The sequence below is a fragment of the Curtobacterium sp. PhB128 genome, assembly GCF_004340725.1.
In the GTDB taxonomy this organism is placed as follows: domain Bacteria; phylum Actinomycetota; class Actinomycetes; order Actinomycetales; family Microbacteriaceae; genus Curtobacterium.
In genome coordinates, this window is record NZ_SLUR01000004.1 from 1 (window position 1) to 225,191 (window position 225,191).

Annotated in this window: 228 protein-coding genes, 1 tRNA gene and 2 pseudogenes (1 of these 231 running past the window's edge); 109 read left to right on the top strand and 122 right to left on the bottom strand. The window is 70.8% G+C overall.

Annotation, left to right across the window (positions count from 1 at the left end; all coding sequences use genetic code 11):
• The first annotated feature begins 223 nt into the window (after positions 1-223).
• From EDF23_RS08115 to EDF23_RS08125, 3 genes are all read left to right on the top strand, one after another.
• Positions 224-799, top strand: coding sequence for an NUDIX hydrolase (locus tag EDF23_RS08115; protein ID WP_194673126.1), 576 nt, complete (start codon positions 224-226; stop codon positions 797-799).
• Positions 796-1,377 (top strand): DUF1349 domain-containing protein, encoded by a 582-nt coding sequence (locus EDF23_RS08120; RefSeq protein ID WP_131921371.1) that lies wholly within the window; start codon positions 796-798, stop codon positions 1,375-1,377. The genes EDF23_RS08115 and EDF23_RS08120 overlap by 4 nt, the downstream gene beginning before the upstream one ends.
• 64 nt (positions 1,378-1,441) lie before the next feature.
• Positions 1,442-2,470, top strand: a complete 1,029-nt coding sequence (locus EDF23_RS08125; protein ID WP_131921372.1) for a site-specific tyrosine recombinase XerD — start codon at positions 1,442-1,444, stop codon at positions 2,468-2,470.
• Positions 2,471-2,525: 55 nt separating this feature from the next.
• On the opposite strand, the gene EDF23_RS08130 is transcribed toward EDF23_RS08125, so the two are convergent.
• The 3 genes from EDF23_RS08130 to EDF23_RS08140 form a co-directional block, all read right to left on the bottom strand.
• On the bottom strand, positions 2,526-2,780 hold the full coding sequence (locus tag EDF23_RS08130; protein WP_131921373.1) for a hypothetical protein: 255 nt from the start codon (positions 2,778-2,780) through the stop codon (positions 2,526-2,528).
• Positions 2,781-2,796: 16 nt separating this feature from the next.
• Complete coding sequence (locus EDF23_RS08135; RefSeq protein ID WP_131881731.1) at positions 2,797-3,633, bottom strand: hypothetical protein; 837 nt, start codon at positions 3,631-3,633, stop codon at positions 2,797-2,799.
• Positions 3,634-3,745: 112 nt separating this feature from the next.
• A complete protein-coding gene (locus EDF23_RS08140; RefSeq protein ID WP_207895463.1) occupies positions 3,746-4,192 on the bottom strand; it encodes a DUF2510 domain-containing protein in 447 nt (148 codons plus the stop codon).
• Between the two features lie 123 nt (positions 4,193-4,315).
• On the opposite strand from EDF23_RS08140, the gene EDF23_RS08145 reads away from it, so the two are divergent.
• The gene (locus EDF23_RS08145) at positions 4,316-4,816 is read left to right on the top strand and encodes an ASCH domain-containing protein (RefSeq protein ID WP_243648857.1); all 501 of its coding nucleotides are present in this window, start codon (positions 4,316-4,318) and stop codon (positions 4,814-4,816) included.
• Between the two features lie 36 nt (positions 4,817-4,852).
• Here the strand turns inward: EDF23_RS08145 and EDF23_RS08150 are convergent, their stop codons facing one another.
• Entirely contained in the window at positions 4,853-5,890 is a 1,038-nt protein-coding gene (locus tag EDF23_RS08150; RefSeq protein ID WP_131847179.1) for an LLM class flavin-dependent oxidoreductase, read from the bottom strand.
• Positions 5,891-5,940: 50 nt separating this feature from the next.
• On the opposite strand from EDF23_RS08150, the gene EDF23_RS08155 reads away from it, so the two are divergent.
• The gene (locus EDF23_RS08155) at positions 5,941-6,273 is read left to right on the top strand and encodes a TraR/DksA C4-type zinc finger protein (protein ID WP_111086578.1); all 333 of its coding nucleotides are present in this window, start codon (positions 5,941-5,943) and stop codon (positions 6,271-6,273) included.
• A gap of 131 nt (positions 6,274-6,404) precedes the next feature.
• Positions 6,405-6,860, top strand: a complete 456-nt coding sequence (locus tag EDF23_RS08160; protein WP_243648858.1) for a TIGR02611 family protein — start codon at positions 6,405-6,407, stop codon at positions 6,858-6,860.
• 97 nt (positions 6,861-6,957) lie between these two features.
• Here the strand turns inward: EDF23_RS08160 and EDF23_RS08165 are convergent, their stop codons facing one another.
• Complete coding sequence (locus EDF23_RS08165; protein WP_123673782.1) at positions 6,958-8,211, bottom strand: MFS transporter; 1,254 nt, start codon at positions 8,209-8,211, stop codon at positions 6,958-6,960.
• 100 nt (positions 8,212-8,311) lie between these two features.
• On the opposite strand from EDF23_RS08165, the gene EDF23_RS08170 reads away from it, so the two are divergent.
• Both EDF23_RS08170 and EDF23_RS08175 read left to right on the top strand, forming a co-directional pair.
• Positions 8,312-8,677 (top strand): helix-turn-helix domain-containing protein, encoded by a 366-nt coding sequence (locus tag EDF23_RS08170; protein ID WP_123294965.1) that lies wholly within the window; start codon positions 8,312-8,314, stop codon positions 8,675-8,677.
• Between the two features lie 38 nt (positions 8,678-8,715).
• Positions 8,716-10,254: a methyltransferase gene (locus EDF23_RS08175; protein ID WP_243648878.1), complete on the top strand. Its 1,539-nt coding sequence runs from the start codon at positions 8,716-8,718 to the stop codon at positions 10,252-10,254.
• Between the two features lie 34 nt (positions 10,255-10,288).
• On the opposite strand, the gene EDF23_RS08180 is transcribed toward EDF23_RS08175, so the two are convergent.
• Positions 10,289-11,149, bottom strand: a complete 861-nt coding sequence (locus EDF23_RS08180) for an NAD(P)-dependent oxidoreductase (RefSeq protein ID WP_131921376.1) — start codon at positions 11,147-11,149, stop codon at positions 10,289-10,291.
• Between the two features lie 140 nt (positions 11,150-11,289).
• Between EDF23_RS08180 and EDF23_RS08185 the strand changes: the two genes are divergently transcribed.
• Positions 11,290-11,721, top strand: a complete 432-nt coding sequence (locus tag EDF23_RS08185; protein ID WP_131921377.1) for a hypothetical protein — start codon at positions 11,290-11,292, stop codon at positions 11,719-11,721.
• Positions 11,722-11,890: 169 nt separating this feature from the next.
• Here EDF23_RS08185 and EDF23_RS08190 read toward each other — a convergent pair whose 3' ends face one another.
• Positions 11,891-12,481, bottom strand: coding sequence for a TetR/AcrR family transcriptional regulator (locus EDF23_RS08190; protein WP_123294964.1), 591 nt, complete (start codon positions 12,479-12,481; stop codon positions 11,891-11,893).
• Positions 12,482-12,612: 131 nt separating this feature from the next.
• Here EDF23_RS08190 and EDF23_RS08195 point away from each other — a divergent pair, with 131 nt between their 5' ends.
• On the top strand, positions 12,613-13,881 hold the full coding sequence (locus EDF23_RS08195; RefSeq protein WP_243648859.1) for an MFS transporter: 1,269 nt from the start codon (positions 12,613-12,615) through the stop codon (positions 13,879-13,881).
• A gap of 48 nt (positions 13,882-13,929) precedes the next feature.
• Complete coding sequence (locus EDF23_RS08200) at positions 13,930-16,389, top strand: glycoside hydrolase family 3 C-terminal domain-containing protein (RefSeq protein WP_243648860.1); 2,460 nt, start codon at positions 13,930-13,932, stop codon at positions 16,387-16,389.
• Between the two features lie 448 nt (positions 16,390-16,837).
• On the opposite strand, the gene EDF23_RS08205 is transcribed toward EDF23_RS08200, so the two are convergent.
• Positions 16,838-17,854, bottom strand: coding sequence for an LLM class flavin-dependent oxidoreductase (locus EDF23_RS08205; protein ID WP_123294963.1), 1,017 nt, complete (start codon positions 17,852-17,854; stop codon positions 16,838-16,840).
• A gap of 87 nt (positions 17,855-17,941) precedes the next feature.
• Between EDF23_RS08205 and EDF23_RS08210 the strand changes: the two genes are divergently transcribed.
• Entirely contained in the window at positions 17,942-20,551 is a 2,610-nt protein-coding gene (locus tag EDF23_RS08210; protein ID WP_131921379.1) for a DEAD/DEAH box helicase, read from the top strand.
• Positions 20,551-21,063 (top strand): GNAT family N-acetyltransferase, encoded by a 513-nt coding sequence (locus tag EDF23_RS08215; RefSeq protein WP_131921380.1) that lies wholly within the window; start codon positions 20,551-20,553, stop codon positions 21,061-21,063. Before EDF23_RS08210 ends, EDF23_RS08215 begins: the two co-directional genes overlap by 1 nt.
• A gap of 31 nt (positions 21,064-21,094) precedes the next feature.
• On the opposite strand, the gene EDF23_RS08220 is transcribed toward EDF23_RS08215, so the two are convergent.
• The 3 genes from EDF23_RS08220 to EDF23_RS08230 form a co-directional block, all read right to left on the bottom strand.
• Positions 21,095-22,132, bottom strand: a complete 1,038-nt coding sequence (locus tag EDF23_RS08220) for an NAD-dependent epimerase/dehydratase family protein (RefSeq protein WP_131921381.1) — start codon at positions 22,130-22,132, stop codon at positions 21,095-21,097.
• A gap of 86 nt (positions 22,133-22,218) precedes the next feature.
• Positions 22,219-22,740, bottom strand: coding sequence for a ribonuclease H (locus EDF23_RS08225; RefSeq protein WP_111086567.1), 522 nt, complete (start codon positions 22,738-22,740; stop codon positions 22,219-22,221).
• Between the two features lie 70 nt (positions 22,741-22,810).
• A complete protein-coding gene (locus tag EDF23_RS08230) occupies positions 22,811-23,641 on the bottom strand; it encodes a LysM peptidoglycan-binding domain-containing protein (RefSeq protein WP_131921382.1) in 831 nt (276 codons plus the stop codon).
• Positions 23,642-23,746: 105 nt separating this feature from the next.
• Between EDF23_RS08230 and EDF23_RS08235 the strand changes: the two genes are divergently transcribed.
• The gene (locus EDF23_RS08235; protein ID WP_131921383.1) at positions 23,747-23,998 is read left to right on the top strand and encodes a hypothetical protein; all 252 of its coding nucleotides are present in this window, start codon (positions 23,747-23,749) and stop codon (positions 23,996-23,998) included.
• On the opposite strand, the gene EDF23_RS08240 is transcribed toward EDF23_RS08235, so the two are convergent.
• From EDF23_RS08240 to EDF23_RS08250, 3 genes are all read right to left on the bottom strand, one after another.
• Positions 23,995-24,567 carry a hypothetical protein gene (locus EDF23_RS08240; RefSeq protein WP_123341236.1) on the bottom strand — a complete coding sequence of 191 codons (573 nt, stop codon included), beginning with the start codon at positions 24,565-24,567 and terminating at the stop codon, positions 23,995-23,997. The two genes, EDF23_RS08235 and EDF23_RS08240, sit on opposite strands and share 4 nt — an antisense overlap.
• A 68-nt stretch (positions 24,568-24,635) precedes the next feature.
• Positions 24,636-25,454: an aldo/keto reductase gene (locus EDF23_RS08245; protein ID WP_131921384.1), complete on the bottom strand. Its 819-nt coding sequence runs from the start codon at positions 25,452-25,454 to the stop codon at positions 24,636-24,638.
• A 210-nt stretch (positions 25,455-25,664) separates the two neighbouring features.
• Positions 25,665-26,870 carry an MFS transporter gene (locus tag EDF23_RS08250; protein WP_123294955.1) on the bottom strand — a complete coding sequence of 402 codons (1,206 nt, stop codon included), beginning with the start codon at positions 26,868-26,870 and terminating at the stop codon, positions 25,665-25,667.
• 334 nt (positions 26,871-27,204) lie between these two features.
• Here EDF23_RS08250 and nrdH point away from each other — a divergent pair, with 334 nt between their 5' ends.
• From nrdH to EDF23_RS08280, 6 genes are all read left to right on the top strand, one after another.
• Positions 27,205-27,438: a glutaredoxin-like protein NrdH gene (gene nrdH, locus EDF23_RS08255; protein WP_017886897.1), complete on the top strand. Its 234-nt coding sequence runs from the start codon at positions 27,205-27,207 to the stop codon at positions 27,436-27,438.
• Between the two features lie 109 nt (positions 27,439-27,547).
• Positions 27,548-27,964: a class Ib ribonucleoside-diphosphate reductase assembly flavoprotein NrdI gene (gene nrdI / locus EDF23_RS08260; protein WP_131921385.1), complete on the top strand. Its 417-nt coding sequence runs from the start codon at positions 27,548-27,550 to the stop codon at positions 27,962-27,964.
• Between the two features lie 17 nt (positions 27,965-27,981).
• Positions 27,982-30,087 (top strand): class 1b ribonucleoside-diphosphate reductase subunit alpha, encoded by a 2,106-nt coding sequence (gene nrdE, locus EDF23_RS08265; RefSeq protein WP_123294953.1) that lies wholly within the window; start codon positions 27,982-27,984, stop codon positions 30,085-30,087.
• 94 nt (positions 30,088-30,181) lie between these two features.
• Positions 30,182-31,183: a class 1b ribonucleoside-diphosphate reductase subunit beta gene (gene nrdF / locus EDF23_RS08270; RefSeq protein WP_110892181.1), complete on the top strand. Its 1,002-nt coding sequence runs from the start codon at positions 30,182-30,184 to the stop codon at positions 31,181-31,183.
• 445 nt (positions 31,184-31,628) lie between these two features.
• Positions 31,629-32,030: a helix-turn-helix transcriptional regulator gene (locus EDF23_RS08275; RefSeq protein ID WP_131921386.1), complete on the top strand. Its 402-nt coding sequence runs from the start codon at positions 31,629-31,631 to the stop codon at positions 32,028-32,030.
• Between the two features lie 44 nt (positions 32,031-32,074).
• The gene (locus EDF23_RS08280; protein WP_131921387.1) at positions 32,075-32,464 is read left to right on the top strand and encodes a hypothetical protein; all 390 of its coding nucleotides are present in this window, start codon (positions 32,075-32,077) and stop codon (positions 32,462-32,464) included.
• Positions 32,465-33,011: 547 nt separating this feature from the next.
• Here the strand turns inward: EDF23_RS08280 and EDF23_RS08285 are convergent.
• Both EDF23_RS08285 and EDF23_RS08290 read right to left on the bottom strand, forming a co-directional pair.
• Positions 33,012-34,061 carry a methionine synthase gene (locus tag EDF23_RS08285; RefSeq protein ID WP_131921388.1) on the bottom strand — a complete coding sequence of 350 codons (1,050 nt, stop codon included), beginning with the start codon at positions 34,059-34,061 and terminating at the stop codon, positions 33,012-33,014.
• A 20-nt stretch (positions 34,062-34,081) separates the two neighbouring features.
• Entirely contained in the window at positions 34,082-35,056 is a 975-nt protein-coding gene (locus tag EDF23_RS08290; protein ID WP_131921389.1) for a putative oxygenase MesX, read from the bottom strand.
• 119 nt (positions 35,057-35,175) lie between these two features.
• On the opposite strand from EDF23_RS08290, the gene EDF23_RS08295 reads away from it, so the two are divergent.
• Positions 35,176-36,117: a LysR family transcriptional regulator gene (locus EDF23_RS08295; RefSeq protein ID WP_123291714.1), complete on the top strand. Its 942-nt coding sequence runs from the start codon at positions 35,176-35,178 to the stop codon at positions 36,115-36,117.
• Between the two features lie 93 nt (positions 36,118-36,210).
• On the opposite strand, the gene EDF23_RS08305 is transcribed toward EDF23_RS08295, so the two are convergent.
• Positions 36,211-37,704, bottom strand: coding sequence for a family 20 glycosylhydrolase (locus EDF23_RS08305; RefSeq protein WP_131921390.1), 1,494 nt, complete (start codon positions 37,702-37,704; stop codon positions 36,211-36,213).
• A 90-nt stretch (positions 37,705-37,794) separates the two neighbouring features.
• Between EDF23_RS08305 and EDF23_RS08310 the strand changes: the two genes are divergently transcribed.
• On the top strand, positions 37,795-38,973 hold the full coding sequence (locus EDF23_RS08310; protein WP_131921391.1) for a GDSL-type esterase/lipase family protein: 1,179 nt from the start codon (positions 37,795-37,797) through the stop codon (positions 38,971-38,973).
• Positions 38,974-38,994: 21 nt separating this feature from the next.
• On the opposite strand, the gene EDF23_RS08315 is transcribed toward EDF23_RS08310, so the two are convergent.
• From EDF23_RS08315 to EDF23_RS08330, 4 genes are read right to left on the bottom strand one after another with little or no spacing between them, the layout of a single operon-like run.
• Positions 38,995-40,461, bottom strand: coding sequence for an SDR family NAD(P)-dependent oxidoreductase (locus EDF23_RS08315; RefSeq protein WP_123939357.1), 1,467 nt, complete (start codon positions 40,459-40,461; stop codon positions 38,995-38,997).
• Positions 40,462-40,479: 18 nt separating this feature from the next.
• On the bottom strand, positions 40,480-41,553 hold the full coding sequence (locus EDF23_RS08320) for a low specificity L-threonine aldolase (RefSeq protein WP_123291722.1): 1,074 nt from the start codon (positions 41,551-41,553) through the stop codon (positions 40,480-40,482).
• Positions 41,554-41,557: 4 nt separating this feature from the next.
• A complete protein-coding gene (locus EDF23_RS08325; RefSeq protein ID WP_243648861.1) occupies positions 41,558-42,247 on the bottom strand; it encodes an SDR family NAD(P)-dependent oxidoreductase in 690 nt (229 codons plus the stop codon).
• A complete protein-coding gene (locus EDF23_RS08330; RefSeq protein ID WP_131921392.1) occupies positions 42,244-43,725 on the bottom strand; it encodes a DUF6421 family protein in 1,482 nt (493 codons plus the stop codon). Before EDF23_RS08330 ends, EDF23_RS08325 begins: the two co-directional genes overlap by 4 nt.
• 137 nt (positions 43,726-43,862) lie before the next feature.
• Between EDF23_RS08330 and EDF23_RS08335 the strand changes: the two genes are divergently transcribed.
• A complete protein-coding gene (locus tag EDF23_RS08335; protein ID WP_131921393.1) occupies positions 43,863-44,093 on the top strand; it encodes a hypothetical protein in 231 nt (76 codons plus the stop codon).
• A 118-nt stretch (positions 44,094-44,211) separates the two neighbouring features.
• Here the strand turns inward: EDF23_RS08335 and EDF23_RS08340 are convergent, their stop codons facing one another.
• From EDF23_RS08340 to EDF23_RS08355, 4 genes are all read right to left on the bottom strand, one after another.
• Entirely contained in the window at positions 44,212-44,937 is a 726-nt protein-coding gene (locus EDF23_RS08340) for a hypothetical protein (protein WP_131921394.1), read from the bottom strand.
• On the bottom strand, positions 44,934-45,833 hold the full coding sequence (locus EDF23_RS08345) for an ATP-binding cassette domain-containing protein (protein WP_131921395.1): 900 nt from the start codon (positions 45,831-45,833) through the stop codon (positions 44,934-44,936). Before EDF23_RS08345 ends, EDF23_RS08340 begins: the two co-directional genes overlap by 4 nt.
• Positions 45,830-46,084 carry a hypothetical protein gene (locus tag EDF23_RS08350; RefSeq protein ID WP_131921396.1) on the bottom strand — a complete coding sequence of 85 codons (255 nt, stop codon included), beginning with the start codon at positions 46,082-46,084 and terminating at the stop codon, positions 45,830-45,832. The genes EDF23_RS08345 and EDF23_RS08350 overlap by 4 nt, the downstream gene beginning before the upstream one ends.
• Positions 46,085-46,186: 102 nt before the next feature.
• Complete coding sequence (locus tag EDF23_RS08355) at positions 46,187-46,744, bottom strand: hypothetical protein (protein WP_131921397.1); 558 nt, start codon at positions 46,742-46,744, stop codon at positions 46,187-46,189.
• Between the two features lie 186 nt (positions 46,745-46,930).
• Here EDF23_RS08355 and EDF23_RS08360 point away from each other — a divergent pair, with 186 nt between their 5' ends.
• From EDF23_RS08360 to EDF23_RS08370, 3 genes are all read left to right on the top strand, one after another.
• Positions 46,931-47,470, top strand: a complete 540-nt coding sequence (locus EDF23_RS08360; RefSeq protein WP_131921398.1) for a hypothetical protein — start codon at positions 46,931-46,933, stop codon at positions 47,468-47,470.
• Positions 47,471-47,531: 61 nt separating this feature from the next.
• Positions 47,532-48,107: a TetR family transcriptional regulator gene (locus tag EDF23_RS08365; protein ID WP_131921399.1), complete on the top strand. Its 576-nt coding sequence runs from the start codon at positions 47,532-47,534 to the stop codon at positions 48,105-48,107.
• Positions 48,108-48,139: 32 nt separating this feature from the next.
• Entirely contained in the window at positions 48,140-48,361 is a 222-nt protein-coding gene (locus EDF23_RS08370) for a hypothetical protein (protein ID WP_131921400.1), read from the top strand.
• Positions 48,362-48,407: 46 nt separating this feature from the next.
• Here the strand turns inward: EDF23_RS08370 and EDF23_RS08375 are convergent, their stop codons facing one another.
• Positions 48,408-49,052, bottom strand: a complete 645-nt coding sequence (locus tag EDF23_RS08375; protein WP_131921401.1) for a GntR family transcriptional regulator — start codon at positions 49,050-49,052, stop codon at positions 48,408-48,410.
• Positions 49,053-49,172: 120 nt separating this feature from the next.
• Here EDF23_RS08375 and EDF23_RS08380 point away from each other — a divergent pair, with 120 nt between their 5' ends.
• From EDF23_RS08380 to EDF23_RS08395, 4 genes are all read left to right on the top strand, one after another.
• Positions 49,173-49,880, top strand: coding sequence for a DUF969 domain-containing protein (locus tag EDF23_RS08380; RefSeq protein ID WP_131921402.1), 708 nt, complete (start codon positions 49,173-49,175; stop codon positions 49,878-49,880).
• The gene (locus EDF23_RS08385) at positions 49,877-50,947 is read left to right on the top strand and encodes a DUF979 domain-containing protein (protein WP_123291729.1); all 1,071 of its coding nucleotides are present in this window, start codon (positions 49,877-49,879) and stop codon (positions 50,945-50,947) included. Before EDF23_RS08380 ends, EDF23_RS08385 begins: the two co-directional genes overlap by 4 nt.
• Entirely contained in the window at positions 50,934-51,989 is a 1,056-nt protein-coding gene (locus tag EDF23_RS08390) for a DUF2891 family protein (RefSeq protein ID WP_243648862.1), read from the top strand. Before EDF23_RS08385 ends, EDF23_RS08390 begins: the two co-directional genes overlap by 14 nt.
• A 150-nt stretch (positions 51,990-52,139) precedes the next feature.
• Positions 52,140-52,898: a glycoside hydrolase family 16 protein gene (locus tag EDF23_RS08395; RefSeq protein ID WP_131921403.1), complete on the top strand. Its 759-nt coding sequence runs from the start codon at positions 52,140-52,142 to the stop codon at positions 52,896-52,898.
• An 11-nt stretch (positions 52,899-52,909) separates the two neighbouring features.
• On the opposite strand, the gene EDF23_RS08400 is transcribed toward EDF23_RS08395, so the two are convergent.
• The 4 genes from EDF23_RS08400 to EDF23_RS08415 form a co-directional block, all read right to left on the bottom strand.
• Complete coding sequence (locus tag EDF23_RS08400) at positions 52,910-53,212, bottom strand: antibiotic biosynthesis monooxygenase (protein ID WP_131921404.1); 303 nt, start codon at positions 53,210-53,212, stop codon at positions 52,910-52,912.
• Positions 53,213-53,292: 80 nt separating this feature from the next.
• Positions 53,293-54,177, bottom strand: a complete 885-nt coding sequence (locus tag EDF23_RS08405; RefSeq protein WP_131921405.1) for a biotin-dependent carboxyltransferase family protein — start codon at positions 54,175-54,177, stop codon at positions 53,293-53,295.
• Positions 54,174-54,806 (bottom strand): allophanate hydrolase subunit 1, encoded by a 633-nt coding sequence (locus tag EDF23_RS08410; RefSeq protein ID WP_131921406.1) that lies wholly within the window; start codon positions 54,804-54,806, stop codon positions 54,174-54,176. The genes EDF23_RS08405 and EDF23_RS08410 overlap by 4 nt, the downstream gene beginning before the upstream one ends.
• Entirely contained in the window at positions 54,803-55,564 is a 762-nt protein-coding gene (locus EDF23_RS08415) for a 5-oxoprolinase subunit PxpA (protein WP_131921407.1), read from the bottom strand. Before EDF23_RS08415 ends, EDF23_RS08410 begins: the two co-directional genes overlap by 4 nt.
• Before the next feature lie 172 nt (positions 55,565-55,736).
• Between EDF23_RS08415 and EDF23_RS08420 the strand changes: the two genes are divergently transcribed.
• Positions 55,737-55,919, top strand: a complete 183-nt coding sequence (locus EDF23_RS08420; protein WP_123673659.1) for a hypothetical protein — start codon at positions 55,737-55,739, stop codon at positions 55,917-55,919.
• A 132-nt stretch (positions 55,920-56,051) separates the two neighbouring features.
• On the opposite strand, the gene EDF23_RS08425 is transcribed toward EDF23_RS08420, so the two are convergent.
• Positions 56,052-56,636 carry a TetR/AcrR family transcriptional regulator gene (locus tag EDF23_RS08425; RefSeq protein ID WP_123291735.1) on the bottom strand — a complete coding sequence of 195 codons (585 nt, stop codon included), beginning with the start codon at positions 56,634-56,636 and terminating at the stop codon, positions 56,052-56,054.
• 132 nt (positions 56,637-56,768) lie between these two features.
• Between EDF23_RS08425 and EDF23_RS08430 the strand changes: the two genes are divergently transcribed.
• From EDF23_RS08430 to EDF23_RS08440, 3 genes are all read left to right on the top strand, one after another.
• Positions 56,769-58,133, top strand: a complete 1,365-nt coding sequence (locus EDF23_RS08430) for an MFS transporter (protein ID WP_123939344.1) — start codon at positions 56,769-56,771, stop codon at positions 58,131-58,133.
• Between the two features lie 92 nt (positions 58,134-58,225).
• Positions 58,226-59,059 carry a sugar phosphate isomerase/epimerase gene (locus EDF23_RS08435; protein WP_131921408.1) on the top strand — a complete coding sequence of 278 codons (834 nt, stop codon included), beginning with the start codon at positions 58,226-58,228 and terminating at the stop codon, positions 59,057-59,059.
• Entirely contained in the window at positions 59,056-60,207 is a 1,152-nt protein-coding gene (locus EDF23_RS08440) for a Gfo/Idh/MocA family oxidoreductase (RefSeq protein WP_123939342.1), read from the top strand. The genes EDF23_RS08435 and EDF23_RS08440 overlap by 4 nt, the downstream gene beginning before the upstream one ends.
• 102 nt (positions 60,208-60,309) lie before the next feature.
• On the opposite strand, the pseudogene EDF23_RS19600 reads toward EDF23_RS08440, so the two are convergent.
• The 4 genes and pseudogenes from EDF23_RS19600 to EDF23_RS08455 all read right to left on the bottom strand — a co-directional run.
• Positions 60,310-60,432: pseudogene (locus EDF23_RS19600) on the bottom strand (DivIVA domain-containing protein); the annotation flags it as partial.
• Positions 60,433-60,468: 36 nt separating this feature from the next.
• Positions 60,469-60,564, bottom strand: a pseudogene (locus tag EDF23_RS19605) (DivIVA domain-containing protein); the annotation flags it as partial.
• A gap of 75 nt (positions 60,565-60,639) precedes the next feature.
• Complete coding sequence (locus EDF23_RS08450) at positions 60,640-60,984, bottom strand: hypothetical protein (protein WP_123939340.1); 345 nt, start codon at positions 60,982-60,984, stop codon at positions 60,640-60,642.
• 146 nt (positions 60,985-61,130) lie between these two features.
• Positions 61,131-61,961 (bottom strand): alpha/beta hydrolase fold domain-containing protein, encoded by an 831-nt coding sequence (locus EDF23_RS08455; RefSeq protein WP_131921409.1) that lies wholly within the window; start codon positions 61,959-61,961, stop codon positions 61,131-61,133.
• Positions 61,962-62,025: 64 nt separating this feature from the next.
• On the opposite strand from EDF23_RS08455, the gene EDF23_RS08460 reads away from it, so the two are divergent.
• Positions 62,026-62,634, top strand: a complete 609-nt coding sequence (locus EDF23_RS08460) for an LppP/LprE family lipoprotein (RefSeq protein WP_165901064.1) — start codon at positions 62,026-62,028, stop codon at positions 62,632-62,634.
• Here the strand turns inward: EDF23_RS08460 and EDF23_RS08465 are convergent.
• Both EDF23_RS08465 and EDF23_RS08470 read right to left on the bottom strand, forming a co-directional pair.
• A complete protein-coding gene (locus tag EDF23_RS08465; RefSeq protein ID WP_123291741.1) occupies positions 62,625-63,290 on the bottom strand; it encodes a hypothetical protein in 666 nt (221 codons plus the stop codon). The two genes, EDF23_RS08460 and EDF23_RS08465, sit on opposite strands and share 10 nt — an antisense overlap.
• Positions 63,287-63,970, bottom strand: coding sequence for a hypothetical protein (locus tag EDF23_RS08470; RefSeq protein WP_131921411.1), 684 nt, complete (start codon positions 63,968-63,970; stop codon positions 63,287-63,289). Before EDF23_RS08470 ends, EDF23_RS08465 begins: the two co-directional genes overlap by 4 nt.
• 57 nt (positions 63,971-64,027) lie before the next feature.
• Here EDF23_RS08470 and EDF23_RS08475 point away from each other — a divergent pair, with 57 nt between their 5' ends.
• Positions 64,028-65,059, top strand: a complete 1,032-nt coding sequence (locus EDF23_RS08475; RefSeq protein WP_131921412.1) for a putative sulfate exporter family transporter — start codon at positions 64,028-64,030, stop codon at positions 65,057-65,059.
• Between the two features lie 20 nt (positions 65,060-65,079).
• Here the strand turns inward: EDF23_RS08475 and EDF23_RS08480 are convergent, their stop codons facing one another.
• From EDF23_RS08480 to EDF23_RS08525, 10 genes are read right to left on the bottom strand one after another with little or no spacing between them, the layout of a single operon-like run.
• A complete protein-coding gene (locus tag EDF23_RS08480; protein WP_131921413.1) occupies positions 65,080-65,898 on the bottom strand; it encodes a GntR family transcriptional regulator in 819 nt (272 codons plus the stop codon).
• Positions 65,895-66,539 carry a TetR-like C-terminal domain-containing protein gene (locus EDF23_RS08485; RefSeq protein WP_131921414.1) on the bottom strand — a complete coding sequence of 215 codons (645 nt, stop codon included), beginning with the start codon at positions 66,537-66,539 and terminating at the stop codon, positions 65,895-65,897. The genes EDF23_RS08480 and EDF23_RS08485 overlap by 4 nt, the downstream gene beginning before the upstream one ends.
• Complete coding sequence (locus EDF23_RS08490) at positions 66,536-67,159, bottom strand: isochorismatase family protein (protein ID WP_131846591.1); 624 nt, start codon at positions 67,157-67,159, stop codon at positions 66,536-66,538. Before EDF23_RS08490 ends, EDF23_RS08485 begins: the two co-directional genes overlap by 4 nt.
• A gap of 46 nt (positions 67,160-67,205) precedes the next feature.
• Positions 67,206-68,663 carry an MFS transporter gene (locus tag EDF23_RS08495; protein ID WP_165901065.1) on the bottom strand — a complete coding sequence of 486 codons (1,458 nt, stop codon included), beginning with the start codon at positions 68,661-68,663 and terminating at the stop codon, positions 67,206-67,208.
• Between the two features lie 43 nt (positions 68,664-68,706).
• Positions 68,707-70,407 (bottom strand): amidase, encoded by a 1,701-nt coding sequence (locus tag EDF23_RS08500; RefSeq protein ID WP_131921416.1) that lies wholly within the window; start codon positions 70,405-70,407, stop codon positions 68,707-68,709.
• Complete coding sequence (locus EDF23_RS08505; protein WP_131921417.1) at positions 70,404-71,315, bottom strand: carbon-nitrogen hydrolase family protein; 912 nt, start codon at positions 71,313-71,315, stop codon at positions 70,404-70,406. Before EDF23_RS08505 ends, EDF23_RS08500 begins: the two co-directional genes overlap by 4 nt.
• The gene (gene rutA / locus EDF23_RS08510) at positions 71,312-72,412 is read right to left on the bottom strand and encodes a pyrimidine utilization protein A (RefSeq protein WP_131921418.1); all 1,101 of its coding nucleotides are present in this window, start codon (positions 72,410-72,412) and stop codon (positions 71,312-71,314) included. Before rutA ends, EDF23_RS08505 begins: the two co-directional genes overlap by 4 nt.
• A 55-nt stretch (positions 72,413-72,467) precedes the next feature.
• Entirely contained in the window at positions 72,468-73,505 is a 1,038-nt protein-coding gene (locus EDF23_RS08515) for an ABC transporter permease (protein WP_123341179.1), read from the bottom strand.
• Positions 73,505-75,118, bottom strand: a complete 1,614-nt coding sequence (locus EDF23_RS08520) for a sugar ABC transporter ATP-binding protein (protein WP_243648863.1) — start codon at positions 75,116-75,118, stop codon at positions 73,505-73,507. Before EDF23_RS08520 ends, EDF23_RS08515 begins: the two co-directional genes overlap by 1 nt.
• Positions 75,115-76,296, bottom strand: a complete 1,182-nt coding sequence (locus EDF23_RS08525; RefSeq protein WP_131921419.1) for a sugar ABC transporter substrate-binding protein — start codon at positions 76,294-76,296, stop codon at positions 75,115-75,117. The genes EDF23_RS08520 and EDF23_RS08525 overlap by 4 nt, the downstream gene beginning before the upstream one ends.
• A 631-nt stretch (positions 76,297-76,927) precedes the next feature.
• On the opposite strand from EDF23_RS08525, the gene EDF23_RS08530 reads away from it, so the two are divergent.
• Both EDF23_RS08530 and EDF23_RS08535 read left to right on the top strand, forming a co-directional pair.
• On the top strand, positions 76,928-77,443 hold the full coding sequence (locus tag EDF23_RS08530) for an NAD(P)H-dependent oxidoreductase (protein ID WP_131921420.1): 516 nt from the start codon (positions 76,928-76,930) through the stop codon (positions 77,441-77,443).
• Positions 77,440-77,943, top strand: coding sequence for a flavin reductase family protein (locus EDF23_RS08535; protein WP_123673676.1), 504 nt, complete (start codon positions 77,440-77,442; stop codon positions 77,941-77,943). Before EDF23_RS08530 ends, EDF23_RS08535 begins: the two co-directional genes overlap by 4 nt.
• Before the next feature lie 122 nt (positions 77,944-78,065).
• On the opposite strand, the gene EDF23_RS08540 is transcribed toward EDF23_RS08535, so the two are convergent.
• From EDF23_RS08540 to EDF23_RS08560, 5 genes are all read right to left on the bottom strand, one after another.
• Positions 78,066-79,142: an ABC transporter permease gene (locus EDF23_RS08540; protein WP_131921421.1), complete on the bottom strand. Its 1,077-nt coding sequence runs from the start codon at positions 79,140-79,142 to the stop codon at positions 78,066-78,068.
• Positions 79,139-80,020 carry an ATP-binding cassette domain-containing protein gene (locus tag EDF23_RS08545; RefSeq protein WP_123939333.1) on the bottom strand — a complete coding sequence of 294 codons (882 nt, stop codon included), beginning with the start codon at positions 80,018-80,020 and terminating at the stop codon, positions 79,139-79,141. Before EDF23_RS08545 ends, EDF23_RS08540 begins: the two co-directional genes overlap by 4 nt.
• Positions 80,021-80,330: 310 nt before the next feature.
• Positions 80,331-81,035, bottom strand: coding sequence for a response regulator transcription factor (locus tag EDF23_RS08550; protein WP_131921422.1), 705 nt, complete (start codon positions 81,033-81,035; stop codon positions 80,331-80,333).
• Positions 81,017-82,291: a sensor histidine kinase gene (locus tag EDF23_RS08555; protein ID WP_228505808.1), complete on the bottom strand. Its 1,275-nt coding sequence runs from the start codon at positions 82,289-82,291 to the stop codon at positions 81,017-81,019. Before EDF23_RS08555 ends, EDF23_RS08550 begins: the two co-directional genes overlap by 19 nt.
• A gap of 10 nt (positions 82,292-82,301) precedes the next feature.
• Positions 82,302-82,976 carry a peroxiredoxin-like family protein gene (locus EDF23_RS08560; RefSeq protein WP_123939331.1) on the bottom strand — a complete coding sequence of 225 codons (675 nt, stop codon included), beginning with the start codon at positions 82,974-82,976 and terminating at the stop codon, positions 82,302-82,304.
• A gap of 147 nt (positions 82,977-83,123) precedes the next feature.
• Here EDF23_RS08560 and EDF23_RS08565 point away from each other — a divergent pair, with 147 nt between their 5' ends.
• Positions 83,124-83,462, top strand: coding sequence for a YciI family protein (locus EDF23_RS08565; protein ID WP_123939330.1), 339 nt, complete (start codon positions 83,124-83,126; stop codon positions 83,460-83,462).
• Between the two features lie 342 nt (positions 83,463-83,804).
• On the opposite strand, the gene EDF23_RS08570 is transcribed toward EDF23_RS08565, so the two are convergent.
• Positions 83,805-84,620, bottom strand: a complete 816-nt coding sequence (locus EDF23_RS08570; protein ID WP_165901066.1) for an MFS transporter — start codon at positions 84,618-84,620, stop codon at positions 83,805-83,807.
• 23 nt (positions 84,621-84,643) lie between these two features.
• On the opposite strand from EDF23_RS08570, the gene EDF23_RS08575 reads away from it, so the two are divergent.
• Both EDF23_RS08575 and EDF23_RS08580 read left to right on the top strand, forming a co-directional pair.
• The gene (locus tag EDF23_RS08575; RefSeq protein WP_131921424.1) at positions 84,644-85,204 is read left to right on the top strand and encodes a TetR/AcrR family transcriptional regulator; all 561 of its coding nucleotides are present in this window, start codon (positions 84,644-84,646) and stop codon (positions 85,202-85,204) included.
• Between the two features lie 119 nt (positions 85,205-85,323).
• Positions 85,324-86,217 carry a hypothetical protein gene (locus EDF23_RS08580; RefSeq protein WP_207895464.1) on the top strand — a complete coding sequence of 298 codons (894 nt, stop codon included), beginning with the start codon at positions 85,324-85,326 and terminating at the stop codon, positions 86,215-86,217.
• A 118-nt stretch (positions 86,218-86,335) separates the two neighbouring features.
• Here EDF23_RS08580 and EDF23_RS08585 read toward each other — a convergent pair whose 3' ends face one another.
• Genes EDF23_RS08585 through EDF23_RS08595 form a run of 3 tightly spaced genes read right to left on the bottom strand, consistent with a single transcriptional unit; the run spans position 86,336 to position 87,957 of the window.
• Positions 86,336-86,818: a RimK/LysX family protein gene (locus tag EDF23_RS08585; RefSeq protein ID WP_131921425.1), complete on the bottom strand. Its 483-nt coding sequence runs from the start codon at positions 86,816-86,818 to the stop codon at positions 86,336-86,338.
• Positions 86,819-86,851: 33 nt separating this feature from the next.
• Positions 86,852-87,484 carry an RES family NAD+ phosphorylase gene (locus tag EDF23_RS08590; protein WP_131921426.1) on the bottom strand — a complete coding sequence of 211 codons (633 nt, stop codon included), beginning with the start codon at positions 87,482-87,484 and terminating at the stop codon, positions 86,852-86,854.
• Entirely contained in the window at positions 87,481-87,957 is a 477-nt protein-coding gene (locus EDF23_RS08595) for a hypothetical protein (RefSeq protein ID WP_131921427.1), read from the bottom strand. Before EDF23_RS08595 ends, EDF23_RS08590 begins: the two co-directional genes overlap by 4 nt.
• A 347-nt stretch (positions 87,958-88,304) precedes the next feature.
• Between EDF23_RS08595 and rimK the strand changes: the two genes are divergently transcribed.
• From rimK to EDF23_RS08615, 4 genes are read left to right on the top strand one after another with little or no spacing between them, the layout of a single operon-like run.
• On the top strand, positions 88,305-89,483 hold the full coding sequence (gene rimK / locus EDF23_RS08600) for a 30S ribosomal protein S6--L-glutamate ligase (protein WP_123291758.1): 1,179 nt from the start codon (positions 88,305-88,307) through the stop codon (positions 89,481-89,483).
• A gap of 53 nt (positions 89,484-89,536) precedes the next feature.
• The gene (locus EDF23_RS08605) at positions 89,537-90,643 is read left to right on the top strand and encodes a 3-oxoacyl-ACP synthase III (RefSeq protein WP_123939401.1); all 1,107 of its coding nucleotides are present in this window, start codon (positions 89,537-89,539) and stop codon (positions 90,641-90,643) included.
• On the top strand, positions 90,640-93,354 hold the full coding sequence (locus EDF23_RS08610; RefSeq protein ID WP_243648864.1) for an alpha/beta fold hydrolase: 2,715 nt from the start codon (positions 90,640-90,642) through the stop codon (positions 93,352-93,354). The genes EDF23_RS08605 and EDF23_RS08610 overlap by 4 nt, the downstream gene beginning before the upstream one ends.
• Positions 93,351-94,337: an NAD-dependent epimerase/dehydratase family protein gene (locus EDF23_RS08615; RefSeq protein WP_131921428.1), complete on the top strand. Its 987-nt coding sequence runs from the start codon at positions 93,351-93,353 to the stop codon at positions 94,335-94,337. The genes EDF23_RS08610 and EDF23_RS08615 overlap by 4 nt, the downstream gene beginning before the upstream one ends.
• Here the strand turns inward: EDF23_RS08615 and EDF23_RS19610 are convergent.
• The 11 genes from EDF23_RS19610 to EDF23_RS08670 all read right to left on the bottom strand — a co-directional run bounded on the left by EDF23_RS19610 (position 94,313) and on the right by EDF23_RS08670 (position 100,596).
• A complete protein-coding gene (locus tag EDF23_RS19610) occupies positions 94,313-94,963 on the bottom strand; it encodes a gamma-glutamylcyclotransferase family protein (RefSeq protein WP_243648865.1) in 651 nt (216 codons plus the stop codon). The genes EDF23_RS08615 and EDF23_RS19610 overlap by 25 nt on opposite strands.
• A gap of 73 nt (positions 94,964-95,036) precedes the next feature.
• Complete coding sequence (locus tag EDF23_RS08625; RefSeq protein ID WP_123939323.1) at positions 95,037-95,228, bottom strand: hypothetical protein; 192 nt, start codon at positions 95,226-95,228, stop codon at positions 95,037-95,039.
• A gap of 38 nt (positions 95,229-95,266) precedes the next feature.
• Entirely contained in the window at positions 95,267-95,683 is a 417-nt protein-coding gene (locus tag EDF23_RS08630) for an MFS transporter permease (RefSeq protein WP_131921429.1), read from the bottom strand.
• Entirely contained in the window at positions 95,680-96,762 is a 1,083-nt protein-coding gene (locus tag EDF23_RS19725; protein ID WP_131921430.1) for an Asp23/Gls24 family envelope stress response protein, read from the bottom strand. The genes EDF23_RS08630 and EDF23_RS19725 overlap by 4 nt, the downstream gene beginning before the upstream one ends.
• Before the next feature lie 76 nt (positions 96,763-96,838).
• Positions 96,839-97,012: a CsbD family protein gene (locus tag EDF23_RS08640; RefSeq protein WP_131880377.1), complete on the bottom strand. Its 174-nt coding sequence runs from the start codon at positions 97,010-97,012 to the stop codon at positions 96,839-96,841.
• A gap of 98 nt (positions 97,013-97,110) precedes the next feature.
• The gene (locus tag EDF23_RS08645; RefSeq protein WP_111084758.1) at positions 97,111-97,674 is read right to left on the bottom strand and encodes a hypothetical protein; all 564 of its coding nucleotides are present in this window, start codon (positions 97,672-97,674) and stop codon (positions 97,111-97,113) included.
• The gene (locus EDF23_RS08650; protein ID WP_111084757.1) at positions 97,671-98,246 is read right to left on the bottom strand and encodes a DUF6286 domain-containing protein; all 576 of its coding nucleotides are present in this window, start codon (positions 98,244-98,246) and stop codon (positions 97,671-97,673) included. Before EDF23_RS08650 ends, EDF23_RS08645 begins: the two co-directional genes overlap by 4 nt.
• A gap of 9 nt (positions 98,247-98,255) precedes the next feature.
• Positions 98,256-98,573 carry a hypothetical protein gene (locus EDF23_RS08655; protein WP_123291765.1) on the bottom strand — a complete coding sequence of 106 codons (318 nt, stop codon included), beginning with the start codon at positions 98,571-98,573 and terminating at the stop codon, positions 98,256-98,258.
• A complete protein-coding gene (locus EDF23_RS08660) occupies positions 98,570-98,761 on the bottom strand; it encodes a DUF2273 domain-containing protein (protein ID WP_123291766.1) in 192 nt (63 codons plus the stop codon). The genes EDF23_RS08655 and EDF23_RS08660 overlap by 4 nt, the downstream gene beginning before the upstream one ends.
• Positions 98,758-99,225 carry an Asp23/Gls24 family envelope stress response protein gene (locus EDF23_RS08665; RefSeq protein ID WP_131880379.1) on the bottom strand — a complete coding sequence of 156 codons (468 nt, stop codon included), beginning with the start codon at positions 99,223-99,225 and terminating at the stop codon, positions 98,758-98,760. Before EDF23_RS08665 ends, EDF23_RS08660 begins: the two co-directional genes overlap by 4 nt.
• 162 nt (positions 99,226-99,387) lie before the next feature.
• Positions 99,388-100,596, bottom strand: a complete 1,209-nt coding sequence (locus EDF23_RS08670; RefSeq protein WP_131880381.1) for a helix-turn-helix domain-containing protein — start codon at positions 100,594-100,596, stop codon at positions 99,388-99,390.
• A gap of 114 nt (positions 100,597-100,710) precedes the next feature.
• On the opposite strand from EDF23_RS08670, the gene EDF23_RS08675 reads away from it, so the two are divergent.
• The 4 genes from EDF23_RS08675 (at position 100,711) to pgi (ending at position 105,378) form a co-directional block, all read left to right on the top strand.
• Positions 100,711-101,001: a metal-sensitive transcriptional regulator gene (locus EDF23_RS08675; protein ID WP_111084793.1), complete on the top strand. Its 291-nt coding sequence runs from the start codon at positions 100,711-100,713 to the stop codon at positions 100,999-101,001.
• A 65-nt stretch (positions 101,002-101,066) separates the two neighbouring features.
• Positions 101,067-101,255, top strand: coding sequence for a heavy metal-associated domain-containing protein (locus EDF23_RS08680; protein ID WP_123292282.1), 189 nt, complete (start codon positions 101,067-101,069; stop codon positions 101,253-101,255).
• On the top strand, positions 101,252-103,489 hold the full coding sequence (locus EDF23_RS08685; protein WP_131921431.1) for a heavy metal translocating P-type ATPase: 2,238 nt from the start codon (positions 101,252-101,254) through the stop codon (positions 103,487-103,489). Before EDF23_RS08680 ends, EDF23_RS08685 begins: the two co-directional genes overlap by 4 nt.
• A 167-nt stretch (positions 103,490-103,656) precedes the next feature.
• On the top strand, positions 103,657-105,378 hold the full coding sequence (gene pgi / locus EDF23_RS08690) for a glucose-6-phosphate isomerase (protein WP_123291770.1): 1,722 nt from the start codon (positions 103,657-103,659) through the stop codon (positions 105,376-105,378).
• Positions 105,379-105,564: 186 nt separating this feature from the next.
• Here pgi and EDF23_RS08695 read toward each other — a convergent pair whose 3' ends face one another.
• Positions 105,565-106,467, bottom strand: a complete 903-nt coding sequence (locus EDF23_RS08695; RefSeq protein WP_123291771.1) for a LysM domain-containing protein — start codon at positions 106,465-106,467, stop codon at positions 105,565-105,567.
• A gap of 140 nt (positions 106,468-106,607) precedes the next feature.
• Here EDF23_RS08695 and EDF23_RS08700 point away from each other — a divergent pair, with 140 nt between their 5' ends.
• The 4 genes from EDF23_RS08700 (at position 106,608) to EDF23_RS08720 (ending at position 110,152) form a co-directional block, all read left to right on the top strand.
• The gene (locus EDF23_RS08700) at positions 106,608-107,162 is read left to right on the top strand and encodes a hypothetical protein (protein WP_123291772.1); all 555 of its coding nucleotides are present in this window, start codon (positions 106,608-106,610) and stop codon (positions 107,160-107,162) included.
• Positions 107,159-107,962, top strand: coding sequence for a zeta toxin family protein (locus tag EDF23_RS08705; protein ID WP_123291773.1), 804 nt, complete (start codon positions 107,159-107,161; stop codon positions 107,960-107,962). Before EDF23_RS08700 ends, EDF23_RS08705 begins: the two co-directional genes overlap by 4 nt.
• A gap of 40 nt (positions 107,963-108,002) precedes the next feature.
• A complete protein-coding gene (locus EDF23_RS19185) occupies positions 108,003-108,536 on the top strand; it encodes a hypothetical protein (RefSeq protein ID WP_165901067.1) in 534 nt (177 codons plus the stop codon).
• Positions 108,537-108,694: 158 nt separating this feature from the next.
• The gene (locus EDF23_RS08720; RefSeq protein WP_131921434.1) at positions 108,695-110,152 is read left to right on the top strand and encodes a sugar porter family MFS transporter; all 1,458 of its coding nucleotides are present in this window, start codon (positions 108,695-108,697) and stop codon (positions 110,150-110,152) included.
• A 152-nt stretch (positions 110,153-110,304) separates the two neighbouring features.
• Here EDF23_RS08720 and EDF23_RS08725 read toward each other — a convergent pair whose 3' ends face one another.
• Genes EDF23_RS08725 through EDF23_RS08735 form a run of 3 tightly spaced genes read right to left on the bottom strand, consistent with a single transcriptional unit; the run spans position 110,305 to position 112,224 of the window.
• Complete coding sequence (locus tag EDF23_RS08725; RefSeq protein WP_131921553.1) at positions 110,305-111,279, bottom strand: zinc-binding dehydrogenase; 975 nt, start codon at positions 111,277-111,279, stop codon at positions 110,305-110,307.
• Positions 111,280-111,306: 27 nt separating this feature from the next.
• Entirely contained in the window at positions 111,307-111,729 is a 423-nt protein-coding gene (locus tag EDF23_RS08730) for an organic hydroperoxide resistance protein (protein WP_123291776.1), read from the bottom strand.
• Positions 111,730-111,750: 21 nt separating this feature from the next.
• Positions 111,751-112,224 (bottom strand): MarR family transcriptional regulator, encoded by a 474-nt coding sequence (locus tag EDF23_RS08735; RefSeq protein ID WP_185020884.1) that lies wholly within the window; start codon positions 112,222-112,224, stop codon positions 111,751-111,753.
• Positions 112,225-112,305: 81 nt separating this feature from the next.
• On the opposite strand from EDF23_RS08735, the gene mvk reads away from it, so the two are divergent.
• From mvk to EDF23_RS08760, 5 genes are read left to right on the top strand one after another with little or no spacing between them, the layout of a single operon-like run.
• Positions 112,306-113,301, top strand: coding sequence for a mevalonate kinase (gene mvk, locus EDF23_RS08740; RefSeq protein ID WP_131846619.1), 996 nt, complete (start codon positions 112,306-112,308; stop codon positions 113,299-113,301).
• The gene (mvaD, locus tag EDF23_RS08745) at positions 113,301-114,326 is read left to right on the top strand and encodes a diphosphomevalonate decarboxylase (RefSeq protein ID WP_243648866.1); all 1,026 of its coding nucleotides are present in this window, start codon (positions 113,301-113,303) and stop codon (positions 114,324-114,326) included. The genes mvk and mvaD overlap by 1 nt, the downstream gene beginning before the upstream one ends.
• Entirely contained in the window at positions 114,323-115,405 is a 1,083-nt protein-coding gene (locus EDF23_RS08750) for a phosphomevalonate kinase (RefSeq protein WP_123291779.1), read from the top strand. The genes mvaD and EDF23_RS08750 overlap by 4 nt, the downstream gene beginning before the upstream one ends.
• Positions 115,398-116,462, top strand: a complete 1,065-nt coding sequence (locus EDF23_RS08755) for a hydroxymethylglutaryl-CoA reductase (protein WP_123938430.1) — start codon at positions 115,398-115,400, stop codon at positions 116,460-116,462. Before EDF23_RS08750 ends, EDF23_RS08755 begins: the two co-directional genes overlap by 8 nt.
• A complete protein-coding gene (locus tag EDF23_RS08760; protein ID WP_131921435.1) occupies positions 116,459-117,610 on the top strand; it encodes a hydroxymethylglutaryl-CoA synthase in 1,152 nt (383 codons plus the stop codon). The genes EDF23_RS08755 and EDF23_RS08760 overlap by 4 nt, the downstream gene beginning before the upstream one ends.
• 66 nt (positions 117,611-117,676) lie before the next feature.
• Here the strand turns inward: EDF23_RS08760 and EDF23_RS08765 are convergent, their stop codons facing one another.
• Positions 117,677-118,660: an SRPBCC family protein gene (locus tag EDF23_RS08765; RefSeq protein ID WP_131921436.1), complete on the bottom strand. Its 984-nt coding sequence runs from the start codon at positions 118,658-118,660 to the stop codon at positions 117,677-117,679.
• Positions 118,660-119,004 carry a metalloregulator ArsR/SmtB family transcription factor gene (locus EDF23_RS08770; protein WP_123291783.1) on the bottom strand — a complete coding sequence of 115 codons (345 nt, stop codon included), beginning with the start codon at positions 119,002-119,004 and terminating at the stop codon, positions 118,660-118,662. The genes EDF23_RS08765 and EDF23_RS08770 overlap by 1 nt, the downstream gene beginning before the upstream one ends.
• A gap of 158 nt (positions 119,005-119,162) precedes the next feature.
• Between EDF23_RS08770 and EDF23_RS08775 the strand changes: the two genes are divergently transcribed.
• The 4 genes from EDF23_RS08775 to EDF23_RS08790 are packed head-to-tail and all read left to right on the top strand — an operon-like array spanning position 119,163 to position 122,008.
• Entirely contained in the window at positions 119,163-119,552 is a 390-nt protein-coding gene (locus tag EDF23_RS08775) for a hypothetical protein (protein ID WP_123938427.1), read from the top strand.
• Complete coding sequence (locus EDF23_RS08780; RefSeq protein WP_123938426.1) at positions 119,552-120,457, top strand: hypothetical protein; 906 nt, start codon at positions 119,552-119,554, stop codon at positions 120,455-120,457. The genes EDF23_RS08775 and EDF23_RS08780 overlap by 1 nt, the downstream gene beginning before the upstream one ends.
• Before the next feature lie 4 nt (positions 120,458-120,461).
• Positions 120,462-121,604, top strand: coding sequence for an alpha/beta fold hydrolase (locus EDF23_RS08785; RefSeq protein WP_131921437.1), 1,143 nt, complete (start codon positions 120,462-120,464; stop codon positions 121,602-121,604).
• Between the two features lie 8 nt (positions 121,605-121,612).
• Positions 121,613-122,008, top strand: coding sequence for an ATP-dependent DNA ligase (locus EDF23_RS08790; protein ID WP_123291787.1), 396 nt, complete (start codon positions 121,613-121,615; stop codon positions 122,006-122,008).
• Positions 122,009-122,406: 398 nt separating this feature from the next.
• On the opposite strand, the gene EDF23_RS08795 is transcribed toward EDF23_RS08790, so the two are convergent.
• The 3 genes from EDF23_RS08795 to EDF23_RS08805 all read right to left on the bottom strand — a co-directional run bounded on the left by EDF23_RS08795 (position 122,407) and on the right by EDF23_RS08805 (position 131,389).
• Entirely contained in the window at positions 122,407-124,197 is a 1,791-nt protein-coding gene (locus EDF23_RS08795) for a flavodoxin domain-containing protein (protein WP_131921438.1), read from the bottom strand.
• Entirely contained in the window at positions 124,194-129,761 is a 5,568-nt protein-coding gene (locus EDF23_RS08800; RefSeq protein WP_131921439.1) for a glutamate synthase-related protein, read from the bottom strand. Before EDF23_RS08800 ends, EDF23_RS08795 begins: the two co-directional genes overlap by 4 nt.
• A 341-nt stretch (positions 129,762-130,102) precedes the next feature.
• Positions 130,103-131,389, bottom strand: a complete 1,287-nt coding sequence (locus EDF23_RS08805) for a bifunctional glycosyltransferase family 2/GtrA family protein (RefSeq protein ID WP_243648867.1) — start codon at positions 131,387-131,389, stop codon at positions 130,103-130,105.
• A gap of 131 nt (positions 131,390-131,520) precedes the next feature.
• Here EDF23_RS08805 and EDF23_RS19485 point away from each other — a divergent pair, with 131 nt between their 5' ends.
• The gene (locus EDF23_RS19485) at positions 131,521-132,351 is read left to right on the top strand and encodes a helix-turn-helix transcriptional regulator (RefSeq protein ID WP_131921441.1); all 831 of its coding nucleotides are present in this window, start codon (positions 131,521-131,523) and stop codon (positions 132,349-132,351) included.
• A 57-nt stretch (positions 132,352-132,408) separates the two neighbouring features.
• On the opposite strand, the gene EDF23_RS08815 is transcribed toward EDF23_RS19485, so the two are convergent.
• The 9 genes from EDF23_RS08815 to EDF23_RS08855 all read right to left on the bottom strand — a co-directional run bounded on the left by EDF23_RS08815 (position 132,409) and on the right by EDF23_RS08855 (position 140,993).
• Positions 132,409-132,897: a hypothetical protein gene (locus tag EDF23_RS08815; RefSeq protein WP_111084734.1), complete on the bottom strand. Its 489-nt coding sequence runs from the start codon at positions 132,895-132,897 to the stop codon at positions 132,409-132,411.
• A 308-nt stretch (positions 132,898-133,205) separates the two neighbouring features.
• A complete protein-coding gene (locus EDF23_RS08820; RefSeq protein ID WP_131921442.1) occupies positions 133,206-133,475 on the bottom strand; it encodes a hypothetical protein in 270 nt (89 codons plus the stop codon).
• Between the two features lie 108 nt (positions 133,476-133,583).
• A complete protein-coding gene (locus tag EDF23_RS08825) occupies positions 133,584-135,158 on the bottom strand; it encodes a HAMP domain-containing sensor histidine kinase (protein WP_131921443.1) in 1,575 nt (524 codons plus the stop codon).
• Positions 135,155-135,877 (bottom strand): response regulator transcription factor, encoded by a 723-nt coding sequence (locus tag EDF23_RS08830; RefSeq protein WP_123339010.1) that lies wholly within the window; start codon positions 135,875-135,877, stop codon positions 135,155-135,157. Before EDF23_RS08830 ends, EDF23_RS08825 begins: the two co-directional genes overlap by 4 nt.
• A 35-nt stretch (positions 135,878-135,912) precedes the next feature.
• Positions 135,913-138,069, bottom strand: coding sequence for a glycosyltransferase family 39 protein (locus EDF23_RS19730; protein ID WP_279388196.1), 2,157 nt, complete (start codon positions 138,067-138,069; stop codon positions 135,913-135,915).
• 113 nt (positions 138,070-138,182) lie between these two features.
• A complete protein-coding gene (locus EDF23_RS08840) occupies positions 138,183-138,995 on the bottom strand; it encodes a fructosamine kinase family protein (RefSeq protein ID WP_131880415.1) in 813 nt (270 codons plus the stop codon).
• Positions 138,996-139,040: 45 nt separating this feature from the next.
• The gene (locus tag EDF23_RS08845; RefSeq protein WP_132099842.1) at positions 139,041-139,607 is read right to left on the bottom strand and encodes a PIN domain-containing protein; all 567 of its coding nucleotides are present in this window, start codon (positions 139,605-139,607) and stop codon (positions 139,041-139,043) included.
• Positions 139,608-139,635: 28 nt separating this feature from the next.
• Positions 139,636-140,070, bottom strand: coding sequence for an excisionase family DNA-binding protein (locus EDF23_RS08850; protein WP_131921444.1), 435 nt, complete (start codon positions 140,068-140,070; stop codon positions 139,636-139,638).
• Positions 140,071-140,144: 74 nt separating this feature from the next.
• A complete protein-coding gene (locus EDF23_RS08855) occupies positions 140,145-140,993 on the bottom strand; it encodes a LysR family transcriptional regulator (RefSeq protein ID WP_131880419.1) in 849 nt (282 codons plus the stop codon).
• A gap of 71 nt (positions 140,994-141,064) precedes the next feature.
• Here EDF23_RS08855 and EDF23_RS08860 point away from each other — a divergent pair, with 71 nt between their 5' ends.
• Both EDF23_RS08860 and EDF23_RS08865 read left to right on the top strand, forming a co-directional pair.
• Complete coding sequence (locus EDF23_RS08860; RefSeq protein ID WP_111084731.1) at positions 141,065-141,988, top strand: DMT family transporter; 924 nt, start codon at positions 141,065-141,067, stop codon at positions 141,986-141,988.
• Positions 141,985-142,854 (top strand): UbiA family prenyltransferase, encoded by an 870-nt coding sequence (locus EDF23_RS08865; protein WP_243648868.1) that lies wholly within the window; start codon positions 141,985-141,987, stop codon positions 142,852-142,854. The genes EDF23_RS08860 and EDF23_RS08865 overlap by 4 nt, the downstream gene beginning before the upstream one ends.
• A 30-nt stretch (positions 142,855-142,884) precedes the next feature.
• Here the strand turns inward: EDF23_RS08865 and EDF23_RS08870 are convergent, their stop codons facing one another.
• The 3 genes from EDF23_RS08870 to EDF23_RS08880 form a co-directional block, all read right to left on the bottom strand.
• The gene (locus EDF23_RS08870; protein WP_131921445.1) at positions 142,885-144,066 is read right to left on the bottom strand and encodes an NAD(P)/FAD-dependent oxidoreductase; all 1,182 of its coding nucleotides are present in this window, start codon (positions 144,064-144,066) and stop codon (positions 142,885-142,887) included.
• A 9-nt stretch (positions 144,067-144,075) separates the two neighbouring features.
• On the bottom strand, positions 144,076-145,308 hold the full coding sequence (locus EDF23_RS08875) for an acyltransferase (RefSeq protein ID WP_165901069.1): 1,233 nt from the start codon (positions 145,306-145,308) through the stop codon (positions 144,076-144,078).
• 89 nt (positions 145,309-145,397) lie between these two features.
• The gene (locus EDF23_RS08880) at positions 145,398-145,970 is read right to left on the bottom strand and encodes a TetR/AcrR family transcriptional regulator (protein WP_131921447.1); all 573 of its coding nucleotides are present in this window, start codon (positions 145,968-145,970) and stop codon (positions 145,398-145,400) included.
• 109 nt (positions 145,971-146,079) lie between these two features.
• Here EDF23_RS08880 and EDF23_RS08885 point away from each other — a divergent pair, with 109 nt between their 5' ends.
• Positions 146,080-146,985, top strand: a complete 906-nt coding sequence (locus tag EDF23_RS08885) for an SDR family oxidoreductase (RefSeq protein WP_131921448.1) — start codon at positions 146,080-146,082, stop codon at positions 146,983-146,985.
• A gap of 272 nt (positions 146,986-147,257) precedes the next feature.
• Here the strand turns inward: EDF23_RS08885 and EDF23_RS08890 are convergent, their stop codons facing one another.
• The 3 genes from EDF23_RS08890 to EDF23_RS08900 form a co-directional block, all read right to left on the bottom strand.
• Positions 147,258-148,556: an NAD(P)/FAD-dependent oxidoreductase gene (locus EDF23_RS08890; RefSeq protein WP_131921449.1), complete on the bottom strand. Its 1,299-nt coding sequence runs from the start codon at positions 148,554-148,556 to the stop codon at positions 147,258-147,260.
• A 103-nt stretch (positions 148,557-148,659) separates the two neighbouring features.
• A complete protein-coding gene (locus EDF23_RS08895) occupies positions 148,660-149,208 on the bottom strand; it encodes a dihydrofolate reductase family protein (RefSeq protein ID WP_131921450.1) in 549 nt (182 codons plus the stop codon).
• Between the two features lie 19 nt (positions 149,209-149,227).
• On the bottom strand, positions 149,228-149,722 hold the full coding sequence (locus tag EDF23_RS08900) for a hypothetical protein (protein ID WP_131921451.1): 495 nt from the start codon (positions 149,720-149,722) through the stop codon (positions 149,228-149,230).
• Positions 149,723-149,805: 83 nt separating this feature from the next.
• Between EDF23_RS08900 and EDF23_RS08905 the strand changes: the two genes are divergently transcribed.
• The gene (locus tag EDF23_RS08905) at positions 149,806-150,552 is read left to right on the top strand and encodes an alpha/beta hydrolase (RefSeq protein WP_347812707.1); all 747 of its coding nucleotides are present in this window, start codon (positions 149,806-149,808) and stop codon (positions 150,550-150,552) included.
• 189 nt (positions 150,553-150,741) lie between these two features.
• Here EDF23_RS08905 and EDF23_RS08910 read toward each other — a convergent pair whose 3' ends face one another.
• A complete protein-coding gene (locus EDF23_RS08910; protein ID WP_243648869.1) occupies positions 150,742-151,128 on the bottom strand; it encodes a VOC family protein in 387 nt (128 codons plus the stop codon).
• Between the two features lie 68 nt (positions 151,129-151,196).
• A complete protein-coding gene (locus EDF23_RS08915; RefSeq protein ID WP_123938407.1) occupies positions 151,197-152,204 on the bottom strand; it encodes a LacI family DNA-binding transcriptional regulator in 1,008 nt (335 codons plus the stop codon).
• Between the two features lie 164 nt (positions 152,205-152,368).
• Here EDF23_RS08915 and EDF23_RS08920 point away from each other — a divergent pair, with 164 nt between their 5' ends.
• The 3 genes from EDF23_RS08920 to EDF23_RS08930 are packed head-to-tail and all read left to right on the top strand — an operon-like array spanning position 152,369 to position 155,909.
• Positions 152,369-153,358 (top strand): ABC transporter permease subunit, encoded by a 990-nt coding sequence (locus EDF23_RS08920; protein WP_235036018.1) that lies wholly within the window; start codon positions 152,369-152,371, stop codon positions 153,356-153,358.
• Positions 153,355-154,281: a carbohydrate ABC transporter permease gene (locus EDF23_RS08925; protein WP_123291805.1), complete on the top strand. Its 927-nt coding sequence runs from the start codon at positions 153,355-153,357 to the stop codon at positions 154,279-154,281. Before EDF23_RS08920 ends, EDF23_RS08925 begins: the two co-directional genes overlap by 4 nt.
• A 5-nt stretch (positions 154,282-154,286) precedes the next feature.
• Positions 154,287-155,909 (top strand): extracellular solute-binding protein, encoded by a 1,623-nt coding sequence (locus EDF23_RS08930; RefSeq protein ID WP_131921452.1) that lies wholly within the window; start codon positions 154,287-154,289, stop codon positions 155,907-155,909.
• A gap of 112 nt (positions 155,910-156,021) precedes the next feature.
• Here EDF23_RS08930 and EDF23_RS08935 read toward each other — a convergent pair whose 3' ends face one another.
• From EDF23_RS08935 to EDF23_RS08985, 11 genes are all read right to left on the bottom strand, one after another.
• Entirely contained in the window at positions 156,022-156,402 is a 381-nt protein-coding gene (locus EDF23_RS08935) for a VOC family protein (RefSeq protein ID WP_131921453.1), read from the bottom strand.
• Complete coding sequence (locus tag EDF23_RS08940; protein WP_243648870.1) at positions 156,399-156,899, bottom strand: GNAT family N-acetyltransferase; 501 nt, start codon at positions 156,897-156,899, stop codon at positions 156,399-156,401. Before EDF23_RS08940 ends, EDF23_RS08935 begins: the two co-directional genes overlap by 4 nt.
• Positions 156,896-157,549 (bottom strand): CatA-like O-acetyltransferase, encoded by a 654-nt coding sequence (locus EDF23_RS08945; RefSeq protein ID WP_131921454.1) that lies wholly within the window; start codon positions 157,547-157,549, stop codon positions 156,896-156,898. Before EDF23_RS08945 ends, EDF23_RS08940 begins: the two co-directional genes overlap by 4 nt.
• 61 nt (positions 157,550-157,610) lie before the next feature.
• Positions 157,611-157,988: a VOC family protein gene (locus EDF23_RS08950; RefSeq protein ID WP_207895466.1), complete on the bottom strand. Its 378-nt coding sequence runs from the start codon at positions 157,986-157,988 to the stop codon at positions 157,611-157,613.
• Between the two features lie 63 nt (positions 157,989-158,051).
• Positions 158,052-159,752: an AAA family ATPase gene (locus tag EDF23_RS08955; RefSeq protein WP_165901070.1), complete on the bottom strand. Its 1,701-nt coding sequence runs from the start codon at positions 159,750-159,752 to the stop codon at positions 158,052-158,054.
• 61 nt (positions 159,753-159,813) lie between these two features.
• The gene (gene hrpA / locus EDF23_RS08960; RefSeq protein WP_131921457.1) at positions 159,814-163,671 is read right to left on the bottom strand and encodes an ATP-dependent RNA helicase HrpA; all 3,858 of its coding nucleotides are present in this window, start codon (positions 163,669-163,671) and stop codon (positions 159,814-159,816) included.
• An 18-nt stretch (positions 163,672-163,689) separates the two neighbouring features.
• Positions 163,690-165,540: a DUF255 domain-containing protein gene (locus EDF23_RS08965; protein WP_131921458.1), complete on the bottom strand. Its 1,851-nt coding sequence runs from the start codon at positions 165,538-165,540 to the stop codon at positions 163,690-163,692.
• Between the two features lie 90 nt (positions 165,541-165,630).
• Complete coding sequence (locus EDF23_RS08970) at positions 165,631-166,170, bottom strand: ATPase (RefSeq protein ID WP_123938400.1); 540 nt, start codon at positions 166,168-166,170, stop codon at positions 165,631-165,633.
• A 2-nt stretch (positions 166,171-166,172) separates the two neighbouring features.
• Positions 166,173-167,240, bottom strand: coding sequence for an NAD-dependent epimerase/dehydratase family protein (locus tag EDF23_RS08975; RefSeq protein ID WP_123938399.1), 1,068 nt, complete (start codon positions 167,238-167,240; stop codon positions 166,173-166,175).
• A 31-nt stretch (positions 167,241-167,271) separates the two neighbouring features.
• Positions 167,272-168,144, bottom strand: coding sequence for a rhodanese-like domain-containing protein (locus tag EDF23_RS08980; RefSeq protein ID WP_165901071.1), 873 nt, complete (start codon positions 168,142-168,144; stop codon positions 167,272-167,274).
• Between the two features lie 336 nt (positions 168,145-168,480).
• Positions 168,481-170,022: an MFS transporter gene (locus EDF23_RS08985; protein WP_123291813.1), complete on the bottom strand. Its 1,542-nt coding sequence runs from the start codon at positions 170,020-170,022 to the stop codon at positions 168,481-168,483.
• Positions 170,023-170,191: 169 nt separating this feature from the next.
• Between EDF23_RS08985 and EDF23_RS08990 the strand changes: the two genes are divergently transcribed.
• Positions 170,192-170,854 (top strand): TetR/AcrR family transcriptional regulator, encoded by a 663-nt coding sequence (locus tag EDF23_RS08990; protein WP_165901439.1) that lies wholly within the window; start codon positions 170,192-170,194, stop codon positions 170,852-170,854.
• 178 nt (positions 170,855-171,032) lie between these two features.
• On the opposite strand, the gene EDF23_RS08995 is transcribed toward EDF23_RS08990, so the two are convergent.
• Positions 171,033-172,664, bottom strand: coding sequence for a phospholipid carrier-dependent glycosyltransferase (locus EDF23_RS08995; RefSeq protein ID WP_123938396.1), 1,632 nt, complete (start codon positions 172,662-172,664; stop codon positions 171,033-171,035).
• Positions 172,665-172,730: 66 nt separating this feature from the next.
• Between EDF23_RS08995 and rsmI the strand changes: the two genes are divergently transcribed.
• The 7 genes from rsmI (at position 172,731) to EDF23_RS09030 (ending at position 178,976) form a co-directional block, all read left to right on the top strand.
• A complete protein-coding gene (gene rsmI / locus EDF23_RS09000; RefSeq protein WP_123292295.1) occupies positions 172,731-173,552 on the top strand; it encodes a 16S rRNA (cytidine(1402)-2'-O)-methyltransferase in 822 nt (273 codons plus the stop codon).
• Between the two features lie 134 nt (positions 173,553-173,686).
• A complete protein-coding gene (gene metG / locus EDF23_RS09005) occupies positions 173,687-175,264 on the top strand; it encodes a methionine--tRNA ligase (RefSeq protein WP_123291816.1) in 1,578 nt (525 codons plus the stop codon).
• Entirely contained in the window at positions 175,261-176,169 is a 909-nt protein-coding gene (locus tag EDF23_RS09010; RefSeq protein ID WP_123338561.1) for a TatD family hydrolase, read from the top strand. The genes metG and EDF23_RS09010 overlap by 4 nt, the downstream gene beginning before the upstream one ends.
• Positions 176,169-177,020, top strand: coding sequence for a 16S rRNA (adenine(1518)-N(6)/adenine(1519)-N(6))-dimethyltransferase RsmA (gene rsmA, locus EDF23_RS09015; protein WP_131921460.1), 852 nt, complete (start codon positions 176,169-176,171; stop codon positions 177,018-177,020). Before EDF23_RS09010 ends, rsmA begins: the two co-directional genes overlap by 1 nt.
• A 367-nt stretch (positions 177,021-177,387) precedes the next feature.
• Positions 177,388-177,921 carry a PIN domain-containing protein gene (locus EDF23_RS09020; RefSeq protein WP_165901072.1) on the top strand — a complete coding sequence of 178 codons (534 nt, stop codon included), beginning with the start codon at positions 177,388-177,390 and terminating at the stop codon, positions 177,919-177,921.
• Positions 177,922-177,958: 37 nt separating this feature from the next.
• Positions 177,959-178,498: a hypothetical protein gene (locus tag EDF23_RS19200; RefSeq protein WP_165901073.1), complete on the top strand. Its 540-nt coding sequence runs from the start codon at positions 177,959-177,961 to the stop codon at positions 178,496-178,498.
• 52 nt (positions 178,499-178,550) lie between these two features.
• Entirely contained in the window at positions 178,551-178,976 is a 426-nt protein-coding gene (locus tag EDF23_RS09030; protein WP_131921463.1) for a hypothetical protein, read from the top strand.
• Between the two features lie 118 nt (positions 178,977-179,094).
• Here the strand turns inward: EDF23_RS09030 and EDF23_RS09035 are convergent, their stop codons facing one another.
• Complete coding sequence (locus EDF23_RS09035; protein WP_131921464.1) at positions 179,095-179,835, bottom strand: SDR family NAD(P)-dependent oxidoreductase; 741 nt, start codon at positions 179,833-179,835, stop codon at positions 179,095-179,097.
• 102 nt (positions 179,836-179,937) lie between these two features.
• Here EDF23_RS09035 and EDF23_RS09040 point away from each other — a divergent pair, with 102 nt between their 5' ends.
• The 5 genes from EDF23_RS09040 (at position 179,938) to EDF23_RS09060 (ending at position 185,359) form a co-directional block, all read left to right on the top strand.
• Positions 179,938-180,780, top strand: coding sequence for a helix-turn-helix transcriptional regulator (locus EDF23_RS09040; protein WP_111084701.1), 843 nt, complete (start codon positions 179,938-179,940; stop codon positions 180,778-180,780).
• 170 nt (positions 180,781-180,950) lie between these two features.
• On the top strand, positions 180,951-181,949 hold the full coding sequence (locus tag EDF23_RS09045) for an alpha-L-glutamate ligase (RefSeq protein ID WP_123291824.1): 999 nt from the start codon (positions 180,951-180,953) through the stop codon (positions 181,947-181,949).
• 108 nt (positions 181,950-182,057) lie between these two features.
• Positions 182,058-183,110 carry an LLM class flavin-dependent oxidoreductase gene (locus tag EDF23_RS09050; RefSeq protein WP_111084699.1) on the top strand — a complete coding sequence of 351 codons (1,053 nt, stop codon included), beginning with the start codon at positions 182,058-182,060 and terminating at the stop codon, positions 183,108-183,110.
• A complete protein-coding gene (locus EDF23_RS09055) occupies positions 183,110-184,417 on the top strand; it encodes a PLP-dependent transferase (RefSeq protein WP_131921465.1) in 1,308 nt (435 codons plus the stop codon). The genes EDF23_RS09050 and EDF23_RS09055 overlap by 1 nt, the downstream gene beginning before the upstream one ends.
• A 9-nt stretch (positions 184,418-184,426) precedes the next feature.
• Complete coding sequence (locus tag EDF23_RS09060) at positions 184,427-185,359, top strand: 4-(cytidine 5'-diphospho)-2-C-methyl-D-erythritol kinase (protein ID WP_131921466.1); 933 nt, start codon at positions 184,427-184,429, stop codon at positions 185,357-185,359.
• A 66-nt stretch (positions 185,360-185,425) separates the two neighbouring features.
• Here EDF23_RS09060 and EDF23_RS09065 read toward each other — a convergent pair whose 3' ends face one another.
• Positions 185,426-187,078 (bottom strand): glycosyltransferase family 39 protein, encoded by a 1,653-nt coding sequence (locus EDF23_RS09065; protein ID WP_131921467.1) that lies wholly within the window; start codon positions 187,076-187,078, stop codon positions 185,426-185,428.
• 95 nt (positions 187,079-187,173) lie between these two features.
• Between EDF23_RS09065 and EDF23_RS09070 the strand changes: the two genes are divergently transcribed.
• The 6 genes from EDF23_RS09070 to EDF23_RS09095 are packed head-to-tail and all read left to right on the top strand — an operon-like array spanning position 187,174 to position 192,449.
• Positions 187,174-188,229 carry a HesA/MoeB/ThiF family protein gene (locus tag EDF23_RS09070; RefSeq protein WP_165901074.1) on the top strand — a complete coding sequence of 352 codons (1,056 nt, stop codon included), beginning with the start codon at positions 187,174-187,176 and terminating at the stop codon, positions 188,227-188,229.
• A 52-nt stretch (positions 188,230-188,281) separates the two neighbouring features.
• Positions 188,282-188,698 (top strand): TOBE domain-containing protein, encoded by a 417-nt coding sequence (locus EDF23_RS09075; protein ID WP_123291829.1) that lies wholly within the window; start codon positions 188,282-188,284, stop codon positions 188,696-188,698.
• Positions 188,695-189,510 (top strand): molybdate ABC transporter substrate-binding protein, encoded by an 816-nt coding sequence (modA, locus tag EDF23_RS09080; protein WP_131921468.1) that lies wholly within the window; start codon positions 188,695-188,697, stop codon positions 189,508-189,510. The genes EDF23_RS09075 and modA overlap by 4 nt, the downstream gene beginning before the upstream one ends.
• 3 nt (positions 189,511-189,513) lie before the next feature.
• The gene (locus EDF23_RS09085) at positions 189,514-190,314 is read left to right on the top strand and encodes an ABC transporter permease (RefSeq protein WP_123291831.1); all 801 of its coding nucleotides are present in this window, start codon (positions 189,514-189,516) and stop codon (positions 190,312-190,314) included.
• Positions 190,311-191,336: an ABC transporter ATP-binding protein gene (locus EDF23_RS09090; protein ID WP_131921469.1), complete on the top strand. Its 1,026-nt coding sequence runs from the start codon at positions 190,311-190,313 to the stop codon at positions 191,334-191,336. Before EDF23_RS09085 ends, EDF23_RS09090 begins: the two co-directional genes overlap by 4 nt.
• A gap of 12 nt (positions 191,337-191,348) precedes the next feature.
• Complete coding sequence (locus EDF23_RS09095) at positions 191,349-192,449, top strand: ionic transporter y4hA (RefSeq protein ID WP_131880481.1); 1,101 nt, start codon at positions 191,349-191,351, stop codon at positions 192,447-192,449.
• A 128-nt stretch (positions 192,450-192,577) separates the two neighbouring features.
• On the opposite strand, the gene EDF23_RS09100 is transcribed toward EDF23_RS09095, so the two are convergent.
• The 3 genes from EDF23_RS09100 to EDF23_RS09110 are packed head-to-tail and all read right to left on the bottom strand — an operon-like array spanning position 192,578 to position 195,312.
• A complete protein-coding gene (locus EDF23_RS09100; protein WP_123291834.1) occupies positions 192,578-192,817 on the bottom strand; it encodes a MoaD/ThiS family protein in 240 nt (79 codons plus the stop codon).
• Positions 192,818-192,820: 3 nt separating this feature from the next.
• Positions 192,821-193,867 carry a GTP 3',8-cyclase MoaA gene (gene moaA / locus EDF23_RS09105; protein WP_131921470.1) on the bottom strand — a complete coding sequence of 349 codons (1,047 nt, stop codon included), beginning with the start codon at positions 193,865-193,867 and terminating at the stop codon, positions 192,821-192,823.
• 5 nt (positions 193,868-193,872) lie between these two features.
• Positions 193,873-195,312: a glycosyltransferase family 87 protein gene (locus EDF23_RS09110; protein WP_123938377.1), complete on the bottom strand. Its 1,440-nt coding sequence runs from the start codon at positions 195,310-195,312 to the stop codon at positions 193,873-193,875.
• A 21-nt stretch (positions 195,313-195,333) separates the two neighbouring features.
• Here EDF23_RS09110 and EDF23_RS09115 point away from each other — a divergent pair, with 21 nt between their 5' ends.
• The 4 genes from EDF23_RS09115 to pheA all read left to right on the top strand — a co-directional run bounded on the left by EDF23_RS09115 (position 195,334) and on the right by pheA (position 198,757).
• Positions 195,334-196,734 (top strand): molybdopterin-dependent oxidoreductase, encoded by a 1,401-nt coding sequence (locus tag EDF23_RS09115; RefSeq protein WP_207895467.1) that lies wholly within the window; start codon positions 195,334-195,336, stop codon positions 196,732-196,734.
• Positions 196,731-197,180: a hypothetical protein gene (locus EDF23_RS09120; protein WP_123291837.1), complete on the top strand. Its 450-nt coding sequence runs from the start codon at positions 196,731-196,733 to the stop codon at positions 197,178-197,180. The genes EDF23_RS09115 and EDF23_RS09120 overlap by 4 nt, the downstream gene beginning before the upstream one ends.
• A gap of 9 nt (positions 197,181-197,189) precedes the next feature.
• A complete protein-coding gene (locus EDF23_RS09125) occupies positions 197,190-197,735 on the top strand; it encodes a MarR family transcriptional regulator (protein WP_131921471.1) in 546 nt (181 codons plus the stop codon).
• Between the two features lie 65 nt (positions 197,736-197,800).
• Complete coding sequence (gene pheA, locus EDF23_RS09130; protein WP_123338582.1) at positions 197,801-198,757, top strand: prephenate dehydratase; 957 nt, start codon at positions 197,801-197,803, stop codon at positions 198,755-198,757.
• 121 nt (positions 198,758-198,878) lie between these two features.
• Here the strand turns inward: pheA and EDF23_RS09135 are convergent, their stop codons facing one another.
• Positions 198,879-199,955, bottom strand: coding sequence for a diacylglycerol kinase family protein (locus EDF23_RS09135; protein WP_131921472.1), 1,077 nt, complete (start codon positions 199,953-199,955; stop codon positions 198,879-198,881).
• Between the two features lie 72 nt (positions 199,956-200,027).
• Between EDF23_RS09135 and serS the strand changes: the two genes are divergently transcribed.
• The 5 genes from serS to EDF23_RS09160 all read left to right on the top strand — a co-directional run bounded on the left by serS (position 200,028) and on the right by EDF23_RS09160 (position 203,428).
• Entirely contained in the window at positions 200,028-201,290 is a 1,263-nt protein-coding gene (gene serS, locus EDF23_RS09140; RefSeq protein ID WP_123938376.1) for a serine--tRNA ligase, read from the top strand.
• A complete protein-coding gene (locus EDF23_RS09145) occupies positions 201,287-202,150 on the top strand; it encodes an HAD-IIB family hydrolase (RefSeq protein WP_131921473.1) in 864 nt (287 codons plus the stop codon). Before serS ends, EDF23_RS09145 begins: the two co-directional genes overlap by 4 nt.
• Before the next feature lie 88 nt (positions 202,151-202,238).
• Positions 202,239-202,326, top strand: a tRNA-Ser gene (locus tag EDF23_RS09150).
• Positions 202,326-202,868: a GNAT family protein gene (locus EDF23_RS09155; RefSeq protein ID WP_131921474.1), complete on the top strand. Its 543-nt coding sequence runs from the start codon at positions 202,326-202,328 to the stop codon at positions 202,866-202,868. Before EDF23_RS09150 ends, EDF23_RS09155 begins: the two co-directional genes overlap by 1 nt.
• Positions 202,865-203,428 carry a GrpB family protein gene (locus tag EDF23_RS09160; protein ID WP_131921475.1) on the top strand — a complete coding sequence of 188 codons (564 nt, stop codon included), beginning with the start codon at positions 202,865-202,867 and terminating at the stop codon, positions 203,426-203,428. The genes EDF23_RS09155 and EDF23_RS09160 overlap by 4 nt, the downstream gene beginning before the upstream one ends.
• 42 nt (positions 203,429-203,470) lie before the next feature.
• On the opposite strand, the gene EDF23_RS09165 is transcribed toward EDF23_RS09160, so the two are convergent.
• Both EDF23_RS09165 and EDF23_RS09170 read right to left on the bottom strand, forming a co-directional pair.
• Positions 203,471-203,725, bottom strand: a complete 255-nt coding sequence (locus EDF23_RS09165) for a hypothetical protein (protein ID WP_123938372.1) — start codon at positions 203,723-203,725, stop codon at positions 203,471-203,473.
• A 41-nt stretch (positions 203,726-203,766) separates the two neighbouring features.
• Positions 203,767-204,462 carry an SDR family oxidoreductase gene (locus EDF23_RS09170; protein WP_123291847.1) on the bottom strand — a complete coding sequence of 232 codons (696 nt, stop codon included), beginning with the start codon at positions 204,460-204,462 and terminating at the stop codon, positions 203,767-203,769.
• A gap of 85 nt (positions 204,463-204,547) precedes the next feature.
• Between EDF23_RS09170 and EDF23_RS09175 the strand changes: the two genes are divergently transcribed.
• On the top strand, positions 204,548-205,003 hold the full coding sequence (locus EDF23_RS09175; protein WP_131921476.1) for a helix-turn-helix domain-containing protein: 456 nt from the start codon (positions 204,548-204,550) through the stop codon (positions 205,001-205,003).
• A 57-nt stretch (positions 205,004-205,060) separates the two neighbouring features.
• On the opposite strand, the gene EDF23_RS09180 is transcribed toward EDF23_RS09175, so the two are convergent.
• Together EDF23_RS09180 and EDF23_RS09185 are read right to left on the bottom strand one after the other, a co-directional pair.
• Entirely contained in the window at positions 205,061-206,074 is a 1,014-nt protein-coding gene (locus EDF23_RS09180) for a LacI family DNA-binding transcriptional regulator (protein WP_243648871.1), read from the bottom strand.
• 74 nt (positions 206,075-206,148) lie between these two features.
• On the bottom strand, positions 206,149-207,384 hold the full coding sequence (locus EDF23_RS09185; RefSeq protein WP_131921478.1) for a Gfo/Idh/MocA family oxidoreductase: 1,236 nt from the start codon (positions 207,382-207,384) through the stop codon (positions 206,149-206,151).
• 197 nt (positions 207,385-207,581) lie between these two features.
• On the opposite strand from EDF23_RS09185, the gene EDF23_RS09190 reads away from it, so the two are divergent.
• The 4 genes from EDF23_RS09190 to EDF23_RS09205 all read left to right on the top strand — a co-directional run bounded on the left by EDF23_RS09190 (position 207,582) and on the right by EDF23_RS09205 (position 211,647).
• Entirely contained in the window at positions 207,582-208,559 is a 978-nt protein-coding gene (locus tag EDF23_RS09190; protein WP_228506149.1) for a sugar ABC transporter permease, read from the top strand.
• A 15-nt stretch (positions 208,560-208,574) separates the two neighbouring features.
• A complete protein-coding gene (locus tag EDF23_RS09195) occupies positions 208,575-209,516 on the top strand; it encodes a carbohydrate ABC transporter permease (protein ID WP_123291849.1) in 942 nt (313 codons plus the stop codon).
• A gap of 27 nt (positions 209,517-209,543) precedes the next feature.
• Positions 209,544-210,917, top strand: coding sequence for a sugar ABC transporter substrate-binding protein (locus EDF23_RS09200; RefSeq protein ID WP_131921479.1), 1,374 nt, complete (start codon positions 209,544-209,546; stop codon positions 210,915-210,917).
• Positions 210,918-211,014: 97 nt separating this feature from the next.
• The gene (locus tag EDF23_RS09205) at positions 211,015-211,647 is read left to right on the top strand and encodes a ScbR family autoregulator-binding transcription factor (protein ID WP_165901075.1); all 633 of its coding nucleotides are present in this window, start codon (positions 211,015-211,017) and stop codon (positions 211,645-211,647) included.
• Here the strand turns inward: EDF23_RS09205 and EDF23_RS09210 are convergent.
• The 5 genes from EDF23_RS09210 to EDF23_RS09230 are packed head-to-tail and all read right to left on the bottom strand — an operon-like array spanning position 211,610 to position 216,303.
• Complete coding sequence (locus EDF23_RS09210) at positions 211,610-212,038, bottom strand: BLUF domain-containing protein (RefSeq protein WP_111084665.1); 429 nt, start codon at positions 212,036-212,038, stop codon at positions 211,610-211,612. The genes EDF23_RS09205 and EDF23_RS09210 overlap by 38 nt on opposite strands.
• Positions 212,039-212,050: 12 nt before the next feature.
• Complete coding sequence (locus EDF23_RS09215) at positions 212,051-213,196, bottom strand: AI-2E family transporter (RefSeq protein WP_123291852.1); 1,146 nt, start codon at positions 213,194-213,196, stop codon at positions 212,051-212,053.
• 59 nt (positions 213,197-213,255) lie between these two features.
• Positions 213,256-214,470: an MFS transporter gene (locus EDF23_RS09220; protein WP_131921481.1), complete on the bottom strand. Its 1,215-nt coding sequence runs from the start codon at positions 214,468-214,470 to the stop codon at positions 213,256-213,258.
• A 46-nt stretch (positions 214,471-214,516) separates the two neighbouring features.
• Positions 214,517-215,137: a response regulator transcription factor gene (locus EDF23_RS09225; protein WP_123291854.1), complete on the bottom strand. Its 621-nt coding sequence runs from the start codon at positions 215,135-215,137 to the stop codon at positions 214,517-214,519.
• Positions 215,134-216,303 (bottom strand): sensor histidine kinase, encoded by a 1,170-nt coding sequence (locus EDF23_RS09230; RefSeq protein ID WP_123938365.1) that lies wholly within the window; start codon positions 216,301-216,303, stop codon positions 215,134-215,136. The genes EDF23_RS09225 and EDF23_RS09230 overlap by 4 nt, the downstream gene beginning before the upstream one ends.
• A 150-nt stretch (positions 216,304-216,453) precedes the next feature.
• Between EDF23_RS09230 and EDF23_RS09235 the strand changes: the two genes are divergently transcribed.
• The 5 genes from EDF23_RS09235 to EDF23_RS09255 are packed head-to-tail and all read left to right on the top strand — an operon-like array spanning position 216,454 to position 220,334.
• Entirely contained in the window at positions 216,454-217,587 is a 1,134-nt protein-coding gene (locus EDF23_RS09235) for an ABC transporter permease (RefSeq protein ID WP_131921482.1), read from the top strand.
• Positions 217,584-218,285, top strand: a complete 702-nt coding sequence (locus EDF23_RS09240; protein WP_131921483.1) for an ABC transporter ATP-binding protein — start codon at positions 217,584-217,586, stop codon at positions 218,283-218,285. The genes EDF23_RS09235 and EDF23_RS09240 overlap by 4 nt, the downstream gene beginning before the upstream one ends.
• Positions 218,286-218,295: 10 nt before the next feature.
• Positions 218,296-219,018, top strand: coding sequence for an MSMEG_4193 family putative phosphomutase (locus tag EDF23_RS09245; RefSeq protein WP_123291858.1), 723 nt, complete (start codon positions 218,296-218,298; stop codon positions 219,016-219,018).
• A gap of 33 nt (positions 219,019-219,051) precedes the next feature.
• Positions 219,052-219,579, top strand: a complete 528-nt coding sequence (locus EDF23_RS09250) for a DUF3090 domain-containing protein (RefSeq protein ID WP_123291859.1) — start codon at positions 219,052-219,054, stop codon at positions 219,577-219,579.
• A complete protein-coding gene (locus tag EDF23_RS09255; RefSeq protein ID WP_123291860.1) occupies positions 219,576-220,334 on the top strand; it encodes an SCO1664 family protein in 759 nt (252 codons plus the stop codon). The genes EDF23_RS09250 and EDF23_RS09255 overlap by 4 nt, the downstream gene beginning before the upstream one ends.
• A 363-nt stretch (positions 220,335-220,697) precedes the next feature.
• Here the strand turns inward: EDF23_RS09255 and EDF23_RS09260 are convergent, their stop codons facing one another.
• Both EDF23_RS09260 and EDF23_RS09265 read right to left on the bottom strand, forming a co-directional pair.
• Positions 220,698-222,698 carry a VWA domain-containing protein gene (locus EDF23_RS09260; RefSeq protein WP_131921484.1) on the bottom strand — a complete coding sequence of 667 codons (2,001 nt, stop codon included), beginning with the start codon at positions 222,696-222,698 and terminating at the stop codon, positions 220,698-220,700.
• On the bottom strand, positions 222,691-224,076 hold the full coding sequence (locus tag EDF23_RS09265) for an AAA family ATPase (RefSeq protein ID WP_131921485.1): 1,386 nt from the start codon (positions 224,074-224,076) through the stop codon (positions 222,691-222,693). Before EDF23_RS09265 ends, EDF23_RS09260 begins: the two co-directional genes overlap by 8 nt.
• Positions 224,077-224,296: 220 nt before the next feature.
• On the opposite strand from EDF23_RS09265, the gene EDF23_RS09270 reads away from it, so the two are divergent.
• Positions 224,297-225,191, top strand: the 5' portion of a protein-coding gene (locus tag EDF23_RS09270; RefSeq protein WP_311316827.1) for an MFS transporter. The gene runs 560 nt beyond the window's last position; the window shows 895 of its 1,455 coding nt (coding positions 1-895); the start codon lies at positions 224,297-224,299; the stop codon falls past the right edge of the window.

The window sequence follows — 225,191 nt, forward strand, 5'->3', positions numbered from 1 at the left end:
CACGACTCGAGGGCATGAGCCCGGTTCAATACCGAGCTCACGCCCTCGCGGCCTAATCTGACTTCACGGTCCAACAAACCGGGACCAGTTCACAGCTGGCACCGCGCCTCCCGTCTATCTGTGGTCGTGCCCACGGCACCTGGTTCCGGACACGGAACCAGGGAACGACGCGGTGCTGTGTCCGGAACCTGGTTCCGCGAGGGGCGCGTGCTTGGATGGTTGCGTGACTGACGCACCCATCGCTGACGAAGCCGCCTCGTTCGAGGTCACCGAGTCCACCGTCGTGTACGAGGGCGCCGTCTGGGACGTGCGTCGCGACGCGATCGCGTACCACGACGAGACGATGGTGCGGGAGTACATCGACCACACCGGTGCCGTCGCGGTCTACGCCGAGGACGACGAGGGCCGTGTCCTCGTGATCCAGCAGTACCGGCACCCGGTTCGGGTGCGCGACTGGGAGCTGCCGGCTGGGCTGTTGGACGTCGAGGGCGAGGACCTCCAGGTCGCTGCCGCCCGCGAACTCGCTGAAGAGGCCGACCTCGAAGCGGACACCTGGGAGCCGCTGGTCCGGTACAACACGTCGTCCGGCGGGAGCAACGAATTCCTGCAGGTCTACCGCGCCCGGGGCGTGCGGCCCACGACGACGGCGTTCGAGCGCGAGGCTGAGGAAGCCGACATCGTGAAGCGGTGGGTGCCGCGGGCCGAGCTGGTGGAGGCGATCCTCGATGGTCGGCTGCACAACTCCGGGCTGGTCGTGGCCGTGCTCGCGGTGGATGCGCTCGAGCGAGGCCGCGCATGAGCCTGCGAGAACTGGTCGACGCGGCGACGTGGACGCACGAGCCCGAGGCCGTGGAACTCGACGGCGACGTGCTGCGGGTCACGGCGGCCCGGGGCAGTGACGCCTGGCGGACCACGTCGTACGGGTTCGTCCACGACTCCGAGCACGCGCTGGTGCAGCCCCTCGACGGGTCGTTCTCGGTCGAGGCATCGTTCGTCCTCGACTACACGGAGCAGTTCGACCAGGCCGGTCTCTTCCTGCGCGTCGACGAGCGGAACTGGATCAAGGCCGGTGTCGAGTTCTCCGATGGGACGCCGCAGCTCGGCGCCGTGGTGACCCGTGACTTCTCGGACTGGTCGGTGGCGCCCGTGCCGGAGTGGGTGGGACGCGTCGTGACCGTCCGGGCCAGCCGCGACGGTGATGCCGTGACCGTCCGGGCGTGGGCCGACGACGAGCAACCCCGGCTGGTGCGGGTTGCGTACCTCGATCCCGATGCTGCCGTGTCGGCCGGACTGTTGTGTGCAGCTCCGACGCGAGCCGGCCTGACCGTGACGTTCACCGGGTACCGGGTCGGGGCCCCCGACGAGGCACTGCACTGACGGGCTGTCGTCGCGCGGTCCGTCGTCCGGCGTTCGGTGTGCTGCCCGCTAGCCTGCTCAGGTGATGCCCCTCGACCGTGCCACGGAGACGTACCTGCGGCACGTCGCGATCGAGCGGGGACTGTCACAGCACACGCTGTCGGCGTACCGGCGTGACCTGGCGGTGTTCACCTCGTGGTTGGCGACGGCTCCGGTCGTCGAGTCCGACGGTGCCGACCGCGCCGGCGGGGCGTCTGCGATCGACGACGTCGGGCGGCTCGCTCGGGCAGACGTGTCGGAGTTCGTGACCTACCTGGCGACGAAGCCGGACGGTCCGCTGGCGCCGAGGTCGATCGCCCGGATGCTCAGCTCGGTGCGCTCGTTCACGGCCTTCGCGGCGGGGGAGGGCTGGCTGCCGCTCGACCCCGGCACCGCCGTCCGGCCGCCGAAGGCCCCGATGCGGCTGCCGAAGGCGATCTCGGTGGAGGACATGGAGCGGCTGCTCGGAGCGGTGTCGACGGACGGCTCTGCGGATGGTTCCGCAGACGGCGCTTCCGGTGTGGACGACCCCGTGCGGCTGCGGGACAAGGCGTTGCTCGAACTGCTCTACGCCACCGGCGCGCGGATCTCCGAGGCGGTGGGGTTGTCGGTGGACGACGTGACCACGCTGTCCGACGACTCGGCTCCGGACGCCGACGGTCTCGCCGTCGTGAAGGTCACCGGCAAGGGGAACAAGCAGCGGGTCGTGCCGCTCGGCAGCTTCGCCCGGGCGGCGATCGACGCCTACCTGGTGCGGGCCCGGCCGGTGTTCGCGGCACGAGGGGCCTCGACGCCGGCGCTGTTCCTCGGCGCGCGGGGTGCCCGGCTGTCGCGGCAGAGCGCGTGGCTCGTGATCCAGTCGGCGGCCGAGGCGGCGGGACTCGAGGCGCATGTGTCGCCGCACACGTTCCGGCACTCGTTCGCGACGCACCTGCTCGAGGGCGGTGCCGATGTGCGCGTGGTGCAGGAGTTGCTCGGGCACGCGAGCGTCGCGACGACCCAGATCTACACGATGGTCACGGCGGACATGCTGCGGGACGTGTACCAGACGGCGCATCCGCGGGCGCGGCGGTAGGTCTCGTCGCGGCGGAAGGGTCTCGCCCACGAAGGCGAGACCCTTCCGCCACGCATCAGTTCGAGTGCCCCCGGCGGCGACGCGTCCGATGGTCGAACGAGGCCCAGGCGAGGAACATCCCGGTCAGGAGACCGAACATCCCGACACCGAGGAGGCGCAGCTCGACGTCGGAGATCCCGTCCGGCATCACGCTGACCAGCCATCCGAACCAGAGGACGATCGGCAGGACACGCAGGAGCCTCGAGGTCCAGCGATCGGTGAATTCCCCGGCCGTGGACAAGGCGAACCCGACGAAGAGTCCGACCAACATGGGCGCGATCATCGGCTCAGCACTTCGGGAACGTCGGCCACCACTGGGCGATGACGCCGGGGAGCCCCGCCAGGTGGAGTTTCACGCACTTGCCCCCTGCGAGCTGTGCCGTGCTGAACGCGGCGAGCACACCGCAGGTGACCGTTAGTGCCCGCAGTATCGGTACGGGTGACTTGGAGAAGAGCGCGGCGCAGCTCGCGACCGTCCCGACGACCGTGGCGCTCTCTGCTCGGTTGAAGGTGACGGTCCAGTAACCGGGGAACGTGCTGTAGCGCGGATCGGCGACGACCGGATAGGCCGTCCGCGAATCGACTTGGATGTCCTGGACCAACGTTGCCCCGTCGACCCGGTAGCTCGTCGGCAGAGCTCGTCCGCTCGCATCGACCGCCCACGGTGCGTCGATTCCGGCGATCAGACCACCGTTGCCGTCGCTCACACTCACCCGCCCGTCCTCGAGGAGCACCAGTTCGACATCGTCGTTGAACGCCCAGCTCGCACTGGACGATGCCGGAGCGCTCATCACCGCTGCGTACCGTGTCGAGTTCTCATCGAGCCGGTCCGCTGTGTACTGGACGCCGGCCTCGTGGTCCGAGTTCGGGCCGGGGGTGATGGTGGTACCCGATGATGTGCCCGGGGCCGCTGAGGGGGCACCCGATGCGAGCACCGCAGGGCTGTCCGGAAGGAAATCGTCGGCGAGGCCAAGCGCGCGCTCCGCAGCCTCGACGGCCCGGATCGTTTGATCCTCTCCGAGGGGAGCCGCTGCGGCTGGTGTTGCGGACAGGAGCGCACACCCCAGCACGACCGACGACATGGCCGCGAGAGCAGATGCCCCGCGCGTCCCGAGCTTGTTCATGGTTCTCCCTCCAGTACGGCGTCAGTGCCGTACTGGAATACTGCATGATGGATCTAAGAGTCCTCAACCCCTGGCAATCCTTTGCCATCGGTGAGACTGATCGACGCCCCGGTCAGAAGAGGTGGAACTGCGCCGACGCCGCCACCGCGCCCGTCGCGACCGCGACCACCACCGCGCTCGAGGACGCACTCCTCGCCGCGACCGCCCACCCGCCGGTCGCACCGGGGCGAACGACACCGACGAGCCCGCACACGAGGGCGAACGCGCTGCAGACACCCAGCGGGTTGATGAGGATCGACGTCAGGGCCAGCAGCACCGCGAGCACCGTGAACACGCACAACCGTCGATCGCGACCGCCGCCGGATGCCCACGCGTGGGTCCGGATCGATGCCGTGTGCACGGAGAACGAGGGGCCGACAGGTGCGACGACGATCGGCAGGACCGGTTCCGGAGCACTCGGCAGGACACGGGTCGCGGCGCCCCAGGCGTGACCGTCCCACCAGCGGAGACGACTGGCGTCCTGCGGGTCCGGGAACCAGCCTGCGGCCGGCAGTGTCACGGGGACTCCTCGAGGTGCGGGGGATGGTGCTCCTCGACGGTAGGGGACGCCGCCCCGCCGCCACAGTCCCAAGGCGGGTGTCGGCACAAGTGCGGACACCCGGCGGTGCGCTACGGTCGGCTGGTGACCGCGAGCCTGGACGACTTCTGGAACGAACGGCGCGACGAGGCTCCGGAACTGCCTGCCGAGGTGCCGGAGGCGTGGTCGTTCGGTGCCACTCCGGAGCAGGCAGACGAGCTGCTCGGCCTGGTGCTCCGCGGCGTCAAGGACGGCACGGCGTCATCGCTCTGGGACTACGAGGCGACGGGTGACCCGCTCCCCGCGACCGGTGAGTGCAGCATCGTGACCGACGGCGCCGGTGTTCCCCGGGCCGTCATCGAGACGACGGACGTCCGGATCGTCCCGTTCGACGCCGTCGGGGCCGAGCACGCGCGCGCCGAAGGCGAAGGAGACCGGACTCTCGAGCACTGGCGCACGGTGCACGAGGCGTACTGGCGCGCGCACTCCGAGAACCCGCGCGGCTTCGAACCGGACATGCCGGTGGTCTGCGAGCGCTTCCGGCTGATCTGGCCGACGCCGACGCCGACGCCTGCGCCGACCCAGACGACGACGACGCCGGAGTAGACGCAGCCGCCGACCGTCAGCGCCTGACCGAGCAGATCAGGCCGGGACGGGTGCCGCGTCGACCTCGGTGAACACGTCCTTGACGGCGGCGAGCAGTCTCGCGTTGAAGTCGACGCCGAGCTGGTTCGGCACCGTGACGAGCACGGTGTCGGCAGCGCGGACGGCCTGGTCGGCCGCCAGCTCCGCGACGAGGTCCTCGGGCGAGCCGATGTACGAGCGGCCGAAGCGTGCGAGCCCGCCGTCGAGGTGCCCGACCTGGTCCTGCCCCTCGACCTGTGCGCGGACGCCGAAGTAGTGCCGCGACTCGTCGTCGATGATCGGGATGATGCTGCGGGAGACGGAGACGCGCGGGGTCCGCTCCCAGCCCGACTCCGCCCACACTCGACGGAAGCGCTCGATCTGTTCGGCCTGCAGTTCGTCGAACGGCACGCCGGTGTCCTCGGTGAGCAGGGTCGACGACATCAGGTTCATGCCCTGCTCGGCGGTCCACTCGGCGGTGGCTCGTGTGCCGGCGCCCCACCAGATGCGGTCGCCGAGCGAGTCGGAGAGCGGGGAGATCGGCAACGATCCGACCGAGCCGGTCATCTGCGGGTTGGCGTTCGCCATCGGTTCGCCGGCGATGGCGCGACGGAACACGCTGGTGTGCGCGCGGGCCATGTCGCCGCCGTTCTCGTCGGACGCGTCCGGCACGTAGCCGAACTGCTGGTAACCGGCGAGGGCGGTCTCGGGTGAGCCACGGGAGACGCCGAGCTGCAGTCGTCCGCCGGAGATCAGGTCGGTCGCCGCGGCCTCCTCGGCCATGTAGAGCGGGTTCTCGTAGCGCATGTCGATCACGCCGGTCCCGATCTCGATGCGGCTGGTCTTCGCGGCGATCGCGGACAGCAGGGGGAACGGTGCCGCCTGCTGCGGTGCGAAGTGGTGCACGCGGAAGTAGGCGCCGTCGACGCCGGCCTCTTCAGCAGCGACCGCGAGGTCGATCGCCTGCACCAGGGACTCACGCCCGCTGCGCACCTTCGACCCCGGCACGTCGCGCCAGTGTCCGAACGACAGGAACCCGATCTTCGTCATGTCGATGCAAACGCATCCGGAGAGTCGGGCATTCCGTCACGACTACGGTGTCCGCCATGGACGACCCCCGCACCGCGCTCGACACGGAACGCGCTCGCAACGAACGGCTGCTCGCCGACGTCGAGCGGAGCATGCGCGACGTCAGTGACGCCCGCCAGGACGCCAACTCCGACGACGAGCACGACCCCGAGGGCGCGACCCTCGCGTGGGAGCGCGGCTCGCTCGGCGCCGTCCGCGACGCGGCCCGGCAGCGGATCGAGCAGGTGGACGCCGCGCTCGCGCGGCTCGACGCCGGCACCTACGGAACCTGCGCGGTCGGCGGCGAACCGATCCCAGCGGCCCGATTGGCCGCCGTCCCGTGGGCCGCGACGTGCGTCGCCCACGCGTGACGGGCCTCCCGGCGGACACCCGCTGACGGACGGGAGGCACGGCGCATCCCCGCCACGCGACTTCCGTCACGCGCACCGCGCGTCCACCGCGTGCGCCGCGGATTCCCAGCCGCACGCCCTACGTTTTCGGCATGGACGGCGACGCGAACGACGGACCCGGCGAGAGCCGGACCGACGGTGCGCCGCGTCAGCGCTTCCAGTGGTTCCACGACATGCGGACCTGGATCCACGCCAGGCCGCACCTGCACCTGTTCTACAAGGTCCTCGTCGGCATCGTCGGCGGGCTGGTCGTCATCATCGGACTCATCCTGGTGCCGCTGCCCGGGCCGGGGTGGCTCGTGGTGTTCATCGGGCTCACGGTGCTGGCGAGCGAGTTCCACTTCTTCCACAAGATCATCGTGTGGCTCAAGGCGCAGCTGCACCGCTTCTGGGACTGGGCCAAGCGGCACGGACCGAAGCGCCTGCGCGATGCTGCCGACCGGGGCAAGGCCGACGTCGACGCCGCCCACACGGGTGCTGCTCGGACGGTCGGGGTGCGTGCTCGTGGACGGGCGCGCGGCGCGAACTCGGCGCACCCGGGCCACTAGCCGTCAGCTGGTGCGAGGTTGATCACTCCGTGCGGTGCTGTGGCCTCGCACCGTGTGGTCAACCTCGCACCAAGCGGGTGCCGGGCGGACGGCCCGCCTACTCCGCCGCGACGCGGATCGAGCCGGTGGCGGTGCGCTCGATGACCTCGGCGGCCTGCTCCTCGACGGCGGCCGCGTCCTTCGACGTCAGCTGCAGCACGAGCGCGACGACGGCAGCGAGGACGATGAACCCGCCGTACCCGGCGATGACGGGGACGAGTCCGATCGACGGTTCGAGCAGCCCACCGATCACGGCGGGGACCCCGAACGCCAGGTAGCTGACGACGTAGATCGTCGAGAGCAGTCCGGCGCGGTGGGTCGGTGCCGCGGTCGCGAGCAGCATCCGCAGCGGCGCCTGGAACCCGGCACCGAAGCCGACGCCGGCGATCGCACTGCCGACGACGAGGCCGGGCAGGGAGTGGGCCATCACGAACGCCACGGTCACGATCGGGCCGAGCACCAGGGCGACGAGCCCGACGAGCACGGCGCGACGAGCGTCCATCCGCTGCGTCGCGAGCCCGGTCAGTGCACCGACGCCCGTGACGACGGCGATGAGTGCGCCGGCCGCGAAGTGGTTCGTGATGCCGAACACCGCACCGAGGGCCGAGGGGACGAGCGAGAGGAACATGCCGCCGAGGGCCCAGCTGGCGACGAGGGAACCGACGACCCCGCGGAACAGTCGACGCGAGCTCCGCGGCACGCTGATCGTCGGGCGCAGCGAACGGAGCGCTCCGGGGCGCCGCTGGACCTGCTCGGGGACCACGAACAGTGCCAGCACGAGGAGCACGAGCAGTGCGCCGAAGACCAGGTAGACGAGCTGCTCCGGCGCCGGACCCCACTGCACGAGTGCACCGCTCGACATCGCACCGGTGGCGAGTGCGATCGGCGGGATGACACCGTTCAGCACGCCGGCCAGGGTCGGGTGCCGCTCGAGTGAGTTGTCGATGAGGGCCGCTCCGAGCGCACCGATCAGGAGCCCGACGGAGACGCCCTGCACGATGCGGTCGACGATGAGCGCGCCGACGCCGTCCGCGATCGCGAACAGTCCGAGCGACAGGGCGACGCCCAGGCCTCCGGCGACGAGCACGGGTTTGCGGCCGACGTGGTCGGACAGTCGGCCGGCGATCAGCAGACTCGCGAGCAGCCCGGCGACGTAGATGGCGAAGACGCCGGTCAGCATCAGTGGCGTGAGGTGCCACTCAGCGGCGTAGACCGGGTAGATCGGCGAGGGGACCGCGGACGACGCGACCGACACCAGGAGCATCGCCGCGAGGATCCAGAACCCGGCGACCGAGCGAGCTGACTGCTGCATGAGCATCCTTCCGATGGTCCGTTGTACGACTGCATTCGTACCGCAGTCCGCAGTACGACGCAAGTCGTACAGCAAGCCGAACGGTGGTAGCGTCCCGTCCATGCCCGCGCACGTCGATGCCCCCGAGCGGCTGCCCCAGCCGTCCGTGGCCGAGATGGACCTCCCCGTCGTCCTCGATGCACTGAGCGACCCGATCCGGTTGGCGATCCTGCACCGCTACCTCGTCGATGCCGCCGGTGGTGAACGGAGCTGCGGCTGGGTCGGCATCGACCGACCGAAGTCCACGCTCACCCACCACTTCCGGGTCCTGCGCGAGGCCGGACTGCTCGAACAGCACCTCGAGGGCCTGACCCGCATCAGCCGGGTCCGGGTCGAGGACGTGCAGCAGCGGTTCCCGGGGCTGCTCGACCTGGTGCTCGACTGGCAGGTGCCCGCGGCGCTGCTCCGCGACGGGATCGAGTCGTGAGCTCGGTACCCGGCGCGGGTTCTGGCGCCGGGGACTCCGTGCACACGCTCCCCGACATCGGTGCTGACCCGGCCGTGACGACGGCGCTCGCCGCGGACCTCGACGCCGCCGGCTTCACCGTCGACCGGGTCGACGCACTCTGGGGGACCGAAGCGGCCGCATCGCTGCACCGGGGGTCGCGAGTGGCGGCCCGCCGTGCCCTGGCTGCTCGTGAGACATCCCCGCTCGGCACCCTCGCCACCCTGTTCGTGCTCGGGCTGCCGACGTCCCGCGCGGACGCAGCTGCCGCGTTCCCGACCGCCGGGCTCGACGCCGTGGTCGCGGCCGGGCTGCTGACGGGCGTCGGAGACGACGTCCGCCCGACGGTCGACCTGCGCCCCTACGCCTTCGTCGACGACCTCGGCGCCGGCAGCTGGTGGATCGCCTCGGACCTCGGCGAACTCGCCCTCGGCCACGCGATCAGCGAGGAGCACGTCCTCGGCATCGGCGGCGCCACCACCACGCTGAGCGGTCTGCAGCTGCCCGTCCCCGTCCGCACGGTCCTCGACCTCGGCACCGGCTGCGGGATCCAGGCCATGCACGCCCGGCGCTTCGCCGAGCACGTCGTGGCCACCGACATCTCGCGCCGCGCCCTCGACATCGCCCGCTTCAACGCGCAGCTCAACGGCATCGACGGGATCGACTTCCGGTACGGCTCGCTCTTCGAGCCCGTCGCGGGGGAGCGGTTCGACCGCATCGTGTCGAACCCGCCGTTCGTCATCACACCCCGTCGGCCGGGCGTCCCCTCGTACGAGTACCGCGACGGCGGCATGGTCGGCGACGCGCTCGTCGAGACCGTGCTCCGCGGCCTGTCCGAGCACCTCGAGCCCGGTGGGACCGCGCAGCTGCTCGGCAACTGGGAGTACCACTGGGGCGTCGACGGCCTCGACCGTGTGCGCAGCTGGTTCGCGGACACCGACCTCGACGCGTGGGTCATCGAGCGCGAGCGCCAGGACCCCACGTCGTACGCCGAGACCTGGATCCGCGACGGCGGCACGAAGCCCGGGACGCCCGAGTTCGACACGCTGATGGGCGCCTGGCTCGACGACTTCGCGGACCGCCGCGTCACCGGCGTCGGTTTCGGCTACGTCGTGGTGCGTCGAGCCCTGCCAGGAGGAACGGCGAGCCTCCGCCGGTTCGAGCGCGTCCCCGAGACGCTCGGCTCCAACCCCGCCGGGCTCGGCGCCACGGTCGCTCGCGTCCTCGACGCGGCCGCGTGGCTCGCCGCGCACGACGACGCCGCGCTCGCCACGGCACACCTGACGGTGGCGGGCGACGTCACCGAGGAGCGCTACTACTGGCCGGGCAACGACGACCCCACGGTGATGACGCTCGTGCAGGGCGGCGGACTCGGACGGCGGGTGGACGCGGACACGGCGCTCGCTGCGTTCGTCGGAGCCTGCGACGGGGACTTGTCCGTCGCAGCGATCGTCGGCGCACTGGCTCAGATCACGGGTGTCGACGAGCAGGTGCTCGCCGCCGACCTGTTGCCGGCGGCGCGCGACCTGGTGCTCGACGGACTGCTGCTGCCGGCCTAGCGAAGGGGCGGCTCAGCGGCGGACGCGGGCGCTGCTAGCGGCCGTCGCGCCAGCTGTGCTCGGGGGCGTAGCCGAGCAGCTCGCGGGCCTTCTCGGACGACAGCAGCGAGCTGACGCCGTCGATGTCCGCGCGACGCTCGATGTCGGGCACGTAGCGCTCGACGAGCTCGATCGTCGGGGTGTCCATCACGGTGTCGGGGCTCGCGATGACGAACGCCTCGAACCCGGTGAGCTCGGCCTCGACGGCCTTGCGGACCGCCTGGGCGCCGTCACGCGAGTCGATGTAGGACCACAGGTTGAAGGTCTTCGCCTCGGGGGTGGCGTCCCACGGGAACGCCGGGTAGTCGGTCTCGTCCATCACGTTCGAGAACCGCAGGCCGATCATCTTCAGCTCCGGGTCCCAGCGGGTGAAGTGGCGGGCCATCTCCTCTTCGACCGCCTTGCCGAGCGAGTACGACGACTGCGGGCGGACCGCGAACTCCTCGTCGACGGGCAGGTAGGGCGGGTGGTGCTCGCCCATCGGGATGCCGAGCAGGGTCTCGCTCGACGCCCACACCAGGTTCTTGATCTTCGCGGCGCGTGCGGCGTGGAAGACGTTGATCGACGCCGTCACGTTGTTCGTGATGAGCGCTACGTCGGGGACCTGGCCCGGCGCGGGCACGGCCGCGAGGTGCACGACGGCGTCCACGTGGTCGTACCGGTCGTCGATGCCGAGCAGGGCGTTCAGGACCTGGCCGTAGTCGGTCAGGTCGATCCGGACGAACTGCACGCCCTCGGGCTGGTCGGCCGAGGGCACGCGGTCGAGCAGCACCACGTCGTACCCGTGCGCATCGAGGTCGCGCACCACCGCTCGTCCGAGCTTGCCGCTGCCGCCGGTCACCACTACACGCGTCATCGCGTCACTCCACATCCTCGTCGGGTCGCCCTCCGGGCACGCCCCATCCTGCCCGGCGCCGCCTGACCCGACCAGGCCCTGTCCGTACCCCGCTGTCCGGCGGGGAACGCCGAATGTGATGTTCCGGCTACGCTGCAAGTGTGAGCACTCTCGCTGACCTGGTCGACGCGGGCAAGATCGGTGATGCCGTGCAGCAAGCACGCGGGCTCACCCCGGAGCGGGTTCGCGAACTCCTGTTCGCGTCCGGCGGCTTCATGCGAGACTCTGGGCCGTACGACGAGTTCTTCCGGCGTTGGTACGCCACGCTCGACAGTCCGTACCTGCGCGCAGAAGCGGTTGACCGGTTCTGCCAGGCCTACCTGACCGAGCTGGCCGACGTCCCCGGCGCGGAGCAGTTCGGCGCGGCATTGGCGACAGAGTCGAAGCGAGACGTGCTCGGGCACCTCGCGAAGGAGATGCGCGGGCGCAACATCTCGGATTGGTCGACCTCGCCGGAGGAGCCCCTGTCGAAGGCGCAGGTCCGTGCGTGGGCCGACGCGTCGTACGCGCTGGCCTCGGTGCGGTTGCCCTGACCGTCGCGTGACCCCGCTCCGCCGCGCGAACCAGGTTCCGGACACGACACCACGGAATCGCGCGGTGCTGTGTCCGGAACCTGGTTCCGGCGGGGCGCGCGCGGGAGCGTCGGCGGGGCGCGCGCGGGAGCGTCGGCGGGGCGCGTGCGGGAGCGTCGGCGGGGGAACGTCAGGCGGTGGGGGCGACCTGGGCGATCGCGAGTCGGGCCACGAGCTCGACGTGCTGCGCCATGTCCCGCGACGGGTCGAACAGCCACTGGATCTGCATGCCGTCGGACACCGCGAGCAGCACGCTCGTCAGTTCCTCGGCATCGACGTCGGCGCGGAGCCGTCCGTCCTGCTGCATGGTGCGGAAGTCGGCGGACAGGTCGCGACGGCTGCGCTCGTAGCGCTCCTGGAAGTACGCGTGCGCGGGGTGCTCGGGGTCGGTCGCAGCGGCGGCGGAGAGGTTGACGAACATCTGCACCAGGCCGGGGACCTCGGCGTTGTGCCGGACGATCGCGGCGAGCAGGGCGGCCGGGTCCGGCGCCTGCCAGTCGTGCTGCAGGTCCATCTCGTCGCGTCGGCGCAGGATCTCGACCCAGAGCTCGTCCTTGGAGTCGAAGTAGTGCAGCAGGCCGGCCTGGGTCAGCCCGACGGCGTCGGCGATGTCCTTGATGCTGGTGCGGCGGAACCCCTGCGAGGCGACGAGGTCGAGCGCGACCGTGAGGATCTCCTCGCGCTTCGCGATGCCCTTCGCGTACGAACCCCGTCGTGCCATGGCAGGACTGTACCGCTCGGAGTGCACACAGAAAACCTAGCCGCACTTGGTTTTGGTGTTACCGTGGGCGGAGCCGCCGACGAAGGCGTGCGAGTCACCGGTGCAGGTGGCGTACCCGAGAAGAGGTTGCAGTGGCCAACGACGCCCTGACCGTCAACGACACCCCGACCGCAGTCGCACCCACGCGCGGCCGAGGTGCCCCGCTCATGTACACGCTCGGCATGCCGATCGCGATGCTCGGCCTGTACATCGCGCTGCTGCCGCCGGTGCTGGTCGCCATGGCGCTCAAGGTCGCCGAGATCGCACCGGACAACCAAGCAGGTGTGCTCGGCCTGGCACTCGGTGTCGGCGCGTTCGCCGCGATGGTCGCCAACCCCCTGGCCGGTCGCTTCAGCGATCGGACTGCCGGGAGGCTCGGCATGCGTCGTCCGTGGATCATCGGTGGCACCGTGGTCGGCTTCGCGGGCCTCGTGGTCGTCGCGACGACCACCTCGACCGTCGTGCTCGTCCTCGCGTGGGGCGTCACGCAGATCGCCTACAACGCCACGATCGCCGCCATGACCGCGGTCCTGCCGGACCACGTCACGCGGTCCCAGCGCGGCCGGGTCGCGGCGCTGCTCGGGCTCTCCCAGAACCTCGCGCTCGTCGGCGGCACGTTCCTCGTGCAGCTCTTCTCGACCTCGGCGACGCAGATGATCATCCCCGGTGCGATCGGGTCGATCGTCGTCGTGCTCTACGCGCTCGTGTTCCGCGACCGCGTGCTGACCCACCGGCCGACGTCGAAGCTCGGCATCGGGCAGGTCTTCGGCTCGTTCGTCTTCAACCCCGTCAAGCACCCGGACCTCGGCTGGGCCTGGCTCACCCGGTTCCTGATGGTCGCCGCGCAGTACACCGCGGTGAGCTACCTGACGTACTTCCTGCGGGACGACATCGGCGTGGACCCGGACCACGTCGCGAACGCGGTGTTCCAGGGAACGCTGTGGAACGTCGTCGGCATCGTGCTCACCTCGCTCATCGCCGGCTGGCTGTCGGACAAGCTCGGCCGCCGCAAGCTGTTCGTCGCGATCGCGGGCATCGTCGGCGTGGTCGGGCTCGTGATCATCGCGCTCGCGCCGTCGCTCGGCATGGTCCTGGTCGGCGAGTTCGTGATGGGTGCCGGCATGGGCGTCTTCTACGCCGTCGACCTGGCGCTCATCACCGACGTGCTGCCGTCCGACGAGGACAACGCGAAGGACCTCGGCGTCGTCAACATCGCGCAGGCCCTGCCCCAGTCGATCGTGCCCGCGGCGGCCCCGGGCGTCATCGCCCTGACCGGCGGGTACAGCGGCTTCTTCATCACCGGCGCCGTCGTCGGACTGCTCGGCATCGTCTCGGTGTCCCGCATCCGCGGCGTGCGCTGACCACGCTTCCCCAGGCTCTGAACGAAAGGACCGACCACCGTGACTACCGTGAACGACGTGACAACTGCCTCCAGTACGGCCGAGCGCATCGACGCGCTCGTCGACCAGCTGACCACCGACGAGAAGGTGCAGCTCCTGACCGGGCGCGACTTCTGGACCACCTGGCCCATCGAGAAGATCGGGCTGCGCCGGATCCTGATGTCGGACGGCCCCTCGGGCGTGCGTGGTGAGGTCTGGGACGAACGCGACCCGTCGCTGAACCTGCCCTCGGCGACCGCGCTGTCGGCGTCCTGGGACCGCGCGATCGCGAAGCGCTACGGCGCCGCAGCAGCCGTCGAGGCACGCCGCAAGGGCGTCGACGTCGTCCTCGGCCCGACCATCAACCTGCACCGCTCGCCGCTCGGCGGCCGGCACTTCGAGGCGTTCAGCGAGGACCCGGTCCTGACCGGTGACCTGGCTGCGTCGTACGTCGACGGTGTGCAGGAGAACGGCGTGGCCGCGACCCCGAAGCACTACATCGCGAACGACTACGAGACCGACCGCTTCACCGCGTCGACCGAGGTCTCCGACCGGGCCCTGCGCGAGCTGTACCTGCTCGCGTTCGAGAAGGCCGTGACCGAGGCGCACGCTTGGGCGATCATGTCGTCGTACAACTCGGTCAACGGCGTCACCGCGTCGGAGCACGACCTGCTCGAGACGCCGTTGAACTCCGAGTGGGGCTTCGACGGCATCGTCGTGTCCGACTGGACCGGCGTGCGCTCGGTCGACTCGGCGAAGGCGTCGCAGGACGTCGCGATGCCCGGGCCGAACCAGTGGTGGAGCGAGGGCCCGCTGCTCGCCGCCGTGCAGTCCGGTGCCGTGCCGATCGAGGCGATCGACCGCAAGGTCCGCCGCATCCTGACCCTGGCCGCCCGCGTCGGCGCACTCGAGGGCTTCGACCCCGTGGCCGCGCAGCCGGTGCACGTCGAGGACGGCGTCGCCTTCGTCCGCGAAGCCGAGGCCGAGGGCACCGTCCTCGTTCGCAACACCGGCGTGCTGCCGCTCGACGCGCCCGCCGTCTCCCGCATCGCCGTCATCGGCCACAACGCCGACCAGGCCCGCACGCAGGGTGGTGGCTCGGCCACGGTCGTGCCGTCGCAGGTGGTCTCGCCGCTCGACGGGATCCGCTCGGCGTTCCCGGGCGCCACGGTCGACTACGCGATCGGTGCCGTCGTGCAGGAGGGCATCGCGGAGTTCCCGCTGTCCACCATCACGAACCCCGGCACCGGCGAGCCCGGCGCCCGCGTCGCCTTCGTCAAGGACGACCAGGAACTGTACGTCGAGGACCGCCGCGCCACGGCACTGTTCTGGTTCGGCGGCGACGCTCCAACGCGTGAGGCCGATCGGCTCGACATCACCACGACCTACACCGCGCCGTCCACCGGCACCGTGCGGATCGGCATCGGGGCGGCCGGCCGGTCGCGGATGTGGATCGACGGGGAGCTCGTGCTCGACGAGGACGTGCCCTTCGAAGGCGACCAGCTCGGCGCGGCGTTCCTCAACCCGCCGGCCCGCTCGGTGCCCGTGTCGGTGACCTCGGGGCAGCAGGTCGCGATCCGCATCGAGTACGACGTCATCCAGGACGAGACCCTCGGCGGCGTGCTCGCGTACCAGTTCGGCACCGAGCCGTCCGACGAGGACCCGTCGGTGCTCATCGATGCCGCAGTCGAGGCTGCCCGCACGGCTGACGTCGCCGTGGTGGTCGTCGGCACGAACTCGAAGGTCGAGTCCGAGGGCTACGACCGCTCATCGCTCGCGCTGCCCGGCCACCAGGACGACCTGGTGCGTGCGGTCGTGGCGGCCAACCCGAACACGGTCGTCGTCGTGAACGCCGGCTCGCCCGTGGAGATGCCGTGGCGGAACGACGTCGCCGCGGTCCTGCTCACCTGGTTCGGTGGGCAGGAGTACGGCAACGCGCTCGCCGATGTCCTGACCGGCGCGCAGGAGCCCGGCGGCCGTCTGCCCACCACCTGGCCGGTCGCGATGGCCGACGTGCCCGTGCTGGACGTCACCCCCGTCGACGGCAAGGTGTCGTACGACGAGGGCGTCCACATCGGGTACCGTGCCTGGCTCCGTGCCGGTACCACGCCGGCGTACCCGTTCGGGCACGGCCTCGGCTACACCTCGTGGACCATCGGCGGCGTCGTCGCGACGCCGACCGTGTCCGAGGGGGACGCGGTCATCGTCACGGCGACGGTCGCCAACACCGGACCGCGCGCCGGCAAGCACGTCGTGCAGGTCTACGCGTCGCGCGAGTCCTCGGCGGTGGACCGTCCGGCGCGCTGGCTCGTCGGGTTCGCCCCGGTCCGCCTCGGCGCGGGGGAGTCGACCGAGGTCTCGATCGAGGTGCCGGCCCGGGCGTTCGCGCACTGGGACGGAGCCTGGCAGTACGAGCCCGGCACCTTCACGCTGCACGTCGGAGCCTCGGTCACCGACGAGTCCGGGAGCGCGGCCCTCGAACTGGTCTGACCAGTTCGTCCGGTTTCCGCGCACCGACGACGCCTGTTGAGTAACATCGATGTGCGCCAGTCGGCTGGTTACCGTCGGCGCACGCACCGACTACGGGGTCGCTGGTTGTGCGACTCAGCCTCCTGATCCGGCTGACGATGCCCCAGCTTCCCCGGTGCGTCCAGAATGCGTCCCCGCGTCCGCGCGGGGGCGCATTCGTTCGTCCCGACTGTTTCCGTCCTGGAAGGGGTTCGGCGAACCGGTTGACGGACTTCGTGCGATCCGGGCAAAACGGGTGACGGATGATCAACTTTCTCGTCCTGAGGGCGCAACCGAGTGTGACAAACCGCTCGGTAGGTGGAACGATGGTCCCACCATCCCGTGCGGATCAGGGACGAGATGGTCATCCGGCAGGGCTCTCGAGCATCACCGACTCGATCTGAGCCCCGCCGGGTGTCCTGATCCGTTCTCAGGCCCGCAGTGCCGGCGCGATCTCCTCGGCGACGATGCGCAGGATCCGCTCGTGGGCGGCCACGTCGCCGTTCGCGGGCAGGGTGATCACGAGCTCGTCCGTGGCGGTGACGGCGGGGTCGGCGAGCAGGGCGTCGACGATGGCGGCCGGCTCGCCGGACAGGACCTTGCTGAACCGGAACGGCGGACCGGAGAGCGGTCGGCCCTCGTCGTCCATTCCCGAGGCGTACCCGGTCAGGAACTCGTCGTGGACCGCGCGGTCGTGGTCGTCGAGCAACGGCACGACGATGCGGCCCACCGCGACCTTCGACGTGCGGCCGGTCCCGCCGTGCAGCTCGGTGAACCGCTCGCGGTAGGCGGCGATCTGGTCGGCCTGCGCCTGGGCGAAGGGTGCACCGGTGTCCTCGGTGTTGAGGGTCGAGCAGTGCAGGAGCAGCCCCTTCTCGGCCGTGCGCACCGCGGTGCCCATGCTGCCGCCGCCCCACCACACGCGGTCGCGCAGGCCGGGGCTGAGCGGCTGCAGGGTCAGGTCCGCACCGGCCGGGATGCTCTCGTAGCCAGAGCCGGCGCTGCCGAGTGCGTCGCCGTCGAGCACCTCGAGCAGTCGGGCGGCCCGGGCCTCGGCCTCGTCGCGGAACGAGCGGTCCACGGAGCCGAACACCGGGTCGAGGATCGGCCCGTACCCGGCGATGCCCGTGCTGATGCCGAGCTGCACGCGCCCACCGCTCAGCAGGTCGACCGTGCTGGCGTCCTCGGCGAGGCGCACCGGGTCCTCGTAGCGCATGCCGAGCACCGCGGTGCCGAAGGCGATGGTGCTGGTCCGTTGGGCCGCGGCGGCGAAGAACGTCATCGGGCTCGTCAGGAAGGGCTCGAAGTGCCGACCGCGGACCCAGCCCGTGCCGTAGCCGAGGGTCTCGGCCGTCTCGAACAGCCGCAGACCATCCTGCAGGGCGCTCGCCGCACCCGCAGTGCCGCCGTGGTTCGGGACGAAGGTGAGGAAGCCGAGTTCGCGCATGACGCGAGTCTATGCGCGCGTATGGAGCCGGGCCTCCCGGTCGTCCGTACCGACCACCTAGTCACCGCAGCCTGGGAGGATGGGGCCATGACCGACGTCACCACCGTGCCCCCGCTCGTCGCCGCGATCCCGGCGGCGGTGGACGGCGTCGTCGACGCCGACGAGGTCTACGAGGCATTCGCGGCCTGGGCCGAGGAAGGCGGCCGGCCGCTGTACCCGGCACAGGACGAAGCGGTCATCGAGCTCGTCTCCGGCGCGAACGTCGTGCTGAGCACCCCGACCGGCACCGGCAAGTCGCTCGTCGCGGCCGGCGCGCACTTCGCCGCGCTCGCCGAGGGCAAGCGGAGCTACTACACGGCACCGATCAAGGCGCTCGTCTCCGAGAAGTTCTTCCAGCTCGTCGAGCTGTTCGGCGCGCAGAACGTCGGCATGGTCACCGGCGACTCCAGCGTGAACGGCGACGCCCCCATCGTCTGCTGCACCGCCGAGATCCTGGCGAACCTCGCCCTGCGCGAAGGACCCGACGCCGACGTCGACGTCGTGGTGATGGACGAGTTCCACTTCTACGGCGACCCCGACCGCGGCTGGGCCTGGCAGGTGCCGCTCCTCGTGCTCGAACGCGCGCAGTTCCTGCTGATGTCGGCCACCCTCGGGGACGTCACCACCATCGCCGACGACCTGTCCCGACGCACCGGCCGACCCACCGCGCGCGTGACCGGGGTCAGCCGACCGGTGCCGCTCGAGTACGAGTACGTGATGACGCCCGTGCAGGAGACCGTCGAACGGCTGCTGGAGGAGGGCAAGGCGCCGATCTACATCGTGCACTTCGCGCAGGCCGCGGCGCTCGAGCGGGCGCAGTCGCTCATGTCGGCGAAGGTCGCTGATCGGGCGCGTCGAGACCAGATCGCGGAGGCGATCGCGGGCTTCCGCTTCAGCGCCGGCTTCGGACAGACCCTCTCGCGCCTAATCCGCGCTGGCATCGGCGTGCACCACGCCGGCATGCTGCCCAAGTACCGACGGCTCGTCGAGCAGCTCGCACAGCGCGGACTGCTGCCCGTCATCTGCGGCACCGACACCCTGGGCGTCGGCATCAACGTGCCGATCCGCTCCGTGCTGTTCACCGGGCTGACGAAGTTCGACGGCACCAAGATGCGGCAGCTGTCCGCGCGCGAGTTCCACCAGATCGCCGGCCGTGCCGGACGTGCCGGGTACGACACCGAGGGTGACGTCGTCGCCGAGGCCCCCGAGCACGACATCGAGAACGCCCGCGCCGTCGCCAAGGCTGGCGACGACCAGAAGAAGAAGAGCAAGATCAAGCGGAAGAAGGCACCGGAGGGGTTCGTGTCCTGGGGGCAGGCCTCGTTCGACCGGCTCATCGGTGCCGAACCGGAACCCATGGTGTCGCGCATGCGCATCACGCACGCGATGGTGCTGTCCGTGGTGGCCCGCGGCGGTTCGGCGTTCGACGAGGTGCGCTCGCTGGTGTTCGACAACCACGAACCGCGCGCCCGCCAGCTCGCGATGGCCCGGCGTGCGCTCGTCATCGCCCGGACGCTCATCAACGCGCAGGTCATCGAGCGGGTGCCGGGGCCTCCGGTCTCCTACCGGCTCACCGTCGACCTGCAATCGAACTTCGCCCTCAACCAGCCCCTGTCGCCGTTCGCGCTCGCCGCGTTCGAGCTGCTCGATCCTGCTTCGCCGACGTACGCCCTGGACATGGTCTCGATCGTCGAGGCGACACTGGACGACCCGCGAGCGATCCTGTCGCAGCAGCAGTTCAAGGAGCGCGGCGAAGAGGTCGCCCGCATGAAGCGCGAGGGTATCGAGTACGAGGAGCGGATGGAGCTGCTCGAGGAGGTCACCTGGCCTCGCCCGCTGTCCGAGCTGTTGGAGGCGGCGTACGAGACGTACGCGGCGGAACAGCCCTGGGTCCTCGACTTCCAGCTCTCGCCCAAGGCCGTCGTCCGTGACATGTACGAGCGCGCGATGACCTTCGGCGACTTCGTGCGGTTCTACCAGCTCACCCGGTCCGAGGGCCTCGTGCTCCGGTACCTGTCCGACGCCTACCGGACCATGCGGCAGACCATCACCGAGGAACAGCGGAACCAGGAGCTCGACGACCTGATCGAGTGGCTCGGCGAGGTCGTCCGGCAGACCGACTCCTCGCTCGTCGACGAGTGGGAAGCGCTGCTCAACGGCGACGTGCTGCTCGCCCTCGCCGAAGAGCAGGAGATCGCGCCGCCGCAGCCGGCACGGCTCACCGGCAACGTGCGGGCCTTCACCGTGCTCGTGCGGAACGCACTGTTCCAGCGGGTGCTGCTCGCCGCGCGCGACGACGTCGACGGACTCGGGGCGCTCGACGCAGCAGCCGGGTTCGACGGCGACGCGTGGGACGCGGTGCTCGAGGAGTACTACGAGGAGCACGACACCATCGGCACCGATGCCGAGGCGCGGTCCATGTCGTACCTGGTCCTCGACCAGGCCGGGGCGACGGGTGTGGGGGCGTCCGGCTCTGGGGCCGCAGGCTCGGCGCGTGTGTGGCGTGCCCGGCAGATCTTCGCGGACCCGTCAGGCGACAAGGACTTCGGGTTCTCGGCGACGATCGACCTCGACGCCTCGGACGAAGCCGGTGAGGCCGTGGTCCGGGTCACCGAGATCGGTCGGTTCGACGGGTGGGCCGACGTGGACGTGGACTGATGCCGGCCGGTGCTGGTTCGTCCGTCGTGCGAGCGCTCGGTGCGGACGACGTCGACGCGCTGCAGGGGCTGCTCGAGACCGTGCCGGAGTACGCCGAGCGGATCACCGGGTACCCGCCGGGACCGTCCGACGGGCTGAGCGCACTCGTGTCGGTGCCGGACGGCTTCGACCCGGCGAGCAAGCACGGGATCGGGCTGTGGGACGTCGACTCGCTCGTGGCGTTCGCGGACGTGCTGCTCGGGTACCCGGCACCGACCACGGCCTACATCGGACTGCTCGTCGTCCGTGGCGATCGGCAGGGTTCCGGCCTCGGACGAGTCCTGCACGAGGCCGTCGTGTCCCTGGCAGCTGACGCCCGCGCCGACCGACTACGACTGGGGATCGTGGCGACGAACGCGGCCGGTGCCGAGCCGTTCTGGCGGGCGCTCGGGTACGCACCGACGGGGGAGCAGAAGCCGTACCGGTACGACGGGCTCGAGAGCACGGTGGCGCTGTGGGATCGGGCGGTCTGATCCTCGTGGGTCAGGGGTGGACCAGGGCTGGTCAGGGGTGGACCAGGCCCTTCGCCACCAGGCTCCGGGCCGCCGCCACGATCGCCTCGTGCGGATCACGAGGGCTCCAGCCGAGCACGGTGCGGGCTCGCTCGTTCGAGGTGCGCTTGGCGTAGCCGAGGTCGGGCACCATCGCACGGAACTGCGGCTGGGTCTCGGCCGCGGTCCGTACGACGTCGTCGGGCAGCGTCTGCGTCGGGACCGCCTGGGCGTCGTCACCGAGGTGCTCGCGCAGGGTGGCGGCGATCTCGGCCATCTCGAGCGCCGGGCCGTTCGACAAGAGGAACCGCTTGCCCGCTGCATCCGGGGCGGTCGTCGCGGTGACGTGCGCCGCGGCGACGTCACGCACGTCGACGACGGGGATGAACAGTCGCGGTGTCGCGGGCATCGCGCCGGAGAGCATGGCCTGCAGGATGTGGTTCGCACCGGACACCGCGTGCCCCATCGCCGCACCCATCGCCGCGACCGGCATCGTCGTGACGAGCTCCGGCGCACCGGGCTCGGACGCGACGAAGTCCCAGGCGGCGCGTTCGGCAAGGGTCTTGCTCGTGCCGTAGGCATCGACCCCGGGCCCGTCGAGCACCGTCCAGTCGGCCTCGGTGAACACGTGGTCGGAGTGCGGGTGGCCCCAGCTGACCGCGTGGAAGGCCGAGGTCAGCACGACGCGATCGACTCCGGCCGCGTGTGCGGCGCGCAGCACCCGCAGCGTCCCCTCCACCGCCGGACGGATCACGGAGTCCTCGTCCTCGACGTGGCCGGGCATCACCGGCGAGGCGACGTGGTGCACGACGTCGATGTCCGCGACCGCCTGAGCCCATCCGTCATCGGACGTCAGGTCGGCGGCGACGAACTCCAGCCGGTCGTCGGCGGTCAGGCCGGCCTCGGCGAGGACCGCACGGACCGCGGGTTCACGGTCGAGGGACCGGATCGTGGTGCGGACGCGGTGCCCGGCGTCGAGCAACTGCAGGATCAGGTGGCCAGCGATGAAGCCGGAGCCGCCGGTGACCAGGACGTGTTCGGTGTTCTCCATGCGCCCAGCATCGTCTCGAGGTCGGATGCGGACCAGTGCCTCGGTGTTCCTGGGTCTCCGAGACCCAGGCTGACCGAGCTCGTCGGTCAGAAGAGCGTGGCCGGCGGGGTCGCCTCGGGCAGTGCGGACGGCTCGGTGACCTCGACGCCGGGCCAGCCCGGACCGTGCGGCACGTCGGTGTGGTTCTGGTAGGCGGTGGCCGCACCACGGGCGCGGACGTCGGCGGCCTCGTTCATCTCGTGGCCGACGTGCCCGCGGACCCACTCGAACGTGACCTTGCGGCCCTGCAGCTCGGCGTCGAGCTCCTTGATGATCTCGACGTTCATGACCGGCTTGCCGTCAGCCTTGCGCCAGTTCTTCCGCTTCCACCCAGCGAGCCACTCGGTGCAGGCCTTGATGGCGTACTGGCTGTCGCACAGGATGTGCAGCGGCTCGCCGGTGTCCTTCGTCGCGCGGAGCAACTGCAGGACGGCCGTGAGCTCGCCGATGTTGTTCGTTGCCCGGGGCCAGCCACCGGCCGCCCAGCGGTCGTCGTCGACGTACCAGGCCCAGCCAGCGGGGCCGGGGTTGCCGAGGGCTGAGCCGTCTGCTGCGGCGACGATCGTCACGAGGGGACCTCCTGGTCGGGGCTGGTGCCCGTCGAGCGTAACGGACGGTCGAGTGCCGTCCGCGCCGAGGTCAGCGGCGCGCAGGGTCGAGGTTCAGCGTGCTGCCCTCGAGCAACCAGTCGTCGGCGCGGGTCTCCATGTACGGGTTGAGCCACTGCACCTCGGCCGGCGTGATGCCGAACCGCTGCGCGACCGTGGTCAGCTCGTCGCCGTGCGCCACCAGGTAGTCGGCCGGTCGTCCGTCGGCGTCCGTGACGATGCCGTACGCCCCTGGTCGGTCCTTGCCCACGGTGATGCGCAGGTCCGGGTACGGGTTCGGGATCTTCCACTCCAGGGCGCCGGCGGCGAGCACCGATCCGACCCACGGACGCTTCGCGGGATCTTCGTCCGGCACCGAGGCAGGGACGAGGACGACGCTGCGCAAGTAGTCCGGTCGTGCACCGGCGTCGTTCATGACCACGGTCTTCGGCGGCCCGGAGGCGGCGGTCCACTCGGTCGTGTCCCGCGCCGAGGCGTCACCGCCATCGAGCGGGCTGGCGGTCCGGTGCCGGAACTGCAGGCTCATCTGCTGCGGGTTGGTCGTGCGGTAGCCGGACAGCTGCGCGGTGAACGTACCCTCGTCGTTCGCCACGATGCGCACGTGGATGCTCGTGTCACCGCTCGGGGACGTGACGTCGGTCTCCGCCGCGATCGTGCCCGTGGGCAGGACCTGCTCGACCTCGTCAGGTTCCCCGTCGACTTGCTCGGTCGTGAGCGTCGGATCGGGGATCGGCTCCGCCGTCCGCTCGGTGGCCTGTCGGATCGGCTTCGGCAGGGTGTCGTCCCCGCCGAACGCCGTGCAGCCCGTCAGCAGCAGCCCCACCACCGCCGTACCGATGACCGCGCTCGCCGCGGTCCGCATCCGTGTCATCGTTCCCCCACGGCAGGGAGCGTACCGCCGGGGTCCGGCCCGATCGACCGCCGTGACCGAACTGGTACTCGGGGCACACGGACTACCGTCCGGGTCATGAGCGACAGCATCCCGGAGACGCCGGACCCCGACTCGACCGACACCGCGTACAGCCCGTCGAGCGAGCGGGAGACCGAGGCGTCGCAGACGAACCAGCGCAGCGACGCCGAACTCGAGGCGGACGGCATCGACACGTCCAAGGTCACCGCCGCACCGGGCACGGGAGGCGCGGACGACGCTGGCGACGTGGAACCCGCACCGGACGATCTGCACCTGCCGTGGCAGTCGGAGGAGGACCGCCGGGGCTAGCGGGACACCCGGTCCAGTTCGCGGACGAGTTCCTCGCCGTCGCGGACGTCCCAGAACGCGAACACCTGCGGTCCGAACAGCCCGTCGAGTCCGGTGTTCGCGTAGATCTTGGCGGTCGCTCCGCCGGCGAAGAACGCCGCCACTCCGCTCGGATCGCCGGTGTTCCACTCCACCGAACAGTGCCGTCGGCCCCCGGTCCAGGTGATGGTGCGATCGGTGCGCCCCACCGGGACCTCGCGGGTGGTGTTCGGCCTGATGATCAGCGCGCGGCGGTCGGTGACGGCGTAGACGGTCGTGCGTTTGCGGTGGGCCTTCACGATGAAGCGCCCGAACACGAGGTGCAGGCCGACCAGCGACAAGACGATCGGGATGATCGCGCCCACGCCGAGGTACCCGTTCCGCACGACGTCGAGGACTGCGAACAGGATGAAGCCGGTCCAGAACAGCGAGAACGGGATGAGGAAGCCGTCCCGCCCCGTGAAGAGCTTCGCCGGGTCGCTCGAGCCGGCCCAGTAGAGGTGCTCATCGGGTCCGAGGTGCTCACGGGCGGTCTGCTGAGGATCGTTCACCCCGAAGAACCTACGCCGTCACACACGCTCCGCGTCACGACGGCGCTACCGTCACGACGGCGCTCCCGTCACGACACCGAGTCGGGGTGCGAGCCCGTCCGCTGCCCGGACTCGAGCGTGGCGATCGCCGCGAGCTCGTCGTCGCTGAGCACGAAGCCGTCGACGTCGAGGTTCGACCGGATCCGCGACGGCGTCACCGACTTCGGCAGCACCACGACCCCCTGCTGCACGTTCCACCGGACGAGGACCTGCGCGACGCTCACCCCGTGTGCGTCAGCGATGCCGGTGAGGATCGGTTCGTCGATCAGCCGACCGCGACCGAGTGGTGACCACGCTCCGGTGACGATGTCGTGCTGCTGGTGGAACTCCATGAGCTCGCGCTGCGGGAGCCACGGGTGCCGCTCGACCTGGTTGAGCACCGGGACCTCGCCCGTCTCGTCGATGAGTCGCTGCAGGTGCGCTACCTGGAAGTTCGAGACCCCGATGCTCCGTGCCCGGCCGGAGTCGCGCAGTTCGACGAGCGCGCGCCAGGTGTCGACGTAGCGGTCGTTCGCCGCGGCCGGCCAGTGGATCAGGTAGAGGTCGACCGCGTCGAGCCCCAGCCGCTCGAGGCTGCCGTCGAAGGCACGCAGGGTCGCGTCGCGCCCCTGGTGGTCGTTCCACACCTTGGTCGTCACGAAGACGTCGTCACGGTCGAGCCCGGAGGCCCGGATCGCCTTGCCGACGCCGGTCTCGTTGCCGTACATCTCGGCCGTGTCGACGTGCCGGTAGCCGGCGTCGAACGCGAGACCGACCGCCGTCTCGGCCTCGGTGTCGTCGACCTTGTAGACGCCGAACCCGATCGCGGGGATCGCGGCGCCGTCACGCAGGGGAAGTGAACTGACCATGCATCCATCCTGCCGGTGCGTGGCGGGCGCGCGCCGGGCCTCCCGGCCATCTGTGGAGAACGCGAGCCGTCTGCCGGACGCTCGTTCCTTCCCACATCGGCCGCGATGGCAAATGCAATCGGGCATACCTGGTCAGAACTTTCGACCAGGTACGCCCGTTTCGGCCAGGTACGCCGCCGAAAGCCCGCGCCGCGCCCGCCCGCCCCCCGCTCAGGTCGGCAGGACCACCGGCTCGGTGTCGGGGATGGGGCTGGCGTCACGGCCGCGCAGGTCGGGCAGCCAGCGCTTGGCCCCGAGCGCGACGACGACGCCCACCCCGGCCATGACCGCACCGACCGTGAAGCCGCCCACCGGGCCACTGCTGTCGATCAGGAAGCCGGCGACCGCGGACCCGCCGGCGGCGCCGATGAGCTGACCGGTGCCCATCCAGCCGTAGGCCTCGGCGGTGTCGGAGAACTTGACGGTGGCGGAGACCGAGCCGAACATCACCGCGAGTGCCGGCGCGATGCCGATGCCCGCGATCACGAGGGCGAGGCAGAGCCACCAGAAGTTCGTGCCGCCCAGGGCGAGCGCGAGACCGACGAAGACGATCGCCATGCGCGTCCACAGGGTGTTGGGGGAGATCGGACGGTGGCCGAAGGCCAGGCCGCCGAACAGGGACCCGACCGCGAAGACGGCCAGGACGATGCCGGCGTTCGGGCTGCCCTCGCCGAAGACGCTCGTGACGCTGGCCTCGACCGCGGCGCACGCCCCGATGAGCAGCAGACCGGTCAGGGTGGCGACGACGACCGACGGGCGCTTCAGCACCACGCCGAACGCGCGCTTCGAGCGGGGGATGCGGACGCGGCCGAGCTCGGGGGAGGCGATGAACCAGATGCCGCCGACCACCAGGAAGACCATGGCGACGACGATCGCCTCGACCGTGCCGACCTGGGTCGCGACGAACGTGGTGATGACCGGGCCGGCGACCCAGATCAGTTCCTGGGCGCTGGCGTCGAGCGAGAACAAGGGGGTGAGCTGCGACGAGGTCACCATCTTGGGGTAGATGGTGCGGACCGCCGGCTGCACGGGCGGGACCGCGAGGCCGCCGAGGAACCCGACCACCACGTAGCCCCAGAGCGGCATGAGGACGAACCCGATGACGCCCATGCTCACGAGCGCGACGATGCTCGTCAGGATGAGGACGGGGCGCATGCCCCAGCTGCCCATCCAACGGCTGGTGAGCGGGCCGGCCAGCGCCTGCCCGACACTCGTCGTCGCGAGCACCAGTCCGGCGGCGCCGTAGGAGTGGAAGACGTGCTCGACGTGCAGCAGGTAGGCCAGCGAGAGCATCCCGAACGGGAAGCGCGCGGTGAGCTGTGCAGCGATGACACGACCCACGCCGGGGGTCTTCAGGAGGGGGCCGTACGTGCTCACGAGACGAGTGTACGGACCGGACGGATCGGGGTGTCACCCGTCCGGGGGAGGTGTGGAGGAGGTCCTCGTCGACACCGTTCTCAGACACGCCGACGAGAGGTGTCGAGAACTTCCGTCCACAGCTTGTGGAGGACTGTCGGTGGTCGGTGCGAGAGTGGCGGAAAACCGGGCCTCCGGGAATCCACAGTCTGTGGATCGGGTTGTGGAAACTACAGGCGTGTAACACTTTCTCTTGTGGTCGACGGGTCCGCCGGGCACAACATGTAGTAGCGTCGTCCTCAGCACCGCACACGAACTTCGGACCTGGAATCAGGCCCAGAAACCAGGGGAGAACATGGCCGTCACCGTCTACACCAAGCCGTCCTGCGTCCAGTGCACAGCGACGTACCGGGCCCTCGACAACAAGGGCATCGAGTACGAAGTGCACGACGTCTCCACCGACGAGGCAGCCCTCGAGCACGTCAAGAGCCTGGGCTACATGCAGGCCCCCGTCGTCGTCACGGACGACGACCACTGGTCGGGCTTCCGCCCCGACAAGATCGCGACGCTCAGCGCCGAACTGGCGTAGTCGCCTCCCGTCCTGTGGACGGTCACCCGGTTCCGTTCAGGAGGCCCGGATCACCGCCCACAGGACACCCCCGGTCCGTCTGTCCGCACCTTCCACCGAGGAGCGCGCCATGAGCCGATTGGTCTACTTCTCGAGCGTGTCCGGGTACACCGCGCGCTTCGTCGAGAAGCTCGGCCGCGACGCGGACCGGATCCCGCTCTACCCGAGCGAACCCTTCCTCCACGTGGACGAGCCCTACGTCCTGTTCCTGCCCACCTACGGTGGCGGCAACGGCGATGGTGCGGTCCCCAAGCAGGTCATCAAGTTCCTCAACGACGCGCACAACCGCTCGCTCATCCGCGGTGTGGTCGTCGGCGGCAACACGAACTTCGGCGAGGCCTACGGCCTGGCAGGGGACGTCATCGCGCGGAAGTGCAACGTCCCCCTTCTCTACCGGTTTGAACTCTTCGGGACCCCTGACGACGTGTCGGCGGTCAACACAGGATTGGATGCATTTTGGACGCAGCAGTTGCAGACGTCGATCTGACGTCGCCGCAGACGGGGATGGACTACCACTCCCTCAACGCGATGCTCAACCTCTACGACGCGGACGGGAACATCCAGTTCGACAAGGATCGTGAGGCCGCCAAGCAGTTCTTCCTGCAGCACGTCAACCAGAACACCGTCTTCTTCCACAACCTGAAGGAGCGGCTCGACTACCTGGTCGAGAACGAGTACTACGAAAAAGCGACGATCGACATGTACTCGCTGGACTTCATCCAGCGACTCAACGATCTGGCGTACTCGAAGAAGTTCCGGTTCCAGACGTTCCTCGGCGCGTTCAAGTACTACACGAGCTACACGCTCAAGACCTTCGACGGCAAGCGCTACCTCGAGCGCTTCGAGGACCGCGTCGTCATGACCGCCCTCGGCCTGGCGCAGGGCAACGAGCAGCTCGCGATCGACCTCGTCGAGGAGATCGTCGCCGGCCGCTTCCAGCCCGCGACCCCCACGTTCCTCAACACGGCGAAGGCCCAGCGCGGCGAACTCGTCTCCTGCTTCCTGCTGCGCATCGAAGACAACATGGAGTCGATCTCGCGCGGGATCAACTCGTCGCTGCAGCTCTCGAAGCGCGGCGGCGGCGTGGCCCTGCTGCTCTCCAACATCCGTGAGGCCGGCGCCCCGATCAAGCAGATCGAGAACCAGTCCTCGGGCATCATCCCCGTGATGAAGCTGCTGGAAGACTCCTTCTCCTACGCGAACCAGCTCGGTGCGCGTCAGGGTGCCGGCGCGGTCTACCTCAGCGCCCACCACCCGGACATCATGAAGTTCCTCGACACCAAGCGCGAGAACGCCGACGAGAAGATCCGCATCAAGACGCTGTCCCTCGGCGTCGTCGTGCCGGACATCACGTTCGAGCTCGCGAAGAACAACGAGGACATGTACCTGTTCTCGCCGTACGACGTCGAGAAGGTCTACGGCGTCCCCTTCGGCGACGTCCCGATCTCCGAGAACTACCGTGCGATGGTCGACGACTCGCGCATCAAGAAGACGAAGATCAAGGCGCGTGACTTCTTCACGACCATCGCCGAGATCCAGTTCGAGTCTGGTTACCCGTACATCGTGTTCGAGGACACGGTGAACAAGGCCAACCCGATCAAGGGTCGGATCAACATGTCCAACCTGTGCTCGGAGATCCTGCAGGTCAACACCCCGACGACCTTCAACGAGGACCTGTCCTACAAGGAGATCGGCAAGGACATCTCCTGCAACCTCGGGTCGCTGAACATCGCGCTGACGATGGACTCGCCGGACTTCGGCAAGACCATCGAGACGGCCATCCGCGGCCTGACCTCGGTCTCGCAGATGTCGCACATCGCCTCGGTGCGTTCCGTCGAGGACGGCAACGACAAGTCGCACGCCATCGGCCTCGGCCAGATGAACCTGCACGGCTACCTGGCTCGTGAGCGCGTCTACTACGGCTCCGAAGAGGGCATCGACTTCACGAACATCTACTTCTACACGGTGCTGTTCCACGCCCTGCGCGCCTCGAACAACATCGCCATCGAGACCGGCGAGACCTTCGACGGGTTCCGCGACTCGAAGTACGCGTCGGGTGAGTTCTTCGACAAGTACACCGACCAGGCGTGGACCCCCGCGACCGCTCGTGTCGCCTCGCTGTTCGACAACGCGAACATCACGATCCCGACGCAGGACGACTGGAAGGCGCTGAAGGCGTCCGTCCAGGAGCACGGCATCTACAACCAGAACCTGCAGGCCGTCCCGCCGACCGGTTCGATCTCGTACATCAACCACTCGACGTCGTCGATCCACCCGATCGCGTCGAAGATCGAGATCCGCAAGGAAGGCAAGCTCGGCCGCGTCTACTACCCGGCGCCGTTCATGACGAACGACAACCTGGACTACTACCAGGACGCGTACGAGATCGGTGCCGAGAAGATCATCGACACGTACGCCGCGGCGACGCAGCACGTGGACCAGGGCCTGTCCCTGACGCTGTTCTTCAAGGACACCGCCACCACGCGTGACATCAACAAGGCCCAGATCTACGCATGGCGCAAGGGCATCAAGACGATCTACTACATCCGTCTGCGCCAGCTCGCCCTCGAGGGCACCGAGGTCGAGGGCTGCGTCAGCTGCATGCTGTAGAGCTGCCGCTCTCTTCCTGGAGGCGCGGGGCGGGCCCCGCCCCGCGCCTCCAGTCCGTCATCAGATCACCATCTCGAATCCGGAAGACAATCCCATGACCCTCACCGACCCGGTCCACGCCACGGGCAAGTCCATCCCGCTGATCAGTGCGGTCAGTGCCATCAACTGGAACCGCATCCAGGACGACAAGGACGTCGAGGTCTGGAACCGGCTGGTCAACAACTTCTGGCTCCCCGAGAAGGTGCCGCTGTCGAACGACGTGCAGTCGTGGAACACGCTGACGCCGGCGGAGCAGCAGCTCACCATGCGCGTCTTCACCGGCCTGACGCTGCTCGACACCATCCAGGGCACCGTCGGCGCGATCAGCCTGATCCCCGACGCGATCACCCCGCACGAAGAAGCCGTCTACACGAACATCGCGTTCATGGAGTCGGTCCACGCGAAGAGCTACTCGTCGATCTTCTCGACGCTGGCCTCGACGCCCGAGATCGACGACGCCTTCCGCTGGTCCACCGAGAACGTGAACCTGCAGAAGAAGGCTCAGATCGTCCTCGACTACTACACCGGTGACGACCCCCTGAAGCGCAAGGTCGCCTCGACGCTGCTCGAGTCGTTCCTGTTCTACTCCGGCTTCTACCTGCCGATGTACTGGTCGTCCCGCGCCAAGCTCACCAACACCGCTGACCTGATCCGCCTGATCATCCGCGACGAAGCCGTCCACGGGTACTACATCGGGTACAAGTTCCAGAAGGGCCTCGAGGGCGCTTCCGAAGAGCGCAAGCAGGAGATCAAGGACTACACGTTCAACCTGCTGTTCGAGCTCTACGAGAACGAGGTGCAGTACACGCAGGACCTCTACGACCAGGTCGGGCTGACCGAGGACGTCAAGAAGTTCCTGCACTACAACGCCAACAAGGCGCTGATGAACCTGGGCTACGAGCCGATGTTCCCCAAGGAGACGACGGACGTGAACCCGGCGATCCTGTCGGCGCTGTCGCCCAACGCCGACGAGAACCACGACTTCTTCTCGGGGTCGGGGTCGTCGTACGTCATCGGCAAGGCGGAGAAGACTGAGGACGAGGACTGGGACTTCTAGGTCGGGTTGCTCGAGACCGGAGGGAGTGTTAGGTTGTGACTGAACAGTCCGGTGTTCAGCTCCTTGACGGATCTAACGCAACTCTCGGCATCGTGTTCGACGGAGGTGAGTGCCGGTCGGAGACGTTCGTCGATAGCCTCCCTATGGCAGTTCGGGCACGCTTCAAGCGGTACTTCGAACTTCTCCGAGATGGCTTGCATGTAAAAAGTCCTGAGCATATGAGGCACCTTGATTCAGACTCGCTCGGAAATGAGATTCACGAACTAAAGAACCACAAGCCTGCCGTGCGACTTTACATGGTGAAGCTCGCTAACAGCGTGGGGGAGACTCGCTGGTTGGCTACTCACGGCACAAAGAAGGTCAAAGACAATCGGGTCCAGGCGGAAGTAGATCGGGCGTGGGGGATCTTCTACAACTGGCTCGATGAGAGTTGAAAGGGTGGGTCATGGCCTTTCCGACTGATGACGCAAACTTTGAAGCAACTTATGCCGAAGAGGCAGCAATGGTCGATTCTAGTGAGTTGTTAGCTGAATTGCTCGACCATAGTCAGATGAGTAGAGCCGATTTAGCCCGTGCTCTCCAGGTCAGTAGGAGTGAAATAACTGAGCGCCTTCGGGGCGAGCGAAATATTACGGTTCGTAAACTTGCCGCCACCGTGCATGCTCTTGGCGGACGCCTGACCGTAGGTGCCGAACTTCTCAATAAAGAGCCCCGAGTCGATCCCTACGCGGAGTGGGCGCGACGGCTAAGCCGTCGCAAAGCACTTAAGCACGCTTCGCATGAAACTGTGGGCGTAGTAATGAAATCAAACCTCATCCGGCTCCAGCACCGAAATCGGGCATCTTGACCGGCTCTGGCGGGTTCGCGCTCCGAGGTCCGCGAATCTTGAATGTGCAAGCCGAAAGCGGTCCGATTGAGCTTGAAGAGCATTTGACGTGGGTTGCGACTCTGTCTCATGAAGACGAAGCTGAGCAATATCGAGTTATCATTGCAACCTTGCATGGCGCGTGGGAGGCGGCGAGAGCCGAGGTGACGATCGGTGTTCAGATTGGCTGGTTAGGGGAATCGGTTGATCGAGAAGATGGCGAATATCTCTCGGCTCTTGCGAAGTCTGATGCCCTTGAGTCGACCTACGATATCGCACGTGCTGCTTTAGTTTCTCTCCTCGCAACGGTTGCGCAAACGGTTATTGAGGTGCCGACGAAGAGCCCTGATGCGGAGGTCTTCTTTTACGAAGACCAAGTGACTGACGGTTCGGAAGCAGATTCAGTTTCTGCCTAGTCAGCGTCATTTGACGTGCTGCCCGGGGCGGAAATAATCACGGCGCTGTTTTAGTCAGCTGATGAGTGGGGCTGCAAATGTGGCCATGGCGCGTTCGGTTTACCGTCGACAGCTCAAGGCGCCGAGTATTTCGTTGTGTCGTAGGCGCTGCGAGCTTTGCGCGGATAGCCTGGCGATGGTGAGGTGGATGAACGGCAAGATCGGGGTGGTGAAAGCCATCTTCGTCCGGTTCGAAGAGTTGCCATCTCACTAAGGCGCAGGCCGCGGACATGAGCGCCGTAGGTTCGGGCGAGCACAGGCTCCGTAGTGCAGAGGCTTGTCGGGGAGCTGGTCACTTCAGAACCGAAGTGTTCGACGTGGACCTTCAAATAGGCGGCGTGCGACACAAGAAGAGAAGTCGTTGAGGTAGCCAAGTCACCAACGCGACCTGCCTGCCGGACCGCAGCCGCGCCTCCAGACCGGATCGAGAGCCGCGCACGCGGCGGACGCAACACGAACGGCGGCCCTCCTCCTTCCGGAAGAAAGCCGCCGCGGTGTCTCGCAGTGGTCAGCGCGCCGACGGGACCGCCGCGCCGACGAGCTCAGCCCGCACGATGTCCGCCCCAGCGGACAGCGCCCCGAGCTTGTCCAGCGCGGCCCCACGCGCAAGCGGAGCCATTCCGCAGTTGGAGCTCGGGATGAGCTTGTCGGCATCGACGAACTCGAGGGCCCGCCGCAGCACCTCCGCGACCTCTTCCGGGGTCTCCACGGTCTCGGTCGCGACGTCGATCGCCCCGAGCATGACCTTCTTCCCGCGGATGAGTTCGACGAGCTCGAGCGGCACGTGCGAGTGGATGCACTCCAGCGACACGATGTCGATCGACGACTGCTGCAGCAGCGGGAACGACTGCTCGTACTGCCGCCACTCCGCTCCGAGCGTCTCCTTCCACTTGTTGTTCGCCTCGATGCCGTAGCCGTAACAGATGTGCACGGCGGTCTCGGCGCGCAGGCCTTCGGTCGCGCGTTCGAGTGCGGCGACGCCCCAGTCCTGCACCTCGTCGTGGAAGACGGTGAAGGCGGGTTCGTCGAACTGGATGATGTCGACGCCGGCGTCCTGGAGCTCGCGCGCTTCCTGGTTGAGGATCGTGGCGAACTCCCACGCCAGTTTCTCGCGGCTCTTGTAGTGCTGGTCGGAGAGCGTGTCGATCATGGTCATCGGGCCGGGGAGCGCCCACTTGATCGGCCGGTCGGTCTGGGCGCGCAGGAACTTCGCGTCCTCGACGAACACCGGCTTCCGGCGACTCACGGCACCGACCACGGTCGGGACGGCCGCGTCGTACCGGTCACGGATCCGGACGGTCTCCTTGCGCTCGAGGTCGACACCGTCCAGGTGCTCGATGAACGTCGTGACGAAGTGCTGGCGGGTCTGCTCGCCGTCGCTGACGATGTCGATGCCGCGGCGCTCCTGCTCGTGCACGGCGGAGCGGAGTGCGTCCTGCTTGCCCTCGGTGAGTGCTGCGCCCTGCAGGTTCCAGGGGGACCAGAGCTTTTCGGGCTCGGCGAGCCAGGACGGCTTCGGCAGGCTGCCGACGATCGAGGTGGTGAGGAGAGAACTCATGGAGGTGAAGATCCAGACGGTCAGCGGGCGGGGACGGAGTCGGCAGCGAAACGCGTGAGAAGCGCGTGGTGCGGCGTCACGAGGTGCTCCTCGGTCCACCGGCCTTGGGTGATCCCGAGGCGGCTGCGCTCCGCACGGTCGTAGGTGACCGGGGTGGGCGTGAAGTCGGTGTGGTCGAGGGTGGGGCGGTAGGTGCTCCCGGCCGGGGTGTTCGCGGCGTAGATCTCCGGGCGGTAGATCTTCTGGAACGTCTCCATGGTGGCGATCGTGCCGATGAGCTGGAGGTCCGTGTAGTCCCCGGTCAGGTCGCCGCGCGTGTAGAACGCGAGCGGGGCCGACGCTCCGGCGGGCTGGAAGTACCGGACCCGCATGCCCATCCGACCGAAGTAGTCGTCGGTGAGCGAGGAGTGCTCGTGCTCGTACTCGGCGCCGAGGACTGGGTGGACGTACCCGGTCCGGCGGTAGGTCTGGCTCGTCGAGACGCTGATGCAGACGACGGGCTCGGCACTGAAGTCCGAGCGGAACGCGGAGGACTCCAGGAAACGCTGGAAGAGCGCCCCGTGCAGCGCCCCGAAGTCAGACGGCAAGCCCGGCGATGACGGCAGCAGCACGGAGAAGTCGTAGTCGCGCAGGTACGACGAGAAGTTGTTGCCGAGGATGCCGTGGTGGTGCTCGCCGGTGTGCTGGTCGACGATCGTGACGTCGAGCATCTCGAGCAGCGGGAACTCGGCGTCCGCTCCTCCGTCGGAGAACTGCAGCGAGGCCGAAACGATGTCGAGGTCCAGGCGGTAGCGATCACCGGCACCGCCAGCAGAAGCCCCCGCGAGGTCGTTCGCGCGCCCGTCGATCATCGCCAGCGCAGCACGGAGGTTCTCCTGCCGGCGCTCGCCGCGCGCCAGGTTGGCGAAGTTCGTGGTCAGCCGGGAGCTGTCGGCGGGGGAGTAGTCCTCGTCGAACCGGGTCCGGGTGATGCTGAAGGTGAGGTCGTTCGCCATGGTCGGCAATCTGTTCGTCGAGCGCCCGAGGGCACTGGGGAAGGGGTACGTCGATCATGACGGGAACCGCGGGCCATCAGGTAATATCGAGACGCTATGCACCGGTATAGCCTCGGCCTATGGCCCGTGTCTCGAACGACATCACCCTGCAGCAGCTCCGGTACTTCATCGAGGTCGCGACGGAGGGCTCGATCAGCGCCGCGGCCGACCTGCTCTACGTGTCGCAGCCGACGATGTCCGCGGCGATGAAGGACCTGGAGACGCGGATCGGGCGCCCGCTCTTCACCCGATCGGCTCGGGGCGTCGTCCTCACCGTCGACGGCGTCGAGTTCCTCGGGTACGCCCGGCAGGTCATCGAGCAGGTCTCCCTGCTCGAGCAGCGGTACGTCGGCCGGCAGCGGTCGCGTCGGCTCCTCGGGGTGTCCTCCCAGCACTACTCGTTCGCCGTGGAGGCCTTCGTCCGCATGGTCGAGGGCGCGGCCGCGGACGAGTACGAGTTCTCGCTGCGCGAGACACGCACCTGGGACATCATCGAGGACGTCCGCACCCTGCGGAGCGAGGTGGGCATCCTCTACCGCAACGACTTCAACAAGCAGGTGCTCGGCAAGCTGCTACGGGACGCAGGGGTCGTGTTCACACCGCTGTTCGTCGCCGAGCCGCACATCTTCGTGGCCCGTCGGAACCCCATCGCGTCACGGGAGCGTGCGACCCTCGAAGACCTCGCCGACCTGCCGCGGCTGACGTTCGACCAGGGCGCGAACAACTCCTTCTACCTGGCGGAGGAGATCCTGTCGACGATGTCGAGCAAGCGGGAGATCCGCGTCTCGGACCGGGCGACGATCTTCAACCTCATGATCGGCCTCGGCGGGTACACGATCTCCACCGGGCTCATCAGCGACGACCTCGACCCCGAGATCGTCGCCATCCCCCTCGACGTCGACGAACGCATCGAGATCGGCTGGATCGCGCACGCTTCGGTTCCCCTCACCGTGCAGGCGCAGACCTACCTGGACGAGTTGCGCGCGGTGGTCACCAGTTACGGCGTGGAGCCGCTGGGGTAGGTCCGGCGGTGGATCCGGTGGATCCGGTGGATCCGGCGGGTCCGGTTGGTCCGGCTGTTCCGGCGGTCGGCCTGGAGGCCCGTCACGCGTCCGTCAGGAGGCTGCGGTCTCGATCATCGCCTTCACGTGCGGCGCGCTCCACCGCAGGAGCGCGTCAGCAGGTGGACGCTCGAGGTCCTCGCCCCAGATCGCGACGGCCGCGCCCGACATCGGAGCAGCGAGACGTGCTCCGGAATCGCCGTCCCACGTCCGGAGCGACCAGTGCTCGCGGAGATCGGCGACGGTGTACTCGCTGTCGGCCGGGTCGAGGTCGGTCGGCACCTCGTACAGGTAGTACGAGTTGTAGTTGAGCAGGTCGATCCCGGCCTGCTGCAGGTCGACCGCACTGGCCCGGCGTGCTCGGCGTTCGCGGCGCTCGGCTGCGTCCTCGGTGTCACCGTCGAAGCTCCAGTACGTGACGTGGATGCGCGGGTCCAGTCGCCCGACCGCAGCGCGATCGATCCCGTCGTTCCAGGCCCACACCTCGCGGTTGCCGAGCGCGGCCGCCATCGCGTTCATCCACGCGACGCGTTGGGCGGCGGTGACGTCGCCGCCCCATTCGTCCCCACCGATGTGCACGGTGCGGCTGGACGGGAACGTCCGCTGCACCTCGGCGTACAGCTTGGTCGCCAGCGCGAGACTGCCCGGCGCCGACGGGTCGAGCTCGCTCTCGCCCGAACGGATGCGGTCGACCCACTTCGTGCCGTGCTCCGCCTCGAGCAGGGCGAAGGCGGCAGCCATGTGGCCGGGAGTGTCGACCTCGGGCACGATCGCCACGCCCCGCTTCGCCGCGTACTCGGCGATCGTGCGTGCCTGTGCGGCGCTGAGGAACGGACGACCGGTCACGCGGCTCGTGTAGACGCCGTGGTCGAGATCGGCGTTCGCGAGGGTCTGACCGAGGACCTTGCTCTCGATCCCGACGTTCTGGTCATCGGTGAGGTGCAGGTGCAGGAAGCGGCCGCCGTCGTCGGCGAGCAGGTCGATGTACCGCTTGATCAGTGCCACGGGGTAGTAGGCGCGAGCGACGTCGAGCATCACGCCGGTCTGGGGACGTGGTCGGGGCGTCGGCTTGGTGGTGACGGTCGAAGCGGACGTACGGCAGTGCTGCCCGGAGTACGCACCCACGCAGGCGAGGACCGAGTACTTCCCGGCCGCGGCACGGGAAGGCGTCGTGCGGACCGCGCTGACCGTCGTGCTCGAGCCCGGGGCGAGTGGTTTCACCGCGACCCGGCCGAGCGAGTACTTCTTCGTGCTGGTCGACAGGGAGAGCCAGGCCGACGAAGCTGGCTTCCGCACCGAGGTGGTGTTCGTGACCTTCAGGGTGGCCCGCACGGCGCTGCCGGTCGAGGTGACGGTGGACGCCGCGGTGACCTTGGTCACCGTCACCGGCGACGCCGCGGTGTCAGCGGACCCGGCGACCGCATCGATGCCGACCAGCGCTGCTGCCGACACGGCGATCGCCAGACCGACCGCGATGGTCCGTCTGACGGAGTGCGGCGCGGTCGCTGGACCGGCAGTCGGGTCCGGAGTCCCGGTGGAGGAGGGCACGGAGACGACGGTAGTTCACCAGGGTTGCGCGGTTAGCATTGCCCGACCCGGCGCCCGGTCGCGGACTCCGTCCCACCCAAGGGAGACAACGTGAACGGCCACGAGCGCACCACCGATCGCGGTCAGCGTCGAGGGGCTCCCCGGCTCGTCGCCGGCCTGGTCGTCGCACTCGTGTCGATCGTCGCGACGGGGTGCTCCGCGGCGAAGACCCCGGAGGTCGCCGAGCCGCTCGCGACCTGGAACGCCGCCGTGGCCGACCGGACCGAGGCGCCCGCGAACTGGGTCGCCCTGGGGGACTCGATCACCGAGGGGCAGGGCGCCTCGTCACGCTCCACCCGGTGGATGGACCTCACGCTCGACCAGCTGCGCACGGAGCACCCGACGGACGGGGTCGCCGGAGGGGCCGGGTACCTGCCGGCACAGTTCGCCGTGTACGCACCGGACTCGACCTGGGGTGACTGGGCGGCCGCGCGCACGGGGGAGAGCCAGTTCGACATCACTACCCCCGACCTCGGCTACCGATCGGTCGCGATGCAGGCGGGCGCCTCGCGGAGCTACGGCTTCACGGGCACCGGGATCGACATCTGGTGGGCGCGCTACCCCGGGTCCGGTGACTTCACCTACAGCGTCGACGGAGCCGCACCGACGACCGTCGCCACGACCGGGACTGCCAGTACCGGGACGATCACGAAGGTGGACGGACTGTCGAGCGGGGAGCACACGGTGACCGTCACCGCCGTCGCGCCGTTCTCCTTGCTGGGGTTCACGATCTACGACGGCGACCGGGACGCGGGCATCCACCGCTACGGCTCCGCGCACTCGGGCTCGACGATCGCGACGTTCACGAAGAACCAAGAGGGCTTCCTGACGGCGATGCGTCGTGCTGCGCCGGACCTCATCACCATCACGCTGGGTGGCAACGACGCGGCGAATCTCACACCCGACGAGCTCGGCGCCCAGTACGTGGCGTTCCTCGAGACGCTCGCAGCGCTCCCCTCGAAGCCCTCGCTGCTCGTGATCGGCGAGTTCACCCCGGCCTCGAGCATGACGGACGGCATGTCGAGCGAGTGGTCGAGCTACCTCGCCGAGATCAAGCGTGCCGCAGCGAAGAGCGGAGCCGCGTACGTCAGCATGGCTGACACCTTCCCCGAGGCCGACACTTCCGGGACGGGGATCTACTCGACGGACGGCATCCACCCCAACGACGAAGGGCAGCGTCGGATCACGAAGCTCGTACTCGCCACCCTGGCTGCGCACGAGGGCGACTGACCGGCGGAAGGGCCGTGGACCTCACCAGGAACTGGGCTTGTAGTCCTTCAGGAACACGCCGAACACGTCCTCGCCCGCCTCGCCCCGCACGATCGGGTCGTACACGCGTGCAGCCCCGTCGACGAGGTCGAGCGGCGCGTGGAAGCCCTCCTCCGCCAGCCGGACCTTCGTCGGGTGCGGTCGCTCGTCGGTGATCCACCCGGTGTCGACGCTCGTCATCAGGATGCGATCGGTCTCGAACATCTCCTGCGCACTCGTGCGGGTGAGCATGTTCACGGCGGCCTTCGCCATGTTCGTGTGCGGGTGCCCCGGTCCCTTGTAGGCGCGGCCGAACACACCCTCCATCGCGCTGACGTTCACCACGTAGGTACGGTGCGCTTCGCTCGCCGCCATCGCGGGGCGGAGCTTCGAGATCAGGATGAAGGGGGCCGTGGTGTTCGCGAGCTGGACCTCGAGCATCTCGAGCGGGTCGACCTCGTCGACGGCCTGCGTCCACGAGTTCACGTCGTGCAGGTCGGGCACGAGGCCACCAGCATCGATCGCGGTGCCCATGGCCAGACGCTCGAGCGAGCTCGACCCCGGAGCCATGGCCCGCTCGGTCAGCTCGTCGGCGCGGGCTGCGGCGGCCGCGAGGATCGGGTGCGCCGTCACCGAGCGGGCGAGCGCCTGCGGGTGCTGGTCGTTCGTGTGCCCGAAGGTCACGAGCTCGGGCAGCGGGCCGTCCGGCAGCGGCGCGAGTTCGGCGTCGACGAGGGGTTGGTACGCGCCGGGCGACCGGCGGACGGTCTGCGTGGCGTTGTTGATCAGGATGTCGAGCGGGCCGGCAGCGGCGACGTCCTCGGCGAGACCGATGACCTGGGCCGGGTCGCGCAGGTCGATGCCGACGACCTTGAGGCGCGAGATCCAGTCGGCCGAGTCCGGCAGGCTCGTGAACCGGCGCACGGCGTCGCGGGGGAACCGCGTCGTGATGGTCGTGTGGGCGCCGTCGCGCAGCAGGCGGAGCGCGATGTACATGCCGATCTTCGCGCGGCCACCGGTCAGCAGCGCCCGCTTGCCGGTCAGGTCCGTCCGGGCATCACGCTTCGCGTGGCTCATCGCCGCGCACGAGGGGCACAGCTGGTGGTAGAACGCGTCGACGACCGTGTACTGCTGCTTGCACATGTAGCAGGGGCGTGACTTCAGCAGGGTGCCGGCGGTGGACGCCGTGGTCGAGGTGCTGATCGGGACGCCGCGGGTCTCGTCGTCGATCCGGTCGGCGGCTCCGGTCGCGGTGGCGGCGATGACGAGGCGGTCGGCCTCGGCGATGACCGCGCGCTTCTCGAGCCGGTGCGCACGCTTCACGGCCTTGAACATCTTCGCCGTGGCCTGACGCACCCGCACGAAGTCGGGGTGCGTCTCGTCGATGTCGCTCATCTGCTCGAGCACCCGGAGCGTGGCGTCGAGGTCCTCGGGGAGGATGCCGCTGGGTTCGGGGTGCTCGGAGATCACACGGGATTCTACGTTGGATCAGGCCGCGTCGAGCTCCCGCGTCAACGCCGCCACGAAGTCGTCGATGTCCTGCTCCGACGTGTCGTACGCGCACATCCACCGCACCTCGTTGCGGCTGGCGTCCCAGTCGTAGAACCGGAAGTGCTTGCGCAGCCGCTCGGCCACCCCCGCGGGCAGGGTCGCGAACACCCCGTTGGCCTGGGTCTCCTGGCTGAACCCGACGCCCTGGATGCTGCCGTCGGCGATCCGGGCCTCGAGCGCGCCGCGGAGTCGGGCGGCCATGGCGTTGGCGTGCCCGGCGGAGCGCAGGTACAGGTCGTCGGACAGCAGCGCGATGAGCTGCGCAGAGACGAACCGCATCTTCGACGACAGCTGCATGTTCATCTTGCGCAGGTAGTGCAGCCCCTCTGACGCGTCGGGGTTGAGCACGACGATCGCCTCGCCGTAGAGCATGCCGTTCTTCGTGCCGCCGAAGCTCAACACGTCCACGCCGGCGTCGGTGGTGAAGTCGCGCAGGGGCAGGCCGAGGGTCGCAGCGGCGTTGGAGATGCGTGCGCCGTCCATGTGCAGCGTCATGCCGAGCGGGTGGACGTGGTCCGCGATCGCCCGGATCTCGTCGACCGTGTAGGCGGTGCCGAGCTCGGTGGTCTGCGTGATCGACACCACGAGCGGCTGGGCGCGGTGTTCGTCACCCCAGCCCCAGGCCTCCTTGTCGATGAGCTCGGGGGTGAGCTTGCCGTCCGGGGTCTCGACCGGCAGCAGCTTGATCCCGCCGATGCGCTCGGGAGCACCCGCTTCGTCGGTGTGGATGTGCGCGGTCGTGGTGCACACGACGGCGCCCCACCGCGGCAGCATCGACTGCAGCCCGACGACGTTCGCGCCGGTCCCGTTGAACACCGGGAACGCCTGCGCCTGCGAGCCGAAGTGGTCGCCGATCACCTCGTTGAGACGGGCCGTGTAGACGTCCTCGCCGTACGCGATCTGGTGGCCGTCGTTGGCCGCGGCGATCGCGTCGAGGATCTCGGGGTGGACACCGGCGTAGTTGTCCGAGGCGAAGCCCCGCAGGTCCAGGTCGTGGAGTCGAAGGGTCACTGGTTCATCCTAGGTTCGAGGCCGCAGCTGGAGCGGCCGAGAGCGGGAGACGCGCGCCGTTCACGTCGGCCGGCGGTGCCGTCCAGAGCCGCACGGCCTCGTCGCCGAGCCGCTCTTCGAGACCGGCGAGGGCGCCGACGACGAACACGGTGGCTGCCGCCGAGTCCGGTGCGTCCTTCCGGAAGCCCTGGGCCACGGCACGGACCCACGCGTCCGAGGCAGCCTTGGCGGCTGCGTAGTTCGCGGCACCCGCGGTGGGGGAGTCGACGGCGGTGGACGAGACGAACGCGAGCCGTCCGGCCGGCGACGCCACCAGGTCGTCGTAGAACACGCGTGTGGTGTTCCGCAGGGTGCGGAACGCCCGGTCGAAGAAGTCCCAGTCGTCGTCCGACTGGCCGGCGATGCCGCCGCCCCCGCGCCACCCACCGACCAGGTGGACCAGCCCGTCGACCGATCCCGCCGTCTCGTGGACCGCAGCCGCGAGCGCGGTGACCGCGCCGAGGTCTGCGAGGTCGCACGTGTGGGTCGTGACGCCCGGGACGGAGGCGTGCAGGGCCTCCAGTGCGTCTGGTCTGGTGCCGACCGCGACGACGGCCGCCCCGGCGGAGGTGAGTGCGCGCGCGACTGCCGCGCCGCTGGTGCTGGTCGCGCCCGCGACCAGCACCGTGCGACCGGACAGGGAGCCAGCGCTCACGCGGCGACGTCCGGAACGGACGGAACAGCGGACGGAGCAACCGACGACGAGCCGGTGATGCCGGCCGTCGAAGAGATGACCGCAGCCATCTTCTTGTTCAGCGCCTCGTAGAACATCGACAGCGGGAATTCGTCGTCGAGTACGGCGTCGGTGTAGCCCTTGGGCATTCCGGCGAGCGTTTCCTCCGGCAGTCCCCGCGCCCATCTCGACGCCGGGTGCGGCGTGAGCGTCCGGGTCAGCATCTCGTACGCGGCGAGCCAGTGCGCCGATTTCGGCCGGTCGATCGACCGCCGGTACAACTCGTTGATCTGATCACTGAGCGCGATGATCACATCGGGAACGGCATCCCAGTCGATGGTGAGCTGCGTGTCCGTCCAGTGCAGGACATCGTGCTGGTGCATCCACGCGAACAACAACTGCCCGCCGAGTCCGTCGTAGTTCCGGACGCGGCTGCCGGTGATCGCGAACCGGAAGATGCGGTCGAAGACGACGGCGTACTGCACCAGGTGGGCGTGGTCGCGGATTGCGCGTTGCGCCTCGTCGAGATCTGCATCCGGCACCGCGGAGAGCGCGCGTTCGAGCCGTACGGATTCCCGGAACGCCGTCAGGTCGCAGCGGAGTTCTTCCAGCGAGTAGAGGAAGAACGGCATCCGCTGCTTGATCATGAACGGGTCGAACGGCAGGTCCCCGCGCATGTGCGATCGGTCGTGGATGATGTCCCACATCACGAAGACCCGTTCCGTCAGCTCCTGGTCGTAGAGCATTGCTGCAGCGTCGTCCGGCAACTCCAGTTTGGTGATCTCCGCAGCGGCACGGACGACTCGGCGGTATCGAGCGGCTTCGCGGTCCTGGAAGATCGCGCCCCACGTGAACGTCGGGATCTCGCGCATCGCGACCGTCTCGGGGAACAGCACCGCAGAATTCGTGTCGTACCCGGGCGTGAAGTCGACGAATCGCAACGCGACGAAGAGCTTGTTGCTGTAGTCGCCCGCTTCGAGTTCCGCGATGAACTCCGGCCAGATGACCTCGACCAGGACGGCTTCAACGAACCGCGAGGAACTGCCGTTCTGCGTCACCATCGGGAAGACGACCAGGTGGCCGATTCCGTCGATGCGGTGCTGTTGCGGCTGGAACTCGTTCAGGGCGTCGAGGAAGTCGGGAACGCCGAAACCGTCGCGTTCCCAGCGTGCGAAATCGCGCTGCAGTGCAGCGAGGTACGCCGCATCGTGCGGAAAGAACGGGGCCAGTTCGGCAATGGCCGGGAGGATCGTGGCCAGGTGCTCGGAAGCGGTCGCGTGGTCCGCGTGGTCGGGTATCGAGCCGTCGGCCGTCTGCAGCGCACGGAACGACACGACAGCGGCTTTCAGCCGCGTCCACGCGGGATGCTCGGCGACCTCGCGCACCGACGGGCGGTCCTCGACGACCTCGGGTTCTCCGACGATGGCGCCCTGCGTGAACTCCTGGACGAACTGTGACATGTCGAACCTCCCGTCATTGGGCCGGCCGCGGATCTGCGGCGTGGTGGTGCGCTTGTCATGAGCCTAGGGAGGATCGGGGGACGCATTCTTGCCCATTTCCGGGGGATTCGTGCGCCGGGGCATTCTCCGCGCACGCGATGCCGTTCGGCGCGCAACGTTTCGCCGACGAGGGCTCGGGGAGCGTCAGCAGCTACGACTTCGTGACGGCGGCGATCGCCTCGCTCACGGTCGAGCTCGGGTGCTCTGCGCGCCATCGCCGCACCGCCGCACGGTCCGGCGATGCTCCCTGGGGGATCGGCGCGGTCCCGATGACGCTCGGCGAAGACGCCGCCCAGGTGAGCGTGGCCAGCGCAGCAACGCAGGCGTAGAGCAGGTCGAGAACCAGCCAGGCGCCGCAGGTCACGACCACCCCGCCGACGAGGCCGAGCGTCGGTACGCGATGTCTCGTAGGGCACCCGCTTGCCTTGCCCGCGGTCGGACCAAGCATCAGCGAGGCTCCGCGCGGAGTTGTCGGACCCACCCGAGCGCGAGCGGGAGTGCAGTCCAGACCGCGAATGACGTCACCGCGGGCCCGAGTCCGACAGTGGTCTCCGACGTGATGGTCCAGGACAGTTGCGGCTCCGCGAGCCAAGACGCGAAGCCGTACGGGTTCAGCCAGTCGACCAGGCCGGGTGTGAACGCGAGCCCGATGGTCAGGAGAAAAGGTCCGAACACGGCGATAAGCAGGGCGAGCGCCGTTCGCAGCACGAGGCTCGCAACGGCGATTGCCGTGAGGGTTGCCGCGACCGTTGTCGCAAGCATCTGCCAGAACTGCGCCAGAACGGCGACGTCGAAAACGGAACCGACAGAACCGGGCCTGCTGACAACGAAGCCGATGGCTGCGAGGAGATGGATGGCAACGAGAGTCGAGGCAGCGAGGAGCAGGATTGCGGCGTAACGGGCACCGAGTATTCGTTGTCGGCGTGGCGTGACAGCGAATGTCGTCAACGCAGCGCGCGTGCTCCATTCCGCCGTGAACGCCATGACAGCCAGAAGACCCATGAGCAGCGGAAGCGCAAGGCTGAGTCCGGCGACGAACGCCGCGAACGTCGTCGCATCTCGCGCAACGACAAAGGACAGCAGGACACCGCTGACGGCCGCCGCCGCGAAGGCCCAGCGCGGCCCGCGCGTATCGACCGCGCGTCGCAGTTCGACGAGAACCAATCGGATCACGTCGTCTTCCCCTCGTATTCGGTCTCAGTGATGGAGGACAAGTAGGAATCGAGCCGGACGTCCTCTGCGCGGAGTGCGGAGAGCGCGATGCCCGAATCTCTGGCAAGCCGCCCGACTTCCACGGGCCCGAGGTCCACGAGCAAGCCTTCTGCCATCGGAGATGGGTGCGCCCCGACGAGCCGCAGAGCATGCGCGAAGCGCGGTTGATCCTCGGCCACGAGGAAACTCCGCCCGGTTCGTGCGCGCAGCTCCTCAAGCCGAACCTGGTCGACGACCCGTCCGCGCGAGATCGCAACGATGCGATCAGCAGTCCGCTCCACCGCCGCGAGCTGATGTGTGGAGACCAACACCGTCCCGCCCTGATCAGCGAATTGGCGAAGCATCGTGTCGAGCCACTGCATTCCTTCGGGATCCAGACCGTTGGAGGGCTCATCCAGGACGAGCACCCGAGGGCGTCCGAGTAGTGCATGCGCAAGCCCGAGTCGTTGCCGCATGCCGAGGGAGAGCTTGCCGACTCGCCTCGCGGCCACCGACTGCAACCCGACGGTCTCGAGGCACTCGTCGACTCGTTGCCTGGGCTCACCGATGGTGAAGGCGGTGAGTCGGAGCGTCTCGCGAACCGACCGACCTGGGTGGAACGCTGACGCGTCGAGAAGGGAACCGAGGAACCTGGCCGGAGCGGGCAGCTCCTGGAGTTCCTGACCGTTCACCATCGCAGTGCCGACGTCCGCTCGGATGATCCCGGTCAGGATCCGAAGCGCGGTGGACTTGCCGGCGCCGTTCGGTCCGCAGAACGCTGTGATCGTCCCCTGCGGGCAGGTGAAGGACACATCGGTGAGGGCGATGTGCTTTCCGTAGGCCTTGCGGACCCCGCGCAGTTCGATCGGGTCGCTCATGAGACCACCTGATGGACAACCAACGCCGTGCCGATTGCTGCAACGCAGATCAGGAAGGCGGCCGGGGCGGCCTTGCTCTTCGGATCGACCGTGCCTGCAAAGCCCGAGGCGGTCAGCCCAGCTGCTCCGGCTGCGACCGACAGCGGCCAGCCGCTGGCGACGAGCACGACACAGGTTGTTCCGAGCAGGACTGCACTCACTGCGAGCCCGGTGCTGACCATGTGGCGCAGACGAGAGTGTTTGACGGGCACGGACCCTCCTTCTTCCTGCGCCGGAAGGGGCTGCGCAGGCCACCCCATCCGGAGGCCATTCGAATCGTCACCCAGGTGCTTGATGCCATGGGTTCTCGATGCTCAGCGGTAGATCGCCATGCAAGTTCGGCCGCGGACGTCGCCGTTGTTCCGGAAGTCAACGCACATGCTTCCCGGGCGCAACGTGTGCTTCTTGACGCTGGGAATCTTGAACACCGCCTGGCCGCAGCCAGACCGCACGGAGGTCGTTTCCTGGGCGTATTGCCGACCGTTGACGTCTTTGAACCGGTAGACACCGCTCCAGTTGCAGAACATGCCGGGGATGATCGCGGCGGGCCCGTAACACTCGACGGCAGTTGTTGAGCCTGTGACGCTGAGCCCCGAGCCTCGTACAGCCATGTTGAGGAAGCATCCTGCTGGTACGACGATCGTGACGCCTCGGTAACTCCACCGAAAGGAAGCCACCGGCGAGGTCGCGAACCCGCCATTGATCGAGTTTCCCCCCTCATCCTTGGCGGTGCCGTAGGCGTGCTGGAGGGCTGCGAATTCCTGACCCTGCTCTTCAACGTCGACGTGGGCCGCGGGGGCGTCTGCGAGTGGCGCAGCAGTCGCCGGCGCGACCAGCGAGCCCAAAAGGAGCAAGCAGGTTCCGAACCCCATCGATCGAGCAATGTACTTACGAGACAACTTCATCTCCCCGAGTCGTTGCCAGCTTGTGCTGACAACCGAACTGTACTGATGTTGCAGGTTTATGTACACCAACACAAAATATCGTGAATATTGCTCGATATGGCTCGTCAGCTACTGGTTGCTCCCGCTGTACCGCGCCCGTACTATCCTCAGAATGTGAAACATGACGAACGGATGGATCTGGTGTGGTGGAGGCAGGGATCATTCGCGATCGCCTCTTCAAGCGTTGCTCTCGGTGCCTCGATGACCACTGCGCCGGCTTCGACTTGGTGGGGAGCAGCGTCGCTCCTCGTCGTCGGTGGCGCCCTCGTCTGCTTCGTCTTCTTGTGGGGACTACGTCGGTGCAGGGATGGCTCGCCAGTCACGCTCCGCGTGGCGGACTGGGTGAGCTTTGCGATCGGCCTCGGAGGCGGACTGCTCGGAGGGGTTCTCTTCTTCGAAGGCTCGGCTGCCTTCGCTGCGCTCTTTCCCGTCCCGCTCGTGGCGATCGACGTCGTTCTCAGTCGTTCCGGCGGGGGACTGCGCGCCCGGTCGATCGTGCTCGGCCTGACCGCAGCTCTCATCGTCGTGGTCCTCTTCTGGAACTCCGACGTGCGCCAGGGCTTCTCCGACCTGGTCCAGGGATCGGTGGTCGCCAGCGTCCTGCTGGCGGTGGGGCTGGTCCTGAGGGGTGTCGTTCGGCGGCAGCGCGCCTGATCGGCACAGCATCGCGGCCGTCCGGCTCCGCGGTGCCGACTCGGTCGATACGGTTGTCTGCATGGCACGCTTCACGCCCCCAGCCGCCGACGCGATGCGCGCACGACTCCTGCTCGCGGCACGCGACGAGTTCGCCGCGGCTGGGCTCGTCGGCGCCAAGATCGAGCGGATCGCCGCGGCGTCATCGAGCAACAAGGCGCAGATCTTCCACTACTTCGGCAGCAAGGAGGGGCTGTTCGACGCGCTCCTCGCCCAGACCGTCGCTGAGACGTTCGACGAGGTCCCCGTCGACACCGACGACCTCGCCGAGTGGGCTGCCCGCCTGCACGACTCGTACGTCCGGCGTCCGTGGGCTGAGCGGCTCGCGACGTGGCGCCGCCTCGAGCGGGGGAGTGACGGTGCGCTCGAAGCCGTCATCGCCAGCGATGCCGAGGCCGTCGCCGCCGTCGAGCACGCCCAGCGCGCCGGGGTCCTGCCGCGCAGCTACCGGCCGGCAGTGTTGCTGGGCCTGGTGATGCACCTCGCCGCGTTCTGGAGCTCGACCTCCCCCGAGTACGGCTCGTTGGTCGCGGCGGTCGCACCTGCGCGGCGTCGGCAGATCGTGATCGACGCGGTGAAGGCACTCGTCGGGGGCTGACGTGGCGCACGCTCGGGCGTAGGGTTCGGCTCATGAGCGGCGACAACCGGTTCCTTCGTGCGACGTTCGGGCGGCCGCTCGTCTGGGTCGGCGTGGTGTGGATCGCGGTCGGGGTGCTCTGGGGTGTCATGGCCATGATCGGACCGGACGTCTTCCGCACGATCATGGCCGTCGTGTGGCTCGTGCTCGGCGGCAGCATGCTCACCGTCGCACTCCGCGACAGGAAGCGCGGCCTCGGCCGGTACCAGCGCTAGTCGAGGCGGGCCGAGCGCGCAGGCAGGACCCGCACCGGGCCTCCCGTCAGCCTGCCGCGTCCGCGGCCACCCGCAGCGTCTGTTCCGCATCGTCGAGGTAGTCCCCCAACAGCGCCGACGCTCCCGCCTGGTCGCCGGCGCGCAACGCCGCGACGATCGCGTCGTTCCGGTCCACGAACTCGGCGTGGAACGACCCCGGGTCGTCGGTCGTCAGGAAGGCCAGCCGCATCTCGGCGAGCAGTCCGTCCATCAGGCCGTGGATGCGCTCGCTCGGGACCGCGCGCACGAGCTCGGAGTGGAACCGGATGTCCGCGGTGCCCACGGCGCCCCAGTCGCCCGCGGCGGCAGCGTCCCGTGCAGCCGTGACGGCCGCCGCCGCTGCGTCGAGCGCGGGTGACGTCGGCGAGCACGCGCGGACCGCGGCTTCCTCGAGCACCCGACGGGCGGAGTACAGGTCCGTGACGTCCTCGGCGGAGAGGCGTCGCACGAAGACCCCGCGGTTGAACACGTGCTCGACCAGCCGGTCCCGCGCGAGCAGCCGGAAGGCCTCGCGCAGGGTGTTCCGTGACACCCCGAGCTGGTCGCTCAACCGTTCCTCCGACAGCTGTGCCCCGGGGGAGAACTCGCCCGCCGCGATCATGGTGCGCAGCCGGTCGGCCGTCGAGTCGGCGCCGCTGACGGTTCGGGTCATGTCCCGATCCTGACACGGCCTCGGGCATCGCAGGTGCGAACCCCGCACCGTGTGACCGTCGTGTTACAGAGCAGAACACCCCCTTGCGATTGTTGAACAATGCGGTCCAGACTGTCCCGCATGTTCGTCCTCATCGGCGTCGCCGTCGTCATCATCGGGTTCGCGTTGCGCATCAACGCGCTGCTCGTCGTGACCGTCGCGGGCATCGTCACCGCGGCCATCGGCGGGATCGGTCCCGTCGGCATCCTCACCGCGTTCGGCGACGGCTTCGCGTCGAGCCGGTCCGTCACGACCTTCGCGCTCGTCCTGCCCGTCATCGGCCTGATCGAGCGCTACGGGCTGCAGGACCAGGCCAAGCACCTGATCGCGAAGCTCGACAAGCTCACGACGGGTCGTCTGCTGGCCGGGTACCTGGCCATCCGGCAGGTCACGGCCGCGGTCGGCCTCACCAGCATCGGCGGGCCGGCGCAGACCGTTCGGCCCCTCGTGCACCCGATGGCCGAAGGGGCGGCGATCAAGAAGTACGGCCGGATCGACGAGCGGATGCGCGAGAAGATCAAGGGCTACTCGGCGTCGTCGGACACCGTCGGGGTCTTCTTCGGCGAGGACGTCTTCGTCGCCGTCGGCTCGATCCTGCTCATCACGACCTTCGTCGACGCCACCTACGGTCTGTCGCTCGAACCCATCGACCTGGCGCTGTGGGCGATCCCGACCGGCATCGCCGCGCTCCTGGTCCACGGCACGCGACTGCTGCTGTTCGACCGCACGCTCGACAAGATGGCCGCCGACGCACGCGTCGACGCCCCGACGCAGGGAGCCGCAGCGTGATCACCAGCGAATGGCTCTACTGGCTCATCGGCGCGTTCTTCATCGCGGTGGCCGTCCTCATCGTCACGGACACCTCGCACGCGAAGCGACTCGGCAACGCGGCGTTCTGGGGGATCCTCGGGGTCTCGTTCTTCTACGGCACCTTCGTCGCCGCGAAGACCGCGCCGTCGTGGGTGCTCGGCATCGCCGTCCTCGTGATGGTCGCCCTCGCCGGACTCGGGTTCACCGGGACCACCAGTCGCACGCGCGTCGCCAGCATCCCGGGTGCCGGAACGGGGGCGGAGACCGGCCCGGCCGAGCCCACCGCTGCCGCGACGAAGCCGTCCGCCAGCACGAGCGTCCTCGCGACGACCAGCCCGGACGAGCGCGCGGCCTTCGCCACCCGGTTCGGCAACAAGCTCTTCATCCCGGCGCTGGTCGTGCCCGTGGTCGCCGTCCTCGTGGCGACGCTCGGTCCGCTCGTCTCGATCGGCGGTGCACCCCTGCTCGCCGAGGGCAGCGCGACCCTGACCGGCCTGGGCATCGGCTCGGTGCTGGCCGTGGTCGTCGCGGTGTTCGTCCTGCGCCCGCCGAGGATCGCCACGCCCATCCGTGAGGGCGGCCGTCTGCTGCAGGCCATCGGGTGGGCGGCGCTGCTGCCGCAGATGCTCTCCACCCTCGGCATCGTGTTCACCCAGGCCGGGGTCGGCGACGCCGTCGGCACCATCATCAAGTCGATCCTGCCCGGCGGTTCCCTGATCGCCGCGGTGGTCGTCTACTGCCTCGGCATGGCGCTCTTCACGATCATCATGGGCAACGCGTTCGCCGCCTTCCCGATCATGACGGCCGCGATCGGCTGGCCCGTCCTGGTGCAGGGCTTCGACGGCAACCCAGCCGCGATCTTCGCCATCGGTATGCTCGCCGGCTTCTGCGGCACGCTCGTCACGCCGATGGCCGCGAACTTCAACCTGGTGCCGGCTGCCCTGCTCGAGATGCGGGACAAGTACGGTCCGATCAAGGCGCAGATCCCGACCGCCGCCATCCTGCTCGTCGTCAACATGGGAGTCATGTACCTTGTCGCTTTCTGATGCTGCCCCGCTCGACCTGACCCGGGCCGCGTGGGCCGACCGCTTCGCGGCCGTCGCCGCCGAGAACACCACCCGCGAGTACCCGTACGCGGCGCACCACACGACGTCCGGCCCGGACGACCGGGCGCTGCCGGTCGAGCTGCACCCCGCCTTCGCCACGTCGTACGACTGGCACTCGTCCGTGCACATGCACTGGCTCGCAGCGCGTCTGGTCGCGCACGGCCTGCCGGCCGACCTGGAGGCCCGGCTCACCGCGATCCTGCAGGCGCACCTGAGCGCGGATCACCTGGCGACGGAAGCCGCCTACTTCCGCACGACGCCGCACTACGAGCGCCCCTACGGGTGGGCCTGGCTCGCGAAGCTCGCCGCCGAGGTCTCCGCGTCCGAGGTGCCGGCCATCCGGCAGCTCGCCTCCGGGTTCGCGCCCGTCGTCGACGTGCTCGAGGACCTCGTCACCCGCTGGGTCGACGGTGCCGCCCACCCGGTGCGGCACGGGGTGCACTCGAACTCGGCGTTCGGGCTGCTGCTCGTGCTCGAGGCCGCACGGTCGCTCGGCCGCGACGAGCTCGCCGCGACGGTGGAGCGAGCGGCGCGCGAGTGGTTCGGCGAGGATGCCGGGTGGCCGTTCGCCTGGGAGCGCAGCGGGCACGACTTCCTGTCCGCCGGTCTGGCCGAAGCCGACCTGATGCGGGCCGTGCTGACCCCGGCCGAGTTCGCGACGTGGTCGGACGGCTTCTTCGCCCAGGTGCGGTCGGGCGACGCGATCCTGCAGTCGACCGTGGTCCGCGACGAGAACGACCCGCAGCAGGTGCACCTGTTCGGGCTCGACCTGTCGCGAGCGGGATCGGCCCGGCGCATCGCGGACGCCCTGCGCGCCGGTGAGCTCGACGACGACGGGCTCGCGAGCCTGCTCGACGAGGCGGCCGACCGGCTGTTGGCCTCGGGTCTGGCCGCCAGCGTCGGCGAGGAGTACTACTCCACGCACTGGCTCGCGAGCTTCGCCTGGGACGCCATGGAAGCACGCGAGCACGCCGCACGCTGACCCTCGAACGAGGGGCATGGTCGCCGGTCCGGCGTACTGCTGTCAACCCCCTGCATCGGTTGCAGAATGCACCTACCCTCGGTGCGCAGCCGAGATCCGGCTGGGCGCCCGAGGGGAACGGGTGCCACCAGTCACACCAGGGAGTGACACATGCAGCACCGCAGGATCAGGCGGACAGCACTCATCGCCGCACTCATCGGAGCCGTCGTCGTGGCGGCACCGCTCGGAGCGGGAACCGTTGCCTACGCGGGGGTCACCGCCCCGGTCGGCAACGTCGGCAAGTTCAAGCAGACCTTCGTCGAGAACTTCAGCACGACGGCCTCGGCGAACGGCCAGTTCGCGAAGACCTACGCGAACTCGTGGCAGCCCTACCCGGACGGGACGGGCGGCACGTACTACTCGGGCTCGCAGGTCAGCGCCCGCAACGGCTACATGGACGTCACGCTCGACGGCAAGCACGGAGCCGCGGGGACCTTCGGGACCCCGAACGGCGCGTGGTCGCACGTGGGCGGCAAGTTCAGCGTCCGCGCGAAGGCCACCGGCGCCGACGGGAACGGTGCAGCGTTCATGCTGTGGCCGTCGTCCAACGTCTGGTCGGACGGCGAGATCGACTACCCCGAGGCGAACTTCGAGGGGTCGCCGATGCTCCACCACCACTCGATGGTCGCCGGGCAGGAAGCGAACTCGACGAGCATGAGCACCGGGGTGACCTGGCGCAGCTGGCACGTCTACTCGGTCGAGTGGATCCCCGGCAAGTCGGTGCAGTACCTGCTCGACGGCAAGGTCATCAAGACCGTCACGTCGAACGTGCCGAAGACCGCGCACCGGTACATGTTCCAGGTCGGCAACTGGGGTGCCGCCGGGCACCTCGACATCGACTGGGTCAGCACCTACGAGTACACGGGCTGACCCACAGCAGGTCAGCTGGTCGCGATCGTCCGGGCGAACGTCCGCGCGACGGGCGGAGCGGCGACGATCGGTCCGATCGCTGCGGCACCGTCCAGGGTCGCCCGCCATGCCTCGTAGGCGTCGTGGGCGGCCCCGCTCGTCCAGGACTCGACGACGACCATGCGCGTCGGGTCGGCGTCGTCGACCAGCACCTCGAGGGACTCGCAGCCGTCGAAGGCCCGGGTCTGCGCGAGCGTCTCGCGGATCGCCGCCTCGACGGTGTCGGCGGGGACGTCGCTCCGGAACTGGACCTCGAGCAGGACGGTGATCGACATGTGGTGCACCTTTCGTCGGCAGTGTCCGACTCAACCCGCAGTGGCGCCGACCTGTTCCGGATCGGTCAGCGAGCCGGTCGTCAGTGGACGAACCGGAAGCGGATGGCGTCGCCCGGGCGGAGCTGCGCGGCACGGTCGACCGACTCCGGCGTGAGGACCGCAACGACGGGGTAGCCGCCGGTGACCGGGTGGTCGGCGAGGAAGAGCACCGGGAAGCCCTCCGGCGGGACCTGCAGCGAACCGGTCTCCACCCCTTCGCTCGGCAGCTCGACCGTCACGGCGCGGACGAGCGGCTGCGGAGCCGTGGTGCGGACCCCCACGCGGTCACTGTCCGACCCGACGGTGAAGTCCTGACGGGTCAGGGTGTCGCGCCAGTCCGGCGTGAACCAGTCGTCGCGGGGGCCGGCGGTGACGTCGAGGACGACCGGGTCGTCCGGCCAGTGCTCGTCGGGTTGCGGCACGGCGTCGACGATCGGCCACGAAGCGCGCGCGTCGCCGATCGGCAGGACGTCACCCGGCGACGACGGAGGAGGCCCGAGGCGTGCGAGCGAGTCCCACGAGCGACTGCCCAGTACGGGCTCGACCGCGAATCCGCCGAGGACCGCGATGTAGGAGCGCAGCCCGGCGGTGGCCGTACCGATCCGGAGCGTGTCACCCGGTGCGAGCATCAGGACCTCGTGCGAGGCCGCACCGCGGACTCGGCCGTCCGCCCGCTCGATCTCGACCGGGCAGGCGGCCCCGGCGGTGGCGACGACCACGTACGCGTCGGTCCGCAGCGTGACGGAGCCGAGCAGGGCCTCCAGGACGGCCGCATCGGGACGGTTGCCGACCAGCCGGTTGGCCAGTGCTGCGGACCCGCGGTCGGCGGCGCCCGCCGCGCCGAGGCCCATGTCACTGAAGCCCGGCCGCCCCAGGTCCTGCGTTGCCGCGCCGTAGCCGACCTGCAGGACGGTCAGCGCGCTCAAGCCGCACCCGCGTCGACGAACCGGACCCGTGTGCCTGCCGGTGCCAGCGCCGGCGGTTCCCGGTCGAGCGACCACATCGGCACGTCGGCGCGGCCGATGAGCTGCCAGCCGCCGGGGGAGACGCGCGGGTAGACGGCGCTGAACTCGCCCGCCAATGCGACGGCACCGCTCGGCACGGCGGTGCGCGACGTGCTCCGGCGAGGCACGTCGAGTGACGGCTCGGTGCCGGTGAGGTAACTGAAGCCCGGGGCGAAGCCGCAGAACGCGCTCGTCCAGAGCTGGCCGGTGTGCCACGCGATCACGCGGTCGCGGCGCATGCCTGTCAGGGCGACGACCTGGTCGAGGTCCTCGCCGTCGTAGACCACCGGGATGACGAGCGGGTCCGTGGCGCTCGCCGCATCGGCGTCGGCGGACGCGACGACGTGTTCGAGTGCACTGCGGAGTCTCGCGGCGTCGGTCGTCGCCGGATCGTAGCGGAGCAGCAGGGTCCGCGCGCCGGACACGACCTCGGTGAGGCCGGGCAGCCGAGCCGCGGTCAGCCCGGCGCGGAACGCGACGACCTGCGGCAGGGAGTCGAAGGTGGCGAGCAAGGCGGTGCGCCCAGCGGGCCGGAGGTCGAGGATGGTCACGGTGCGAACGGCGCGACCGCGACGCCGTGCTCGGTCAGCAGTGATCGGATCGCGCGGGCCATCGCGACGGCACCGGGGGAGTCGCCGTGGACGCAGACCGAGTCGGCACTGACCCGCAGCTCGGAGCCGTCGACGGCGGTCGCGACCCCGTCGGTGACCATGCGGAGGACGCGAGCCGCGACCTCGTCCGGATCGTGCAGCACCGAACCCGGCGTGCTGCGGGACACCAGGGAGCCGTCGGGTTCGTAGGCGCGGTCGGCGAAGGACTCCGCGACCGCGCGCAGCCCGTGGCGTTCGGCAGCGAGCAGGAGTTCGGAACCCGGCAGCGCGAGCACCGCGAGCGAGCTGTCGACGTCGGCGATAGCCCGGACCACGGCCTCGGCCTGGACCGGGTCGGCGCACGCCGTGTTGTACAGGGCGCCGTGGGGCTTGACGTAGGTGACGGCGGTGCCGGCGACCCGGGCGGTGGCGGTCATCGCACCGAGCTGGTGCACGACGTCGGCGTGGAGTTCGTCCGGCGTGACGTGCACCGGACGGCGGCCGAAGCCGGCGAGGTCGCGGTAGGCGACGTGCGCACCGACGGCGACCCCGCGCTCGGCCGCAGCGCGGGCGGTGGCGAGCATGATCGTCGGGTCGCCGGCGTGGAATCCGCAGGCGATGTTGGCGCTCGACACGACGTCGAGCATCGCGGCGTCGTCGCCCATCGTCCAGGCGCCGAACCCCTCGCCGAGGTCGCTGTTCAGGTCGATCGTCGTCACGGGGACTCCCTGTCGTCGCGGGTTGTTGAACAATCTACCGAGCGGCGACTCCGCTGTCGACCGATCGGGGCACGCGGCTGGTGGGTGGATTCCGAGCAGCGGCACGTAGCGTCCGAGGTCAGCACCTGCCGGGGGCGTCGCCCTCGGTTCGACCACTGCACTGGAGCAGACCATGACCGACAGCAGCAACACGCACGACGACGACGCCAAGGCCCCCGTGAACGACTCCGAGGGCATCGAGAAGCCGGGCGGGCTCGGCGACGACAACACCATCCCCAACGACCCGGACGGCCTCGCCGCTGGGCACGTCGGGGACGACTCGCACTTCAACCCGGAAGAGGACGGCGAGAAGTAGGGGTCGTTCGTCGACTCGGAACGACGTCCTCGTTGTCGCACGACGACGAGGACGTCGTTCTGAGTCGACCCGGTGTCGTTCCGAGTCGACCCGGTGTCGTTCCACGTCGACCCGCGACCGCCCGAAAGCCCCCTACAACACCCGCTCCAGCAACCGCAGCGTCCCCGCGATGTCCACGTTCCGGTCCAGCAGCCACTGCACCTGCAGCCCGTCGAACGCCGCGATGATGAGCGACGCCACCTGCTCGAGGTCGGCGTCCGAGTGCCGCCCCGACGCCGCGAGCTCGTCGTGCAGCTGGGCGACCAGGTTCCCCCGTGCCTCGTCGAACCGTGCGGCGAAGAACTCCCGCGCCGTCTCGTTGCCGGACTCCACCGACGCCCCGAGCAGGGTCGTGTAGAGCGTCACGAGTGCCGGCTCGCTGACGTTCCGGTCGGCGACGAAGGCCAGTCGGGTGAAGACCCCGGCCGTGTCGCCGAGTGCCCGGTCCGAGGCGGCATCGCGTTCCCGCAGGACCTCGACCAGCAGCGCTTCGCGTGACGAGAAGTAGTGCTTCAGTGCCGCGTGCGAGACCCCGATCGCATCGCCGATGGCGCGCAGTGAGGTGCCGTCGATCCCGCGCGAGGCGACGACGTCGAGCGTCTGGTCGAGGATCTCCCGCCGACGCTGCACGCCCTTGGCGTAGGGGCCCCTGGTGCCGATTCCATCGTTGGAGGTCACGCGTGCCAATGTACCGGCGCAACAATCGGGACAAAAACTTCCGGTCGGAGGTTTCCGGTGCTACAGTCCCGATCACCTAGCAGCACTAGGTATTCGAGGGCCCCGAAGCCCCCTATGACTCGAGGAGGAGTCATGTCGACACCGACGTCGAAGGAAGAACCCACCCGCGGCATCGCCGGGACCGCATCGCCAGCGGTCACCGCAGCCGCCGGTGCCACCGCCTCGGACGCCGCGGCGCCCCGAGCGTTCTCGGTCGAGGGGATCACGCAGTCCGTCAGCACGATGCGTGTGGGCCGCGGCTACCTCTGGGGCCTCAGCTTCGCCCAGTTCGGCCTGTTCGTCGCCCTGCTCACGCCGGTCTTCGTGAGCATGTCGATCAAGGCGACCGAGCTCAACCCCACGAGCCCCGAGACCGTGGTCGGCTCCGTCCTGCCGTTCGGTGCCCTCGGTGCACTGTTCGCAAACCCGCTGTTCGGCGCGATCTCCGACCGCACCCGCAGCCGGTGGGGACGTCGACGCCCGTGGATGCTCGGCGGCGTCATCGTCTTCGTCGGTTCGCTCGCCTGGCTCGCGTTCTCGCCGAACGTCCTGCAGCTCACGCTGGCCTGGGTCCTCGCGCAGGTCACGGCGAACGCCGTCCTCGCCACGCTGACCGCGAGCTTCGCCGACAACGTGCCGGAGTTCCAGCGCGGCAAGGCCTCGAGCGTCATCGCCCTCGCGCAGAACATCGCGATCCTCGCCGGCCTGTACCTGGCCGTGTACCTGGTCGGCAACCTCCCGGTGCTCTTCATCGCCCCCGGTGTCCTGGCGATCATCGCGATCCTCGTCTACTGCTTCGTGGCACGCGACGACCTGCCGACGACGCCGGTCAAGCCGTTCAGCTGGATCAACCTGATCAGCTCGTTCTGGACGAACCCGTTCAAGCACCGCGACTTCGGACTCGCCTGGTGGGGTCGCTTCCTCATCACCTTCGGCACGTTCATGTTCACGACGTACCGCCTGCTCTACATGCAGGACCGCATCGGTCTGCCGCAGGCCGAGGCCGTCGGGGTCGTCGCGTTCGGTGTCCTGCTCTACACGGTCGCCCTGCTCGTCAGCGCCGCCGTCTCCGGCTGGGTGTCGGACCGCGTCCAGCGCCGCAAGGTCTTCGTCTGGGGCTCCACCGCACTGACCGCGGTCGGCCTCGTGATCCTGGCCCACGTCGACACCGTCGGCGGCTTCTACTTCGCCGAGATCGTCCTCGGCTTCGCCTTCGGCATCTACGCCGCCATCGACACCGCCCTGATCGTCGACGTGCTGCCCGACCCGGAACGCCCCGGCAAGGACCTCGGCGTCATCAACATCGCGAACGCGCTGCCGCAGTCGCTCGCACCGGCCGTCGGCCTGTTCCTGCTCGGCATCGGCGGTGGTCAGAACTACACGCTCATGCTCTGGGGTGCCGGCGTCGCCGTCATCCTCGGCGCCCTCGTCATCCTGCCGATCAAGTCGGTCCGCTGACCAACGCAACCAGCCTGGAGGCGCAACTTGCGTCCGCAACGCGAGTCGCGCCTCCAGGCAGTCACCTGTACCACCCCCGGAAAGGACCCGACATGGCTCCCGCCATCTCCCTGCAGCTCTACACGGTGAACGCCGCGCTGGAGCCCGACCTCGACGGCGGCGTCCGCCGCCTGGCCGAGATCGGCTTCGACACCGTCGAAGCGTTCGCGTTCGTGGACCGAGCAGCGCAGCTCAAGTCCGCGTTCGACGCCCACGGCATCACCGCGAAGACCGGCCACGCGTTCCTGGTCGAGGAGGCCATCCCGCTGCCCGACGGCACCGTGATGACCGCTCCGTCGCATGCCGACACCTTCGCCGCGGCGAAGGAACTCGGCCTCGAGATCGTCATCGACCCGTTCGTCGGGCCAGACGCGTGGACGACCCGCGAGGGCGTCGAGCGTGTCGCCGCACGACTGAACGCCGCCGCCGTCGAGGCCGCCGAGCACGGTCTGCGCGTCGGATACCACAACCACGACCACGAGCTCCGGCCGCAGATCGACGGGCAGCCCGCGCTGCAGGTGCTCGCGTCGCTGCTCGACCCGGCCGTGGTGCTCGAGCTCGACCTGTACTGGGCATCGGCTGCGGGCATCGACGTCGTCGCGTTCATCGAGGAGCTCGGCGACCGCATCGTCGCCGTGCACGTCAAGGACGGTCCGATCCGCGACGACATCTCCACCGCGACGATCCCCACCGACCAGACCCCGGCCGGCCAGGGCGACGTCCGGCTCGCCGAGGCCCTCCGTGCGGCGACGGCGCTCGAGTACGCCGTGATCGAGTTCGACGGGTTCGACGGGGACGTCTTCGACGGTGTGCAGCAGTCGTACGAGTGGCTCGCGGCGCAGCTCGCGCCGGCCGGTTCGTCGTCCGCATCGGAGGTGTCCGCATGACCCGCACCGGACGCGTCGGCATCGGCTTCATCGGCGCCGGCATGATCAGCGAGCAGTACCTGGCGAACCTCACGACGTTCCCCGACGTCGAGGTCGTCCGGATCGGCGACATCGACACGGAACGCGCCGCGGCGTCGGCTTCGAAGTGGGGTGTCGCGGCCTCGGGCGACGGCGCATCCGTGCTCGCCGATCCCGACGTCGAGATCGTCATCAACCTGACGCTCCCCGCCACACACGTCGCCGTCTCGATGGACGCACTGCGTGCCGGCAAGCACGTGTGGAGCGAGAAGCCGATCGGCGTGGACCGTGCCTCGGCCGCGTCGCTCGTCGAACTCGCCGACTCCCTCGGGCTGAAGCTCGGCATCGCGCCCGACACCGTGCTCGGTCCGGGCTGGCAGACCGCCAAGCGTGCGATCGAGGCCGGTGCGATCGGCACCCCGCTCACCGCGGTCACGAGCATGCAGTGGCAGGGGCCGGACGTGTTCCACCCGAACGCGTCGTTCCTCTACGCCAAGGGCGCGGGCCCGCTGTTCGACATCGGCCCGTACTACTTCACGGCGCTCGTGCACCTGCTCGGACCGATCGACTCGGTCGTCGCGACTGGGTCTCAGTCGCGGTCCACGCGGCAGTTGGTCGTCGGGCCGAACGCGGGCGACTCGTTCCCCGTCGAGGTGCCGACCCACGTCTCCGTCCTGACCTCGTTCGAGCAGGGTGGCAACGCACAGTCGCTGCTGTCGTTCGACACCCCGCTGTTCCGGCACGGCGTGTTCGAGGTCAACGGGACCGAGGGCACGATCGTCCTGCCCGACCCGAACACGTTCGGTGGCGGGCACCCGATCCGGATCGCGCGACCGCTGACCGCGGACGCGACGTTCCCCTTCTCGCAGGAGTGGGACGTGCTGCTCGACGAGGAGCCCACCGTCGGCCGTGGGCTCGGCGTGCTCGACATGGCGCGGGCCATCCGTGGCGGAGGCTCGCACATCGCGACCGGTGAAGTCGGGTACCACGTGCTCGACACCATGGTCGCGGTCGAGGAGTCCATCGCCGCCCGCTCGTTCATCGAGGTCGAGTCGACCGTCGCACCGATCGCGTCGCTGCCCGAGGACTTCGACCCGCTCGCGGCGACGCTGGAGGGCGCGCAGGTCTGAGGGCTGGATCGACTGCCGGGATCGACCCGGAACGACATCCCCGTTGTCGCACGACGACGGGGATGTCGTTCTGCGTCGGTGTCGGTCTCAGCGCACCGCGTGTTGGCGGAGGGCGACGACGACCTCGTCGAGGAAGTCGTCGACCTGGTCCTGGTCGTAGCCCTCGCGGAACTTCGTGGGCTGGAACCGGGCGGCGGACACCTGCTCCGGTGTGAGCGGATCCACCGGCCGCCCCTGCTCGTACCCGGCGAGGGTGGTCTGGATCCGGTCGAGGAACGCATCGACCTCGCCCTGGTCGTAGCCCTCCCGCCACTTCGTCGGTCGGAACCGCTTGTCGGACACGTCCTTCGCGAGCATCTGCTCCCCCTTCTGCATGCCCGTCATGCTCTCACGGGCCTGCGAACGGGCAGGGGCAGCGGCGGTACTGGCAGCTCAGCGCTGTGGGAGCCGGCGGCCGAACACGGCGTCGAGGAACCGCGCGAAGCGGGACTCGGACGGCGGCGCGGTCGGGACCGCGCGCGTCGGCGACCGGAACGCCAGGTCGTGCAGCATGTTCCGCTTCGAGCCGTCCCAGTTCGCGAACAGGTAGGTGCCGCCGATGAACGACATGCTCCGGACCGGTGTGCGCTTCCAGGAGTCGGCAGCCACGTAGTAGCCGGTGTGGCCGGAGCGGATGTGCTGGATCACGGTGTCGACGTCGATGACGCTGGTGGTCGTCACGACGGCGGTGATGCCCGTGCGGTCACGGGCGACGTACTCGATGAGGTGTTCGGTCACAGTAGGACTCTTCGTCACAGAGGCGGGACGCCACGACGGTGAACGTGGCGAAGGGTGTTCGGAACCGCCGTTGCTTCCGACAGCAGAATACGTCCGGTTCGTCGTGGCGTCACCGGAATGTCCGACGGTCGCACACGCTCGAACGTTCAGACGGGCCGACGGACCATCCACGAAGCGATCAGGTCGACGGCAGCCGCGAAGTCGATGCTGTCCGGTCGGTTGAGGAAGGCGTGCCGGCTGTCGGGCAGGACGTGACGTTCGAGATCGACCCCCGCGGCACCGAGTTGCCGTGCGAACCGGTCGCCGGATGCGCGCATCGTGTCCCGCTCGGCGTCGAGCATCAGGGCGCGCGGGAACGTGCTGAGGTCCTCCGGTGCCGGGAACGCTCCGGCGCCGAGCGGCCCGGCGTAGGTGCGGTTCGCGGCGTCGAGCAACAGCGGAGCGTGCGTGATCCGCCGGTGCCCGCGCACGAGACGCTGCACCGCTGGGTCGCGGGGGATCCGCGCGTGGAAGAACCCGTACACGAGCACGGTGCCGGCCAGCGCGGGTCCGTGAGGGATCGCGGTGGCGGCGAGGCACGCTCCAGCGCTCGCGCCACCGAGCACCAGCCCGGCCGGACCCTCCTCTGCGAGGGAGCGGAGCACCGCCACGACCTCGTCGCGCGCATGCGGTGCACGTCGGCGTGCTCGTGGACCCGTCCGCCCGATCCAGGGCATGCCGGGCAGCGGGCCGAGGCGGTAGTCAACGGTGACCACCGGGATGCCGCGGGCGCTGAGTGCCCGGGCCACGGCGTCCGACTCGGGCAGGTCCAGGTCGCCCCGGAAGAACCCGCCCCCGTGCAGCCAGACCAGGGTCGGAGCGGCTGCCGGGTCCTGCGGTCGGTAGCGCCGGATCGGGACCGGTCCGTGCGGGCCGGGGAGCACGTCGCCCATGACGTCGACCGTCCCCACCGACGCCCCGATGCCCTCTCCCCGCATGCCAGCAGACTACGGGCCGGTAACGATGCGAGCGCCGACACCTCGGTCGGTGCACCGTGGAGTGGTGCGCACCTCGAAGACTGCTCTGTTCATGACCGGCGCGGCCGTGGTCGCCCTGCTGACCGGCTGCTCCGGTGGCGGGGACGGTGGCGACGCGACCCCGACCGTCACCGAGACCGTGACCGCGGCGCCGACGGACACGGCAGCCACCCCGACGTCGACGAGCACGCCGAGCCAGACACCGACGCCCACCCCGACCTGTGGTCCCGCGACCGGCTCCGAGGCAGCAGCAGCGGGGATCGCTGCGCTGCCGTCACCCGCCGGCCTCGAGGACACCAAGTGGGACGCCGCGAACGCCGACTACACCGGCTACGACGCCTGCGCCTCCCTGTCCTGGTCCGTCGTCGCGCCCGAGTTCGGCACCGCCGGGTCGCCGTACGCGATCCTGCTCTTCCACCAGGGCCGGTACCTCGGCACCGCGACCTCCGAGCAGTACGCGTTCGAGCCGGTCGTCGAACGATTGGCCGACGCCTCGATCAAGGTCACCTACACGTACGCGAAGGAGAACGAGGCGAACGCTGACGCCTCCGGTCGCACCACCGCGACGTACATCTGGAACGACGGCACCGAGCGCGTCGACATGACCGGCGAGGTCCCGCCCGCTCAGGGCTGATCGGCGGCAGCACCCCGACCGCCGAGCTCGCGCTGCAGTGCGCGGAGGACCCGAACGATCGTCGCGAGTTTGTCCGGGCCGCCCTCGAACCCGCGTCCGAGCGCTGGTCGTGGCTCCACCACGACGTCCTCGCCGACCGTCGTGCTGATCCAGACGCCGAAGTCGACCCGTTGTCCGCGTGCGTCCTTCGTGGCCACGGAGAACTTCCGGATGTGGGTCCAGGGCAGGTCGAACACCGGCTCCGCCCGCGACGGCGCCCACGCGTGCAGACCGGACGCGTCGACGGTCCAGATCTCGGGTCGGGGGCCCGGCAGGTCGTCGGTTGCCCGAAACCCCGACGCGGAGACCGGCAGGTGGAACCGGGGCGTGTGGCGTTCCCGGATCCGTGCCAGGGTGCGGCGATCGGTCCGACCGGCGCTCCAGGTCACCACCGCCAGCAGCAGGCCGAACCCGGCGACGAACAGCGGCCACAGGACGAAGTTGGCCTGTGTGCGGGCGCTGTCGAGACCGCGCAGGAAATCCGGCGACGCGAACTCGGCGACGAGCACGCCGAGCCCCGCGGCCGTCGTCACCGCGGCCACGAGCAGGACCGGCCCCCGCTTCGGCATCTCGCCGTCACGCAGCCGCTGCACCCACTGCTCGTCGGGTGTCGTCATCGATCGGCCGGGGCTCGACCGGAGCGCCCGGTGTCGTGGCGCGGATCGAACTCGCGCCGCAGCGACCGGAGCACCTGCATCAGGATGTGGATCTTCGTCACGCTCGCGCCGAACGGCCGCCCGATGACTGCGCGCGGCAGCAGCACGAACCGACCCACCGCCTCGGTGACGATCCAGATCCCGGTGTCGGTGCGTTGTCCGCGGACGTCCGTCGAGGCCAGCTCGATCGTCCTGACGTCGTCCCACACCAGGTCGAACACGGGATCGTCGCGCTCGGGTGACCACGCGTGGAGACCCGCCGCGTCGACCGTCCACAGCTCCGGCCTCGGGTCCGGGAAGTCGTCGGCGGCGTACGGGCCCGAGCGGAGGACGGGCAGGTGGAAGCGCGTTGTGGTCCCGTTCCGGCGGATCCGGTCCAGCACCACGCGGTCGCGCCGCCCGCGCAGCCAGGACAGCACCGCGGCCACGGGCCCGAACCCGAGCAGCAGCACCGAGAACAACGGCACGGCGAAGGGGCGTCGGGCGTCCGAGTGCAGGATGCCGTCGAGGTGGGTCGCCGAGAAGTACACCCCGATCCCGCCGGCCACCGTGACGATCGTGAGGCCGACCAGGAACGGCCACCGCTTCGGCATCTCGCCGTCGCGCAGCCGCTGCACCCACCGCTCGCCCGAGTACTCCACCGCACCATCCTGCCCGGCTGGACCGCACGACGGCCGCGAGCACGAGATGCTGTTCCCATGCAGTTCGCCCGCACCACCGCACCCGGTGTCGCCGTCGCCGTCGCGATCGGCCTCGTCGCGACCCTGATCGGATCGGTCGTCCCGGTCGTGGGCGGACCCGTCCCCGCCGTCCTGATCGGCGCGGTGCTCGGTTGGCTCGTCCGTCGGCGCACCGGCGGCACCCTCGCCGTGCTCGCTCCCGGCGTGAAGTTCTCGTCGAGTCGTGTGCTGCAGTTCGCGGTGGTCCTGCTCGGCGCGCAGCTGTCGATCGGCGAGGTCCTGCGCATCGGCGGCGAGACCCTGCCGGTCATGCTGACGACCCTCGTGGTGTGCCTCGGTGCCGCCTGGGGGATCGGCCGTCTGCTGCGGGTGTCGAGCGCCCTCCGCACCCTGATCGGCGTGGGGACCGGGATCTGCGGTGCGTCCGCGATCGCGGCCGTCACGCCCGTCATCGGTGCGGTCAGCGCGGACGTCGCCTACGCGATGTCGACGATCTTCCTCTGCAACATCGCCGCGGTGTTCGCCTTCCCCCTGCTCGGCCACGCCCTCGGCCTCAGCCAGCACGCCTTCGGCGTGTTCGCGGGCACTGCGGTGAACGACACGTCGTCCGTCGTCGCCACCGCGACGGTCTACGGTCGCCAGGCGACCGACACGGCGGTCGTCGTGAAGCTGGTGCGGACCCTGATGATCATCCCGATCGTCATCGGGCTGGCCGGACTGGAGGCCCGACGCGCCTCCCGCGAGCAGCTCGCGCCCGACACAGGGTCGCGCAGCGGGTTCCGTGTGTTCCGGTTGGTCCCGTGGTTCCTGATCGGGTTCCTGGTGGTGGTGCTGCTCCGGACTGTCGGGGTGCTGCCGGCTGACGCTGCTCCGGGATTCTCGACCGCGGCGTCGTTCCTCATCACGGTGGCGCTCGCGGCGATCGGCTGCTCGACGGACTTCGCAGCGCTGCGACGTGCCGGGTTCCGTCCGATGCTGCTCGGCATCGCGCTCTGGGTGCTCGTGGCGGGCACGAGCCTCGGCGCGCAGGCGGTCTTTGGCCTGCTGTAGGACGCGGAGCCGCGCCGGCGTCAGAGGATCCGCGAGTCGATCACCGCCCGGTCGCCGCGGTACCGCGAGAACCCGTACTCGACGGGCGTCCCGTCCGCCAGGCACATCAGCCGTTCGATGTGGAAGATCGCCTGCCCGGGGTCGATGTCCAGCAGGTCGGCCGTCCACTGGTCGGCGTTCACGGTGCTCAGCAGCAGCCGCCGAGCCTCCGGACGCGCACCGGCCTTCCGGACCAGCACGTCCGGCACGTACTCGGTGAGCGGTTCGGCGACCAGATCGGGGAAGCGCTCGTGCGGCACCCAGCTCGTCCGGACCCGGCTCGGTTCGCCGTCGAACGAGATGAGGCTCTCGACGAAGAAGGCGCTGCTGCCGGTCATCTGCAGGTTGCGCCGGACGGTCTCCGGCGCGGTCACCTGCTGCACGCACAGGTGCACGATGCTGAGCCGTGGCGACTCGAACACGCTGCCCCCGGCTGTCTCGCCGTAGATCGTGACCTCGTCGGACGTGCGGGCCAGGCTCACCGAGGCGACGGGCCGGACACCGAACGTGCCGGATCGTGGTGCACGGGTGAGCAGCCGCTGTTCCTTGAGCAACGTCAGCGCAGCCCGCAGGACGTTCCTGGTCGTGCCGTACAGGTCGAGCAGCTCCCACTCGTAGGGCAGCGGGCCGGTGAACCGGCCGGCGACGATGTCGGCCCGGATCAGGTCGGACACCTGGCGCGCCGCGTCGGAGCGTCGGTTGAACCCGATCCAGTGCCCCGGCGCCGACGGGGTCGTCCCGACGCCCATGTCGGTCCAGGCCGCGGTCGGGGCGAACTCCTCCGGCACGATCCCGGTCACGAGGCCACCCCCACCGTCGAGACGTCGCCGGTCCAGCCGGCCCACCGCAGGAACTCCCGGGCCAGGCGCACCGGGTAGTCGGGCGCCTGGATGTCGAGCGAGACGAACACGCGTCGGTAGAACGTCGGTCCGCCGAGCAGGTCGACGGCGATGCCGAGGTCGACGTCCGGGCGCAGGTCGCCGGCGTCCATCGCGCGCTGCAGCATCGCGTTCACCCGCAGCCGCCGGTCCAGGTGCCACTCGGTGACGGCCTCGGCGACGCGCGGCTCGTGCGACGCGGTCTCCACGATGAGCGGGAGTGCGCGGCCGACCGGCGTCGCGACCAGGGCGTGCACCCACCCCCGGGTGAGCCCGAGGACCCCCTCGGCGATCGGGGCGTCCTGGATCGTGGGGATGTGCTCCTCCATCAACCGGATGACGGTCTCGGTGAGCAGCACCTCCTTGCTCGACCACCGCCGGTAGATCGTCGCCGCCCCGACCCCGGCCGCGTCGGCGACGGCCCGGATCGTGAACGCGCGCGGGTCGCCCTCGGCCAGGATCTCGACGCACGCCGTGTAGACGGCCTCGCCGACGGCGGCACTCCGAGGCCGACCCCGGGCCGGCGCCGCGGTGCTCGTCACCGTGCTCGTCGCGGGGCTCATGCCGCGTCCCAGTGCTCGAGGACCCGGTCCATGCTCCAGACCTCGCCGATCTTGGCGGCGATGTCGAACAGGTTCGCCTCGTGCACGCTCGGCAACCGGTCGCCCACCGCCTCGCGCACGACGATCGGGACGAACCCGTGCTGCATGGCGTCCGTGGCGGTCGCGCGGATGCACCCGCTCGTCGACAGCCCCGCGATGAACAGGGTGTCCACACCGCGGGCGACGAGGTCGGCGGCCAGCGAGGTGCCGAAGAACGCACTCGGGTACTGCTTGGGCACCAGGGTGTCCCCGTCCTGGGGCTCGAGCCCGTCGACGAACGCCCCCGTGGACGCTCCCGGCAGGTACGCGGCGAGTGCCGGCACCTTGCGGAAGAACACCCCGGCGTTCGACCCGTCGGCGGACAGCGCCATGGTGGTGATCGCCACGTGCACCCCGGCGGCGCGGGCAGCGGTCGTGAGCTCCCGCATCCGCTCGACGGGTTCCTCGACCCCGGCGTAGAGCCCGCAGTCGGGGTCGACGTAGGCGCGGACCGGGTCGACGACGACGAGCGCAGCGCGTCGTCCGGGCTGCAGCGCGCCGGTGAACCCGGCCGCCGCGTAGTCCTGGTGGTCGTCGGTCATGGCGTCCTGCTTCCGTCGTGGGTGGTCGTTGCCAGGGTGGGGACGGTCACGTGGACGCCCCCGGCTCGGGGACCGGACCCGACCTGTCGGGCCGGAGTGGTGCCTCCCGGTCGGGTGGTCCGAACGGACCGAACGCGACGATGAGTGCACCGAGAGCCGCGCAGCCGGCGAAGGTGAGCGCTGCGGCGCGGACGCCGTCGACGAACGCCTGGACGTCGCCGGCCGGCAGGCCGAGGAGGCTGCCGTCGTAGGCGGCTGCCGCCTGGGAGGCGGACAGGCCGCCCGTCGCGATCGCGAGTCCGAGGGCCGTCGAGAACAGGAAGCCGGCGTTCTGCAGGGCGGAGCGGATGGCGTTGGCGATGCCGCGTCGGTGTTCCGGGACCCGGGTCATCAGTGCGGACGTGCTCGGCGTCATGAACACGCCCGACCCGACCCCGACCGCGCCGAGACCGGTGGCGGTGACGACGTAGGCGCTGCCGTCGGCGAGGGAGACCGCGAGCACCGCGGCGCCGAGGGCGATGAGGAGCATGCCGATGGTCGACAGGGTCCTGGCGGCCACGCGACGGGCGAGGAACCCCGCGGTCACGGCGGCGACGGTCGTGCCGATCGGGGTCGGGAGCACCCAGAGGGCGGCCTCGACGGCGTCCTTGCCGTCGACGGCCTGGAACGACAGGGACGCCAGCAGCACCAGTGCGTAGCTGGACAGGGCGCAGAGCCCGGCTGCGGAGAACAGGGTGATGGTGGCGCGGTCGCGGAAGATCGCCGGGTCGACCAGGGGATGCGCGACCCGGCGCTGGGTCCACACGAACACGCCGCCGAGCACGACCGCGCCCGAGGCCATCGCCACGACGGGCACGGCCGACCAGCCGATCGAGCCGCCCATCGAGACGGCACCGACGAGCAGACCGACGGCCGCGACCGACAGGATCGCTCCCGGTACGTCGAGGCGCTCGCCGGAACGGGGGCGGGTGCTGTGCGGGATCAACCGGAGCGACCAGACGAGTCCGGCGAGCGAGATCGGCACGCCGGCGAGGAAGATCCAGCGCCACCCGAAGGACTCGGCGACCAGCCCGCCCACGACCGGGCCGATGACCTGCCCCACCGCGGCGACGGTGGCGTTCAGGCCGAGGCCGAGCGACAGGATCGACTCCGGGAAGACGTCGGTGAGCAGTGCGGTCGTGTTCGTGACGATGGCCGCCGCACCCACGCCCTGCACGAGCCGGGCGCCGAGAAGGACCGCGGCGTCCGGGGCGAACCCGCATGCGAGCGAGGCGAGCAGGAAGACGAGGATGCCGGCGATGTACAGGCGGCGCCGACCGACGAGGTCGGCGATCCGTCCGAAGACCAGGATCAGGGTGGTCGTGGTGAGCATGTAGCTGAGGAGCACCCAGCTGGACTGCACCGCGCTGGCGTCGAGGTCGCGGCTGACGTCGGGGAGTGCGACGAGCAGGGCGCTCGAGGAGATGAAGACGAGGACGACGCTCAGGCTCGAGGCGCAGAGCACCTGCCAAGCGCGTCGTCGGGCGGCGCCCTCGTCGATGGTGCGGCTACTGATCGGTCAGCCCTCGCACGGCGGACGACGGCGGCACCAGGCGGTGGTGCGTCGTGACCCGCTGGAAGGCGGCGGCCGCGGACAGCACCAGGCGGTCGTCCCACGGCCGCGCGACGAGCTGCACGCCGACGGGCAGACCGTCGGGCGCGGTACCCGCCGGCATCATCAGTGCCGGGAACCCCACGTAGTCGAACAGGCGGGTGTTCCGGGGGATGACGTCGTGCAGGTTGAACTGCTCGCCGTCGACGGACATGGTCAGGTCGTCGAGTCGCGGGGCGGTGGCCCCGATGCCGGGGGTGAGCACCACGTCCACGCCGGCCTCGTCCATCCGGGCGACCATCGCGGCCTGCACGAGCGGGCGGCGGCGGAGCGCCCGGAGGTAGTCCGCGGCGGTCGGCAGGAACGACACGTCGAAGCGCGCTCGGGTCCCGGCGTCGAACAGGTCGGCCGTGGCGGCGTTGGCCTCCTGGTTCGCGGCGAGTTCGCCGTAGAAGACCGTCCAGCACTCCGCGTCGATCGACTCGAGGTCGTCGAACTCGATCGGCACGAGGGTCGCCCCGAGGTCGCGGAACTGCTCGGTCGCGGCGGCGTGGGCGTCGAGCACCGCGGTGTCGACGCGTTCGGTGAACCAGCCGCGCGGCACCCCGATGCGGAGCCCCTCGACCCGTTCCGGTGCCGCCTCGATGAGCGGGACGGCGGTGAACGTCGTCGGGTCCTCGCCGTCGGACCCGGCGATGACCGCCAGGGCGAGCGCGAGGTCCTCGGCGGAGCGGGCCATCGGCCCGACGTGGTCGAGGGTCCACGACAGGCTCGCGACCCCGGTGCGCGGCACGAGGCCGTAGGTCGGCTTGATCCCGGTGGTGCCGCAGAGTGCGGACGGCACGCGGATCGACCCGCCGGTGTCCGATCCGAGCGCCAACGGGACGATCCGGGCGGCGAGCGCCGAACCCGACCCGGTCGACGAGCCACCGGTCCAGCGCTCGGGGTCCCAGGGGTTCCGCACGGCACCGTAGCGGGCGTTGTGCGGCCCCCCGCAGGCGAACTCCGTCGTGGCCGCCGTGAACACGGGGATCGCGCCGGCTGCACGGAGTCGGGCCACGACGGTCGCATCGGCCGGGGCCACACGGTCGCCGGTCTGGAGCGAGCCGCTCGTGACGATCGTCCCCGCGACGTCGATGATGTCCTTCACGGCGAACGGGATGCCCTCGAGCGGCCGGGCCTCGTCGTCCGCCCAGCGGCGGGTGGAATCGGCGGCGGCTGCCTCGGCTCCGTCCACCAGGCGCAGGACCGCGTCCGACCAGACGTCGTCGCTCGTCCAGTGCGGGGCGAGTGCGGCCAGGACGGCGGACGGGGTGGTGGTGCCGGACCGGTAGGCGTCGAGGAGCTCGACGAGCGAGGCGGCGGCGGGGTCGGCGGCGGGGCGGGACGCCGAGGGTGCGTCTGCGGGCCGGGACGCCGACGGCGCGTCTGCGGGCCGGGCCGGGGTCGTGTCGGCGCCCGTGCCCGGTGTCGCCGCCACGGCCGGGGCCGCCTCGATCGCTGCGCCCAGGAGCCGACCGAACAGCTGCGCACTGTGTGCCGGTTCCGCGCGCAGCGCCGACGGGGCGGCCGGCAACGGGTTCGCGCGGCTGGCGGCCAGCGCCCGGCCGAGCTGCGGGGCGATGGTGCCGCGGACCACGGCGGCGACGTCCGTCACGCGGGGACCGCCGCCGGTGCGTGGGCGTCGGCGAGGTACCGGAACACCCCGGGCTGGCGGTCGCGCCCGAGCGGGAAGTCGTGGCGTGCCGCGGCGACCTCGCCGACGTCGACGGTGGCCCGGATGATCGGCCCCGTCTGGTGGGCCGGTGCCGAGACGACCAGGTCGCCCCGCGGTGAGACGACCGACGACCGACCGAAGTAGCTCACGGTCTTGCCGTCGACGGTCTCCTCGCCACCGCGGTTCGGGGCGACGATCCACGTCTGCGTCTCGAGCGCGCGGACCTGGAGTTCCTGGGTGAACAGGGTCTCGCGGAAGCCCATCGACGACACGAGCACGAGCATCACCTCGGCACCGGCGGCCCGCGATGCGAGCCAGTACTCCGGGAAGCTCCGGTCGTAGCAGATGAGCATCCCGAAGCGGGTGCCGAGCGCGTCGAACACGACCGGTCCGGAGCCGGCGGCGAAGTAGTGCTTCTCGTCGACGTCGGAGATCGCGTTGGTCGGGATCGAGGTCTTGCGGTACGACGCCACCTGCTCGCCGTGCACGTCGGTGCCGTGCACGAGCGTGCCGTCGGCGTCGATGAGCACGGCGCTGTTGTACTGCGCGTCGCCCGCGTCCTCGTACAGGCCGAAGGCGACGGCGGTGCCCAGACGCTTCGCCGCCGCTGCGAACCGTGCGGTTGCGGGGCCGGGGACGGGCTGCGCCCAGGCCTTGCGGCTGTCGTTGACCACGCCGCAGAAGTAGGGCGTGGTGCAGAGCTCGGGGAACACGACGAGGTCGGCGCCCTCGGCCGCCTGTTCGAACAGGGCGATGAGCTCGTCGAGCGCGACGTCGCCGTCGGCCGGGGTCTGTCCGGCCTGCACGACCGCGACCTCGATGACCGGTCGGCTCCCTGCGGCGCTCATGCGGTGACCGCGCTCGGAGCAACGGACTCCACGCCCTCGCGGGTGCGCATCAGCGGCTGGATGCGGGTGCCGAAGTCGTCCATGCCCTGCAGGAAGTCGTCGAACACGACCATGATGCCCTTCGTGCCCTCGACGACGGCGGCCTGGTCGAGCATCGCAGCGACCTGCTCGTACGAGCCGACCAGCGTGCCCATGTTCATGTTCACGGCGCCCTCGGGCAGGGAGATCCGCTTGGCGGTGTTGCCCTCCTCACCCTCGGTGTCGGTGAGCGCCTGGCCCGTCATCCACGAGATCGCCTCGACGTCGACGCCGTCGTTGTAGAGCGCCCACTTGGCCTGGGCGGCCTCCTCGGTCTCGTCGGCGATGATCATGAACAGCACGTACGAGCCGACGTCGCGACCGGTCTTCGCCCGCGCCTCGATGAGGGCCTTGTTCTGGTCGGCGTAGGCGGTCGGGGTGTTCACGCCGACGCCCATCGAGAAGTTGTAGTCGGAGTACTGGGCGGCGAACGCCATGCCCTGCGACGACTGCCCGGCCGAGACGATCGGGATGTGTCCGGTCGGCTTCGGCAGCATCTTGCAGTCGTTCATCGTGAAGTAGTCGCCCTTGAAGTCGGACTCGCCGTGCTCCCACAGCTCCTTCATGACCTGCATGTACTCGGTCTGGTAGGCGTAGCGGCGCTTGAAGTGCACGTCGTCGCCGGGCCACAGACCCATCTGGTCGTACTCGGCCTTCTGCCACCCCGCGACGAGGTTCAGACCGAAGCGACCGTGCGAGATCGAGTCGACCGTCGCCGCCATGCGCGCTGCGATCGCCGGGGGGATCGTCAGGACCGCGGTGGTGGCGAACAGGCGGATCCGCTCGGTGCGGGCGGCGAGACCGGCCATCAGCGTGAACGACTCGAGGTTCTCGTCCCAGAACCCGCTCGGGCCGCCGTACCCGTGCAGCTTGATCATCGACAGCGCGAAGTCGAAGCCGTACGCCTCGGCCTTCTGCACGATCTCGAGGTTCAGGTCGAAGGACGGCTTGTACTGGGGCGACGTGGTGGAGATGAGCCAGCCGTTGCTGCCGATCGGGATGAAGACTCCGATGTCCATGGGGGACTCGCTTTCTGTGGTGGGTGTCGAGCAGGGAGGGGGAGGACGAGGTGGGTCAGGAACGCTTCGCGGCGGCCTTGGCGGCGGTCGCGACGGAGTGGCGCCGGATGGTCTGCGACACGGCGACGGCGACGATCAGGGCGCCGCCGTAGAACAGCTGCTGCACGAAGTTGTCGGCGCCGAGCATCTGCAGGCCGACGACCCCGGAGAACAGGAAGTACACGGCGATGAAGGTGCCGATCGCGTTGAACCGGCCCGGGATGATGGCGGTCGCGCCGAGGTAGCAGGCGGCGAACGCGGGGAGCAGGAACGACTGTCCGCTCGACGGGTCCGCGCCGCCGAGCGTGCCGGCGTAGACGACCCCGGCGACCGCGGCGGTGAGGCCGGCGCCGACGAACGCACCGACCCGGAGGCGTCGCACGTTCAGACCGGACAGTTCGGCGACGGTGCGACCGGTGCCGACGAACAGCAGCCGTCGGCCGACCGGGGTGGCGCTCAGCACGACCAGGACGACGACGGTGGCGATCAGGCCGTACACGAACGCCAGCGGCAGCCCGGCGAGTCCGCGCCACCCGACCGTGGCCTGCACGAGCGCGGGGTCGATGCCGGTCACCGACGACGAGGCGCTCATCCACTGGATGATCCCGATCATGAACGTCGAGGTGCCCAGCGTGACGATGAACGAGTCGATGCGGAACCCGACGGTGAGCAGGCCGTTGACGAGCCCCACCACGACGCCGATGACGAGACCGGCGGCGATCGCGGGCACGAGCGGGACGTCCATCTTCGCGTTGAGCACGGCGATGGTCATGGCGGAGAGCGACATCGTGGAGGCGCCGGACAGGTCGAACTCGCCCGCGGTCAGCGGGAAGAGGAACCCGAGCGCCAGGATGAGCAGCACCGACTGGGACCCGAGGATGTTCTGCAGGTTGCCGAGGGTCGGGTAGGTGTCGGGCAGCGCGATGCTGAACGCGATGACGATGACGAGCCAGGCACCGAGCAGGGCGTACCGCTCGGTGTGCCCCCACGAGAAGCGCGGGCGGGTCGGACGGACGATCGAGGTCTCGAGGACGGGGTCGGCGGTGGTGGACATCAGGCGTTCTCCTTGACGAGGGAGGGAACAGCAGCAGGGGACGGAGCAGCGGCGGACGGAGCATCGGGTTGGGCCGCGTCGACGAGGCTCGCCACGACGGCGGCCGCGATGACGTCGCGGTCGACGCGCTCGTCGGTCAGCACGTCGTGCACGCGGCCGTGGGCGAGGACGACGACGCGGTCGCACAGTTGCGCGAGCTGGTCGTAGTCGGTGGACGCGCAGACGATGGCGACGCCCTGCTCCGCAGTCCGGCGGAGCATCGAGAAGATCGCCGCGCGGGCGCCGACGTCGATGCCCTGGGTCGGTTCCTGCAGGAGCACGAGCCGGGGGTCGTCCTGCATCCACTTCGCCAGGACGGCCTTCTGCTGGTTGCCGCCGGACAGCGTGCCGAACAGGGCGGACGGGTCGGCGGGTCGGACGTCGTAGTCGCGGACGAGTCCCGCGACGTGCGACCGTTCCCGTGCGGGGGAGAGGCCGAGCAGTCCTCGGAGCTTCCCGAGGACGGGGAGCGTGACGTTCTGCTCGACGGACAGGGTGAGCGCCCCGCCCTCGCGCTTGCGGTCGGCGGGGACGTACACGACACGGCGGGCGATGGAGGAACCGGGCGACACCCGGGTCAGGTCGATCGGGGCGGCCTGCACCCCGTCGTCCCGCACGGTGAGCGATCCGGTCGCGGGTCGTGCGCCGTACAGGCCGGGCAGCACGTCCTCGACTCCAGAGCCGGCGAGGCCCGTGATGCCGACGACCTCGCCGTCGGCGACGTCGAACGACAGGCCGTCGACGACACCGACCCGGAGGTCGCGGACCGCCACGACGGCGTCACCGGTGGTCGCCGGCCGAGGGGTCCTGGCGGCGGCGCCGTCGAGCCCGCGTCCGACGATGAGCGCGACGAGTTCGTCGGCCGTCGTCGTGGCGGTGTCACGGTGCGCCTGGACCCGGCCGGCCCGCAGGACGGTGACCCGGTCGGCGTGCTCGAGGACCTCCGACATGTCGTGCGACACCAGCAGTGCCGACGTGCGGCCGTCCGCCACCAGGTCCTTGACGACCCGGAACAGCAGGTCGGCGTCCTCCTTGGGCAGGAACACCGTCGGTTCGTCGAGCACGATGAGCGCGCGGTCGTCACCGAGTTCGGCGACGGCCCGCAGGATCGCGACGAGCGCCTTCTGGGTGTCGGAGAGCTCGTCGATCCGTGCGCGGGGGTCGATGTCGACCCCGTACCGCGCGAACAGCTCGGCGGCGGCGCGGTGCTCGGCGCCCCAGCGGACGAAGGGGCCCCGGCCGGCCACGACGGTCGCGAGCCGCAGGTTCTCGGTCACGCCCAGGGACGGGACGAGCGCGAGGTCCTGGTGGACGAAGCTGATCCCGACGCGGCGGAAGTACCCGGGCGGCACCGGCAGTGGCAGTCGGGCGCCACGGACCTCGATCGTCGCTCCCGGCTCCGGCGCGTAGGTGCCGGACAGGATCTTGATGAGGGTCGACTTGCCGGAGCCGTTCTCGCCGAGGAGCGCGTGGACCTGGCCCGGCAGGACCTCGAGGTCGACGTCGTCGAGTGCGGTCAGTCCGCCGAAGCGCTTCGTGAGTCCGCTGATCCGCAGCACCGGCACGGCGGTCACTCGGCCGCGCCCCAGATGGCCTCGTACCCGGTCTTGTACGCGTCGCCGTAGCCCTTGCTCGGCGCCGGCGGGGTGCCGGTCTCGTCGACGTTGTCCTTCGTGAAGACCTTGAGCGGGGTCTTCTCGTCACCGTCCTCGATGATCGGGGTGTCGGTCAGGACGCGGCCGGCCTGGTCGAGCGTGGCGTACGCGAGCCACTCCATGTTCTCGCCGATGTCCATCGTGAGGACGCTGCCGTCCTGCAGGATCTTCAGCACGGCGGGGGTGCCGTTGTACGACGAGGTGAACACCTGGCCGGTCTTGCCCGCCGCGGTCACGCCGGCCTCGACGTAGAGGGTCATCGAGTCGTAGACCGGCAGCACGTAGTCGAGGTTCGGGTTGGACTGCACGGCGGACTGCACGGTCGACGAGATCTTCGTCGCCCAGTCGGCGACCGGCACGTTCGTCACCTTGACGCTGCAGCCGTCGCACTGCGCCTCGAACTCGTCCTGCATCGCCTTGACGATGCCGTCGGACGGGGGGACCTCGGAGGACGTGATGATCAGGACGTCGCCCTGGCCCTTCGTCTCCTTGATGGCCCAGTCGGCGTTGAGCTTCGCGGCCTCGTGGAACGGGGCGGTCACCTGCGCGGCGACGAGGTCCTGCAGCTGGTCCGGCAGCGCCTCGCCGGTCTGGTAGGTGTGGCTGATCAGCACGGGGATCCCCGCGGCCTTCGCACGCTTCAGTGCCGGGACGATGAGCTCACCGTTGACGCCCTGCGCCAGCACGATGATGTCGGCGCCGCGGCTGATCGCCTGGTCGATGCCGGCGGAGTGCTCGGTGGGCGTGCCCTGGTTCGTGTACTCGATCCACTTCGCGCCGTACTGCTCGGCGACCTTCTCGCCGGCCTCGTCGACCGCGGTGATGAAGGGGACGGCGGACGAGTTCGGGATGTTGAAGATCGTCTTGCCGGCGATCCCCGACATGTCGAAGGGCTCGCCCTCGAAGGTGAACTCGGGGTCGACGCTGGCCGCCTTGATCTGGCTCGTGGCGTGCTCGACCCCGGCGGTGTCGTCGCCGGAGGTCGTCGACGCGGTCGAGGTGGCCGAGCAGGCGGACAGGAACAGCACGCCGGAGAGTGCGGCGGCGAGGAGCGCGGGGCGGGAGAGACGCGTTCGGGACGGTGCGGGGGACGACATCGGTCGGGGACCTCCTGGACGGGTGGAGCAGGGAAGGTGCGGGGAAGCTGCAGCGGGTACGACGAACACCCCGCGGCGCGGGGTGGCGTGTGCAGGGAGCCGGGAGACGTTCACCGGCGGCGGGGCGTCGGGGTGACGCCGGCCGCTGCAGTGGGGCTGATGCGAATGTAACGGCAGCGGGGAGCCAGCAGGCGGTCGCCCGGTAACGGTCCTGTTAGGCGTTTGTTTCGCTGGTGTTAGGCCACCCGCCGCGATGGTGCGCGCGGGGCGTCCGCCGCGTGGTTCCGCGGGGGACGACTGCGCCACCGAGGCCCGTGCACGCGCGGATCCGGGCGGTGACGGGGCGGCGACGGCGGGGCGAAACACGCCGGACGCATCCGAGGCGACTTCCGGCAACGGCGCTCTCACAATTCGGTGCGACGGCCGCGCACGGCGGCTGGCGGAATGCCCGGGGCCCCCGGACGCACAGCCCGGCTGACCGGGACATTCCGGCGTTGCCGGTCCGGGGGTCGCTGGCGTAACCCAGCCGATACGGATCCGGCACGGCGGCGAAACGAACGAGCGGTGGACTGCACCAACGACCCGCAGCACCAACGACCGCAGCACCAACCACCACGACAGGAGCACCCCGATGATCACCACCGTCGTCGCCGGCAACCCCAAGCCGGCCTCACGGACGCTCGACGCCGCGACGGTCGTGCTCGAACGCCTCACCGGTCGCGCCCCCGACCACGTCGTCGACGTCATCGACCTCGGCGCCGGCCTGCTCGGCTGGGGTGACACGGCGGTGTCCGACGCCGTCCGGACCGTCGCCGGCTCCGACCTCGTGGTCGTCGCGTCGCCGACGTTCAAGGCGACCTACACCGGCGTGCTCAAGCTGTTCCTCGACCAGTTCGGCACCGGAGACGGGCTCGCCGGCGTCGTCGCGGTACCGCTCATGCTCGGTGCCGGTCCGGCCCACGCGCTCGCCCCGGAGGTCTTCCTCAAACCGGTGCTGGTCGAACTCGGCGCGACCGTCCCCGCCCCCGCCCTGTACCTGAACGACAAGCAGTACTCGGACCCCGCATCGACCGACGTCTGGCTCGCCCGCTGGCGGGACGTCGTCCTCGGTGCGACCGCCAGCCACCAGGAAGGAACCACGTCATGATCAGCCCCTACTCCACCGAGGCCCCGGACCTCTCCGCACTCAAGCAGGCGTTCTCGGGCTTCCCCTGCGGTGTCGCCGCACTGTCCGCCGTCGTGGACGGCGAACCGACCGTGCTCGTCGCGTCGTCCTTCACCGTCGGGGTCTCGCAGGACCCGCCGCTGGTGATGTTCGCCGTGCAGCACACCTCGACCACGTGGCCGGTGCTCCGCGACGCCGGCACGATCGGCGTCTCGATCCTCGGCGAGGGGCACGCGCAGGTCACGCGGCAGCTCGCCTCACGCGACAAGTCGGTCCGGTTCGTCGGGGTCGACACGACGGTCGCCGACACGGGAGCGGTCTTCCTGCAGGGGGCCCCGATCTGGCTGGAGTGCTCGGTCGAGCACACCTACCCGGCCGGCGACCACGACATCGTCGTGCTCCGCGTGCTCGGACTCATGTCCGACTTCGCGCACAGCCCGCTGGTCTGGCACCGGTCCGCCTTCGCGACGCTGAGCGCCTGATCGGCGCGCTGCGTGCCGGACCGACGCTGCCTGCCGGGCTGGCACCGGGCAACGGACAGGAGGCCCGGATCACGTGAGCCGACCTGCTCACGTGATCCGGGCCTCCCGTCCACACCGCGGCGTCAGCCGCGCAGCGCCTCCGTCAGCTTCACGCGACTGCCCGTCCGCAGCAGCGCGTTCTCGTAGACGCGGGCGCCCACCAGCACGACCACGACCACCGCGGCGACCACGATCAGGAGCGACAGGATCGGCTCCCACCACTCGGCCGTGCCGAGGAAGATCCGCATCGGCATGCCGATCGGTGCACTGAACGGCACGTACGACATGATGCCGAGCACCGTCGGGTTGTTGTACGCGACGATGATCAGGATGTACGGGATCATCACGAGCATCATCACCGGCGTGGTGACGCTGCCGACGTCCTCCTGACGCGACACGAGCACGGCCGCCGCGGCGAACAGCGACGCGATGAGCACGAAGCCGACGGCGAAGAACCCGACGAACCACAGGATGCTCGGGCCGAGCATCGAGAACATGTTGTCCTGCCCGGTCACCGCCAGGGTGACGACCGCGGCGATCGCCACGGCGACGATCTGCGCGAACGCCATCACGCTGTTGCCGAGGACCTTGCCGGCGAGCAGCGCCCTGGCCGAGATCGCGGACATCAGGATCTCGACGACCCTGGTCGACTTCTCCTCGACCACGCTCTGCGCGATGGACTGGCCGAAGGTCACGGCCGAGGCGAAGTACACGACGCCGAACGCGATGGCGATGAGGTAGACGAGTCCGCCGGGCAGCGCGTCCGGGTCGAGCAGTTCGATCCGCGGTGTGACGCTCAGCGCGGAGACGACGTCGGTCGGGGCTTCGTCGAGGCCGACGACCTTGTAGCCGAGCGGGTCGTCGGACGGCACGATCGCCGCGTCGACGTCGCCGTTCTGCACGAGTCGTTCGGCGTCCGCCACCGAGGTGGAGTCCGTGACGCCGAGGCCCGCGGTGGTGGGCAGCGAGACGCCGTCGACCACGGCGACCGGCGTGGTGTCGTCGGCGGTGGCCTTGCCGACGATGCCGCCGACCACGATGGACGCGACGACCATGCCGATCAGGATGAGGGCGGAGACCACGAAGGCCTTGCTGCGGATGCGTGCCTGGATCTCGCGTGCGGAGACGAGCCGCACGGCCTGCACGAAGGAGTCGTTCATCGGATGACCTCCCGGAAGACCTCGCTGAGCCGCGGGACCCGCGGGGCGAACGAGCCGACGGTGCCCTGCTGGACGGCCCGCTGCAGGACGTGTTGGGCGGTGGACGGGTCGGCCTCGAAGACGGCGTAGCCGCCGTCGAACTCGCGGACCGTCACACCGGGCTCGTCGCGGAGCCAGGCGACGTCGCCGTCGACCAGCAGCTCCCAGGCGGCGGGCCCGGCCTGCTTGCGGAGTTCGTCCTGCGGGCCGGCGGCACGGATCGTGCCGCCCGCGATCACGACGACGTCGTCGCAGAGCCGTTCGACGACGTCGAGCTGGTGGCTCGAGAACAGCACCGGGACCCCACGCGCCGCGGTCTCGCGCAGGACGCCCAGCACCGTGTCGACGGCCATCGGGTCGAGGCCCGAGAACGGCTCGTCGAGCACCAGCACCTCGGGGTCGTGGGCCAGGGCCGCGGCGATCTGCACCCGCTGCTGGTTGCCGAGCGACAGCTTCTCGACGGGGTCGTCGGCGTGGCCGGTCAGCTCGAGCCGTTCGAGCAGCTCGGTGGTCCGCGTGGTCGCCGCGCGCTTGTCGACGCCGTGCAACCGGGCCATGTAGGTGATCTGCTCGGCCACCGGCATCTTCGGGTACAGCCCGCGTTCCTCGGGCATGTAGCCGAAGCGGCGGCGGTCGGCGGGCCGGACCGCGGTGCCGTCGATCGAGACGGATCCCGCGTCGGCCTGCAGCACGCCGAGCATGATGCGCATGGTGGTCGTCTTGCCGGCGCCGTTGCCGCCGACGAACCCGGTGAGGCGGCCGTTGCCGACCGTGAACCCCACGTCGTCGAGCACCCGGCGGTCGCCGAAGTGCTTGGTCACCCCTTCGATGGTGAGCATGTCGTACCCCTCTCGCGACGGCCTGCGCCGCCTGCGTCGACGCTATTGGCCGGGAGGCACGGGGCGCCTCCGCCATCCGGCGGGACTTGGGTGGGTGGTCGGCTCCACCGCGCGGGGGAGGGGGCGGGTGGGCGGCGGGCACGGTGCTGGGTTGTTCGGCCGGTGGGGCTCTGGTTGCTCGGTGCGTCGTCGTGGCGGGGCACGGTGCGGTCAACGCCGCACGGGGTGAGCGAGGGCGCACGGTGCGGGCGTAGTGCGAGCGCGGCACCGTGCGGACTTGTCCTGCCGGTGCCGGATCTGTCGGCCTCGGTCAGCCGGCGACGCCGTGCTCGAACGCCCAGACGACCGCCTGGATGCGGTCGCGCAGCGCGAGCTTCTGCAGCACGTTCGACACGTGGGTCTTCACGGTGGCGTCACCGACGTACAGCTCGGCGGCGATCTCGGCGTTGCTGAGGCCCCGGGCGAGCAGCCGGAGCACTTCGGTCTCGCGCTCGGTGAGTCCGGCGGCTGCCAGCGCGCCGTCCGCGGTCCGCGCGCTCGCCACCGGTGCGGCGGTCGCACGGCTGATCACCCGGCGCGTGACGTCGGGCGCGAGCAGGGCGTCCCCGGCGGCGACGGTCCGGACGGCGTCGATCAGCCGTTCGGGGGAGGCGTTCTTCAGCAGGAAGCCGCTGGCACCCGCCTCGAGTGCGTGGAACAGTGCGTCGTCGCTGTCGAACGTCGTCAGGATGAGCACCGCCGGCGGGTCCGGCAACGCTGCGATCCGCCGAGCGGCCTCGAGTCCGTCGACGCCGGGCATCTGCACGTCGAGGCAGACCACGTCGGGGCGCAGGGCCCGGACGGCCTCGACCGCACGGGCGCCGTCGGGGGCCTCGCCGATCACCCGGAACCCCGGCTCGGACTCCAGGATCACGCGGAACCCGGCCCGCACCAGCTCCTGATCGTCTGCGAGCACGATCGTCAGGTCGGTCGCGCCGTTCGGGTCGTTCGTCTCGTTCACGTCGTCGGCAGCCATGCCCGCACCAGGTAGCCTCCCCGGGCGCGTGGCCCGATCTCGATCCGTCCGTCCACGGCTGCGACCCGCTCCCGCATGCCGATGTGCCCGAGGCCGCTGCCCGACGGGTTCCGCGCAGCACGGTCACCGTGCCCGTCGTCGGTGACCTCGACCTCGAGCCCGTCGTCGAGGTACCTGAGCCGGACGTCGGCGCGGGCGGTGGGCCCAGCGTGCTTCAGGACGTTCGTCACGGCCTCCTGCACGATCCGGTACGCGACGGCGGCGACCGTCGGCGGCACGGGACGCTCGTTGCCCACGACCACGTACTCGGTCGGGTGACCGGCGACCCGAGCGGACTCGGCGAGCTCGACGATGCGTGCGATGCCCTCGGTGCTCGGAGCGTCCCCGACACCGCGGTCACCGGTGCCCGGTTCGTCCGCCGACCGCAGGGTGCCGAGCATCCGCCGGAGTTCCTCGACAGCCGTGCGCGCGCTCTCCTCCACCACGCCGAGCGATGCCGTCGCCTGCGCGGGATCACGGTCGATGACCCGTCGGGCAGCGCCGGCCTGCACGCCCATCAGGGACACGTGGTGCGCGACGACGTCGTGCAGTTCGCGGGCGATCCGGACCCGCTCGATCGTCACGGCCTGGGCAGCACTGCGCTCCCGTTCGGCTGCCAGCTCCGCGGTGCGCTCGTCGAGCTGGTGTCGGGCGACGGCCGAGGCCCAGGCCCGGTTGCCCGCGTACCAGGCGGCGCCGAAGTAGATGACGTTGATCACGATGTTCAGCAGCGAGTACGCGATGTACGGCGGGATGAGGGCGCCGTCGTCGTTGGGCAGTGCGTTCGGTACCGCCCAGCCGAACGAGATCGCGAGGAACAGCCACGCGAACATCCCGCCGATGACGACCCACCGGACCACCTCGGCCCGCACCCGGTCGGCGCACCATGCACCGACGGAGTACAGCGAGATGAACAGGGTGAAGTTGACCAGGAACACCTCGGGCACGTGCAGGAGCTGCGTGGCCGCGAACGCCAGCGCGGACAACACTGCAGCGGACATCGGGAACCGGCGACGGAACGCGATCGGGACCGCGTTCGCGACGATCATCAGGGCCGAGACCCACCAGGCCGCCTGGTCGTCGCCGTAGATGCCGGACGCCCCGTACAGGACGGTGGTGATCGTCAGGCCGGCGGCGAGCACCAGGGCGAGCACGGCGTCCTGGCGGTGCTCGCGGCGCCCCACGGGCAGCCGTGACCACTCCGCTGTCGTCCCCATGCAGCAAACGCTAGCGGGTGCCGCCCCCGTCCAGGCCGTCGAGGGCCGCGAGGACCGTCGTGACCTCGGTGCGCGTCGTGTAGTCGACGTGCACGTCCACGAACCGGACGACACCGTGCTCGTCGATGACGAAGACCGACGGGAACGGGATCGCGGCGGTTCCGTCGGCGTTGCTGTCGGCGACGTCGAACCCGAGCTCCGTGTGGGCTGCTCGTGCCTCAGTGCTCGGCGCCGTGACGACGCCGAACCGACCGGCGAGCACGTTCTCCGGGTCGGACAGGACCGGGAATGCCAGCTCGCCGTTCGCGATCGACTGCTCGGTGCCCTCGGGGGTCTGCGGCGAGACGGCGACGAGTCGTGCCCCGCGTCCCTGCAGCGCGGGGAGCAACTCCTGCTGGTAGGTGCGGAGCGTGAGGTTGCAGTACGGGCACCAGGCGCCGCGGTAGAACACGATCACGGTCGGCGTGTCACCACGCGCGGCGCCCAGTGACGTGGCGGCGCCCGTCGCGTCCAGCAGTGGAGCGTCCGGGGCGTCGTCCCCGACGGCGAGGACACCGTCGGGGACGCCGTCGGCACGCAGGTCGGCCTGTTCCCGATCGAACACGGCGCTGAGCTCGGGGCCGATCTGCGCGGTGAAGCCGTCGTTGAACTCGTCGACTCGACGAGCGATGGTGTCGTGGGGCATCGGGTACTCCGTGGTCGTGGGCGGCCGGGTCGCCGTCGGAGGGAGCGTAGGCACGTCCCGGGGCTCGCGGTCCCGTCGCTCGTCACGGAGCGTCACGGAACCGGGTGGTCGGGGAGTATCCTCCCGCCAACGAGCAGGGGAGTCACCATGCAGTTCCTCGTCAACGTCATCGACGACGGGCAGGCCGACGCCGCCGGTCGCACGGAGTCCGCCACCCAGGCCGAGGCCACTGCGGTCGATGCCCTGAACGAACGCCTGGGCACCGCCGTCGTGTTCGCCGCCGGGGTGTCCGCCCCCGGCGACGGCACCGTCGTCGACGCCCGTGGCGGCGGTTCGGACACCACGCCCGGACAGGTGGCCGACAGCGCCGAGTTCGTCGCGGGCTTCTGGGTCATGGAGCTGCCGGACGCCGAGACGGCGCTCCGTGTGGCGCACGAGGCGTCGCAGGCGTGCAACCGGAAGATCGAGCTGCGTCCGCTGCTGTGACGCGGGCACCGCTCCCCGGCCCGCTCCGCTTCCCGACCACGGCGAGCACGGCGCTCGCCGCCGTGACGAGCGCCCCGACCACGAACGTCGCCGCGTAGCCCGCCGTGCCGACGAGTGCGCCCGACGCCGCCGCTCCCACGGCCTGACCGAGCACGAGCGCGACGAAGAGCGCCGACGTCCCGGCCGACGACCGCGCAGCGTCGAGTTCGGTCGTCCAGGCGATCAACGCGCCGGTCGCCGCCGTGTAGCCCCAGCCGAACACCGCACACGCCAGCATCGCCACCGCCGTGGACTGCGGCGCGAGCCCGAGTGCGACGACGGCCACCGCCACGGCGCCCGCGGTCACCGCCCAGAGCGTCCGCGCGCGGAGTCCGCTCGTCCACCAGCCGTCACGGCGACCGCAGCACCGCCGACCCCGAGCGCGATCCACGCCGACACCGACACCACGACGGGCGCGCCCGCGTCGACCAGCGCGGAGCGGCCGTAGGTCCACACGACCGCCGATCCGGCACCGAAGAGCAGCGCGAGCGCAATGACCCGTCGGTGCGCCGCGAACCACGCCGTCCCGGGTGCGGCTGGCCGGTCACCGCCGGACCCGCTCCCACGGGACACCACCAGCAGCACGACGCCGACGACGAGTGCGAAGACCCCGGACCACGCCCAGGCCGTCCGCCAGTCGGGCAGGAGCACGAGTGCGAGCGCCCCCGCGGCGACCAGCCCCGGACCGGTCCCCGAGTTGACGACCGCCTGCGCCGTCCCCTGCACGGACCCCGGCACCGTGCGCGACACGAGCTGCACGAGGGCCGGCGACGCCAGCCCCGCCCCGGTCGACGCGACCACGGCGGCGATCCCGAAGGACCACGGCCCCGGCGCCGCCGCCATCGCGAGCGCACCGACCCCGGCGACTCCGGCGGCTGCGGCGACGAGCACCCGGGGGACGCGTGCGGCGACCAGGAACCCGACCACCGCGCCGACGCAGTACATCGCCGAGGCCCCCGAGGAGACCCACCCGGCGGCGTCCGGGCGCAGGCCGAGGTCGCGTTGGACGTCGGGCAGGAAGAGCCCGAACGCCAGGCGGACCAGCCCGTACGTCGCGGCGATCAGGGCCAGCCCGCTGCCGAGGAACACCCACTGTCGTAACGAAAACGATCGTTTCACTTTTGAGAGCCTAGGGTGCTTGCATGGCGATGCGTCCAGGAACCGAGCAGCGGCTGCTCGACGCGGCCGAGGAGCTCTTCTTCACGCGGGGCATCGCCGCCACCCCGATCGACGCCGTGCTCGACCGTGCCGGGATCTCGAGCGCCACGCTCTACCGCGGGTACGCGAGCAAGGAAGCCCTGGTCGCCGCGGCCCTCGATCGGCGGCACGATGACTGGCTCGCCACGTGGGACCGCGCTGTCGACGCGGCTCCGGACGACCGTGGTCGTCTGCTCGCGGTGTTCGACGCGCTGGACGACTACCGGTCGACCACCGCCGGCTCGCGCTGGTGCGCGTTCCTCGGGACCGCTGCTGAGTACGCGGACGCCCCAGCCGAGGTGCACGACGTGCTCGACCGCGAGACCGGTGCGCTCCGGAGCCGGCTGACCGAACGTGCCGCGCCCGTCGTCGGCGAGCGCGCCGGGGCCCTGGCTGACCAGCTGCTGCTCGTCGTCTCCGGGTACCTCGCGATGCGCCTGCGCGATCCGTCGGTCGGCACGGCGACGGCGCGTGCGGTCGCTGCGGCGCTCGTCGCAGCAGCCTGACCGCTCGTCAGCGCCCCGGGGTTCTCCGACGCTGCGCTGGGTACCTTGCCCGGTGTGCAGCGACTCTCCCCGATCCTCGTGATGCAGCGCGTGACCTCTGACGGAACGGTGCCCCTCGGATGACCCGTCCGCGTGCGTCGACGATCACCCGTCGGTCGCTGCTGATCGGGGGAGTCGGCATCGTCGCCGCGGGTGCAGCCGCCGAGGCGGTGAACCTCGACCTGCTGCCGGGTCGGTCGACGATGTACCGCGTGCTCGGGCTCAACGGTGCCGACGGCACGATCCCCGACGTCGACCCGGTCCCCTCGGTCTCCGGCACCTTCGTGTCGACCGCGCGGAAGGGACGGACCGTCGGGTGGACCATCGCCGCTCCGGAGTCGGACACCCCGCTGCCGGTGGCCGTCGCGTTGCACGGCTACGGCGACGACCACTCGGCGTTCTTCGGGCGGGCGCTCGGCTGGGACCGGTTCCTCGCGGCGCACATCACGGGTGGCGGCGCTCCGTTCGCGATCGCCTCGATCGACGGCGGCAACCGCTACTGGCACCACCGTTCCGACGGGGATGACCCCGCGGCGATGGTCGTCGACGAGTTCCTGCCCCGGATCGCGCGGCGCGGATTCGACACCGACCGGCTCGCGCTGACCGGGTACTCGATGGGCGGGTTCGGCGCCCTCCGGCTCGGCGGGGTGCTCGGTGCGTCCCGCGTCCGCGCCGTGTCGGCGATCAGTCCGGCGCTCTGGACGTCAGCAGCGGACACCGCCCGCGGAGCCTTCGACGACGCGGCCGACTTCCGTGCGAACACGGTCCTCGGTCGGCAGCGCGCGCTCGACGGGGTCGCCGTCCGTGTCGACTGCGGCAACGGTGACGGGTTCGCTCCGGCGGCGCACGCCTACGTCGACGGTTTCGCGACGCCGCCCGCCGGGGGCTTCGAGCCCGGCGCCCACACGCACGGCTACTGGCGCCGCCTGGCACCGCAGCAACTCGCCTTCCTCGGCCGTCACCTCGGTCGCTGACCCAGCCCGCGCCCTGGGCGGTCGCCGAGGCGGACGGGAGGCCCGTGGCGGCCCCGCACCGCGCCTCCAGGCCGCCGACCGGTCGCGCCCACGGCCCGTGCCGCCTGGCGAGCAGCGCTCAGGCTCGCCCGCGGTTGCGGCGCCGGATCTCCCTCGGCGCCCGACCGGCCATGAAGGACCTCGCAGGATCGACGAGGAAGCCCTGCCGCAGGGCCTCGCGCCCGACGAGCATCCGGAACCCCATCTGGTCGCGGTTGCTCAGGGTGACCTCGGACACGACGGCGCGCCCGGCCAGGGTGATCGTGGTGAGCACGACGATGCGCTCCTGGGTGTGCCCGGTCGAGCTGCGGATGATGCGCCGGTCGTGCACGTCGCACTCGATCGTGACGGCGTCGGCATCGGTGTCCTGCCACGGGTGCACCGAGAACCGGACCCGGTCGCCCGGGAGTTCTTCGAGGTCGAACGCGTGCAGTGCCGAGCTGCGTGCACCGGTGTCGAGCTTGACCTTGATCCACGGCAGCCCGAGGTCCGGCAGGCCGGCCCACTCGCGCCAGCCGGCGACGACGAGCCCGCCGTCGGGGGACTTCGGAGCACGGGCCATGTGCCCATCCTGTCCCATGCGCGACTGTGCCGGTCAGGCGGGCGGGTTCGGCACCATCCGGACGGCGCTCTTCCGCGGCGGCCCGGGCAGCACCGAGACGCCGGCTGCCTCGGCCCCACGTGCTCCGTCGATGACCGCGGTCGCGCCGCCGAGCGACGGTGCCGGCCCCGCGGTTCCGAACAGTGCCCACGCCTCGCCCCCCGGGTCGAACCGCGAGTCGTAGCGGAGCGCATCGACCCGGTCCTTGAACAGCTCGGCCCATGCCTGCGTCACGGCGTAGTCGCCCATGGTCGTGAGTTCGCTCGTGACCCCGAAGCGTGCAGCGCCCGCGCCGCTGACGTGGGCGGAGCTCGCATCGGACGGCGGGGTGATCGTCGAGACGCGGAGGGCGGCAGCGTCGGCAGCGCTCACTTCGTTGCGGCGGACCTTCGGGCCGAAGAACTCTCGGACAGCGGTCGAGGCCGCGGCTGCGAAGCAGCACGTGCCGTTCGGTTCCCGGAGGTTGAAGCGGCCGTGGGGGTGGCTGGCGAAGTACCAGGGCGCGAACTCGGCGAGGTGCGCGCGGAACACCTCGGCGGGGAGTCTGCCCCCGTCGGGGAAGCCGGTCAGGTCGAGACCGGCTTGTGGTGCGGTCTGGACGACGTCGGTGCGTGCGACCGTGGTCATCCGAGTCGGAACGATCCGGCGAGTGCGGCGAGACGGACCGCTTCGTCCGCACGGTCCGTCCGGAGCGCCTGGGCCGGCGTGAGTCCGTCGAGTTCGTCCGCCGGCGCGTTCAGCCACACGGCATCGCCCCAGGGGTCGACCCGGTCGGGGTCCAGGCCGGCCAGGACGTCGCGCAACCGTGGCAGCAGGATGCCCCGTGCATCGAACTGGAACGACGGGTAGAGCCGGAAGCCGTCGGCCGACAGCACGCAGAGCACGTCGCCGACCTTGGCCTGCGCATCGAGGGTCTGCCGGCTCATCTGGAACCACTTCCGCAGGCCGGCAGTGTCGTAGAACGGTCCGACGCGGTCGTCGAGCACATCGGCGCCGGGGATGCTGGCGAGCATCCGCTCCGCGACGGCGTCCATCGATCCGTTCACCCGCTCGACCTCGGCGAGGTCGATCAGGTCGACGTGCCGCAGGAGTGCGGCCACGAGGCGATCCCTGAGGTCGTCGGCCGGACCGGTGGAGGTCGTGGTCGGTGGCGCGACCGCCTCGGTCGAGGACGGTCTGCGCGATCGGACACGCCACTCGGACGACGCGGGTCGCCGCGACGTCGACCGTCCGGACCCTGCGAGTCGAGGGGTCCGGTTGCTCCGGGTCGCCCGGAGACCGTGCTGGTTCTTCGTCATTGCGCACCGTCCGATCAGTCAATCCAGCGTACCGCACACGCGTCAAAAGAGTACAACGCGCTCGCTCTGCAAGGCGGTCGGCGGCATCACGGCGCGGGCGTGCTTGGATGGACCGTCGCCGTCGATCCCACCCCGCGGAGAACCCCTCGATGAAACTCGCCATCCTGTCCCGCGCCCCGCAGGCGTACTCGACCCAGCGCCTCCGTGCTGCGGCGCTCGACCGCGGCCACGACGTCAAGGTGCTGAACACGCTGCGCTTCGCGATCGACCTGTCCGGCGAGGACCCGGACCTGCTGTACCGCGGCAAGCTCCTGTCCGACTACGACGCGGTGCTGCCCCGGATCGGCAACTCGATCACCTACTACGGCACCGCGGTGGTGCGGCAGTTCGAACAGATGGACGTGTACACGCCGAACACCGCGACGGGCATCACGAACTCCCGCGACAAGCTCCGGGCGAACCAGATCCTGTCCCGCCACCACATCGGCATGCCCGCGACGACGTTCGTGAACAGCCGGGCCGACGTCCGCGGCGCGATCGAACGGGTCGGCGGGGCTCCGGTCGTGATCAAGCTGCTCGAGGGCACGCAGGGGATCGGCGTGATCCTGGCGCCGGAGGAGAAGGTCGCCGAGTCGATCGTCGAGACCCTGCACTCGACGAAGCAGAACGTCCTGATCCAGTCGTTCATCTCGGAGAGCCGCGGTCGTGACATCCGCGCCCTCGTCGTCGGCGACCGGGTGGTGGCCGCGATGCGCAGGACGGCGTCGGGGGACGAGTTCCGCTCCAACGTGCACCGTGGCGGCACCGTCGAGAAGGTCACGCTGTCGCCGGAGTACGAGGCGGTCGCGGTCCGGTCGGCGCAGATCATGGGGCTCAAGGTCGCCGGTGTCGACATGCTCGAGGGCAACGACGGTCCGCTCGTGATGGAGGTCAACTCGTCACCGGGGCTCGAGGGCATCGAGCGTGCGACGGGCTTGGACGTCGCCGGCGCGATCATCGACTTCATCGGCAACCAGGTGGCCTTCCCCGAGATCGACGTGCGCCAGCGGCTCAGTGTGTCGACGGGCTACGGCGTCGCCGAGCTGCTCGTGCACACCAACGCCGACCTGGTCGGGAAGACGATCAAGGAGTCGGGACTGTGGGACCGGGACATCACCGTGCTGACCCTGCACCGGGGCGCGACCGTCATCCCGAACCCGCGCAGTGGCGTCGAGCTGCAGGCCAGTGACCGGCTGCTCTGCTTCGGCAAGCTCGAGGAGATGCGCTCGATGGTGCCGGACCGTCGACGCCGTCGCAGCAAGATCCGGAAGCTCCCGAAGGACGCCTGACACCGCGCGTCCAGCCGAGCCGGACTGCACACACAGGTGAAATGAGGAAGTATGTGTCGGTGACGATCATGACGGAACGGCCGGTCGACCGGGCAGCGAGCAGTGACCGGGCGCCGAGCAGTGAACCCGAGCAGCCCGGCAACGCCACGGCGAAGCACCACAACGTCTCGCTGCTGTCCGTGGCGACGACGACCGCCGAACGCGTGACGACCTCCGCCGACATCGAGGCCAAGCTGCGCGGCGTGCTCCGCCGCCTCCGTCTGCCGATGGGACTGCTCGAGCGGGTCGCCGGTGTGATCGAGCGCCGCAACTGGGGCGAGGGCCAGACCTTCCAGGACGCCGCCATCGACGCCGGCCGTCGCGCCATGGCCGAGGCGGGGGTGCGTCCGGACGAGATCGGGCTGCTGATCAACACCTCGGTGACCCGTCCGCACCTCGAGCCGTCGGTCGCCGTGCGCCTGCACCACGGGCTCGGTCTGCCGTCGTCCGCGATCAACTTCGACATCGCGAACGCCTGCCTGGGGTTCGTCAACGCCATGAGCGTCGCCGCGGGCATGATCGACTCCGGTCAGATCAAGTACGCGCTCGTCGTCGACGGCGAGGACGCCGACCAGGTGCAGCTCAACACCATCGACCGCCTGAACCAGGGCGGTCGGAACCGCAAGGACTTCATGAGCGAGTTCGCGAGCCTGACCCTCGGGTCCGGTGCCGCGGCCGCCGTGCTCGGCCCGGCGGACCTGCACCCCGAAGGGCACCGGATCGTCGGCGGCGTCACCCGCGCGGCGACCCAGTGGTACGACCTGTGCGTCGGCAGCGTGGACGGCATGTTCACGGACGCCAAGATGCTGCTCAAGGGCGGCATGGAGCTCGTCGTCGCGGCCTGGACCGAGGCCCGTGCCCACTTCGACTGGGCCGACATGGACCGCTACGTCCTGCACCAGGTCTCCGACGTGCACACCAACGCGTTCGTCGAGGCAATCGGCATCCCGCGCGACAAGGTCCCCACCACCTACCAGCGCTTCGGCAACGTCGGCCCGGCGTCGATCCCGATCACCCTGGCCGACGAGGTCGAGTCCGGCGGCATCCGTCGCGGTGACCGCGTCTTCCTGGGTGGCGTCGGTTCCGGCATCAACACGGCGATGATGGAACTCCACTGGTGAGGTCCCGGCTGCCCCGCGTCGCCGCGAGCACGGCTCCGGCGACGCAGCCGCCCTCCCTGCCCGGACTCGACCCGGCCTGGTCACGCCTGGTCACGGTCCCGGAATGGTCCGAGAACCGTTCGGGAGGCACGGATCGCGCCGCGCGCACCTGGCACCTCCTCGACACGGCCGGGTCCCTGGCCGCGCTCGGCGTGGAACCGGTCGGCACCATCCTGTGCGTGCACGGCAACCCCACGTGGTCGTACCTGTGGCGGTCGGTGCTCCGCACCTCGCTCGAGGTCGCCCAGGCCGGTGGCCCGGCCTGGCGCGTGGTCGCCGTCGACCAGCTCGACATGGGCTTCTCGGAGCGCACCGGGGTGGAACGGGGGCTGCCGCAGCGCGTCGCGGACCTCGGTGCCCTGACCGACGAACTCGGGCTGACCGGCCCGGTCGTCACCCTCGGCCACGACTGGGGCGGAGTGGTGTCGCTCGGCTGGGCGGTCGACCACCCCGACGTCCTGGCTGCCGTGATGACGTGCAACACCGCCGTGCACCAGCCCGACGACGCCCCGATCCCGGCGCCGCTGCGGCTCGCCCTGGGGCCGGGGCTGCTCGGCCGTGCGACCGTCGTGACGCCGGCGTTCCTCGAGACGACGCTCGGCATCGCGCACCCGAAGCTCGACCGTGCCGTGGCCGACGGCTACCGTGCCCCCTACCGCGGTGCCGCGCGTCGTGGTGGCATCGGCGGCTTCGTGGCGGACATCCCCGTCGACGCCCGGCACCGGAGTGCGCCCGAGCTCGACCGGATCGCCGCCGGGGTCGCTGCGCTCGAGGTCCCGGCGCTGCTGCTCTGGGGTCCCCGCGATCCGGTGTTCCTGGAGCGCTACCTCGACGACCTGTCCGAGCGGCTGCCGCAGGCCGACGTGCACCGCTTCGAAGGTGCCGGCCACCTGCTGCCCGACGACGCCGACGTGGCGGGCGCGGTGTTCGACTGGATCGGCGACCGTCTGCCGGGCGGACACGTGCCCCGGGTCGCCTCCCCGAGCCTCCCGGTCGACGCCGACCAGTCGACCGACGTGAGCCGCCCGCTCGGCGCCGCGCTCGAGGACCTGCGCGACAGCGACGAACCCGCCCTCGTCGAGATGGCCGCGGCCGGCGGTCCCCGCACGATCACGTGGCGCCTGCTCGCCCGTCGGGTGGACGAGATCGCCGCCGGGCTGGACGACCTCGGTGTCCGGAGCGGTGACCGTGTCTCGCTCCTCGTCACCCCGGGAGCCGACCTGACGGCCGTCCTGTACGCCTGCGTGCGGATCGGCGCGGTCGTCGTGGTGGCCGATGCCGGACTGGGGCTGCGCGGTCTGACCCGTGCGGTCCGCGGAGCCCGGCCCGACTGGATCATCGGCGCGCTGCCCGGCCTCGGAGCCGCTCGTGCACTCGGCTGGCCGGGTCGGCGCATCGCGACCGTCCCGCTGCCCGCACCCGCACGGCGTGCGCTGCGCGTCGAGCACACGCTCGTCGACGTCGCCCGGCGGGGTGCCCGTCGGCTCGCGCACGGTTCCGTGCTGCCCACGGTGCCGGCGTCCGATGCTCCGGCCGCGATCCTGTTCACGTCCGGTTCGACCGGCCCGGCGAAGGGCGTCGTCTACACGCACGAACAGCTCGGTGCCGTCCGCGACGTCCTGGCGGCCCAGTACGACATCGGTGTCGGCACCGGCCTCGTCGCGGGCTTCGCACCCTTCGCGCTGCTCGGCCCGGCCCTCGGGGCCCGGTCGGTGGCGCCGGACATGGACGTCACCGCGCCCCGGACCCTGACCGCGCGCGCCGTCGCGGCCTCGGTGGCCGCTGCCGACGCGACCGTCGTGTTCCTGTCGCCGGCGGCGCTGGCGAACGTCGTGGCGACGGCATCGGTGCTGACCGACGCCGACCGTGCGGCACTCGCGCGCGTCCGGTTGTTCCTGTCGGCGGGCGCCCCGGTGTCGGCCGCGCTGCTGACCGCGGCGACCGAGCTGATGCCGAACGCGAGTGCGCACACCCCCTACGGCATGACCGAGGGGCTGCTCATGACCGACGTCGACCTGGACGGCGTCCGTTCGGCGGCGGCCTCGGACGACGAGGGCATCTGCGTCGGACTCCCGGCGGCGAACGTGCGGGTGCGGATCGCGCCGCTCGACGCCGCGGGTGCAGCGACCGGTGGGCTGACCGACGCGGCGGGCGTCACCGGCGAGATCGTCGTCGTGGCACCACACGTGCGCGACCACTACGACCGGCTCTGGCGGACGAACCGCGTCGCGCGGCTCGGCGTCGAGGACCCGCGCGGACACCGCACCGGTGACGTCGGACACCTGGACGCGTCCGGGCGCCTCTGGGTCGAGGGGCGGATGCAGCACGTGCTCACCACCCCGGACGGTGTCGTCACCCCGGTCGGACCGGAGCAGCGCATCGAGGGCGTACCCGGAGTCGGCCGTGCCGGCGTCGCAGGGATCGGCCCGCGCGGGACGCAGCAGGTCGTGGCCGTCGTCGAGACCACCGGCGGGCGACGTGTCCGACGGCCTGCCCTGGCTCCGCCGGCGTTGGCCGCTTCGGTCCGTGCCGCGGCCGGGGTCCCGCTCGCAGCGGTGCTGACCGTGCCCGTGCTGCCGACCGACATCCGGCACAACTCGAAGGTCGACCGCGCCCGGCTGTCCCGCTGGGCGACCGCGGTGCTGTCGGGTGGACGGATGGCCCGCCCGTGACGGTCCTGGTCACCGGCGCCAGCGGGTTCCTCGGACAGGCGACCGCCGCAGCCGTGCGGGACGCCGGACACGAGGTCCGCACGTTCCAGCGACGGCCGTCCGGGGTCGCGGGCGTGCAGGACGTCGCCGGTTCGATGACCGATGCCGCCGCGGTGGCACGCGCGGTCGACGGGGCCGACGCCGTCGTGCACCTCGCCGCGAAGGTCTCCCTGGCGGGTGACCCGGCCGACTTCGTCCGTGTGAACGTCGACGGCACCCGAGCACTCGTCGACGCCGCACGCCGTGCCGGCGCCCGGCGGTTCGTGTTCGTCTCGTCGCCGTCGGTCGCGCACACCGGATCCTCGCTCGTCGGCGCCGGAGCCGGTGTCGCCGAACCCGATCGTGCTCGTGGCGACTACGCCCGCACGAAGGCCGCGGCCGAACTCCTCGCGCTCGACGCCGACGCTCCGGGGTTCGCCGTCGTCGCCGTCCGGCCGCACCTGGTGTGGGGGCCGGGGGACACGCAGCTGATCGGCCGGATCGTCGAGCGGGCACGGGCCGGGCGCCTGCCGCTGCTCGACTCCGGTGCCGCCCTGATCGACACCCTGTACGTCGACAACGCCGCGTCGGCCATGGTCGCGGCGCTCGAGCACGCGGCCGACGACGACGTGCACGGCAACGCCTACGTCGTCACGAACGGCGAACCCCGGCCCGTCGCGGACCTGCTCGCCGGGATCTGCGCGGCCTCGGGTGTGCCTGCACCGCGGTGGCACGTGCCGGCTGTCGTGGCCCGGGCCGCGGGGTCGCTCGTCGAGGCCGTGTGGCGGGTGCGTCCGGGGCAGGACGAGCCGCCGATGACGCGGTTCCTCGCCGAGCAGCTGTCGACGGCGCACTGGTTCGACCAACGCCGCACCCGAGCCGACCTGCAGTGGTCCCCGTCGGTGTCGATCGACGAGGGTCTCGCGCGCTTGGCGGCGGCTCAGGCCTCGTCGGCCGCCACGTAGACCCAGGCGGACAGACCCGAGGTGAGCTCGACCCGGATGCGCTGGTAGTCAGCGACCTCGTAGTCGTCGACCGCGCGGAGCTGCCACTCGTAGCCGAGGGTCAGAGCGACACCTTCGACGACGTCGTCCGGTGCACCCCGGCGGAGGATCGGGTGCAGGTCCGAGCCGCTCGTCCGGACCACCTCGGGGTCGGTGATCGCCACCCAGTCGAGCCGCCACCCGGGCAGCGTGTCCGGGGTGGTCGGGACGTGGCCGCCGAACAGCGACTCCTGCACGAGCGGCTGCCGCAGCGTGCCGTACGAGAACACCCGGTGAGTCGCACCGGCGCCCGGTGTGGGGCGCTCAGCGGGGCCAGGAGCGATGGCCGGGGTCGAGGTCCAGACGAGCGCACCGGCCAGGCCGGTCAAGCCGAGGTGCAGCAGGCCGATGATGCCGAGGGCGCTGCCCCAGAAAATGCCGGAGTCGTCGCCGAGGCAGCGCTCCTGCGGCCAGACGTCTCCGTCCGAGAGGCACCCGTACCGGTTCGTGACGCCGACGACCAGACCGATGATGCCGACGACGAGACAGACGAGCGCGAACGCGCCGAGACCGATGACCCAGCGCTGGCCGGGGGAGAGACGCTTCACGTCGCGAGGGTAGCGGACGCGCGGCCCGGATCACGCGCGCCGATCGGCGCAGGTGATCCGGGCCTCCAGGTCGTCAGCTGTGCCGCTTGGCGGCCTTGGCGATCTTCTTGCCCAGCTTCTTGCGGGCCTTGCGGGCGTGCGGGTCGTTCCAGGCCCTGCGGACGGTCTCGCCCTTGGACGTCTTGATGACCGGACGGTTCGCGCGGGAGCCGAACCAGAACCCGATCAGGACGATCAGGCCGATGACGATGATGCGGTTGCGCATGGTGGGACTCCTTGGTCGGTGGTGCAGGTGCCGGCGGATCAGCCGGTGAAGCGTTGCCAGAGCTCGGTGACGATCGGCCACACGTCGCCAGCACGGTCGGCGGACCCGACGGCCACCAGCACCACGGGGACGATCGTGACGGCGATGCTCACCAGGACGGCGAGCACGACCGAGATCGTCGCCGTCGTGGTGTGCCGACGAGTGAGGGCCATGGCGAGGAGCGCCAGCACGACGACCAGCCCGAGGACCGCGACGACCGTGACCCGCACGAACGGGAACGGCACGAGGCCGGCGGTGGTGGCGGTGACGCCGCCGAGGAACCCGACCAGGGGCAGGAACGCCCCGAGCAGGACCCCGGCGACCAGGACCACGCCGATGCCACCGGCGATCCACACACCGCGCGGCCGGGGCCGACGGGTGCGGGGCCGACGACCGCCGGACCAGGCGGTGGTCACGGTCGGTCCGCGGTCGGGGCGGCCGGCTGGTCGCCGTCGCGGGCGGCTGCCCGCGCTGCCTCGCTGGCGTCGGCTGCGGCGTCGGCGGCGTCCTGCGCGGCGTCCTCGGCGGAGTCGGCGGCACGCACCGCTGCGTCGGCAGCCGTCTCGGAGGCGACGACGGGGGTGGCAGCGTCCTCGTCGACGACGGCCGCACGTGCGCTGCTGGCCGCGTCGCGCGCGGTGTCAGCGGCGTCTCGGGCACCCTCGGATGCACGGTCGAGCGCGTCGGACGCGGCTTCGTGCACGCGGCCGGCGGTGGCGGTCGTCGCGTCCACGGCCTGTTCGGCGGCGTCCGCGGTGACGTCGGCCGCACGCTTCGTGGCATCCGCGGCCTGGTCAGCGGCCTGCTTGGTGACCTCAGCGGTGGCCGAGGCAGCACGCTTGGCGGTGTCGACCGTCGCGTCGGCGGCACGCTTGGTGGCGTCTGCGGTGACCTCGGCCGCCTGCTTCGTGACGTCGGCGGTGGCGTCGGCGGCACGCTTGGTCGCCTCGGCCGTCGCGTCGGCCGCCTGCTTCGTGGCGTCGACGGTCGCCGTCGCCACGCGCTTCGTGGTCTCGCTCGTCGCCTTGGCGGCATCCTGCACGGCATCGCCGACGGCGGTGGCCGCTCGCTCGACGGGCGAGGGCTCGTCGTCGAACGGACCGTGCACGTCGAGGACGCGGACGTCCACGGTCGTCGGCACGGATGCGACCTGGCCAGCTGCTGCAGCGACCTGCCGTTTCACCTCGTCGGCGACCTCGCGGACGTTCCGCGGGTAGGTCACGATCACGGAGACCTGCACCGCGAAGGTGCCGTCCTCGTCGTCGACCTGCACGCCGGCGGTCCCGGCGGAGCGGCCGAGCCGCTTCCGCAGTTCGTCGGCGGCTCGGGACACGGTCCCGCCGAGGTGGTGCACGCCGGGCACGCCGAGCGCCGTCTCCGCCGCGGTTCGCGCGATGAGCATCGCGGGGGTCGCGTCGTCGGGCAGCGGCTCCGTCAGTTCTGCGGGCAGGGCCACCTCGGTGACCTGCGTGTGCGCATGGGGGTCGTGCTGCATGGTTCCTCCTCGTTCGGGTCCGCGGAACGCATCGGGGCACTCGAAGTCGCGAGTGCCCCGACACGCATCGAGCGTCCTAGTTCTTGAAGACGTCCTTGACGTCCTCGCCGGTCTTCTTGACGCTCGCGGAGGCCTGGTCCTTCTGGCCCTCGGCGACCTTGGAGTCGTCGTTCGTGGCCTTGCCCACGGCTTCCTTCGCCTTGCCGGCGATGTCCTGAGCAGCGTTCTTGATCTTGTCGTCGAGTCCCATGACGGGTCCTTTCATCGGTCGGGCGTTCGCCCGGTGGTGGGTGTTGCGTGGGTCTTCGGTGGGCCGGGAGGCCCGGGGTCGCGTCCTGCTGGCGGGTGTCAGTGGACGCGGGTCGACTTCGCGAGCGCCGAACGAGTCCCACCGGTGAGGTGTACCAGGACGGGCACCTGGCGGCCGAGCGTGCGGTCGAGGACCGCGACGGCGCGGTCGACGGCGTCGAGCACCGAGACGGCGTCCCCGCCGCGGCGGACCGCGACGCGGATGCGAGCAGCACGCTGCTTGCGCACCAGGTAGGTGTCGACGCGGGAGCCGACGACGTCGCGGACCCCGGCGAGCTCGTGCTCGACGACGTCGCGGACGAGTGCGACGTTCACGGTGACGGCGTCCTCTCCGGAGCGCTCGCGGACGGCGACGGACGTGCCGCCCCCGCCGCGGGTGAACACCCAGACCAGGGCGAGCACGATGACGACGGCGCAGGCGACGGCGACGATCCAGAGCGAGGACGCGGGGACGTCCAGGTTGCTCGGCAGGTCGACGTACGGCTTGATCGCGTCCTGCACGGCGGGCAGCACACCCGCGCCGATCGTGAGACCGACGACGACGGCGACGAGGCCGAGGACGAAGAGGATGATCCGGTTCATGGTCCGGTTGCTCTTGGTCATGCGAGGGTCCCCTTCTCGTCGATGCGGACGCGGATGTTCTGGCCGAACCGCTCGTCGAGACCACTGAGGCGGTCGCGGACGGCTGCCTGCACGGCCTGCTCGTCGACCGGGATGCCGGTGACGGGCACGATCCGGACGTCGGTGCGGCGACCGCGGGCGGTGGCCGAGGCGTTGCCCTCGGGGACCCCCGCGGCCGTCCCGGCGGCGTTGGCCGCGGTCGAGGCGACGATGCGGGTGTCGATGACGACGGCGCCACGGTCGTGCTGGACGACGGAGCGGTGCTGGCGGCCCGGCTTCAGGGCCAGGACGATCAGCACGATGCCCAGGACCACGAGCACGACGGCGATGACCTCGGCGATCGTGACGAACGCGGCGTCGGGCTGCAGTGCGGCGTCGACGGCGGTCTGCGGGTCGGCGAGGAGCGGAGGCCGCCCGATCGCCCGCAGGACCGACTCCGTGCCGATCCACGCGGCGACCAGTGCGAGGACCACCAGCGCCACCGCCACTGCGGTCGAGCGGGAGCGGTGCACGCTCCGACGACGGATGCGTCGTTCGACGGAACCGTTGCTCATGATGGTCTCCTACCGGGTTCGGGACTCGCGCTCGCGCACGATCCCGGTGAGTTCGATGTGGGCACTGCCGACGCGGCGGCCGGTGAGTTCACTCACGCGGCGCTTGACCTCGTCGGCGACCTGGGCCGAACGGGCGACGAGGTCGTCGCCCGCGGCGATCGGGCCGGTGACGTCGAGGGCCATCGCGCCGGCCGCGTCTCCGAGACCGACCCTGACCCGCTTGGCGGGGGCGCCGAGCCGTTCGGCTGCGACGGCCCGCGCCAGCGAGGTCAGTGCACGAGCGGTGATCTCGACGCGGCCCGGGACGACGTCCGGGCCGGCGTTCACCGGGAGCTCCGGCGCCCGGTGAGCACGTCGGTCAGGGCGCCACGGTCGATCTTGCCGGTGGCGAGCGCGGCCACGAGGGCCCCGATCGCACCGAAGACGATGACCAGGACGAAGCCCCAGAACCCGAACTGCAGTGCGACGACTGCGAGGACGGCGCCGATGAGGGCACCGATCAGTGTGTTGCTCATGCGACTCGCGCTTCCTTCTTCTCGTCGTTCTCGTTGTCGTCGTCGTCGCCCGGGATGAAGACGTCCTGGACGGTCACGTTGACCTCGGCGACCTCCATGCCGACGATCTGCTCGAGGGCACGAGCGACGCTGCTGCGGACGCCGTCGGCGACCTGCTGGAGCGACACCGGGTACTCGGCGACGATGACGATGTCCGCGGCGACCTGCTTCTCGCCGACCTCGACCTTGACGCCCTGACCGAAGTCGCGCTGGCCGATCGCGTCGCGGAGGGCGCCGATCGCACGGGCAGCGCCGCCGCCGAGCGAGTGCACGCCGTTGACCTCGCGGGCCGCGATGCCGGCGACCTTCGACACGACGGTGTCGTCGATGACGGTCTTGCCGGTGACGCCGCTGTTCGAGCCGGCGTGCGAGGTGGCACGGGCCGCAGCGGTGGTTGCCGGGGTGGTGGTGATGGAGTCAGCCATGGTTCGTTCCTTCCGAGTGACCCGCCGGGCGTTCCCAGCGGTTGCTGTTCACGGATGAGACGGGCTGCACCAGAGATTCGTCACACATGACTTTTCGGATTCGGCAGAAATCCAGGAATCCGCGGAAACACGGGGATGTGGGTGTACCCCCTGGCCGTCCGCTCAGGCGGTTTCGCGTGTTCCGTCCGCCGCGTTGCGTTCTGCAGCGGCGCGGATCGCCCGGGCACACGCCATCGGGGACTCGCCCCGCTCGGCCCGGAAGAGCTGCTGCAGGCGTCGCGGCAGGACCCCGGCGGCGTCGGCGATGTCCTGCAGGGAGAGGTCCTCGGCGGCGTGCTCCTCGATGAACGCGACCGCGCGGCGGACGCGCCACGACGACCGACCGCTGTCGGGGCGTGCGGACAGCGACGTGCGGAGCGTGGCAGCGGGGTCCTCGCCGAACCGCTCGCGGTAGGCGGTGGCGAACCGGCCCGGGTTGGTGAAGCCCCACCGACGCGCGACCACGGCGACCCCGTCGGCACCGGGGGCCCGGTCGTCGCCCGCGCGCAGGAGTTCGCTCCGGGCACGGTCGAGCCGGTGCTCGCGCAGGAACCGGTGCGGCGTGGAGTCGAGGGTGCGGGCGAACACGTCCTGCAGTCCCCGCTGGCTGAGTCCGCACGCCGCGGCGATGTCCGACACCGCCGGACGTTCGGCCGCGTGCTGTTCGACGTAGCGGATCGCGTCGCGCAGCCGGTTCGCGACGGGGACGTCGTCGCCGCGGTTGCGGATCGGGAAGGTGTCGAGCACGACGATCGCCAGGCGACGGTTCAGCGCCGTCCGCATCGGACCGACCACGCGGTCGTCCACGAGCGCCGGGCCGAGCTCCCCGATCAGGTGGCGCAGCGGTTCGCGGCGGGCGATGACCTCGTCCTGCTGCTCGAACAGCAGCGGGCCGTCCGGCAGTCGGTAGCCGAGGTCGCGCCCGACGGTCCGCAGGAACGAGTCCGCGATGTGCACTCCGTTGTAGACGGTGCCGTCGGACTCGAAGCGGTACGCCTCGGACGCACTCGCGATGTACGGGCTGCCCGGCTCGACCACTCGCGTGCGGTCGGCGAAGTGCATCTCGAGTCGGCCCCTGGTGAGCCAGAAGACCACGTGGTCCTCCCGCGCCCCGATCATCCCGCCGCGCCGACCACCCTCGGCGCGCATGGTCCGCAGCGTCAGGTCGTCGTCGCCCACCACGGTGTACTCGTAGCGGGCGTCGTCGGTCGCGTACGTCTCCGAGGCGAAGTCGGACCCGTGGTACTCCGCCTCGAAGATGTCGGAGTAGTCGGAGCCGTCGCCGTCGGCAAACCGCAGTCTGCGGAAGCCGTTCGTCGCCGGATCGGTCATGGTCGAAATCATGACATCGACGGCACGGCGAGGTGAATACCCTCGTTCGTGTCCGCGCGTCCATCGGAGGGAATACCCTAGGGGGGTACCGTATTGAGGACCGTGGAGGCCACCATGCACGAACACGTCGGGTACATCGGCGACAAGGACGACCTGCTCAAGCGGCTCCGTCGCGCCGAGGGCCAGGTGCGCGGCATCGCCCGCATGGTCGAGGACGAGACGTACTGCATCGACGTCCTCACCCAGATCTCGGCGGCGAACCGGGCGCTCGAACGCGTGGCGCTGTCGCTGCTCGAGGACCACCTCAAGCACTGCGTCGCCGAGGCGGTCGCCGAGGGTGGCGACGCCGCGGACGAGAAGGTCCGCGAAGCCAGTCAGGCCATCGCCCGGCTCGTGCGCTCGTGACCGCCGCCCGCACCCGAACCACAGGAGGAGACACCGTGACCACCGAACTGCTGCTCGTCGAGGGCATGACCTGCGAGCACTGCGTGCTGAGCGTGACCGAGGAACTCACCGAACTCGAGGGGGTGTCCGACGTCGCCGTCGCGCTCGTCCCCGGCGGTGCCTCGTCGGTGACCGTCACCTCGGACGCACCCGTCGACGCCGATGCGCTCCGCGGCGCGGTCGCCGAGGCGGGGTACGAGGTCGTGCCGTCGTGACGGACGGCATCGTCGAGCTCGACATCACGGGCATGACCTGCGCCTCGTGCGCGAACCGCATCGAACGGAAGCTCGGCAAGCTCCCCGGGGTCTCCGCCACCGTCAACTACGCCACCGAGAAGGCACAGGTGCAGGTCGCCGCGGACGGCCCCGCCGACCCCGCTGCCCTCATCGCCGCTGTCGAGTCCGCGGGCTACGGTGCGACCGTCCCCGCGCCGCCGGCCGACACGACGGCGCCGGACGACGACGCCGACGACCCGGCCGGAGCGCTGCGCCGACGACTCGTCGTGTCGACGGTCCTGGCCGTGCCGGTCGTCCTGCTCTCGATGGTGCCGGTCCTGCAGTTCCCGAACTGGCAGTGGCTCGCCCTGACGCTCGCCGCGCCCGTCGCGGTGTGGGGCGCGCTCCCGTTCCACCGTGCCGCGTGGGTGAACGCCCGACACGGTGCCGCGACCATGGACACCCTGGTCAGCGTGGGTGTGCTGGCGGCCTTCGGCTGGTCCCTCTACGCGCTCTTCTTCGGCGACGCCGGCACCACCGGCATGCACATGACGTTCTCGTGGATCGCGACCGACCCCGAGGCGACCGACCTGTACCTCGAGGTCGCCGCGGCCGTCACGGTGTTCATCCTGGCCGGCCGGTACATGGAGGCCCGCGCCAAGAAGCAGTCCGGGGCGGCACTCCGCGCCCTGCTCGAACTCGGCGCGAAGGAGGCCACGGTGCTGCGCGACGGCGTCGAGCAGCGTGTGCCCGCGTCGGCGCTCGTCGTCGGGGACGTCGTCGTCGTGCGGCCGGGGGAGCGGATCCCCAGCGACGGCCTCGTGCATGACGGGTCCTCGGCCGTCGACTGCAGCATGGTCACCGGTGAATCCGTCCCCGTCGAGGTCGGACCGGGCGATCGGGTGACCGGCGCGACGATCAACGTCGGCGGCCGGCTCGTGGTCGCCGTCACCCGCGTCGGCGCCGACACCGAGCTCGCCCGGATGGGACGGCTCGTCGAGGACGCGCAGACCGGCAAGGCCGACGTCCAACGCCTGGCCGACCGGGTCTCCGGCGTCTTCGTGCCGATCGTCATCGGGCTCGCCGTGCTGGCGTTCGTCGGCTGGCTCGTACTCGGCGGCTCGGTCACGGCGGCGTTCACCGCGGCCGTCGCCACGCTCATCATCGCCTGCCCGTGCGCCCTCGGACTCGCGACGCCGACCGCACTGCTCGTCGGCACCGGCCGCGGGTCCCAGCTCGGCATCCTGATCGGCGGCCCGCAGGTGCTCGAACGGACCCGTGGCGTCGACACCATCGTGCTCGACAAGACCGGCACCGTCACCACCGGCGAGATGACCCTTCGCGCCGTGACCTCGACGGACGCGACCCTCGACGCGGACGCCGTGCTCCGGCTCGCCGCCGCCGTCGAGCACGGATCGGAACACCCCGTGGCACGTGCGGTCGTACGGGCCGCGACGGCCCGCCAACTCGACGTCCCGACCGCAGAACAGTTCGACTCCACCCCCGGCGCTGGCGTGCAGGCCGTCGTGGACGGCGACGTCGTGCTCGTCGGCGGGACCCGCTGGCTCGCAGCGTCCTGGGCCGTCGTCGTGCCCGACGAGGCCTCGGCCGCGGTCACCGCCGCCGAGGCCGACGGGGGCACCGCGGTCGTCGTCGCGCGGAACGGCCGCGTGCTGGGCGTCGTGGTCGTCGGCGACACCGTGAAGCCCGAGGCAGCCGACGCGGTCGCGCGCTTCGTGGCGCTCGGCCTGCACCCCGTCCTGCTCACCGGCGACAACGACGGCGCCGCACGCGCCGTCGCCGCACAGGTCGGCATCGACGAAGTGCACGCCCGCGCGACCCCGGCCGGCAAGCTCGACGCCGTCCGGGCCATGCAGGCCCAGGGACGGAGCGTGGCCATGGTCGGTGACGGCGTCAACGACGCTGCCGCGCTCGCCGCGGCCGACCTCGGCATCGCGATGGGGGCCGGCACCGACGCCGCGATCGCGGCCAGTGACATCACGGTCGTGAGCGGTCGGCTCACCGTCGTCGCCGACGCCGTCCGGCTGTCGCGGGCCACGCTCGGCATCATCAAGGGCAACCTGTTCTGGGCGTTCGCGTACAACGTGGCGGCGATCCCGCTCGCGATGGCGGGGCTGCTGAACCCGGTGCTCGCCGGCGCCGCCATGGCGTTCTCGTCGGTGTTCGTCGTGACGAACAGCCTGCGGCTGCGGCGTTTCGCACCCCGGCCCTGAGGCCGGCCATCCGCCGGACGTGACGCGCGCAGCGAACGCACCCCGTGCCTCCCGTCCGGCGGTGCGCGCGACGGTGCCGACGGCACTACGCTCGAAGACGGTCCGCGACGCACTGGTGCGGTGACCTGCGGGCTGTACGTCTCGAACGTGATCCCAGGAGGACCGAAGTGACCGAATCCGCTCCCGTCGACCCCACATCGACCGAAGGCTGGAAGAAGCTCGACAGCATCGCTGCCGACTTCACCCCTGACCTGCGCGGGTGGTTCGACAGCGACCCCGGCCGTGCCGAGCAGTACACGTTCCAGGCCGCCGACCTGACCGTGGACCTGTCGAAGGGCCTCGTCACCGAGGACGTCCTCGCCGCGCTGCTGCAGGTCGCGAAGGACACCGGCGTCGCCGAGCGCTTCCAGGCGATGCTCTCCGGCGAGCACATCAACGTCACCGAGGACCGCGCCGTCCTGCACACCGCGCTCCGCCGCCCGAAGGCGACCGAGGGGCTCGTCCCGGCGGCGCCGCTGACCGTCGACGGCCAGGACGTCGACGCCGACGTGCACGCCACGCTCGACAAGGTCTACGCGTTCGCATCGCAGGTGCGTGACGGCTCGTGGACCGGTGTCACCGGCAAGCGCATCGAGACCGTCGTCAACATCGGCATCGGTGGGTCCGACCTCGGCCCCGTCATGGTCTACGAAGCACTCAAGCCCTACGTGCAGGCCGGGCTCGAAGCCCGCTTCGTGTCGAACATCGACCCCGCGGACATCTACGAGAAGACCGTGGACCTCGACCCCGAGACCACGCTGTTCATCGTCGCGTCGAAGACCTTCGGCACCCTCGAGACCCTGACGAACGCGCGCCTCGCACGCCAGTGGCTGTGGGAGCGGCTCGGCCTGACCGACGCCGGTGACGACGAGAAGAAGAACGCCGTCGCGAAGCACTTCGTCGCCGTCTCCACCGCGCTCGACAAGGTCGAGGCCTTCGGCATCGACCCCGAGAACGCCTTCGGGTTCTGGGACTGGGTGGGCGGCCGCTACTCCGTCGACTCCGCGATCGGTACGAGCGTCATCGTCGCGATCGGCCAGGAGAACTGGGAGCAGTTCCTCGCCGGCTTCCACGCCATCGACGAGCACGTCCGCACCACGCCGCTCGAGCAGAACGTCCCGGTCCTGATGGGCCTGCTCAACGTCTGGTACACGAACTTCCTCGGTGCGCAGAGCCACGCGGTCCTGCCGTACACGCAGTACCTGCACCGCTTCGCCGCGTACCTGCAGCAGCTCACCATGGAGTCGAACGGCAAGCGCGTCCGCTGGGACGGCTCGCCCGTCACCACCGAGACCGGCGAGGTCTTCTGGGGCGAGCCCGGCACGAACGGCCAGCACGCGTTCTACCAGCTCATCCACCAGGGCACCCGCCTGATCCCGGCCGACTTCATCACGGTCGCGAACCCGGCCCGGCCGCTCAAGGACGAGACCGGTGACGGCAAGGGCGTCGCACCCGGCACGGACGTGCACACGCTGTTCCTGGCGAACTTCTTCGCGCAGACCAAGGCGCTGGCGTTCGGCAAGAGCGCCGACGAGGTCCGTGCCGAGGGCACCACCGACGAGGGGATCGTCGCGGCGCGCACGTTCCCGGGCAACAAGCCGACGACGTCGATCCTGGCGCCGGAGCTCACCCCGAGCGTGCTCGGCCAGCTCATCGCGCTCTACGAGCACATCGTGTTCACCGAGGGCACGATCTGGGGCATCGACTCGTTCGACCAGTGGGGCGTGGAGCTCGGCAAGCAGCTGGCGCTGCAGGTCACGCCCGCCGTCGAGGGTGACCAGGCCGCGCTCGACGCGCAGGACGCGTCGACCAAGGCGCTCATCGCGAAGTACCTGGAGCTGCGCAAGTAACGACGCACCCACCTGCGAGACGGGAGGCCCGTGGCGGATCCGCCACGGGCCTCCCGTCCGTCTGCCGGTCGCGCTGGCCGCGGGGCGGACCCGAGGCGGTTTTCGCGCTGAGCGACAGTTCACGCGCGGCGCGGCCCGTGAGGTGTCGCTCACCGCGAAAGGTCGCCGGCGCCGTGGCCGCCGCGGTCAGCGGGCGAGCGGGTCGAGGTTGAGCGTCGTTCCCTCGTAGAGGTGCTGGTCCGTCCCGAACACCTGCACGCCCTCGTTGAGCCAGACGAGCGCCCGCACGCTGATGCCGAACCGCGCGGCGACGTCTCCGATGAGGTCGTCCGGCGCGACCGTGTACGACCGCGGCGTCCCGCCGGTCGTCGTCGCGGTGACCGGACCGGTCGCGTTCGCCCGGGCGCCGGCGTCCTCCGGGTGCACGTTCGTCTGCCGCGCCGGGACGGACCACCGCACGGTCGTCACCGCGAGCACCTTGCCGGCCCCGATCTCGACCGGGGCCTCCTGCCCCGGAGCCGCCGCGGAGTAGGTCACGAGCGTGGTGAGGTGCGACGGGTCGACGCCGGAGCCGCTCAGCGGGACGTCCACCGCGGTTGCCGTGCTGGTCGGCCCACCGAGCGTCCGGTCGCCGACGCCGGGGTAGGTCAGGCCGTCGCCGACCGCGCGCGGCAGGTCGAACAGGCCGACCCCGACCGGCACCGGCAGGGTCGAGGTGAAGCCGGAGTACTGCGCGGTGAACGTGTCGTCGCCGACCGCGACCACGCGGAACCGGAAGTGCACGCTGCCCTTCGGTGACGCGACGTCGCCCTGGGCGAGGACGGTCCCGGCGGGGATCGGCGTCAGCGTCGGAGCCGGAGCCGCCGACTCGGTCGGTTCCGGGGTCGGCGTGCGGGGGTGCGCCGACGACTCGAGGAGGTCACCCTCCGGGTCGTCGTCCGGCGTCGGTGTCGGGTCGGCCGACGAGGTCGGCGTCGTCGCCGGGGTGGACGGGGCGGGGAGGGCTCGGTCCGACCCGCGCAGCAGCGAGCACCCCGACAGTGCCACAGTGGCCGCGACGACGACCCCGATCGCGAGCGTCCGGTTCATGATTCCCCCTCAGCTCGATGCTAACCGCGCGGTGTCCCCGGGGCGAACGCAGCGCCTCCGTCCTGTGTCTGCAGACGTACCGCGGATCCTCCGTCGTCCACGACGAGTGATACCATCGGTATCAACGAGAGCAGGTGGTCATGGGCGTCAGGGTGGTCCCCGAGCGACGCGGTGGGTCAGACCCCCGTCGACCCGACACCGAAGCCGTCGTGCGCGCGTTGGCCGGTCGGACCGACAGTGCGCCCGCGACCGTCCGTGCGGCGGTCGAGCACGTCCTGCACAGTCGTGAGCAGCAACACCACGCCGAGATGGAACTGCGGCGCGGGATCTTCAAGCTCGCCGACCTCGGCGTCCCGCAGCGCGAGATCGCGAAGCTCGCCGGGATCTCCCAGCCCGAGGTCTCGCGGCGGCTCTCCCGCAGGACCCTGACCACGAAGCGGCCGTCTCCGCGTGAGGTCATCTCCCGGCGCGAGGGTGGCCAGATCGACTCGGAGACGATGCTGCGCGAGCTGTCGTCGATGGCGTTGACGCACCGCACCCCGAAGCGTGGTGCGGCGTTCGACGGTGCCGCCTCGGCCACCGGCACCACCAAGGAACTCGCGGCGGCGTTCCAGGACGGCCTCCTGTCCGAGGTCGAGTACGAGACCGTCCGCCGGGCGATCGCCGAACGGCAGACCCGCAAGCGCACCCGGTGACGAAGCTCCGCGACCGGGTGGCCGTCGAGCTGGGCCGTGCGCTCCGGGCCGACTCGCTCGACAACCCCTGGTCGGACACTGCCGGCGCGAGCACCAGGACGATCTACGCGCCGGACGGCTTCCTGTACGAGGCGAGCCGCCTGCGGTTCCACGAGTCCGTGCTCGAGGAACACCGCGCGCTGACCCCGTCGCCGGTCACCGACGGCTCGCTCGCGGTGGTCGTGACGGCCGGGCCGCCCGGGTCGGGGAAGTCGACCGCCCTGGAGCGGATGCCGGAGCTGTGCGGGTACCGGTCGATCGACGCCGACGACTTCAAGGACCCGCTGCTCCTGCGCGCACAGGCGGACGGTCTGGTGGACCGGTGGACGGCTCGTCGCCTGGCCGACGACCGGCCCGTGCAGCTCCGTGAGATCGCCGGGTTCGTGCACGCCGAGTCGACCACCGTTGCCGACACGCTGCGCCGCCGCGCCCTCCGCAACGGCGAGAACGTCGTCGTGCACGGCACCCTGTCGAGCGTGGACTACCTCGACGACCTCCTCGCCGAGCTCGACGACGCCGGGTACGAGAAGCTGCGCATCGTCACCGTGGAGGTCCCGCTCGAGACGGCGATCGCGCAGGCGACCGATCGGTGGTGGAGCGTGCGTGATGCCGCCACGGATCCGCTCGGTGGTCGGTTCGTTCCCGAAGCAGCCATCCGTCGCTACTACCCGACCGGGTCGACCGAGTCGGTGTGCGGCGCGAACGCCCGGGTCCTCGGTGACCGGGCCGCCGACCTCGGCTGGGACGTGTCGATCGTCTGAGCGGTCGCCGGTGTCGGTCGGAACGGCTACCGTCGAGGCCATGGAGCGTTCGGAGATCCTCGCCGCGGCTGCCGCCGCGCACGCCGCCCGCATCGCAGAAGAAGGCGGTGACGACGGCGCTGCTCGTGAACGGGCGGAGAGTGTCCGGCGCCGGGCCGACGGCCTCACCGACCGGTACGACACGGTCGAGGGCGCGAGCGAGTCCGCTGCACGTGACGCCGCGCGCCGGAGAGCGGGCGAGGCCGACCGCGCGGCCTCCCGGACCGAGGGCGTCCTGTCCGACTGGCACCGCATGGGCACCCGACGCGGTGTGACGCCGGACGCCCAGGTGCGCACGGCGTGGACGGTCACCGGGGTGCCCGAACGCGGCGACGCCCGGGCGCTGGCGAACGTCCTGCTCTCGACCGCGGGGCACGCGGGCCGGGTGGCCGATGCCGCGCGACGCAACCCGGCGCTGTCCGGTGCCGCGAGTGCAGCTGCCCGACGGACCGTCCGGCGCTACACCGACCACGGCGCGGACATCGCGTCGCTCGGTGACGTGCTGGGGGACAGCCCGGCGCCCGATGAGTCCTGACGCTTACCCGGAGTGCGTTGGACCGCTCCCGTCCTGATCAGGCGTTATGTGGACCGATCCAATCGTCCTGACGACAGAATGTCCAATTGACAGGACATGGATCCGGGTTACCATCGGTGCACGCACTGAAGCGCGATCACCGACGAAGGAGTCACCGAATGGTCGACATCAAGCCGACAGCCCCGACTGTCGCACTACCCCCGATCGGGACCGGACCACACCGACGCCGCCTCGGCGTCCTGGCCCTGGTCGCCACGTTCGGCGGCCTGCTCTTCGGGTACGACACCGGTGTCATCAACGGTGCGCTCCTCCCGATGAAGGAAGAGCTCGGCCTGACGAACCTCACCGAGGGCATCGTCACGAGCTCGCTCCTGTTCGGTGCCGCGATCGGCGCCATGCTCGGTGGCCGGATCGCCGACGGCTGGGGTCGTCGCAAGACGATCATCGCCCTCGCGGTGACGTTCTTCTTCGGCACCCTGATCTGCGTCTTCGCCCCGGTGTTCGGCGTGATGGTGGTCGGTCGTGTCCTGCTCGGTCTGGCGGTCGGCGGTGCCTCCACCGTCGTCCCGGTGTTCCTCGCCGAACTCGCGCCGTACGAGATCCGCGGTTCGTTGTCCGGCCGCAACGAACTCATGATCGTGATCGGGCAGCTCGCCGCCTTCGTGGTGAACGCCTTCATCGGGACCATCTGGGGTGAGGGCAACGGGGTCTGGCGCGTCATGCTCGCCGTCTGCGCGCTGCCCGCGATCGCCCTGTTCGTCGGCATGTTGCGGGTGCCCGAGTCGCCACGGTGGCTCGCGTCGAAGGGTCGGTACGACGAAGCCCTCTCGGTGCTGCAGCAGGTCCGCACCACGGAGCGTGCGACCGCCGAACTCGACGACATCAAGCGCACGAACGAGTTCGAGCAGAAGGTCCAGAAGGTCAGTGGCTGGCGCACCTTGCTCGGCAACAAGTGGCTCATCCGCATCGTGCTCATCGGCGCCGGCCTCGGTGTGGCCCAGCAGCTGACCGGGATCAACTCGATCATGTACTACGGGCAGACCGTGCTCATCGAGTCCGGCTTCCAGGCGTCGGCGGCCCTCATCGCGAACATCGCACCGGGTGTCATCGCCGTGGTGGGTGGCGTCATCGCCATCTACAACATGGAGAAGATCAACCGCCGGACGACCCTGATCATCGGGTTCTCGCTCACGACGCTCTGCCACTTCCTGATCGGCATCGCCTCGGTCGCCCTGCCCGACGGCAACCCGGCCCGCCCGTGGGTGATCCTGTTCCTCGTCGTCGCGTTCGTCGGCTCGATGCAGACCTTCCTCAACATCGCCGTGTGGGTGCTGCTGTCGGAGATCTTCCCGACCCAGATCCGCGCGCTCGGCATGGGCATCTCGGTGTTCTGCCTCTGGATCGCGAACGCGTTCCTCGGGCTCTACTTCCCGACGATCGTCGCCGCGACCGGCATCACGGGCACGTTCTTCGGCTTCGCGGTCGTCGGGGTCCTGGCGCTGCTCTTCATCTGGAAGTTCGTGCCGGAGAGCCGCGGCCGCACCCTCGAAGAAGTCGAAGAGGGCGTCACCACCGGCAACATCTTCACGGTCCCGCAGAAGGCGTCGCGCGGCTAGGTCGCGCACGTGGCGCGGTGATCGCGCGCACGGACGGACGGGAGGCCCGGTGCCAGCTGGCACCGTCCTCCCTCGCAGGCTCGGTCGGCGCGCCCCGCGCAACGCTTCGCGTTGCCGCTGAGCGGGGCGCGCCCGTCCGTCGTTCGGTCGCGCTACGGGCGCAGGAGCACCTTGCCGACGCGGCCGGCGGTGTCCGAGGCGCGCACGGCGTCGCGGACGTCCTCGAACGCGAAGGTCTCGGCGACGGGGAGCGTCAGCGAGCCGTCGAGCACGCGGGTGATGAGCTCGCCGAAGAGCTGGCCCTTCGTCTCGGCCGGCATCGTCTTGCTGACGACGCTGCCCCAGAAGCCCTTCACGGTGAGCTGGCCGAAGATGACCTTGCCGGACGGGATCTCGAGCGTGGGCGAGGCCATCGCGCCGAAGACGACGAGGGTCGCGTTCTCGCCGAGCACGCTGGCGATGTCGCCGGCGGCCTTGCCACCGACGGACTCGACACCGGCGACGATCGGGGCGCCTCCGGTGATCGTGGCGACCTGGTCCTTCCAGTCGTCCGCGTCGGTGGCGACGATGCGCTCGATGCCCTGCTCGCGCAGCTCCTCGACGCCGGCGGCGCGACGCACCAGGCCGATGACGTTGATGCCGCGGGCCGCGCCGAGCTGGGCGACCATGCGCCCGACGGCACCGTTCGCGGCGTTCTGGATGAGCCAGTCGCCCTCGTGCAGGTCGAGCGAGTGCAGCAGGCTGATGGCGCTGAACGGCATCGAGACGAGCTGTGCTGCGGCCTCGTCGGTCATGGCGTCCGGCACCGGGACGAGTCCGGCGGCGTTCGCGGTGTAGTACTCGGCCCAGACGCCGAAGGCACCGCCGGCGACGCGCTGGCCGACCGTCAGGTTCGTGACGCCCTCGCCCAGGGCCTCGACGACGCCGAGCGCCTCGGTGCCGGAGGCTGCGGGCAGCTCCGGCTTGAAGCCGTAGGTGCCGCGGACGGTCCACAGGTCGTGGTTGTGGATGGGGGAGAGGACCGTGCGGACGAGGACCTCGCCGGTGCCGGGCGTGGGGACCGGGCGCTCCTGGACGCCGAGGACCTCGGCGGGCTCGGCGAAGGTCTCGTGGACGACGGCGCGCATGGTGGTGGGGGTGGTGGTGCTCATGGGTCAGTCCTCCGAGACGACGATGGTGACGTCGATGTTGCCGCGGGTCGCGTTCGAGTACGGGCAGACCTGGTGGGCTGCGTCGGCGAGTGCCTGGGCCTGGTCGTGCTCCAGGCCGGGGATGACGACCTCGAGCATGACGGCGAGCTGGTAGCCGCCGTCGCCGTTCGGGCCGATCTGCACGCGGCCGCCGACGGACGAGTCGGTGATCTTCACCTTCTGGCTGCGGGCGACGCCCTGCAGTGCGGAGTGGAAGCAGGCGGCGTACCCGGCGGCGAAGAGCTGCTCGGGGTTGGCGCCGTTGCCGGAGCCACCCATCTCCTTCGGGATGGCGAGGTCGAACTCGACCGTGCCGTCGCTCGTGGCGACGTGGCCGTTGCGGCCTTCGCCGGTGGCCAGGGCCTCGGCGGTGTAGAGGGCTTCCATGGTGTTCCTTCCTTCGTGGGGTCAGTGGTCCGCGGCGGCGCGGTCGGGCGTCGCGGCGGTGTCGTTCGTGGCCGCGGCGTGCATCGTCTCGGTCAGCCGGTGCAGGGTCGCGATGAGCTCCGTGGCGGCCTGCTCGTCGGGGAGCCCCATGCCGGCGGCGATCGTCGCCGGGATGTGCGCGAGGTCGGCACGGATGGTGCGGCCGCGGTCGCCGAGCGTGATCGTCACGACGCGCTCGTCGGCGCTGCGGCGTTCGCGGCGGACGAGCTCGGACTGCTCCATGCGGCGGAGCAGGGGCGACAGGGTGCCGGAGTCGAGCTGCAGGTGGTCACCGAGGCTCGAGACGGTCTGGTCACCCTCGATCCACAGGGTCACGAGCACCAGGTACTGCGGGTAGGTCAGTCCCCAGGGTTCGAGCAGCGAGCGGTACGCCTGCGTGGTCGCGCGGCTCGCTGCGTAGAGGGAGAAGCACACCATCTCGTCGGTCACGGGCATGCCACCAGGATCGCACGCAACTCGGTTGTGCACAACCCAACACGTGCTCCGGCCCGGACGGTTAGGCTGACGTGACCCACGATGACCAGCAGCGACCTCGACTCCACCACGACCCCCGGCTCCGGGACCGCGTCGTCCCACGGCAAGACGATCCTGATCGGTGAGCACGCCGTGGTCTACGGCGCACCCGCACTCGTCCTGCCGGTGCTCGACGCCCGGGTCGTCGCGACCGTGAGCCCCGTCACCGCCGGCGTCGACGAGGCCACCGGCACGGTCGTCGGGCACACCCTCGAGTCCACGGTGCACACCGGCCCGCTCGACCTCGCACCCGCCGCCGTGATGCCGACCGTCACCGCCGTCACCGCGACCCTGCGGCACTTCGGCGTGACCGACCGGCACTTCCACGTCCGGGTCGACAGCGAGGTCCCGACCGCCCGGGGCATGGGGTCGAGCGCAGCGGTCGCCGCCGCCGTGACGGCAGCTGTCGCGGACGCCCTCGGCGAGACCCTCGACGCCGAGACCCACCACGACCTCATCCAGGAGTGCGAGCGGGTCGCCCACGGTCGCCCGTCGGGACTCGACGCCCGCGGTGTCGTCGCCGCGGTGCCGGTCTGGTTCGAGGGCGGCCGCATCGAGCCCGTCGCCCTCGGGGCCCGCTTCACCTTCGTCGTCGCCGACACCGGTGTCCCCGGCCACACCCGGCAGGCGGTCGCGGCCGTGCGGGAACGGCACGACCAGGACCCGGTCGCCGTCGACGCGGTCATCGACCGGATCGGCGCGCTCGCACGGCAGGCACGGGGGACACTCGAGGCTGGCGACGCACAGGGGCTCGGTGCCACGATGGACGCCGCGCACGACCTGCTCAGCGCACTCGACGTGTCGAGTGCCGACCTGGACCGGCTCGTCGACGCCGCACGAGCTGCGGACGCCCTCGGCGCGAAGCTGACCGGCGGCGGGCGGGGCGGGTGCGTGCTCGCACTCGCCGCGGACGACGACCACGCGGACCGCATCGCGGCCGCACTCCGCGGCGCAGGGGCCGCAGCCACCTGGACCACCACGATCGGAGCCCGCGCTTGATGACCGCCACCGCCGTCGCGCACCCCAACATCGCCCTCGTCAAGTACTGGGGCAAGGCGGACGCGCAGCTCGCGCTGCCCGCCACGGGCAGCGTCTCCATGGGCCTCGACGTGTTCCCGACGACGACGACCGTCACGCTGGACGGCGGGTCCGGCACCGGCCAGGAGGCCCGTGACCGGTTCACGCTGAACGGTCACGTCGTCGAGGACGGCGCCCTGGTGCGCGTGCAGCAGTTCCTCGACCTCGTGCGGGAGCTCGCCGGCAGCGACGCCCGCGCGTCCGTCGTGTCCGAGAACACCGTGCCGACCGGTGCTGGACTTGCCTCGAGCGCGTCGGGGTTCGCGGCGCTCGCCACCGCGGCCTCGGCGGCGTACGGCCTCGACCTGTCCCCGCGCGACCTGTCCCGCCTGGCCCGACGCGGCTCGGGGTCGGCCACGCGGTCGATCCCCGGCGGTGTGGCCGTGTGGCACGCCGGCGACGACCAGGGGTCCTTCGCCGAGCCGATCCCGGCACCGCCGATGGCCATGGTGGTCGTGACGATCGACGCCGGACCGAAGCCCATCGGTTCGCGCGAGGCGATGCGCCGCACCATCGCCACGTCGCCGTTCTACCCGGCCTGGGTCACGTCGACCACCGAGACCGTCGGCGACATGCTCGACGCCTGCGCAGCCGGCGACTTCACGCGCATCGGCGAGATCACCGAGAGCAACGCGCTGCGCATGCACGCCACGATCGAGGGCGCCTTCCCGCCCATCCGCTACCTCAACGCGCGCAGCGTCGCCGTGTTCGACGCCGTGGGCGAACTCCGCGCCGCCGGGCTCGAGGCCTACGCCACCGCCGACGCCGGCCCGAACGTGGTCGTGCTCTGCCGGCCCGAGGACCGCTCCGCCGTGGCCACCGCGCTGGCGTCGTTCGGCGACGTCATCGAGTCCGGCACCGGACCTGCCGCTCGGGTGCTCCGCTCCGAAGAGATCGGGGTCGCCGCAGCGAGCGACAGCCCCGACCAGAAGGAGTCCGTGCAGTGATCGAGTTCCGCGCCCACGGCAAGCTGTTCGTCGCCGGCGAGTACGCCGTCGTCGAGCCCGGCCAGCCGTCTGTCCTCATCGCCCTCGACCGCGCCATCACGGCACGCGTGTCCGAGGCGCACGGTGCGGGCAGCGTGCACTCGGAGGAGTACGGCCACCTGCCGCTGACGTGGACGCGCGACGAGGACGGCCTCGCCCTGGACCGCGAGCACCACCCCTACGACTACGTGATGGCGACGATCGACCTCGTCGAGAAGCTCCGCGCCGAGCGGGGGATCGCCCCGCGCTTCCACGACCTGCGGATCGAGAGCCAGCTCGACGACGCCAGCGGCCGGAAGTTCGGGCTCGGGTCCTCGGCGGCGGTGACCGTCGCGACCGTCGGTGCCCTCGACCGTTTCTACGGCATCGGCCTGACGCAGCGGCAGCGCTTCCAGGTCGCCCTGCTCGCCACCATCCGGGTGAACCCGCGGGCCTCCGGCGGGGACCTCGCCGCGAGCACCTTCGGTGGGTGGCTGCGCTACAGCGCCCCGGACCGCGACCACCTCGCGTCGTTCGTCGACGAGCGCCGCGTGTCCGACATCCTCACCGACGCCGCCGCGTGGGCGGGCTTCGACGTCCAGCGGCTGCCGGCCCCCGAGAACCTGCAGCTCCTGGTCGGCTGGACCGGCTCGCCGGCCTCGACCACGAAGCTCGTCGGTGTGGTGCGTCGGCACCGCAACGGCGGGTACCAGGCGTTCCTCGACGAGAGCCGCAGCTGTGTCGACGACCTGACCACGGGCCTCCAGACCGGCGACGCGGAGCAGACGCTCGACGCGCTCCGACGTGCCCGGGTGCTGATGCAGCGCCTCGGCGACTCGGTCGGGTCGAAGATCGAGACCGAACGCCTCGCGACCCTGTGCGACGTCGTCGAGGCGGCCGGCGGAGCGGCGAAGCCGTCCGGCGCCGGCGGCGGCGACTGCGGCATCGCACTCGTCCCCGCGGACATCGACCCCGCCGGCATCCACCGCGCCTGGGAGGCGCACGACATCAGACACCTCAGCGTCGCGGTGCGAGCACCAGAAGGAGCCCTCGATGAGTGACCTGCTCACGCCGATCCCGACCAAGTGGGTCGGACCGATCCGCATCAGCGGCAACGCGGTCCAGGGCGAGCACGAGGTCCCGCTCGCCACGTACGAGTCGCCGCTCTGGCCGTCCGTCGGCCGCGGCGCCCGCATCTCGCGCATGGTCGACGACGGCATCGTCGCGACCGTCGTCGACGAGCGGATGACCCGCTCGGTCGTCGTCCGCGCGGCCAGTGCCGCCGCGGCGCACGTCGCTGCGGGGCAGATCCTCGCGCGACAGGACGAGCTCGAGGCGCTGGTCGCCGGGCAGAGCCGGTTCGCGAAGCTCATCGAGGTGCACCCCGAGATCGTCGGTGACCTGCTGTTCCTGCGGTTCGCGTTCACGACCGGTGACGCCTCCGGCCACAACATGGTCACGCAGGCGGCGGACAAGCTCCTGCCCACGATCCTGGCGTGGCAGCCGGGCCTGCGCTACGTGTCCGTGTCGGGCAACTTCTGCACCGACAAGAAGGCCAGCGCGGTGAACGGCATCCGTGGTCGTGGCCGCAACACCATCGCCGAGATCGTGATCCCCGGCGAGATCGTCGAGAAGCGCCTGCGGTCGAGCACCGAGCGCATCGTCGAACTGAACATCGCGAAGAACCTCATCGGCTCGACCATCGCCGGGGCGCTCCGCTCCGCGAACGCGCACTACGCGAACATGCTGCTCGGCTTCTACCTGGCCACCGGGCAGGACGCCGCGAACATCGTCGAGGGCTCGCAGGGCATCACGAGTGCCGAGAACCGCGACGGCGACCTGTACTTCGCCACCTCGCTGCCGCACCTGATCGTCGGCACGGTCGGCAACGGCAAGGGCGGGGACCTGCCCGTCGTCGAGGACGCCCTCGTGCGCCTCGGCTGCCGCGAGGACCGCGAGCCCGGTGCGAACGCCCGTCGGCTCGCCGCCCTGTGTGCCGCCACGGTGCTGTGCGGGGAACTCTCGCTCCTCGCCGCCCAGACGAACCCGGGTGAGCTGATGGCCGCCCACGTCGCCATGGAGCGACGGGGCACGAAGCCGGCCGGAGGCGCAGCATGACGCGCATCGGCATCCACGACATCGCCATCGCGACCGGGCACCACGTGCTCGAGCTCGACGACCTGGCCGAGCGCCTCGGCGTCGACCCGGCGAAGTACCACGTCGGCATCGGCCAGGACGCCTTCAGCGTGCCCGCCCCGGACGAGGACATCGTCACGATGGGGGCCGCCGCGGCCAAGGAGGTCATCGACCGCCACGGTGTCGACGGCATCCGAACCGTGCTGTTCGCCACCGAGTCCGGCGTCGACCAGTCCAAGGCCGCCGGGGTGTTCGTGCACGGGCTGCTCGGCCTGCCGAAGAACGTCCGCGTCGTCGAGCTGAAGCAGGCCTGCTACGGCGGGATGGCCGCCGTGCAGCTCGCCCTCGGCATCATCGCCCGGGCACCGCACGAGCGTGTGCTCGTGATCGCCGCCGACGTCGCCCGCTACGACGTCGACACCGCCGCCGAGCCCACCCAGGGTGCCGGTGCGGCCGCGATCCTGGTGTCCGCCGACCCCGACCTCATCGAGATCGAGCCGGCCGCCGGCGTCTTCACCGCGGACGTCGACGACTTCTGGCGTCCGAACGACCGCTCCACCGCGCTGGTCGACGGCCGCCTGTCCGTCAGCGCCTACGTCGACGCGTTCGTCGGCGCCTGGGACGACCTGGCGGACCAGGGTGGACCGGCGTACGAGGACATCGTGCGCTTCGTCCACCACCAGCCGTTCACGAAGATGGCGCTCAAAGCACACCGGAAGCTGACGCAGCACGTGGGCGTGCCGTTCGACGAGTCGGAGCTGTTCGTCGGATTCACGTACAACAAGCAGACCGGCAACACGTACACGGCGTCGCTCTGGATCGGGCTCGCCGCGCTCCTCGACCTCGACGAGGACCTGGCGGGTGAGCGCATCGCCCTGTTCAGCTACGGCTCGGGCAGCGTCGGCGAGCTCCTCACCGGCATCGTGCAGCCGTCCTACCGTGAGCACCGTCGCGTCGGCCGGGTCCGGCAGCTGCTCTCGGCCCGCGTTCCGCTGACCGTGGACGCGTACCGCGAGCTGCACGCGACCGGCGCCGCGACGAGCGACGACGTCGAGCGTCCGCGCGTCACGGCAGGGCCGTACCGCTTCGCCGGGGTGCGCGGCGGCGCGCGCCACTACGAGGCGTCCTGAGACGCACCGCGTGACGGACGGGAGCCCCGTGGCGGGTCCGCCACGGTCCTCCCGTCCGTCCGCTGGTCACGTGGCGGACAGGACCTCGCGTTCCAGACGCTGGTAGCTGGTCTCCATGCCGTCGGTCATGCCGGTGGCCAGGATCATGTCCCGCTGCGTCCGGTCGGGGTAGGTGATGCGCAGCGTCAGGAGGGTGACGCCGTCGGCCTCGTCGAACTGCAGGTCGTTCGTGTTCGGCGGGAACGGCGCACCGGTCATCCGCTCGGTGGACACCATCCGCCGCTCCGGCTCCACGACGAGGTTCTCGCCCTCGAAGCCGAACGGCTCGCCCACGGTGTCACCCGTCGGCGCCCACGCCTGCCGGAACGTGCCACCCGGCGTCAGGTCGTTCTCGTACACCGTCATCTCCCACCCGTCCGGTCCGAGCAACCACTGCCGGACGAGTTCGGGCTCGGTGTGCGCCCGCCACAGCAGGTGGCGTGGCGCTGCGAAGGCCCGCGTGATGCGGACGTGGGTGTCGTCGACGAGCTCGGTGACGGTGCCGTTGCCCAGGGCGTACTCGCGCAGGTCGGCGAGGACGGCGTCGAGCTGTCCGAAGGCCTGCTCGTAGCCCTCGACCATGCCCATGTCCACCATGGTCTCGAGGTCGGCGGTGGACCCGAACGACGACCGGACGGTCACCCGCGACCCGGTTCCGACGGTCTCGAACGACAGGACGGTCTCGCTGGCCGGCAACGCGTCGTCGACCTCGCCGTCGGCGTCGGTGAAGAGGTCGCGGAAGACGATGCGGTGTGGCTCGTCGACCTCGGTGACCTGCCAGACCGCGTGGAACCGCTCGCCCTGTGGTGAGGTCATCCGGTAGTCGGCGCGGCCGCCGGGCCGCAGGTCGAACGAGGTGAAGGTGGCGGGGAAGCCGGGTGGGCCCCAGAAGCGTTCCAGCTGACGGGGATCGGCGAAGGCGCCCCAGAGGCGCTCGACCGGGACGGGGAACTCGGCGACGAGCGTCAGCGCGAGGGCCTCGGGATCGGTGTGGACGGACGTGGTGGACATCATTGCTCCTTGTCGGTGTCGAGCAGGGTGTCGAGGCGGTCGAGCCGGCCCCGCCAGAGGTCGCCGTAGGCGTCGAGCAGGTCGCGGACCCGGGCGAGCTGACCCGGTTCGGCGCGCACGATGCGGGTTCGGCCGCGTGCTTCCTTGCTCACGAGTCCGGCTCCTTCGAGGACGGCGACGTGCTTCTGGACGGCGGCGAACGACATCGAGTACGCGTCCGCCAGGTCACTGACGGACGAGGACCCGACGAGCGTGCGTCGGACGATGTCACGACGGGTCGCGTCGGCCAGTGCGTGGAACACCCGGTCGACCTCGGCGTCGGACAGTGCAATTCGTACAACCATTTGGTTGTACGTTACGACTGTCCACCCTCGTGCGCAAGGGGGACGTGCAGGTAGTCTGTCCGCGGAGATCGAAAGGGGCGATGCCAGTGGGCTCGAGCGCGTCGGACACCGTCAGTGCCCTCGTCGCGACCCTTCCTCCGTCGCCGAGGCTCCCGGACGTGGTCGCCGGGGTCGGTCGGTTCGTCGGCAAGCCGACCCGCGTGGTCGACGTCGACGGTCCGAGCTGGGGGCCGCTCACCGCGCTGGTGTCGCAGTTCGAGCACGAGAACCTCGTCCTGGTGCCGGCCGGCGCCCCCGAGCTGTACCGGATGCACTGCGTCCTGCACGAGCTCGGACACCTCGTGCACGGCGACGCCGGAGCCCCGACCACCACCTCGATCGCCGAGTTCGCCTCGGGCGGGCACGTGTGCCGCCGCGCCCTCGACGGCGACACCGGACTGGTGAGCATCTCGGACGACGACGAGCACTTCGCCGAGCGGTTCGCGTACGAGCTGGCGACCGTGCTGCTCGCCGGCAGCGCGAGCGCGGACGAGCGGGCCTACGGCTGATGGCCGTCCTGCACGCCGCCGCCTTCTGGTGCGCGGCGCTGATCTTCCTCGCCCGCACGCCCTACGTGTTGCGGAACCCACGTGGCCGCGCCGCCTGGGGTGCGACCGGCGTCGGTGCGCTCGGGCTGCTGACACTCGGCAGCGTCGTACCGCAGACCGTGCTCGACGGTGCCCTCGGGGGCACGAACCTCATCAACCTGGTGCAGAACGTGTGTGCCACGGCGGCCTTCTGGCTGATGCTCCGGGCGAGCACGTCCGACCTGCCGAAACGGCCGGGGTTGGCGAGCCCGCTCGCGCTCCTCGTGGTGGTCGTGGCCTTCGCCGTCCCGTTCTTCGCCGTGCGCGACCGGGGCGGCACCGACTTCCACTTCATCGTGCGGGAGATCCACCAGCCGGCGATGTGGCTCTACGGGTCGGTCTACATGGTCGGTGTCGGCGTGATCGCCGCCGCGACGCTCCGGTACGGCGTGCTGCGCAACCCGGTCGCGCTCGTGGTCTTCCGGGTGGGCCTGTCGCTCGTGGTCATCGCGAGCATCGACGAGCTCCTCTCCCTCACCGCCGACCACTTCGGGTGGTTCCCCGCTCCGCTGCGCGACGGACTCCGTCTGGGCTTCGACCCACCGTTCTACCTGGGCATCGTCCTCATCGTCGTCGCGATGGCGTCCCTGACGTTCCGCCGGTGGTGGCGGGACGTGACGTGTCGTCGGCACCACCGACGGCTCCGCCGCATCGCCCGGCGCCACGAACTGCGCGCCGTCGAACGGGACGGCGACGTGCAGGCACGGACCTACGACCTCGTCATCGCGATCCGCGACGCCGAGGTGCAGGGCCGCACCCTCGACGACGCCGAACTCGCCCAGGTGCGCTCGGCGGAACTGACCCTGACCCGCAGTCTCGGAGGCTGATGCGATGACGATCGTCTGGTGGGTGCTCGGCGTGCTCGTCGTGCTGGCGGCGGCGTTCCTGCTCGTGGTGCGGAAGGTCGTCGGCAAGATCGTGCTGCCCGGCGGCGACCGCTGGACCCCGGTGCTCGAGACGACCGACGACTCGATCCGGCTCCCGATCACCGACGACACCGTGCGCCCGGGGGAGTACGGCCTGTGGCACGACGGTACCGGGCACACCACGGTCGGACCGGTGCTCGACGTCGACGAGGCCGCCGGCACCGTGCGGCGTGCGGTGGTCCGGACGACGGGCGACGTGTCGACACGGGTGCGGTGGAGCGGGCACGTGCACCCGGACCCCGCCGCGATGGACGTCGACTGGGCGGAGGTCGACCTGGCGACGCCCGTGGGCCCGGCGCCGGCGTGGGTCATCCGGCCCGGTGGCCCCGAGGCCGCGCCCGCCGCGACCTGGGCCGTCCACGTGCACGGCATCCGCACCACCCGCGTGACGGCGCTCCGGACCGTGCCGGCGGCACTCGAGGCCGGCTGGACCTCGATCGTCCCGTCGTTCCGCGGCGACGGCGAAGCGCCCTGGCAGGGCCGTGCCTCGCACCTCGGCGCCCGCGAGTGGCCCGACGTCGAGGCCGCACTCGACCACGCCGTCGCGAACGGGGCCGAACGGCTCGTCATCGTGGGGTGGTCGATGGGCGCGACGATCACCCACGAACTGCTCGCCCGGTCGGCGCACCGCGACCGATTCGTCGGACTGGTCCTCGTGTCACCGGCGCTCGACTGGGCGACCACGGTGCGCTCCCAAGCCGGTCGTGCCGGGCTCCCCGGGTTCGTCGTCGGTGCCGCGCTCCGGGCGATGGCGCTGCCGCTCGTGTGCCGCCTCGTCGGGCTCCGATCACCCGTGGACGTCCGCGCGCTCTCCTGGTTGCACGCGCCGCGGAGCCTGCCGCCGACCCTGCTCATCCACTCGTCGGGGGACACCACCGTGCCCTTCGCCGTCAGTCGGGAGTTCGCCGACGCGCACCCCGACGCCGTGACGTTGGCGGTGAGTGAGCCCGCCGAGCACGCCTGGGAGCGGAACGTCGACGCCGTCTGGTTCGACACCACGATCACGAACTGGGCGAGATCGCTGGCCCACACCGGCACCATGGAGTAGAAGGGGCCATGGGTCAGCTCATCTACGACGGCCAGCCGCTCGACCTCCGCATCGACGACCGTGCCATGACACACCTGCAGATCGTGATCGTGAACATGCTCCGGCGTGATCACCGGTTCGCGTTCTCGTGGAAGGACGACGTCGTCCACGGCAACGGCCGCAGCACGATCTGGTTGAACCCCAACGTCGGCCTGCACTTCAAGTTCTCCGGCAGCCGGGTGCCGTCGATCAACCGCAGTTGGCTCGAGGACCTCTACGCCTCGGCCACGTCCGGGTCGGGGCTCGTCCTGACGCCGGAACCGCCGGACACGAGCACGGCGGCCGACTCGGCGTGGTCGCGAGCGGTCGCACCGGGGGACGCCGACGACGCTTCGGGGACACCGAGCGGTAGCACGGCTGAGTGATTCCCGTCAACGGGTTCCGAAGATCCGCCGATCGTCGTAGCGTTTCTGTACCGCGGATCAGAGTCGTCCCTTCGGGCCGGCATCCAGGGAGCCGGTGACGGCAACGAACCGCGGCAGGAGGGGGACCCGAATGACCGTGACGCAGTGCGCGCCCGGCGCCGACCAACCATCGGCGATCGAGTGGCGAGCACGACGGGAGTCCCGGATCAGGAGACTCGTCGTCCAGGAAGCCGGGTCATCGCACCCGGGTCCTTGCGTCACGCCACTGGGCTCGTCGGTCAGGCCTCACTGACCGGCACCCTTCCACAGGACGCCCCGGCAGTCGGATTCGGGTTCCGCTACCGGGGCGTTCTGCTGCCCGGGCGTCCTGCTGCCCGGATCGGGCGGGCACTGCTGGCTCAGTAGACGTCGCGGACGTACCGCTTCGTGCGGCGCAGGTCGGCCAGGTACGACAGCGCGTCGTCCTCGTCCCGCCCGCGGCCGGTGCGGATGACGTCGAGCAGCGCGGCCTCGACGTCCTTCGCCATCCGCGAGGCGTCGCCGCACACGTACACGTGGCCGCCGTCCTCGAGCCAGGCGAACAGCTCGGCGGACTGCTCGCGCATCCGCGTCTGCACGTAGACCTTCTCGGCCTGGTCGCGTGAGAACGCCAGGTCGAGGCGGTTCAGCACGCCCTGCTCCTGCAGCTCGGTGAGCTCGTCCTGGTAGACGAAGTCGGTGTCGCGGTGCTGGTCGCCGAAGAACAGCCAGTTGCGCCCCGTCGCACCGGCCGCGGCCCGCTCGTGCAGGAACCCGCGGAACGGGGCGATGCCGGTGCCCGGACCGATCATGATCATCGGTGCGGACGCGTCGGCCGGCACGCCGAACGACGCGTTCGGCTGCAGGTAGACGTCGACCGTACCGTCGGGGTCGACCCGGTCCGCCAGGAACGTCGACGCGACACCGGCGTACATCCGGTGCGGGTCGCCGTACCGGACGGACGCGATGGTCAGGTGGATGCGGTCCGGGTGCGCCAGCGGGCTCGACGAGATCGAGTACTGGCGTGCCTGCAGCCGGCGCAGGTTCGGCAGCAGCTCGTCGAGTCCGGGAGCGGCCGGTCCGGCGTCACGCAGCAGGTCGAGGACGTCACGGCCCCACAGCCACCGGTCCAGTTCGTGCTTGTCGCCGTGCGAGACGACCGCGGCGAGTTCGCTCGCCGGGGCGCGCTGCACGAGGTCCGCGATGAGGTCCTTCGACGGCGTGCGGACCTCGCGGTCGCTCCGCAGCACCTCGGTGATCGGTCGGCCGTCGAACGACTCGCCGCCGTTCGCGCCGACCTGCTCGAGCAGCTCCGCGACGAAGACCTCGTCGTTGACCGGCACGACCGCCAGGGCGTCGCCGGCGGCGTACTCGATGCCGGAGTCGCCGAGGTCGAACTCGTAGTGCCGGATCTCCTTCGCGCTGCGCGGCGAGGAGAGCAGCCGGTTCTCGGCCAGCCGCGACGGGTACGGGTTGCGCTTGTTCCACTGCGACCCCGGCCGGGAGGCACGGCCCGCGCCCGCCCCGCCGGCCACGGCGGCACCGCCGTCGGCACCACTGCCCGTGGTCGCGCCGGGTGCGCCCGTCGCGCCGGCCTCGGCAGCGAGCCGGTCGAGCACGGCGGCGCTCCAGAGTGCGGCGGCGTCCTCGAAGTCGACGTCGCAGTCCACGCGGTCGTGCACCCGGGTCGCGCCGAGCTGCTCGAAGCGGGTGTCGAGGAGCTTGCCGGCCTGGCAGAACTCGTCGTAGCTGGTGTCCCCGAGGCCGAGGACGGCGTACTGCAGTCCCTCGAGCCGCGGCACGGTGGACGCCTGGACCGCGTCCCAGAACAGGCCGGCGTTGTCGGGCATCTCGCCCTCGCCGTACGTCGAGGTGACGACGAGCACGTGGGTCATCTCGGCGAGCTGCTCCGGGGTGACGGCGTCGAGTGCAGCGGCACGGCCACCGAGCCCGCGGGCCTTCGCCCCGGCGACGAGCTCGTCGGCCAGGAACTCCGCGTTGCCGGTCTGCGTGCCGAACAGCACGTCGATCGTCGTCGTGGGGGCGGCGCCGGACGCCTTCTTGCCGGCGGCGGCGATGCCCGCGATGAACCCGGCCAGCCAGGACTCCTGGGCAGCCGAGAACGGTGCGTCGACGGGGATCAGCGATCCGGTCGGGGGGAGCAGGCTCACGCGGACACCGCCTCGGTCGGCGCCTGGGGTGCACGGCGGGCGATGTCCTCGAGCGCCGCGGTGGCGAGCAGCTCGTCGAAGCGGGCCTCGCGGACGCGGCCGTCGTTCTTGGCGTTCTGGTGCATGATCCACCCCGTGGTGCCCGGTGCGTCCATGCTGCGGTTGTTCCGCTGCGTGAGCGCACGCTTGTAGTCGTCGAGCCGCTTGATCGCGATGAGCGTCGCGAGCTGGTCGTCCGCGAACCGGTCGAGCGTGCCGCGCAGGTACTTCACGACGCGCTGCTTCACCGAGAAGTCCTCGGTCAGGACGAGGTTCTTCACCGCTTCGGTGACGCGGGGGTCGTTCGGACCCGCACCGGGGACGCGCTCGAGGGCGACGTCCTGGGCGACACCGAGCACCGTGTACGACGACAGCAGCGAGAACATGTCGTCGCCCTGGTCGCCGAGGGCCGGGGCCCGGCCGTCGAGGACGGTGCGCTGGTCGCGGTAGTCGACCTTGAACGCACGGAGCTTGTCCGTGGCGATCGAGGACGCGAGCTCGTCGAGCAGCTCGGAGCGGGTGGCCGCCGCGAGGATCTCGCCGGCGTCCTGCGAGAGCAGCAGGGCGCGCGGCATGCCGACGAAGACGTGCTGCCGGGTGGTCTCCCAGTCGGCGAGCAGCCGCTCGGCCAGCGCCGACCCGGTCGCCTCGAGATGCCACTCGAGCAGCAGGCGCGCGCCGGCCTCGTGGAACGCGCCGCGCTCGGTGTCGGTGACGGGGAACACGAGGAGCGAGTCGGTGCTGGCGCGCTGGGCGACCTGACCGGACGGGTCGTACTGGTACAGGAACCCGCCGGACATGCCGTTGCCGAGCCCCTTGCCGAACGCGCCGAGGTTGAACACGGCGCCGCCCGTCATGTACTCGCACCCGAAGTCGCCGACGCCCTCGACCACGGCCGTGGCGCCGGAGTTGCGCACGGCGAAGCGGTCTCCGGCCTCACCCTCGACGAACGTGCGGCCGCCGGTGGCCCCGAAGAGCGCGAAGTTGCCGATCAGGACGTTCCCGCCCTGGTCGGCACTGCCGCCGCCCGGAGCGCGGACGATGATCCGACCGCCGCTCTGGCTCTTGCCGACGCCGTCGTTCGCGGTGCCGGTGTGCTCGAGCACGATGCCGTCGTTGTTGAACACGCCGTACGACTGACCGGCCGAGCCCTGGGTACGGATCGTGACCGCACCGTCGACCAGCCGGCGGCGCCCGCGGTCGTCGGTCGCCACGGCGGGCAGCCCCTGGACGTCCTCGGCGCGGAGCTCGTGGTTGAGCAGGCGCTCGACGTCGATGCCGAGCTGGCCGCCGACGGACTTGTCGCTGTTGCCGAGCAGGACCCCGTGCACGAGCACGTGCTCCTGGGCGTGGTCGACCAGCGCAGTGCGGATGCGCTCGAGCAGCGCGTCGTCGGTGTGGAAGTCCTTCTCCAGGTACTCCGGGTCCGTCACGACCTTCTCCGGCACCTGCGCGAGCAGGGCGCGGGCGTCCAGACGCCCGACGCTCGCCGGGTGGTCGAGGAGCTGCAGCAGGTCGGTGCGACCCCGTGCCTCGCGCAGCGAGCGCAGGCCGAGGCGGGCGAGGATCTGCCGCACGTCGTGGGCGATGTTGAGCAGGTACTGCGCGAGGGCACGCGGGTCGCCCTCGAACGCCTCGGCGTTCGTGGTGAGGCCGGCCGGGCACTTCACGTTGCAGTTCTTCGCCATGACGCAGCCGAGCATCATGAGCGCGGTCGTGCCGAACTCGAAGCTGTCGCCGCCGAGCAGGGCGCTCGTCACGACGTCGGACCCGGTCTGGTGCGCGCCCGAGCACCGGAGCGTGACCTTGGAGCGCAGGCCGTTCGCGACGAGGGCCTGGTGGACCTCGGCGACGCCGATCTCCGCCGAACGTCCCGCGTACTTCAGGCTCGTGACGGCCGCGGCACCGGTGCCACCGGTGTTGCCCGCGACGTTGATGACGTCCGCACCGGCCTTGGCGACGCCGACCGCGATGGTGCCGATGCCCTCGGAGGACACGAGCTTCACGATCACCCGGACACGGGCGGCCTTGCAGTCGTGGATGAGCTGCGCCAGGTCCTCGATCGAGTACGTGTCGTGGTGCGGCGGCGGCGAGATGAGCTCGACGCCGGGGGTGCCACCACGGGCCGCGGCGATGTCCACCGTGACCTTCGGCGCGGGCAGCTGACCGCCCTCGCCGGGCTTCGCGCCCTGACCGATCTTGATCTCGAGTTCCTCGAGCATGGGGTCGGCGAGGTAGCCCGCCCAGATGCCGAAGCGACCCGAGGCGAACTGCTTGATCCGCGAGCCGCGGATGGTGCCGTAGCGGGAGTGGTGCTCGCCGCCCTCACCGCTGTTCGACATGCCGCCGACCATGTTCGTGCCGTGCGCCACCGCCTCGTGCGCGGTGGCGACGAGGGCGCCGTGGCTCATCGCGCCGGACGCCAGGGTCCGGGTGATCTCGTGCGCCGGCTGGACCTCGTCGAGCTCGACGCTGTCGGGCGCGCTCTCGAGCAGGGTGAGCAGCCCGACGGCCGCGCCGGTGGCGCGGAGCGTCACCTGGGTGTCGTCGACGGCGTCGACGTCGACCTGGCCCGGGTACAGCAGCGCGAGGCCGTCTGCCAGGGCCTGGTGGCGCAGTGCACCCGTGGTCCCCGTGGACGCGAGGGCGAGGCGGAACCGCTCCGTGCCTCCCGGCAGGTCCTGGTCGTCCGTCGGACGCGAGCCGGACAGCCCGCGCACGGTGACGCTGGCGTTGCCGGTCGTCGAGAACCGACCCAGCTCGCGGGCGAAGTCCTCGGCCGTGTCGATGCCGGTGACGTCCGCGGGCAGCGCGAGCACGTCGCGGAGCGCAGCGGGACGGCGCGACCGTTCGTCGTGCGTGGTCTGCAGGAACGTGACGTAGCCCGGCGTGATCCGGTGCTGGTCGATCTCGGTGTCACTGAGGCGGTCGTAGCCGGTGTTGCGGTACGCCGCGTCGGTGATGCCGAAGGAGTCGTCGAGCTGGCCGAGCGTCAGCAGGCGCAGTGCGTCCGAGTCGCCGGAGCGCTCGAAGGCCGGACGCTCCTCGGTCATGCCGCCGAACCCGCGGACGCTCGCGACGCCGAACGAGTGGCCGGCACCGTCCGAGCGCTCCTTGAACAGGCCGAGCAGGGGGACCTGGCCCTCGGCCGCGACCGAGCGGGCACGCTCGTGCCAGTCCGTCGCCGCCTGGGCGATGCGGGCGAAGCCGACGCCGCCCACGGGAGCCTGCATGTGCGGGAACACCCGCGCCAGGACGTCGTCGCCGGTGTCCAGGTAGTTCGGCTCGAAGAACGCGCCACCGATGTAGCTCTCGGCGGTGCACAGACCGACGCGGCCCATGGTCTTCGCCAGCGCCTTCTCGGCGGCCTTGCGGAACTGCTTCAGCGCGAGGTCCGTCGCAGTGAGCTCACCGGCGGGGGCCGGCGCGGCGGGGTACTTCTCCTCGGCACGCAGGCGCGCGCTCAAGCTGTACACAGCCGAGGCGCCGAAGCCCAGGGCCGTCGCCACGTGGTGTGACGACGGCAGCTGACCGCTCTCGGCGACGACGGACACCCGCAGGCGCAGCCCGGTCTCGATGAGCCGCTGGTTCACGGCGGCCACGGCCAGGATCACGGGCAGGGGCGCACGGGCCGACGAGACCTCGCGGTCGGTCAGCACGGCGATGCCGCCGGACGTCCCCGCGAACTGCTCCACGGCGTCGCACAGGGCGTCCACGGCGTCGCGCACGGCGTCCGCGTTCGCCTGCTCGTCGCCGAGCACCGGCACGTAGAGCATGTCGAAGCGCTCGAGCGGCACGATGTCCTGGTCGCGCAGGCGGACCATGTCCAGGTGGCCGAGGATCGGCGACTGCACGACGAGCTGTCGGCTCGTCGAACCCGTGCCGTCCGGCTTCGCGCCGAGCGCCACGCGCATGCTCATGCCGTCGGCTTCACGGATCGAGTCGAGCGGCGGGTTCGTCACCTGGGCGAAGCGCTGCGAGAAGTACTTCGCCATGCCGCCCTCGGTGTCGCTCAGGGCGTTGATGGCGTTGCCGTAGCCCATCGCCGAGATCCGCTCCGAGCCGTTCTGCAGCATCGGGTCGAGCATGAACCGGAAGCTCTCCTGGTTCAGCGAGTACGCCACGTACCGGCCGGCGAGCGACAGGTCGCCCTCGTAGCCCAGGGTGGTCGTCGTGCGCTCGTAGTCCGGAGCGGGCAGGTCGTCGAGGTTCACACGCGCGGCGTCGAGCAGCGTGCCGTAGTCGCGGCGGGCCGCGAGCATGCGCAGCACCTCGTCCGTGCGCATCCGGGTACCGGTGCGGTGGTCGACGACGAGCATGCCGCCGGCCTCGATGCGGCCGCGGTGCACGACCTCGTCGGCGTCGAACATGACCTGACCGGCCTCGGACGACACCATCAGGTACTCGGTGGTCTCGACGGTGCGCAGCGGACGCAGCCCCAGGCGGTCCAGGCGCGCGCCGACCACGTCGCCGTCGCTGAAGATCACGGCGGCGGGGCCGTCGTTCTTCTCCTCGTACAGCGAGAAGTACTCGAGCATGTCCCGCACGTCGGCGGTCAGCGTGCGGTCGTTCTCCCACGCCGGCGGCATGAGCGAGACCACGGCCTCGACGATCTCGAGTCCGTCGTCGAACACGCGGCTCTGCAGCGTCTGGTCGAGGCGGCTCGAGTCCGACTGCCCGGGCGGGCGGACGATGCTGCGGGTGCGGGCACGCGCCAGCGCCTCGTCCGACAGCCGGTTCTTCCGGTCGGTGTTCAGCTCGCCGTTGTGCGCCATCAGCCGGAACGGCTGCGCCATCGTCGGGTGCGGCTCGGTGTTCGTCGAGAACCGGGTGTGGAAGTACAGCGTCCGCACCGAGTGCCGCGGGTCACGCAGGTCCGTGAAGTACCCGATGACCTCGCCCGAGTTCAGGCGGCCCTTCAGGATCTGGGTCCGGGCGCTGAGCGACAGCGGGTACAGGGCCGCGTGCTCGGCGCGCTGCTCGGCGGCCTCGCCGTAGGACACCGACTCGATCGCGAGCAGGGCGCGGTTCGCCGCCGCGTCGACCTCGGTGCGGTCCCACTGCTCGGGCGCGCGGAAGACCCACTGCACGATCGGCAGCTGGTACTGCTCGGCCTCGGGCCGGGCGACGGAGTGGTCCACCGGGACGTCGCGGACGACGAGCAGCTCGAAGCCCTGCTGCTCGATGGCGTCCGTGACGGTCTGCCGCGCACGGGCGCGCTCGGCGTCCGCCGCCGCACCTGCGCCGCTCGGCACGAAGCAGTTCGCGACACCGAAGTGACCGGCGCGGAGCTCCTGGCCGGTGATGGCGCTGAAGAACTCCACCGACAGGTCGATGCTCACACCGGCGCCGTCACCGACACCCTCGGCGGACTTGCCGCCGCGGTGGGGGATGGCGCAGAGCGCTTCGTCACCCTTGCGGATGACGTCGTGGTGGGGCGTGCCGTCGAGTCGGGTGATGAAACCGACGCCGCAGTCGCTCGATTCGCGGGCAGGGTCGTAGAGACCGAAAGATGTGGGGTTCACGTGTGCGGGTCCAGTGGGGCGTTGCCGGCAGCGGACGGCCAGGCTGCATCGATGGAGCGCTCGCCGCGGGCAGACCGGTGTTGGCAGTCGGGCCCTGTGGGGTTGTGGTGCGGTACGGCGATGCTACGGCGCGGTATACCGCCCACGCAACACCGCGGGTCCGGGCGTGTGATGGTGTCGCACCGTGCGGGTCTGTTCGGCTGGTGCGAGGTTGCACGCTCGGTGCGCTGTCGTTGCGCTGCACGGAGCGTGCAACCTCGCACGGGATGGGCCACACCGCACGGTGCGACGGGCCGCGCGGGCCGAACGACCCCGCACCGAGTGGCCAGCCCCGCACGGTGTCAGGCCGCGCGCTCGCCGGTCCGTTCGTCGACGGTGATCGGCTCCGTCACCGCCGTGCTGGCGTCCGCGGCGGGGGTCGTGCCGGGGCGGATGAGCTCCGGGCGACGGCGGCCGCTGCGGAACACCCACGCCTTGAACAGCACGAACCGAACGCAGGTCGCGACCAGGTTGGCGGCCGTCAGCACCAGGATCTCGGCACCGTGCGATGCTCCCGGCACGCTGCTGTGGAGCACGACCAGCGACCCCGAGGTGATCGCCCACGCGATGCCGAACACCACCAGTCCCTGCACGTGATGTCGCCCGGCTCCGGCACGCCCCCGCACACCGAACGTGAACCGCCGGTTGAGCGCGGTGTTGCCGATCGCCGTCAGCAGCAGGGCCAGGAAGTCCGCGGTCTGCGCCCCGATCGCCGGACGGAACAGCGCGTACAGCACCGCGAACGCGACGGTCGACAGCACCCCGATGGCGCCGAAGCGCAGCACCTGCCCGAGGAACCCGACGTGCGGTGGCGTGAACGGACGGCGGCCGATGGTCTCGTACACGGCACCCACCGGCACCCGCCCGCTGGCGATGCCCCGCGAGACACGCCACATGCCCTTGAGGTCCTCGGTGGCCGTCGAGGCGATCTGCACCGACGAGTTCACGTCGTCGACCCAGTCCACCGGGACCTCGTGGATGCGCAGCCCCGCGTGTTCGGCGAGGACGAGCATCTCGGTGTCGAAGAACCACGCGTCGTCCTCGCACAGCGGCAGCAGCTGGTCGGCCGCCCGTTTCGTGACCGCCTTGAACCCGCACTGCGCGTCCGAGAACGACACCCCCATCGTCGTGCGGAGCAGCAGGTTGTACGAGCGGGAGATGAACTCGCGCTTGCTGCCCCGAACCACCCGCGACGAGTCCGCCAACCGCGTGCCGATCGCCAGGTCGGAGTGCCCGGAGAGCAGCGGCGCCACGAGCGGCTCGAGTGCCGCGAGGTCCGTCGACAGGTCCTCGTCGACGTACACGAGCACGGTCGCCGGAGACGCACCCCACACGGCCTTGAGCGCCCGCCCACGACCCTTCTCGGGCACGTGGACCGCGTGCACGCCGGGCAGCATCGCGGCCAGGTCGTCGGCGATCCGCGCGGTGTCGTCGGTCGAGGCGTTGTCGGCGATCGTGATCCGCCAGGTGTGGTGCAACGACGTCCGGCAGAACGTGTGCAGGCGTCGCACGTGAGCCGCGAGCGTGTCCTGCTCGTTGTAGCAGGGGACGACGATGTCGATGTCGAGGGTCTGGTTCGTCTCCGTCATGCCGCTCATGCTCGGCAGCGGGCACATGCGGACCGAGGCAGTGCGCTGTGCTCCCGGTAAGAACGGCGTTCGGCGACCGTTCACGTCACGGTCGAACACGACAGGTGTCGCGCGGATACGGTCGACGGACGATGACGACCGAGCGCGACGACGCACACCGATCGGCGGTGCTGCTCCCGGGGGAGCGGCTCGGCCTGGCGCTCGACGAGCGGTGTCCGGAGTTCGAGGAGCTCCTGCTCACCCCTCCGCTGCACGGCATCCGACCGGACGGCCACGACTGGCTGCGACGCCGGTACGCCGAGATCGTCCCGCTCGTGCTCCCCGCCGCGCTGCGTGCCGTCGAGCGCGGTGAACCCGTCGACCGCGAGTGCCTCGCCCAGCTGCGCGCGGTGGCGGCCGCGAGCGCCGAGGACCCCCGCGTCGACGTGTCGGTCGTGCTCCGCGGGGCCCTGCCAGCGATCCGGGTGTTCGCCCTCGTCATGCACACGGCCACCCGCGACCACGCCGTCACGCTCGACCACGCCGGCCGGACGATGCTCGCGATGAGCCGCGCCTCGCTCGTCGCCCACGAACTCGGCTCGTGCTGGGCCGAGGCCTGGGCCCAGCAGCGACGGCGATCGGCGGGCGAGTCCGCGGCGGCGGTCACCACCGGGGAGATCGACCTCGTCGCCCGTGCGCCCGGCCTCGACGAGACCGAGGAGCAGATGCTCGCGCTCGCCGCGCAGGGGCTCTCCAACGACGAGATCGCGAAGGAGACGGCCTACAGCCGCCAGGCCGTCGCGTGGCACCTCGGACGGCTGATGAAGTCGTGGAAGGCGCCGAACCGGACGGCGCTGGTGTCGGTCGCCTTCGTGAAGGGGTGGATCCGTGCACGGCGCGAGGTCCGCGGTGCAGCACGGACCTGGCCCCCGGCGATCGAGCCCGCCGCCGAGCGTCCCACCACGCACGACGACGCCCCCTGAGACCGTGGTCCCCGGGGGCGCCGGTGCAGCGCCGACGGACGGATCAGCGCTGGCGGATCAGCCGCCGTTCACGTGGATGACGTTGTCGATGCGCTCGATGTTGCCGAACGCACCCCAGTTCAGCCAGCCACCGTCACCGTTGTTCGTGATCGAGCCGGGGCCCTTGAACCAGTAGATGACGTAGTTGCCGCCCTTGATGTCGATCGACTGCGCGTCCGCGACGTCGCCGGACACCGTGATGTCCTGGTTCTTGTTGACCACCGCGACGGTGAGGCGGTCGGGGTTGCCCGCGTTCCAGTAGCCGACGTCGAGCGCGGCCTGCACGGCGCCGCCGCGGTCGCTCTGGTCGTTCACGGCGTCCTTGATCGCGTTGACGATCGCGACCGGGTCGAGGTTCACGTTGACGTTGCCGCCGACGGAGGCCGAGGTGCTCGGTGCGGGCTCAGCGGCCTGTGCCGGTGCCGCGACGAACGCCCCGGCGATGACGGCGCCACCGAGTGCGGTGCCGGCGAGGAGCTTGACGGACTTGCGCTTGAACGAGTTCATGATCGTGTTCCCATCTCTGCGGTGGTGACCCGTGTGGGTCGTCCAGCTCGGACAGGACCCAGCCTGCGTCGCCGGGTGCCGGGTTGCACGCGTTCGGCCCGGACGTTGGACGATCGTCTGACGATCCGTCCAGCGCCGCGAAGGTGTGCCACCCTCCGGGGCCCGGCCCGCCGGTGGCGTGCTTCGAGAAGTGGACCCGAGACCCATCCGGACGGTTGGGCGCTCGGGTCTTGCGCTTTCCCGGCGAGTTCTGCGGATCAGACGTCGACGTCCGTGACGACTGACCCGCAACGAGCACGCGGGTACCGTCAGGGTTGCAGCAGGATCTGCATGATCGCGATGACCGCGAGGACCGCGATCGGCACGCCCGCGATCCACAACCCTGCACGGACCTGGGTCCGGCGGATCGTCGGCGGCGCGTGGGAACTCCGGGCGAACTCGGTCGCTGCGACGAGCTCCGGTGCGGCCGCCGGCGGTGCAGGTTCGGGCTGCGGACGGTCGTCGTCGAACGCGGGCACTTCGACCACGAGTTCCGACGGGTCCGGGCGACCCGGCAGCTCGCCGTACTCCTTCGTCATGCGACCAGTATGCGTCGCCGTCGGGGTCGGCGTCCTTCGTGAGCAGCAATGGTCGAGTCGCGCCAGAGCACGCGACCTTTTCTGCTCACGAAGCGGGTGAGGCAGACGTCACGAAGCGGGCACAGGCACCACGTCCGGCAGGTCCACCGTGAACGCCGTCCGACCGGGGCCGGAGGCCACCCGCACGCTCCCGCCGTGCGCCGACACCACGGCCTGCACGATCGCCAGCCCGAGGCCGCTCGTCCCCTGTCCCCGCGCACGGGTCCGCGAGGCCTCACCCCGGGTGAACCGGTCGAACAGGGTCGGCAGGGCCTCCGACGGGATCGGCGGCCCGTCGTTGGCCACGACGAGGCGAGCGGCCGCACCAGCACCGGACGGCCCCATCCGCTGCAACGACACCACCACCGCGGTCCCGGTCGGGGTGTGCGTCCGGGCGTTCGCGAGCAGGTTCGTCACGACGCGGCGCAGCTGCTCCGCGTCGCCCGTCACGGTCAGCGGGTGGTCGTCGACGATCTGCAGGGTCCACCGGTGCCCGGGCGCGGTGGCCCGGGCGTCCATCGTCGCCTCGACCACGATCGAGGTCAGGTCGACGGGTTCGCGCAGGAGCGGGGACACCGGAGCCCCGGACGCCAGGGCCGTCGCGTCGAGCCGCGCGAGCAGCAGGAGTTCCTCGACGAGGTCGCCCATCCGCACGGCCTCCCGGCCGATCCGGTCGACGTTCCGGTGGATCGCGTCGAGGTCCGACGAGCGCGCGGTCAGCTCGGCGTAGGCCCGGACGGTCGCGATCGGCGTCCGCAGCTCGTGCGAGGCGTCGGCGACGAAGGTCCGCATGCCGGCCTCGGCGTCGCGGCGCACCGTCAGGGCTCGGGCGACGTGCCCGAGCAGCCGGTTCAGTGCGGTACCGACCTGCCCGACCTCGCGGTTCGCGGTGAGGTCGGCGTCGGCGACCCGCACCGGGATGTCGGTGTCGCCGCGTTCCAGGTCGAGGTCGGTCACCCCGGAGGCGACCGCGGCGACGCGTTCGAGCGGTCGGAGGGACCGCCGCACGAGCAGTGCGAGGGCCGACGCTGCGACGACGAGGCCCAGCACCGTGACGATCCCGATGACGAGCAACAGGCGGGCGATGGCGGCCTTCAGGTCACCGAGGGGGAGTGCGGTGACGAACACGTCGCCGTCGTCCCCGACCGCCTGCACCCGGTAGGTGCCGAGCGAGCCGAGGTCGATCGTCGCCGGGGCGGCGCCGCTGTCGACCGCGGTGAGCGTCTGCCGTTGCGCCGACGACAGCCCGTGCTGGTCGCCGTCGCTGTCGGTGTACCCGCCGAGCACCACGGTGCCGTCGCGGACGATCGCGACGACGGTGCCGGCGGACTGCCCCGGCGCCCCGATGAAGGCGTTGTCCGGATCCGGACGGTCCGACGACGATCCGGACGACGACCCGGGCGGCGGGCCGGTGGGTGCGTCCGCGCCGTTCCGGCCGCCGACGGTCCGGTTCGCCGCCGTCGACAGCTCCGCGTCGAGGCGGTCGACCAGGTACCCCCGGAACGCGACGACGGTCACCGCTCCGACGACGATGTTCGTCGCGACGAGCAGGAGCGCGACGGCAGCCACGACCCGCCACCGCAACGACGGCACCCGTCCGGCGCGGGTCGGACGGTCCCGGATCGCCTTCGTCGATCGGCTCACGTCGTCGGCCGCAAGACGTACCCAGCCCCGCGCACGGTCTGCAGCATCGGCTCGCGTCCGGCGTCGAGCTTCTTCCGCAGGTACGACACGTACATGTCGACCAGGTTCGACGACGACCCGAAGTCCATGCCCCAGACGCCCGCGAGCAGCTGTTCCCGCGAGAGCACCCGGTTGGCGTTCCGCGCCAGGTGCCGCAGCAGCTCGTACTCGGTCGGTGTGAGCTCGATCGGTTCGCCGGCACGGCTGACGGCGCGGGCGTCCTCGTCGAGGCGGAGGTCACCGACCACCACCTCGGCGCTCCCGCCCACCGCTGCGACCCGAGCGGAGGTCCGTGCGAGGATCCGCGCCCGGACGAGCAGCTCGTCGATGCCGAAGGGCTTCGTCAGGTAGTCGTCGCCGCCGCCGGTGAGTCCGGCGAGCCGGTCCTCGGGGGCGTCGCGCGCGGTGAGGAAGAGCACACGGACGGCGTCGCGGGAGTCGCGGAGGCGCTCGAGCACCTCGAAGCCGTCGATGTCCGGCAGCATCACGTCGAGGACGATGACGTCGGGTTGGAACTCCCGCGCGGCGAACAGGACGTCGCGTCCTCGGTGCACCGCCCGCACGGCCCAGCCGTCCCCCTCGAACGCGAGGGCGACGGCGTCGGCCAGGGCGTGCTCGTCGTCGACGACGAGGGCGCGGACGGGGGTGCCGTCGGTGCGCTGCAGCGGTTGGCCGGTCACGTCCGCGAGCCTATCCACCGCGCCCTCGTCGTCGATCACTTCGTGCTGCTCAGGTCGTAGACGGTCTGCCCGCCGACCGTCGTCGACTCGTAGTTCGCCGCGACCCACTCCTGGATCGCCGATGCGGTGGACGACCCGCCGCCCATCCCGCCGCCACCGGAGCCGGAGGAGACGTAGTACCCGATGTCCCCGTCGGCGACGTACGCCTTGAACTGGGCGAGCGTGGGTGCCGGGTCGCTCGACCAGCCACCGATCGCCATGACGGCGGTGTCGGTGTCGAGTTCGAGCTGCGCGGCCGACTGCGATCCGTTGACGGCGGCCGCCCACTTCGCGTCGGACGCCTCGAGCAGCTTCTGCAGTGCCGACGAGGTCGACGCACCTTCGCCACCGCCCCCGGTCTGGAGGCCCGTCCCCGACCCACCCTCGGAGGTCGCGTCGTCCGTGCCGTCCTGGCCACTGCCCGGTGCCGTGCCGGACGTGCCGTCCGGCATCTCCGGCGCCTCGCCGGACGCGCCCTCCGGCGGGGTCCCGCCGGGACCCTGCTGGGAGTCGGACGTGCTGTCGGAGCCGCCGTCGTCGGAGCCGGAGGTCGACCCACCCGGTCCGCCCGTGCCTCCCGGCATGCCACCCGTGCCGCCGCCGCCCATCCCACCGGAGCTGCTGCCCGCCGGACCGACGCTCGGGATCGAACCGGAGTGCGCGACGGTCGTCGTGGCGAGGGCGTAGGCGGTGGTGCCGGACAGCCCGAACAGGGTGCCGGCGAGGACGCCGACCGTGACCAGCTTGCGGAGCGACGGGACACTGCCCATCACCACGAGCGCTGCGGACAGCAGCCCGCCGGCCAGCATCACCCAGCGGAGCCACGGCAGCCACGTCGGGTTCTCGTTGAGCAGGCACCAGCCCCAGAAGGCGGTGATGCCGATCATGGCGGCCAGGCCGATCCGGCCGACGAACCGCGCTCGTGCGTGCCAGAGCAGCGCGCCGCCGGTGCCGACGAGTCCGGCGATCGCCGGTGCCAACGCGACCGTGTAGTACGGGTGGATCGTGCCGGACATGTACGAGAACACCAGGCCGGTGACCAGGAGCCAGCCGCCCCACAGGACGAGTCCGGCGCGGGCCGGGTCGGCCAGGTGACGGCGTCCGACGACGACCAGACCGACGATCAGCGCGATGAGCGCTGCGGGCAGGAGCCACGAGATCTCGAGCCCCATCTCGGACGAGAACAGCCGGTTCAGGCCCGTCGAGCCACCGAAGGAGCCACCCGCGGTGCCGCCGGTCATGCCGCCGCCTCCGCCGCCGTTGCCCGAGCCGCCGAAGATCCGACCGAGGCCGTTGTAGCCGAACACCAGGTCGAGGACGGTGTTGTTCGTCGAACCGCCGATGTACGGGCGGGACTCGGCCGGCCACAACCACACGGCGACGACCCACCAGCCGGCCGACACCACGAGGGACCCCGCGGCGATGAGCAGCCCGATGACGCGCTTGCCCCAGGTGGTGCGGGCGGCGAACAGGTAGACGAGGCCGAAGGCCGGCAGGACGAGCAGCCCCTGCAGCATCTTCGTCAGGAACGCGAAGCCGAGGGCGACCCCGGCCAGTGCGATCCACTTCCAGCTGCCCCGCGGCAGCGCCCGCACGGTGCAGTACGCGCCGGCGGTCATCAGGAACACGAGCATCGCGTCCGGGTTGTCGAAGCGGAACATCAGGGCCGCCGCCGGCGTGGCCGCGACGACGAAGCCGGCGAGCAGCGCGCCCACGTTCGCGGTGGTGGTGCCGACGCGGGCGAGGGTGCGGCGAACCGTGCCCCACACCAGTGCGACCGAGCCCACGGCCATGAGCGCCTGCGGGAGCAGCAGGCTGAAGCTCGAGAAGCCGAACAGCCGCGCGGACAACACCATCACCCAGAGCGACGCCGGGGGTTTGTCGACCGTGATGAAGTTCGACGAGTCGAGGGAGCCGAAGAAGAACGCCTCCCACGACTTCGTGCCGGCCTGCACGGCGGCGGCGTAGAAGCTGTTGGCGTACCCCGAGACGCTGAGGTCCCAGAGGTACACCACGGCGGTCACGGCGAGGAGCGCCCAGAACGCCGGCCGGAGCCAGCGGGCGTCCTCGCGCTCGCCGAGGAACAGGCGGGCGAGCGGCTTGCGACGCCGATCCTGCGCGTCGGTCAGCGCGGGGCCCCTTCGATCGGTCACGGGTATCGGGTACGTGGTCATGTCGATGAGCATCCGGGGCGTTCCCCGAGCGCGGCACTGCGCCGGCTGTGCGCGGCCTAAGGATGCACGGTGCGAGCCTGCACCGTGCGCGGTCAGGCGTACCGCTGCGCCGCGTGCAGGGCCGCCCCCGTGTACGACCCACCGAACAGGAACACGTGCAGCAGCAGCGGCGCGAGCTGGTGGAGCTCGACGCGCTCCTGCCAGCCGTCGGCGAGCCGCGACTCCCGGTCGTAGGCGGCGAGCACCGTCTCCAACCGAGGCAGCCCGAACAGTCCGAGCAGCGCCAGGTCGGTCTCGGCGTGCCCGCCGTGCGCGATCGGGTCGATGAGCACCGCGCCGGTCGGTTCGGACGCGTCCGTCGGCCAGAGCACGTTGCCGGCCCACAGGTCGCCGTGCAGCCGCGCGGGCCGGTCCCCGACGAGTGCGGGCTGCGGCGACCCGAGCGTGCCGTCCTGCACCCGGTCGGCGACCCGCTCGAACACGGCCGCCTGGGCGTGGTCGAACCCGCCGGCGTCGACGATTCGGCGGACGAAGTCGCGGATCCGGTACTCGGCGAAGAACGCGCCCCAGGTACTCGGTGCATGCGCTGCGTCGACGAACGGGGTGCGGGAGCGTCCCATCCGGAGCGCGGAACCCGTCGTCCAGCCGGCGGGCGGTGCGCCCCAGTGGTCGGCGCCGGCGGCGTGGGTGTGCGCGAGGGAGCGTCCGAAGCGCTCGGCCTGTGCGGCGGTGGGGGAGCCGTCAGTGATCAGCTCGAGGTCGAGCACGGTCGTGGCCGGCCGGTCCAGCACCCGCGCGATCCTGGTGCCGCCAGCGTCTTCGGCCTCGGCGAGCCAGCCGAGGCCGGCGGCTTCGGCTGCCGCTTCGTCCGGGGTGGTGAAGGTCTTCACGTGCGTCTCGGCCATCGGTCCATCCTGCCGAGGGGTCCCCGTCGTCCGTTCAGCGCACGGTCATCCGGCGAGGAACCGCAGATGTCGTTCCACCCGCCCGGCGAACGTCGGACAATCGGCGTCACGGAGCGCCCCGGGCAGGCTCTTCCGTGCGCCGCGGGGACGGCTGGACCAGTACCGCGCCTGCTCGCGCACGACGTCGCGCACGATCCACGGCGCCGAGTCGTCGACCAGGCTGAAGAACTCGTCACAGCGGTACACCTCGTACATCGCTGCATCCGTCGCGCGGAGACCACGGTCCTGCGTGAGGAGGACGTGCGCCCCGCAGGCGATCGCGGCGGCGTGCACGTGCCGGTCGTCGGGATCGGTTCCGTGGTACTCGACCGTGGCGTCGAAGTCGTCGACGAGCTCGTCGATCGAGTCGAGGATCGCTGCTCGCAGCCGGGAGACGGCCGACCCCGGCCTGTCGGGGTGCAGTCGGCGGAGGGTGTGCGTGGTCTCGGCCAGTACGTCCTCGGTCGTGTGGAGCTGGAACATGCCGTCCGTGTGGAGTCGGAGCAGGCACGTCCAGTCTCGCAACGTCCGGCTGCAGAAGACGTTCGCGTCGACGAAGACCCGCTGAAGCATCACATATCAAGCCTACCTTGACCGGGTGTCAGTCGAAGGCCTCACCGGACTCGAGCAGTTCGCGAGCTGCCGCAGCGCGGGTGACCCGTCGTGCGTCTCGGGCTGCGAGGACGTCCGCGCGCCGGAGCCGGTGGTGGGTCCCGACAGTGTGTGCAGCGATCTCACCTCGGCCGATGGCCTTCATCAAGGTGGGTCGGGAGATCCCGATGACGTCGGCGGCGACGGTCGTCGTCATCTCGTCGGGGAGGATGCTCGTCGACACGCCAGCCCCGTCGGCCATGCTGCGGACGAGGTTCGCGACGAAGCCTCCGAGTCGCTCCGGGAGCACGAGTTCCGTGCCGTCGTCGAGGTGGAGCTCGACGGTCGCGACCTGTCGATCGCCAGCGCGCTCGACGAGGTCGACGGCCTCGGCGCGAGCGACCTCGTCGACGCGGAGGGGCCGTGGCGTCGTGGTCTGGCGCATCGGGTCTCCGTCTCGCGTCCGTTGGTGGGCAACTGGCTCAACGGTACCGGGGTTGCACTTGCAAGTGCAACCCGTCAGACCGCGTCGACCAGCGCCCTCGCCAGCGGGTGCCACTCGCGCGACGACGGGCCGCTCAGCACCAGGGTCCGCTCGAGTCGCCGGGCCATCGGCACCATCACGAGGTCCGGCGGCAGCATCACCCGGCCGAGCGTCGGCACGATCGAGACGCCCTCGCCCCGTTCGATCATCCCGAACATGGTGCTCATCTCCCGCACGCGGTGGGCGTACCGGAAGGGGCGTCCGTCGAGCTCGTGCAGCTTCTGGATCTGGTACTCGCACCCGCCGCCGCCCGCGACCAGGCCGTCCTCGTGCAGGTCGTCGAGCGTGAGCGCGGGCAGCTCGGCGAGCGGGTGGTCGCGCCGGACGACGGCGGCCATCTCGTCCCGGGCGACGACGACGCCCCCGGCCGGCACCGGCGCGGGGTCGACGAGCACGGCAGCGTCCACGGTGCCGCTCTCGAGCCACTCGGGCATCTCGTCGTCGTCGCCCTCGTAGACCTGCACGTCGACGTCGGGCAACGTCACCGCCCACAGTTCGCGGAGCCGCGGCAGCAGGCCCTGGCAGACGGTGGGGACGGCCGCGAGTCGCACGGTGCCGCGCGCCGTGGCGGGCCGGACCACTGCCTCCAGGGCGTCGACCGAGGCGAGCACGCTGCGGGCGTGGGCGAGCAGGCGGTCGCCCAGGGGTGTCGGGACGGCGACCGCGCCGCGCCGGACGACCGGCCCGCCGACCTCGCGCTCGAGCCCGGCGACGGCGTGCGAGACGGCCGACTGGCCGACGCCGAGCACGGAGGCCGCGGACGTGAACGACCCGGCGTCGAGCGTGGCGACGAACGCACGGAGCTGGGGGACCGAGACGGTCATGCGTGCTCCTCATGTCGGCATGAACCCCATGCGTTTGCCGCATGGGCGTTGGTGGTTCGACACTAGGCCACATGAACGCCCTCCTCTACGGTCTCGTCGCCCTCACCTGGGGCTCGAGCTTCCTCTTCGCGAAGATCGGCCTCGACGGACTCGCACCGCAGCAGGTCGCCACCGTGCGGACCGTCCTGGGCGGCGTGACGCTCGTCGTGCTGTTGCTCGCGACCCGTCGGCGCTGGCCGCGGGAGCCCCGCGTGTGGGCGCACCTGGCGGTCGTCGCGTTCTTCCTGAACGCCCTGCCGTCGTCGTTGATGGCGTGGGCCGAGCAGACCGTGCCGTCCGGGCTCGCGAGCATCTACAACGCGACGACCCCGATCATGACGCTGGCGGCGCTCGCGGTGCTCGTGCCCTCCGAACGGCTGCGGGGCCGGCAGGTGGCCGGGATCGTGGTCGGCATCGTCGGCGTGCTGGTGCTCGTCGGTCCGTGGGACCTGCTCGGCGACCCGGCCGTCCTGGCGAGCGTCCCGGGGCAGGTCGCGTTGCTCGGCATGACCGCGTCCTACGGCATCGGCCTCGCCTACCTGCGGCGCGTGGCGGTGGGCAGCGCGTACGACCCGGTCACGATCGCGACGGTGCAGCTCACGCTGGCGTCCGGCATGCTCCTGCTGGTCGCGCCCGCCATCGCCACCGGCCCGGTACAGCTGGACGGGAGGATCGTGGCCGCGATGGTCGCGCTCGGTTGCGTCGGCACCGGGCTGGCCTACGCGTGGAACACGCGCCTGGTGCAGGCGTGGGGCGCCGGTCGGGCGTCGACGGTCACCTACCTGACGCCGGTGGTCGGCGTGGCGCTCGGCGTGCTCGTGCTCGGTGAGCGCGTGCGGTGGAACGAACCGGTCGGTGGACTGGTCGTGCTGCTCGGCATCGCGCTGGCCTCGGGGGTGCTCGGCCGCCGGAGTCTGCGTCGTCCGGCACGCCCCGCCCGTACGCTGGCCGGGTGACCTCCGGCCAGGACCCCCACGTGGTGCGACTGCTGTTCGCCTCGTCCCACCCCGGCCCGACGGTCACGGTCACGGTGCTCGCCGCCGTCATCGCCGCGGCCGTCGGACACCCGGTGTGGCTCGTGGTCCTGGTCGCGCTGACGGTGGTCGCCGGACAGCTGTCGATCGGCCTGGCGAACGACTGGATCGACGCCGACCGCGACCGTGCCGTCGGCCGGAGCGACAAACCCGTCGCCCGCGGACTCATCGCGGTGGAGACGGTCCGCACGGCGGCGTTCGTGACGGCCGGTGCCGCCGTGGTCCTCTCGCTGTTCCTCGGGCCCGTCGCCGCTGTCGCGCACCTGGTGCTCGTCGCCGCCGGGTGGGCCTACGACGCCGGGCTCAAGCGCACCGTGTGGTCGGTCGTGCCGTTCGTCGTCGCGTTCGGGCTGCTGCCCGTGGTCGCGGTGTCCGCCGGTCCCGAGGGGCTGTGGCCGGCGTGGTGGGCGATCGCCACCGGCGCGGTGTTCGGCGTCGCGATCCACTGCACGAACGTCCTGCCCGACCTGGTCGACGACGCCGCCACCGGGGTCCGCGGGTTCCCGCACCGCCTCGGGCTCCGGGGAGCCGGGATCGTCGCGTTCGGGTCGCTCGTCGTCGCGGCCGGCCTGGTGCTCGGCGGACAGGTGCTCGGCGACGACCCGGTCCGCGGCATCGGGGTCGTGCTCGCCGTGGTCGGGGCGGTCGTCGTGCTGGCGCTCGCCGTGGTGGGGGTCCGGCTGGTGCTGGCGGGACGGGCGTCGCGGACCCTGTTCCGGCTCGTCATCGCGTCGTCCCTGGTGCTCGTCGTCGAGCTCGGGTTCGCCGGGGCGCGGCTCGTCGCCTGACGCGAGCCGGCCGCGCGCCGACGCGAGCCGTCAGGCCCAGCGCATGGCGTAGAGCCGAGCCAGGCCGTGCGCGGTCGGCAGCGACAGGACGGTCCGGAGCAGCGCCTCCCGTCCGATGGCGGAGACGGCACCGAGCGGACGACCGAGGCCCATGTTCGCCTCGGCCTGCCGGGCCGCACGGCGGGCGGCTGCCTGCCGGCGGGCGGCGTAGCCGGGCCACGGTCCGGGCACGCCGGTCCGGACCGCACCGGCGAGCAACGGCGCGAGCTCGGCCGCGTCGAGCCAGCCGAGGTTCATGCCCTGCCCGCCGATCGGGCTGATCTCGTGGGCGGCATCGCCGACGAGCACGACCCGGCCGACCCCGACGCGGTCGGCGACGCGGCGCCGCACCCGGAAGCCGCTGAGCATCGTGCAGGAGGACGGATCCGGGACGACGCCGGTGCGTGCGGCGACGATCGCGGCCAGTCGTGCCGCCGTCTCCGGGTCGGGGGTCGCGCCGCTCGGGGCGAACGCCAGCGAGTCCGGCACCAGGGCGACGTACCGGCGCCGACCGTGCGGCAGGGGGAAGGACTCGACGACGCCTCCGGGGCCGACGTCCACCAGGGCCGCGGTCCGGGCGTCGGCGCCTTCGGGGTCGGCGAAGTCGCCCATCACGTAGCGGTCGGGGTAGTCGCGTCCGGTGGTGCCGATGCCGAGCAGGTCACGGACGACGCTCCGTGCGCCGTCGGCCCCGACGACGAACGCCGCCCGGACTGTGACCCGTGCGCCGTCCGGGCCGGTGCCGACCGCGTCGACGTGGTCACGGTGCCGGGACAGGGTGGTCACCGTCGTGCCGGTGCGCAGCGCGGCTCCGTCGGCAGCGGCCAGCCGGTCCCGCAGCAGGGACTCGGTGCGGTGCTGGTCGAGCGTCGCGACGTACGGGTGGGTGTCCGAGGCACGGTCGAAGGTCAGCGTGCCGAGCGTCCGCCCGCGGCTCCGCGCGACGCCGGTGCGCACGACGGTGGCCTCGGCGAGCACCGGGACGTCGAGCCCGATCGCGGCGAAGGCGTCGAGGGACGGCGGGTGGATGCCGATGGCGCGCGACCCCTCGGGTGGACCGGGGCGACGCTCCCACACCTGCACGGCGATGCCCCGCGCAGCCAGCAGCGCGGCGAGGAAGAGGCCGACGGGACCACCGCCGACGACGAGGACGTCGGTGCGCTCCGTGGTCACGGGCCGAGCCTACGGTCGGGCGGTCGAGCCGCGCACAGCTGCACTGCTCGTGCGCAGCCGGCGACGGAGCCGCTCCACGGGGACCTCGACCGCGTAGGCGGCACCGATCGACACGAGCAGCACGATGCCGACCAGCCCGACCGTGCCCCACGCGCCGATCGCGAACGTGCCGAGCAGCGCGATGACGAGCGGGTGCCACAGGTAGGCCGAGTACGACACCCGTCGTCCGAACCACGCCACCGGGGTCCAGCTCAGCGCCGTGGCGACGGGCGAGCGCACCGACACCAGGCCACCGATGAGCATCGCCGAGATCACCCCGGTGACCGGCAGGACGACACCGAAGGTCCAGGCGTGCTGCGTCCAGTCGTCGTCGATCCAGAGCAGCACACCCACCAGGAGACCGAGGCCGGTCCAGGTCGCGACGTGTCCGGCGACCCCGGCTGCCCGGACGCGCACCCGTTCGTCGTCGAGCAGCAGCGCGAGCGCGCACCCGAGCGCGAGCGGTACGACGCCGAGCACCGGCGAGAAGTACACGTCGGGGGTGGCGCCGCCGCTCGGGGACCGGTAGCTCGCCCACGACGCCGCAGACGCCCCGACCACCAGGACGCCGAGGCCCGTCAGCAGCCAGCGCCGTCGGGCCCGCAGTGTCGCGAGCAGGACGAGCACGGGTGGCCAGACCAGGTAGAACTGCTCCTCCATCGACAGGCTCCACGTGTGCGCGAACACGCCCTGCGTGGTGTCCCAGAACGCGCGGAAGAGGTTGCCGGTGTAGGTCAGGGCGATGACCCCGGCCTCGCCCGCCGAGAACGACGCGCCCTTGTAGTCACCGACCCAGTTCCACAGCAGCAGGCCCACCGCGACGAACACGAGCAGCGCGGGGTAGAGCCGGAGCAGGCGCTTGAGCCAGAACGAACCCAGCCGGACACGACCGGTGCGTCGGCGTTCACCGAGCAGCAGCGTGGTGATCAGGAAGCCGGACAGCACGAAGAACACCGTCACGCCGATGAAGCCGCCCTCGAACTGCGGGACGTGTAGGTGGTACAGGACGACGGCGAGGATCGCGATGGTCCGGAGTCCGTCGAGGGCGGGTGCGCGATGGGTGAGCGGGGGCGGTGGCGTCCGGCCCGTCGGGTCGCCGTCGGCCCGGCCCCGCGCGGTCGTCGCGTGGCCGGGCGCGGTCGTCGCGCGGCCAGGTGCCGTCGTCGCGCGGACCCGCTCGGGCGAGAGCACGTCGGTCGTCACGGGCACCTCCTGCGCGATCGGGAGGCCACGACAGCGGGACGCGTCGTGACCGGATCGTCACATGATGCGCGCGGCAGGTAAGAGCCGACTCAACGCCCGGGGTGCACCAGCGTCGCCAGGGCGTCGAGTCGTTCGTGCACGATCGCAGCGAACGGGCGGTCCTCATCCGGAGCGATCCACTGAGCGAAGGACAGGTGGAACACCGTCACGGCGGTCTCGGCGGCCATCGTCGCCGTCGGTTCGGGGACGCCGCGCTCGCGCATGACCACGCCCAGGCGTGCCTTCAGGGTGGCGAGCTTGCCGAGCTCCCGTTCGCCGAGCGCTGCGTTCGCGTCGATGATCGTCTGCCGGGCCCGCGACCACGACCGGCGGTCCTCGGGGAAGAACCCGGCGGCGGCGTCGAGGGCGCGGCCGACCAGGTCGAAGGGCGCCGCGTCGGCCGGGGCGGCCGTGATCGGGTCGACGAACATCGCGAGGAAGTCGTCCTGGCCGGCGAACAGGACCTCGCGCTTGTCGGCGAAGTGCCGGAAGAAGGTGCGCTCGGTGACCTGGGCCTCGGCGGCGATCCGCGCGACCGTGGTGCCGTCGTAGCCCTCGGACGCGAAGAGCTGCAGCGCGACCGCCTGCAGTCGTTCACGCGTTCCGGGTTGCCATCGGGCCATGCGGAGAGTCTACTGATCAGAACGCCTTGATGACAGCGGCTGACATCGAGTGCTACGGTGATGTCAGTTCATGACATCACCGCCGTGGACACCTGCGAAAGGACCACTCATGCACGTGTTCGTCACCGGGGCCTCCGGCTGGATCGGCTCCCACACCGTCGACGACCTGCTCGCCGCCGGACACACCGTCACCGGGCTCGCCCGCTCCGACGCCTCGGCCGCAGCACTCGAGGCGAAGGGCGTCGTCGTCGTCCGGGGCGACCTCGACGACCTGGACGCCATCCGCCGGGGCGCTTCCGAGGCCGAGGGCGTGCTGCACCTCGCCAACAAGCACGACTGGGCGAACGCCGCCGCCACCAATGCCAGCGAGCGGGCCGCCGTCGAGACCATCGGTGCAGCGCTCGTCGGCACCGACCGCCCGTTCGTCCTCGCATCGGGCGTCGCCGGGCTCGCCCAGGGCCGCCCCTCGACCGAAGCGGACGCCAACCCGTTCGTCGGCCCGGACAGCATGCGCGGCGGCAGCGAGAACCGCGGCTTCGACTTCGTCGGCCAGGGGGTACGCACGATCGCTGCCCGGTTCAGCCCCACCACGCACGGCACCGGTGACCACGGCTTCATCGCCGCGATCGTCGGCGCCGCCCGGCAGCGCGGCGTCTCCGGCTACGTCGGCGACGGCACGAACAGCTGGTCCGCCGTGCACGTCACCGACGCCGCCCGGCTCGTCCGCCTCGGTCTGGAGCAGGCCCCCGCCGGCACGCGGCTGCACGCCGTCGCCGAGACCGCGATCCCGACCCGGGCGATCGCCGAGGCCATCGGCGAGGTCCTCGGGCTGCCGGTGACCTCGATCGACCCGGCGGACGCGGACGCGCACTTCGGGTTCATCGGCCGGTTCTTCGGCATGGAGATGTCCGCCACGTCCGACGCCACCCGCGAGCTCCTCGGGTGGGAGCCGACCGGCCCGGGGCTGCTCGAGGACATCGCCGCCGGCGCCTACTCCGGCGTGCGGGTCGCGTAGGCGACCGGTCCCCGCGAGACTCCGAACGACGAGTTCGATGTCGCACGACGTCGACATGGTCGTTCCGAGTCGGCGCCAGCCCCACGCGCCCCGGCAACGGACGGGAGGCCCGTGGCGGCCCCGCCCCGCGCCTCCCGGCCGTCGCCGGTCCGAACCACGGCGCATGGTGAGCAGAAATGGTCGGGTTCCGTCTCCGGACCCGACCATTTCTACTCACGAAGCGAACCGCGAAGCGACGCGCGACGCGCGACGCGCGAGCGCGTCGGCGCCGACTACTCGGACTTCTGCATCTGCCACGGCTCCGGCTCGCGGTCGCCGTTCGGGCGCACGGGCCGGACGTCGCCGACGATCGGGATGGCACGCTTCCGCATGAACCACAGGTAGCGGACGAAGAAGTGCGACAGCGTCGACAGCCGGTTGCCGTTGCCGAGCAGCGACGCGATGTGCACCGCCACCCACGCCAGCCACGCGACGGGCCCGACGAGCGTGATGCCACCCCGCAGCTGCGCGACCGCGGCGTTCGTGCCGATGGTCGCCATCGTGCCCTTGTCGAAGTACTTGAAGTGCTCGGTGGGCTTGCCCTCGAGCAGACGCTTGATCTGCCTCGCGACGTGCCGTCCACCCTGCAGCGCCGGCTGGGCCAGCTGGGCGAGGGCATCGGACTGCGCCGCGATGTCCCCGGCCGAGAAGATCCGCTCGGCGCCGTTGACGCGCAGGTCGTCGCCGACCTGGATGCGTCCGCCGCTGGTCTGCGGCAGGCCCCAGCCCGACACCTCCTTGTGGGCGGCGACGCCGGTGGCCCAGATGACCTGCGAAGCGGGGATGAACTCGCCGTCGGCCGTCATCACGCCGTCGGTCTTGACCTCGGAGACGCCGGTGTTCAGCCGGAGGACGACGCCGCGCTTCCGCAGGACCTTGGCCGCGTACCGGCGCAGGCGCGGGGCGAACGGCTTGAGCAGTTCGCCACTGCGGTGCACGAGGGTGATCGTGATGGCACCCTTGTCGAGCTCGGGGTACGCCCCCTCGAGTGCCTGGTCGCGGAGCTCCGCGAGCGCGCCGGCCATCTCGACGCCGGTCGCGCCGCCGCCGACGATGACGATCTTGATCTCGTCGGGGCCCTGGTTCGCGGCAGCCTCTTCCAGCCGGGTGAACAGCTCGTCGCGGATCCGCAGGGCCTGCGAGCGGGAGTACATCGAGTACGCGTACTCGTAGGCGCCCGGGGTGCCGAAGTAGCTCGTGTTCACGCCGTTCGCGAGCACCAGGTAGTCGTAGTGCAGGTGCTCGCCGTCGGACATCTCGGCGATGCGTTCGTCGGTCCGGATGCCGGTGAGCAGGCCGTGCCGGAACTCGGCGTTGTCCTGCTTGGCGCGCAGGCTGCGCAGGAAGTACGTCACGTCGCCGGCGTTCAACCCGCCCGTCGCCACCTGGTACATGAGGGGCTGGAACATGTTGTAGACGTGCCGGTCGACGAGCGTCACCCGGACGGGAGCGTCCGCCAGCTCGCGCATGGCAGCGACACCGGCGAATCCACCGCCGACGATGACGACGTGCGGGCGGGTGTCCTGGGGCATGCTGATCCGGCTTTCTTCGGTTCGTGAGGTGGTCACCCACGAGGGTACGCGCGCTGTGGACCGCTCCCGTCCACTGCCGACCGGGAGGCCCGGGTCGGCTCCGTCAGGCGTCGAGCCGTGCGTAGGTGCTCACGACGTTCCCCTTGCTCGTCACGGTGCTGTCGACCAGCCGCAGGCGCGTGGCCGGGTCGGTCGGCTCGAAGAGCTTCCGGCCGGAGCCGGCGATCGCCGGGTGCACCATCAGCTGGAGCTCGTCCAGGAGCCCAGCGAACAGCAGGTGCCGGACGACGCTCACGCTGCCGCACACCGCGATGCCGGCGCCGTCGCGTTCCTTGAGCTCGCGGACGAAGGTGTCGAGGTCGCCCGGGATCCTGGAGGTGTTCTGCCACGTCAGGTCGTCGCCGAGCGTCGTGGAGGCCACGTACTTCTCGATCGGGTTGATCCACTGCCCGAAGCCGTCGTCGGGGTGCGCCGGCCACCACTCGGACCACTCGAGGTAGCTGTTCCTGCCGAGCAGGACGGTGTCGGTGCGGGCCATGAACGCGCCCATCCCGGCTCCGAGCTCGTCGTCGAAGCTGTCGTACTGGAACTCGTACGGGTCCTGCACGACGCCGTCGACCGACGTGAACAGCCCTGCGGTGACCTTGCGCATGGCCGGAGCGTACTGCGGATCAGCTGCCGGTGCCGCTGTCGCTGCTGCTGCCGTCCGTGCCGCTGCCGGATCCGTACCCGGGGAGCTGCCCGGTGCCGTTGCCCGGGAACTGGTTCGTGCCGCCGTTCGTGCCGGGCACCTGCGTCGTCGACTGGGACTGGTCCCCACCGATCGCATGCCCGATGGCGAAGCCGATGCCACCGCCGACGAGCAGCGCCGCCAGCCCGACGATCGCAGCCAGGACGGGCCAGAACCACGGCGGCTTCGGTGCGCTCTTCCGGCTCGTCGGGGCCGAGGCGCCGTACCACGGGGTGGCGCCGTTCGGGTCGCCCGCGTTCCAGGATCCGGCGTCGGGGCGGTAGGGCTGCTGGGCGTACTGGTTCGGTGCGGGTGCGTCGAGGGTCGCCGTGGAGGTCGGGGTCGGGGCCGAACCCCAGCCGGCCGGTGCCGCTGCCGAGGGAGTGCGGGCGGCGTTGCCCGGCTCGTGGCCGTTCGTGGGAGTGGTGTCGCTCATGGAAGGCAGTGCACACCGCGCCCCTATGTGCAGCCGATGACGAGCCTGACGCAGTGCTGCGAACCGCCGCGTACCCTCGGGGCGTGCGCGATGAGCTGGAGACGGACCCGACCACGTTCCGCACGGAGCCGGCGCGCACGGGCCGACCCGTGCCTCCCGGCATCCCGCTGGTGCGACGCGCGAGGTGGGCCGCACTCGACTGGTGGTACGCGATCTCGTGGCAGGTGCGGAGCCTCGGGCCCACCACCGCTGACGACTACCGGACCGGTGACGGCCAGCCCGTCGTGGTGATCCCCGGCGTCTACGAGACCTGGCACTTCATGCGGCCGCTCATGGACGCCCTGCACGACCGCGGGCACCCGGTGCACATGCTGCCGGTGCTGCGGCACAACCTGCGGCCGGTGCCGGACTCGGCGCGCGACGTGTTCGCGTACCTCGAGGAGCACGACCTGCGGAACGTGCTCGTGCTCGCGCACAGCAAGGGCGGGCTCATCGGGAAGTACGCGATGACCCAGCTCGACGACCACGGCCGCATCGACCGCATGGTCGCCGTGTCGACGCCGTTCGCCGGGTCGGGCTACGCGCGACTGGCTCCGGTACGGCACCTGCGGGTGTTCCGGGCGGCCGACCCCGTGCTGGCCGGACTGGCGCGGGAGCTCGACGCGAACGCCCGCATCACATCGGTCTACGGGGTGTTCGACACGCTCATCCCCGAGGGCAGTGAACTGTCCGGGGCGACGAACGTGCGGCTGCCGGTGGGCGGGCACTTCCGGATCCTCGGTGACGCCCGCACGCGCGCCGCGGTCCTGGCGGCCGCCGACCCGGCCTGAGGCGCGCCCGTCCCGTCCCCGCGCCCGTCCCCGCGCCCGTCCCGTCCCGTGTCGTGTCGTCCCGTCTCGTCTCGTCTCGTCCCCGAGGTTCCGAAATCTCGGCATGTCGGCGCTCGGATCGCCGCAGTTCGGAACCTCGGCGGAGATCATCCGGCATGTTGTGAAACCTCGGGGCGCGGCCAGCCTGCCTCAGGCCCCGGGCAGGAACAGGCAGAACGGGTGCCCGTCGGGGTCGAGCAGCACCCGGACGTCGTCCTGCGGTTGGAACGCGGCCTCTGTGGCACCGAGCTCCTCGGCGCGGGCGACGGCTGCCGGCAGGTCCTCCACCTGGAAGTCGAGGTGCAGCTGCATGCCGGGGGCATCGGCGGTGCCGGGCCAGGTCGGCGCGACGTACTCGGGCTCGTACTGCACGGACAGACCCGGGCCCTCGGCGGGGCGGATGCGGGACCAGGTCGGGTCGTCCTCGTACACGGTCCACCCGGTCAGGGCGCCGTAGAACCGGGCGAGGGCGATCGGCTCCGGGGACTGCAGGACGGTCGCGGCGAGCGTCGGCATCGAGGCGTCTTCGCTGGTCATGCCGCGGAGCGTACGCCGATCAGCGATCAGCGATCAGCGATCAGCGATCAGCGGTCAGCGGTCAGCGGTCAGCGGTCGGCGACGCTCGCGCGCTCGACGATGCGGTGCGGCACCACCACGGTCTCGGGCGGCAGGCTCCGGTCCTCGATCCGTCGGGTCAGCAGGTCGAGTGCTGCCGTCGCGAACGCCCGCCGGTCGAACGACACCGTGCTGAGTGCGGGGATCGCGTACGCCGCACCGTCGATGTCGTCGAACCCGATGACGCTGACGTCCTCGGGGACGCGGACACCTCGGGCGGCCAGGACGTGCAGCACGCCGAAGGCGATCGAGTCCGTGAAGGCGAACACGGCGTCGGGCAGGGGGTGCTCGTCGAGCCAGGCTGCGAACGCCGTCGCTGCCGAACTCGTCGTCCAGGACGGCAGCGGCACCCGCAGTGCGGGGTCCGGTTCGATCCCGGCGGTGGCGAGTGCGGCGAGGTACCCACGTTCCCGCAGCTCACTGGTGGCGGTGGGCTCGGACGCCCGGGCGGCACCGGCGACCGCGATCCGGCGGTGGCCCCGGGACACCAGGTAGGCGGTGACCTGCTCGGCGGCGGCCCGGCTGTCGACGTGCACCTGGTCGACGTGCTCGGGTTCGACCTCGCCGATCACGACGGTCGGCGGCAGCCCCTCGGTCGAGGCCAGGACGCTCGCGCTGAGCGACACCGGGTTGAGCACGAGGCCGTCGACGAGGTGGGCGCGGGCTCGTGAGACGAGTTCGCGCTCGCGGGCCGGGTCGTTGCCGGTCTGGTCGAGCTGGACGACCCATCCGCGCTCGCGGGCGAGTTCGACGAACCACTGCGCGAGTTCGGCGGAGTAGGCGCTGCCCATCTCGGGAAGGGTCAGGGCGATCGCACCGGAGCGGCCGTTCCGCAGCCCGCGGGCGGACAGGTTCGGCACGTAGTCGAGTTCGGCGACGGCCCGTTCGACGCGCTCGCGGGTCTCCGGGCGCACCACCACGCCGCCGTTGATGACGTTGGAGACGGTCTTCGGCGACACCCCGGCGAGGGTGGCCACGTCCCGCACGGTTGCGCGCATCGGGACGAGCGTAGCGCGGCCGGTCTCCGGTGGAGTCGTCGTGCGGGGCTGCGGGTGTGCGCTCACTGGAGCGTTACAACGATGGAAACGTTTGGCAACGGATTGCCACGTTGTAACTCCGCACGTCAGGGTCGCTGCAGGAATCCAACGGAGGAGGCCACCGAGTGACGAAGCTCGACGTCCGCGCGACGACCACCGCGCACACCGCACCACCACCCGACCCCGGGCTCCGCCGACGGAGCACGTGGCAGCGGATCCGCCGCGACCGGGTGCTGCTGCTGATGGGCCTGCCGGGAGTCGCCCTGCTGCTCGGGTTCCACTACCTGCCGCTGCTCGGGAACCTCATCGCATTCCAGGAGTACCTGCCGTTCGTGCCGCTCGGCCGCAGCCCCTGGGTCGGGTTCGAGAACTTCTCGGTGGTGTTCGACGGCAACGGCGAGTTCCTCGGCGCGCTCCGGAACACCCTCGTGATCACCCTCGTGCAGGTCGTGTTCGTGTTCCCCGCGCCGATCATCCTGGCGCTCATGCTCAACTCGCTGCTGTCCGAGCGGATCAAGGGCGTCGTGCAGTCGATCCTGTACCTGCCGCACTTCCTGTCGTGGGTGATCGTCGTCGCGGTGTTCCAGCAGATCCTCGGCGGCTCCGGGCTCGTGAACAACGCGATCCGTGCCGCCGGCGGTGACGCGATCGACTTCCTCGGCAACCCCGACGGGTTCATCGCCCTGCTCACCAGCCAGGTGATCTGGAAGGACACCGGCTGGGCGACGATCCTGTTCCTCGCCGTCCTCAGCTCGATCGACGCCAGCCTGTACGAGGCGGCGAAGATGGACGGCGCCTCGCGCTGGCGCCAGCTGTGGCACGTCACCCTGCCCGGCATGCGCGGCATCATCATCCTGCTGCTCATCCTGCGGCTCGGCGACTCGCTCACCGTCGGCTTCGAGCAGATCATCCTGCAGCAGCAGGCCGTCGGTCGTGCCGCCAGCGAGGTCCTCGACACCTACGTCTACAACAACGGCGTGCTCGGTGGGCAGTGGGGTGTCGCCGCGGCCGTCGGACTCGTCAAGGGCGTCGTGGGCGTGCTGCTCGTGCTCGGCGCCAACAAGCTCGCGCACGTCTTCGGTGAAGCGGGCGTCTACCAGAAGGAGTCGCGATGACCGCCACGCACACCGTGACCGTCCCACGGGCGAAGAAGCGCAAGCGCGGTGGCCCGGACGCGGCTCCGCTGCCCGGACGGCTGCTCACCGGAGCGGTCCTGCTCGTGATCTGCCTCGTGGTGATCCTGCCGTTCGTCGGCATCGTGTCGACGAGCCTCGCACCCACCAGCCAGGTGAACGACGCCGGCGGGTTCGTGATGTGGCCGAAGGGCTTCGACCTCAGCGCCTACGAGAGCATCTTCGCCGGCGGTGTCGTCACCCGGGCCCTGGTCGTGAGCATCGGCATCACCACCGTCGGCACGCTCATCAGCCTGTTCGTGAGCGCGATGCTCGCCTACGCCCTCAGCCGTCCGGGCTCCTACGGGTCGGGCGCTGTGCTGGGCCTCGTGCTCGTCAGCCTGCTGTTCGCGCCCGGCCTCATCCCGAACTACCTCGTCGTCAAGCAGTTCGGGCTGCTCGACTCGTACTGGGCGCTCATCCTGCCCACCGCCCTGAGCGCCTTCAACGTCATCGTGATGCGGTCGTTCTTCATGGCGATCCCGCAGGAGCTCCTCGAGTCGGCACGCATCGACGGTGCCGGGGACTTCGCGGTGTTCTGGCGGATCGTGCTGCCGCTGTCGAAGGCCGTCCTCGCCGTCATCGGCCTGTTCTACGCCGTCGGGTACTGGAACGCGTTCTTCAACGCGCTGCTCTACATCAACGACACCGCGAAGTGGCCCCTGCAGCTGGTGCTCCGCACCTACGTGATCAACAACGCGCAGCTCGGTGGCGCCGACCTCGGGGCGTCCGCCGATGCCCTCCCACCCCAGGCCTCGATCCAGATGGCGATCCTCGTCGTCTCGATCGTGCCGATCCTCATCGTCTACCCGTTCCTGCAGCGGCACTTCGCCAAGGGTGTCCTGACCGGTGCGGTGAAGGGCTGACCAGCGTGACGAACAACGGAATCACCCGCCGCGCGCTCATCGCGGGCGGTCTCGGGGTCGCAGCCACGGGCCTCCTGGCCAGCTGCTCCACCGTGACCCGCTCGACCGACGTCAAGGCGATCAACCAGGCGGTCACGCTGCCGGACTACGTGCCGTGGGCCGGCGGGCCGGAGCCGGCGTTCCCGAAGACGAGCGCCCTCATGCCGAGCGCCTTCCGGAAGATCCCGGCGTCGCTCGTGCCCACCGACGGCAAGCCCGGCGACGGCTCGACCGTGCACGGCAGCGTGCCGACGAACTCGCCCGTGCCGCCCTCGAAGGGCAGCAACCCGTACTGGCAGGGGCTCGACCAGCGGATGGGGATCGACCTCGACCTCACCATCACGCCGAACGCCGACTTCGGCAACAAGTTCGCCACGCAGGTCGCGGGCGACACCCTCGGCGACGTGTTCACGGTGTTCGGGTCGTTCCCCTACCTGCCGCAGTTCCTCGAAGCGAAGGCCGCAGACCTCAGTCCGCACCTGTCCGGCAGCGGCGTCCGCGACTACCCCTACCTCGCCAACCTGCCGACTGCGTCGTGGCGCGGCACCGTCTTCTCCGGCGGCATCTACGGCGTCCCCGTCCCGCGCGGACCGTTGACGTCGCAGGCCCTGTACCGCCGGCAGGACCGGTTCGAAGCCCTCGGCGTCGACCCCGCGTTCTCGAGCGTCGACGAGTTCGTGCAGGTCTGCCGCGACGTCTCGGACCCGCACAGCAACCGCTGGGCGCTCGCCTCGGTGCCGACGAACATCCTCGGTCCGATGCTCGGGCTGCCGAACCAGTGGCAGGTCGAGGGCGGCCGGTTCACCCACATGTACGAGCAGGACGAGTACCAGGACCTGCTCGAGGTGTCGCGGAAGCTCATCGCCGAAGACCTCGTCCACCCGGACAGCATCACCGCCTACAACGGCAAGGTCTGGTTCGTGCAGGGCTCCGCCCTCATGCTCTCCGACACGTACAGCGCCATCCCCGGACTGCTGCAGCAGGCCACCCCGGGCAGCGGGTTCGAGCTGACCATCGCCCCCTTCGTCGGACCGTCCGGAGCGGAGTCGAAGCCGTGGCTCGGCGACCCGAACAACGCGATCGCGGCCGTCGCCGCCGGCGGTGAGGAGCGCGTGAAGATGCTCCTCGAGGTCCTGAACTGGTGCGCGTCGCCCTTCGGCACCGAGGCCTGGATGTACCGCAAGTTCGGCATCGAGGGCCGCGACTTCGAGTACCGCGACGGATCCCCGGTCCTCACGAAGACGGGCAACAGCGAGACCGCGCTCGGCGAGTTCCCCCTGCAGTACTTCACCGAGTGCCCGCTGCCGTTGTACTACTCGGGCAACCCGACGATGACGGACACCGTCTACGAGTCGCTGTCGTCGTGGGTCGACCGCGGGCTGCCGAACCCCGCCTACGGCCTGTACTCGCCGACGAACTCGACGACCGGACCGGCCCTCGGCACCTTCGCGACGAACGCGATCAACGACGTGCTGCTCGGGCGGGCGAAGGTGTCGTCGTGGAAGGGGACCGTGCGGGAGTGGCGTCGCCGGGGCGGCGACGCGATCCGCCGCGAGAACCAGCAGGCGTTGGCGGCGCGGTCGTCCTGACGCGATCGTCGTCGTCTGCCACGCGAGACGCCGTCGTCGTGCCGAGACGCCTCCACATCACCGAGGCGCCGCGCCGTTTCGCGGCGTCTCGCGCACACGACGGCATCGTCCGTCAGCGCGGCGCGGCCACCCCGACCAGGTTGCCCGCAGGATCGCGGAAGTGCGCGACGGTGACCCCGCCGCCCTCGTTCCGGGTCGGTGGCAGTGCCACCGACCCGCCCAGGCGCTCCGCGTCCTGCAGCGCGGCGGCGACGTCGTCGACCCCGACGTAGAAGACCGCGTGGGCGGCGAAGCCCGGACCGCCGCCGATGCCGCCCGCGACCGGACCCGCGCCGTCGACGGGTTCGAGGAACGAGTACGACGTCTGATCGGAGACGGCCGCAGCGACCGGCGCTCCGGGTGGCGCATCCCAACCGAACAGTGCGGCGTAGAAGGCGCGCAACCGATCCGGGTCGGGGCCGATGAGTTCGACGTGCACCACGGCGTTCGTCATGGGGCCGTTGTACTCCCGGCGCGGACCATGTGGACCTCGCGGACGCCGTCGTCGACCTGCTCGTTGCCGTCCGGCACGAAGCCGTGCTTGCGGTAGAACGCCTGCGCACGCGGATTCGGGTCGGTAACCCACAGCGTGACCCGCTCGTCCGGGCCGACCACTGCGTCGAGGAGCCCGCTGCCGGCGCCGGATCCGTGGTGACCGTCGAGCAGGTAGAGGACGAAGAGGTGCACGTCTGCGGCACCCGCCCCGCCGGTCGCCGGACCCGCCATGGCGATGCCGACGACCGTTCCCTCGTGTTCGGCCACGGCGACCCGGTTCGCTGCGAACCGGGCGTCGGTGAGCGCCGCCGTCCAGAACGCTTCGCGACGGACGACGAAGGACGGGTCGTCGAGGACCTCGTCCCGCATCAGGCCGCGGTACGTCGTCCGCCACGATGCGACGTGGACGCGGGCCATCGCGGCCGCATCGGTCGGCAGCGCGGGTCGGACCGTCACGCCAGCCAAGACGGGTCCGCGAGCAGGTCCTCGAGCTCCTGGACCAACCGCGAGGTGTGGAAACCGTCGGCCGCCGCGTGGTTGATCTGCAGCGCCAGCGGCATCACCGTGCGGTCACCCTCCGTCCGGTACCTGCCGAGCGTGATGATCGGCAACAGGTGGTCGTACCCGTCGCGGACGTGCAGCGCGAACCCCGTGAACGACGTGCGGGGGAAGGTCGAGACGTCGAACACGTTCCGGGGCCGGTCGTCCTGCGGGAACATCCGGACGTCGTCCCGGTACCGATCCATCGTCTCGACCGCGGCGGCGTGGAACCGGCCGGGGTCCTCGTCGTAGGGCACCACCAGCGCCGAGAAGGTCTCCGTGTCCGGGTGGAACACCGTGAACATCGGGTGCACGACGTCCCAGACGCCGGGGGAGCCGTCGTCGAGCAGCTGCATCCGGAACTCGGGATGACGGTTGACCACCGTCGCGATCGCCCAGATCTGGGACGCATAGGTCTTCGCCGCGCTCGTGCGGACCGCTGCGACGAAGGCCGTGACGTCGACGTCGACGGTCACCTCGTAGGAGCACTGCACACGCCGCCGGTAGTGCTCGAAGTGCTCGCGGCGGGGCCAGGTGCCCACGTCGATCGGTCGGAGTTCCGTCATAGGGCCAGCATGGACGTGGTGCGGGCGCTACGACGGTCGGCATGCCGCCGCTCGAACGGGTTCAGTCGTTCGGGCGGATGAGGCAGAACGGGTGACCAGCCGGGTCGAGGTACACGCGGAACGTCTCGGTCGCCGATCCCGTCGCGGTCGCACCGATGGCCAGGACCGCGGCCTCGCCGTCGTTGAGGTCCTCGACCTTCACGTCGAGGTGGCTCTGCTGCGGGACGAGCTGCCCGGGCCACTCCGGGGCGCGGTAGTCCTCGACCTGCTGGAACGCCAGGAGCGGCCGCTGGTCGGTGAAGGGGAGCGCGACCTCGGCCCAGTCCTCGTCGAAGCCGACGATCTCGCCACCGAGCAGCTCCGCGTAGAAGCGGGCCAAGCCGCGAGGGTCTGCGCAGTCCAGGACGACCATGTCGAGTGTGCCGATCATGGCCGTCATCGTATCCTCCGGACGGCTTTCAGGCCGAGGATGCAACCAAGTCCGAGAGCGTTGCTGCAACTATCACGCTACGTGCCGATTGGCGCGTTCAATCAGCTGAATGACTCGCTGAACCTCTTTCTCAAGCTGACGGGAAAGCGGCATCTCCCAGGACTTTACTACTTCTCGTGATATTGCGACTTTGCTCGGTGTTGTCCCCACGCGTGTGGCAGATAGCGGATTCTCCCAGCGCCCGGCTGCCGCGTGTGTTGCAATTCCCTTGCGGGGATGAGCTTTGCGGATAGCCATGGAGAGGAGGTCGTGGGGAACATAGTTCTCGATAGTGTATCCCCACGTAACCCATGCCAAACTATGGTCAGCGTCCCCTTCGAACTCAGCTATCACACGAAGTTTGCTTGCGTTTAGCTTTGCTCGGGAGCTCTGCTTATCTGAGTCGATAAGGATTGCAACGTAACGATTCATTCTGCGCAGTGAAATAAACTCTTCTAGTTCGGGTTCGTCGAGCGGCGATAAGGCGCTAAGTAGACCTCCACCGTAGAACATGATCGAGTAGTGAATACCTTCCTGATACCTTGCAGGCGCGAGGGACTCGAGCCAGTGGTTGAGGTAAACTCGATCGGATGGTCCTTCTACCCAGATGATTGCGTTCGTCTGGACTAGGTCCGACGGACGATAGCCGAGATCTTCGCAAACCTCTGCTTGTTCGGCCGCGCTTCCAACAATCGTAAGTGCGGACCTTCCGTCCTCATGGCGCACGTGGTTTATTGTACCGATGCCCAAGTCGAGCATGTGTGCAGAGTGAGTTGCGATCAGATAAGTATTCGAGGTCTGCTCTGCTAGGTACTTGAGGAGCTTCCGCTGCAACAACGGATGGAGGTGTAGCTCAGGCTCCTCCAGGCAGAACAGAGAGTTCTCTCGGAGTGTGGCGGCGGCCGCAATAATCACTACCTCGTGAATACCGGTACCCATGTGCTCGATCGGCAGCGTCAGGCCTCCGCTCGAGATGTGAATTGTTTCGGCGGTGTGCGGGATGCTGATGGTGAGAGATTCGTCCTCCATCACAGTCTGTACGAATTGCTGGATTGCAATGAAGCGCAGCTTATCGCTCAACTGATCCGAAGTGGGATTTTCAAGTTCTAGCAGTCGACGAATAATGCCGGCCCCATTGAGTGCATGGCCGCTGCTCGCTTCGGAAGTTATTGCCCTGTCGCCTTCGATGAAATAAGCGTTCGGCCGAGGCTTAAGGTCCCCAATGAGAAATGCAACTGATCGCCTTATGTCATCGCCAGGTCGCCCGCCACTGGTTGAGGTGATGGCACGACTGAGACTCTCCGAGTAGTCAGTAGCGCCGATATGGTCGCCGAGCTCGTTAACCAACGGGTTGTCGAGCGCGGCGGACGAAGCGTCGATGGGAAGCCATATCGTCTCTGACGGATGCTCGGGTAGAGCAAAGGCTGCTCGCACATCCTCCGCAAGGCGCAACAATTGAGGCCGGTTGGATTCTATGATGGATTCGCTGCGAAAGTCGTTGAGTTCGACGAGCAGAAGAAATTCGCTTGATCTGTCGGGCGTTCTCGCGTGGCGGTCCCATGTGGATCGAGATCTAGACGGTCCTAGAATCTCCATCGCCGCTCGGAGAACGTTAGATTTTCCGCTGTTATTCTGGCCGGCGATCAAACTTACTTTACTGCAGACGAGCGCGGTGAATTCCGGACCTCCGTAGCTACGATAGTTGCGAAAAGCGAGTCCTCGGAGGGCTGTCACGTGACTATCTTGGCACGGGTCACCCGTGCCGTCGCGATCAGTTGACCGGAACATCAAGCGATCAGCGCGCCGCGGTCAGGGCCTTCGTAATCCGCTGCAACGACACCGTCTCAGCGGTGCCGAGTTCTTGCGCGAACAGGCTGAGGCGGAACTCCTCGAGCATCCACCGCGCGTGCACGAGCTCGGGGTGCGAACCGACTGCCGGAGGGAAGGCCCCGCCGGCGTCGACGTAGCGGTCGGTCGCGACGGTGACCTCGCGCATCCACGTGGCATCGCGCCCGGGGTTCTGCAGCAGCTTCTGCACGCGCGCCTCGATGCCCTGCAGGTAGACCCGGATGCGCCGGAGCCGGTCGGTCCCGGCGACGGAGACGAACCCCGGGGAGACGAGACGCTCCATCTGCTGGCGCATGTCCGTCAGCGCACCGAGCAGGGACATCGAGTTCGCCTGCTTGAGTGCTCGTTCGGCGGACCGTTGGGCGAGGAGCACGGCAGCGAGCTCGGACACCGCCGTGAACATCGTGTCGACCACGGTCGCCGACACGGCGTCACGAACCGCTTCGAACGCGGCCTTCGTGAACACGAGCCCGTCCGGGTGAGCGCGACGGATCACCGCGTCGACGACGGCCGCGAGCACGTCGTCGAAGAGTGCGTTCGTGGAGACGTACGGGCTCGCCGCGAGTGCGAGCTTCTCCTGCGCGGTCAGGTGCGACTGGATGTACGACACCGGCGACGGCACCGCGAGCATCACCAGGCGACGGACCCCGGCGGGCATGCGCACCTGCCGGTCGGACGGCGTCGCGAGCAACTGCACGCCGACGGTCGCCTTCGGGCCGGAGCCCTCCTCCACCAGGGACGGGTAGGCACGGATGACACCACCGGCCTGCTTGGTGTCGAGGGTCTGTGGCAGGTCCTGGGCCGGCCACGTGGTGAGGCCGGACTGTTCCACCCCGGCACCGCCACCGGCGGCGGCGACGCGAGCCGCGCCTCCTGGCTGTCCCGCAGCCCGCACCGTGGCGGAGGCGACACTCTGCTGCGTGCGGTCCTTGAGCTTCGTCTGCAGGACCGACAGGTCCTTGCCGGCCTCGACCCGCCGACCACGTTCGTCGACGACCGCCCAGGTCGGCAGCAGGTGCGACGGCACGCGGGCCAGGTCGAAGTCGGACTCCGACACCGGGACGTAGGTCATACGCTGGATCGCCTTGGCCAGGGTCGCGCGGAACGACTCGGTCGGCTCGGTCGGGGCGTCGTCCGGCAGCTCGGCGACGATCTTCTCGGCCCAGTCGGCGGCGGGTACGACGTTCTTGCGGATCTGCTTCGGCAGCGACTTGATGAGAGCGGTCACGAGCTCCTTGCGGAGGCCGCGGACCTGCCAGTCGAAGCCCTCTTCGCGCATGCGGGGGAGCAGCGCGAGCGGCACCTGCACGCTGACGCCGTCGTCCTGCGCGCCCGGCTCGAAGCGGTACTGGATCGCGAGTCGCTGGTCGCCGCTCCGCCACTGGGTCGGGTACTCGACGTCGTCCTCCGCTGCCTCGGCAGCGGATTCGTCCAGGAGGTCCGCCCTGCGCATCGTGAGCAGGTCCGGCTGGTCGCGGCGCGTCGTCCGCCACCACCCCTCGAAGTCGCGGGTCGTCGCGATGTCGGCGGGGATGCGGGCGTCGTAGAACTCGTAGACGTTCTCGTCGTCGAGCAGGATGTCGCGCCGGCGCGTGCGCTCCTCGAGCTGCTCGAGTTCCTTGCGGAGCTTCCGGTTGGCACGGTCGAACGCCTGCTGCGACTCCCACTCGCCCTCGACCAGGGCGTGGCGGATGAAGAGCTCGCGCGAGTGCTCCGGGTCGATCCGGGCGTACTGCACGCGGCGCCGCTGCACGATCGGGACGCCGAACAGGGTCACCCGCTCGTAGGCGACGACCGCGCCCTGCTTCTTCTCCCAGTGCGGCTCGCCGTAGGTGCGCTTCAGCAGGTCACCGGCGAGGGGCTCGACCCAGGCGGGGTCGATCCGGCCGACGGTCCGTGCGAACAGCCGACTGGTCTCGACGAGTTCGGCCGCCATCACCGCGTCGGGCTGCTTCTTCGCGAGCACACTGCCCGGGAACACCACGAACCGGGTGTTCCGCGAGCCGAGGTAGTCGCGCTTCTCGCGGTCGCGCAGCCCGATCTGGCTGAGCAGACCGGCGAGCAGGGACCGGTGCACCGCGTCGCCGTCGTCGGAGCGGGACTGCCCGACCCGGACGTCGACCTGCTTCGCGGCGCGGGAGAGCTGGCGGTAGAGGTCCTGCCACTCGCGGATGCGCAGGTAGTTGAGGAACTCGGCCTTGCAGAGCCGGCGGAACGCGCTCGACGACAGCTCGTCCTGCTTGTCCTCGATGTAGTTCCACAGCGCGAGCAGGGTGAGGAAGTCGCTCGTCGGGTCGGCGAAGCGGGCGTGCATCTGGTCGGCGTGGGCGCGCTTCTCGAGCGGGCGTTCGCGGGGGTCCTGGATGCTCAGGGCACTGACGACGGCGACGACCTCGCGACCGACGCCCTGGCGCCCGGCCTCGAGCACCATCCGGCCGAGCCGCGGGTCGATCGGCAGCCGGGTGAGCTGTCGTCCGGACTTGGTGATCCGGCCGTCCTTGTCGACGGCACGGAGTTCGCGCAGCAGGTCCAGGCCGTCCTTCACGCCGCGGGAGTCCGGTGGCTGCAGGAACGGGAACGACTCGATGTCGCCGAACCCGAGCGAGATCATCTGCAGGATCACCGCGGCGAGGTTCGTCCGCAGGATCTCGGGGTCGGTGAACTCGTCGCGACGCTCGAAGTCGTCTTCGGAGTAGAGCCGGATCGCGATGCCGGCGCTCGTGCGGCCCGCTCGACCCGAACGCTGGTTGGCGCTGGCCTGCGAGATCGCCTCGATCGGCAGCCGCTGCACCTTGGCGCGCGGGGAGTACCGCGAGATGCGCGCGGTGCCGGTGTCGATGACGTACTTGATGCCGGGCACCGTCAGCGAGGTCTCGGCGACGTTGGTGGCGAGCACCACGCGTCGGCGGATCCCCGGCGTGGTGCGTCGGTCGAAGACGCGGTGCTGGTCGGCGGCGGAGAGCCGGCCGTACAGGGGCAGGACCTCGGTGCCCTGGTAGCGCTTGCCCTCGATCGCGTCCTGCGCGTCGCGGATCTCGTTCTCGCCGGACAGGAACACGAGCACGTCGCCGGGTTCTTCCCGCGCGAGTTCGTCCAACGCGTCGGTGATCCCCTGCAGGGTGTCGCGGTCGTCGGCGCCGTTCGCCCCGCCGCGGTCGGCCGTGCGCGAATCGGTCTCGTCGTCCTCGTCGGTGTCGTCGGCGTCCTCGGACACGAGCGGGCGGTACCGGATCTCGACGGGGTAGGTCCGCCCGGAGACCTCGATGATCGGGGCGTCGCCGAAGTGCTTCGAGAAGGACTCGGGGTCGATCGTCGCGCTCGTGATGATCAGCTTGAGGTCGGGTCGCCGGACCAGGAGCCGCTTGAGGTAGCCGAGCAGGAAGTCGATCGTGAGCGACCGCTCGTGCGCCTCGTCGATGATGATCGTGTCGTACCGCTTCAGGTCGCGGTCGAAGTGGATCTCGTTCAGCAGGATGCCGTCGGTCATCAGCTTGATGCGGGTGTTCGACGACACCTTGTCGGTGAACCGGACCTGGTAGCCGACGAGGTCGCCGAGCTCGCTGCCGAGCTCTTCTGACACGCGCTCGGCGATGGTGCGAGCGGCGATCCGGCGGGGCTGGGTGTGCCCGATGTGCTCACGCCCCAGCTCGAGGCAGATCTTCGGCAGCTGGGTGGTCTTGCCCGAGCCGGTGGCACCCGCGACGATGACGACCTGGTTGTCACGGATGGCGGCCGCGATGTCGTCCCGCCGCTGCGAGACCGGCAGTTCGGGCGGGTACGTGATGACTGGCGGCGTGGGAGACATGAGCATTCCAGGATACCGTCACGCCGCCGGTGCTGCGAGCCCCGCGGCCAGGTCTCCTGCGGACCGAGCGGGCAGGGCGCACACGCGGTCGCGGCAGACGTACGCAGCCGGGTCGAGGGCGTCCCGTGCCTCGAACAGTTCGAACCCCGCAGCCGCCCACTCCGCAGCCTGCGTCGGGGTCACACGAGCGATGACCGTGCCGGGTCGGCGCGCGGCGCGGACGGCATCGCGGAGTGGGTCGTGCTGGTCGGACGTCACGACCACGACCACGACCTCGCGCGAGGGTCGTTGCAGCCCGAGTGCGACACCGAGGGCGTCGGCGTGCCCGAGCGGTCGCTCGGTACCCGTCGTCGCGCGTTCGGCCACGAACCGCGTTGCCGCTGTCCGGTACGCGGAGTCCCCGGTCAACGCCGCGAGGCCGGCTGCCGCTGCGGCCAGCGCCACCGTGCCGGAGCGCATCGCGGTCTGCGGCTGTTCCCCGGTCGCCGTGCCCGCTCCGGCGAGCACGGCGTCGACGTCGAACCGGTTCGCCAGGCCGTCGTCGACCAGGGAACGAGCCGTCACGGCGTAGGTGACCTCGCCGGTCACCAGGGCGAGCTCGAGCAGACCCTCGGCCAGCAGCCCGACGTCCTCGATGGTCGCCGGCGCTGCTGACGCGCCGCGAGGCGTGCTCGAGCGGACCACGACGTGCCCGTCACGCACGTGCGACCGCAGCAGCGCATCGGCCGCATCCCGGGCGATGCCGATCATCTCGGGGTCGTCGTGGCGGTCACCGGCGATCGCGAGTCCGCGGATCGCCAGGCCGTTCCAGCCGGTCAGGACCTGGTCGTCGAGTGGTGGCGGCTCGAGGAGCGCGCGCTCCGACAGCGGCCGCCGGTACCACTCGCCCTCCACCCGCTGGCCGTCGATCGTGGACTCGCTGTCCTGCGCGGCGACGAACGCCCCGTCGTCCTGCCGCAGGGTGTCGCGCAGGAAGTCCGCGATGCCGCGCGCCTGTTCGGCACCGGCGACCGCGAGGAGTCCGGCGTTGTCGTAGAGCATCCGCTCGTAGTGCGGCACGCTCCAGTCGCGCTTGGTGGCGTACCGGAAGACACCGCCGTCGGCATCGGTCAGCTCGGAGGCCCGGATCGCGTGGAGCGACCGGTCCAGCAGGCCGTCGGCCTCGGCGTCGCCGTCGCGTGCCGCGTCGGCGAGGAACTCCAGCAGCGGCGTGCTCGGGAACTTCGGAGCACCGCCGAAACCACCGTAGGTGGTGTCCTCTGCCTGCGACAACTGATCGGTGACGGCCCGGATGCTGTCGGCGGACGGGAGGCCCGTGGCTGCTCCGCCAGCACCCTCGCCAGCGCGGGCGGTCGCGTCCGCCTCGGCCCCCTGCCGGATCGCCGTCGCGATGGCCGCGGCGTTCGCGTCGACCTCGTGCCGCCGCTCGGTCCACGCATCGAGCACCGCCGCCAGGATCTGCCGGAACGCGGGCACCTGACCGACGGGGGTCGGCGGGAAGTAGGTGCCGGCGAAGAACACGTGGCCCTCGGGCGTCAGGAACGTCGTCAGGGGCCACCCGAGCTGCTGCGTGAACGCGCTCGCAGCGGCCATCAGGCTTGCGTCGACGTCGGGACGTTCTTCGCGGTCGACCTTGACGGCGACGAAGTCCTGACGGAGGAGTGCGCCGATCTCCGGATCGGCGAAGCTCTCACGCGCCATGACGTGGCACCAGTGGCACGTGGCGTAGCCGACCGACACCAGGACCGGGACGCCGCGCTCACGTGCCTCGGCGAAGGCTTCGGGGCCCCACTCGCGCCAGTCCACGGGGTTGTCGGCGTGCAGCCGGAGGTACGGGCTGACCGAGGTGCCGAGTCGGTTGTCGTTCATGGCTCCAGCGTGCCCCGTGGCGACTGAGCGGGCCAGCGACGGACGCGATCTGTGGACGGATCGCGGAGTCCACAGGCCGCAGCGGGACGGTCAGCGGGGGAGCCACCCCGTCAACGCGGCGAGACGCTGTGCGACCTGGTTGGGGGTGAGACCGTCCGTGTCCACCCGGGTGACCGTGTCCCCGGAAGCCGAGTCGAGCCTCCCGGCCGTCCGCGTGCTGTGCGCGAGCTGCGCCTGCGGGACCTCGCCACCCGACCGTCGGGCCAGCCGCTCGGCGGTGGGACCGTCCGCCGCGCGCAGCAGGACCGTCGTGACCACGGGGTCGTCGCCCATGGCGGCCGCCAGACGCTCGTGTTCCAGCACGGAAACGGTGTTCGTGTAGACCAGCCGGTGGTGGCCGAGCTCGCGGTAGGACGTCCACAGGGCTGCGAGGTTCCGCTCCGCGAGCCGCGCTTCGGGGTGCTCGACGTGCGGTGCCGGGTGCGCCAGGTCGAGCAGGTCGCCCTCGATCACCGCGTGGCGCACGTCCGCGGCGACGAGCAGGTCGTGCAGCGCCTCGGCAGCGGTGGACTTGCCGACACCGGACCGCCCGCCGATGAACAGGACCTCGGAGCGGGGCGTGCTCGGCACCGTCACCCGAGGCCCAGCGACAGGAGCGCGAGGGCAGCGTCCTCGGGGCCGTAGTCGAACATGCGCTCCCAGAACGGGTCGTCGGCCCACGGCACGTCGCCGTCCGCCGGTGTGGACTGCGCCGTCTCCACCAACCAGTCGAGTTCGGGCAGGACCGCGGTCGCGAAGGTCGGCGGCTGCCACCCGAGCGTCCGTGCCGCCGTCGTGTCGAGGACGAACGGTGACGGCGACGACCACGGGGTCGTGCCGACGAAGGCAGGGGCGTCCGCGTCGAGCAGGACCTCGTCGAACCGGTGGTCGAGGTGCCCAGCGATCGTCCGCACGATCTCGAGCGCCGTCGGAGCGGAGTCGTCGGCGACGTTGAGGATGCGCCGGTCCGGAGCGTCCGCGACCAGTCGGACGAGCGAGCCGATGCCGCTCGCCGCCGTCGTGTGGTCCACACCGCGGCCGTGGTCGGCGAGCAGGATGCGTTCCCGGCCGTCGAGGACCCGGCGGACCACGAACCACTCTCGCGGACGGCCGATGCCGATGCCGTACACCTTCGACGGGCGCAGCACCGTGACCGGGGCGCCGTGGTCGAGCAGCACTTGCTCGGACGCCACCTTCGCCGCGCCGTAGCCGTCACGGCTGGTCGGGTCGCCGTCGCCCGCCGTGACGGTCGGCTGGATCTCGGTGACCGCGGCGCCGAAGACCGGCTTGTCCGTCGAGTTCGCGTGCCGGCCCTGGTCGTCGACGTAGACCGCACGCGAGGAGACGAACACGGTGGACCCGACGTCGTCGAGGAACGGCAGGAGCTGCGTCGCGTCGTCGCGGGTCAGCCCCACGGTGTCGACGAGCAGGTCCGCGCCGGGGCGGAGGACGTCGCGCAGGGTGCTCGTGTCGCGGCGGTCACCCGCGGTGAAGGTCGCGCCGCGGGCGGTGAGGGAATCGGCTGCCGGGCCACCGCGGCGCGCGATGACGTCGACCTGCCAGTCGTCGCCGCCCCGCCCGGAGGCGTCGAGGAGTTCACGCGCGACGGCCGAACCGATCCCGCCGGTACCGCCGAGGATGACCGCGCGTCTGGAGCTCATGCGCCAACGCTAGCCGGGGCGCGCGTCGTCGTCAGGACGCCAGGGCCTCGGGCTCGTGCCGCCACCAGTCCAGCAGCGAGCCGTCGTACACGGTGACCTTGTCGTGGCCGAGCACGGTCAGCGCCAGGGCATCGACGCACGCGGCGCTACCGACCCCGCAGTACGTCACGATCTCGTCCTCGCCGACGACCGCGGCGAACGCCTCGGCGAGCTTCGGCCCGCGCAGGTACGCGTTGGTGTCCGGGTCGACCAGGGTGTCCACGGTGATCGGGGTGCTCCCCGGGATGATCGGCGGGTGGTCGTCGCCGAGGGCCGCTGCGGGCGCAGCGAACACCAGTGCCGCAGGCTGTTCGCCCGTCACTGCTCGGCGGACACGGGCGTGGTCGGCCCAGAGCGGGCGTTCTTCACCGGCGAGGAAGGCGCTGTCGTCGTCGGGCGCCTTCGCCGGCGATGGTGCCTGGCGCAGTGCACCGACGCGGACCGGCCGGCCCTCGTCGCGCCACTTCGTGAACCCGCCGTCGAGGACCGCGACGGAGTCGAAGCCGAACGACCGGAAGATCCACCACAGCCGCGCCGACCACTCGCCGACGCTGTCGTCGTAGACCACGACCGTCGAGGTGTTCGTGACGCCGAGGTCGCCGGCAGCTGCCTCGAACCGTTCGGCACTCGGGCGGGTGAAGGGCACCTCGGCGCCCGGCGTGGAGAACGCGTCGACGAGGTCGGCGAAGCGGGCGCCGGGGACGTGCCCGCGCTGCTCGTAGGAGTCGACCGCGGAGTGCCACATCGTCTCGAGGCCGGTCCCCAGCGTGTGCACGGAGGCGTCGAGGACGACGAGCTCGTCACCACCGAGGTGGTCGGCGAGCCACTGCGTCGACACGAGCGGCGAGGTCAGGACGGGGGCCATGCCGCACACGATAATGCGGACCACTGACGGGTGACAGGGAAACCGACACACTGCGCAACCGGGGCGCGTGTGGTGGCTGGTGCGTGCGCATGTTCCGACGATCCACGAGTTGTTCGACCGGTGGTTCGTCGCAACATGCACACGCAATGACTGCGGGTGCATGTTCCGACGATCCGCGCGTTGAACGACTCGTGGAACGTCGCAAAACCCGCGCGACCCGGCACCCGCCCCGCACGCACCCGCACCCCCGCCCTGCTCCGGCACCCCGCCCCACACGCACGCACGAACGGCCCGCCCCGGCAGAACCAGGACGGGCCGTTCGGACGAGCTGACGCGTCAGTGTGCGGCGGCGGGGATGCTCCCGGTCGTCGTGGACGCGGCGTGGGCGAGCCGGTCGAGCCGCACCGACTGCCGGTTGATGAGCAGGCCACCCGCCAGGGCGACGAGCACGAGCACACCGGCCGAGATGCCGAACGCCACGTGGTAGCCGTCGAGCGTGGCCTGCGCCTGCTGCAGCTTCGTGGGCGCCGCCGACAGCCCGGTCAGGCTGTTCTTCACGACGTCGGCGAAGATCGTCGACAGCAGCGCCGTGCCGATCGAGCCACCGATCTGCTGCATGGTGTTCACCGTCGCCGAGGCCACACCGGCGTCGGCTCGGGCCACCCCGGTGGTCGCGGTGTTCATCGCGGACGAGAAGATCGTGCCCATGCCGAGCCCGATGACGATCAGCGCCGGCAGGACGGTGCCCGCGTAGGAGCTGTCCAGGTCGGTGCGCAGCAGCAGGAGCAGGCCGATCGCGGCGACGAGGCCACCGGCGAAGATCAGGATCTTCGGGCCGATGCGCGGCAGCAGTCGCCCACCGATCTGCGTCGCCGAGATCATGATCGACAGCGGCATCGGCAGGAAGGCCAGACCGGTCTGCAGCGAGCTGAACCCGAGGGTCTGCTCGAGGTAGTAGGTCAGGAACAGGAAGATGCCGAACATGCCGATCGCCACCAGGCCGATCGCGATGAACGACCCACCGCGGTCACGGTCGAGCACGACCCGCAGCGGCAGCAGCGGGTGCGCCACACGGGTCTCGATGAACACGAACGCGGCGATCAGGACGACGCCACCGGCGAGCATCGCGATGGTGACGGGGGAGTCCCAGCCGTTGGTCTCGGCGTTCGAGAACCCGTAGACGACGCCGACCAGACCGGCGGTGATGGTGATGACGCCGGCGACGTCGATGCGCGGGCGATCGACCTTCGGCGGCTTCTCCATGAACACGAGCGCGCCGATCACGCCGAGCACGGCGAAGACGACGTTGACGTAGAGGCACCAGCGCCACGACGCGTACTCGGTGAGCACGCCGCCCAGGAGCAGGCCGATGGCCGCACCGGAACCGGCGATCGAGCCGAAGATGCCGAACGCACGACCGCGCTCCTTCGGGTCGCGGAACGTGGTGGTCAGCATGCCGAGCGCGGACGGTGCGAGCAGGGCGCCGAAGACACCCTGGAGGGCGCGGGCCGCGACGAGCAGGCCGAACGAGTCGGCGAGGCCGCCGAGCACGGACGCGACCGCGAAGCCGACCAGGCCGATGATGAACGTGTTCTTGCGGCCGAACAGGTCGCCGAGGCGCCCGCCGAGCAGCAGGAGCGAGCCGAACGCCAGCGAGTACGCGGTGACGATCCACTGGCGCTGGTCGGTGCCGAACCCCAGGTCGGCCTGGGCCGAGGGGAGCGCGATGTTCACGATCGTGGCGTCGAGCACGACCATCAGCTGGGCGAGGGCGATGACCGCCAGGGCGATCCAGCGGTGGTTGCTCTTGGCGGGGGTGGTGCCAGAAGTCGTGGGTGCTGCCCCGGTGGGGGTCGGCACGGTGTGTTCTGCCGTCACGGCAGCCTCCTTCGAGAAGGTTGGAGGGGGAGCACGAAGCGCGCACCGTCGGGCGTTTCGAAGAGGGGAGGTGTCAAACGGATGCACGGCATCCGTTTGTCGACAGTGTAGACCGAAACGGAGGGTCCGCATCCACTTATTCCCAGAAAGTTCAACTAGGTTCGGCATCGTGAGCACCACCGAGTCCGCGCCCGACCTCGAGCGCCCGCTGCGCGCCGATGCGGCACGCAACCGCGAGCTGATCCTGCAGACCGCTCGCAAGTGCTTCGCGGAGCGCGGGCTGTCGGTCACCCTGAACGACATCGCGCACGAAGCGGGGGTCGGTGTCGGCACCGTGTACCGGCGCTTCGCCGACAAGGACTCCCTGATCGAGGCGCTGCTCGCCACCAAGTTCGAGGCGATGAACGACGCAGCGGCCCGCGCCGCCGACGTCGTCGACCCGCGCGAGGCCCTGCGGGTCTACCTGACCGGGGTGTTCGAGTTCCGCGCCCGCGACCGTGCGCTCGCCGACGCCATCGTGCGTGCGGGCAAGGCGCGTCCGTCGATCGTGCAGGAGCGTGACCGGTTGGAACGCCAGGTCTCCGCGATCATCGGGCGGGCCGAGACCGCCGGGGTGGTCCGCCCCGGCTTCGACTACCGCGACCTCCCGATGCTCACCGCCATGGTGGGTGCCGTCGCGGACGCCACCCGCGAGCACGACCCGAACGCCTGGCGCCGGTACGCCGAACTCCTCATCGAGGGCGTCCTGCCGCAGACCCGGACCGCGCCGAGCATGGTCGGCGACCCGCTCGACCGCGAGTCGATCGAGCGCGCGCTGCACGCGCAGTCCTGACGCGTCCCCGCGGACCGCGCGCGGATCCGGTGCCAACCGACCCCGGACGGGAGGCCCGTGGCGGGCCCGACCCGTGCCTCCCGTCCGGCGGTCTGGTCGCGACCAGTGCGCCGGGCCGGTCGCGACCAGCGCGCCGGGCCGGTGGCGACCAGCGCGCCGGGCCGACACCCGACGCGCGCTACAGCCAGCTCGGCAGCCAGTAGTGCGACCGGATGAAGTCCCACGGCACCTGGATCGCGGTCCACATCGGGTACCAGTACGCCGACGCGAGCACCACCACGACCAGGTACACGCCGACCCACACGATCGCCCGGGTCCGTCGGGGCCGTGGATCGGTCCGTGACCCGAGCACCAACCCGATCGCCGCCGCCAGTGCCATCACCATGAAGGGCTCGAAGGCGATCGTGTAGAACTGGAAGACCGTCCGGTTGACGTACATCAGCCACGGCAGGTAGCCCGCGGCGACGCCGAGCAGGACGAAGCCGTACTGCCACTGTCGGCGCAGGATCCAGAGCACGAGCAGCGCCACGGTCGCGATGACCGCCGCGTACCAGATGAACGGGTTCGCGACGCCGGTGATCGCCTCGCCGCAGCGGCTCGCCGAGCAGCCGTCCTGGCCGGCATCGGTCCCGACGTAGAACATCGACGTGGGCCGCTGCATCACGAGCCAGAGCAGCGGGTTCGCCTGGTACGAGTGCGGCGTGTGCAGCCCGATGTTGAAGTTGTAGATCTCCGACTGGTAGTGCCACCAGTTCTGCAGACTGTCCGGCACCCACCGGAGCAATCCGGTCCAGCGTTCGCCGCCGGAGGCCAGCCAGTTCCGGTCCCAGCCGTCCTTCGACACGAACCAGCCGGTCCACGACGCGACGTAGGTGACGGCGGCGATCGGCACGGTGAGCAGGAACGACACGGGGGCCTGCTGCAGCAGCGCGCTGGACGACCAGAACTCGACCCCCGCACGGCGGCGCATCATCATGTCGCTCAGCACGGAGTACACGGCGAAGAACGCCAGGAAGTACATCCCCGACCACTTCGTCGCGGTGGCCAACCCCATCGTCAGCCCCATCGCGAACAGCCACGGACGCCACCAGAGCACGGGCCCCCACAGGGTGTCCCGGCCGGCGGCGACGCGCTCGGCGACCCAGTCGTCGAGCCGCCGCTGACTCCGGCGCCGGTCGAGCAGGAGCGCCCCGAACCCGAGCACGACGAAGAACGTCAGGATCCCGTCGAGCAGCGTGACGCGGGACATCACGATGGCCTGGCCGTCGATCGCGAGCAGGCCGCCGGCGAGCGTGCCGACCAGGGTGGAGCGGAACAGCGACCGGGCGATCACCGCGGTGAGGAACACCGTCGCGATGCCGAGCACGGCGACGGCGAACCGCCAGCCGAACGAGTTGTCCGCCCCGAACAGGAGCATGCCGAGCCCGATCAGGTACTTGCCGAGCGGCGGGTGCGCGATGAACTCCGCGGCGCTGGTGAAGATGTCCGTCTCACCACTCGAGAACCGGTCGTCGGTCGTCGGGGCGGAGTCGCTGCTCGGGTTCGCCGGCCAGGTGCCCTCGTAGCCGAGGTGGACGATCGACCAGCCGTCCTTGACGTAGTAGGTCTCGTCGAAGACCAGGGAGTGCGGGTTCCCCAGGTTCGCCAGGCGCAGCACGGCGGCGAGCAGCGTCACCGCGATCGGTCCGGCCCAGCGCCACACCGCGACGCGCTGGGCGGTGGAGAGCACCCGCCCCCACCAGTCGTCGAGGCGCGAGCCGACCGGCCCGTCGGACACGGCCGTGCGGTCGTCGGTCAGCTCGCTGGTCATCGTTGAGCATCCTACGGATCGACCGCATGTCCGCGCTGCGACCCCGCTGCGACGACAATGGGTGGCGTGATCGTCCTCGCAGCAACCCCCATCGGCAACCTCGGGGACGCCTCGCGCCGTCTCGTCGAGACCCTCTCCAACGCCACCGTGGTCGCGGCGGAGGACACCAGGACCGCCATCCACCTCATGCGTGCCCTCGGCATCGAGAACCGTCCGCGGCTCATCGCCCTGCACGAGCACAACGAACGGGCGAAGGCGTCCGAGGTCGTCGAGCTCGCTCGTGACGAGGACGTCGTGGTCCTCACCGACGCCGGCATGCCCGCGATCAGCGACCCCGGCTTCCCGCTCGTCGAGGCAGCGGCAGCCGCTGGCGTCACGGTCACGGCACTGCCCGGCCCGTCGGCGGTGCTCATGGCGCTCGCCGTCTCCGGACTGCCGACGGACCGCTTCACGTTCGAGGGGTTCCCGACGCGCAAGGGCGGGGAGCGTCGCCGCGCGTTCCAGGCGCTCGCGGGGGAGCAGCGCACGATGGTCTTCTTCGAGTCGCCGCACCGGTTGGCCGAGACGCTCGCCGACATGGCCGTCGGGTTCGGGGGCGACCGTCGTGCCGCGGTCTGCCGTGAGCTCACGAAGCTGTACGAAGAGGTCCGTCGTGGGCCGCTCGACGAGCTCGTCACGTGGGCGTCAGAGGGCGTCCGGGGCGAGATCTGCATCGTCGTCGCCGGTGCCGCCGAGGCCACCGAGGAGGCAACGCTCGACGACGGGGTCCGCCTCGTGCTCGAGCGGGTGGCCGCCGGCATGCGCATGAAGGAGGCCGCAGCGGCGGTCGCGGACGCGACCGGCCTGTCGAAGCGGGACCTGTACGAAGGGGCGCTCGCGGCGCGCTGAGCGGGGCTCGTCACGTTCGCGTCGGCCGGTCTGGAGGCGCGGGGCGGGCCCGCTACGGGCCTCCCGGATCCGGTTTTCCACAGTCCACCGCCGCGCGCGTCATCCGGGTTCCGCGCGCCCGTAGGATGGTCCGCATGTCCGCCGGGTCCTCGTTCAGCATCACCACGCCGATCTTCTACGTGAACGACGTGCCCCACATCGGGCACGCCTACACCGAGGTCGCCGCGGACGTCCTCGCGCGCTGGCACCGGCAGCGGGGTGACGACACCTGGCTGCTCACCGGCACCGACGAGCACGGGCAGAAGATCCTGCGCACCGCCTCGGCGAACGAGGTCACGCCCCAGGAGTGGGCCGACCGACTCGTGACCGAGGCGTGGAAGCCACTGCTCGACACCGTCGACGTCGCCAACGACGACTTCATCCGCACCACCGACGAGCGCCACGAGCGCGGTGTGACGGCGTTCCTGCAGAAGCTCTACGACGACGGCTTCATCTACGCCGGCGAGTTCGAGGGCTTCTACTGCGTGGGCTGCGAGGAGTACAAGCAGCCGAGCGACCTGGTCCCCGGCACCGGTGCGTACGAGGGGCAGCAGGTCTGTGCCATCCACTCGATCCCGGTCGAGGTGCTGTCCGAGCGCAACTACTTCTTCCGCATGTCGGACTTCGAGCAGCGCCTGCTCGACCTGTACGAGTCGAACCCGCTGTTCATCCAGCCGGAGAGCGTCCGCAACGAGATCATCTCGTTCGTGAAGCAGGGCCTCCGCGACCTGTCGATCTCGCGGTCCAGCTTCGACTGGGGCATCAAGATCCCGTGGGACAGCGACCACGTCCTGTACGTGTGGTTCGACGCCCTGCTCAACTACGTCACGGCGCTGGGCTACGGCACCGAGGACGACGAGGCCTTCAAGCGCCTGTGGCCGAGCGTGCACATCGTCGGCAAGGACATCGCCCGCTTCCACGCGGTCATCTGGCCGGCGATGCTCATGGCTGCCGGCCTGCCCGTGCCCGAGCGCGTCTTCGGTCACGGCTGGTTGCTCGTCGGCGGCGAGAAGATGTCCAAGTCGAAGCTGACCGGCATCGCGCCGTCGGAGATCACCGACACCTTCGGCTCCGACGCCTTCCGCTACTACTTCCTCCGCGCCATCACCTTCGGGCAGGACGGCAACTTCAGCTGGGAGGACATCTCGGCGCGGTACCAGGCCGAGCTCGCGAACGGCTTCGGCAACCTGGCCTCGCGCCTGGTCGCGATGCTGCAGAAGTACTTCGACGGCGCAGTGCCGGCGCGCGGCTCGCTGACCGAGTCGGACCAGGCGATCGATGCCCTGGCGGTCTCGGTCACCGAGCGTGCCGACGCCGCCATCGCCGCGTTCGCCCCGCACGAGGCGATCGCTGCCGTCTGGGAGCTCGTCGATGCCCTGAACGGGTACATCACCGAGCAGCAGCCGTGGGCCCTGGCGAAGGACGACGCGAACCGCGAGCGGCTCGGCACCGTCCTGACCACCGCGCTCCGTGGGCTCGGCACCGTCGCGGTCCTGCTCTCCCCGGTGATGCCGAAGGCCACCGAGAAGCTGTGGGCGTCGATCGGTGCCGGCGGCTCGATCGCCGAGCAGCGAGTCGATCGTGCCTTCGAGTGGCAGGGTGCTTCGCACGTCGTGGCGCTCGAGAGCGGGCTGTTCCCGCGCATCGAGCAGGCGGAGCAGGGCGCCGCGTGACCGACGCCCACCTCCGCTCCCGTGGCGACGGGGACGGCTCCAAGCGCGACCTGACCTACCCGCCCCTGCCCGAGGCGCTCGTGGTCCCGGTCTACGACAACCACACGCACATGGAGATCGCCGACGGTGGCGACGGGGCGCTCGACTACCGCGAGCACCTCGGCCGTGCCTCGAGCGTCGGCGTCCGCGGTGTCGTGCAGGTCGGCACCGACCTCGCCACTTCGCAGTGGTCCGCGTCGATCGCCGCCCGTGAACCCCGCGTGCTCGCAGCGGTCGCACTGCACCCGAACGAGGCGCCGTCGCTGCAGGAGCAGGGGCTGCTCGACGAGCACCTCGCCGGGATCGAGGCGCTGGCAGCGTTGCCCCGCGTCCGGGCGATCGGTGAGACCGGGCTCGACTTCTTCCGCACCGGTGAGGACGGGCGCGACGCCCAGATCCGTTCGTTCGAAGAGCACATCCGCATCGCGAAGGAGCACGGCCTCGCGCTGACCATCCACGACCGCGACGCGCACGACGCCGTGGTCGAGGTGCTCGACCGCGTCGGGGCTCCGGAGCGCACCGTGTTCCACTGCTTCTCCGGCGGACCCGACCTGGCTCGGCTCTGTGCCGAGCGCGGTTGGTACATGTCGTTCGCCGGAACCGTGACGTTCAAGAACGCGGCACTGCTCCGCGAAGCCCTCGTCGTCGCGCCGCGGCACCTGATCATGGTCGAGACGGACGCGCCGTTCCTGACCCCGACGCCGTACCGCGGCCGGCCGAACGCCCCGTACCTGATCCCGATCACCCTGCGGTCGATGGCGGAGACCCTCGGCACCGATGCCTCGATGCTCGCCGCGCAGATCGCGTCGAACACCGAGCTCGTCTACGGTGCGTGGGACGCCGAGCCCGTGACGGTGGACGAGTAGTGGGCGCGCTGCTCGGCCCGGCCGAGATCCGGGAGCTCGCCGCCGAACTCGACGTGACCCCGACGAAGAAGCTCGGGCAGAACTTCGTGCACGACGCCAACACCGTCCGGCGCATCGTGTCGGTCGCCGGCGTGACGCCGTCGTCCCGAGTGCTCGAGATCGGGCCGGGCCTCGGCTCCCTGACGCTCGGGCTCACCGAGACCGGCGCCCACGTCACCGCCGTCGAGATCGACAAGCGGCTCGCGGTGCGGTTGCCGTCGACGGTGAGCGCGATGCAGCCGGAGGCCTCGTTGACGGTCGTGCAGCAGGACGCGATGACCGTCGCCGCATCGGACCTCGACACCGAACCGACCCACCTCGTCGCGAACCTGCCCTACAACATCTCGGTGCCCGTGCTGCTGCACCTGCTCGCGACCTTCCCGTCGATCGAGCGGTCGCTCGTGATGGTGCAGGCCGAGGTCGGGTACCGCCTCGCGGCGGGCCCGGGCAGCAAGGTCTACGGGTCGCCGAGCGTCAAGGCCGCCTGGTACGGCTCGTGGAGCACGGCCGGGCTCGTCAGCCGACAGGTGTTCTGGCCCGTCCCGAACGTCGACAGTGTGCTCGTGGCGTTCGACCGGCACGAGCCCCCGGGGGGCGAGCGGCTGCGGTCGCGGGTCTTCACCCTGGTCGATGCGGCGTTCCAGCAGCGTCGGAAGATGCTGCGGCAGAGCCTGTCCGGTGTGCTCGGCGGCAGTGCCCACGCCTCCGAGGTCCTGACGGCGGCGGGCATCGACCCGACAGCGCGGGGCGAGGCGATCGGCGTCGACGACTTCGTGCGGCTCGGTCGGACGGTCCTCGCGGCTGCGGAGTAGCTCGTCTCCCGCCTCGGATCGGCGAAATACGGAATGTTTGGTACCGTCCGTTCGGTGCTCCTACGGTTGATCACATCGACCAAGGAGACACCATGCAGCCGACCGAACCACGCCGACCGAACCGCCGCGGCCTGACCGAGGAACAGCTCACAGCGGGACGTCGTCGCGCATTGCTCAGTGCGGACCCCGGTCGGCAGCGTGGGCCGAGGATCTTCACCGAAGCCGAACGGCAAGCGCTGTTCGCTCGGACGCCGCGACCTGAAGGCACGTTCGAAGAACGCCGCGAGCGCCGACGACGAGCAATCGAGTCGATCGATCCGGACTTCTGGGTCGAGCCGACCGTCTCGTTCCACACGCATCCCTGACCGTGTTCGAGCGACTCACGCCCGAGCATTTCGACCAGCACCGGGTCCTCGAGTTCAACGACTGCGCCGCCCGCCCGGACGCCGTCCTCGTCGAGTCGAGCTTCATCCGGAGCGCGCTGCGCCGGACCGATCGTCACAAGGTCGAGGCGGTCGCGTTCCTCGACCACCTCGACCTCGCAGGTACAGAGATGATGTACAGCGCCTACACGGAGTTCGAGGTTCTGCGAGCTGCTCACGGCATGGCCACGGAAGCCGCTCGTCGCCATGTCGCCGCATGGCGAGAACTGTTGCGGTCGACGCAACTGCATTGGGTCGGGATCGATGCCGTCAGCGATGAGGTCCCAGATCTCATGGAAGAATTCGGCCTGACCGTCTCGGGTGCATTGCACGTCGCAACAGCTCGGCATTGGGAAGTCGACGGCTTCGTGACGGTCGATCCTGCGTTCGGGGTCGTCGACAAGGAGCGCCTCCCGCTGATCATCGACGCCGAGGGTGCGCAGCTGGCGCGTCGCCTGCGGGCAGGTTCCCAGCGCTGATCCGCGATAGCGGTGTCCTGCGGCCTACGATGGCGGCATGACCGACGGAACGGTTCGCTCGCACGCGCAGGGGATGGCGCCGGACCGTGTCCTCGCGGCGACGGGCAAGTCACCGGACGAGTGGCACGCGCTGATCGACACGGCGGGCGGAGCCACCATCGGGCACTCTGCGATCGCGTCGTGGATCGTGGGCCAAGGCGTCGAGCCGTGGTGGGCGCAGGGCATCACCATCGGGTACGAACAGGCGCGTGGGCTCCGCATCCCCGGGCAGCGCACGGACGGCACCTTCGCGGTGTCGGCCTCACGGCAGGTCCCCGGTGAGCGCGAGGCGGTGCTCGATCGGATCGTGCCGGTGTTCGCGACCGCACTCGGGTCCACGCCGACGTCCGAGCGCCGCGGCGGCAAGCGCCCGTCGGCCCGGTGGACCTTCCCCGACCGCGAATCCGTGCTGCTGAACACCGAGGACGGTCCCAAGCCCGACACCGTTCGCATCTCGGTGCAGCGGGAGCGGCTCACCGGCCCCGAGCGGATGCCCGACGCCAAGGCTGAACTGCAGCAACTGCTCGCCAGCCTCTGACGCCGCGAACGGGGGAGCGCGCGCAGGACCCGCGGACCCCTACGATCGGCGGGTGCGTCGCATCACCCTTTCCCAGTGGCTCGCGATCGTCGCCGTGCTCGGCGGGCTCGTCATCGAGTTCTTCGCCGTACCCGCTGTCGTGCGGGACCCGGCGCACGACGCGGCGTGGGCGGGTGCGGTCCTCGGGGTCGCATTACCGGTGTTCGGTGTCGCGGTCTCGGCGTTCCGAGACGATCCGAGCGACGTCGATGACGACTTCCGGCCGCCGATGCGCCTCGACCGGCTGGGCCGGGTGGCCGAGGGGGCACTGGCCGTGACGGCGTTCACCGCCGCCTGGGCGGTGACACGGCTGCACCACAAGCCCCTCGACTCGGCGTTGTACAGCGCGGTGATCGCCTCAGCGCTTCCGCTCGCGAGCCGTGCCCTCGATCGGCTCGCCCGTCGCCGTGGTGAGCAGGCCGACGGCGCTGACGACTGACGCGCTCCTCGCACCGTGCGAGGCACACCACGCGTGGTGCGAGGTTCCGTGGTCGGTGCGAGCCGAAGTGCCTCGCACGGAACGCGGAACCTCGCACCGTTCGAGGCGTCGCCGCGCGTCAGTGCGCGCGCGACGCCATCGCCTCGAAGATCTGCTGGTGCGTGCCGTCGCGCTCGGCGAACCGGAGCGGCAGCACGTTCTGCACCAGGATCTCGGGCGATGCCCCCGACTCCAGCAGCGAGAGGACCTCGTCGGCGAAGGCGTCGAGCGGCATGCCGCCGAAGTCCGCTCCGCCCATCAGGTCGGTCGACACCGCCGGGGGAGCGAGCTCGAGCACCGACACCGGGGTGCCGAGGAGCTGCTGACGGAGCGACTGCGTGTACGAGTGGATGCCGGCCTTGGTGGCGTTGTACGTCGGCGTCGCGGTGAGCGGGACGAACGCGAGGCCGGACGAGACCGTGACGATGGTCGAGGCGGGCTGCGCCAGCAGGTGCGGCAGGAACGCGTCGATGAGGCGGATCGTGCCGACCAGGTTGGTCTGGATGATCTCGAGCGCGTCGTGGATGTGGTCGGGGGAGCGCAGGTCCTCGTTGCGCATGATCCCCGACATGGTGACGAGGGTGTCGAGCGACGGGTACGCCTCGAGGACGGAGGCGGCGGCCTTCTCGATGGATGCGGCGTCGCTCACGTCGATCTGCACGGTGCCGAAGCCGTGCTCGGCGGCGAGCGAGTCGAGGAGCGACTGGCGGCGCCCGCCGATGACGACGGTGCTGCCGGCGGCCTGCAGGCGCTGGGCCAGGGCGAGACCGATGCCGGAGGTCGCGCCGGGGATGAAGACGGTGGAGTTCGTGATGTCCATGTCCACCACCATGCGCTGTCGTCGGCAACCCATCCAGACCTCGGTCATCGGGGGATCGGCGATCCCTGGCACGGCGGCGGGAACCGGACGACAATCGGGACCATGGACCGCGCTGCACTCGCCGACTTCCTCCGCCGTCGCCGCGAACTGCTGCGCCCTGAGGACGTCGGCCTCGGTCAGGGACCACGACGCCGGACGCCTGGTCTCCGGCGCGAAGAAGTCGCTGCGCTCGCGGGCATGTCGGTCGACTACTACACGCGTCTGGAACAGCAGCGCGGACCGCAGCCGTCGGAGCAGATGATCGCCGCGATCGCCCGGGCGCTCCGCTGCAGCCTCGACGAACGCGACCACCTGTTCCACCTCGCGGGGCAGAACGCGCCGACCCGGTTGCACCGCGCCGACCACGTCGACCCCGCGATCCTGCGGGTGCTCGACCGGCTCGAGGACACCCCCGCGATCGTGGTCAGCCACCTGGGGGAGACGCTGGTCGAGAACCGGCTCGCGGCGGCGCTGCTCGGGTCGTCCGTCAGCCTGCCCGGCAACGAGCGCTACCAGGCGTGGCGGTGGTTCGTGACCGGCGACGAGCTCGCGAAGTACGCGCCGGAGCAACACGAGCGACTGGCCCGGGTCGTGGTGGCGTCGCTGCGGGCTGCGGTGGGGCTGGCCGGACCGGGGGACCGTCGGGCCACCGAGCTGATCGCCGAGCTCGAGACCCGCAGCCCCGAGTTCCGCGAGCTCTGGGCACTGCACGAGGTGACGAGTCGCTGGTCCGACAACAAGACGATCGTGCAGCCGCAGCTCGGCCGGATCACCGTCGACTGCCAGGTCCTGCACACCGACGACCAAGCCCAGGCGCTGTTGCTGTTCACCGCACCCCCAGGATCCGAGGACGCGCAGAAGCTCGAGCTCCTCGGTGTCGTCGGCCAGCAGGCCTTCGCGGGCTGACGCGGCGCGGGCCCGCGCGGCTCGTGCGAGGTTGACCACTCGGTGCCGCCCTACAGGCCGGCACCGAGTGACCAACCTCGCACCACGAAGACGCACCCGGGCGCTCCACACGAAGCAACCGCGCGTCACACACTTGGCCGCGTGCGGTATACCGTGCCTAGGGTGGGCGGGTGAGCACTCCCCGCGTGTACGTCATCCACGAGAACCCCGAGTGGTTCCCGCCGCTCGCCGCAGCCTTCGAGGCCGAGGGCGTCCCGGTGCAGGAGATCCTGCTGACCGAGGGACAGATCGACCTCGGTGCCGAGCCGGAGCCCGGTGTGTACTGGTCGCGCATGTCGGCGTCGAGCCACACCCGCGGCCACGAGCACAGCAAGGAGTACACCCGCGCGGTCCTCGGCTGGCTCGAACGAGCGGGTCGCCAGGTCGTCGGCGGCAGCCACGTGCTCGAGCTCGAGGTCTCCAAGGTGGCCCAGCACGGGCTGCTGCAGCACGCCGGGTTCGACGTGCCCCGCACCACCGCCGTGTTCGGCACGACGACGCTCAAGCAGGCGGCACGGGACTTCACGAACGGCCAGGACGTCCCGTTCATCACGAAGCACAACCAGGGCGGCAAGGGCCTGGGCGTCCGCCGGTTCGACTCGCTCGCCGAGTTCGACGCCTACGTCGACTCCCCGGAGTTCGAGGCGCCGGTCGACGGCATCACCCTGCTGCAGGAGTTCCTGACGGCCCGCGAGCCCTTCATCACCCGCGTCGAGTTCGTCGGCGGCGAGTTCGTGTACGCCGTCCGCGTCGACACGAGCGCCGGCAGCTTCGAGCTGTGCCCGGCGGACGCGTGCGAGGTCCCCCAGGTCATCGCCGGAGCGGTCTGCGACGTGCCCGGAACCGAGACCGCCGGAGCACCGCCGGCGTTCAGCGTCCGGACCGAGGTCACGGCCGAGCACCCGCTCGTCCAGCAGCTCCGCACGTTCCTCGCCGACCAGCGCGTCACGATCGCGGGCGTCGAGTTCATGGAGACCACGGACGGCCGCACGGTCGTCTACGACATCAACACGAACACGAACTACAACCCCGCCGTCGAGGAGTCCGCGCCGGCCTCCGGTCCGCGTTCCATCGCGCGCTACCTCGGTGGCCTGCTGGAGACGCAGTACGCGGCGCAACTCACGGCCTGAGCACGCAAGAACCACCGGACAGGAGGCCCGTGGCGGGCCCGCCACGGGCCTCCCGTCCGTTCCGCGCCCCTTCCCGGGCACTCCCCACCTCCCCAAGGAACTCACCCCGTGCGATTCGGATACTGGACCCCGCTCTTCGGCGGCTGGCTGCGCAACGTCGACAACGAGAACATGCCGGTCACCTTCGACTACGTGAAGCGGCTGGCGCAGCGCGCCGAGCGGATCGGCTTCGACCTGACGCTCGTGCCGGAGCTCAACCTCAACGACATCAAGGGCACGGCCGCGCCGTCGCTTGAGGCCTGGTCGCTCGCGGCGGCCATCGCGGCGACGACCGAGCGCCTCGAGATCATGGCGGCCATGCGCCCCGGCTACCACCTGCCCGCGGTGACGGCGAAGCAGGCGGCGACGATCGACGACATCTCGTGCGGCCGATTCACGTTCAACGTGGTGAGCGCGTGGTGGGCGGAGGAGGCCAAGCAGTACGGCGGCATCTTCTCGGAGCACGACGACCGCTACAAGCGGACGGCGGAGTTCGTCGAGGTCATGAAGGGGATGTGGCGGGAGACGCCGTACTCGTTCTCGGGCGAGTACTACGACATCGAGAACGCGCACCTCGAGCCGAAGCCCCGCGTGACGCCGCGCATCTACGCAGGCGGCGAGAGCGAGGCGGGCAAGGCCGCGATCACCGGGTACGCCGACGCCTACGTGACCCACGGCGGCACGGTCGAGGAACTCCGCACGAAGATCGCCGAGATGAAGCAGCGCCGGGTCGACGCCGGACTGCCGCCGTTCGAGGCGTTCGGCATGGCCGCGTACGTCATCGTCCGCGAGACCGAGGAAGAGGCGCAGGCCGAGCTCGCGCGGATCACCGACGTGCAGCACGGGAACGCGTACGAGTCGTACCAGGACTTCATCTCGAAGTCGCAGCTCGAGCACGTCCCCTCGCTCGAGGACTACTCGGTGTCGAACCGCGGCCTGCGCCCCGGGTTCGTCGGCACGCCGGCGCAGGTCGCTGCTCGGATCAAGGAGTTCGAGGACGCCGGGGTGGACACGCTGCTGCTGCAGTTCTCGCCGCAGCTCGAGGAGATGGACCGCTTCGGCGAACAGGTCATCCCGCTCGTCCGCCCGTCGGTGGTCGCGGCGTCCGAGGCGGTCGTCTGATGGGCACGACCGAGGAGGAGTGGGCGTTCGAGACCCGGCAGATCCGCGCGGGCTTCAAGGCCGACCCGGGGTTCGGTGGCAACGTCCCGCCGATCGCCCAGACCGCGGCCTTCGTCTACCCGTCCGGTGAGGACGCGGCGGACCGCTTCATGCTCAACGCCCCGGGGCACACGTACTCGCGCGTGAACAACCCGTCAGCGGCGGCGCTCGAGCGGCGCATCGCGGACCTCGAGGGCGGCGTCGGCGCGCTCGCGCTGGCGTCCGGCCAGGCGGCCACCTCGTTGGCCGTCCTCGGCGTCGCGCGGGCCGGTGACCACGTCGTGTCGAGTGCCTCGCTGTACGGCGCGACGTACACGCTGTTCGCGTCGACGCTGCGCGACCTCGGCATCGCGTTCACCTTCGTGCAGGACCCCACGGACCTGGACGAGTGGGCTGCCGCGGTGCGTCCGGAGACGAAGGCGTTCTTCGGGGAGTCGATCCCGAACCCGCGCGGTGACGTCCTGGACTTCGCCGGGGTGGCCGGGGTCGCGCACGACGCCGGTGTGCCGCTCATCGTGGACAACACGATCGCGACGCCGTACCTGGTCCGGCCGATCGAGCACGGCGCGGACATCGTCGTGCACTCGGCGACGAAGTACCTGGCCGGTCACGGCAGCGCCATAGCCGGACTCATCGTCGATAGCGGCAACTTCGACTGGGCGGCTCTTCCGGAGCGGTTCCCGCAGCTCGCGACCGCCGAACAGTCCGGGTTCGCGAACACGGACTTCGCCGAGAAGTTCGGGCGGCGCGCGTTCATCCAGCGCACCCGGTCGAAGCTCTCCGCCGACCTCGGTCCGGCGATCGCCCCCTTCAACGCCTTCCTGGTGCTGCAGGGCATCCAGACGCTCTCCCTGCGGATGGAGCGGCACGTGTCGAACGCGGCCGCCGTCGCGTCGTGGCTGGACGCGCACGACCAGGTGCTCGGCGTGCACTACGCGGGACTGCCGTCGTCGCCGTGGCACCACCTGCAGCAGCGGTACGTGCCGAAGGGGCCGTCGGCGGTCCTGGCGTTCGACCTGGACGGCGGGGTCGAGGCCGGACGGCGGTTCGTGGCCGCTCTCGAGCTGTTCGACCACGTGTCGAACATCGGTGACGTCCGGTCGCTCGTCGTGCACCCGGCGTCGACGACCCACGTGCAGATGACGTCGTCGGAGCGGGCTGCGGCGGGTGTGGGTGACGGGCTCATCCGGCTGTCGATCGGCCTCGAGCACATCGACGACGTCCTCGCCGACCTGGCGCGGGGCTTCGCGGCAGCCGCAGCGGGATAGGTTGGGGGCATGACCACGTTGGCCGCCCCGACCCGCGTGCGGACGCGCGCCCCCGGCAAGATCAACGTGTTCCTGTCCGTCGGTGCGCTGCAGGACGACGGCTACCACGACGTGGCGACCGCGTACCAGGCCGTGTCGCTGTACGAGGACGTGACGGCCGAGCACGCCGACGACTTCTCGGTGACCTTCACCGGTCCGATCGACACGTCGAACGTGCCGGTCGACGAGTCGAACCTGGCGATCCGTGCGGCCCGGCTCGTGGCCGACGCCGCTGGGCACCGGGGCGGGGTCCGACTGACGATCGACAAGCAGGTGCCGGTGGCCGGCGGCATGGGTGGTGGCTCGGCGGACGCCGCGGCCACGCTGCTCGCCGTGGACACGCTCTGGGGCACCGCCCTCGGGCGTGAGGAACTGCTCCGTCTCGCCGCGCAGCTCGGCGCGGACGTGCCGTTCGCCTTCGCCGGTGGCACGGCCGTGGGCACCGGCCGCGGCGACGAACTCAGCCCCGCGCTGGCGAAGGGCGAGTTCCACTGGGTCCTCGCACTGAGCGACGACGGCCTGTCGACCCCGGCGGTCTACCGTGCGCTCGACGAGCACCGGGAGCGCTACCGCGCCGACATCGCACCGGCGCCGTCCCACCCCGTGGTGGAGTCGAACGTGCTGCAGGCGCTGCGTGCCGGCGACCCCGACCTGCTCGCCGACTGCGTCCACAACGACCTGCAGGCCCCGGCCATGCGGCTGCAGCCCGGACTCGCGTCGACCCTCGAACTCGGCGAGAAGGCCGGAGCGCTCGCGGGTCTGGTGTCGGGCAGCGGTCCGACGGTGGCGTTCCTGGTCGGTGACCGTGACACCGCGCTCGAACTGCAGGTCGAGCTCAGCGCTGCCGGCCTGGTCGCGCTCCGAGCCACCGGTCCGGTGCACGGCGCCCGCCTCGTGCACTGACCGTACGACAGACGCTGACCGTACGACAGACGCTGACCGTACGACGAACGCTGACCGGCCGTCAGCTCAGCGGCTGTACTTCCACAGGATGACCGTGTCGGTGTGCCAGTACCGCACCACGTGGAAGCCCTGGTCCTTGAGCGTCTCGGAGACCTCGGGGCGGATGTTCCGCGACTTGGCGCCGACGAACCAGACGGTGTCGATGTCGGCCAGGCGTGCCGGCACGGTCGTGGCGATGTCGCCGTTCACGTTCCAGAGCTCACCACGCTGCGCACCCGTGCTCGCCACCGCCAGGTCCCGCATGCCGCTGAAGGCCTCGGGGTAGGCGTCGGCGATGACCTGCGCCGTCGCGGTCGGGTGCTCCCACACGCTGCCGTAGATCACCCCTTCGTCGGCGTCGGTGGTCACGTTCCGCTCGCGTTCGATGATCGCCGCCGCGTTCGCCCAGTGCGAGGACTGCTTGGCGTGCGGCAGTCGGACGATCGTCGACGTCGGCACGGACACCAGGACCATGGCCACGACGGCCATCGCGATCCAGCGTCGCGGCCGGATGGCCGTGATCGCCAGTCCGATCAGGAGCGCCACGAACGGCAGGCTTATGCTCGCGTACTTGGGGGAGTACAGGTGCTCGCCGGCGGCGGTCGCGGCGACCAGCAGCGCGGTGGGCACGATCGTCAGGGGCACGGCGACCCGGACGGCCTGCATGCGGAGCACGTCGCGGGCGGCCGGCGACGGGCGTCGGGCCGCGCGCACCGCCAGCACGACGGCGACGATCATGAGCAGCCACCCGAGGGCGGCGTACGGGTAGACGACCCCGAACCACGCGGTCGCGAACACCTGGCGCAGGGTGGCCCACCCGATGCCGGTGATCCAGCCGACCTGCTTGGCCTGACCGGCGGCGAGTCCGATGAACGGCAGGACCACGACGGCCGCGGCGGAGGCGGCGACGGCCCAGCGGACGACGACGGCGCGGTCCACCATCGCCGAGGGCACCGTGCCACTGCGATCCGTCACCGTGGCCTGCCGTCGGGCCGCCCGGTCGGCGACCCCGGTCCACGCGAGCACGACGCCGTGCGCCACGACGGCGAGGGACAGGTACACGTTGAACAGGACGGCCACGGCCGCCAGCACGCCGTAGACGACCCACCACCGCGTCGCGTGGTGCCGCACCCGCGTGCGACGGACCGCGGTCAGGCCGACGAGCGTGAGCAGCGCGGCGAAGGTGGTGACGGTCGCGTACGGGCGGCCCTCGGTGCCGGCCCAGGCGACGCGGGGCAGCAGCAGGAAGACCAGACCGGAGACGACCCCGAGCCGGACACCGCCGAGCCGCCGGCCGAGCGCCACCACGAGGGCGGCGGCGATCCCGATCGCCAGGGCACTCGGGAAGCGGAGCGTGAACGGGGAGTAGCCGACCAGCGCGAGCCAGACGTGCATGAGCGCGTAGTACAGACCGTGCACGGCGTCGACGTTCTGCAGCTCCGCCCAGAGCGCCGGCCAACTGCGCTGCGCACTCGTCAGGGTGGCGGCTTCGTCGTACCAGACCGACGGCACCCACGTGAAGGCGGCGGCGACGACCACACCGACCACACCGACGGTGATCTCCGGCGCACGCACCAGGGTCCGCACGGTCGACAGGGCGAGTGCCCGGAGCCGTGCGCGCGTCGACGCGTCCGACGTCGTGCGTCGGACCGTGACGGTGCCGGTGCGGGGAGAACTCACGCCCGCGACCGTACCGAGCGGCACTGAGCATCCGCCGCGTCCACCCGCTGAGCATTCACATGCAGGGATTCGGCGCGACCGGCCAGAATGACGGGATGGACCCCCTCGTCGCCCCCGTCGCAGCGCTCTCCCCGTGGCGGACCCGGCTCGGCTCGCGGACCGCTGCCCTGTCCGACGTCGGCGGCATCGGGCTCCGCCGGCTGGCCGCTTCACGCGTCCTGGTGGTCGGCGCCGGCGGGCTCGGGGCGCCCGTCGTCGCGTACCTCGCGGGGGTCGGGCGGCTCACGGTCGTCGACCCCGACGTGGTCGACGCGTCGAACCTCGCACGCCAGACGCTCTTCACCGCGGCCGACGTCGGATCGTCGAAGGCCGAGGTCGCCGTCGCCCGCGCCCGCGCCGTCGACCCGGAACTCGACGCCGTCGCCGTGGTCGGGTGCTTCACCCCGGAGCTCGTCGCCGGGCACGACGTGGTCGTCGACGCGGCGGACTCCGTCCTGGTCACCCGGGCGGTCTCGGAGGCCTGCGCCGACGCGGGCGTGCCGTTCGTCTGGGGCACGGTGCTCGGTCACGACGGCCAGGTCAGCGTGTTCCGCGACGCCGGACCGGAGGGCGTCGACTTCCACGACCTGCACCCCGAGGCCCTGCCCGACGAGGGCTCCTGCGCCCTGGACGGCGTCGTGCCGGCACTGTGCGGCGCCGTCGGAGCGGTGATGGCCGGACAGGTGCTGGCCCTGGTCACCGGCACCGGCGAACCGCTGCTCGGACGCGTCCTGACCGTCGACGCGCGCCGCTGGCGGTGGAGCGAGAGCCCCGTCCGGCGCGGGCCGGCATCACGCCGACCCGTCGTGGTCGCTCCCGCTCGGACCGACCGCATCGCGCCGTCGGCGCTCGCCGCACGCCTGGCCGACCCCGCGGACCCGGTGGTCGTCGTCGACGTGCGCACCGACGCCGAACGGGCGGACGGCGTGGTCGCCGGAGCCGTTCCGGACGACGCCGACGCGGCGGACGTGGTCGTCTACTGCGCCCGTGGTCCGCGCGCGGACGCGTGGGCTGCCGCACAACCGGCCTGGAGGCACGTGGCGGTCCTCGACGGCGGGTTCGAGGCCTGGCGCCGCGAAGGGTTGCCCGTGGCGATCGGGCACACGTCCTGATCCGACACGATCGGGTCCAGAGCGCCGCTTCCGCGGCTAGGATCGTCGCATCATGACGCAACTGCGGATCCGCGATGCTGCTGCCTTCCTCGGGGTGAGTGACGACACCGTGCGCCGACTCGTCGACGGCGGCACCTTCGACCGGGCCACCGACGACGCCGGTCGCGCCGTCGTCGACGGTCGGCAGGTCGCCGAGTACGCCCGGGCACGGAGCTCCGAGCTGGCCGCACCGGACACCGGCGTGAAGAGCTCGGCACGGAACCGCTTCGTCGGCATCGTCACCGACCTGGTCGTCGACACCGTGATGGCGCAGGTCGAACTGCAGTGCGGCCCGCACCGCGTCGTCTCGCTCATGAGCGCCGAGGCGGTGCGCGACCTCGGGCTCGAGGTCGGGTCCGTCGCCGTGGCGTCCGTCAAGGCCACGATGGTCACCGTCGAGGCACCCACCCACCAGGAGGACCCCCGATGACCCGTCGTTCCCGCACGCTGCTCGTACCCCTCGCCGTCGTCGCGGCGCTCGGCCTGGCGTCGTGTTCCACCGCCGACGCTCCGGCGGGGTCGTCGTCGCCGTCGCCATCGTCGTCCTCGTCGTCGAGCGCCGATGTGTCGGGTTCGATCACCGTCTTCGCCGCAGCGTCGCTCCAGAAGACCTTCACCACGCTCGGCAAGCAGTTCGAGGCCGCCCACCCGGGCACCTCGATCGAGTTCTCGTTCGCGGGGTCGAGCGACCTGGTCACCCAGATCCAGAACGGCGCCCCCGCCGACGTGTTCGCCTCCGCCGACGAGGCGAACATGGCGAAGCTGTCCGCGACCGACCTGGCGAGCGGGTCACCGGAGGACTTCGCGACGAACGTCCTCGAGATCGCCGTCGCGCCGGGCAACCCGAAGGGCATCACGAGCCTCGACGACCTGACCGGCTCCGACGTCCAGCTCGTCACGTGCGCCGCCCCGGTGCCGTGCGGCGCCGCGACGGCGAAGGTCGAGTCCGCCTCGGGCGCCGACCTGCAGCCCGTCAGCGAGGAGCAGTCCGTCACCGACGTGCTCGGCAAGGTCGAGTCCGGTCAGGCCGACGCCGGGCTGGTCTACGTGACCGACGTGCAGGGTGCCGACGGCAAGGTCGACGGTGTCCCGTTCGACGAGTCGAGCAAGGCCGTCAACACGTACCCGATCGGCGTGCTCAAGGCGTCCGCGGACCCGGAGCTCGCGCAGGCGTTCTCAGATTACGTCCGGTCCGCGACGGGCCAGAAGGTGCTCACCGCCGCCGGGTTCGGGAAGCCGTGACCCGTGGCCTCGCGGGCTGACGGACGGCCGCCGGTCGCCTGGTGGCTCCCGCTGCCCGCGGTGCTGGGCGGCCTGTTCGTCGTCGTCCCCGTGCTGGCGATGCTCGGTCGGGTCGACTGGTCGTCGTTCGTCGCCCTCGTCACCTCGACGGCGTCGCTCACGGCCCTCGGGCTCAGCCTCGGCACCGCGCTGACCGCCACGGCCGTCGCGTTCGTGCTCGGGTACCCGCTCGCCGTGCTGTTCGCCCGGTCCCGGTCACGGTGGGTGGGGATCGCCCGCGCCGTCGTCCTGCTCCCGCTCGTGCTGCCGCCCGTCGTCGGCGGGCTCGCGCTGCTGGCGGCGTTCGGTCGCCTCGGGGTGGTCGGGGCGTTCCTCGACGACCACGGACTGCACATCGCGTTCACCACGACAGCGGTCGTCATCGCGCAGACGTTCGTCGCCATGCCGTTCCTGGTGTCCTCGATCGAGGGCGCGCTCCGCGTCGAGGGGGACCGGTACGAGCGGGTCGCCGCCACCCTCGGCGCCGGTCCCACCCGCACGTTCCTCACCGTCACGACCCCGAGGGTCCTGCCCGGCATCGTCTCCGGACTGGTGCTCTGCTTCGCGCGCGCACTCGGCGAGTTCGGTGCGACCCTGACGTTCGCGGGCAGCCTGCAGGGGGTCACCCGGACCCTGCCGCTGGAGATCTACCTGCAGCGCGAGGTCGACCCGGACACCGCCGTGGCACTGGCGGTCGTGCTCGTCGTGGTCGCCGTCGTGGTCATCGGCGCCTCGTCGCTCCGGACCCGGGGCGTGGCAGCGTGACCGGGGTCGCCGCGCGCATCGTCGTCGAGCGACGCGGGGTCGACGTCGCCCTCGAGGTCGCGGCGGGGGAGTGCGTGGCCGTCATCGGGCCGAACGGCGCGGGCAAGTCCACCGTGGTCGAGGCCCTCGCCGGCCTGCTGCCGATCGACGCCGGACAGGTGGTCCTCGGCGGCACCGTGGTGGCGGACCAGCGGCGGACCGTCCCCGCCCACCGCCGCCGCATCGGACTCGTCGCCCAACGGCCGGACCTGTTCCCGTTCCTCGACGTGATCGGCAACGTGGCGTTCGGCCCACGGGCAGCCGGTGTCCGACGAGCCGCGGCCCGTGCCCGCGCGCTCCGTGCCATGGCGGCCCTCGGCATCGACGACCTGGCGGGACGGAGCCCCGATGCGCTGTCCGGCGGGCAGGCCCAGCGCGTCGCCATCGCCCGGGCGCTCGCCACCGACCCGGCGGTCCTGCTGCTCGACGAACCGACGTCGGCGCTCGACGTCGCCGCGCGCGACGAGGTCCGTGCGGCCCTCCGGACCGCGATCGGCGGGCGTCCGAGCGTCCTGGTCACGCACGACCCGGTCGAGGTCGTCGCCCTGGCCGACCGGGTGGTCGTCGTCGAGCACGGCCGGGTCGTCGAGGACGGCACCCCAGCGGCCGTGCTCGGACGGCCCACGAGTGCCTTCGCGGCGGCGTTCTCCGGACTCGCGCTGGTGCGCGGGACCGCCACCGCGGGTGGGATCGCGACCGACGGCGGGGGCGAGTTGGCGTCGGGGACGCACGCCGTGCCTCCCGGTCGGCCCGCCCTGGGCGCCTTCCACCCGACGGCCGCCGTGCTCACGCGGGACGGCGCCGGACCGGCGCGCACCGTCACGACGCTCGAACCGCGGGACGGTCTGGTGCGGGTCCGCGCCGGCGACCTGGTCGCGGACCTGACCCTGTCGCGCGTCACGGCACTCGGCATCGGGCCTGGCGACGCGGTCCACGTGGACGTTCCCGCGTCCGAACTGGCGGTGTACGCGCCGCGCGGTTGAGACAATGGACGGATGACCTCCTGGTTCCCCAAGGCGTGGCCCGTGGCCATCCCGATCCTGGCGGCCGTCGTGCTCGCGTTCTCGTACGGCCGCTACGGACTCGGCACCGTGGTCGTGGCGATCGTCGCGGTCGTGCTCGCCGCCACCGTGCTCGCGGCGGTGCACCACGCCGAGGTCGTCGCGCACCGGGTCGGGGAACCGTTCGGGTCACTCGTGCTCGCCGTGGCGGTCACGATCATCGAGGTCGCGCTCATCATCTCGCTGTCGAGCTCCGGCGGTGCCCAGGCCGAGACCCTGGCGCGCGACACGGTGTTCTCGGCCGTGATGATCACGATGAACGGGCTGGTCGGCCTCGCGATCCTGATCGGGACGCTCCGGCACAACACCGTGCGCTTCAACCAGGAGGGCGCGAGCGCCGCGACGATGACGGTGGCCGCGCTCGCGGTGCTGACCCTGGTGCTGCCGACGTTCACCACCGGCACCGACGACGCGTCCTTCACCGGGACGCAGCTCGTCTTCGTGGCCGTGGCGTCGATCGTGCTCTACGGGCTGTTCGTCGTGACGCAGACCGTGGCCCACCGGGACTTCTTCCTGCCCGTGAACCGGTCAGGGGGTGTGCTCGCCGAGTCCGAGGACGCCCACGCCGCCCGGCCGACCGGTCGCGCGACGATGATCTCGCTCGCACTGCTCGTCGTCGCGCTCGTCGCCGTCGTCGGGCTCGCCAAGGTCGAGTCGCCCGCGATCGAGGCCGGCGTGGCCGCGGTCGGGTTCCCGCCGTCGTTCGTCGGCGTCGTGATCGCCCTGCTCATCCTGCTGCCCGAGGGCATCGCGGCGTCGAAGGCCGCCGCCCGCAACCGGATCCAGACGAGCCTGAACCTGGCGATGGGGTCGGCGATGGCGTCGATCGGTCTGACGATCCCGTCCATCGCGGTGGCGTCGCTGTTCATGCCGGGCACGCTGCTGCTCGGCCTCGGGTCGTCGCAGATCGTGCTGCTCGCGCTGACGATCGTCGCCGCGGTGCTCACCGTGCTGCCGGGTCGGGCGACGCGACTGCAGGGCGGGGTGCACCTGGTGATCTTCGCCGCGTTCATCGTGCTGTCCGTCTCGCCGTAGGGGGCGCGGCGGCCGCGGCGCGGAGGCGTACCTGGTCGGATCGGGCGTACCTGGTCGGAAGTTCTGACCCGGTATGCCCGGAAACACCAGGCATCGCGGGCGTTCTGGGAAAGAACGGGCGGGGGCGCTCAGCCGCCGGCGAAAGGGGGCATGACGTCGACGACCGCGACCCCGGACAGCGCGGTGGCCCGGTCGCGGGTGGTCACGCCGTCGACCAGGTACGAGCACCGCTCCTGCAGCGCACTCCATCGCGATGGGTCGGTGGCGGTGACCTCGCGCAGCGCCTCGTCGAGCGTGCCGGCCGCGGTGGTCAGCGTGTCCGCGCCGACCGCCGCACGGGCAGCGGCGAAGAACCGGATCGTGGTCATGTCTCAGCCGCCGATCGCGCTCATGCCGCGCGTCGGGTGCACGAGCTCGTCGCTGTCGTCGCCGTGATCGCGCGGCTTCGCCCACATCGCCCGGCGCCACAGCTCGGCCAGGTCGTCGTCGGAGACCCCCGCGCGCATCGGGCCGAGCACGTCGGTCTCCGCGTCGGAGAACAGGCAGCTCCTGACGTTGCCGTCGGCGGTCAACCGGGTGCGGGTGCAGTCGGCGCAGAAGGACTCGGTGATGCTCGCGATGATGCCCACGGTGCCGAGTGACGCACCGGAGTGTGCGTCCTGCACCCGGTACCGCTCGGCCGGGGCGCCGTCACGCGGTGCCTCGTCCGGCGTCAGCACGAACGACGACGCCAGCAGCGCCCGGGTCTCGGCAGCGGTCACCATCTCGGTGCGGTCCCAGGCGTGGTCGGGGTCGAGTGGCATCTGCTCGATGAACCGCAGCTCGTAGCCGCGGTCGAGGCACCAGCGCAGCAGCTCCGGCGCGGCCTCGTCGTTGATCCCGCGCAGCAGCACCGCGTTGACCTTGATGTCGAGGCCGGCGTCGTGGGCGGCGGACAGCCCGGCGATGACCTTGTCGAGGAACGGGCGGCGGGTCACGGTGGTGAACACGTCCGGGTCGACGGTGTCGAGCGACACGTTCACGCGCCGCAGCCCGGCGTCGTACAGGGCCTGGGCGCGGTGGGCGAGACCGATGGCGTTCGTGGTGAGCGACAGTTCCGGGGCGTCGGGCAGCGCGGCGCACCGGGCGATCACGTCGACCAGGTCGTGCCGGAGCATCGGCTCGCCGCCGGTGAACCGCACCTTGCGCACGCCGAACCGCGACGCCCCGATCCGCACCAGCCGCTCGATCTCGGCGGCGGTCATCAGGGCGTCGTCGGGGGCGAAGGGCAGCCCGGCGGCCGGCATGCAGTAGGTGCAGCGCAGGTTGCACCGTTCGGTCAGCGACACCCGCAGGTCGATCGCACGGCGCCCGAAGCGGTCGACGAGCCCGGCGGACGCCGGGTCCATGGTCGTGCCGAGCAGGGTCGCGGGTGCCATGCGGCTCAGCGTACGTGTTCGACGCTCCGGAACGACAGCCGTTCCCACCAGCGCCGCCAGTCCGACCGGCTCGTGCGCAGGAGCGTCACCACCACGATGACGGCCACGGCGGCGAGCAGCCACCACCGGTAGGCGTCCGTCGACGGCCACACCCCGCGCAGCGCGATGGCGAGCCCGATCGACAGCCACTCCCACCGCCCCGACAGCACCACGAACGGGATGAGCAGCAGCGCGTACCAGGGGTAGCGCGGGGTCACGGCGAGGAACGTGACGCCGATCATCAGGACCTCGCCGGACCACGGCCGCGACGGGTCGGACAGCCGCCAGGCCACGAAGGCGGCGAGCAGCACGGCGAGCCCGACCACGACGGTCGCGGCGTCGCCCCGGAAGACCAGCGACACCAGGGCGAAGCGCGAGCCGTCCTCGTAGCCCTCCTCGCTCAGGTAGCCGGGCAGGTACCCGAGCACGTCGAGCCCCGTCGTCAGCACGTAGGGCACGTAGAGCAGGCCGAACACGGCGATGCCGACCGGGATCGCCCACCAGGAACGCCACCGGCCGAGCAACGGCGGGTACACGATCGCGGGGATGAGTTTGGTGGCCGTGGCCGCTCCGAGCGCGATCCCGCCCCAGATCGGTCGACCGAACGCGACGAGGACGGCACCCGCGGTCGCGAGCGCCGCGCCGAGGGCATCGACGTGCGAGTTCGTCACGGCCTCCGACGCCACGAGCGGCGACCAGGCCCAGAGCGCCGCCCACCAGGTCGGACGACCGGTCTTCCGCAGCACCACGACGAGGGCGATGGTCACCACGAGCGAGAGGAGCAGGCCCGCAACCTGGAACGGCATGTACTGCGCGGTCGCCGGCACGAACGCACGGACCGCGGCGAACCAGAGCTGCGCCATCGGCGGGTAGATCGTCGTCACGTCCGGCCGGTTGATCGCGGTGCAGTGGCCGTCCGCGCCGTCGCCGAGGCCGCGGAACCGGGGCTTGAGGTCGTCGCACGTGCCGTTCACCTTGTCCGGGAACAGCCAGTCGGGCCGCAGACCGGACAGTGCCGTGGACTGGGGGGTGTGCGCGTAGGGTGAGACTCCGGCATGCTGGACGATGCCGTCCCACGCGTACCGCGCCGAGTCGGTGCTGGTGCTCGGGGGGCCGGCCAGCGCCGCGAGGCCGACCACCACCGCCCCGACCATGACCACGGCGGTCATCCACCGGGCGGGCACGAACCGCAGCGCGAGCACGGCGATCACGAACACCGTCCAAGCGATCAGCGTCCACGCAACGAATGACGAACGAGTGTCGGATCGGAGGAACCCCAGATGCGTGACGCCGAAGGCGATGACGCCCGCGAGGGCCAGTACTCCGACGACCGCGCCCACGACGGCGAGGCGGGCACCGGGTCCGACGGCGGAGGACGGTCGGACGGCACGCAGTCGGTCGCTCATGGTCCGTCGAGGCTAGCGGGCGTGCGGCACCTGCTGTTCGAGGCGCGGGCCGCGCTGGCCTCGCCGAACCGGAACGCGCGCTCCGCGGTGGTGCTCGGACGACTGCTCGGCATCGCCTTCGTGGTGTGCTTCGGCACCGGCATCTACAGTCACCTGCTGCAGGAGCCCCTCGGCTGGATGCGGTTCCCGACCCGGCCGACGCAGCTCTACCAGTTCACCCAGGGCCTGCACATCACCACCGGCATCGCGATCATCCCGCTGCTGCTGGCCAAGCTCAACACCGTCATGCCCGCGCTGGTGCAGGTCCCGCCGGTGCGCGGCGTGCTGCACCTGTTCGAGCGGCTGTCGATCGCCGTGCTCGTGTCGGCGTCGATCATCCAGGTCACGACCGGCCTGCTCAACACGTACCAGTGGTACCCGTGGCCGTTCCCGTTCCGCCAGGTCCACAACGCGATGGCGTACGTGATCATCGGGTCGCTCATCATCCACATCGCGTCGAAGCTGCCGGTGATCGCCCGCTACTGGCGGAAGCGCGACTCCTACGACGAGCAGGGCCGGTTCATCGTGGACCCCGCGTCCGGCAGCGAGTTGCTTCCCCCGGTACGGGAGGCCCGCCCCGCGTCCGCCCCGCCGGCTGCGGGTGCCGAAACGGCCCAGTCCATGGCCCCCGGCCTGCTCGGCCGCGTGTTCCGCTGGATCGACGGCGTCGACGCGGTCAAGGCGGTCGAGGCGGTCGACGCAGCCCCGGACGAACCGGCGGCCGATGCGCCGGAGCCGACCCGGGCCTCCCGGTCGGTCGAGGAGCGCGCACAGGGCCGACGCCAGCGGATCGCACGACGCGGGTTCTTCGGTGGCGTGACGGCCGCGGTCGTCGGCGTCGTCGCCCTGACGGCGGGGCAGTCCTCGAAGCTCGCTGAACCGTTCAACGTGTTCGGCGCGCGCCAGCGCGGTCTCGGCGCGAACGGCCTGCCGGTCAACCGCACCGCCCGCGCGGCGGGGGTGCTCGCCAGCGCGACCGCCGCGGACTGGACGCTGACCGTCGTCGGACCCGACGTGACCCGGACCTTCGTGCGCGCGGAACTCGTCGCCCTCGGCACCACCGAGGTCGACCTGCCGATCTCGTGCGTCGAGGGGTGGAGCCAGATGGGCAGCTGGAAGGGCGTGCGGATGCGCGACCTGCTCGGCGCCGTGCAGGCCGAACCCGGATCGCACGTGCGCGTCACGAGCCTGGAACGACACGGCGGCTACCGGATCATGGACATGGGGCCGGAGTACGCCGAGGACCCGACCACCCTGGTCGCGCTCGAGCTGAACGGTTCGACGCTCGACCTGGACCACGGGTTCCCGGCGCGGATCATCGCTCCGGGGCGACCGGGCGTGCTGCAGACCAAGTGGATCGAGAAGATCGAGGTGCTGCGGTGAAGGCCGCGCGGATCGTGCTCGTCGTGCTCGGCGTGCTGGTGATCGCGTTCGGCGCCTACGTCCTGGTGACGTCGGTCAAGCCGAACCGGATCGGCGGGCTGGCGACCTGGCTGCTCGGCGCGGTGATCCTGCACGACGCGATCCTGTCGCCGTTCGTCGTCGGCGCCGGACTGCTCCTGCGTCGGGCGGGGCGGTCGCTCCGGGCGTGGGTGCTCGTCGTGGTGCAGACGGTGATCGTGCTCGGCAGTGTGCTCGCCCTCGTGGTGCTGCCCGAGATCGCGGCGAAGCGGCACGGGCAGAAGAACCCCACGATCCTGCCGTTCGACTACGGCACGCGGTTGCTGATCGTCGAGGGGGTGCTGCTGCTCGTGGTGGTGGCGGTGCTCGTCGTCGGAGTGGTTCGTGCGCGGCGGACGGCACTGGTTAAAGCGACAACCATTCGGTAGGATGCAGACATGACCGACGAGACCCCGTGGCTCACCCGCGAGCAGCTGCGCGCGTGGATGAAGCTCGTGGCCGTCATGGAACTCCTGCCGGCGGCGCTCGACCAGCAGCTGCAGCGTGACGCGGACCTGACGCACTTCGACTACATGGTCATCGCGATGCTCTCCGAGACCGACGGCCGCACGCTGCGCATGTCGGCGCTGGCCTCGGCGACGAACGCCTCGCTGCCCCGGCTGTCGCACGTGGTGTCCCGGCTCGAGAAGCGCGGACTCGTGACGCGCTGCCCCTCGACCTCGGACCGCCGCGCGACCGACGTCCAGCTCACCGACGCCGGGTACGCCACGATCGTCGAGGCCGCTCCGGACCACGTCCGCACCGCACGCCACGTCGTGATCGACGCCCTGAGTGACGAGCAGGTCGTCCAGCTCGACGGCATCGCGGCCGCACTGCTCACACGGCTCGACCCCGAAGGGCGGTTCGCTGCCCTGACGTACCCGCGGGACGACGACGACACCGCGATCTGCGAGGCCCGGCTGACCGGCGCCAGCACCGACTGAACGGCGCTGTGCGCCCGCGTCTGCGCCCGCGTCTGCGGGCTCGGTCGTTGCAATAGGCTCGGCCCATGACCGACCCCGCCGCGCCGTCCGACACGTACTCCTACCTCGGACCCGCCGGCACCTTCACCGAGGCGGCCCTCAAGCTCGTCGAGGCCGCGGCCGGCAAGCCCTGGCGGAGCGTCAACAACGTCGGTGAAGCGCTCGACGACGTCATGTCCGGCCGCTCGGTCGGCGCGGTCATCGCGATCGAGAACAGCGTCGACGGCGGCGTCAGCGCGACGCAGGACGCCCTCGCCCGGATCCCCGGCGTACGGATCGTGGGGGAGTACCTCGTGCCGGTCGACTTCGTGCTCGTCGCGCGCCCCGGCACCGTGCTCGCCGACGTCCGCACGGTGAACGCGCACCCGGTGGCGTACGCGCAGACCCACAACTGGCTCGAGGCGAACCTGCCCGGCCACGGCCACATCCCGGCGTCATCGAACGTCGCCGCCGCGCTCGCCCTGCTCGAGGCGAACCCCACCGCCGACGCCGCCGTCGCACCGCCCGGCATCACCGACCACCACGACGTCGTCGTGCTCGCGTCGTCGATCGGCGACAACGCCTCGGCCGTCACGCGCTTCGTGCTCGTGTCCAAGACCTTGGCGCTGCCCGAGCCGACCGGTGCCGACAAGACGAGCGTCATCGTCGAGCTGCCCGCCGACCACCCCGGCGCCCTGGTCGACATGCTCGAGCAGTTCGCCACCCGCGGCATCAACATGGGGCTGCTGTCGTCGCGGCCGATCGGTGACGAGCTCGGCCGCTACCGGTTCGTCATCGACCTGGACGGGCACGTGCAGGACGAGCGCGTGGCCGACGCCCTGCTCGGTCTGAGACGGTTCAGCCCCCGCGTGACGTTCCTCGGGTCGTACCCGCGGGCCGACGGCGCGCAGCCCGAGGTGCCGGCGCGCTACTCGGACGCCGCGTTCGTCGAGGCGCGGGACTGGCTGCGCGCGATCGTGTCCGGCGAGCCCGACGCGGGCTGACGCGCGGCGCTGTGCTCGTCGGTCGGTGCTGCCGCTCGGTGCGAGGTTGATCACTCCGTGCGCCCGAACAACCTCGCACCGAGTGAGCAACCGCGCACCGGCCGCACTGCCCGCGTACCGCTCAGCGCTTGCGGCCGCGCACCCAGCTCGGCTTCGGCTCGACCGTCGGCACCTTGACGGTCAGCGAACCCGGGTCGATCCGCGCACGGAACGCCGTGATCTCGCCCACCGGGTCACCGTCGATCTCGAACTCGTCGGGCTTCTCGAGCCGCAGCGTGAACTCCTCGCCGCGCATGTACCGCAGCGGACGTTCCTGCTTCGCCGCCGTGGTGATGCGCCGACCGATCAGGGTCTCGGACAGCGCCGAACGCCGGAACCAGCGCAGGATCCCGTTCTCCCAGAACACGCGTGCACCGATCCGCACCCAGCCGAAGAAGCCGCGGGGGCGCATCACGACGATGTCGAACACGCCGTCGTCGATCTCGGCGTCGGGCAGCAGCATCGCGTTCGCCTGCAGCATGCCGCAGTTGCCGACGATGACCGAGTGCGCGCGCACCGAACCGTTGCGGGCCGACTCGTCGAGCCGGTACTTGAACTCGAAGCCGTCGGTGTCCCGCACGGAGCGGAGCAGCGAGTCGAGGTACGCGAGCCACCCGACGCGCTTCTTCAGCTCGGGCCGGGTGTTCGCGATCATCCGGGCGTCGAGCCCGAGGCCCGCCATCACGACGAAGCCGAACTGCTCGCGGGCGCCGTCCGGCCGCTCGATGCCGATGAGGCCGAAGTCGATCGCCCGCTCGTGGCCGGAGAAGATGGTGTGCGCGCTGCTCGCCAGGTCGTCGAGGGGGAGCTTCATGTTGCGGGCGAGCAGGTTGCCCGTCCCGCTCGGCAGCAGCGCGAGCGAGGCACCGGAGCCGTGCACGACCTCGGCGACCGCGCGCACGGTGCCGTCGCCACCCGCGGCGGCGACGACGTCGGCCCCCGCCTCGAGCGCTGCGCGGGCCATGCCCCCGCCCGGGTCTTCCTCGGTGGTCTCGAACCAGAGCGTCTCGGCCCAGCCGGCTTCCTGCTGGTGCTGTTCCACGGTGGCCTTGAGGGTCGGCAGGTGGACCTTGACCGGGTTGTAGACCACGGCAGCCGTCCGGTGCTCGGTGGGGAGGGCGTCCTGGTCCGCGGGCGCGGTCTCCGAAGGGGTCGACATGGGATCAACGGTACCGATCGGACGCTGCGAGCGGCGGGTTCCTCCCCATGTCGCCGCCTCTAGGATGGAGCGGTGATCGATCCCCAGCTGCTTCGTGACAACCCGGACGTCATCAAGGCCTCGCAGGAGTCCCGCCGCGCATCCGTCGCCGTGGTCGACGAGGCCGTCGCCGCCGACGCCGCCCGACGCAGCGCGATCACCGCGTTCGAGTCGCTCCGCGCCGAGCAGAACGCCTTCGGCAAGACCGTCGCCAAGGCCCCGAAGGACGAGAAGGCCGCGCTCGTGCAGCAGGCCCAGGCGCTCTCGGCCCGGGTGAAGGAAGCCCAGGCGACCGTCACCGCGGCCGAGGAGACCTTCAACTCCGTCGTGCGCGCCATCCCGAACGTCGTGCTGCCCGGCGTCCCCGCCGGTGGCGAAGAGGACTTCGTCACCCTCCGCACCGTCGGCACGAAGCCCGAGTTCGACTTCGAGCCGAAGGACCACGCCGACCTCGGCGAGCACCTCGGCATCATCGACATCCCGCGCGGCGTGAAGGTCTCCGGCTCGCGCTTCTACTTCCTGCGCGGCCTCGGCGCCCGGCTCGAGATCGCGCTCATGTCGCTCGGCCTCGACCGCGCCATCGCTGCCGGCTTCGAGCCGCTCATCACCCCGACGCTCGTCCGCCCCGAGACCATGGCGGGCACCGGCTTCCTCGGCGAGCACGCGGCCGAGGTCTACCGGCTCGAGGCCGACGACCTGTACCTGACCGGCACGAGCGAGGTCGCCCTCGCCGGCTTCCACGCCGACGAGATCCTCGACATCGAGAACACCGCGCACCGCTACGCCGGCTGGTCGACCTGCTACCGGCGCGAGGCCGGCTCGGCGGGCAAGGACAACCGCGGCATCCTGCGCGTGCACCAGTTCAACAAGCTCGAGATGTTCGCCTACGTCCACCCGGACCAGGCCGAGGCCGAGCACGAGAAGCTCGTGTCCTACCAGGAGCAGATGCTGCAGGACCTCGGGCTGCACTACCGCGTGATCGACGTCGCCGCGGGTGACCTCGGCACGAGCGCGGCGAAGAAGTACGACATCGAGGCCTGGGTCCCGACGCAGGGCACCTTCCGCGAGCTCACCTCGACGTCGAACTGCACGACGTTCCAGGCTCGTCGCCTCGACATCCGGTACCGCACCGAGAGCGGCAAGACCGCCCCGGTCGCCACCCTGAACGGCACCCTCGCGACCACCCGCTGGATCGTCGCGATCCTCGAGACCCACCAGCAGGCCGACGGCTCCGTCGTCGTGCCCGAGGTGCTGCGCCCCTACCTCGGGGGCGTCGAGGTGATCGAACCCCGATGACCTCCCAGGGGCGGTTCGTCGACGGTTCAGCGCAGGACGCCGGTGCCGGTGCTCCCGCCCGCACGAAGCGGTGGCTGGTGGCGCTCGACATCGACGGCACCACCATGCGCGAGGACGGCGTCATCACGGAAGCAGTCGTCGCCGCCGTGCGCGATGCCGAGGCCGCCGGGCACGAGGTCATGCTCTCCACGGGCCGCAGCGAGGGCATGACGGTGCCGCTGCTCGAGACCCTCGGCATCGAGCCGAAGTACCTCGTCTGTGCCAACGGTGCGCTGACCCTGGCCCGCCGTCCGGACGGGTCCTACGAGCGTGTCCACGTCGAGCACTTCGACCCGAGCGACGTCCTGCAGACCATCCGTGGCGCCTTGGAGAACGCGGCCTTCGGCGTCGAGGACGAGACCGGCCACTTCCGGTTGTCCGAGAACTTCCCCGCCGACACCATGACGAACGCGGGCGAGCTGGTGCCGTTCGAGCAGCTGCTCACGGTCGAGGCCACCCGCGTCGTCGTGATCTCGCCGGAGCACGGGCTCGAGGAGTTCCTGCAGATCGTCGAGGACATGGGCCTGCACAAGGTCTCGTACACGGTCGGGTGGACCGCGTGGCTCGACATCGCACCAGAGGGCGTGACGAAGGCCACCGCGATGGAACGCGTGCGCGAGTGGCTCGACATCCCGCGGTCGCGCGTCTTCGCCGCGGGCGACGGCCGCAACGACATCGACATGCTCCGGTGGGCATCGACCTCCGGTCGTGGCGTCGTGATGGGGCAGGCTCCGGACGACGTCGTGGACGCCGGCAACGAACTCACCGGTGGCGTGTCCGACGACGGCCTGGCAGCGGCGCTCGACTCCCTGCCGCGCTGACCCCGGCATGCGCTGACGCGCACGGCAGACGGGAGGCCCGTTAGACTTCCCGGGACGCGGTCACGTCTCGCCACGTGGTCGCGTCACTGGAGGGTTGTCCGAGCGGCCGATGGAGCCTGTCTTGAAAACAGGTGGGCAGAGATGTCTCGTGGGTTCGAATCCCACACCCTCCGCCATGGACACCCGGTTGCGCCTGCTCCGCGTCGACGACGCGGCGACGCTCGCCGCCGTCATCACCGCGAGCGCCGAGCACCTGCGCCCGTGGGAGCCGTCCCGGGCCCCGGCGTACTTCACCAAGCAGGGCCAGCACGATGTCGTCGTGCAGTCGCTCGCTGCGGAGCGCGCCGGCACCGCGGTCCCGTTCGTGATCGAGTCGACCGACGGTGAACTCCTCGGGCGCATCACGCTGAGCGGCATCACCCGCGGAGCCCTGCAGTCGTGTGCCATGGGGTACTGGATCCGCGCTGACCGGCTGCGCCAGGGCCACGCCTCCCGCGCCGTCGCCGCCGCTGCCGTCCACGCGTTCGACGTCCTCCGACTCCACCGGGTGCAGGCCGAGACGCTTCCGGAGAACGTGGGGTCTCAGCGTGCCCTCGAGTCCGCGGGGTTCAAGCGCTACGGGTTCGCGCCGGAGTACATCACGATCAACGGAGCCTGGCGCGACCACGTCATGTTCCAGCTCCTCGCACCCCCTCCCGCCACACGGCGCACTCGATGATCGAGGTCGTCGAGTACCAGCCGTCGTGGCCCGAGCGGTTCGCGGTGTTGCGGGACGCGTACGCCGCAGCCCTCGACGCCGCCGGTGCGCCCTACCGCAGCATCGAGCACGTCGGCAGCACATCAGTGCCCGGTCTCGCGGCGAAGCCCGTGATCGACGTCGACATCGTCGTCGATGCCAGCGACGTCACGGCGGCGGTCGCAGCGCTGGCCGTGATCGGCTTCGAGCCACGGGGAGACCTCGGCGTCCCCGACCGGCAGGCCTTCCGGACTCCGGAGCACTTCGCCCCGAGCAACACCTACGTCGCCACGGCCGGATCGCTCTCGCTCCGGAACCACCTCGCCGTCCGCGACGTGCTGCGCGCCGACCCGGGGCTGCGCGACCAGTACGCCTCCGTGAAGCGCCGAGCGGCCGCCGAAGCCGAGGACATCGACGACTACATCGAGCGCAAGAGCGGCGTGCTCGGTCGTGTCCTGGCTGCCGCAGGCATCTCCGTCGAGGAGCGCGCCGCGATCAGCGCCGTCAACCGCGACATCACCGATCGCGGTGCCCGCGGTTGACGGTCCTGGTTCGGGAACCTCGCGGTTCCCGAACCAGGACCGTCAACCGGCCCGGTCCTCGACGTCGCCGTGTTCGCGCTCCCACTCGTCCTTCCGCGCCACCGCCTGGTCGAGCTGCTGGTTCCTGACGGCACGCTCCGCCGCGGTCTGACCGACGTAGCCAGCGACGGCGAGCAGCGCCGAGCCGACCCCGAGCAGGATCTTCAGCAGCTCGCCGTCCGACGTCGCCAGCAGCCAGAGCGCGAGCGCGCCGAAGCCGGTGATCGGGACTCGGAGGGCGGACGCCAGGAACTGCACGTCCTCCACCGTACGGCGTACGCCGCGCCCGCGACCGGACCTCAGGCGGTCGCGAGCGCCGGGTACAGCGCCGTCAGCGGCGCACTGAGCCCGGCGCGGACGTCACGGCTGACCTGGTCGGCCAGGACCTCGTGCTCGCCGGCCTCGACGGCGTCCCAGATGAGCCGGACGATGTCGGCCGGGTCGGACTTCTCGACGTCGAGCCCCGCGGTCATGCCGGTGTCCGTGTAACCGAGGTGTGCGCCGACGACCTGGGTGCCCTGGGGTGCGAGCTCGAGGCGGAGCGAGTTCGTGATCGACCAGAACGCTGCCTTCGACGCCGAGTACGCGCCGGCGAGCGCGACCCAGCTCAGGGCCGAGTGCACGTCGATCAGCGCGCCGCCGCCGATCGAGGGGGCGAAGGCCTTGGCGACACGGAGCGCGCCGAAGACGTTCGTCGCGAAGATGCGCTCGACCTCCGCGACGGAGGTGTCGACGAGCGGGTCGGCGCCGGCGATCCCGGCGTTGTTCACGACGATCGTGGTGTCCGCGGCGGCACGGGCTGCGGCGTCGACGCTCTCCTGGCTGGTGACGTCGAGGGCGAGCGGCACGATGCGCTCGTCGTCCCAGGTGCGCGGGGTGCGGGCGGTCGCGTAGACCTTGGCGGCGCCGCGGTCCAGGGCCTGCTGGACGAACTCGGCGCCGAGGCCGCCGTTCGCTCCGGTGACGAGGACGATGGCGTTGGTGAGGTCGGTCATGAGGGGCTCCAGACGAGAGAAGTTGAGTACGAAAACCGAACCTAGCACGTTGTGTCCGGAAATCGAACTCAGCTAGGATGAAGGCATGCTCGGCATCCTCGGCGGCGACGAGCGCTGCCCCATCGCACGGTCCCTCGACGTCCTCGGCGAGAAGTGGACGCTCATGATCGTGCGTGACGCCCTCGCCGGTTCCACGCGCTTCAGTCAGTTCCAGCAGAGCCTCGGCGTCCCGCGCGAAGTCCTGACCGCACGACTGGCCTCCCTCGTCGACGGGGGAGTGCTCGAGCGCACGACCTACAAGCCGGAGGGTGCCCGGGCGCGCGAGGAGTACATCCTCACCGACGCCGGCCGCGATCTCTCGCTGGTGCTCCTGGCGCTCGGCGGCTGGGCGGATCGGTACCGCCCCACGGAGCTGACGTCGGACCTGCGCTTCGTCGACTCCGATTCCGGCGAGCCGGTCGAAGCGGTCGCGGTGACGCAGGAGTCCCAGCAGCGTGTGCCGCTCCAGCGGCTCACCGCCGTCATGGACCCGGCCACCTGACGGACGGGAGGCCCGTGGCGGCCCCGCCCCGCGCCTCCAGGACGGTTCGGTGGTGCGTCAGCGACGCACGTCGCACCCGCAACTCGCGCCCAGGACCAACTCGGCGGGCACCAGATCGCGGTGCCACTGGTTGTCCGCGTCGAGCCCGAGCACACGGTCGACGGCGGCGGTCGCCATCGTCTCGATCGGCTGCCGGACCGTCGTGAGCTGCGGGTTCGTGTAGTCCGCCTCGGCACCGCCGTCGAACGACACGATCGCGACGTCCTCCGGTACGCGCAGCCCGAGTTCCCACAGTGCCCGCAGCACACCGACGGCCTGCATGTCCGAGCTGACGAAGACGGCGCGGGGTCCCGTCCCGTCCGCGAACATGCGCAGGCCGGCCTCGTACCCGCCCCGTCGGGTGAAGTCGCAGCGCACGATCGGGCCGTCCGGCAGCCCGGCGTCGCGCAGGGCCCGCATCCAGCCCTGTTCGCGGAGCTCCATGGAGCCGGCGTGCCCCATGACGAGGCCGATCGACCCGTAGCCGTGCTCGACCAGGTGCTGGGTGCCGTCGTACGCGCCCCGCAGGGCGTCGACGCCGATGCTGGCGTACTCGGGCACCTCGAAGAAGGTGTTGAGCAGGACCATCGGGATGCCCGGGTCCGACACGGTGGACAGGTCCGGGTGGGTCATGATGCTCGTGACGATGATCCCGTCGACCTGGCGGGCGGACAGGCTGCGGAGCCGCTCGCGCTCCTGGCTGGCGTCGCCGTCGCTGTTGGCGAGCAGGACGTCGTAGCCGCGGGCTGCTGCGGCGTGGGTGACCTCGACGGCGAGCTCGGACCAGAAGGGGTTGTCGAGCTCGGGGACGATGAGGCCGAGCATCTTCGACGACCCGGTGCGCAGGGCCTGGGCGCTGGCATTCGGCCGGTACCCGAGGACCCGGATGGCGTCACGGACCCGGGCGGCGGTGGCCGCCGCGACGGGGCGGGGGCCGTCGTGCACGACGTAGCTGACGACGGAGGTGCTCACGCCGGCGTACCGGGCGACGTCGGCGCGGGTGACCGCCCTCGGGGTCGTCGGGACGCTCACGGGTGCCACCTTCGTCGGCTCGGAAGTCGCGTTCGGGTGCCGGCCCGTGTGGACCGACACCCGAACACCACTTGCTATTCGCTGGCGATACTAGACGAGGGCACCGCCGTGGTCGTCTCCGGGGCGTCCCCGAAGTCCGGCACCTCGAGGCGTGCGCCGCCCTGCAGGGCCGACTGGTGGGCGATGATGCCGGGCAGCGTGAAGCGAGCGGCGGTCCAGGCGTTCACCGGCGGCAGCGTCCGGTCGACGACGGCGCGGACGAAGTCGTCGGCGAGGAACTGGTGCGAGCCCTCGTGCCCGGTCGGCACGCCGGCGTACTCGGCGGGCAGGCGGTCGGTGTCGTGCACCTCGGCGTACCCGGACACGAACGCGTCGCGCAGCGAGGGGTCGACGCCGGCGAGACGCGGGTCGTCGAGGTCCATCGTCGCCTGCGTGTTGATCTTGTCGCTGATGTCGTGCGAGTCCTCCTTGTCCTGCCAGACGCTGGTCTTCGCGAGCTGTTCGAAGCTCGCTTCGGTGCCGAAGTAGCGGAAGCGGGACTCGCGGATGTGCGACGGGTAGCCGACACGGCGCATCTCGTTGATGCGCATGACGCCGCCGTTGTCGAGCTCGAACAGGGCGGTGGCGTTCGAGAAGTCGTTGTCGAACTGGCTGACGTCCTTGTCGAAGACGCCGTCGCCCCGGTCGTCCTTGACGCCGATGCAGCTGACGCTGACCGCGTGTCCGGGGATGGCGCCGAGGACGCCGCCGACCGAGTGGGTCGGGTACAGCATGGGCGGGTAGCTGGCGGTGCGCTTCCAGTCCTCGCCACCGCTGAACTGGTACGCGGCGTAGAACCCGAGGTCCATGTCGTGCACGTAGTCGCCCTCGGAGTAGAAGACCCGGCCGAAGGCGCCGTCGGCGACCTGCTTGCGGGCGAACACCGTCGCGGGGTTGTAGTAGCTCGTCTCGCCCATCATGTAGGTGAGCCCGGTCTCGCGGACGGCCTCGATGATGTCGCGGATCTCGTCGACCGAGATCGCCATCGGCACCGCCGAGTAGACGTGCTTGCCGGCGCGGAGCGCCTTGACGACGAGCGGACCGTGCGTCCAGCGCTGCGTGAAGATCGCGACGGCGTCGACGTCCGAGGCGAGCACGGCGTCGAAGTCGGCGAACGTTCCGTCGAGGTGCTGCGACTCGACGAGCTCCGACGCGCGGTCGTCGACGAGGTCGGTCACGAAGACGCGGTCGACGTCCGGGTGGAGCTTGAACAGCTTGGCGAACTGGGGGGCGAACTGGCCCGCGCCGACCATTCCGACAGAGATCATCAGTGACCTTTCCAGGGTGAGGGATGCGTCGCCGGGCAGGTCGCGCCGATGCGATCGACCGCCATCCTGACACGATTGTCTACACGTGACAACCCCGGATTCGGAGCGTGAAAGAGACTCTTGCTACCCGGTGTCACCACGTGTAGATTCCCGGCTCACGGACTGCTGCACGTCAGTCCACCGCAGACGAAGGAGTCGCGATGGCCACCGAGAGCCCTGTGTCGTCACCCTTGACGACCGCCAGCACGAGACGGAGGAGTCGGGCAGCCGACCTCCCGCTCGCCCGTACCACCGTCCCACGCCGCCGCCGTCCCCGGAACGACCTGTGGCTCGCGCTGCTGTTCATCGCGCCGGCCGCGATCGGCTTCGTGGTGTTCCTCGCCTGGCCGACCGTGCGGGGCATCTACCTGAGCTTCACGTCCTACAACCTGCTCACCGAGCCGGAGTTCACCGGGCTGCAGAACTACGCGCGGCTCGTGCAGGACTCGATCTTCTGGCACTCGATGGTCGTCACGATCGAGTACGTGCTCATCAACATCGTCATCCAGACGGTCGTCGCACTGTTCATCGCCGTGATGATGCACCGCCTGACGAAGTCGACCTTCGTGCGCGGCATCGTCCTGGCGCCCTACCTGGTGTCGAACGTCGTCGCGGCGCTCGTCTGGCTGTGGATCCTCGACACCCAGCTCGGCATCGGCAACGAGATGCTCGCGGCCCTCGGCCTGGACCGCATCCCGTTCCTGCAGAGCGACGTCTGGGGCATCCCGTCGATCGCGCTCATCAACGTGTGGCGGCACGTCGGCTACACGGCGCTCCTGATCTTCGCCGGCCTGCAGTCGCTTCCCGAGACGGTGTACGAAGCCGGCCGCATCGACGGTGCGAGCGAGTGGAAGATGTTCTGGCGCATCACGGTGCCGCTGCTTCGCCCGATCCTGTCGCTGGTGCTCATCATCACGGTGATCGGGTCGTTCCAGGTGTTCGACACCGTCGCCGTCACCACGCAGGGCGGCCCCGCGAACGCCACGAACGTCGTGCAGAACTACATCTACAACCTGGCGTTCGGCCGGTTCCAGTTCGGCTACGCGTCCGCGGTCTCGGTCGCGCTCCTCATCGTCCTCAGCATCATCACGATCATCCAGTACCGCCTCACCCGCTCGGGTGAGTCGGACCTGGACTGAACGGAGCGCCGCACCATGACCACGACCCTCACCCGTTCCGTCACCACGAAGCGTCCGCCCCGACCCGGAGCCGGCCACCGTCGCCGTCCGTCGGTCGGCCGCGTCCTCGCCTGGGTCGCGATGATCATCGTCATCGTCGTCACCCTGTTCCCGTTCTACTGGATCCTGCGCACCGCCCTGTCGTCGAACGGTGCGATCAACTCCGACCCCACGTCGCTGCTGCCCGTCGGGTTCAGCCTGGGTGGGTTCGAGCGGGTCCTCGGCCTGCAGTCCACCGAGGAGGCCCTCGCCCAGGGTGGCTCCGGCGCCGCCCTGAACTTCTGGCGGTACCTGCTCAACTCGGTGATCGTGTCGACGCTCGTGACGGTCGGCCAGGTGTTCTTCTCGGCCGCTGCCGCGTACGCCTTCGCCCGACTGCGCTGGCCCGGACGCGACAAGGTCTTCGGGGTGTTCCTCGCCGGCCTGATGGTGCCCGCGATCTTCACGCTGCTGCCGAACTTCACGCTCATCAAGCAGCTCGGGCTCGTCGACAACCTGCTCGGCATCGCGTTGCCGACGATGTTCATGACCCCGTTCGCGGTGTTCTTCCTGCGGCAGTTCTTCCTCGGCATCTCGAAGGAGGTCGAGGAGGCCGCGCTGATCGACGGCGCGGGCAAGGTCCGGGTGTTCTTCCGGCTCGTCATCCCGATGGCCGCTGCGCCGATCGCGACGCTCGCCGTGCTGACGTACATCACGAGCTGGAACGACTACTTCTGGCCGCTCATGGTGTCGTACACGGACAGCTCGCGGGTGCTCACCGTCGCACTCGGCGTCTTCAAGTCGCAGTCCCCGCAGTCCGGCACCGACTGGGCCGGGCTGATGTCCGCGACCCTCGTGGCGGCGCTCCCGATGATCGTGCTGTTCGGCGTCTTCGCCAAGCGGATCGTCAACTCCATCGGCTTCTCCGGGATCAAGTAGCCCCGGCTCGGACAGGACCACCACACCATGACGAACACCCTCTCCCGCCGCGCACTGTTCGCGGGCGGCGCTTCAGCCCTCGCCCTCGGTGCGCTCGCCGCCTGCTCGTCCCCGAGCCGGGGGACCGCCTCGAAGAGCGGCGCCCGCACCGTGAGCTACTGGCTCTGGGACTCCAACCAGCTGCCCGCCTACCAGCAGGTCGCGAAGGCCTTCCACCGCGAGAACCCCGACATCACGGTGCAGATCACCCAGCTCGGGTGGGCCGACTACTGGACCAAGCTGACGGCCGGGTTCATCGCCGGCACCGCGCCGGACGTCTTCACCGACCACCTGACGAAGTTCCCGCAGTTCTCCGACCTCGACGTGCTCTACAAGCTCGACGAGCTCGACGCGACGAAGTCCATCAGCGACGACGACTACCAGTCCGGCCTCGCCGAGCTGTGGAAGGGCCAGGACGGGCACCGCTACGGCTCGCCGAAGGACTGGGACACCATCGGGATGTTCTACGACCGGAAGGCGATGCAGAAGGCTGGCGTCTCCGACGACGAGCTCGCCACGCTCGAGTGGAACCCCGACGACGGCGGCTCGTTCGAACGGATGCTCGCGCACCTGACCATCGACTCCAAGGGTCGGCGGGGTGACGAGCCCGGCTTCGACAAGGAGAACGTCGAGGTCTACGGCATCTCGTCGAACGGGTCTGGCGGCGACGGCTTCGGCCAGACGCAGTGGTCGCCCTTCACCGGGTCGACCGACTGGTTCTACACGAACGAGAACCCGTGGGGCGACAAGTTCCGCTACGACGAGAAGACCGTGCAGGACACCCTCGCCTGGTACTACCGCCTGGCCGACAAGGGCTACATGGCGAAGTACGGCGTCTTCTCGACGACGACCGGTCCGGACGTGCAGCTCGGCGCGGGCAAGTGCGCGCTGTCGTTCAACGGCTCGTGGATGATCGGCACGTACCTGAACATGAAGGACCTCGACATCGCCGTCGCCCCGACGCCGATCGGGCCGACGGGCAAGCGGGCGTCGATGTTCAACGGGCTCGGCGACTCGATCACGAAGCAGGCGAAGGACCCGGAGGCGGCGGCGAAGTGGGTCGCGTTCCTCGGCAGCGACACCGCCCAGGAGATCGTCGGCCGCGCAGGCGTCGTGTTCCCGGCCCGTCCCGCCGGTACCGAGGCGGCGGTCGCGTCGTTCCGGAAGCGCGGTCTGGACGTGTCGGCCTTCACCCGGCAGGTCGAGGAGAAGACCACGTTCCTGTTCCCCGTCACCCGCAACCCGGCGGACGTGCAGGCGCTGTTGCAGCCGGCCTTCGACAACGTCTACGCGAACGGCAAGCCGATCTCGACGTTGACCGGCATCAACGAGCAGGTCAACAACCTGCTGGCGCTCACCTGACCGCGCGGGTCGCCTGACGCGGTCTGACGCGACCACCCCTCGGTCTGGAGGCACGGGGCACGCCCGCCCCGCGCCTCCAGACCGTCAGACTGGTCACGTGGAACGACGTGAGCAGATCCTGGTGGCCGCTGCGGAGGAGTTCGACCGCGTCGGCTTCGCCGCCGCGACGATCGCGGCCATCGCCCGCGGGGCGGGCGTCTCGCAGGGGGCGCTGCACTTCCACTTCCCGACCAAGCTGGCCCTCGCGCTCGGTGTGATCGACGAGCAGAACGTCCGGACCTTCGACGTCGTGAGCCACACCGAGCAGTCACCAGCAGCTGCCCTGGTCGGCGCCTCGCGAGCCATCGCGGAACTGCTGCAGACCGACCCGATCGTGCGCGCGGGCATCCGGTTGTCACTGGAGCGCGGCGAGTTCCACGCGGCCACGGTCAGCTTCTACGAGCAGTGGATCGGCGGGATCGTGGACGTGTTCCGGCTGGCGATCGCGAGCGGCGAGCTCCGCACCGACCTGACCGCGGAACAGCTCGGTTCCACCGTCGTGCCGTACTTCACGGGCGTGCAACTGGTGTCCGACGTCCGTACCGGGCGAGCCGACCTGTTCCCCGCGGTCGCGACGATGTGGCGGGTGGTCCTGACGGCCACGGCGGACCCGGCGCACCGCGACCGGCTGCTCGGGGTCGTCGACGAGGCGTTCAGCGGTCGTGGAGTTCGCGGTCGCGGAACCACTTGAGCAGCCACGCCGCGCTCGTGCGGTCGAAGGACCGCGGGAAGTCCGTCTCGCCGGACAGGAACGGACTGAAGCCCGGCTCTGCGTGGACGTCCGCGTCGTCGAGCGAGCGGTAGGCCATCGACCAGCCGTCGAAGCGTCGTCGCTCGATGTCCTCGCGGATGAGCGACTTCACCTCGCCGTGCCGCGGATCACGGCTGATGGCGGCGAACCGGTCGTCGACGCTCCACGCGGGGCCCTCGAGCAACTGCATGAAGCGGCCGCCCTTCACGACGAGCAGCCCGGAGACACCGAGCGCCTCGTTGCGGAGCCGTGAGCCGTCCAGCAGCGTCGCGAGGTCGCCGTCGTCGAAGGGGACGACGGCGCGACTCATGTAGACGATGGAGACGAGCACGGGTCCATGGTGTCAGTCGGCGGGGAGTTCGTGGGCCGTGACGTCCTCGTTGCGCTTCTTGCGCCACGGACGCGCGGGGGTGTTCGGGCCGTCCCAGACCAGGATCGCGCCCCATGCGGCGGCCAGCAGCGGCACCGAGATGATGGCACCGGTGATGCCGGCCAGGACGGTGCCCGCGGTCAGGCCGATCAGGATGACCAGGCCGTGCAGCTTGAGGGTGCGTCCCATCAGCACCGGCTGGAGCAGGTTGCCCTCGAGCTGGTTCACCAGGATCACGATCCCGACGACGATGAGCGCCTGGACGGGACCGAGTGCGACGAGCGCGACCAGGGCAGCGAGGATGCCGGCTGCCGTCGCACCGACGATCGGGATGAAGGCCGTGATGAACACCACGACGGCCAGGGGGAGTGCCAGCGGGACGCCGACGATCGCGATGCCGACACCGATGCCGATGGCGTCGACAGCGGCGACCGTGGCGGTACCGCGCACGTACCCGCCGAGGGTCGAGACCACGCGGTCGCCCACCCGGCGTGCACGGTCGTAGCGCTCACCGGTGAACGGGCGGAGCAGGAACTCCCAGATGCTCGGGCCGTCCTTGAGGAAGAAGAACAGCACCACGATCATCAGCACGAGGCCGGTCAGGAAGTTCGCGGTGGCCGAGGCACCGGCCAGGGCGCCGGAGCCGAACTGCGCACTCGTGATGAAGTCGGTGACGGACGCAACGGCGTCGTCGACCTGCTTGTCCGAGATCGAGATCGGCAGGTTCTTCGCGAAGTCCTGCAACTGCTGGAACCCGTCGACGGCCGACTTCTGCAACTGCGACCACTGGTTCTCGACGGCGACGACGATGAGCCACCCGATGAGCCCGAGCACCGCGAGGACGCCGATGAGCACCGCGAGGGTCGCGAGGACCGACGGCACCTTGTGCTTGCGCAACCAGGACACGATCGGGTGCATGGCCGAAGCGATGATGAGCGCGAGGAGCACCGGGATGGTGACGACGCTCAGCACGCTGCCGGCGTAGACGACGCCGGCGATGACCACGACGACGATGATCACCTGCAGGCACCGCGTCGCCAGGCGGCCCGTCGAGTCGGACCACGCCGCCTGGATCTTCGAGGGGGTGGTCGGCTGGGGGCTGTCGCGGAAGAACGGCATGGGATCGACCGTACTGATCCGCGGGGCGGCGCGCCCGGACCCGCGCCCGGCGTCGCGGATCAGGTGGAGACGGTCCGCCGGACGTCGACGTCGTGTGAGTCCCGTGCGGCGGGCGCGACGACGAAGGCGGCGACGAGCAGCACGAGGGGCACCAGCATCGCCGCCTGCAGCCCGAGGTGCTCGCCGACGAAGCCGAGCAGGGGCGGTCCGACCAGGAACGCGATGTAGCCAGCGGTCGCGACGACCGACACCCGGCGGTCCCCGTCGGTCGGGTGGTCACCCGCTGCCGAGATCGCGAGCGGGAACCCGAGCGCGATGCCGAGCCCCCAGATGCCCGCGGCGATCGCCGTGACGACCGGACTCGGCGAGACGACCACGAGCAGGACCCCGATCCCGCCGACCGCGGCACAGAGCCGGACGACCGGGCCCCGCCCGAGCCGCGTGACGAGCGGGGTGCCGGCCGACCGGCCGATGAGCATGGCGAGCGCAAACCCGGTGAAGACCAGCGAGCCGACCGCTTCCGGGGCGTCGTGGTCGGTCGTCATCAGGAGCGGGAGCCAGTCGCTGGCGGCACCCTCGGCGAAGGCCATCGCGAGCGTGATCACCGCGATGAGCGCGAGCTGCACGGTGATGACGGAGCGGCGGGTGGCCGTGGTGACGCGGGACGTGCCGGCGGCGTCTGCGGTGTCGGCTCCCTCCGTCTGCACTCCGGCACGCGGCAGCGGCTGCAGGTTGAGGGCAGCGAACGCCGCGAGTGCCGCCATCACCGCAGCCCCCACGAGCAGGTGCACGAGCACCGGTGTCCGGGCAGCCGTCATCGCGATGCCGACGACACCGCCGACGACGGTCCCCAGGCTGAAGCAGGCGTGCAGCACCGGCACCACCGGGTGGCCGATGCGCCGCTCGACCGCGGCGGCCTCGACGTTCAGCCCGATCTCGGCGACCCCCGACCCGAACCCGATCAGGAACAGCCCCGCCCAGACACCCGCCGGCACCTGTGCCGGGGCGAGCAGGGCGACGAGGACCATCCCCACCACGGGCAGCGCGCCACCGAGCAGGATCAAGGGTCGTGTCCCGAGCCGTCGGACGAGCGCACCGGCGCCGAGGATCCCGATCATCGACCCGATCGACAGCCCGAGGAGCACGAGCCCCATCGCCTCGATCGACGCCCCGAGTTCGTCGCGGATGGCGGGCGTCCTGGTCACCCACGTGGCGATGCCGAAGCCGGTCATCGTCGACGTGGCGAACAGGGCCCCTCGAGGGTGCCGGGTCATGTGACCATCTGATCGGTCCGCCGACGGCCCGTCAAGGGTGCGGTCGTCAGCGGAGCATGCCGAGGGCGCGGGCCTCGGAGACCGCGGCCGTGCGCGAGGACACCCCGAGCTTCGAGAACACGTGCACCAGGTGCGACTTCACGGTGGCGTCGCTGATGTGCAGGCGCGCGGCGACGGCGCCGTTCGACGCCCCCTCGGCGACGAGGCGCAGCACCTCGAGCTCCCGCGCCGACAGGCTCACCGACGGGGCGCGCATCCGCGCCATGAGCCGACCCGCGATCGTCGGCGCGAGGGCGCTCTGTCCGGACGCGGCGGCGCGGACGGCCGCGACGAGTTCGTGCGGGGGCGCGTCCTTGAGCAGGTACCCGCTCGCGCCGGCCTCGACCGCACCGAGGATGTCCCCGTCGGAGTCGTAGTTCGTCAGCACGAGCACGTACGGCGCGGCGTCGAGCGCGCGGATCCGTCGCGTCGCGTCCGCCCCGGTGAGGTCCTGCCCGAACTGCAGGTCCATGAGCACGAGTTCCGGCGAGAGCCGGGCGGCGAGGTCCACGGCTTCGTCCGGGGTGGACGCCTCACCCGCGACGACGATGCCGTCCGTGCCGTCGAGGAGTGCTCGGAGCCCGGCGCGGACCACCGGGTGGTCGTCGGCGATGAGGATGCGGATCACCGGACCTCCAGGATCGCGACGAGCGTCGTCCCGCGGCCAGGGGCCGAGTCGACCTCGAGCCGGCCGCCGAACTGCTCGACGCGCTCTTCGGTGGCACGCAACCCGAACGAGTCCGTCGTGCCCGACCGGTCGTGGACGGCGACCGGGTCGAAACCGACGCCGTCGTCCGCGATGGTGAGCCGGGCCTCCTGACCGTCCACGGTGAGTGACAGTCGGACGTGGGTGGCCGCGGCGTGCTGCACCACGTTGGCGACGGCGCCCTGGGCGATGCGGAGCAGCGCGGTCTGGACGTCCATCGGCAACGAGGCCTCCGCGACGTCGACCGTGACGTCGAGGCCGTCGCGCGACCACTGGGAGCCGGCCAACCGTTCCAGCGCTGCCCCGAGTCCGCGTTCGAGCGCCGGTGGTGCGAGTTCGCGGATGAACCGCCGGGTGTCGGCGAGGCCCTCGGCAGCGGTCTCACGGGCGAGCCGGATGTGCTCCGTCCCCGGACGCTCCCCGTCCGCGCGTTCGGCCGCGTGCAGCAGCATCTGGATGCTCGACAACCCCTGCGCGACGGTGTCGTGGATCTCACGGGCCAACCGGGCCCGCTCGGCGAGGACGCCCTGCTCGCGTTCGGTGACGGCCAACCGGTCGCGCGTGGCGAGGAGCTCGGCGACCAGGGCCTCGCGTTCGACCGCCTCGCGCGCGAGCGCCCGGTACCCCAGTCCGATGAGCAGTGCGACGCCCGCTCCGACGAGCGGACCGACCACACCACCGACGGTGAAGCCGCCGTGCAGTCCGAGGGCGACGACGGCGACCAGGGTCGCAGTGATGACGGCCACCGGTCCGACGATGCGCGGCAGGACGTGCAGGTACAGGAAGAAGAGCGGGAAGACGAGGTAGGCGGCCTCGGGGACGCCGACGAGCAGGGCGATCCAGACGAGGGTCAGGGCGATGAGCCAGACCGCACCGGCGACCGTCCGACGGGGGCCGTCGCCGCGCGCGACGACCGCCCCGAGCAGGTACACGCCCGCGAACACCGCAGCCAGGGCCAACCGCACCCACGTGCCGGCGCCACCGTCCACGAGCACCCGCACGACGACCAGGGCGAGCAGCGCGGCCGACAGCACGTGCAGGCCGGTCCGCAGACCGACGAAGACCGGGGTGAGGGTGCTGTGCGCCATGTGCTCCCCAGCGTACGGAGGCACCGGCCGGTGGGGATCAACCGAAAGTTCGATCGGAGGACCGAACCCTCCGGCGATGCCGGGTGGGAGCACCGCGGCGAGGCTGGGAGTCGTGGTCGTGGAAGGTCTGCGACCCGGGAAGGGAACACCGTGTTCGTCGCTTGGCGCGATCTCCGGTTCGCCCGTGGCCGGTTCGTCCTCATCGGCTCCGTCGTGGCGCTCATCACCCTGCTCGTCGGGTTCCTCGCCGGGCTCACCGGCGGGCTCGCGTCGCAGAACGTCTCGGCGGTGCTCGACCTGCCCGGCGACCGCCTGGTCCTGCAGCAGCCGTCCACCGGGCAGCCGTCGTTCGGCGACTCCACCATCGGGCAGCGGGCCGTGGACGGCTGGCAGGCGGCCCCCGGGGTCGGCGACGTGGTGCCGGTGGGCATCGTCCAGGGCCGGGCGACGGCACCGGGCGCGGGGTCCGGCGCTGCGGGGTCGGGCGCCGCGGGGTCGGGTGCTGCGGCGTCGGGCGCGGCCGTCGGCGTCGCGCTGGTCGGGCTGCCGACGGGAGCACGGTCGACCCCCGTCACCGATCTCGCACCCGGTCGCGACGACCAGGTCGGGCTGTCGTCCGGTGCTGCGGCCGACCTCGGCGTGCAGGTCGGCGACCGCATCACCGTCACCGGGACGGACTACCGCGTCGCCGTCGTCGTCGGCGACGCCTGGTACAGCCACACACCGGTGCTCGCCATGACCCCGGAAGCGTGGGCCGCGGCCGACCGGCGACTCGGCGGCGACGGCGCGCCGACCGTCCTGGCCGTCAGCGGCAGCCCGGACTGGGACGCCGTCGCAGCGTCCACCGGCACGTCCGCCGCGTCGCCGCTCGGGTCGCTGACCGCCCTCGAGACCTTCCGGTCCGAGATCGGGTCGCTCGGCCTGATGATCGTCATGCTCTTCGGGGTGTCCGCGCTCGTCGTCGGGGCGTTCTTCACGGTCTGGACCATGCAGCGGGCCGGCGACGTCGCCGTGCTCAAGGCCCTCGGCGCGAGCACCGGATCACTCGTCCGCGATGCGCTCGGACAGGCGCTCGTCGTGCTCGTCCTGGGGATCGGCGTCGGGATGCTGGCCGTCGTCGGACTCGGCGCGCTCGCCGGCGGTGCACTGCCGTTCCTGCTCAGCCCGGTCACCACCGTCGTGCCGGCCGCCGCGATGGCCGTCCTCGGACTCGCCGGCGCCGCCGTCGCGCTCCGCACCGTCACCTCCGCCGACCCCCTCACCGCCCTCGGGAGCAACCGATGATCACCCTCGACGACGTCACCCTGACCTTCCCCGACGGCGACCGGCGGATCACCGCGGTCGACCACGTGTCCCTCGTCGCCCGGCCCGGCGTCGTGACCGGCATCACCGGCCCCTCCGGATCGGGCAAGTCGTCGCTGCTCGCCGTCGCCGCGACGCTCATCCGGCCGGACTCCGGTCGGGTGCTCATCGGCGACGTCGACGCGGCCGCGCTGGCCCGGGACGAAGCCACCGCCCTGCGGCGTGCGCACATCGGGATCGTGTTCCAGCAGTCGAACCTGCTGCCGTCGCTGACCGCACGGGAGCAGGTGCTCGTGATGGCGCACCTCGGCGGCCGGCACCCCGCCGGAGGTCGTCGCGCGGGAGGGCTCCGGGACCGGGCCGACGACCTGCTGGACGCGGTGGGGCTGTCCGAGCACCTGGACAAGCGGCCGGCGCAGCTGTCCGGCGGGCAGCGGCAGCGCGTCGCGATCGCCCGGGCACTCGTGCACGAACCCGACGTCCTGCTCGTGGACGAACCGACGAGTGCGCTGGACCAGGAGCGCGGCGCGGCGATCATGGAGCTCATCGCCAAACTGACGCGCGAGCGGGACACCGCGACGATGCTGGTCACCCACGACCTGGTGCACCGCGGGACCCTCGACGAACTCGTCACGGTGGTGGACGGTCGGCTGGCCGGGGCGCCGGTGATCGCCGCCTAGGATCGGGCACATGGCGACCGTCCTCCTCGTCCGACACGGACGCACCACCGCGAACGCCACGGGCGTGCTCGCCGGACGAACCGCCGGCGTGCGACTCGACGCCGTCGGCCGGAAGCAGGCCGACCGCACCGCGGAGCGCATCGCGGCCGTGCCGGTCGTCGCCGTCGTGTCGAGTCCGCTCGAGCGATGCCGGCAGACGGCGAGGGCGATCCTCGAGCGACAGCCGGGCGACCCCGCGTCGGCCATCGAGCGGGCGATCACCGAGGCGGACTACGGCGAGTGGCAGGGGCGGAAGCTCGCCGACCTGGCGAAGGAGCCGCTGTGGCGGACGGTGCAGGCGAACCCGAGCGCCGTGGTGTTCCCCGGCGGCGAGTCCATGCAGACCATGCAGTCCCGGGCGGTGTCGGCCGTCCGGCGCATCGACGCCGAGGTCGAAGCGGAGCACGGGCCCGGAGCGGTCTGGGTCGCGGTGAGCCACGGCGACATCATCAAGTCCGTCCTGGCCGACGCGTTCGGCATGCACCTCGACCTGTTCCAACGCATCGGCGTCGGGCCCGCGTCGGTGTCGGTCGTGCGGTACGGCGAGCACCGGCCCGAGGTGGTCGCGACGAACACCGAGTCCGGCGATCTGTCGTGGCTCGCGACCGCTCCGGCGCCCAGCGGGGACGCAGCGGTCGGCGGCGGAGCCGGACATCCGGAGGCCCCGTCCGAGGCAGGCCCTGCCAGACCCTGAACGGGCGCAGGCCCGCACTCCTACAATGCGGGTATGCCCTCCATCGTCCACGGCTTCGACTGGCCGGACCGCCTCGTCGTCGGCACCATCGGCCGTCCGGGCGAGCGCGCCTTCTACTTGCAGGCCCGCTCCGGCAAGCGCGTCACGAGCGTCGCCCTCGAGAAGGAGCAGACCGCCGTGCTCGCCGAGAAGATCGACGAGCTGCTGGACGAGGTCGCCACGGTCGAGGCGAACCGCTTCAGCGTGCCGGACACCGCCCCCGTCGAGCTCCGCGACCCGGAGCCGCTCGACCAGCCGGTGGAGCCCGAGTTCCGTGCCGGTGCCCTGAGCCTGGGCTTCGACCCGTCGACGGCGCAGGTGGTCATCGAGGCGTACCCGATCGACGACGACGTCGAGATCGTGTCCGAGGAGAGCGAGGACGGCCTCGAGATCGAGGCGGTCGTCGAGATCCCCGAACCCGACGAGCTCTTCCAGGTCAAGATCCCGGTCGGCACCGCTCGCGCGTTCGTCGAGCGCACCCGCGAGATCGTCGCCGCCGGCCGTCCGCCCGGCGACGCATGAGCGACGGCTCACTGAGCATCACGGCGCGGATCCGCGAGGCCTCGAACGCGACCTTCCTGGCCGAGCTGGACGGCGAGGCGGTCGTCTACAAGCCGATCGAGGGGGAACGCCCGCTCTGGGACTTCCCGGACGGCACGCTCGCCGGCCGCGAGGTCGCTGCCCACCTGGTGTCCGAGGCGTTCGGCTGGGGCATCGTGCCACCGACGTGGCTCGGTGACGGCCCGTTCGGCCCCGGCATGGTGCAGCGCTGGCAGACGATCGACCCGGACCAGGACGCCGTCGACCTCGTCACCCCCGAGGCCGCCGAGGCGGACGGTTCGCCGTGGCTGCCCGTGCTCGAGGCGATCGACGAGCACGACCAGCCGGTGACGCTCGTGCACGAGGACTCCGAGGCGTTGCGCCGCATGGCCGTCTTCGACGTCGTGGTGAACAACGCCGACCGCAAGGGCGGGCACGTGCTGGCGATGCCCGACGGACACCGGTTCGGTGTCGACCACGGGCTGGCCTTCCACGTCGAGCACAAGCTCCGCACGGTGCTGTGGGGCTGGATCGGCGAGCCGCTCGGACCGGACGAACTCGAGGGGCTCGACCGGGTGTCGGAAGCGCTCCGCGGTGCCCTGGGTGACGAACTCGCCGAACACCTGACGCCGGAAGAGGTCGACACGGTGCGCGCGCGGTGTGCGGCGCTGCGGGCCGTCGGCATCTTCCCGCCACCGCCGGGGCACGGCCCCGCGGTGCCGTGGCCCTTGTTCTGACGCACCCGTCGTGAGCCGGCGCCCCGGCCCGGCCTGCCGTGGCGACCCCGGCCGGCCGTGGACATCCCGGTCCGGGACGGTGGGGCCCGTCGGGTCCGGACCCCACCGACCGGTCCGCGTCCGTGATTCGTGGACGCGGAGACCCGTGGCGTCCGGTGGCGTGCGCCGTTGCACTCCGGGACCCCGCGGGAGTCGACCGGTCGAGAACGGATCAGGTGCACTCGGCCGACCGCTTCCGGCGCGCCGACGAGGTCAGCGCGGGAAGAACGATCACGGCGGCCGGGGTCTGGGGCAACTGTGGTGGCGCTCAGCATACGACTGCGGAACCCCGCGCAACAGTCCCTGCCGGGACCGATCCGGCGGCTAGTCGAACAACGACTGCCCGCCGCGGCGCGACCCCAGGTACGACCCCACGACGGCGACACCGAGGTCGTCGTTCTCCGGAGCGACGACCGAGCCGTCCACCCGCTTCGCCATCGCGTCGATGAACCGTGCGAGCCCCGGGTCGTCGCCGAGGCGGAAGAACGTCGTCTGGGCGCCGAGCCGACCGGCGTTCTCGAGCTCCCGAACGGTCAGTGCGATCGTCACGGGGTCCGGCGGGTAGTCGAACCACACCTGTCCGTTCGGCTCGAGGTGCGACGTCGGTTCCCCGTCGGTGACGATGAGCAGCACGGGTTGGGCGGTCGGGTGCTTCCGGAAGTGCCGGTTGGCGAGGAGCAGCGCGTGGTGCAGGTTCGTGCCCTTGTCCCACATGGCGTCGAGACCCACGAGCTGCTCGATGTCCACGACCTCGGCCTCGCGTCCGAACGCGATGAGCTGCAGGTCGTCGCCGCGGAACCGCGTCGAGACGAGCGTGTGCAGCGCCAGGGCCGTGCGCTTCATCGGCACCCAGCGGTCCTCCATCGCCATCGAGAACGACGTGTCGACGAGCAGCGCCACGCAGGCCTGTGTGCGGGACTCGGTCTCCTGCACCTCGACGTCGTCGATGGTCAGGCGGACGCCGGGGCCGACCCGCCCGTCGGCCGCGGTCCGGGTCAGCGCGTTCGTGATCGACCGGGTGACGTCCCACGGCTCGGTGTCGCCGTACGCCCACTGCCGGGTCGCGCCCGAGGGTTCGCCGGCCGCGCCGGACTGCCGGATGTCGCGGGCACCCTGTCGGCCGGACATCCGCTCGGCGACGTCACGGAGCAGGCTCTTGCCGAGCTGCCGCATGGCCTTCGGGGTGAGCCGGAGCTGCCCGTCCGCTCCGCGGCGCATCGCCCCGGAGTTCCGCAGGGCCTTCTCGAGCTGCTGCAGGGTCCTGGCGTCCACGGCGGCCTCGGCACCGAGCTGCCGGGTCAGGGCGTCGAGGTCCAGGTCGTCGAGCTCGGAGCCGGGGCCGGACTGGGCGAGTTGGTCCGCGAGGGCGTCGAGGTCGGCGATGTCCTGGAACACCCCGGTCCCGTCGCCGAGTCCGAGCCCCTGGTCGCCCTCCATGCGCTCGGACCCGCCCCAGTCCTCGCCGGGCCGCAGGGACCGCAGGTTGCCGTCGAGCTGGGACAGCTGCCCCATCAGGTCGGGGGAGCCGAAGGCCTGCTGGGCGAGGGCGTCGAGTTCGTCGCGCTGCTCTTCGGTCATCGAGTTCCGCATCCGCTGGGCGGCGGCGGCCCGTGCCGCGAGGTCGTCGAGCAGCTCGTCGACGTTCGCGGGGTTCGACGGGAAGTACTCGCCATGCTCCGCCATGAACGCGTCGAACTGCTCCTGCGAGTCGGTGCCGGCGCGGTGGTCCTCGAGCAGCTGGTTGAGGTCCTGCATCATCGCGCTGACCGCGGCGCGGTCGTCGTCCGTGGCGCCCTCGAGCGCCTGCTTCATGCCCGCGAAGCGCTGGTCGAGCACCTCGCGACCGAGCAGGTCCTTGATCTCGTCGTACTTCTGCCGGGCCTCGCGGCTCGTCCAGTCGTACCCGCCGAGCTCCTGCACCGCGGCGGCCGGCGACGGGGACAGGCTGTCGAGCTGCATCTCGGCCAGGGCGCGGTCGCCGTCGTCGAGCTCGACGTTGCGGGCGAGTTCGCCGCGTTCGGCGCGGAGCGCCTGGTCGAGCAGCTCGCGGATCTGCTGCAGGGTGCCGTCGAGGTTGTTCTTCGCGGTGAGTTCGCGGCGCCGATCCGCGACCTTGCGCGCGAGGTCGTCGAGTCCGCGCTGCGTCCGGCCGCCTCGGCGCAGGAACTCCCGCATGGCACGCTCCGGTGAGGTGCCGGCCATCACGTCCTGCCCGATGGCGTCGAGTGCTTCGGCGAGGTCAGCGGGCGGCGCGAGCGGGTCCGGACCGTCGGTGTAGGCGCCGTACCGGGTGTCCCGCGTCAGTCGTCGGTTCTGCCTAGCCATAGACGGCTTCGCCCCCGCCGGACTCCTTGCTGATGCGGCGGGCGAGGAAGAGCCCCTCGAGCGCGAGTTCGATCGCACCCGCGCGCTCGCCGTCGTTCGTGGCACCGAGACGCTCGCACACCTGGTCGTACAGGTCGGACTCGCCGATCGACGGCAGCCCCTCGAGGAACGCCCGCGCCCCGACCTGTTCGCCCGTCGTCACCATCGTCCCGCCGTCGAGCGCCTCGACGAGCACCCCGAAGTCGAGTCCGCGGAACCGGGCACGCACCGTCTCGGCCGTGGCGGTCCGCAGCAGGTGCTCGAGGACCTCGTCCGCGCGGTCCTCTTCGCCGTTCTCGAACTCGATCTTGCCGCCGAGCACGTCGACCGCCGTCTCGAGGTCGATCGGTCGAGCGACGGCCTCCGGCTCACCCTGGCGTGCTGCACGGTGCACGGCCGCCGCGGCGACCGTCTCGGCGCCGGCGATCGCGAACCGGGCGCTGACACCGCTGCGCTGGTCGACCGCGCTCGACCCGCGCAGGGCACGGGTGAAGCGGGCGAGTATCTCGACGATCGCGTCCGGCACCTCGGCGGCGAGCTGCGCTTCCTGCCGGATGACCGCGATCTCGTCCTCGAGTTCGATCGGGTAGTGGGTGCGGATCTCCGCGCCGAAGCGGTCCTTCAGCGGCGTGATGATCCGGCCGCGGTTCGTGTAGTCCTCCGGGTTCGCGCTGGCCACCACGAGCACGTCGAGGGGGAGTCGGAGCACGTAGCCACGGATCTGGACGTCGCGTTCCTCCATCACGTTGAGCATCGCCACCTGGATGCGTTCGGCGAGGTCGGGCAGCTCGTTGATCGCGACGATGCCGCGGTGGCCCCGTGGGACGAGTCCGAAGTGGATGGTCTCCGGGTCGCCCAGGCTGCGCCCTTCGGCGACCTTCATCGGGTCGACGTCGCCGATCAGGTCGGCGACGCTCGTGTCCGGCGTCGCGAGCTTCTCGACGTAGCGGTCGTCGCGGTGCCGCCACGAGATCGGCAGGGCGTCGCCGAGGTCGTCGGCTCGGCGGGCGCTCGCGGTGGTGATGGGCTCGTAGGGGTGCTCGCCGAGCTCGGAGCCGGTGATCACCGGGGTCCACTCGTCGAGCAGGCCCTGCAGGGTGCGGAGCAGGCGGGTCTTGCCCTGGCCGCGCTCACCGAGCAGGACGACGTCGTGTCCGGCGATGAGGGCACGTTCGAGTTGCGGGATAACGGTCGTCTCGAACCCGTGCAGGCCGGGCCAGGGGTCGTCTCCCGCGCGCAGCGCGGTGAGCAGGTTGTCGCGGATCTCGGCGCGGACCGTCTTCTGGACGTGGCCAGAAGTGCGGAGCTCGCCGACCGTGCGGATGTCGGGTCGGGTCACCTCCTCGACGCTACGCCGCGATCGCGAAAGCGACCGGAAGGCGGACGGGAGGCCCGTGGCGGGCCCGCCCCGCGCCTCCCGTCTTGTGGGTTTCCATAGCAACCGCAATGATTGAGGCTCCGGCATCGGAGCCGGATTCGATAGGGGGATCCGGCTCCGAGCCGGCCACGTCGTACCGAATGTGAACCATCTCGCCGATCTCGGCGTAGGTTCCCCTCTCGTGAGCAGCACGAACGGGGCGATCAAGAGCCTGGTCCCCGCCAGGATGGACAGACTGCCGTGGACACGGTTCCACTGGAGTGTCGTCGTCGGACTCGGGGTCTCCTGGATCCTGGACGGTCTGGAGATCCAGATCGTCTCCAACGCGGGCTTCCAGGCCGACCTGAACCTGTCGACGCAACAGGTGACCTCCCTCGGCACGATCTACCTGGTCGGCCAGGTGGTCGGAGCGCTGGTGTTCGGGCGCATGTCCGACCGGCTCGGGCGGCGCAAGCTCTTCATCCTGACGCTCGCGATCTACCTGATCGGCTCGGGCGTCGCCGGTCTCGCCCAGGACTTCTGGTTCCTGGCCGCGTTCCGGTTCGTCGCCGGCCTCGGCATCGGCGGCGAGTACGCGGCGATCAACTCGGCGATCGACGAACTGATCCCCGCGAAGTACCGCGGCCACGTCGACATCGCCATCAACGGCACCTACTGGGGCGGCGCCGCGCTCGGCGCCTTCGCGAACATCTACCTGCTCGACACGGCCAACTTCTCGGAGAGCATCGGCTGGCGCATCGGCTTCTTCCTCGGCCCGGTGCTCGGCATCGCGATCATCTTCCTGCGGCGGCACATCCCCGAGAGTCCGCGCTGGCTCATGACCCACGGGCGCGAGGAAGAGGCCGAAGCGACCGTCACCCAGATCGAGGAGGCGGTCGAGAAATCCACCGGCAAGCGGCTGCCGGACGTCGACGAGTCGAAGGCCATGACCGTTACGCCGACCGACCGCGTCGGGTTCCTGACCATCGCGCGCGTGCTGCTCAAGCAGTACCCGACGCGCACCCTGGTCGGGGCGTCGATGATGATCACCCAGGCGTTCCTCTACAACGCGATCTTCTTCACCTACGCGCTCGTCC

Coding starts and splice junctions, on each gene's coding strand:
- EDF23_RS08695 (WP_123291771.1), bottom strand. CDS start 106,467: ATGAACCGGACGCTCGCGATCGGGGTCGTCGTCGCGGCCACTGTGGCA.
- EDF23_RS08440 (WP_123939342.1), top strand. CDS start 59,056: ATGACCCGCACCGGACGCGTCGGCATCGGCTTCATCGGCGCCGGCATG.
- EDF23_RS08530 (WP_131921420.1), top strand. CDS start 76,928: ATGATCACCACCGTCGTCGCCGGCAACCCCAAGCCGGCCTCACGGACG.
- EDF23_RS08755 (WP_123938430.1), top strand. CDS start 115,398: ATGAGTGACCTGCTCACGCCGATCCCGACCAAGTGGGTCGGACCGATC.
- EDF23_RS08980 (WP_165901071.1), bottom strand. CDS start 168,144: ATGGCCCCCGTCCTGACCTCGCCGCTCGTGTCGACGCAGTGGCTCGCC.
- EDF23_RS08815 (WP_111084734.1), bottom strand. CDS start 132,897: ATGAACTCGTTCAAGCGCAAGTCCGTCAAGCTCCTCGCCGGCACCGCA.
- EDF23_RS08995 (WP_123938396.1), bottom strand. CDS start 172,664: ATGACCAGCGAGCTGACCGACGACCGCACGGCCGTGTCCGACGGGCCG.
- EDF23_RS09200 (WP_131921479.1), top strand. CDS start 209,544: ATGACGAACACCCTCTCCCGCCGCGCACTGTTCGCGGGCGGCGCTTCA.
- EDF23_RS09240 (WP_131921483.1), top strand. CDS start 217,584: ATGATCACCCTCGACGACGTCACCCTGACCTTCCCCGACGGCGACCGG.
- EDF23_RS08535 (WP_123673676.1), top strand. CDS start 77,440: ATGATCAGCCCCTACTCCACCGAGGCCCCGGACCTCTCCGCACTCAAG.
- EDF23_RS09070 (WP_165901074.1), top strand. CDS start 187,174: ATGGACCCCCTCGTCGCCCCCGTCGCAGCGCTCTCCCCGTGGCGGACC.
- EDF23_RS09260 (WP_131921484.1), bottom strand. CDS start 222,698: ATGGCTAGGCAGAACCGACGACTGACGCGGGACACCCGGTACGGCGCC.
- EDF23_RS08890 (WP_131921449.1), bottom strand. CDS start 148,556: ATGCCCCAGGACACCCGCCCGCACGTCGTCATCGTCGGCGGTGGATTC.
- EDF23_RS08845 (WP_132099842.1), bottom strand. CDS start 139,607: ATGCTTCAGCGGGTCTTCGTCGACGCGAACGTCTTCTGCAGCCGGACG.
- EDF23_RS08625 (WP_123939323.1), bottom strand. CDS start 95,228: ATGCGCAACCGCATCATCGTCATCGGCCTGATCGTCCTGATCGGGTTC.
- moaA (WP_131921470.1), bottom strand. CDS start 193,867: ATGGCACCCGCGACCCTGCTCGGCACGACCATGGACCCGGCGTCCGCC.
- EDF23_RS19485 (WP_131921441.1), top strand. CDS start 131,521: ATGACGACCGAGCGCGACGACGCACACCGATCGGCGGTGCTGCTCCCG.
- EDF23_RS08840 (WP_131880415.1), bottom strand. CDS start 138,995: ATGGCCGAGACGCACGTGAAGACCTTCACCACCCCGGACGAAGCGGCA.
- EDF23_RS09060 (WP_131921466.1), top strand. CDS start 184,427: ATGACCACGTTGGCCGCCCCGACCCGCGTGCGGACGCGCGCCCCCGGC.
- EDF23_RS08785 (WP_131921437.1), top strand. CDS start 120,462: ATGACGATCGTCTGGTGGGTGCTCGGCGTGCTCGTCGTGCTGGCGGCG.
- EDF23_RS08915 (WP_123938407.1), bottom strand. CDS start 152,204: ATGCGCGCAACCGTGCGGGACGTGGCCACCCTCGCCGGGGTGTCGCCG.
- EDF23_RS08730 (WP_123291776.1), bottom strand. CDS start 111,729: ATGGAAGCCCTCTACACCGCCGAGGCCCTGGCCACCGGCGAAGGCCGC.
- EDF23_RS19200 (WP_165901073.1), top strand. CDS start 177,959: ATGACCGACGGAACGGTTCGCTCGCACGCGCAGGGGATGGCGCCGGAC.
- EDF23_RS08355 (WP_131921397.1), bottom strand. CDS start 46,744: ATGGGGTTCGGAACCTGCTTGCTCCTTTTGGGCTCGCTGGTCGCGCCG.
- EDF23_RS08330 (WP_131921392.1), bottom strand. CDS start 43,725: ATGTCACAGTTCGTCCAGGAGTTCACGCAGGGCGCCATCGTCGGAGAA.
- EDF23_RS08850 (WP_131921444.1), bottom strand. CDS start 140,070: ATGCGCCAGACCACGACGCCACGGCCCCTCCGCGTCGACGAGGTCGCT.
- EDF23_RS08455 (WP_131921409.1), bottom strand. CDS start 61,961: ATGCGGGGAGAGGGCATCGGGGCGTCGGTGGGGACGGTCGACGTCATG.
- EDF23_RS09135 (WP_131921472.1), bottom strand. CDS start 199,955: ATGTCGACCCCTTCGGAGACCGCGCCCGCGGACCAGGACGCCCTCCCC.
- EDF23_RS08290 (WP_131921389.1), bottom strand. CDS start 35,056: ATGGCGAACGACCTCACCTTCAGCATCACCCGGACCCGGTTCGACGAG.
- EDF23_RS08215 (WP_131921380.1), top strand. CDS start 20,551: ATGCCGGCCGGTGCTGGTTCGTCCGTCGTGCGAGCGCTCGGTGCGGAC.
- EDF23_RS08400 (WP_131921404.1), bottom strand. CDS start 53,212: ATGTCGATCACCGTCCTGCTCGAGGTCCAGTTCCGGAGCGACGTCCCC.
- EDF23_RS08165 (WP_123673782.1), bottom strand. CDS start 8,211: ATGCAGCAGTCAGCTCGCTCGGTCGCCGGGTTCTGGATCCTCGCGGCG.
- EDF23_RS09040 (WP_111084701.1), top strand. CDS start 179,938: ATGGACCGCGCTGCACTCGCCGACTTCCTCCGCCGTCGCCGCGAACTG.
- EDF23_RS08670 (WP_131880381.1), bottom strand. CDS start 100,596: ATGACCGATCCGGCGACGAACGGCTTCCGCAGACTGCGGTTTGCCGAC.
- EDF23_RS08345 (WP_131921395.1), bottom strand. CDS start 45,833: ATGAGCGACCCGATCGAACTGCGCGGGGTCCGCAAGGCCTACGGAAAG.
- nrdH (WP_017886897.1), top strand. CDS start 27,205: ATGGCCGTCACCGTCTACACCAAGCCGTCCTGCGTCCAGTGCACAGCG.
- rutA (WP_131921418.1), bottom strand. CDS start 72,412: ATGGACATCGGAGTCTTCATCCCGATCGGCAGCAACGGCTGGCTCATC.
- EDF23_RS08160 (WP_243648858.1), top strand. CDS start 6,405: ATGGACGGCGACGCGAACGACGGACCCGGCGAGAGCCGGACCGACGGT.
- EDF23_RS08130 (WP_131921373.1), bottom strand. CDS start 2,780: ATGTTGGTCGGACTCTTCGTCGGGTTCGCCTTGTCCACGGCCGGGGAA.
- nrdI (WP_131921385.1), top strand. CDS start 27,548: ATGAGCCGATTGGTCTACTTCTCGAGCGTGTCCGGGTACACCGCGCGC.
- rimK (WP_123291758.1), top strand. CDS start 88,305: ATGAAACTCGCCATCCTGTCCCGCGCCCCGCAGGCGTACTCGACCCAG.
- EDF23_RS08925 (WP_123291805.1), top strand. CDS start 153,355: ATGACCGCCACGCACACCGTGACCGTCCCACGGGCGAAGAAGCGCAAG.
- EDF23_RS08550 (WP_131921422.1), bottom strand. CDS start 81,035: ATGGCTGCCGACGACGTGAACGAGACGAACGACCCGAACGGCGCGACC.
- EDF23_RS09190 (WP_228506149.1), top strand. CDS start 207,582: ATGGCCACCGAGAGCCCTGTGTCGTCACCCTTGACGACCGCCAGCACG.
- EDF23_RS09220 (WP_131921481.1), bottom strand. CDS start 214,470: ATGACCCGGCACCCTCGAGGGGCCCTGTTCGCCACGTCGACGATGACC.
- metG (WP_123291816.1), top strand. CDS start 173,687: ATGTCCGCCGGGTCCTCGTTCAGCATCACCACGCCGATCTTCTACGTG.
- EDF23_RS08180 (WP_131921376.1), bottom strand. CDS start 11,149: ATGACGCGTGTAGTGGTGACCGGCGGCAGCGGCAAGCTCGGACGAGCG.
- EDF23_RS09230 (WP_123938365.1), bottom strand. CDS start 216,303: ATGGCGCACAGCACCCTCACCCCGGTCTTCGTCGGTCTGCGGACCGGC.
- EDF23_RS09055 (WP_131921465.1), top strand. CDS start 183,110: ATGGGCACGACCGAGGAGGAGTGGGCGTTCGAGACCCGGCAGATCCGC.
- EDF23_RS08945 (WP_131921454.1), bottom strand. CDS start 157,549: ATGACGGAACTCCGACCGATCGACGTGGGCACCTGGCCCCGCCGCGAG.
- EDF23_RS08640 (WP_131880377.1), bottom strand. CDS start 97,012: ATGGGACTCGACGACAAGATCAAGAACGCTGCTCAGGACATCGCCGGC.
- nrdE (WP_123294953.1), top strand. CDS start 27,982: ATGGACTACCACTCCCTCAACGCGATGCTCAACCTCTACGACGCGGAC.
- EDF23_RS08420 (WP_123673659.1), top strand. CDS start 55,737: ATGACCGACAGCAGCAACACGCACGACGACGACGCCAAGGCCCCCGTG.
- EDF23_RS09250 (WP_123291859.1), top strand. CDS start 219,052: ATGCCCTCCATCGTCCACGGCTTCGACTGGCCGGACCGCCTCGTCGTC.
- EDF23_RS08120 (WP_131921371.1), top strand. CDS start 796: ATGAGCCTGCGAGAACTGGTCGACGCGGCGACGTGGACGCACGAGCCC.
- EDF23_RS08540 (WP_131921421.1), bottom strand. CDS start 79,142: ATGAACGACTCCTTCGTGCAGGCCGTGCGGCTCGTCTCCGCACGCGAG.
- EDF23_RS08650 (WP_111084757.1), bottom strand. CDS start 98,246: ATGAGCAACGGTTCCGTCGAACGACGCATCCGTCGTCGGAGCGTGCAC.
- EDF23_RS09075 (WP_123291829.1), top strand. CDS start 188,282: ATGACGCAACTGCGGATCCGCGATGCTGCTGCCTTCCTCGGGGTGAGT.
- EDF23_RS08585 (WP_131921425.1), bottom strand. CDS start 86,818: ATGGCCCGTGCTCCGAAGTCCCCCGACGGCGGGCTCGTCGTCGCCGGC.
- EDF23_RS09195 (WP_123291849.1), top strand. CDS start 208,575: ATGACCACGACCCTCACCCGTTCCGTCACCACGAAGCGTCCGCCCCGA.
- EDF23_RS08555 (WP_228505808.1), bottom strand. CDS start 82,291: ATGGGGACGACAGCGGAGTGGTCACGGCTGCCCGTGGGGCGCCGCGAG.
- EDF23_RS08505 (WP_131921417.1), bottom strand. CDS start 71,315: ATGAGCGCCGCAGGGAGCCGACCGGTCATCGAGGTCGCGGTCGTGCAG.
- EDF23_RS09035 (WP_131921464.1), bottom strand. CDS start 179,835: ATGGACATCACGAACTCCACCGTCTTCATCCCCGGCGCGACCTCCGGC.
- EDF23_RS09155 (WP_131921474.1), top strand. CDS start 202,326: ATGGACACCCGGTTGCGCCTGCTCCGCGTCGACGACGCGGCGACGCTC.
- EDF23_RS08285 (WP_131921388.1), bottom strand. CDS start 34,061: ATGAGTTCTCTCCTCACCACCTCGATCGTCGGCAGCCTGCCGAAGCCG.
- EDF23_RS08235 (WP_131921383.1), top strand. CDS start 23,747: ATGAGCGACAGCATCCCGGAGACGCCGGACCCCGACTCGACCGACACC.
- EDF23_RS08735 (WP_185020884.1), bottom strand. CDS start 112,224: ATGCCCGTGACCGACGAGATGGTGTGCTTCTCCCTCTACGCAGCGAGC.
- hrpA (WP_131921457.1), bottom strand. CDS start 163,671: ATGTCTCCCACGCCGCCAGTCATCACGTACCCGCCCGAACTGCCGGTC.
- EDF23_RS08525 (WP_131921419.1), bottom strand. CDS start 76,296: ATGTCGTCCCCCGCACCGTCCCGAACGCGTCTCTCCCGCCCCGCGCTC.
- EDF23_RS08485 (WP_131921414.1), bottom strand. CDS start 66,539: ATGAGCCCCGCGACGAGCACGGTGACGAGCACCGCGGCGCCGGCCCGG.
- EDF23_RS08375 (WP_131921401.1), bottom strand. CDS start 49,052: ATGACCCGAACCGTCAGCGGCGCCGACTCGACGGCCGACCGGCTGCGC.
- EDF23_RS08490 (WP_131846591.1), bottom strand. CDS start 67,159: ATGACCGACGACCACCAGGACTACGCGGCGGCCGGGTTCACCGGCGCG.
- EDF23_RS09215 (WP_123291852.1), bottom strand. CDS start 213,196: ATGCCGTTCTTCCGCGACAGCCCCCAGCCGACCACCCCCTCGAAGATC.
- EDF23_RS09145 (WP_131921473.1), top strand. CDS start 201,287: ATGACCTCCCAGGGGCGGTTCGTCGACGGTTCAGCGCAGGACGCCGGT.
- EDF23_RS08765 (WP_131921436.1), bottom strand. CDS start 118,660: ATGTCCACCACGTCCGTCCACACCGATCCCGAGGCCCTCGCGCTGACG.
- EDF23_RS08335 (WP_131921393.1), top strand. CDS start 43,863: ATGCCGTTCGGCGCGCAACGTTTCGCCGACGAGGGCTCGGGGAGCGTC.
- EDF23_RS08380 (WP_131921402.1), top strand. CDS start 49,173: ATGTTCGTCCTCATCGGCGTCGCCGTCGTCATCATCGGGTTCGCGTTG.
- EDF23_RS08170 (WP_123294965.1), top strand. CDS start 8,312: ATGCCCGCGCACGTCGATGCCCCCGAGCGGCTGCCCCAGCCGTCCGTG.
- EDF23_RS08860 (WP_111084731.1), top strand. CDS start 141,065: ATGAACGCCCTCCTCTACGGTCTCGTCGCCCTCACCTGGGGCTCGAGC.
- EDF23_RS08665 (WP_131880379.1), bottom strand. CDS start 99,225: ATGGCTGACTCCATCACCACCACCCCGGCAACCACCGCTGCGGCCCGT.
- EDF23_RS08805 (WP_243648867.1), bottom strand. CDS start 131,389: ATGACGGAGACGAACCAGACCCTCGACATCGACATCGTCGTCCCCTGC.
- EDF23_RS09125 (WP_131921471.1), top strand. CDS start 197,190: ATGACCGACGAGACCCCGTGGCTCACCCGCGAGCAGCTGCGCGCGTGG.
- EDF23_RS09110 (WP_123938377.1), bottom strand. CDS start 195,312: ATGAGCGACCGACTGCGTGCCGTCCGACCGTCCTCCGCCGTCGGACCC.
- EDF23_RS09095 (WP_131880481.1), top strand. CDS start 191,349: ATGACCTCCTGGTTCCCCAAGGCGTGGCCCGTGGCCATCCCGATCCTG.
- EDF23_RS08395 (WP_131921403.1), top strand. CDS start 52,140: ATGCAGCACCGCAGGATCAGGCGGACAGCACTCATCGCCGCACTCATC.
- EDF23_RS08975 (WP_123938399.1), bottom strand. CDS start 167,240: ATGAGCTCCAGACGCGCGGTCATCCTCGGCGGTACCGGCGGGATCGGT.
- EDF23_RS08760 (WP_131921435.1), top strand. CDS start 116,459: ATGACGCGCATCGGCATCCACGACATCGCCATCGCGACCGGGCACCAC.
- EDF23_RS08565 (WP_123939330.1), top strand. CDS start 83,124: ATGCAGTTCCTCGTCAACGTCATCGACGACGGGCAGGCCGACGCCGCC.
- EDF23_RS08880 (WP_131921447.1), bottom strand. CDS start 145,970: ATGGCCCGATGGCAACCCGGAACGCGTGAACGACTGCAGGCGGTCGCG.
- EDF23_RS08435 (WP_131921408.1), top strand. CDS start 58,226: ATGGCTCCCGCCATCTCCCTGCAGCTCTACACGGTGAACGCCGCGCTG.
- EDF23_RS08575 (WP_131921424.1), top strand. CDS start 84,644: ATGGCGATGCGTCCAGGAACCGAGCAGCGGCTGCTCGACGCGGCCGAG.
- EDF23_RS08370 (WP_131921400.1), top strand. CDS start 48,140: ATGAGCGGCGACAACCGGTTCCTTCGTGCGACGTTCGGGCGGCCGCTC.
- EDF23_RS08790 (WP_123291787.1), top strand. CDS start 121,613: ATGGGTCAGCTCATCTACGACGGCCAGCCGCTCGACCTCCGCATCGAC.
- EDF23_RS08590 (WP_131921426.1), bottom strand. CDS start 87,484: ATGACCACGGTCGCACGCACCGACGTCGTCCAGACCGCACCACAAGCC.
- EDF23_RS08155 (WP_111086578.1), top strand. CDS start 5,941: ATGGACGACCCCCGCACCGCGCTCGACACGGAACGCGCTCGCAACGAA.
- EDF23_RS08220 (WP_131921381.1), bottom strand. CDS start 22,132: ATGGAGAACACCGAACACGTCCTGGTCACCGGCGGCTCCGGCTTCATC.
- nrdF (WP_110892181.1), top strand. CDS start 30,182: ATGACCCTCACCGACCCGGTCCACGCCACGGGCAAGTCCATCCCGCTG.
- EDF23_RS08700 (WP_123291772.1), top strand. CDS start 106,608: ATGGGCGTCAGGGTGGTCCCCGAGCGACGCGGTGGGTCAGACCCCCGT.
- mvaD (WP_243648866.1), top strand. CDS start 113,301: ATGACCGCCACCGCCGTCGCGCACCCCAACATCGCCCTCGTCAAGTAC.
- EDF23_RS08465 (WP_123291741.1), bottom strand. CDS start 63,290: ATGACGACACCCGACGAGCAGTGGGTGCAGCGGCTGCGTGACGGCGAG.
- EDF23_RS08675 (WP_111084793.1), top strand. CDS start 100,711: ATGCACGAACACGTCGGGTACATCGGCGACAAGGACGACCTGCTCAAG.
- EDF23_RS08885 (WP_131921448.1), top strand. CDS start 146,080: ATGCACGTGTTCGTCACCGGGGCCTCCGGCTGGATCGGCTCCCACACC.
- EDF23_RS09175 (WP_131921476.1), top strand. CDS start 204,548: ATGCTCGGCATCCTCGGCGGCGACGAGCGCTGCCCCATCGCACGGTCC.
- EDF23_RS08645 (WP_111084758.1), bottom strand. CDS start 97,674: ATGACCAAGAGCAACCGGACCATGAACCGGATCATCCTCTTCGTCCTC.
- EDF23_RS09245 (WP_123291858.1), top strand. CDS start 218,296: ATGGCGACCGTCCTCCTCGTCCGACACGGACGCACCACCGCGAACGCC.
- EDF23_RS08900 (WP_131921451.1), bottom strand. CDS start 149,722: ATGAGCGACACCACTCCCACGAACGGCCACGAGCCGGGCAACGCCGCC.
- EDF23_RS08125 (WP_131921372.1), top strand. CDS start 1,442: ATGCCCCTCGACCGTGCCACGGAGACGTACCTGCGGCACGTCGCGATC.
- EDF23_RS08190 (WP_123294964.1), bottom strand. CDS start 12,481: ATGGCACGACGGGGTTCGTACGCGAAGGGCATCGCGAAGCGCGAGGAG.
- EDF23_RS08780 (WP_123938426.1), top strand. CDS start 119,552: ATGGCCGTCCTGCACGCCGCCGCCTTCTGGTGCGCGGCGCTGATCTTC.
- EDF23_RS08965 (WP_131921458.1), bottom strand. CDS start 165,540: ATGAACGACAACCGACTCGGCACCTCGGTCAGCCCGTACCTCCGGCTG.
- EDF23_RS09100 (WP_123291834.1), bottom strand. CDS start 192,817: ATGACCACGATCCGGTTCTTCGCCGCTGCCCGTGCGGCGGTCGGCGCG.
- EDF23_RS08950 (WP_207895466.1), bottom strand. CDS start 157,988: ATGACGGCCATGATCGGCACACTCGACATGGTCGTCCTGGACTGCGCA.
- EDF23_RS08210 (WP_131921379.1), top strand. CDS start 17,942: ATGACCGACGTCACCACCGTGCCCCCGCTCGTCGCCGCGATCCCGGCG.
- EDF23_RS08245 (WP_131921384.1), bottom strand. CDS start 25,454: ATGGTCAGTTCACTTCCCCTGCGTGACGGCGCCGCGATCCCCGCGATC.
- EDF23_RS08680 (WP_123292282.1), top strand. CDS start 101,067: ATGACCTGCGAGCACTGCGTGCTGAGCGTGACCGAGGAACTCACCGAA.
- modA (WP_131921468.1), top strand. CDS start 188,695: ATGACCCGTCGTTCCCGCACGCTGCTCGTACCCCTCGCCGTCGTCGCG.
- EDF23_RS08560 (WP_123939331.1), bottom strand. CDS start 82,976: ATGCCCCACGACACCATCGCTCGTCGAGTCGACGAGTTCAACGACGGC.
- EDF23_RS08910 (WP_243648869.1), bottom strand. CDS start 151,128: ATGACCAGCGAAGACGCCTCGATGCCGACGCTCGCCGCGACCGTCCTG.
- EDF23_RS08295 (WP_123291714.1), top strand. CDS start 35,176: ATGGCCCGTGTCTCGAACGACATCACCCTGCAGCAGCTCCGGTACTTC.
- EDF23_RS08580 (WP_207895464.1), top strand. CDS start 85,324: ATGACCCGTCCGCGTGCGTCGACGATCACCCGTCGGTCGCTGCTGATC.
- EDF23_RS08660 (WP_123291766.1), bottom strand. CDS start 98,761: ATGAGCAACACACTGATCGGTGCCCTCATCGGCGCCGTCCTCGCAGTC.
- EDF23_RS08895 (WP_131921450.1), bottom strand. CDS start 149,208: ATGCGCAAGGTCACCGCAGGGCTGTTCACGTCGGTCGACGGCGTCGTG.
- EDF23_RS08230 (WP_131921382.1), bottom strand. CDS start 23,641: ATGCGGACCGCGGCGAGCGCGGTCATCGGTACGGCGGTGGTGGGGCTG.
- EDF23_RS09160 (WP_131921475.1), top strand. CDS start 202,865: ATGATCGAGGTCGTCGAGTACCAGCCGTCGTGGCCCGAGCGGTTCGCG.
- EDF23_RS08545 (WP_123939333.1), bottom strand. CDS start 80,020: ATGCTCACCATCGAAGGGGTGACCAAGCACTTCGGCGACCGCCGGGTG.
- EDF23_RS19725 (WP_131921430.1), bottom strand. CDS start 96,762: ATGCAGCACGACCCCCATGCGCACACGCAGGTCACCGAGGTGGCCCTG.
- EDF23_RS19185 (WP_165901067.1), top strand. CDS start 108,003: ATGGAGCGTTCGGAGATCCTCGCCGCGGCTGCCGCCGCGCACGCCGCC.
- EDF23_RS08475 (WP_131921412.1), top strand. CDS start 64,028: ATGCAGTTCGCCCGCACCACCGCACCCGGTGTCGCCGTCGCCGTCGCG.
- EDF23_RS08515 (WP_123341179.1), bottom strand. CDS start 73,505: ATGTCCACCACCGCCGACCCCGTCCTCGAGACCTCGATCGTCCGTCCG.
- EDF23_RS09170 (WP_123291847.1), bottom strand. CDS start 204,462: ATGACCGACCTCACCAACGCCATCGTCCTCGTCACCGGAGCGAACGGC.
- EDF23_RS08720 (WP_131921434.1), top strand. CDS start 108,695: ATGGTCGACATCAAGCCGACAGCCCCGACTGTCGCACTACCCCCGATC.
- pheA (WP_123338582.1), top strand. CDS start 197,801: ATGACCGACCCCGCCGCGCCGTCCGACACGTACTCCTACCTCGGACCC.
- EDF23_RS08820 (WP_131921442.1), bottom strand. CDS start 133,475: ATGACGAAGGAGTACGGCGAGCTGCCGGGTCGCCCGGACCCGTCGGAA.
- EDF23_RS08855 (WP_131880419.1), bottom strand. CDS start 140,993: ATGACCGTCTCGGTCCCCCAGCTCCGTGCGTTCGTCGCCACGCTCGAC.
- EDF23_RS08935 (WP_131921453.1), bottom strand. CDS start 156,402: ATGACGAACGCCGTGGTGCACGTCGAACTCATCGGCCCCGACCCGGAT.
- EDF23_RS09255 (WP_123291860.1), top strand. CDS start 219,576: ATGAGCGACGGCTCACTGAGCATCACGGCGCGGATCCGCGAGGCCTCG.
- EDF23_RS08365 (WP_131921399.1), top strand. CDS start 47,532: ATGGCACGCTTCACGCCCCCAGCCGCCGACGCGATGCGCGCACGACTC.
- EDF23_RS08430 (WP_123939344.1), top strand. CDS start 56,769: ATGTCGACACCGACGTCGAAGGAAGAACCCACCCGCGGCATCGCCGGG.
- EDF23_RS08725 (WP_131921553.1), bottom strand. CDS start 111,279: ATGCGCGCCGTCGTCCACGAGACCTTCGCCGAGCCCGCCGAGGTCCTC.
- EDF23_RS08770 (WP_123291783.1), bottom strand. CDS start 119,004: ATGGTTGTACGAATTGCACTGTCCGACGCCGAGGTCGACCGGGTGTTC.
- EDF23_RS08205 (WP_123294963.1), bottom strand. CDS start 17,854: ATGCGCGAACTCGGCTTCCTCACCTTCGTCCCGAACCACGGCGGCACT.
- mvk (WP_131846619.1), top strand. CDS start 112,306: ATGACCAGCAGCGACCTCGACTCCACCACGACCCCCGGCTCCGGGACC.
- EDF23_RS08135 (WP_131881731.1), bottom strand. CDS start 3,633: ATGAACAAGCTCGGGACGCGCGGGGCATCTGCTCTCGCGGCCATGTCG.
- EDF23_RS08275 (WP_131921386.1), top strand. CDS start 31,629: ATGGCCTTTCCGACTGATGACGCAAACTTTGAAGCAACTTATGCCGAA.